Consider the following 224,815-nt stretch of genomic DNA (forward strand, 5'->3'; position numbering starts at 1 on the left):
GGGCAAGGGTGTGTCGGGTTGTGCCACCTGCGACGGTTTCTTTTACCGCGACCAGGATGTGTGCGTGGTGGGCGGCGGCAACACGGCCGTGGAAGAGGCCCTGTATCTGTCAAACATCGCCCGCAAGGTGACGCTGGTGCACCGGCGCGACAAGTTCAAGGCCGAGCCCATTCTGGTGGACAAGCTCAACGAGAAGGTGGCGGCCGGCAAGATCGAGCTCAAGGTGTTCCACACCCTCGACCAGGTGCTTGGCGACAACACCGGCGTAACGGGCATCCGCATCAAGAGCACCGTGGACGGCAGCACCCAGGACATCGCTCTTCAAGGCTGCTTCATCGCCATCGGCCATGCGCCCAACACCGACATCTTCCAGGGCCAGCTGACGATGGAAAACGGCTACATCGTCACGCAAGGCGGCCTCAAGGGATTTGCCACGCAGACCAGCGTTCCAGGCGTCTTTGCCGCAGGCGACGTGCAGGACCATGTCTACCGCCAGGCCATCACCAGCGCCGGCACCGGCTGCATGGCAGCGCTGGACGCCCAACGCTTCCTGGAACAGGAAAATTGATGAGGCAAAGGCCCCCACGCTCTGCCGCTGCGCGGGGCGCTGCCACCCATGGGGGCTTTTTTGCCTTGGGGCAACCCGGCGACAAAAAACAAACCGCAGGCTATAATCTGCGGCTTTGCTGAATTCGGCCCGTTTTTCGCGGTCCTCCGAAACAGGCAAATCGGGTTACCGCCACCCTTTCTGGCGAGGTGAGGCCGCAAGCCAACCTGGGAAATCAAGTCCCAGGGCCCAGCGAACGGCCGTTAAAAAGTATCGGAGTGTCCTCATGGCACGCGTCTGCGACGTAACGGGCAAGAAGCCCATGGTCGGAAACAATGTTTCCCACGCCAACAACAAAACCAAGCGCCGGTTCCTGCCGAACCTGCAATACCGCCGTTTCTGGGTCGAAACCGAAAACCGTTGGGTGCGCCTGCGCATCTCCAACGCCGGTCTGCGTCTGATCGACAAGAACGGTATTGATTCAGTGCTCGCAGACCTGCGCGCACGTGGCCAGGCTTAAGGAGAAACACCATGGCAAGCAAAGGCGGACGCGACAAAATCAAGCTGGAATCCACTGCGGGTACCGGCCACTTCTACACCACGACCAAGAACAAGAAGACCATGCCCGAGAAGATGCTGATCATGAAATTTGATCCCAAGGCTCGCAAGCATGTGGAATACAAGGAAATGAAGCTGAAGTAATTCAGCCTCAGGCCTTTCGGAAAAACCGCCCTGCCGCAAGGTTGGGCGGTTTTTTCATGCCCATGCCCATCCATCTGGGATGACGCACCCGTAAAAACGCCCGCGACCTTTGCAAGCCGCGGGCGTGAAGGGTGTCTCAATGAAGGAGATTAGCGCTCGAGGCCGAGGATTCCCATCAGCCCTGCGCAGCACGCAAGCGCATCGAGAAATCACGCAGCGCGGCAATGCCACTGTCCTCGGCCCGGCGGCACCAGGCCTGCAGGTCTGCCGTGAGCTGCTCGCGTGAGTGCGAGGTGTTGAGCCACAGCTGGCGCAGTTCTTCGCGCATGGTGATCATCGTGTCGAGCACCGAAGACGCAGCGCGCGCCTGGGCCAGCTGCGGCAAGGCGACGGCAGGCACCTTCTCCGCATCACGGTGCAGCCAGCGCCTGGCGGCCCGCAGCACCGACGCATCGGCCTGGCGCGCCTGCAACGCGGCCATCTCGGCCTTGCAGGCCTGGCGCACACCGCGCGCGTAGCCTGCCATGACCTCGTAGCGGTTGGCGATCAGGGCCTCCAGCGTCTTTTCATCGGCAACCGGCTTGACTTCACCCATCTGCAGTTTCGGCGGCACCTTTTTGACGGTGGCCCAGCCGATCGCCTGCATCAGACGGATGTAGGCCCAGCCAATGTCGAACTCGTAGGGCTTGACCGAGAACCTGGCCGATGTGGGATAGGTGTGGTGGTTGTTGTGCAGTTCTTCACCGCCAATGATGATGCCCCAGGGCGACAGATTGGTGCTGGCGTCGTGCGCCTCGAAGTTGCGGTAGCCCCAGTAGTGGCCCACGCCGTTGACCACACCGGCCGCCCAGAACGGAATCCAGACCATCTGCACGGCCCACACGGCTGCACCGAGCGCGCCGAACAGGGCCAGATCCAGGATCAGCATGAGCGCTACACCCTGCCAGCTGAAGCGGCTGTACAGATTGCGCTCGATCCAGTCATCGGGCGTGCCGTGGCCAAACTTCTGGATCGTCTCCATGTTCGTCGACTCGGCGCGGTACAGCTCGGCGCCGCGCCACATCACAGTAGCCAGGCCCCGCGTCTGGGGGCTGTGGGGATCGTCCACGGTCTCGCATTTGGCGTGGTGCTTGCGGTGGATGGCCACCCATTCCTTGGTGACCATGCCGGTGCCGATCCACAGCCAGAAACGAAAGAAATGCGCAGGAATGGCATGCAGATCCAGCGCACGGTGCGCCTGGGCGCGGTGCAAAAAGATGGTGACCGCGGCAATGGTGATGTGGGTGGTTGCCAGCGTGTACACAACGATCTGCCACCAGGTCAGGCGCCACAAGCCATGGCCCAGCCAGTCAATGGCGGCGTTCAGGACAGCCCAATCGGGTAACAGCATCGTCAAATCACCTTGCTACAGAAGAATCATCCCTCACCACGGCGGGGTGCTGGCGTTGGAGTGCCGCGCCCTGCCCGCGTCATCTCAGGCCTTTTTAACCCAGACCGCTGCAAAAAAGCCATCCGTCTGGTGCAGATGGGGCCACAGGCGCAGATAACCAGTGCCCGAGGCGCCGCCGCTGCACAGGCTGCGGGCATCCGCCACCTTCAGCTGCTCCAGCAATTCGCCGGCATCGAGCAGGTCGTAATCCGGGTGCGCGGCACTGAACGCCTCGGCAATGGCCTCGTTTTCCTGCGGCAGGATGCTGCAGGTGGCATACACCAGTCGACCGCCCGGCTTGAGCAGGCGCGCGGCGCTGTCGAGGATGGACGTTTGTTTGACCACCAGCTCCTGCACGCTCTTGGCTGACTGGCGCCATTTGAGGTCGGGATTGCGGCGCAGCGTGCCCAGGCCCGAGCAGGGGGCATCCACCAGCACCCGGTCGATCTTGCCCGCCAGACGCTTTATGCGCTCGTCGCGTTCGTGCGCGATGGCTGCGGGGTGCACGTTCGACAGGCCGCTGCGCGCCAGCCGGGGCTTGAGCGCATCGAGCCGGTGGGCCGACACGTCAAACGCATACAGGCGGCCGGTGCTGCGCATGGTGGCGCCAATGGCCAGCGTCTTGCCGCCCGCGCCCGCACAGAAATCCACCACCATCTCGCCGCGCTTGGCGTCGAGCAGCAGGGCCAACAGCTGCGAGCCTTCGTCCTGCACCTCGATGGCGCCGCGCGTGAACGCATCGAGCTTGGTCAGCGCCGGCTTGCCATCGATGCGCAGGCCCCAGGGAGAATAAGGGGTTGCTACGGACTTGATAGCTGCTTGCGCAAGCTCCTTCTGCACATCCGCCCGTTTTTCCTTCAAGGCGTTGACGCGCAGATCGAGCGGGGCCGTTTGCAGCAGGCTCTCCGCCAGCGGCCAGAAACCCGCCCCCAGCTGGTCCTTGAGGGGCTGAACCAGCCACTCGGGCAGGTTGTGGCGATGGCGTTCCATCAGGTCATCGGGCTTGACGGCATCACACTGGGCCAGCCAGTTCTTTTCCTGCTCGGTCAGGCCGCTGAGCAAAAAATCACGCGGGCCATGGAAACCCAGGATGGCCAGGCGCCGCTCTTTCGGGCCGGAGCCCGAGGGGGCCATGTGGTCAAACAGCAGTTTCTTGCGCAACACGGTGTAGACCGTCTCGGCCAGCGTGGCGCGCTCGCGGGGCCCCAGGCCCCGGTTGTCGCGAAAGAAACGCGACACCACGGCGTCGGCGGGGTGTTCAAAGGTGAGGGTGAGCCTGATGAGTTCGGCACAGGCATCGATAAGGACTTTGGGGTGCATGCCCCGATTGTCCCACCGACACCCCGATCCGGACCTGCACATCACCACCGCGGCCCCGCAGCAAGGCCGCCACGGGTACGCTGGCAGGCGCTGCTGCTGCCAGCAGCGGGACTGCTCGCTGCAACGGCACCAGGCGCGCACAATCTTCGCCTCCCCTCCGTAATGCTTTTACCGCCCGCCTTCCACCATGACCGACGACGACCTGCCCGCACTCATCCACACGCCTCCTGGGCTGTACCGCCACTACAAGGGCATGCTCTACCAGGTAATCGACACGGTGCGCCACAGCGAGACGCTGGAGCCCATGACGCTGTACCGCGCGCTCTATGGCCAACGGGGCCTGTGGGTGCGACCGGCTGCCATGTTTGAAGAACAGGTGCTTATCGACGGCGTGCTGCGCCCACGGTTTGAGAGGTGCAGCGAAGGCGCCGACCCTGGCGAAAAATAGGAGTAAAAACCGGCTCTAGCGCTTGGCGGCCTCAATTCCGAAGTGCAACACCGAGAATTGAGGTCAAGATGACAAAGAAGAATTACCAGCAGTTGAGCGAGAGCGAACGCCATGCGATCGCCTTGGGGCTTCAGCAAAAGCAAAGCCTCAGCGCCATAGCGCGGGCCTTGGGGCGCTGCAAGAGCACCATCAGCCGGGAATGCCAACGCAATGCGGGCGCCAAGGCCTACACCTCCAAGTTCGCCCAGCAACGCAGCGACAGGCGCAGATGCTTTGCCCGTCCCCAGCCCAAACTGCACCGCGATGGACCTTTGTTCAAGATCGTTCGCGACTATCTGCTCCGGCACTGGTCTCCCCAGCAAATCGCTGGGCAGTTGAAGAAACTGCACCCTGACAACAAGCGCAAACAAGTGTCCCACGAGAGCATCTACACCTGCATCTACGCCCAGCCCCGCGGAGAGCTCAAGAAGGAGCTGGTGGCCTGCTTGCGCATGGCCCGCGCCAAGCGCTGGCCGCGCTCCAAAGGCGAGGATCGGCGTGGGCAAATCACCGACCTGCTGAGCATCCATGTGCGCCCACCCGAGATTGAGGATCGTCAGTTGCCCGGGCACTGGGAGGGCGACCTCATCAAGGGCAAAGGCAATGCCAGTGCCATTGGCACGCTGGTCGAGCGCACGACCCGCCTGGTGGTGCTGGTCAAGCTGCCGCACCCCAACCCGGCGACAGCGGCACATGTACTGCAGGCCTTCAGCGACAAGCTCAATGGCATTGCCAGCCCGATGCGCCAGAGCCTGACCTATGACCGTGGCAGTGAGATGGCAGAGCATGCCAAGCTCACCGAGAACACGGGCATGAAGGTGTACTTCTGTGACCCCTACAGCCCCTGGCAGCGGGGCTCCAACGAAAACACCAATGGATTGCTGCGGCAGTACTTCCCCAAGGGGACTGATCTGAGCGGCTATAGCCAGGAGTATCTGGATGCCGTAGCCGATGAGCTCAATGGGCGCCCCAGGATGACTCTGGGGTGGAGCAAGCCCATTGAGGTTTATGCCGAACATTTGGCCCGGCTGACACAACAGCCTGATTCAGTGCATTAATGAATATTTGTTGCACTTGGACTTGAATCCGCCCTTATGAATAAAGCGCCAGAAGCTATTAATTAAATAGCGCTCTCACACTGCGGCGCCACGCAAAGGATCAGAGCGCCTGCACCAGCGCCCGCACGGCGCGCGGGAAGATCACATGTTCCTGCGTGAGCACGCGCGCCGCCAGCGTCTCGGCCGTGTCGCCCGGCAGCACGGGCACCACGGCCTGGTCCAGGATCGGGCCCACATCGAGTTCCGCCGTCACCTGGTGCACGGTGACACCCGCAAACTTGCAGCCCGCATCAATGGCGCGCTGGTGCGTGTGCAGCCCCGTGAACGCGGGCAGCAGCGAGGGGTGGATGTTGATCAGCCGCCCGGAGTAATGCGCCACAAAGCCCGGCGTGAGGATGCGCATGAACCCGGCCAGCACCACCAGGGCGGGCTGGTGGCGGTCGATGGTGGCCGCCAGTTCGGCATCAAACGCCTCGCGGCTGGCAAACGCCTTGTGGTCCAGCGCCGCGGTGGCAATGCCTTGCTCTCGTGCAAATGCCAGCCCCCCGGCATCGGGCTTGTTGCTGATGACGGCGGCTACCCGGGCACCGTAGCGCTGATCCCATTTCTCTTGCTGTGCGGTCTTGACGATGGTGGCCATGTTGGAGCCGCCGCCAGAGATCAGAATGACGATGTTCTTGACGTTGTTCTTCATAAATTGCTTCGGATTATCCCAGCCATGCCCTTCGACCCCGCCACCCGTCCCCTGACCCCCAACGAAGCCCGCGTGCTTGCCACGCTGATGGAGAAGGCCCGCACGGTGCCGGACAGCTATCCCATGTCGCTCAACGGCCTGCTGACCGGCTGCAACCAGAAGACCAGCCGCGACCCGGTGATGACCATCAGCGACGCCGATGCGCAGGAGGCGCTCGATTCGCTCAAGCTCCTGTCGCTGGCGTTCGAGAGCAGCGGCAACCGCACCACGCGCTGGGAGCACAACTTCCAGCGCGGCGTGGGCGTGCCCGAGCAATCGGCCGTGCTGCTGGGCCTCTTGATGCTGCGGGGCCCGCAGACGGCCGGCGAGCTGCGCATCAACGCCGAGCGCTGGTACCGCTTTGCCGACATTTCCTCGGTGGAAGCGTTCCTCGACGAACTGCAGGAACGCAGCGCCGAGAAAGGCGGCCCGCTGGTCATGCAACTGCCCCGTGCGCCGGGCGCGCGCGAGCAGCGCTGGGCCCATCTGCTATGTGGGCCGGTGGATACCAGCAGCGCACCCGCAGCCAGTGCAAGCGCCGCGCCTGCGCTGGCCGCCCGCGTGGAGGCGCTGGAGGCCGAGGTGGCCGAGCTGCGTTCCACTGTGGGGCGCCTGTGCGCTGAACTGGGGCTCACGCCCGCATCTTTGTCACCACCCGGACAGGACTGAAACGAACGGCCGTGCTACAAACACGGAATCATTAGGAGACACACCCCATGGATCTCGCATTCACCCCCGAAGAGCAGGCCTTCCGCGAAGAAGTTCGCGCATGGGTTCACGCCAATCTGCCCCCCGAAATTTCCCACAAGGTGCACAACGCCCTGCGCCTGACCCGCGCAGACATGCAGGGCTGGGCCAAGATTCTGGGCAAAAAAGGCTGGCTGGGTTTTGGCTGGCCCAAGGAGTTTGGCGGCCCCGGCTGGACCGCCGTGCAAAAGCATTTGTTTGAAGAAGAGTGCGCCCTGGCGGGCGCTCCGCGCATCATCCCGTTCGGCCCCGTGATGGTGGCCCCGGTGATCATGGCGTTTGGCAATGCCGAGCAGCAAAAGCGCTTTTTGCCCGGCATCGCCAGCGGCGAAGTGTGGTGGAGCCAGGGCTACAGCGAACCGGGCTCGGGCTCGGATCTGGCCTCCGTCAAGACCCGCGCCGAGCGCGTGGGCAACAAGTACATCGTCAACGGCCAGAAGACCTGGACCACGCTGGGCCAGTACGGCGACTGGATGTTCAACCTGGTGCGCACCAGCACCGAGGGCAAACCGCAAACCGGCATTTCCTTCCTGCTGCTGGACATGAAATCCAAGGGCGTGACCGTGCGCCCCATCAAGCTGCTCGATGGTGAGTGCGAGGTCAATGAAGTGTTCTTCGACAACGTCGAAGTGCCCGCCGAGAACCTGATCGGCGAAGAGAACAAGGGTTGGACCTACGCCAAGCACCTGCTGAGCCACGAGCGCACCAACATCGCCGACGTGAACCGCAGCAAGCGCGAACTGGAGCGCCTCAAGCGCATCGCCAAGCAGGAGGGCGTCTGGGACGACCAGCGCTTCCGTGACCAGATCGCCTTGCTGGAGGTGGACATCGTGGCGCTGGAAATGCTGGTGCTGCGCGTGCTATCCAACGAGAAATCGGGCAAGAACTCGCTCGACATTGCCGGCCTGCTCAAAATCAAGGGCAGCGAAATCCAGCAGCGTTATGCCGAACTGATGATGCTGGCCACCGGCCCGTTTGCCATGCCCTTCATCGAAGAAGCCATGGAGGCTGGCTGGCAGGGCAACTTCCCCGGTGGGGTTACTGCCAATGCACCGCTGGCGTCCACCTACTTCAACCTGCGCAAGACCACCATCTACGGTGGTTCGAACGAGGTCCAACGCAACATCGTGGCTCAGACTGTTCTCGGCTGACGCCGAAAACAGTCCGCGCGTTGCACGACAGGACTGCTCCCCCGTGCCCCCTCCAGGAGGGGGTTCCTGCTAGAGCTTCGCTGGTTGTAGAAGGCGCCATGGCGCCACAACCGGCACAAGGAGAGACACATGGATTTCGATTTTTCTGACGACCAGGAACAACTGCGCGACGCGGTGCGCAAGTGGGTGGACAAGGGCTACACCTTTGAGCGCCGCCGCGCCGCCGTGGCGGCTGGCGGTTTTGACCGCACCGCCTGGGGCGAGCTGGCTGAGCTGGGCCTGACCGCCCTCACCGTGCCCGAAGCGCACGACGGCATGGGCCAGGGCGCCATCGACGCCATGGTGGTGGCCGAAGAACTGGGCCGTGGCATCGTGCTGGAGCCAATTGCACAAGCCTTCATCGCCAGTGCCGTGCTCTCGCACTTCGCCCCCGCTGCCATCCAAACGGCCTGGCTGCCCCGCGTGGCCAGCGGCGAGGCGCTGGTGGTGCTGGCCCAGCAAGAGCGCAAGGCGCGCTACCGCCTGAACGTTTGCGAGGCAAAATCCACGCAGGCCCAATCAGGGTATGCGGTAACAGCTATTAAAAGCATAGTTCCCGCTGGCGACCAGGCCGATGCCTTCATCGTGCCCGCACAGCTCAATGGCCAGATCGCCCTTTTCCTGGTCGAGCGCACCGCTGCGGGCGTGACCACCCAAGGCTACGTCACGCAAGACGGCAGCCGCGCCGCCGAGGTGCAGTTGGCCAGCGCCCCCGCAACCCTCATCACCACCGACGGCCTGGCCGCGCTGGAGTTGGCCGTGGACACCGGCATTGCGGCCACCTGCGCGGAAGCCGTGGGCGTGATGGACAAGACCGTGGCGATCACCGTCGAATACATGAACCAGCGCAAGCAGTTCGGTGTGTTCATTGCCAGCTTTCAGGCGCTGCGCCACCGCGTGGCTGACATGAAGATGCAGCTCGAACTCGCCCGCTCAATGAGCTACTACGCCAGCCTCAAGCTCGGTGCGCCCGCCGAAGAGCGCCGCCGCGCCATGGCCCGCGCCAAGGTGCAGCTGGGCCAGTCGATGCGCTTTGTGGGCCAGCAGGCCGTGCAACTGCATGGCGGCATCGGCGTAACCGACGAGTACATCGTGAGCCACTATTTCAAGAAGCTCACGCAACTGGAAGTGGCGTTTGGCGACACGCTGCACCACCTGGGTGAGGTGTCGAGCCGCATGCAGGACACCGCAGGCGTGTTTGCCTGAAGGTGCAGGTCTGGCCCAAAGAAAAACCGCCCTCGGGCGGTTTTTCTTTGCCGCGCCCGCTGCCCGTCGTTCAGGTCAGGCGGAAATTCACGGGCAGCAACGGCGCCGGCAGGTCTTTCTCGCCCAGCGATTCCCGCAGGTTGATCTCGATGGCCCGGCACAAGGTGTCGAGCGGCAGGTCGTTGCTTTCGAGGCCAAAGGGTTCCTCGATCTCGTCGCCCAGCGCATCCAGGCCGAAGAAGGTGTAGGCCACGATGCCGACCACGAAGGGCGTCATGAACCCCGTGGTGTCCACCAGGCCGAAGGGCAGCAAAAAACAGTACATGTAGGCCGTGCGGTGCAGCAGCAAGGTGTAGGAAAACGGCACGGGCGTGTTCTTGATGCGCTCGCAGGATGCGGCAGACGCGGTCAGGGACGACAGCGTGGCATCCACCGACGCTGCCAGGCAGGGCTCGATCTGCCCCTGGCGCACGCATTCGCCCAGGTCGCGCCCCATGTGCAGCATGAGCGTGTCGGCGGGGTTCGAGGTGCTGCGCGCCTTTTCGAACTCGGCGGCAGTCAGCCAGCGCTGCAGCACCGCATCATCGCGCTGATCGCGCAGTTGCAGCCGCAGCGCATGCACGAACGCAATGGCCCGGTGCACCATGCGCACCCGCGCATCGTCGTCACGCCGAGCAGCATCCAGCGGCGCAGGCAGGTCAATCAGGCCCTGGCACTGGCGCGACAGCGTGCGGGTGCGGTGCACGATCTCGCCCCACAGCTTGCGCCCTTCCCAATAGCGGTCGTAGGCGGTGGTGTTGCGAAAGCCCAGAAAAATCGCCAGCGGCAGGCCGATCAGGGTGAAGGGAATGGCGGTCAGCGTGATCTTGAGCGAGAACAGGTTGCCGTGCATCAGGGTGACCAGCGTCGCCAGCAGGATATTGAGCAGCAGGGTGAGGCGGATACGCTGCAGCACCGAGCCGCGCAGCACCAGAAACAACCGCAGCCCGGAGGGGCGCTCACGAACGATCATGCCAAAAAGCCCTAGGGAAAACCCTTATTGGACCACAGCCAATCTGCCCGGGAAGAAGGCAGTGCGCGCCGCAAAAATCGAGCAACCAGCAAGCGGAGGCACTGCGCCAGACGACATCCCCGTCAGACCAGCAAGCGCGACGATTTGGGCACATGGGCCATCAAAAACTCCATCTGGTCGGCCAGGATGCGCCGGTTGCGCAGGATGAAGTCTTCCCACAAGCTGGGCACATAGGGCGCATACAGCAGCGGCATGTGGGCCTGCTCGGGCGTGCGCGGGCCCTTGCGGTGGTTGCAGGGGCGGCAGGCGGTGACCACGTTCATCCAGTGGTTCTGCCCGTTGCGCGCAAAAGGCACGATGTGCTCGCGCGTGAGGTCTTCTTCGTGGAAATGGCCGCCACAATAGGCGCACACGTTGCGGTCGCGCGCAAACAGCTTGCTGTTGGTAAGGCTGGGCTTGAGATCGAAGGGGTTGATGCCCGGCACGCCGCGGGTGCCGATGATGCTGTTGACGGCAATCACCGATTGCTCGCCGGTGATGGCGCTGTAGCCGCCCCGGAAACGGGCGATCTGTCCGCCCGACTCCCAGCGCACCTCCCCGGCGGCATAGTGAATCACCGCCTGCTCCAACGTGATCCACGATTGGGGCAGCCCTTGGGCTGACAGCTTCAAGACCTTCAAAACACGCCTCCTGGAACAAAAGTACACAAGGACATGACTTACGCAAAACAGGACTCTGGCAAGTGGCTCGCCCCTGGGAAAGGGCAGTTGTTGCATCCCGATTTGCGCAAGTCCTAAAGGATTCTGAACGCAGATGTCTCGCGGGCAGCCCTGCGCAGGGCAAGCCATGGGTCACAATATACTCCGTTTTCGTGACAAATTGGCGTCTTGCGCTTGATGCATCAGCGCAAGCTGCTATCAAAACAATATCAAACCGATGAAGATTTTTCGCGGCTTTCACCACCCGGGCATCGCCCGCGCCTGCGCGCTTACCATTGGCAATTTCGACGGCGTGCACCGGGGCCACCAGGCCATGCTGGCCTTGCTGAACAGCGAAGCGGCGCACCGGGGCGTGGAAAGCTGCGTGCTGACCTTCGAGCCCCATCCGCGCGACTATTTCGCGGGCGTGCACCACAAGCCCGATCTGGCCCCGGCCCGCATCGGCACGCTGCGCGACAAGCTCACCGAGCTCAAACGCTGCGGCGTGCAGCAGACCGTGGTGCTGCCGTTCGACGCCCGGCTGGCCGCCCAGTCGCCCCAAGCCTTCATCGACGAGGTGCTGGTGCGCGGCCTGGGCGCGCGCTATGTGCTGGTGGGCGACGATTTCCGCTTTGGCGCGCAGCGGGCGGGCGACTACGCCATGCTCGACGCCGCCGGACCGGCGCACAGGTTCGACGTGGCGCGCATGAACAGTTACGAGGTGCACGGGCTGCGCGTCTCCAGCTCCGCCGTGCGTGATGCCCTGGCTGCGGGCGATATGGAAGCCGCTGCGCGACTGCTGGGCCGGCCCTACACCATCAGCGGCCATGTGGTGCATGGACGCAAACTGGGGCGCGCGCTGGGCGCCAGCAGCGCCGACGCTGGCGACGGTTTTCGCACCCTGAACCTGCGCTTTGCCCACTGGAAACCCGCCGCCAGCGGCATTTTTGCCGTACTGGTGCACGGCCTCGGTGATGCCCCGCTGCCGGGTGTTGCCAACCTGGGCGTGCGTCCCTCGCTCGATCCGAATGATGTGAACGGCGGCCGCGTGCTACTCGAAACCCATTGCCTGACCTGGCCCGCCGATCTGGGGCCCGAAGGGGCGTACGGTAAAATCATCCGCGTGGAACTGCTGCACAAACTGCACGACGAGCTCAAATACGACGGTCTCGATGCCCTGACGGCGGGCATTGCCAAAGACTGCGCCGATGCACGTGCCTACTTTGCCTCGGCCCACGCCCCCTCCGATACCGAGACCCGGCGCCAGACCACGCGCGACCGAATTTGAGGTGGCTGCCCTGCGCAGCGCCTGCTCGGGCGACCCCTTCGCCCCTCGTGCCCTCTTCCCGTTTTGACCCGGGCCCGTCCCGCAATGCCCCGCTTTAAGGCTCACCCATGTCCGACAACGCCAGTCCCGCACCCACCGATTACCGCAGCACGCTGAACCTGCCCGACACGCCGTTTCCGATGCGCGGCGATCTGCCCAAGCGCGAGCCGGGCTGGGTCAAGGAGTGGGAAGACCAGGGCATCTACAAAAAACTGCGCGACGCGCGCTGCGGCAAGCCCAAGTTCATCCTGCACGACGGCCCGCCCTACGCCAACGGGCAGCTGCACATCGGCCACGCGGTGAACAAGATCCTCAAGGACATGATCACCAAGGCGCGCCAGCTCGAAGGCTTCGACGCGCTCTACGTGCCCGGCTGGGATTGCCATGGCCTGCCGATCGAAAACGCCATCGAAAAACTGCACGGCCGCAACCTGCCGCGTGACGAAATGCAGGCCAAAAGCCGGGCGTTTGCTACCGAGCAGATCGCGCAGCAGATGCAGGACTTCAAGCGCCTCGGTGTGCTGGGCGAATGGGACAACCCCTACAAGACCATGAACTACGCCAACGAGGCGGGCGAGCTGCGCGCCTTGAAGCGCGTGATGGAGCGCGGCTACGTGTACCGTGGCCTCAAGCCCGTGTACTGGTGCTTTGACTGCGGCTCGTCGCTGGCCGAGTTCGAGATCGAATACCAGGACAAGAAGAGCCAGACGCTGGATGTGGCATTCAAGGCGCACGACCCCGCCCGCCTGGCCGCCGCCTTCGGCCTGCAGGGACTGGAAGGCCCCTCCGGTAGCCTGACCAAAGACGCCTTCGCCGTCATCTGGACCACGACCGCCTGGACCATTCCAGCCAACCAGGCGCTGAACCTCAACCCCGACCTGCCCTATGCGCTGGTCGATACCGAGCGCGGCCTGCTGATCGTGGCCGAAACGCTGGTCGAGTCCTGCCTGCAGCGCTGGAACCTGCAAGGCCAGGTGCTGGCCGTAGCCCAGGGCGAAAAACTCGCCGGCATCGAATTCGAGCACCCGCTGCACGATGTGGACGCGGGCTACCGCCGCCTGTCGCCCGTGTACCTGGCCGAATACGCCACGGCCACCGACGGCACAGGTATCGTGCACTCGTCACCCGCCTATGGCGTAGAGGATTTCAACTCCTGCGTGGCGCACGGCATGCAGTACGACGACATCCTCAACCCGGTGCTGGGCAACGGCCGCTACGACGAATCGCTGGCGCTGTTCGGCGGGCTCAACATCTGGAAGGCCTGCCCCATCATCATCGAGGCGCTGCAGGCCGCCGGCCGCCTGCTGGGCACCACCACCATCACGCACAGCTACCCGCACTGCTGGCGCCACAAGACGCCCGTGATCTACCGCGCCGCTGCCCAGTGGTTCGTGCGCATGGACGAAGGCGAAGGCGTCTTCACCACCGACAAAGCCCCCGGCACGCTGCGCCAGACGGCGCTGGCCGCCATCGAGCAGACGCACTTCTACCCCGAGAACGGCAAATCGCGCCTGCGCGACATGATCGCCGGCCGGCCCGACTGGTGCATCTCGCGCCAGCGCAGCTGGGGCGTGCCCCTGCCCTTTTTCCTGCACAAGGATTCGGGCGAGCTGCACCCGCGCACCATGGAGATCATCGACCAGGCCGCTTCCATCGTCGAGCAAGGCGGCATCGAGGCCTGGAGCCGCATGACGGCCGAAGAGATTCTGGGCGCCGAGGATGCCGTGCACTACACCAAGAGCACCGACATCCTCGAAGTTTGGTTCGACTCGGGCTCCACCTTCTGGCATGTGATGCGCGGCACGCACGGCACCATGCACCACGATGAGGGCCCCGAGGCCGACCTGTACCTCGAAGGCCACGACCAGCACCGCGGCTGGTTCCACAGCTCACTGCTGCTGGCCAGCGCCATCTATGGCCGCGCGCCTTACCGCGGGCTGCTCACGCACGGGTTCACCGTGGACGGCCAGGGCAAGAAGATGAGCAAGTCGCTGGGCAACACCGTCTCGCCGCAAGAGGTGAGCGGCAAGCTCGGCGCCGAAATCATCCGCCTGTGGTGCGCTGCCACCGACTACTCGGGCGACCTGGCCATTGACGACAAGATCCTGGCGCGCGTGGTCGATGCCTACCGCCGCATCCGCAACACGCTGCGTTTCTTGCTGGCCAACGTGAGCGATTTCGACCCGGCCAAGGATGCCGTGCCGTTCGAGCAGATGCTGGAGATCGACCGCTACGCGCTGGTGCGCGCCGCGCAGTTCCAGGAAAACATCCTGTCCCATTACCGCGTGTACGAGTTCCACCCCGTGGTCGCCAAGCTGCAGCTGTATTGCTCGGAAGACCTGGGCGGTTTTTACCTCGACGTGCTCAAGGACCGCCTGTACACCACAGCCCCCAAAAGCCTGGCGCGGCGCAGCGCCCAGACCGCGCTGCACCAGATCACGCACGCCATGCTGCGCTGGATGGCGCCGTTCCTCTCGTTCACCGCCGAAGAGGCGTGGAAGATCTTTGGCAACTCCGAGTCGATCTTCCTGGAAACCTTCTCGGCCCTGGGCCAGAGCGACGACGGCCTGCTGGCCAAGTGGAGCCGCATCCGCGAGATCCGCGACGCCGTCAACAAGGACATCGAGGCACTGCGCGCCACCGGCCAGGTGGGCTCGTCGCTGCAGGCCCGCGTCACGCTGACGGCAGCACCCGAAGACCACGCCCTGCTCGCCAGCCTGGGTGACGACCTGAAGTTCGTCTTCATCACATCTACTATCGAATTAATAGCTGGAAACGCTTTACAGGTAAGCGCCAGAGCCAGTTCGGACGCCAAATGCGAGCGCTGCTGGCACTACCGCGACGACGTGGGCCACAATGCGGCCCACCCCACGCTGTGCGGGCGCTGCACCAGCAACCTGTTTGGCAGCGGCGAAAACCGCAAGGTGGCCTGATGGCCCGGGGCACCACCTCGCTCGTGCGCGGATCGGGCGCCAACCTGTGGCCCTGGCTGGCCTGGGCGGTCATCATCCTGATGGCCGACCAGTTCACCAAGACGCTGATCCTGGGGTACTACCGGCTGGGCGACGCCACCACCATCACCAGCTTTTTCAACATCGTGCGGGCGCACAACACGGGTGCAGCCTTCTCGTTTCTGGCCGACGCGGGCGGCTGGCAGCGCTGGCTGTTCACGGGCATCGGCGTGGCCGCCACGGTGTTCATCGTCTGGCAGCTGCGCGCGCACCCGGGGCAAAAGCTGTTCTGCTTTGCGCTGTCCAGCATCCTCGGGGGTGCCGTGGGCAACGTGGTGGACCGGCTGATGCACGGCTATGTGGTGGACTTCCTGCAGTTTCACTACGCCGGCTGGTATTTTCCGGCGTTCAACATCGCCGACGCAGCCATCACCGTCGGGGCAGTCTGCCTGATCCTGGACGAGTTGCTGCGCGTGAGAAACGCACGCTGAAGCCCCCCCGCCACTGGCCACAAGGCCAATGGCTCCGTCAATCCCCCAGGCGCCCCGCCACCAGACGCACCACGCGGTCGCAGCGGGCGGCCAGGGATCCGTCGTGCGTCACCATCACAAACGCGGTGCCCTGGTCGCGCGCCAGCTGCAGCATCAGGTCAAACACGCCATCGGCCGTGCTGCGGTCGAGGTTGCCGGTGGGCTCGTCGGCCAGCACACAGGCGGGCCGCGTCACCAGCGCCCGTGCAATGGCTACGCGCTGGCGCTCGCCACCCGACAATTCGGCCGGGCGGTGCATCAGGCGTTCCTTGAGCCCTACCGATGTCAGCACCCGCTCGGCCTCGGCACGGCATTGCGCCAGCGGCAGGCGGCGAATGCGCAGCGGCATGGCCACGTTGTCGAGCGCGCTGAATTCGGGCAGCAGGTGGTGGAACTGGTAGATAAAGCCCAGGTGCTGGTTGCGCAGCTGGCCCTGGCGCTCGGCCGACAGCGCCGACATCTCCTCACCCTTCAGGCGCACCGTGCCCGAGGTAGGCGCATCCAGCCCGCCCAGCAGGTGCAGCAAGGTGCTCTTGCCCGAACCCGAGGCGCCGACAATGGCCAGCGTTTCGCCGGCATGGATCTGCAGATCGACACCGTGCAGCACGGTCACATCCAGGCGGCCTTCGGTGAAGCGCTTGGTCAGGCCCTTGGCCTGTAGCACCACGTCATTTTTCAAGGCATTTTGACCCGGAGCGCTTGTATTCATTGCGCTCATAGCTTCATTACTCATAGCGCAGGGCCTCGGCAGGGTTCACACGGCTGGCGCGCCAGCTGGGGTAGAGCGTGGCCACGAAGGCCAGCACGAGCGAGATGACCGTGATGGGCACGATGTCGCTGCTTTGCGGCTCGCTGGGCATCTTGCTGATGAGGTAGATGTCCTGCGGCAGAAAGCTGGCATTGAGCGCGCGCTCGATGGCGGGCACGATCACGTCGATGTTGCTGGCAATGGCCAGGCCCAGCAGCAGGCCCGACATCGTGCCGATCACGCCCACCATGGCGCCCTGCACCACAAAAATGCCCATGATGCTTTTGGGGCTGGCGCCCAGTGTGCGCAGGATGGCGATGTCGGCGCGCTTGTCGGTCACCGTCATCACCAGCGTGCTCACCAGGTTGAACGCGGCCACGGCCACGATCAGCGTGAGGATGATGAACATCATGCGTTTTTCGAGCTGCACGGCGGCGAACCAGGTGCGGTTCTGTTGCGTCCAGTCGCGGATCAGTAGCCGGTCGCTCAGGCTGCCTGCCAGTTGCCGGGTCACCTCGCGCGCCTGGTGCAGGTCCTTGAGCTTGAGGCGAATGCCCGTGGGGCCTTCGAGGCGGAAGATGCGCTGCGCATCCTCGTGGTGCAGCAGCACCAGCGCCGAGTCGTATTCATAGTGCCCCGAGTCGAACGTGCCCACCACCGTCATCTGCTTGAGGCGCGGCACCACGCCGGCCGGCGTGACCTGCCCGGCGGGCGCGATCAGCGTCACGGCATCGCCCGCGCGCACGCCCAGGGCGCGGGCCAGCTCGCCGCCCAGCACCACGCGGAACTCGCCAGGCACCAGCAGTTTGAGCGTCTGTTCGTTGGTGGCAGCCAGGTCAGTCACCGCGCCTTCGAGCGCCGGGTCGATGCCGCGCACCAGCGTGCCCTTCATGTCCTCGCCACGCGCCAGCAGGGCCTGTGCACCCACAAAGGGCGCGGCGCCGATCACGTTGGGGTTTTGCCGGGCCTCGGCCAGCGTGCGCGCCACATCGGGCAGGGCCGCGCCCTGGGGCGCAAAAATCTCGATGTGCGAGACCACGCTGAGCATGCGATCGCGCACCTCTTTCTGAAAGCCGTTCATCACACTGAGCACGATGATGAGCGCCGCCACCCCCAGCGCAATGCCCAGCATGGACACGCCCGAGATGAACGAGATGAAGCCGTTGCGCCGCGTGGCGCGGCCCGCGCGCGTGTAGCGCCAGCCCAGGGCCAGTTCGTAGGGAATTTGCATGGATAAGGAAAGAAGTGCCCGCACCCAGCGAAATGCTGGCGAGGGCCGGGCAGATTGTGGCATCCCGGACAATAGAGCGAGTGAAACACTTTTACGTACCCACGTTGGGCCTCCAGGCCAGTGATCGCAAGGCGCGGGCCGCCGCCAAGGCTGGGTGCCTTGGCAAGGTCCGCAACGCCGCGAGCGCTGGCCTGGAGGCCCAACCCTTCGGGAAAGCCGGGGAAAGGCCCGGCCACTGCGTTGCAGCCCGCTTGCGGTATCCCAACCGCTGCGCGTCCTGCGCCTTGTTGCCGGGCCTTTCCCCGGTTTTCGTGGGCACGTAAAAGTGTTCCACTCGCTCTAGCCATGTCGGACACCACCCATTTGCTCATTCCCTACGCCGCCAGCGCCTCCGAGGGAAGCCAGCAAGCCCTGCAGGGCCTGGCCCTGCCCCACCTGGACCGGCTGCTGGCCCGGCTCATCCCCCACACGGCGCACACCGATACCGGCGAGGACACCAGCTTCTCCGCCCCGCACGAGCGCGCACAGGCGCAAGCCCTGGGCCTGCCCTTTGAGGATGGCCGCATCCCCTGGGCCGCATGGCACCGCCACCAGCAGGGCCAGCCCACCGGCGGCCAGGCCTGGGCCTTTGTCACGCCCTGCCAGTGGCATGTGAGCACCGACCACATCACCCTGCGCGACCCGGACGGCCTGGCGCTCGACGAAGCCGCATCCCGCGCGCTGCTGGCCATCGTGGCGCCCTGGTTTGCCGAGGACGGCATCACGCTGCACTATGACCAGCCCACCCGCTGGCTGGCCAGCGGCGCGCTGTTTGCAAACCTGACCACCGCGTCGCTGGAGCGCGTGCTGCTGCGCGACGTGCGTGCCTGGATGCCCGATGCAAAACAGGCCCGCACGCTGCACCGCCTGCACAGCGAGATGCAGATGCTGCTCTACACCCACGCCTTCAACGACGAGCGCGCGGCGCGCGGCCTGCCAGTGGTCAACTCGTTCTGGGTGCATGGCACGGGCCCACTGCCCACGCCCGCCCCAGCCCCCACCACCGCGCCCACGGTGCCCACCACGCTGCGCGATGCGGCGCTGCGCGAAGACTGGCGCGCCTGGGCCACGGCCTGGGCCGCGCTGGACGCCGGCCCCGTGGCCGCACTGCTGCGCCAGGCCGAAAGCGGCGCACCTGTGCAACTCACACTGAGTGGCGAGCGCAATGCCCTGGGCTTCCACAGCGCACCGCGCAGCCTGGCACAGCGCATTCAAGGCCTTTTCAGGCCCCAGCGCTTTATCGATCTGCGCAATAAGCTATGAAAATAGTAGCAAGAGACATTCCCCCCGCGCCGCCTGGGCGCTGGAACAGGCCGGCGTGCACCCGCTGCTGGCGCGCTTGTACGCCGCGCGCGGTGTGCGCGCCAAGGACGAACTCGACGACGGCCTGGCCCGCCTGTTGCCACCGAGCGGCTTGAAAGGCATCGACACCGCTGCCCGCCTGCTGGCCGACGCCATGGCGCAAAACAAGCGCCTTTGCATCGTGGCCGACTACGACTGCGATGGCGCCACCGCCTGCGCCGTGGGCGTGCGCGGCCTGCGCCTGCTGGGCGCCACCCACGTGGACTACCTCGTGCCCGACCGCGTGACCGATGGCTATGGCCTCACCGCGTCCATCGCCCGGCGCGTGGCCGAGCGCGGCGCCGATGTGCTGATCACCGTGGACAACGGCATTGCCAGCGTGGAGGGCGTGGCCGAGGCCAAGGCGCTGGGCCTGCAAGTCCTCGTCACCGACCACCACCTGCCCGGCCCCGAGTTGCCCGCCGCCGACGCCATCGTCAACCCCAACCAGCCCGGCTGCGCATTCGAGAGCAAGTCCATGGCCGGGGTCGGCGTGATGTTCTACGTGCTGCTGGCGCTGCGCGCCGAGCTGCGGGCACGGGGCGTTTTTGACGCAGCCACCCAACCCAAGCTCGACCCGCTGCTCACGCTGGTCGCTCTGGGCACCGTGGCCGACGTGGTGAAGCTCGACGCCAACAACCGGCGCCTGGTCGCGCAGGGCCTCAAGCGCATCCGCGCTGGCCAGATGCCCGCCGCCGTGGCCGCACTGTTCACCGCCGCCGGCCGCAAGGCGCCCGTGGCCACCACGTTCGACTTCGGCTTCGCTTTGGGTCCGCGCATCAATGCCGCGGGGCGCCTGGCCGACATGACGCTGGGCATCGAGTGCCTGCTGACCGACGACGCGGCCCGCGCGGCCGAGCTGGCAGGCACGCTGGACGGCATCAACCGAGAGCGCCGCGAGATCGAGGGCGGCATGCGCGACCAGGCGCTGCTGATGGCCGAAAGCCTGTTCCAGGAAGACGAAGAGCCGCCGCCCGCCATCAGCGTGTTCGACCCCGATTTTCACGAAGGCGTGGTCGGCATCGTGGCCAGCCGCATCAAGGACAAGCTGCACCGCCCCACCTTCGTATTCGCCGCCAGCAGCGCGCCGGGCAAGGCGCACGAGCTCAAGGGCTCGGGCCGTTCCATCCCCGGCTTTCACCTGCGCGACGCGCTGGACCTGGTGGCCAAGCGCCATCCGGGTGTGCTGCTGAAATTCGGCGGCCATGCCATGGCAGCCGGCTGCACGGTGGCCGAGGAAGCGTTTGACGTGTTCGAGCAGGCCCTGGCCCAGGTGGCGCGCGAATGGCTTGATGTGGCCGCGCTCACGCGCCGCATCGAAACCGACGGCCCGCTGGCGCCCGAATACTGCCGCGCCGACATGGTGGACACTCTGCACCGCGAGGTGTGGGGCCAGGGCTTTGCACCGCCCACCTTTAGCGAAGAGGTGCAGGTGCTGAGCCAGCGGCTGGTGGGCGAGGCCAAGAACCACCTGTCCATCAAGCTCATCCACCAGGGCAACCCCATCGATGCCATCTGGTTCGGCCACACCGAGCAGTTGCCCGCGCGCGTGCTGCTGGCCTTTCGGCTGGATGTGAACGAGTGGAAGGGCGAGCGCAAGGTGCAGTTTCTGGTGGAAGGGGCGCAGACGGAGGTGGATAGCAGGCCTGCACTGATCGCTGCCACCAACGGTCAACGCTGAACCGCGCGCACCAAAACAAAAGGCAGCCTGCGCTGCCTTTGGTGCCGAAATTCCAGTCAGATAAGCCTGCAGCGCTTATCCATCAAGCGCTATCAGCTATTAAAACAGGAGTAATCAGAAGCTTTCCCAATCGTCGTCACCACCCGCGGCCACCGCGCGGGCGCGGGCGCCACGGGCTTGGCTGCCGCCGCCTTGGGTGCGGCGGGGGCTGAAGACGCCAGTCGCGCGGCCGGTTTGGCAGCGGGCGCGGAAGCAGCGACCCGCACCGGGGCGGGTGCAGGGCGGCTGACTGCCGCAGCGGGCGCGGGGGGCGGGCCACGGGCGCGTGGGCCAGCACAGCGCCCACATTGAACACCGAGACCACTTCGGCCAGGTGCTGGGCCTGGTCGCGCATGGAGGCAGCGGCGGCGGTGGATTCTTCTACCAGCGCGGCGTTTTGCTGCGTCATCTGGTCCAGGTTCGTGACGGCCTGGTTGACCTGGGCGATGCCGTCGCGCTGCTCGGTGGACGAGGCCGTGATCTCGCCGATCAGGTCGGAGACGCGCTGTACGCTGTTGACGATTTCCTGCATGCTCTGGCCCGCCTGGGCCACCTGGGTGGAGCCCGATTCCACGTTCTCGACCGAGGCGCTAATCAGCGTCTTGATCTCCTTGGCGGCTTCGGCGCTGCGCTGCGCCAGGCTGCGCACCTCGCTGGCCACCACGGCAAAGCCCCGGCCCTGCTCGCCGGCGCGTGCGGCTTCCACGGCGGCGTTCAGCGCCAGGATGTTGGTCTGAAAGGCAATGCCGTCGATCACGCCAATGATGTCGCTGATCTTGCGGCTGCTGTCGGTGATCTGCTGCATGCTGGCCACCACCTGGCCCACCACCTCGCCGCCGCGCGCGGCGGCCTGGGCGGCGGTGCCCGCCAGCTGGTTGGCCTGGCGGGCGGTGTCGGCCGACTGGGTGACGGTGGCCGTCAGCTGCTCCATGCTGGCGGCGGTTTCTTCGAGGTTGGAGGCGGTCTGCTCGGTACGGGCCGACAGGTCGTGGTTGCCGTTGGCGATTTCCACCGACGCCGACGACACCGAGTCCACCCCGGCTCGCACGTCGGTCACCACGCCGCGCAGCCGCGTGGACATGGCCGACAGCGAACGCAGCATGTGGCCAAACTCGTCCTGGCGACTGGATTGCAGCTCGCGCGTGAGGTCGCCCGCAGCAATGGCGTCGATGGCGGCCACCGCCTCGTCCAGCGGCCGGGTGATGGAGCGCACCAGTTGCCACGCCATGGCCAGCCCTACTGCCAGCAGCAGCGCCGACAGCAACAGCCCCGTGATGGCGTATTGCACGCGGCGGTTGAACGCATCGGTGCGGACCTGTTCGCGGCGCTGTTCCAGCGTCTGCACAAAATCGTCCTGTGCCTTCAGGTAGGTGGCGACGAGGGGGGCAAATTCGTTGTCCGCATACTTGCGGGTAGCCTCGGCGTCGCCAGCGCTCTTGACCTCGCGCGTCTTGGCGGTGGCCGCCAGCACGGCCTTGCGCGCTTCGAGCACCTTGTCCAGCGATGCCTTTTCCTGCGGCGCAGTGGCCGAAGCCACGATGCTTTCCTGGATCTTGGTGATGCCGCCGATGATTTCCTTGACGCGTGCGTCATATTGCTGCGCCAGCACGGCGTCGCTGGTCACGGCGCTGCCCATCACCATCGTCACAGTCGTCTCGGTGGCGCCACGCCAGCGCACGGCGGAGACGATGCGCCCTTCGATCTCGACCACCGCATCCATGGCGCTGGTCATGGAGTTGTTGCCGCGGTTCTGCGCCCAACCGGACATGATCAGCATGGCAATCATCAACCCGATGAATGCTCCCCACAACTTGCGCGACACCCGGATGTTGTCCAACTGCATGGCTCTTCCTTCTGAATCCCTGACCGACAAATGAAACCGCAAATGATCGTCTGCAGCATTGAAATGCGTACATTTTGCTACAAATGCCCTGAGCCGCTCCCCCGACCGCCCCAGCAGCGCACGCCCCGGCTCGAAAGGGGACAAACCCGTAGAATGGATCGGTGACCACCTACCTCAACGCCGACCTGCACTCCCACTCCGTGGTATCGGACGGAACCATGGCGCCCGAGGACTTGGCCGCGCGGGCCAAAGCCAACGGCGTGGAGCTGTGGGCCCTGACCGACCACGACGAGATTGGTGGCCAGCACCGCGCCGCCGACGCCGCCCGCGCGCAGGGCATGGCCTACCTCACGGGCACGGAAATCTCCGTCAGTTTTGCCAGCGCCACGGTTCACATCGTGGGCCTGGGGTTCGACCCCGATGACATCCAGCTTGCCCAGGGCCTGGCCGCCACCCGTGGTGGCCGTGGCGGGCGGGCACGCGAAATGGCCGCGCAGCTGGCGCAGGTGGGCATCCACGGCGCCTACGAGGGCGCCCTGCAGTTCGTGGGCAACCCCGAACTGGTTTCGCGCACCCACTTTGCACGCTTTCTGGTCGACACCAAGGTCTGCCGGGACACCTCGGAGGTGTTTCGCAAATACCTCGTCGAAGGCAAGCCCGGCTACGTGCCGCACCGCTGGGCGGCGCTCGGTGATGCGGTGCGCTGGATCACCGAGGCCGGGGCGTGGCGGTGATTGCCCACCCGGCCCGCTACAAGCTCACCGCCAACGAGGAATACGCGCTGTTCTCCGAATTCAAGGCCCATGGCGGCCAGGGCGTGGAAGTGGTCACCGGTAGCCACAGCGCGGCCGAATACATCACCTACGGGGCCATGGCGCAGGAATTCGGCCTGGCCGCCTCGCGCGGCAGCGACTTTCACAGCCCTGACGAATCCCACACCGACCTGGGCGCCCTGCCCCTGCTGCCCGGCACCCTGACCCCGTGTGGGAGCTGCTGGCCGCGCGGGTGCGCCCGGCCGTCTGACAACTACCCGGAGGCATTGGCGGCCATGGCCCAGTATTTCGAAGTCCACCCCGAAAACCCGCAACCAAGGCTGCTCAAGCAGGCGGCGGCCCTGCTGCAAAAAGGCGGCATCGTGGCCGTGCCCACCGATTCGAGCTACGCCCTGGTGTGCCACCTCGATGACAAGGACGCAGTCGATCGCCTGCGCCGCATCCGGCAGGTGGACGACAAGCACCACCTGACCCTGCTGTGCCGCGACCTGTCGGAGCTGGCCAACTACGCGCGGGTTGACAACCGGCAATACCGGTTGCTCAAGCTGGGAACGCCGGGGCCCTACACCTTCATCCTGGAAGCCACCAAAGAGGTGCCGCGCCGCGTGAGCCACCCTTCGCGCAAGACCATCGGCCTGCGCGTTCCCGACCGCAAGGGCCTGCAATTGCTGCTGGAGCTGCATGGCGCGCCGCTGCTGGCCACCACCCTGATTCCGGCCGGCGAGACCGAGCCGCTCAACGATCCGCAAGAAATCCGCGAGCGCTACGAAAAGCTGCTCGACGCCATCGTGGACGCAGGCGCCTGCCCGCTAGAGCCCACCACCGTGATCGACCTTACGCCCATGGGCAACGGCGGCGACCCCGAAGTGCTGCGCGAAGGCCGCGGCAGCGTGCAGGCCCTGGGGCTTTGAGGCCCTATACGACTTCAAGCCAAATCACCCTCCAGTGCTTATCCAGAAAGCGCTGGCAGCTCTCTTTTTTGTAGCAATCTATAGCCTGAGACAATCGACCGGTGGAAAACATCATCCAAACTGTTCTGATCTACGCCCTGCCGGTGCTGTTTGCCATTACCGTGCACGAGGCGGCCCATGGCTATGCGGCGCGCCACTTTGGCGACAACACCGCATTCATGCTGGGGCGCATCACCCTCAACCCCCTCAAGCACATCGACCCGGTTGGCACCATCCTGATGCCGCTGCTGCTGTATTTCGCGACATCGGGCGCCTTCCTGTTCGGTTACGCCAAGCCGGTGCCGGTGAATTTTGGCAACCTGCGCAACCCCAAGCGGCACATGGTGTGGGTGGCGCTGGCGGGGCCGGCCTCCAATTTCATCCAGGCCGTGCTGTGGGCGATTTTGCTGGTGGCCCTGGTGGGCTCTGGCGTGGACGAGCGCTTCTTCATCGAAATGGCGCGTGCCGGGGTGCTGGTCAACCTGGTGATGTGGGCGTTCAACCTGTTTCCGCTGCCGCCACTCGATGGCGGGCGCATTCTGGTGGGCCTGTTGCCCTGGAAGCAGGCGCACATGGTGTCACGCATCGAACCCTGGGGCTTCTTCATCGTGATGGGGCTGGTGATTGCCGGCGTGGTGGGCACGCTGTGGCTGCGCCCGCTGATGGGCCTGGGTTATGCGGCCATCAACCTGCTGCTGACGCCCCTGACCGCGCTCTTGCGCTAACAGTTTTTCTCTCTTTCTGCGGTTTTCGTTTCCATGAGCACTACGCGTTTTCTCACCGGCATCACCACCACGGGCACACCCCACCTGGGCAACTTCGTGGGCTCCATCCGGCCCTCGGTGGCGGCCAGCCTGCGCCCCGGCGTGCAGAGCTTTTACTTTCTGGCCGACTACCACGCGCTCATCAAGTGCGAAGACCCGGCGCGCATCCAGCGTTCCACGCTGGAGATCGCCGCCAGCTGGCTGGCTGCGGGGCTGGACCCAGAGCGCGTCACGTTCTACCGCCAGTCCGACATCCCCGAGACCACCGAGCTGACCTGGCTGCTGACCTGCGTGACGGGCAAGGGCCTGCTCAACCGCGCCCACGCCTACAAAGCCGCGCAGGACAAGAATGCCGCCGCCGGCCGCGAGCCCGACGACGGCGTGACCGCCGGCCTGTTCATGTACCCCGTGCTCATGGGTGCCGACATCCTCATCTTCAACGCCCACAAGGTGCCCGTGGGCCGCGACCAGATCCAGCACATCGAGATGGCGCGCGACATGGCGGCCAGCTTCAACCACCTGTACGGCGAGCATTTCACGCTGCCCGAGGCGGCCATCGACGAGCATGTGGCCACGCTGCCGGGGCTCGATGGTCGCAAGATGAGCAAGAGCTACGACAACACGATTCCGCTGTTCAGCTCGCGCGAGCAGCTCAAAAAGCTGATTGGCGGCATCCTGACCGACTCGCGCGCCCCTGGTGAGCCCAAGGAGGTCGAGGGCTCGGCCCTGTTCCAGATTTATCAGGCCTTTGCCACGCCCCAAGAGACCGAGGCGTTGCGCAAGCAATACGCCGAGGGCATTGCCTGGGGTGATGCCAAGCAACTGCTGTTCGAGCGCATCGACCGCGACGTGGCGCCCATGCGCGAGCGCTATGACGACCTGATGGCCCACCCCGAAAAGATTGAACAGACCCTGCTGGCGGGCGCCGAGCGCGCGCGCCAGATTGCCACGCCGTTTGTGCGCTCGCTGCGCTCTGCCGTGGGCCTGCGCAGCCTGGCCCAGGCCAGCGCAGCCCCCAAGGCCAGCGCAGCCCCCAAGGCCAGCGCAGCCCCCAAGGCCAGCAAAGCAGTCAAGGCCGCCCTGCCTAGCTTCAAGCAATACCGCGAAGCCGATGGCCAGTTCTATTTCAAGTTCGTGGCCGCCGACGGCCGCCTGCTGCTGCAAAGCACGGGCTTTGCCGCACCCAAGGATGCAGGCCAGGCCATTGCCCGCCTGCAACAGCAGGGCGAAAGCGCCCTCGCCGCCCTGGCTGGCCAGCTGGCGCCCGTGGAAGGCGTGCCACCTCAGGACGTGACCGCCGCCCTGCAGCAACTGGCCGAGGCCACCAACGCCTGACGGGTTGCATCGGGCGCTATTTATTTAATAGCTATTAGCGCTTTACACATAAGCGCTGGAGGCCAAAATGACCCATGGTTTTGCCCTCATCCTGCTCGGTGCACTGGCGCCCCTGGCCTCCACGCTGGCGGCGCCTCCCGAGGCAAGCGGCCCCACGGTCTGGACCAACACACTGGGCATGGCCTTCGTGAAGGTGCCGGCAGGCAGCTTCTGGATGGGCAGTGCCGAATCCCCCGAGGCACTGGCCCAGGCCTTCCCCCTGCTGGAGCGGCAACGCTTCACCCTGCTCACCGACGAAGCCCCGGTGCACCGCGTGCGCATTCGTCGCGCTTTTTATCTGGGACAGCATGAAGTCACCGTGGGGCAGTTTCGCCGGTTCATCGAAGCCTCGGGCTACCGGCCCGAGTCAGAGGCCGACGGCACCGGCGGCTATGGCTACAACCCCGACTACGAACCGGCCACCACGGCGCGCGGCGATGCCTTTGAAGGCCGCAACCCACGCTACTCCTGGCGCAACCCCGGCTTTGCGCAGGGCGACGACCACCCCGTGGTCAACGTCACCTGGAACGACGCCCGGGCGCTGGCCGCCTGGCTCAGCCGCACCGAAGGCCAGCGCTACCGCCTGCCCACCGAGGCCGAGTGGGAATATGCCTGCCGCGCGGGCACCCGCACCCGCTACCCGCATGGCGATGCGCCCGCCGGGCTGGAACAGGAAGCCAATGTGTTCGACCAGGCCGCCGCCCCCTATTGGCCGCGCTGGCAGCAGCATGCCCTGGCCGGCAGCGACGGCCATGCCTTCACGGCGCCCGTGGGCAGCTATGCACCCAACGCCTTCGGGCTGCACGATATGCTGGGCAACGCCTGGGAATGGGTGTCCGACTGGCATGGCGACCGCTACTACGCCCGTTCGCCCAGCACCGACCCGCAAGGCCCTGCCGATGGCAGCGTGCGGGTGCGCCGCGGCGGCTCGTGGCACACCTGGGCGTTTTATGCCCGCTGCAGCTACCGCAACTGGAACAGCCCCACCACGCGCTACACCCTGGTGGGCATGCGGCTGGTGCGCGAGATCGGCACGCGCTGACCGTAGCCCTCCCGGGGGAGAAGACGGTCCCCAGTCACAGCGGCCGGCCGCGCCATACAGCGGACACGTGTGGCCGCACGGCGCAGGCGACAATCGCCTGCATGCCATGGGACTATCCACAACCGTTCACCCAGCCCGCCGTGCCGCAGGCGCAGGACATTGACGGCCTGAACCACACCAACAATGCCGTTTATGTGCAGTGGTGCGAGAAAACCGCCTGGGCGCATTCACGGGCCCTGGGGCTGGACCTGCACGATTACCACCGCCTGGACCGGGCCATGGCCATCCGCCGCAGCGCCTACGACTACCTACTGCCGTCGGTGGTGGGCGATGCGCTCACCCTGGGCACCTGGCTGGTGGACAGCGACGGCAAGTTGACCATGGAACGGCGCTTCCAGCTCATCCGCAACCACGACCAGGCCACCGTCCTGCGGGGGCACTGGGAACTGGTGTGCATCGAACTGGGCAGCGGCAAACCACGGCGCATGCCCGAGGAATTCTGCCGCGCCTACCTGCCCGCCCTGGCCACCCGTTGAAGTGGGCATTGGCCCTGCCAGTGCCAGTGCCAGTGCCAGTGCCAGTGCCAGTGCCAGTGCCAGTGCCAGTGCCAGTGGGGCACTGCAGGGCTGTCATCACCCTGCCATCCGTCCGCGCGTAAATAGCCCCTTGAACTTGCGGAGAATTGACTGATGCTCAAGGAAAAGGCGGTTGCATCCCTGGGGCAGCCCTCGCTGCTGATGCCCGCGTGGATCAAGGCGGCCCTGGCGGCCAATGACCGGCTCAAGCTCTACCTGACCCTGCTGCAATCGGCGGCGCAGCGTGCCTCGGCGCCCGATGGGCCCGTGGGGCGCTGGGAAAAGGACATCGCCCAGAGCAAGAACGGCCTGCAGGACGCCCCCTGGGCCCAGGAGCTGGTGAGCGGCGCCTATTACGACGATGACCTGCTGATCCTGCCCCGCATGGAGAGCCTGCTGGAGGCGCTGGCCAACGACCTGACCACCATGGCCCGCCCGGTGTGCGATACCGGGCAGGACAGTGCCTCGGCGCTGGCCGGGCGCCGCGACCACTGGCTGCAGCAATTGCACGCCCTGGCCGACAACGAAGGCCTGCGCCGTGCCGCCCTGACCGAACTGACCCATGGCGACCGCCAGCGCGGCGACAGCCTGCACCTGCTGGTGATGGACCTGCACAAGCAGATCAACGCCTTGTCGAGCGAACTGGCCACCGAAGATATCGATGGCGCCCACGCCTGGCAGGTGCACGACGACGACCGGCCGCTGATCCAGGCCTTCATGCGCGGCCTGCACCGCACCGCACCCCTGAAGTTTTCGCACCCCGGGCTGGACACCGCCGTCACGCGCGACGACAAGCGGCTGCTGATCCAGAACGACATCGGCACCAACGACGTCCATGTGCTGGTGATCGAGGTGCAGGACAGCACCATCTCGCTGACCTATTCCGACCTGCACCCGGGGCGCTTCGGCTTTTTCCGGCAGATGCTCGAAGACATGGGATTTGCCTGGAAGGTGTTCGACCCCAGGGTCTCTGAAGGGCTCAATGCCGGCAAGCCCTACATGGTGGGCCAGGCGCGGCTGGAGGCGCAGAGCAAGGCCGCGCTGCAAACCGGCCTGGAGAACATCGCCTCGCGCATCGTCTTCGTGATCGACTGGAACCGGGCCCGCAAGCGCCTGCAGCATTTCGTGAGCAAGGCCCGGGCCATCGAACTGCTCACGCGGGCCGCGCGCAACAACTGGGGGCACATGGCCTGGCTCTTGGCGGGGGCCGAGCGCCTGGTCTACAACGCCATGCAGGCTGTGGACAGCGAGGCCTTCCATGTGGGCGACCGGCTCGACGACGTGCTGGGCGAGGCGGCTGCCAGCGCGTACCTGCTGGAGCTGCTGCGCATCTCCAGCGTGCTGCTGCGCCAGCAGCAACCCCTGTCGCTGGTGGCCGACGAAGCGCGCCTGCTGCTAGCCCGCGTGCTGCGCCAGCGCACCTTCGAATTCGACCTGCTGGCCGAACACGCCGCCTTCACCCACGCCCTGGCCGAGGGCCTGTGCGATGCCCTGGAGAACCCCGGCGACGCCGCCCAGACCCAGGCCCAGGTGCTGCGCGCCAAGAACTGGGAGCGCCAGGCCGACCACCTGCTCATGGATGCGCGCCAGCGGGCCGAGCGCCGGCCCCGCTGGCAACCGGTCGTTGACTGCCTGGCCAAAGCCGACGACGTGGCCGATGCGCTGGAAGAAGCCACCTTCATGCACTCGCTCACGCTGATCCATCCAGCGCCCGGCTTGCCCGCTGAAGTGCGCGCAGCGCTGTGCCAGCTGGCAGCCACCACCTTGGCCGCCATCCAGGACCAGGTCAAGGCCATCGAGATCGCCCGCCAGGTTAGCCAGCGGGCCGATGGCCCCGACAGCGAACTGTTCCTGCAGACCCTGTGGCGCATGCTGCGCGCCGAGCGCCAGTGCGACGAACTGTTTCGCCAGGCACGCGCCACCATGGTCAAAAACCTGCGCGACGCCCCGGTGGACCTGATGCTGGCCAACGACCTGGCCGCCACGCTGGAAAAAGCCACCGACAACCTGCTGCGGGTTGGCTATGCATTGCGCCAGATGGTTCTCAACAAAACGGGGATGTCGGCATGAAATCCAGCACCACCCTACCCAAGCACCTGTACCTCATCCGCACGCCGGCCAGCCAGAACCTGCACAAGCCCTCGCGGGAAACCATGGGCTCCAAGGGCTACAACCTGCACCGCATGACGCAGGCCGGGCTGAATGTTCCCATCGCGCTGGTCATTGGAACGCACTACACCCACGCCCCGCAGGATTGCTTTCTGCCGGTATTTTCCGTGGGCCTGCATGCGCTGGAAGAAAGCACCGGCCTGCTGTTTGGCGACGAGCGCAACCCGCTGATCCTGTCGGTGCGCTCGGGCGCCCCGGTGTCGATGCCGGGCATGCTCGAAACGCTGCTCAACATCGGCCTGAACGACCACACCCTGCCCGGCCTGGTGCGCCAGACCGGCAATCCCCGCATGGCCTGGGATGCCTACCGGCGCCTGGTGGCCAGCTACGGCGAGGTGGTCGAAGGGCTGCCTGCCGCGCTTTTCGAAGCCGAGATCGACCGCCTCACCCAGGGCCAGGACGAGCGGCTGCTCGACTTCAGCCAGCTGCGCCAGCTCACGCGCAGCTTTCTGGCCCTTTATGAAACCCATGCCGGCCGGCCCTTTCCGCAGGACGCGCGCGCGCAGCTCTCGGGCGCCATCGAGGCGGTGTTTGCCTCGTGGAACGCCGACAAGGCGGTGGAATACCGGCGCATCAACCAGATCGACCAAGGCATGGGCACCGCCGTCATCCTGCAGCGCATGGTGTTCGGCAACACCGGCGGGCATTCAGGCGCTGGCGTGGGCTTCACGCGCGACCCCAGCACCGGCGAAAACCGCCTGTGGGTGGATTTTCTGGCCAATGCGCAGGGCGAAGACGTGGTCTCGGGCCGGCGCAATGCCCACGGCCATGCCACACTGGCGGCGGTGGCGCCCGACGCCTGGCAGCAGCTGCAGGCTTCGGCCCAGGCGCTGGAGCAGCATTTCAAGGACATGCAGGATTTCGAATTCACCGTGCAGGACGGCGTGCTGCACATGCTGCAAACACGCGATGGCAAGCGCACCCCGCTGGCCGCCGCGCGCATTGCCCTGGACCTGCTGGAAGAAGGGCTGATCGACAGCGCCGAGGCCCTGGTGTGCACCCAAGCCATCCAGGAGGACGACCTGGGCACCGTGCGCATGGTCGCCGGCGACGACCCCGACAACGCCCCCGCCCCGCTGGCCCTGGCCAACCCGGCCTGCTCTGGCGTGGTATCGGGGGCTATTGCGCTGGATGCGCAGGCAGTCGAACGCCTCGTGCAGCAGGGCCGGCCGGCCATCCTGGTGCGCCAGGACGCCGAAACCAGCGACATTGCCGCCATGCAAGGAGCGCAAGGCCTGCTCACCCAGCGCGGCGCCCGCACATCGCATGCCGCCGTAGTGGCTCGGCAGATGGGCAAGACCTGCCTGGTGGGCTGCACGGCTCTGCACATCAACGAGGCAGCGCGCACCCTGCAAATCGGCACCGAGACCCTGAATGAGAACGACCTGATCACCCTGGACGGCAACGACGGTGCCATCTACGCAGGTCAGGCCACCAGCGCGCTGGTGCCCGACACCGCGCTGCGCGCGCGGCTGGAAGGACTGCGCAGCCAGCACCCAGCCAAGAAAGCGCGCCACCATAAATAGCCACGGATCGCCATCGCCTGGCTTCCTTGGGCATCGACAACGGACATCGGCCCCGGTGATGGATGCTTTCTGCCGAATTCACGGCCGCCTGACCGGTTCAAACAGATTCGCAGCCCGACGCCGGTTGCAGCGCATTGCCAGGCGGCAATGATCAGGCGCGCCCCGGCCTGGGAACCATGGCCCTGATTTCCACTTCAGGCAGCTGGCAGCGCCACGCGCGCCCTGGAAAAGCCCCAAGCGGCAGATCCACAGCCCCACCACGGCAGCTCCCGTATGCAAGGGCCTGCCCAAGCAGCATCACCGGCCATGGCAGGCGATCACCTTGCCGCGCTGCGCGCCCCAATGGCCCCCCCCCGCAGCCGTGCTGGTTTCCCCGACTCTCCGGTGGGAAAAGCGTCTCTGTTACGATTCGTTTCCTAGCCCTTTGCATGGCCAGAAACTTCAAAACCCATTGAATACCAAGATGGTATTCCAATGCGCAAGGTGCCCTTGTCCGTGCACTGAAAAACTTCACCCTCCATAACAGCAAATTATTGGCTGGTTGGTATTTCCATTTATTAATATTATCCCCAGAGATAAAAACAACCGTCATGAATCGCATTGTTTTCGCATTGGTTTTTGTTTTCTCCACGTTTGGCCCAGTGGGTGCCATGGCCCAAAGCATTACGGGCGCAGGCTCTTCCGCAGCCGCTCCCATCTACCGCAGCTGGGCCAAGGCGTACGCCCGCGCCACCGGCGCAACGGTGGAATACGATCCCGTGGGATCATCGGGCGGCATCAAAAAGATTCGCCAAAACGAGGTGGGATTCGGCGCATCGGATGTGGCGCCATCCTCCAAGGACCTTACCGAAGGCGGCTTGGTCAACTTTCCGGTAGCCATCACTGGAATATCGCCCGTATTCAATGTGGCCAAAGTATCAGATGGTCAACTGCGCTTGTCGGGCGAATTATTGAGCCGCATCTACATGGGCGAAATCATTCGCTGGAATGCACCAGAAATCACCGCCCTCAATCCTGGCGTCGCACTGCCCGATGAGGCAATCAAGGTCATCGTGCGCTCGGACGGTTCGGGCACCACCTACAACTTCACCGATTATCTCAGCAAGGTTTCTTCCAAATGGAAAACCACGTATGGCGCCAAAACAAGCATCAAATGGGCTGACGGTTTTATCGGTGCCAAGGGCAGTGACGGTGTCGCCAAGGCGCTGAAGGACACTCCGGGCTCCATCGCCTATATTGACCATGGCTATGTGAAGGAATATGGCCTTGCCAGCGCCCAGATGAAGAATGCAGACGGCGAATTCGTCCGCCCATCGGTCAGTGCATTCAGGGCCGCTTTGGTCAACAGCGAATGGGCCACTTCGGGCTCGTTCTCGGAAACACTGACCCAGAAACCCGGAAAGGGCGCCTGGCCCATCACCATGGGTACTTTTGTGATCGTTCCCAAGGTGGCCAACAATCCGGGGCAAACGCTGGCGGCCCTCAAGTTCTTTGCCTGGGCGTTCCTCAATGGCGATACGCTGGTGCAGGAAAACAACTTTGTCCGCCTGCCAGACCGCGTGCAGGCGGCCGCCTTCAAAACCATTACTTCCGTCAAAGACAAGTCGGGTACACCGATTGGCATGGCCCTCATGTCCTCGCTGCTGGGTGGCAAGTAGCACGGCAGCATTGAAACGGCGGTATTGACACCGACGTCCGGTCAATCAAGCCGGTCCGACGGGTGGCCGGTCTGGCGCTTTCGGCGATGCCAGGGCGACCCGATCGCGCCCGCCGTTCTTGGCTTCGTACAACGCATCGTCTGCGAGCGTCAGCAGCGTTTCGGCATCGCTACCATGCAGGGGATAACCGGCCACACCCGCAGAAATGGTGACGCTCAAGCTTAGTCCCGCATGCTCGATGACGGTCGCCGCAATGATTTGCCGGATGGCATCCATCTTTTTTCGTGCTTGTTCCGGCGTCATGCCGGGCAATACGATCAGAAATTCCTCGCCCCCGAATCGACACAAAATATCGCTTTCCCGGGTGTTTTCCTTGAGGATTTCCGAGATTTTCAAGAGCACAACATCGCCGCAGGCGTGGCCATAGTTGTCGTTCACGCGCTTGAAACGGTCAATATCCGCCATGACGAACGTCACCGGATAGCCCGCACGTTTTGCACGCGCAAACTCACGGGGCAACGACTCGTTCAGGAAGCGCCGGTTGTGCAGTTGGGTCAGGGGATCGTGCAAGACCTGGTGATGCAGTTGCGCCTGCAGCTGCACGATTTCCTGGTATTGCTGCTCCAGTTTCTGGTGGTCTGTTGGCGCCGACCGAAAACTGAGCCACTTTTGAGGGTAGTGCCGACCCAAAACTGAGCCAGGTGAACAACTTAATCTGCTGCTTTTTTGTGCAGCAGAGGACAAGGAGTGATCACCATGGACATGATTGGCAGGATCCGGCATTTGTATGCCCGCAAGAACAAATCGGAGCGCGAGATATCGCGCATGACAGGGCTATCGCGCAACACGGTGGCGAAGTGGCTGCACGGCGAGGTGGACGGCCCACCGAGGTACCGCCGCAGCGAACAGCCCAACAAACTGACGGCGTTTCATGACGCGCTCATGCTGGCCTTGAAGGCCGATGCACGGCGGCCCAAACACGAGCGGCGCACGGCCAAGGCGCTGTACGCCGAGATCAGGCAAGCGGGCTACGAAGGGGGTTACACGCGGGTGACCGACTTCATCCGGGCGTGGCGCCAGAGCGAGGGTCAGGGGGCGGCCGTCAATGCCTTCGTGCCGCTGGCCTTCGAGCTGGGAGAGGCTTTCCAGTTCGACTGGAGCGAGGAAGGCATGGTGATCGGCGGCATCTACTACCGGGTGCAGGTCTCGCATATGAAGCTGTGTGCTTCGCGGGCCTTCTGGCTGGTGGCGTACCCCAGCCAGGGTCACGAGATGCTGTTCGATGCCCACACCCGATCGTTCGCCGCGCTGGGCGGCGTGGCACGCCGGGGCATCTACGACAACATGAAGACCGCTGTAGACAAGGTCAAGAAGGGCAAGGGACGCATCGTCAACGAGCGCTTTGCCACCATGTGCGCGCACTACCTCTATGACCCGGACTTCTGCAACGTGGCCAGCGGCTGGGAGAAAGGGGTGGTGGAGAAGAACGTGCAGGACAGCCGCCGACGCATCTGGATCGACGCGGCGCAGATCAAGTTCGGCAGCTTCACCGAACTCAACGCCTGGCTGGGCCAGCGCTGCCGCGCGTTGTGGGACGAGGTACGCCACCCCGAGCACAAGCAGTTCAGCGTGTCGGAGATGCTCGAACACGAGCGGGCGCACCTCATGCCCATGCCGCTGCCCTTCGACGGCTACGTCGAGAAACCCGCGCGGGTTTCCAGCACCTGCCTGGTGTCTGTGGCGCGCAACCGGTATTCGGTGCCGTGCGAACGCGTGGGCCAGATGGTGAGCACGCGGCTGTACCCGGGCCGCGTGGTCATCGTGGCCGATGATGAGGTCATCGCCCGCCACGAACGTCTGAGCAACGCGGGCGAGACCCGGTACGACTGGCAGCACTACATCCCGCTGCTGCAGAGAAAGCCCGGGGCGCTGAGAAACGGAGCGCCCTTTGCGGACATGCCCGAGCCACTGCAGCGGCTGCGCCGCGGGCTATTGCGTAACCCGGGAGGCGACCGGGTGATGGCGCAAGTGCTGGCGATTGTGCTTGGCGCCGGTCTGGACGCGGTGCTGGTGGCCATCGAGCTGGCGCTGGAGAGCGGTGCGCCAGGCAAGGTGAGCGTGGAGCATGTGGTCAACGTGCTGAGCCGGCTCAACGCGCAGCCGGCACCTCCCACGGCGGCCACACGGCTGAAGGTGACAACGCCACCGCTGGCAAACACGGCCCGCTACGACAGCCTTCGGGCCGACACCGCGGACAGTGCCGTGGGCGCCACCACCGAAGGAGCCCGCCATGAAGACTGATGTGCTGGTCGAACTCAAGGCGCTGCGCCTGCACGGCATGGCCGGTGCCTGGGCTGATCTGGTCGAGCAAGGCGGTGGCGATGGCGGCGGCCTGGGCATCGAGACCTCGCGCTGGCTGATCGAGCACCTGCTGCAGGCCGAGGGCACGGACCGGGCGATGCGCTCGATCAGCCACCAGATGCACGCGGCGAAGTTCCCGGTGCACCGGGACATGGCGGGCTTTGACTTCTCGGTCTCGCCGGTGGACCGAAAGCTCGTCACCACGCTGGCCGGCACTGCCTTTACCGACGAGGCGCACAACGTGGTGCTGGTGGGCGGCCCGGGCACGGGCAAGACCCATCTGGCCACTGCCATCGGCGTCTCGGGCATCACCCGCCATGGCAAGCGGGTGCGGTTCTACTCCACGGTCGATCTGGTTAACGCACTGGAGCAGGAGAAGGCGCAGGGCAAGGCCGGTCGCATCGCCACCAGCTTGCTGCGCATGGACCTGATCATCCTGGACGAGCTGGGTTATCTGCCGTTCAGCCAGGCCGGCGGGGCGCTGCTGTTCCACCTGCTGAGCAAGCTGTACGAACACACCAGCGTGATGATCACGACCAACCTGGACTTCGCCGAATGGTCCAGCGTGTTCGGCGACGCGAAGATGACCACCGCGCTGCTGGACCGTCTCACGCACCACTGCCACATCGTGGAGACGGGCAACGAGTCGATCCGGTTCAGCCGCAGCACGGCCGCTGCGAAGAAGCGGATCAAGGCCCGGGAACAGGACCGAAAGAGTGCCTCAACGCAGGCTGAGCCCGACCCATTCTGAGCAGGCACCGCGCAGGGCAAGCCGCTACGGGCTACGCCCTTCGCGGCTTGCCCAGCGCCTTCAACACATCAGCAAGGAGATCAGCAAACCAGGATAGCACCTACACTTATCCACAGCCGACCCTTGAAACGTCGGCTTCCACCCCTGGCTCAATATTCAGTCGGCACGGTGGCTCAGATTTGGATCGGCGCCGACAGTGGTCGGCATCGCGCAAAGCCTGCATGTATTTTTCTTGCGTGACATCTGCAAACACCGTGGCGAAATGGTCCGGATCGGGCGAAAACACCTGAATGACAAAGTCTTTTTTCAGCGGCTCGAAGCGATGCTCAATGTAGGTCGGCTTGCCTGAGCACACCACTTCGGCATAAATGTCCAGAAAAGGTGGCTCGGCAACTGCGTAGGCCTCTGTGGCCAGTTTTCCGGACACCGCGCGCCTGTCAAAACCCGTCTGCCGCTCGAAAGCCGGGTTCACGCCGACAATTTCATAGTTCACAGGACGCCCCCGTGCATCCTTCACCAGGCGATGCAAGGCCACCCCTTCTGACATGGTCTCAAACAGCAGGCGGAACTTTCTTTCACTCTGTTCGATGGCCAGATGCGTTACGTCAGCCCGCAGCATGCTTCGACGAAGCAACCAGCTGATGAGTATCGCAAGCAGCGAAATCAGGATTGCTGCCACGATCAATTGCCGCTGGTAGGCGCGTACCGTTGCAAGGCGCTCATCGACGCTGGGACCAATCACCACCGTCACGCCGTATTGGGCAAGCCGGTGGTAGCTGGAGAGCCGGTCCACGCCGTCGACTTGCGCGCGCCGCCGAAAGCTGCCTTGCAAGGGCGCGCCCGGGTCGGCATAGGGCGAGGGCTTGATGACCTTGCCGATATATTTATCCTGCTCACTGGAGCGCACCATCACTTCTCCGGTGTCGCGGATCATGCGCGCCGCGCCCCCATGGCCAAGCCCGGCACTTTGGTAGAAATTGACAAAGTAATCCGGATTCAAGGCGATCAGCACCACGCCCGCAAACTGGCCATCCTTCAGGATGGGGCGACTCAAGTGGATGGACCACATGCTCGAAACCCGACCCTTGACCGGGCGCCCCACAAACAGCAGGTCCTGGTTGCCGTTCTGGTGCGCGGTAAAAAACCCCCTGTCACCCGCATAGGTCGGCTGCGACGCGGATATGGGCGTGCTGTACGTCACCATGCCCTGGGCATCCACAATGGCGGTCTGCAGCACCGCCTTTGCCAGCAATTCCTGATGCGGCGCGATTACCTGGGAAATCACTTCCGGCGGACTGTCGGAGTAACTCCTGAGCTCTTTGAGAGCCAAATCGACGGTACGAAAAGTAATGTCGGCATGGGTTGCGAAAAGCAACGCCAATGCGGCGGTTTCACGACGCACATCCTCCAGGCCCTGCTGCTCGGACTGGCGATTGATCCAGACGACACTGGCCCACAGCGTGCCAAGGCACAGCGCCAAGAAGAGATAAAACCTTTGGACCAGCCTTCGTCGCGCTGCGCTTGCATCTTCCAATTTATCCATGGCCTGGTTTTGGTATTGGTCAGTTTTGAGGCCTGCCATGGGATCGGCGCACCCGAAAGCAGTAACAAATGTACATGTGGGCGCAAGCGCGCAGACGGCTCCGCCGCCGCATGTCGGCGTGCCGGTTGCAACGGCCACCACCACAGGGGCGCGAAATCGTGATCATGCAGTCATGGACTGGTTGTGCCGCATCGCAACGCGCCACCATACCAGCCGCCCGCTGGATGCTCGCTGGAGGCAGCATCCTCAGAATGCAAAAAAGGTTTGCTGCTAAATAAATAGCAGCAAACCCTTGTGCATACTGGCGGAGAGGGTGGGATTCGAACCCACGGTAGTGTTGCCACTACGCCTGATTTCGAGTCAGGTACATTCGACCACTCTGCCACCTCTCCTGTGTGTCGAAGCCTGCGAGTATAGCAAGGTTTTCAGGGCATGAGCACGGCAACGCCGCCCATGTAGGGGCGCAACACTTCAGGAATGGTCACACTGCCATCGGCCTGCTGGTAGTTCTCCAGCACCGCAACCAGCGTGCGGCCCACGGCCAGGCCGGAGCCGTTGAGGGTGTGCACGAGTTCGTTCTTGCCCTGCGCGTTCTTGAAACGGGCCTGAAGGCGGCGGGCCTGGAAGGCTTCGCAATTGCTCACCGAGCTGATCTCGCGGTAGGTGTTCTGCGCGGGCAGCCACACTTCGAGGTCGTAGGTCTTGGCGGCGCCAAAGCCCATGTCGCCGGTGCACAGGCTCATCACGCGGTAGGGCAAGCCCAGCTTTTGCAGCACGGCTTCGGCGTGGCGGGTCATTTCTTCCAGCGCTTCGTAGCTCTTGTCGGGGTGCACGATCTGCACCATCTCGACCTTGTCGAACTGGTGCTGGCGGATCATGCCACGCGTGTCGCGGCCATAGCTGCCGGCCTCGGAGCGAAAGCACGGCGTGTGCGCCGTGAGCTTGATGGGCAGTTCGGATTCGGCCACCACCACGTCGCGCACGAAGTTGGTCAGTGGCACTTCGCTGGTGGGAATGAGGTAGAGCGCGGCGTTGTCAGGCACGGGCTCGCCGTCCTGGCCACCCTTCTTGGCGGCGAACAGGTCGCCTTCAAACTTGGGCAACTGGCCGGTGCCCTTGAGCGAGTCGGCATTCACGGCATAGGGCACATAGCACTCGGTGTAGCCATGCTCCTGGGTCTGCATGTCCAGCATGAACTGGCTCAATGCGCGGTGCAGGCGGGCGATGGTGCCCTTCATCACGGTGAAGCGCGAGCCCGAGAGCTTCACGCCCATGTCGAAATCCAGGCCCAGCGGCGTGCCCACGTCCACGTGGTCCTTCACCTCGAAGGCGAAGGTGGCAGGTGTGCCCCAGCGGCGCACTTCCACATTGCCAGATTCGTCGCTGCCCACAGGCACGCTTTCGTGCGGCAGGTTGGGCACGGCCGCCAGCATGGCCTGCAACTCGGCCTGGATCTGCTCCAGCCGCGTGGCGGATTGCTCCAGCTCGACCTTGGACGCAGCCACCTGGGCCTTGGCGGCTTCAGCGCCGTCCTTGTCGCCCTTGCCCATGAGCATGCCGATCTGCTTGGACAGCTGGTTGCGCTGGGCTTGCAGTTCTTCGGTGCGGGTCTGCAGCGTCTTGCGCTCGGACTCCAGGGCCTGGAAAGTGGAGACATCCAGGAAGGCCTGGGGCTTTTTGCGGGTTTCCAGGCGCGCGATGGCGGTGTCGAGGTCTTTGCGGAGGAGAAGAATGTCAAGCATTGCTGGATTTTAAAGGGGTGGTCGGTATCGGCTCAGGCGGGGCTTGCGGGGTCAAAATTGGCGCCGCACAGGATCAGCGCCACCGTCTCTTGCGGCTCGGGCCGGTAGGCGCCGGTTTGCAGCGCGGCCAGGCCCAGGGCGGCGGCAGGCTCCACTGCCAACTTGAGTTCCTTCCACAGCCACAGCTGGGCTGCGCGGATGGCGCCGTCGGGCAGCAGCAGCGCGTCGTGCACATGGCGCTGGCTCACCTCCCAGCCAATGGCGCCGATGCGGCGCGCGCCCAGCGAATCGGCGGCCACGCCGCCCACCTCCACATCCACCGGCTGGCCAGCAGCGCGCGCGGCATGCAAGGTGGGGGCGCTCTCGGGCTCCAGCGCGACGACCTGGGCGCGGCTCTCTACCCACGCGGCCACGCCCCCAATCAGGCCGCCGCCGCCCACGCTGACCAGCAACGTGTCGGGCAGACGGCCGCCCTGCTCTTCCATTTCCTGTGCCAGGGTGCCCGCGCCAGCCACCACTTCGGGCTGGTCGTAGGCGTGGGCCTGCAGCGCGCCGGTGGCCTGCTGGCGGGCCACGCAGGCTTCAAACGCCTCGGAATACGCTGCACCGGTGACGACCACCTCGGCGCCCAGCGCCCGCAGGCGCGCGCGCTTGGCCTCGGGCGAGACTTCGGGCACAAACACCTCGCAGCGCACGCCCAGGGCCTTGGCGGCAGCGGCTACGGCAATGCCGGCGTTGCCGCCCGAGGCGATGATCACGCCACTCTCGGGCACCGGGTTGGCCAGCAGGCGGTACAGCATGCCTCGCGCCTTGAAGCTGCCGCCCACCTGCAGGTGTTCCAGCTTCAACCAGACTTCGCCACAGTCCACGCCCACGGACCGGCCGGACACCCGCATCAGCGGCGTGGTGCGCAGAAAGTCGGGCTGGGTGGCCAGTTGGCGGCGGGCGGCGGCGATGGCGGCGCGGTTGATCATGCAGGCGAGTCCGGGTGGGCAAAAAGGGCAGTGTAGAGGCCGCGCCGGGCCGCGTGGCGCAACCGGCCCATGCAGGCGAACCTGCAGTGCGTGGCCGAACCTGCCGATAACATCGGTCATACGGGCTGCACGCGGCCTGCAGGAGGCAAGCATGTTCTTTGTATTCGGCCCGTCGGGGCAGATGTACCGGGGCGGGCCAGAAAATCTGGCGCACATCGCAGCGGTGCGGCGGGTGGCGCGGCCCCAGGCGCTGCGCACCCGCGGCGCTGAGGTGGATGGCACGCTTTCGCCGCCTGCACCAGCGCCCATGCCGCAATCGGCAGCCGCCCGCGTCAACCTGCGCGCACAGGGCGCGGTCAGCGCCTATTCGCAAGCCGGGCAAGGCCCCCAGCTGGCACGCCAGCCCCTGACCGAGGTGCGTGATGTGATGACCACCAACGCCCTCAGCGTGGCCCCCGGTATGCGCGTGAACGATGCGTGGCAAATCCTGGCCGAGCGCCAGGTGGCACAGGCCCCGGTGGTGGATGCGCTGGGCCGCGTGATCGGGCTGCTGCTGCGGGCCGACATGGCGCCGCTCGATCTGCTGCCCGAGCCCGGCGCCGTGAAAAAGGCCATTGATCTGGCGCGCCGCCCGGTCTCCGAAGTGATGGTGAGCCCCGTGCCCACGGTGGCGGCCGATACCGAGTTGCGCCGCGTGGCCGCCGTGCTGCTCGACACCGGGCTGCCGGGCCTGCCGGTGACCGACGAAGCCGGCGTGCTGTCAGGCTTCATCGCGCGCACCGACATCTTGCGGGCCGTGGCGGCCGACCCGCCGCTGGATTTGTGGAGCGGGCCCGCGGTGTCGCTGTAGCGTTCGCCCGGCAGAAATTTGAACCAAATTAGCCTCTAGCCCTTTGTTCAAGATCGTTCGCGACTATCTGCTCCGGCACTGGTCTCCCCAGCAAATCGCTGGGCAGTTGAAGAAACTGCACCCTGACAACAAGCGCAAACAAGTGTCCCACGAGAGCATCTACACCTGCATCTACGCCCAGCCCCGCGGAGAGCTCAAGAAGGAGCTGGTGGCCTGCTTGCGCATGGCCCGCGCCAAGCGCTGGCCGCGCTCCAAAGGCGAGGATCGGCGTGGGCAAATCACCGACCTGCTGAGCATCCATGTGCGCCCACCCGAGATTGAGGATCGTCAGTTGCCCGGGCACTGGGAGGGCGACCTCATCAAGGGCAAAGGCAATGCCAGTGCCATTGGCACGCTGGTCGAGCGCACGACCCGCCTGGTGGTGCTGGTCAAGCTGCCGCACCCCAACCCGGCGACAGCGGCACATGTACTGCAGGCCTTCAGCGACAAGCTCAATGGCATTGCCAGCCCGATGCGCCAGAGCCTGACCTATGACCGTGGCAGTGAGATGGCAGAGCATGCCAAGCTCACCGAGAACACGGGCATGAAGGTGTACTTCTGTGACCCCTACAGCCCCTGGCAGCGGGGCTCCAACGAAAACACCAATGGATTGCTGCGGCAGTACTTCCCCAAGGGGACTGATCTGAGCGGCTATAGCCAGCAGTATCTGGATGCCGTAGCCGATGAGCTCAATGGGCGCCCCAGGATGACTCTGGGGTGGAGCAAGCCCATTGAGGTTTATGCCGAACATTTGGCCCGGCTGACACAACAGCCTGATTCAGTGCATTAATGAATATTTGTTGCACTTGGACTTGAATCCGCCCACACCCATCAAGCGCTAGCAGCTATCGATTCAGTAGCTCCGCAATACGGCTCAATGCCCCGCTGGCCCCGTCTCGGGCAGGTGCTCGGAAATTTCGAGACCCGTGGCCGCGTCGATCTTGAGGCCTTTGGGCAGCGGGAACTTGATGGTTTCCTCGATGCCGTGCATCTTGCGCACCGACACCGCGCCCAGCGCCTTGATGCGCTCGATCACCTGTTGCACCAGAATTTCGGGCGCCGAGGCGCCAGCCGTGAGGCCCACGCGGGCGATGCCGTCAAACCATTCGTGGCGCAGCTCGTCCGCACTGTCCACCATGTACGCCGTGGTGCCCAGGCGGGCCGCCAGCTCGCGCAGCCGGTTGCTGTTGGAGCTGGTGGGGCTGCCCACCACGATCACCACGTCCACCTGCGGGCTGAGCAGCTTGACAGCGTCCTGCCGGTTTTGCGTGGCATAGCAGATGTCCTGCTGCTTGGGCTCGCGCACCGTGGGAAAGCGCGCGCGCACGGCGGCGGTGATCTGGGCCGCGTCGTCCACGCTCAGCGTGGTTTGCGTCACCACCGCCAGCTTTTCGGTCTGCGCGGGCTGCACGCGGGCCACATCGGCCACGTCTTCCACCAGGTGGATGCCATGGTCGAGCTGGCCCATGGTGCCTTCCACCTCGGGATGGCCCTTGTGGCCAATCATGATGAACTCGTAGCCCTCTTTGGCGAGCTTGGCCACCTCGACATGCACCTTGGTCACCAGCGGGCAGGTGGCGTCAAAAATGCTGAAGCCGCGCACCTGGGCCTCTTGCTGCACCGCGCGGCTCACGCCATGGGCGCTGAACACCAGCGTGGCGCCGGGCGGCACGTCGGAGAGCTCTTCGATGAAGATCGCTCCCTTGGCCTTGAGGTCGTTGACCACGTAGGTGTTGTGCACGATTTCATGGCGCACGTAGATCGGGCGGCCGAATTTTTGTAGCGCACGCTCGACGATTTCGATGGCGCGGTCCACGCCAGCGCAAAAGCCGCGTGGCTCTGCCAGCAATATTTCTTGCGGTTTCTGCATGGCTCAGAGCACGCCGATGATCTGCACTTCAAACGTCACCGGCTGGCCCGCCAGCGGGTGATTGAAGTCGAACAGCACGGCACCATCGTCGCGCACCTGCATCACAGCGCCCGCGTAGCTGCCCTGCCCGTCGGGCGTGGGGAACTGCACCACATCGCCCACGTTGTATTTCTCGTCAGGATCGCCCAGCTCGTTCAACAGCTTGCGCGCCACCCATTGCTGCATGTCGGCATTGCGCTCGCCAAAGGCCTCGCCAGCGGCCAGCTCGAACGTGGCGTGCGTGCCCTCGGGCAGGCCCAGCAGGCGCTGCTCCATGGCGGGCGACAGCTCGCCCGTGCCCAGCGACAAGGTGGCGGGTTTGTCCTCAAAAGTGTTGATCACATTCCCTGCCGGACCGGCCAGGCGGTAGTGCAGCGTGAGGAAAGAGCCGGACTGGACGGAGGGAAGGGAGGCAGCGGTAGAGGTCATGAAAGTCCAAAAGAGCGTGTTTTGCACTTTTACGTGCCCACGAAAGTCGGGAAAAGGCCCGGCCACCAGGCGCAGTAAGCGCCGCGGTATCAATACCGCAAGCGGTTTGCAACAACGTGGCCGGGCCTTTTCCCGGCTTTCCCAGAGGGTTGGACCCAAAGGCCAGCACTCGCGGCGTTGCAGCCCTTGCCAAGGCCCCGGCCTTGGCAACGGTCCGCGCCTTGCGATCACTAGCCTTTGGATCCAACGTGGGTACGTAAAAGTGCAAAACACGCTCTAAACTGGGCTGCATTGTAGAAAACCGGGCAAAGCCCTACGCCCGTCGCCCCTTGGCGGGCGCACTACCCCCCAGCGCCATGCCCCTCAAAGACCTGCCCTCCGATGCCCAGCCCCGCGAAAAACTGCTGGCACGCGGCCCTGCGGCGCTGGCCGATGCCGAGCTGCTGGCCATCTTGCTGCGCACCGGCATCGTAGGCAAGGGCGTGCTGCAGATGGCGCAGGAGCTGCTCGATCCACCCGCGGTGGACGCCGCCACCGGCCAGCTCGGCGGTGGCTTTGGCGGCATTGCCGGGCTGCTGCACACCAGCGCCGCCGACCTGGAACGCATCAAGGGCCTGGGCCCGGCCAAGCGCGCCGAGCTGGTGGCCGTGCTCGAACTGGCCCGCCGCGCCCTGGCGCAGCAACTGCGCGAGCGCGAGGTGTTTGACTCGCCCGACGCCGTCAGGCACTACCTGCAGCTGCACCTGGCGGCCAAGGGCCACGAGGTGTTTGCCGTGCTGTTTCTCGACAGCCAGAACCGCCTGCTGGCCATGGAAGAGCTCTTCAGGGGCACCCTCACACAGACCAGCGTTTACCCACGCGAAGTGGTGCTGCGCGCCCTGCACCACCAGGCCGCGGCGGTGGTGCTGGCGCACAACCACCCCAGCGGCAGCGTGCAGCCCAGCCGGGCCGACGAAGCGCTTACCCAAACCCTCAAGACCACGCTGGCGCTGGTGGATGTGCGCGTGCTCGACCATGTCATCGTGGCGCCAGGCCAGGCCTTGTCGATGGCCGAGAAAGGCCTGGTGTGATGCCGTCCAGGCCTGCAGCGCCCCCCGGCCCCGCGGACGCAGAACGCCCGGGCGCCCTGGCCGCAGCGCTGGAGCGCGCCGCGGCGCGGGCCAGGCCCAGTGCCGCAGCAGCCGCACAGCCGCCCGCACCTGCGCACGAGGGCGAAGCGAATGCGCCACGCGCGGTGCGCCGTGCAGCCACTGCAACCGCTGCAGCACGGCGGGCCAACGCCAACCAGGTGCGCCCATCGGCCCCGCCGCCCGCTGCCGACACGCCCCGGCCCGCCGGGCAAGCCAAAACCCGCCGCAACGCCCCGGCACCACGCCGCGCCAGCCTGCGCATCCATGACCTGCACGACCTGGCCTCCGTGGCCCGCCAGTTGCGCGAAGAGCACGAACGCGCCGAGGCGCAGGCCAAAGCACAGCGCGAGGCCGCGGCCCGGCTGGAAGCCGAGCGCCACCTGTTCAGCCGCAGCGTGGGGCCGGTGACCTCATTGCGCAACCCCAACCTCGCGCGCCTGCGGCACCGCCAGCCACCGCCGCTGCCCGTGCAGCACTGGCTGGACGAAGAACGCGTGCTGCTCGAATCCATCAGCGACGACTTCGATGTAAGCACCCTGCTCGACACCGACGACCAGCTCAGCTATCGCCGCCCCGGCATCGGCGTGGAAGTGACGCGCCGCCTGCGCGCCGGCCACTGGAGCATCCAGCGCCAGCTCGACCTGCACGGCCTGCGCGTGGACGAGGCCCGCGAGGCCCTGGGCCAGTTCATCCGCCACACCCACAAGATTGGCCTGCGCTGCGTGCGCGTGGTGCATGGCAAAGGCTTGGGCTCGCCGGGCAAAAGCCCCGTGCTCAAAAGCCGCGTGCAGCGCTGGCTGGTGCAAAAAAACGAGGTGCTGGCCTTTGTGCAGGCACGGCCCATGGACGGTGGCGCGGGGGCACTGGTGGTGCTGCTCAAGCCCGCGAACCACAGAAATACATAGAAAAAGGCTGCCAGCGCATGCTGGATAATCGCTAGCAGCTATTTAATTTATAGCAAAAACCTGCTACTGCACCCGAAAGCGGGCTACTTGCCTGCGCTTCCGGCCGCAGTGGCTGGGCCAGGCTATTTGGACAGATCGATGGCGTACTTGGACGTGCCCTTGCCCGAGCCGTCGTCGGCCGCCAACAGCGACACATTGGTTAACCCAGCGGCCAGCGCCACGGGCAGCGCATTGGCACCCGAGCTGAACACCACCGGGCCGGCCACGGTCGCCTTGGCAAAGCGCCAGCTCTTGGCCGCGCCGTTGGTGGCGCGGGTCACCACGGGGTTCTTGCGGATGTACTCGATCACCACGTCGCGGTTCGCATCGGGCGAGGCCCAGATGGTGCCCGAGCCGTCGAGCTTGTCGATGAAGCTCTTGCCGCTGGTCGCGCGGTAGTTGTTGGTGGCGATCACGAACTCCTGCACCACATCGATGGGCTTGCCCAGGTAGGTCAGGTTCTTGATGCGGCTGCCCACGGCCTGCGTCACGTCGATCTCGTACTGCAGATCGCCCGTGGTGAACATGTCGTAGTTGTAGCCCGGGAAGGTGCTGATCAGTTGCTGCTCGGTGGTCTTGACCGGGTCGATCTGGTTGAAGCGCTTGGCAGCCGCCTCCAGCCAGTTCTTGATGTCACCCCCGTTGACCTTTACCGCATACACCGTGTTGGGGTAGAGATACAGGTCGGCCGCGTTGTTGATGGCCAGCGGGCCCACGGCCACGTCGGTGTAATCAGCCCCGCCCTGGAAGCCGCTCTTGAACGGTGCACTCACCGAAAGCACTGGCAATGCAGCGTATTGCGGCAGGCTGGCCTTGATGTAGGCGGCCACGTAGGCCTGCTGCGCCTGGTTCACGATCTGGATCGCGCCGGGGTCGCCCACGTCGGCAAACAGCGTGCTCATGCGGAAGTCGGTGCTACCGATGGGCGTCTTCACGTACTTGATCGCGGCCTGGTGCTGCGTCTCGATCAGCGGCGCCACGGTGGCATCGGGCTCCGCATAGACGGTGGCGCCAGCGGCGTTCTTGCTCTGGATATTGCGCAGCTCGCTCTTGCTCGCGGCCTTGTTGACGGCCCACTTGGTGCCGTCCCACTGCAGCGACAGCTGGATCACGCCCAGCGCCTTGCCCCACGAACTGGCCATCACGGCAGGTACGCCATTGATGGTGCCCGCCTTGTTGTCCACGCCAGCCTGCGAGAAGGCCGGCGTGGCCGCCGCGTCAGGGAACACGCTGTGCTGGTGGCCCATCACCATGGCGTCAATGCCCGCCACCTTGGACAGGTGCAGGCCGGGGTTCTCCATGGTGGGCGAGTAGGCAGCACTGTCGAGACCGCCGTGCAGCAAGGCCACGACGATGTCTGCGCCCTTGGCGCGCAGCTCGGGCACGTACTTGTTGGCGGATTCCACTGCGCCTTCGGTATAAACCTTGCCTTCGAGGTAGCGCTTGTCCCAGTTCAGGATGCCGGGCGTTGTGAAACCGATCACGCCCACCTTGATGGGCAGTTTCACGTCCTTGCCATCGGTGCCCTTGGCGGTCAGCGTGCGCTCAAGGATCGTGTAGGGCTGCACCAGTGGCTTTTTGGTTTTGCTGCTGTACACGTTGGCCAAAGCCATGGGATAGCCCGCGCCCGCGCATTTCTTGGTGGCATCGACACCTTCCACATCCAGCCCGCCGCCCAGCACCTGGTTCAAAAAGGGCAGGCCGTAGTTGAACTCGTGGTTGCCCAGCGTGCCGGCGTCAAAGCCCAGCGCACCCATGGCCTTGTACATCGACAGCTGCTGCGTGCAGGGGATGGGGGTGATGGTGGCCTCGTAGTCGGCCAGCGCCGTGCCCTGGATGGTGTCGCCGTTGTCCACCAGCAGCGTGTTGGCAAACTCTTTGCGCGCGGCGCGCACCAGCGTGGCAGTGCGCTCGAAGCCATACGACTTGTCTTCCGCGAGCTTGAAATAGTCATAGCTGCGCACGTTGAAGTGCAAGTCGGTCGTCTCGAGCACGGCCAGCGTGGCTGTGGCGCCCGCATTGGAGGAACCATCGCTGTCACTGCCGCCACAGGCCGCAACAGTGGCCGCTACCAGGGCCAGCAGCCCGAAACCGGCCACACGGCGCGAAATACGGGTCGGCGGGCAAAAATATTGTTCCAGCATGAAAAAACCCAAAGGTTGAGGAAGAGGCTGAGTCTGTGGATGGCATTTGACAGGGATGTGACGTGAACGCGCCCGCCCCGCGCTGGTCGCTGGCACCCGCCACGGCACCCAGGGTGATACTGTGCAAGGCAGCCACGCATCGCTTTGGCGCCCGAGTCCATTCGTCGCCTATGCTGTGCACACAAGCCAACTTCTTCAGCCCAAAAAAAATACGCACCATGAGCAACCCAGAAACATCCGTCGTTTACGGCACCGAAGATCTGCTGATCAGCCTGTGCAACTCGGTCACCCGCGTGCTGAACGTGGCCACGCACAGCCAGATCCACTATTCCGGCATGGTGCAGCGCATCAGCAAGACCTGCCTCAAGCCCGACATTGGCTGCTTTGTGCTGTTTGATGGCGGCTTCTCGGGCCTGGTGATCATCAACTTCTCGGCATCCGCCGCCATGGAGCTGTATCAGAGCTATCTGCTGAACATGGGCATGTCGAAAGACGATCTGGTCACGTCCTACACCTCGGACGAAGTGAGCAACGTGATGGGCGAACTCATGAACCAGGTGGTGGGCGACTTCACCGGCAAGGTGCGGCGCGAGCTGCAGACCCACATCACCCAGAACCAGCCCAAGATGCTGGTGCTGAACAAGCAGGTGATGCTGAGCGTGGACGCCAACCTGGACAAGCCCGAGGCCCGGCGCGTGACTTTCTACACCGGCAACAACAACATCTTCTATCTGGAACTGGCCATCGACCGCACCGAATTCATCAAACTGTATGACTTCGAGCCGCAGGAAACCCCCGATCCCGACGCACTGATGGCACAGACCCGCGCAAACGCAGACGCCGAAGTGCCCCTGCCCCCCGTGCCCTCGAGCGACACCGACGAACTGCTCAAGTCACTGGGCATGTAAGCCCCAGGGCACGGCGCGCATGGTGGCCTTCGCCCGAGCCAACGGCAGGTAACAGAAAACAGTGCAGGCGGGCAGCTAGAATATGCGGCTTCCAGCCCGGAGACTTGGGTGAGTGGTTTAAACCAGCAGTCTTGAAAACTGCCGACGGGCAACCGTCCGTGAGTTCGAATCTCACAGTCTCCGCCACAACCCGGTATTCATGCGGGTTTCAAGGCGTTCGCCATTGCCCCCCATGACACCCGCCAAAACCCGAACAGGTTGAAGCAGTCGCAAAAATGCCCCAGCGATGGGGCTTTGTTGTTTCTGGTCTTTGGCATGCTCCGCAAGCGAGCCGCGCCAACGCAGGAGCAACAAGAATCCCTGCCGTCGAATGCCATTGCGTTGGGCGGCAAATGACAAGCCCCGGTTTTGACATGCACGCGTCACAACTTTGTCGCACGATCAGCGGTTGACCTTTCAGATCGCTCCGTCGCTTGATCCCCCACAAATTTCGCTCCGTCTTCGCAAAGCGGCTCACCGGCCCCGTTGGCAGCTCTCAACAATTGCAGTGGATCAGCATTTCGGCGTTGCTGATCGTGCTGGCCTTGATCTGGATACTGACTTGGCAGCGCTTGCGGGCCGAGGCAGCGCTGCTGGAGAAGAATGCCGATCTTCAGCAACGCAGTCTGGCTGCCATCATTGCGGAAAACTTGGCCCAGGTCGTGGATCGCAGCCGATTGATGGCAGTTACCGTGAACCATGCCGCAGACGAAGATCCGTCCAGCGCATCTGCTCGATTGACGTCGATGCTGGCGTCAGACCGCACTTTTTTGAGGCTTGCGCTGTATGACAGCGCGCTGGATCGACTGAGCTCGTCGTCTCCGTTTGTGGATGGCCCGCAAATCAAGGCATTCCTGCAGCAGGTGGGCAACTCCAAGGATGACCTTCTGGCAACAGACTCGGATGTTCAGGTGGGCCCGCTGCTCAAAGAAAACGCTTGGCAAGTTCCGCTCTTGGTATCGGCTCCGAGTGGGCAGCCCCCGCAATCGGGCTACCTGCTTGCCATGCTGGACCTTGGTTATTTTCTGCAGCTCTACCGCAACATCGACATGGGCGCCACGGGGTCCATCTTTATCCTGGGGCTGGATGGCATTGAGATCGCCGAGGCGCGCCCAGAAGGACTTTCGTTGAGCCAGCAGCCCCGCCATCTGCCTCAGTTCGCGCCGGTCAATGCCTCCGAGGGCCTTTGGAGAGGCGTCCTGCCAGGGTCTGAGGGTAAGCAACTGGCGCGCTTTCAGCGGGTAGAGCGTGCGCCCTTCATCGTTGTGGTCAGTCGAGGAATACAGGAGATTCACAGCAGCCATGGCGACAGCAGTTTGCGCGTGTGGGGAATCCTGGGCTCGCTCAGTCTCATCTTGACGGGCGCCGCGTGGGGGCTGGTGCGCAGCACGCGCCGCCAGCAGACGTTGCTGGAGGCGTTGCGCGCATCCGACGAGGAAAAGCACGGTTTGATCATGCGCCTGGAGAGCGAGAAGTCTCGGGCAATGACGTTGGCGTCATACGACCACTTGACTGGTTTGCACAACCGGCGCATGTTCAATGAGCTCGTCGCCAGTCATCTGGAAGGGGCTCGGCGCAGCCGCAAACACTACATGCTGATGTACCTGGACCTTGATCGGTTCAAGCTCATCAACGACTCGCTGGGCCACCATGTCGGCGACAAACTGCTGCACGCCGTCAGCGAACGCCTTCGCACCAGCGTACGCAGTGCCGATGTGGTCGGTCGCATGGGGGGCGATGAGTTTGCTGTGCTGGTCACCGGCCTCGAGCAGCCCCAAGACATGGATGCTCTGGCATCGAAGCTGGTGGCACAACTGAGCCTGCCTTATCCCGATATCGACGGCCATGAGATTCAGGTCAGCCCGAGCGCCGGCATTGCATGCTTTCCGCGTGACGGGCACGATGTCACGACGCTGTGCCGGCATGCGGATGCCGCGATGTATGAGTCCAAGCGCATGGGGCGGGGGCGGTTCACCTACTACGACGCCAGCCTGAACCCTGCGCAAGACCGGGCCATCCAGCTGGAGCGCCAGCTCCCCAAAGCCATCGACAACGACGAGCTGGTGCTTCACTTTCAGCCCAAGGTGAATCTGGCCAACTATCGCATCTCGGGCATGGAGGCACTGGTGCGATGGCAACACCCCGAATTCGGACTGGTGTATCCCAACGATTTCATCGCCATGGCAGAAGAGTCCGGCCTGATCGTTGCGCTGGGAGATTGGGTCATGAAGGCCTGTTGCGCGCAGCAAGCCCGGTGGAAAGCCCAGGGCATACCGCTGGTGCCTTTGGCGTTCAATGTGTCGCCCATGCAATTGCGCGATGGCAGCCTGGCGACCAAGATCATGCAGCTTTTGCACGACCACGGCTTGAGCCCCGGCGATCTGGAGCTGGAGATCACCGAAAGTTGCCTGGTCGAACCCATAGGTCAGGCCATCAAGGTTCTGGAGGATCTGCGCAAGCTGGGCATACGCATCGGTCTGGACGACTTTGGCAGCGGATTTTCCAGCCTTAGCCAGATACGTGACCTGCCCATCAGCACCATCAAGATTGATCGGTCGTTCATCAACGGAATTCGCAGCAAGACGGACGTGGGCGTGATCGTGACATCAATCATCACGCTTGCGCACGGCCTGCAGATGCGCGTGGTCGCTGAAGGCGTCGAACTGATGGACCAGCTGGTGCAGCTCAAGATGGCCGGATGCGACGAGGTGCAGGGCTACTTCCTGAGCAGACCCGTGCCCAGCGCCGAGGCGCAGAAACTCCTGATCCAGGCCACCATCATTCCCTCATGAGCAAACTTTCCTTTTTGATCATGCTTGTGGCGGGGCTTCTGGCCCCCTCTCTGGCCGCGGCATCGGATGCCGCTTGTGAGGATCCCCGCACGCTGCGCGTCGCGTTGATCCCCAAGACAAATACCCAGAAACAGCTGCAAGAATTCCGACCGCTGCAGGTCGAACTGGAGAGGGCGCTGCAGCGGCCTGTGGTGGTGGTGGCATCGCCGTCCTATGGCTCCGTCATCGAGGGATTGTTGAGCGATAGCATCGATCTGGCCGAACTGGGCCCGGCAGCCTATGCGATGCTGATGGACCGTAACGCCGCCGTGAAGCCGTTTGCCGCTAACTCTGGCCGCGGACCAGCCGGTGCCAACGTGCTCGCGATGTACCGGTCCATTTTGATTGTGCGGTCCAACCAGGGGATCGCCGGAATCAACGACCTGCGCAACAGGTCACTGAGCCTGACGGACCCGGCAAGCACCTCCGGCAGCCTGGTGCCAAGGCAGTTCGTCAAGAACAAGACCGGCCAGAGCATCGACAACTACTTCAGCCGCATCTCGTTTGCCGGCTCTCATGACCGCGCCATAGATGCGGTTAGTAAGGGGCTCGTGGATGCGGGGTTTGTGTCCACCGCACGCTTTGAAGAGGCACTGAAACTGGGGCGCATTGCCCCTGGCGAACTGGCGGTTGTCTGGCAATCGGAGCCCATACCGTACGACCCATTCGTGTTGCGCAATCGCCTGTGCAAATCCGTCGTGGAAAAAATTCACCGCGTTTTTTTCAACGCCGCGCCCTTGCGGGCCATGCTGGAATCCAGGGGCGCCGAGCAATTTGTTCCGGTCACCAACGCTGACTATCAGGTGATCAGGGACCTTTTTTCGGAGCGATGAAACGCCGCGGGCAAGCGCTCACCTGCTCATGCACGAGGGGCGTGCACATGCGGCCGCCATGCATTGACGATCGCCACAAGTGAAAGCATCACCGGCACCTCGACAAGCACGCCGACCACCGTGGCCAGGGCAGCGCCCGAGTTGAGCCCAAAAAGCGAAATCGCCACCGCCACCGCCAGCTCAAAGAAGTTGGACGTGCCGATAAGGCAGGCGGGGCCCGCGACATCGTGGGGCAGCTTGAGCAACTTTGCGCCCCACCAGCTGATGAAAAAGATGCCATAGGTCTGCAACACCAGCGGAATGGCAATCAGCCCAATGACTGCGGGTTTCTCGACGATGGTGCCCGCCTGAAAACCGAACAACAGCACCACCGTGGCAATGAGGCCCACGATGGACCAGGGCTTGAGCTGCGCCACGAAGGCGCCGACCGCCTGCGGGGAGCGCCTGGCCAAGTGGTGACGGGTGGCCATGCCAGCGGCCAGGGGCAGCACCACATACAGCACGGTGGACAACACAAGGGTTTCCCAGGGAACGGTGACGTTGGTCACGCCCAGCAAAAACGCCGCGATGGGAGCAAACGCCACCACCATCACCAGATCGTTCACCGAGACCTGGACCAGTGTGTAGTTCGCATCACCCTTGACGAGCTGACTCCACACAAAAACCATGGCGGTGCAAGGCGCAACGCCCAGCAAAATCATGCCGGCGATGTACTCGCTGGCCGATTGCGGATCCACCCAGGGGGCGAAGAGGTATTTGAAGAACAGGACACCCAGCGCAGCCATGGTGAACGGTTTGATCAGCCAGTTGACTGTCAGCGTCAGCAGCAACCCTTGCGGTTTCTTGCCCACGTCCTTGATGGCGGCCCAGTCGATCTGGATCATCATCGGATAAATCATCACCCAGATGAACACCGCCACGACGAGATTGACCTGCGCAATCTCCAGGCCGGCAACGGCCTGAAAAAGCGCTGGCAGAACCAGCCCCAGCCCCACACCGGCTGCAATACCCAGCGCTACCCAAATCGTCAAATACCGTTCAAACAACCCCATGGCGGACACCCTCTCTCAATGGAAAAAGGCCTGGACTCTACGCAGTCCAGGCCCGGCAAAAATGTGGACCACTCAGTCTTTGGTTTGCCCAATCTGGACAAGCTCTTTGTGCAACGAAAGCTTGTCGAGCTTTTCAAGCGGCAAACTCAGGAACAGCGCAATGCGGCGGCTCATCACGATGAAGGCGTCTTTGAATGCCTTGTTCACGGCTTCTTCATCGCCTTCCACCGCTGCCGGGTCCTCGACGCCCCAGTGTGCCGACATCGGCTGACCCGGCCAGACAGGGCACACCTCCCCCGCCGCCTTATCGCACACCGTCAGCACATAGTCCATGACGGGTGCATCGGGGGTCGCAAACTCATTCCAGTTCTTGCTTCGCAAACCCTTGGTCGAGAAATGATTTCTTTCCAGCAGTTCGAGCGCATGCGGGTTGACCTGGCCCGCAGGGTGGCTGCCCGCGCTGAAGGCGCGGAATCTGCCCGCGCCGTTCTGGTTCAGGATCGCCTCGGCGAGGATGCTGCGCGCGCAGTTGTGCGTGCAGATGAAAAGTACGTTGTAGATGCGATGGGACATGTGAATACCTACTTTCAGCAGCAACGGTGGAAGGATTGGGAACGGAAACGATTCGCTGCATTACACGGACCAAGTGGCGTGGTGGCCCTTTCTTGCGCGACTGCGCGCGCCTCGAACAGGTCGGTTTCATGCATGCGCCATCCTCACGCCGCAGCAGGCGCTTGCTTGTCCACCGTCACCGGTAAAGCCAGCGTGACCAGCCAGCAAATCGCCAGCATCACCGCAGACCCGATGAGGGCGTACAACAACCCGCCCCACTGGTAGAGCAAGCCGGACATCAGGGTGCCAAAAAAGTGCCGGTGTCAAGTCTTGCGTGCAAAGCACGTAAGGCTTGAAACCATATATGGGACAGTAGGTTAGCTCTTTTCGGGGCCGCTTTGCAGAACCACGGCTTCGTCGGCTAGGAGCCACATAAGAGCGTCGGGGGAGAAAGCCGCATCGCACTGCGTCGTGCTGGATTGCCGAGGAACGGCGGGCCTGTCGCGTCATCATAGCCCAGGAGGCATAGCGGCATCCAGAATGAAGAACGCGCAGCCTGGGGCTGCGCGTTCGATGGATGCCGTTGGTATGCGACGCCATCATGTCGGCTTCGATGGCGCGCTCCGGGTCGCCGTGTCCTTCCTGAATCCCCGATCCCCCGCCATGAACGCCTCCAGCATGTGAGGGATCAGCGTCATGGCATCAACCGCCTCGCCGTAGGTCTGCGCGTGCAGCGCGGCGTAGCGGTCGAGGTCGGCTTTCAAGCTGGCCGGGCAGGCAAAGGTCAGTTTGACGCTTTCGGTCTTGGGCAGCGGCCCGAGCCGCAGCTTCTTGGTCGTGCTCATTGCGAAGCTCCCCGATTGAAGAACAGCGGCTGGTACGGCCGCAGCACCAGATCCCGGTTGACGATGATTCGCACGGGCAGGCCAGGCCGCTCGGTCAGCGTCGGCTGGATGTTCATGTTGCGTCGGGTGATCTCCTGGCCGACCTGATTGATGCTGTCCTGGGCGCTGTCACGCCCGGCGATCACGATGCGGTTGCCGTCCTGGCGGTTCTCCGGCGCAGCCAGTTCTGCGCCGACGCCCAGCAGCGTCGTCAGCACCGCACCGGCAAAGATGCGGTTCCAGTGCCAGTCCACGTCGTCCTCCAAGCCCGCGTAGCCGGCCGGGTCGGTGCCCACTAGGTTGTCGAGCGTCAGCGAGGACGTGTCGGGCAAGATGATCCGGTTCCACACCACTTGCACGCGGCTCTGCCCGTAGCTCACCTGGCTGTTGTAACGGCCGAGGATGCGCGAACCCTGCGGAATCAGCAGGAACTTGCCCGTGGCCGTGTCATAGACCGGCTCCGTCACGGTGCCGATCACGTCGCCCGGCAAGTCCGACTTGATGCCTGTCACCAGCGCGCCGGCGATCACCGTTCCGGCCATCACTTGATAAGGGGACGCGGGCAGCGCCAGATTGCCGGAATTGCGGGTTTCCGTAGAACCGGCTTTCAGGAACGCCTCTTTCTGGTCTTGCCGGTTCTGCGCGGCGGTCGGGTCGGCAGGCTGGGCCGCCGTCGAGGCCGGCCCAGCAGCAAGCGGGTCGAAGGCCGCGAGCGTGTTTGCCGCGCCAAGCGCACCCGGCGCTGCCTGCGCTACCGTGGCGGCACCTTGGCCACCCGAGCGGAAGAACACCGACGAAGCCGCCGCCGCATCGGCCTCCTTGCGCAAAGCATCTTCGGGGTTGTGGCCCGGCGGCGCATACGCCGGCGTCACCGGCTGCTGCGAGTTCACAATGGCTGGGCCGAGATCACCCGGCAGCGGCGGCCCCAGCTCGGGCACTTTCGGCGGCAGCTTCGAGTAGTCGGCCGGCAGGCCATCCAGTCCTTCGGACTTTGAGACGCGATCGACGTTGTAAAGCTCGGTCTGCTCGTTGGTACCACGCCGCTGCGGTTGCAGCGACCAGATCGTGGCCCCGAGCACGGCGACCGACAGGCCGCCGACGAGGATGGCCAGCGTGCGCCGGTTCAAGCGCGTGACCGGGCGCGGCTGGGCACGCAGCGCCACCGCCTCGGGCGCCATCTTGCCCGCCTGTGGCGTGGCAAGGTCGGGAGCGTCGTCTTGGCTCATGGTCAGTTCCTCCGCGCAACGCCGTCCGTGCGCTCAATTCGCACCACGTCGCCCTTGTCTCCGCCCAGGCGGAGTTCGGCGGCGCCAAACAGCCGATCCACGATGTAGTACGGTGAGCGGAAGCGATAGTTGACCAGTTGCCCGTCGCCTTCCGGCCCGATCACGAACAGCGGCGGCAGCTCGCCTTGCGCGATGCCGGCGGGGAACTGGATATAGACTTTCTGCCCGTCGTCGAACGCGCGCAGCGGCTTCCACGGCGGGTTGCTACCGCTGATCGCGTAGCGGAAGCGCAGGTTCTCCAACGACAGCCCGGTATCGACCGGCGCGGCAGCGCTGGCCGCCTGCGCCTGGCGCTGCAAGGCCAGCATCCGGTCGCGTGGGTACTCCCACGACACGGATGCCATCCACGTCTTTTCCGTCGAAGCCAGCTCCAGCAGATAGGTGCGGCGGCTGGTCGTGATGACGAGATTGGTCTTCAGGCCCGAGCGGATCGGCTTGACCAAGACATTCACGCGCAGCTCGACACCGCTGCCGCTGGACGTATCGCCCACGATCCAGCGCACGGTATCACCAGCGGCCACCGTCACCAGCTCCTCGCCCGGCTGGAGCGAAATCACGGTCACGCGGCCCACGGCTGCATAGACTTGGTAGAGCGCGCCATCGGTGAACGGCCACACCTGAATCGCGTTGACGTATCCCTCGCGCGTGGGTGCGACGCGCGCCTCGGCATTGGCCCGTGAGACGCGCACCTTCTCGTCGGCTGGCTCCGGCGTGGGCTTGGCGTCCTCGGCTTCGGGCAATGGCTTCAACTGCGCCGGCATCGGCAGCACCTCGGGCACCGCCACCACCTCCACCGGAGCGGGTGGCTCGGGTAGCGGCTGGGCCTGCACCGGCTCATCGAGCGAGATGGTCGGCGGTGGCTTGCCCTGCGTGGCGCAGCCCGTGGAAAGAGCAGTAGATGCAAGCAGGATCACCGGCAAAGCGGATTTACGGAAAAGATCATTCATGGCTTGGCTCCTTCGGAAGAATCCAGTTCGCGGCTCCACGACAGGCCGTTGACGTAGATGCCCAGGGGGTTCTGGCGCAGGCGTTCTTCGGTGCGCGGCGGCTGGAGCACGATGGACACCACGGCCGTCCACCGCTCCAAGCCCGCCGCGGCGCCGTTGACGTAGCGGCGTTCCGTCCAGCGCACGTTGAAAGACGTGTCGCTGGCGCGCACGACGCTGATGATCTGCACCGTCACCGACTCCTTGCCGATGCGCGCGAACGGGTCGTTGACCCGTGCGTAGTCGTTGAGCACGGCCGCGCCCTTGTCGGTCGTGTAGTCGTAGGCGTCCAGCCAGTTCTGGCGGACGACGATGGGGTCGATGGACAGCGAGCGCACCAGCGTCACGACGCGCGCGATGTGGTGCGCGGTCTGCGCATCGTTGGGCCGGTATGGCGTGGCGGCTTCGCCCACGGCGCGTACCTGGCCCGCGTTGTCCACCTCTACGACGTAGGGCGTCACGATGGACTGTGCCGAGCGCCACACCAGGCCGCCGGCCATCAGCAGCGCGAGCGTCAGGCAGCCGAAGGCCATCAGGCGCCAGTTCTTCGCCTGCACGCGCGGCGAGCCGATGCGCTCGTCCCACACCTGGCCGGCAGCTTGGTACGGCGTGGCAGGCTGCGGCGTGTCGGCGTAGCGCACCTGCGGTTTCTTGAATCGCATGGTCGGTTCTCCTTATGAATCGGAATCGCGCAGGCTCGGCCCCTGGCCGGAGCCGCCGCCATCGCCACCGCGCAGCGCGTGGGCGGTGGTGGTCGCGGCATGGGTGAGTTGCTGGCGACGATGCAGGCGCTTGGCCCAAGCGGGCTGTTCCTGCGTCTGCGCGGTAGCGGCGCCGGATGCGGCCTCGCCTGCGGCGCCCTGACCGGATGCCGCGCCCGCGCCGCCATCGGCGGCAGCGCCATTCCAGCCAGCGCGGAAGGGAGCGGCCATGCGTTGCCCGGCAGCGGAGGCGCGGGATGCAGCCGCGCGTCCGGTGGACTGCGCGCCGGTCTTGGCGACGTTGCCTAGGCCCGCCATCGCGCCCTTTGCGCCGCCGCCAGCGGCGGCGGAACCGGCCTGGAACGCCGACTTCGCACTGCTGGCCGCCGACGTGGCGGCGCGCGCACCGCTACCGGCCAGCTTGGCGGCAGCCGGGGCCATGCGCGCGCCAGCAGCCACGGCGCCACCCACGCCCGTCGCGGCGGCGCCGATGGCGACGGCCGTGCCGGCAGCGCCGACAGCAGCACCGGCCATTGCGCCAGCGCCGAGCTGCGGCGCACCGGACACGAGGCCCGTGGCGATGCCGGGGCCGAAGATCCCGAGCGCCAGCAAGGTGAGCGAGGCCAGCATGATGACCAGCGCGTGGTCGATAGACGGCTCGGCGGGATGGACTTGGAACTGAGCGAACAAGCCCGAGCCGATACCGACGATCACGGCCAGCACCAGAACCTTGACGCCGGAGGCCACCACGTTGCCCAAGACCTTTTCGGCGAGGAACGCGGTCTTGTTCCAGAGCGCGAATGGCACCAGCACGAATCCGGCGAGCGTGGTCAGCTTGAACTCGATCAGCGTGATGAACAGTTGGATCGCCAGCACGAAGAAGCACAAGACCACGACCAGCCACGCGAGGAACATCACCACGATGGGGTCGAGGTTCACGAACACTTCGGGAAAGCCCGCCATCTCGCCGATCTGCTCCAGAATCGGCGCCCCGGCGTCGATGCCGGTTTTCGCCAACCGGCCCGGCTGCAGGAAGTTTTCCATCGTGATGGCCGAGCCGGTGGCGGTGATGCCCAATCCCGCAAACGAGCGGAATACGATGCTGGCCAGCCAGTTGAAGTTATTGATGATGTAGGCGAAGGCGCCGACGTACAGCACCTTGCGCAGCAGCTTGGCGATCACGTCCTCGCCCTGACCGGTGGCATGGCTCATGGCCCAATACAGGCCGGCGATCGTCATGTCGATGACGATCAGCGTGGCCGTGAGGAACGCCACTTCGCCCCGCAGCAGCCCGAAACCCGAGTCGATATACGCGGCAAAGGTGTTGAGGAACTGGTCGATGATGGTCACGTCATTCATGGCGTGTTCTCCGGTTGGGCGGGAACGGCTGGCGCCATGCCATCGGCCGGTTCATCGAAGCTCGGCGGGATCGGCGGCAAGTCGGCCAAGGTCTGGTATTCATCCGGCCCAGCCTGGCCGGAGAAGAAGCGCCGCCGGAAGGCTTCGGCGGCGGCGCGGCAAGCGTCCTCGCCCGCGGCCTGCCGGTCTGCCGCGCATTGCGCGCGCAATGCCTTCAGCCGCACGGGATCGGCGGCCAGAGCATCGGCAAGGTTGTCGGCCGGCTGCTTGCCGCAAGCGGCCAGCAGCACGACAAGCACCACAACAGACGGGGCGAGGACGCATCGCATGGCGGCCTCCCGTCAGTTGCCGTAGAAGTTCACTGACTGGGGCGTGTACGGCGTGCCTTCGCCCAGGAAACGCCGCCGCACTTCGCGGGCGCGCTCCGTGGCTGCCGCCTGCCGCGCCAGCTCCAGCGACGCCGCCCGGTCTTGCGTGATCTGGAGCCGCTGCGATTGGATCGACTGCTTGGCCTGCAAGGCCAGCAACTGATTCATGGCCTGCATCGCCTGCAACGCACCTTCGGCCGACTGGCTCTTGCCCACAAGATCGGCCAGCACGCTTTCGTCTTCGCCCAGGTTCTGCGACACCTGCGCCTGCATCTGCATCGTGGTCTGCAAGCCGTTGAGCGTGTTCCGCCAACGCTCCTGCGCGTCGCGGTACATCTGGTCGCCGCTGACGGTGGCGGCGTACTGCTCGGGATACAGGCGCGCGAACTCCCGATCCAGATTCGTCACGTCATAGGCCAAGCCTCGGGCCTGGGCGATCAGCCGCTCGGTCGTCGCCAGGTTGGCGCGCAACTGGTTCACCACGCTGGACGGCAGGCTGGCGAGGTTGCGCGCCTGGTTCATCAGCATCTGCGCTTCGTTCTGAAGCTGCTGGATCTGGTTGTTAATCTGCTCCAGCGTGCGGATCGCGGTCAGCGTGTTCTGCACGAGGTTCGTGGGATCGACCACGACCCATTGCGCATGGGCGGTGGCGGTGCAAAGCATGGCCGCGATGGCGGCGGCGACAAAACGCTTTTTCATGGCAGGTTCTCCAGGGGTTGGTCAGCGAGGGAACCCGGCGCGAGGCCGGGGAACGAGGGCAGCAGGTCGGCCGCCCAATCGAGGCCGCGATGGCGCAGCCAGGCGCCCGCGAAGCCGGGCACGCCGGCCTGCGCCAGCACGCGGTCGATGTCGCGCTGGTCCTGCGGGGTGGATGCGCCTGCGAAGGCCAGCGCCACCGGCCCTAGGTCGAGGTCGAACAGGCGGTTGCCGAGGCGGGATTGGTAGTAGTAGTCGCGCTTGGGCTGCGCGGTGGCGACGATTTCGATCTGCCGCCTGTTGAGGCCGAAGCCCTCGTAGATCGTGCGAATCTGCGGCTCGGTCGCCTGCGGGTTGGGCAAGAAAATCCGACTCGCGCAGCTCTCGATGATCGCGGGCGCGATGCTCGAATCCTTGATGTCGGCGAGGCTCTGCGTGGCGAAGATGACGCTGACGTTCTTCTTGCGCAGGGTCTTGAGCCACTGGCGGATGCGCGCGGCGAACACCGGGTCATCGAGGAACAGCCACGCTTCATCGAGGATCAGCAGCGTGGGGGCACCATCGAAGCGTTCATCGAAACGCGCAAAGAGGTAATGCAGCACGGCCATGACGGCGGCCTTGCTGTGCATCAGCTCCTCCATCTCGAAGCACTGCACGTCGGCCATACCCAGCCGGTCATGGTCGGCGTCCAGCAGCTTGCCGTGGGCACCGCCCAGCACATACGGCGACAGCGCCTGCCGCAGCGTGTTCGATTGCAGCAGCACAGAAAGCCCCGTCATCGTGCGCTGCTCCACCGGCGCACCGGCCAGGCTCTCCAGCGCCGACCAGATGGCAGCCTTCTCGTCGGGGCCGACCGCCACGCCCTCATGCAGCAAGCGACCCTCGATCCATTCGGCGGCCCAGGTGCGGTAGCCCTCGCGGTCGATGCGTGCCAATGGCTGGAAGGCGATTTCGCCATCCGTGCCCAGGTCGTAGTGCTCGCCGCCCAGCCCGAGGATGGCGGCGCGCATGGAGCGGCCCATGTCGAAGGCGAAGATGCGCGAACCGCGATAGCGCCGGAACTGCATCGCCAGCGTGGCGAGAAGAACCGACTTGCCCATGCCAGTCGGGCCGGCGACCAGCGTGTGGCCCACGTCGCCGATGTGCGTCACCAGCCGGAATGGCGTCGCGCCATCGGTGCGCGTGACGATCAGCGGCGGGCCGTCGAGGTGCTCGTTCTTCTCCGGCCCAGCCCATACCGCCGACACCGGCATCATGTGCGCCAAGTTCAGCGTCGAGACGATGGGCTGACGCACGTTGGCGTAGGCGTTGCCCGGAATGGACGACAGCCATGCATCCACGGCGTTGAGCGTTTCGGGGATGGTCACGAAACCTCGGCCCTGGATGACACGCTCCACCATGCGCAGCTTCTCGTCCGCCACGGCGGCTTCCGTGTCCATGACGGTGACGGTCGCTGTCAGATAGCCGAAGGCGACTTGATCGCTGCCCAGCTCCTGCAAGGCAGCGTCGGCATCAGCGGCCTTGTTGTTGGCGTCGGTATCGACCAGCGGGCTTTCCTGCTGGAAGATCGTTTCGCGCAGCAGCGCGATGACGTTCTTGCGCTTGGCGAACCACTGGCGGCGCAAGCGCCCCAATTCCCGTTCCGCCTCGGATTTGTCGAGGCACAAGAACCGGGTTGACCAGCGATAGACAAATCCGAGGCGGTTGAGGTCGTCCAGAATCCCCGGCCAGGTCGAGGTCGGGAAGCCCCGCACCGACACCACGCGCAGGTGCTGTTCGCCCAGCATGGGCGCCAGGCCACCGACCAGCGCGGAGTCGGTCAGCAGCGCGTCGATGTGGAACGGCACTTCGGGCACGCTCACGCGATAGCGCCGCGTTGAGATGGTCGCGTGCAAGTAGGTCAGCGTCTGCGCGTCATCGAGCCAGTCAATCTCCGGCATCACGCCGTCGAGCAGGTCAAAGACGCGATCCGTTTCCGCGATGAAGGCTTGCAGCCGCTCGCGCCAGTCCACGCCATTCGTCGGCGTGTTCTCGTAGAGCATCTTGGCTGCACGGGCGCGGGATTCTTCCGGCGGCAGGTAAAGCAGCGTCAGGTGATAGCTGCTCTCGAAGTGATTGCCCGATTCCTCGAAGGCGGCCCGGCGTTCTTCCTCCACCACCCACGAAAGCGGCTCGGGAAACTCCGAGTGCGGATAGTCGGCCGCAGGCCGGCGCTCGGCTTCGATGAATAGCGCCCAGCCCGATCCCATGCGGCGCAGCGCGTTGTTCAACCGCGCCGACGTGGCGATCAGCTCGCCTTGCGTCGCGCTGTCGAGGTCAGGCCCGCGAAACCGGGCCGTGCGCTGGAAACTGCCGTCCTTGTTCAAGACGACGCCCGGCGCGACCAGTCCGGCCCAGGGCAGCCAGTCGGCAAGCAAGGCCGGGCGCTGGCGGTATTCGGCGAGGTTCAGCATCGCGGCGTCCTCCCCTCACACGTCCAGCAGCGAGCGGTGCTTGATGTGCCGGGCGAAGACCTGCATGAACTGCGGATCGACGCGCGCACCCCACACCGCCAGCGAATGGCCGACGATCCAGAGCACCACGCCGGGAATCCACAGTTGCAGGCCCAGCCCGACGGCGGCGGCCAGCGTGCCGTTGGCGATCGCCACGGTGCGCGGCGCACCGCCAAGCAGAATCGGCTCGGTCAGCGAGCGATGCAGCGGCACCTCGAAGCCGTCCGCGAAGGTGTCCGGGGCACTCATACGACGGCCCCGCCGGAGAAGCTGAAGAACGACAGGAAGAAGCTCGAAGCCGCGAAGGCGATGGACAGGCCGAAGACGATCTGGATCAGCTTGCGGAATCCGCCGGAGGTGTCGCCGAAGGCCAGCGCAAGGCCGGTGGCGATGATGATGATGACCGCGACGATGCGCGCCACCGGCCCCTGGATGGATTCGAGGATGGATTGCAGCGGGCCTTCCCACGGCATCGAGGAACCGGCGGCCTGCGCGGTTCCGGCCAGGAACAACAGCAGCGCGGCCAGCAGCAGCCCTTGCGCCGCAGGGCGGGCCAGGCAGCGCAGCCGCGCAAGACGCAAAGCCGGATTTGCAGAAAAACGGAAAGCAGGAACGATCATCTGCGTCATGGCAGTTCTCCAAGTGAGTCAGGCGATGGGGAAGTCGCCGCAGCGGGGGCGGCATCGGGACGTGGCGGCAGCTCGGGAAACGGCGTTTCCAGCGCGTCCGCCAATTGGTAGCCCACGCCGTCGAAGCCGACGACGCGGGCGATGTTCTCGATGCGGCGCTTGCGCCCGCGTCCGGCGATGTGAATCACTACGTTGACCGCCTCGGCGATCAGCGCACGGGGAGGGTTCACCGCCACTTCGAGAATCAGTTGCTCCAGGCGCAGCAGCGCGCCGAGCGCGGAGCCGGCATGGATCGTGGCGATACCGCCCGGATGGCCTGTGCCCCACACCTTGATCAGATCCAGTGCCTCGGCGCCGCGCACTTCGCCAACGACGACGCGATCAGGCCGCAGGCGCATGGACGAGCGCACCAGTTCGGTCATCGACACCACGCCTGCGCGGGTGCGCAGCGGAACGTGGTCGCGGGCTGCGCATTGCAGTTCCACCGTGTCTTCGAGCACCAGCACGCGGTCGCCGGTGGCGGCGATTTCGGCGAGCAACGCATTGGCGAGCGTGGTCTTGCCGCTGCTGGTGGCGCCGGCGATCAGCACGTTCTGCCGCTCGCGCACGGCGCGAACGAGAAAGCCCGCTTGCGCGCTGGTCATCATCCCGTCGATGACGTACCGCTCCAGCGGAATCACGCCGATGGCGCGCTTGCGCAGCGCGAAGGCCGGCCCCGGCGCTGCCGGTGGCAAGATGCCCTCGAAGCGTTCGCCCGTTTCGGGCAACTCGGCGGACAGCAGCGGCTGGCCGCGATGGACTTCTGCGCCGACGTGGGCCGCGACCAGGCGGATGATTCGCTCGCCGTCCGCCTCGGGCAGTTCCACGCCCATCGGCGCGCGCCCACTGGAAAGCCGATCCACCCAAAGGGTGCGATCGGGATTCAGCATCACCTCCACCACGTCCGGGTCTTCGAGCGCAGCGGCGATCAGCGGCCCCATCGCCGTGCGCAGCATCTGGATGCGGCGGTCGAGCGACGTGGCGCTCATGGACTGTGGAACGGCGCTCATGACGCACGCTCCTGCGCTTGCGCGGCTGCCGCCGCGTCTTCCATCCGCATTGGGTCGGGATGCAGTTCCTCCACCACGTCGCGCACCAGGCTGCGCCCGCGCAGCAGGTGCCGACCCAACTGTTCAACGAACTGCTCGAAGCGAGCTTTGCCCTGGGCGCGGGCGGCCTCTTGGTGCGCCTCGGGGACTGGCGCGCTGACCGTGAGGTAGTAGCGAATGAACAGCGCCAGCGTTTCGATCTGGATGTTCTGGTCGCGCTCCATACGCTCGGCCTGGCGCGACAGGCGATCCAGCCGCTTGGCGATAGCCGCTTCGCGCTGGTCGGCGGCATCGGGCGACAGCCACGATGCGAGCGCCGCCGCGACGATGGACGACTTGGACACGCCTTTCTTGGCGGCCAGCTCGTCCAGGCGCTTGGCGTGCTCCGGCTGGATAAAGAGATTCAGGCGATATTGGCTCATAGCTCGATTCCGTCGTTGGGGTCGAGGGAAGCCAGCCGGGCCGTGCGCTGCATGGCTGGATCGAACTGGCGAGGAAGGGGAAGCGGCAGGTCGTCGTCGTCATCGAGCAGCCCAAGGTCGGCCGCAGGCGCGGCAAGCTCGGGGTCGTAGGCGACGGTTTCGGAGAGTTCGGGCTGACGGCGTGGGCCACCGTCATCGGCGGAACCCAGGCCATCAGCGGATGCCGCGGCGGGTGCGGTGGGCACGGCGGGAATCGCCAACCCGCTCCAGTCGTCGGGCCGCAATGGCGGCGCGTCGGCGTACTGCCCATCCGCCAGCGCGGGCGGTGGCAGCACGCGACGCTTGAAATTGGCGTCCGCGTAGTAGCGCAGCTTCTTGGCCTTGATCGGTGCCACGCTGGACACCATCACCACGGCCTCGTCAGGTGGAAGCTGCATGACTTCGCCCGGCGTCAGCAGCGGGCGCGCGGTTTCCTGGCGCGACACCATCAGGTGGTCTAGCCACGGCGCGAGCCGGTGGCCGGCATAGTTGCGCTGCGCGCGCAGCTCGGTGGCCGTGCCCAGCGTCTCGGAAATCCGCTTGGCGGTGCGCTCGTCGTTCGTGGCGAACGTCACGCGCACATGGCAGTTGTCGAGGATGGAGTGGTTTTGCCCATACGCCTTGTCGATCTGGTTGAGCGACTGCGCGATGAGGAAGCTGCGGATGCCGTAGCCCGCCATGAAGGCCAGCGCCGTCTCGAAGAAGTCCAGGCGCCCCAGCGCCGGGAACTCGTCGAGCATCAACAGCAGCTTGTGGCGGCGCGCGATGCCATCGGAACCGTCGAGCGATTCGGTGAGCCGCCGCCCGATCTGGTTGAGGATCAGGCGAATGAGGGGCTTCGTCCGCGAAATGTCCGAAGGCGGCACCACCAGATACAGCGACACCGGATGTTCCGCAGCGATCAGGTCGGCGATGCGCCAGTCGCAGCGCGAGGTGACTTCGGCCACCGTGGGATCGCGGTAAAGGCCGAGGAACGACATGGCCGTGGACAGCACGCCCGAGCGTTCGTTGTCGCTCTTGTTGAGGACTTCACGCGCCGCCGATGCGACGACCGGATGCGGCCCGTCGCCGAGGTGCGGCGTGGTCATCATCCGGTGCAAGGTCAGCTCGAACGGGCTGGCCGGATCGGAGAGAAAGTTGGCGACGCCGCGCAGCGTCTTGTCCTCGCCGGCGTAGAGCACATGCAGGATGGCCCCGACCAGCAGCGCGTGCGAGGTCTTTTCCCAATGGTTTCGCTTCTCCAACGCGCCTTCGGGATCGACCAGAATGTCCGCGATGTTCTGCACGTCGCGCACTTCATGCGCGCCACGCCGCACCTCCAGCAGCGGGTTGTATGCCGCCGACTTCGCATCGGTCGGGTTGAACAGAAGGCAATGGCTGAATCGGCTGCGCCAGCCGGCGGTGATCTGCCAGTTCTCGCCCTTGATGTCATGGATGACGGCCGAGGCCGGCCAGGACAGCAGCGTCGGCACCACCAGGCCGACACCTTTGCCCGAGCGCGTGGGCGCGAAGGTCAGGACGTGTTCCGGGCCTTCGTGACGCAGGTACTGGCGATCGTGCTGGCCGAGGAACACGCCGGCCGGCTGTGTGAGGCCGGCCTTGCGAATGTCATCCGCGTTCGCCCAGCGGGCCGAGCCGTAGGTCGTGACCAGGCGCGATTGCCGCGAGCGCCAGATCGACATGCCAATCGCCACCAGCACGGCAACAAGACCGCTGCCGCCCGCGATGGCGCCGCCGGTGTCGAACACGCGCGGCGCGTAGGCGTCGAAGAAGAACCACCACTCGAACAGCCGCCACGGGTGATAGACCGGCGTGCCGAAGAAATCAAACCAGGGCGAGCCAAGGCGTAGTTGGTAGCCAAGGGCCGCTGCTGTCCATTGTGTGGCGCCCCACACGCCGGCGATCACGATGCCGAATACCACGGCGATCTGACCGAACAGCACGTTCGTCCCTTGCATGACCTGGCCTCCGATTTCTCCTGAGCTGATTCCTCATGGAAAGAGCGGCACAAAGGCGTGCCGCAGGCGTCAGGATCGGTGCCGGGTCAGTGCCGGTCAAAGACCGTTTTCAGAAGAAAGGTCGAGCAAAAAGACAGAATGAGTGCGACGGCGAACCAAAGAAAAACGCCGCAAGCGCGAGCGCATTGCGGCGTGTCGAAAAAAAAGTGAAGGCGAATCGGCGAGCGGCCAACAATCAGAACTTTGGCGACTCTTTCGGCGGTGTATAGGGCGTTTCGCCGTCGCCATAGAATCGCTTGCGCGTGGCTTCGGCCACCCGGTTGCACAGCATGTCGCCCAGCTTGGGGCGATCGGTCTTGCACTGTTGGCGCAGTCCTTTAAGCTGGTCAGGGTTGGCCGCCAGCTCTTCCACCGTCGGAATATTCGTCTCCGAATCGGCGGCCTTCTGAGGTGCCTCGGATTGGCCGCAAGCAGACAAGGCGGTCACGAGCAAGAACGGAATGATTTTCTTCATGGCATCAATTCCTCCGGTGGATCAGAACTGCGGCCTCGGATGGGCCTGGGAGTCTCCGGCGTTTCAATTGTCTGTACCCGTTCGATGAACCGTGCAAGTTCGTCGGACGGATCACCGTCAAGACGAAGCAAGTAAGTCGTCAGCGGAGGTACACGCGACGCAAGTGGCCGCGCTACCACTCCCGGTTCACGGCTGGCGGAAATATGCGCAGCGCCCGCCAGCCCGAGCGCGAAGCCGGCTGATACCAGCGCCATCATCAGATCGCATGTGGCAACTCGCTCTGCGATCAACGGTTCCATGTCAGCACGACGCAGCACTCGTTCCACGTGTTTGGCATGGCCTTCACACACTTGCGGATCGCACAAAACCAGCGGATAGCGCAGCAGTTCGTCCAAGGGGATACGCTTGTGGGCCAGTAGAGGATGGCGAGCGGGGACCGCCACCATTAGCGCATCACTCCAAGCTGGCAACGCGACGATGCCATCGCCCACCTCGTCGGACTGAGCAAACCCCACGTCGTATAGATCATCGTGCAACCCTTTAATCTGCTGCGACAGCGGCACCTCGAAGAAGCGGATTTCGACCTCGGGTTCTTCCTGACGACATAACGCCAACAAGGTCGGCAAGCGCGACGGTGTAATGCCATCCGACAAGGCCACTCGCAATTGTCCATGAAAGCCATTAGCTGCCGCTTTCACGCTATCACGCGCTTGTTCCAAGGCGGCAAACACGCGACGCACATGCTCCAAGAACAATGTTCCGGCATGGGTTAGCCGCGTACTGCGCGTGGTACGGGCAAACAGCGCCACACCGAGTTCTTCCTCCAGTTCCTTGATGGCCCGCGACAGCGGCGATTGTTCAATATGCAGCTTCTCCGCCGCACGAGCGAAACGGAGTTCTTCGGCCACGGCCAGGAAGTATCGAAGGTGACGAAGCTCCATGGCGATTCACATCCCATTTCGCAAAGAGAACAATCAGTCTTTTCTTTGGCTGTCGGTTGATCCTGCTTTCAAATCCTTGACAAACTGATATAGCTGCGGCAGGAATGAAAATAGAAGCGGGTTGTCTTTGTTCGCCAGGATGGCTCCGCCAAACAGCTTCAGGCCAACCGCAAATGCCGCCGCATCTGCCTGGCTGCTGAAATCACCTCTGCTGCGAATCCACGTCACGACAGAGATGATGTCGTCATGATTCCCAACCTTAAACTGCAGAGGCTTGCGTTCACTGGGGACGCCATGTGAATCCGTCAATTGCTCCAGAGTTACGCGATAAAGGTATTGCCTCATTTGTGTGGCTCCTCATGTTGGAGTGATGACCTAGTCGCCGATGCGGATCTTCGGCGTTACGGACATACCGACGCGCAGATTCGCCGCATCAGGCTGGTCGGAGTCGATGCGAATACGCACAGGCAGGCGCTGGACGATCTTGGTGAAGTTGCCCGTGGCGTTGTGTGGCGCGACGGCCGAATAGCTGACGCCACTGGCCGGCCCCAGGCTCTCCACGGTTCCCTTCAACTCGGTACCCGGCAAGGCATCCACCTTGATGTCCACCGGCTGCCCAGGCCGCACGCGCGCCAACTGCGTTTCGCGGAAGTTGGCCGTGATGTAGACCGCATCCAGCGGAACGACGGCCGCCAATGGTTTGCCGGCATTCACGAACGATCCGACGCGCACTGACTTCTGGCCGATCACGCCACTGATGGGCGCCGTGATTTGGGTATAGGAGAGCTTCAACTCCGCTGCGGCCTGTGCGGCTTGCGCTTGAGAAAGCGCAGCCTTGGCCTTTTCAAGATCGGCTTTCAGGATGTCCGTCTGCTGCCGCGCCGCTTGCAGGCCCGCGCGATTCTTGTCCCGGCTGGCCAGCCGAATGGCCAACTGCGCCTCGGCCTGTTGCTGTGCCTGGATCGAACCTGATCCATCGGAGGCCAGGTTCCGGTAGCGTTTCTGGTTGGCCTCTGCCAATTTGAGTTCTGCATCGTCCACCGCAACGGCCGCCTGCGCCTGACGTATCGCGGTTTCCTGCTGCACCACACGCGCGGCAAGCCCCTCGACACTGGCCTCGGCAGCGGCGACCTGTGCCTTTGCCGTGTTCACCGCAACGATGAAATCCCGGTCGTCGATGGCGACGAGCAAATCCCCAGCCTTCACTGGCTGGTTTTCTTCGACCAGTACCTTTCCGATCACGCCGGACACCTGCGGCGCGACGAGGGTGAAATCGGCTTGGACGTAGGCATCGTCCGTAGATTGGGTCGATGCGCTGGACTCGGGACGATTCAGATAAATGACACAGCCCACTGCGACTGCGAGCAGCAGCACGGCACTGGTAATCTTGGCTTTCTTCGGCATGGCCATGGTGAAACTATCCTTGGGGCAAAGGTTTGGATTGAGGAGCAGCGGCCTGCAAGTCGGGGGCGGGAATGCAGGTCAGCCGCAATACGAAGGGGACCATCACCAGCGCCAGAACGCCGAGTACGCGATAGGCATCCGCGACTGACAGCACCAGCGCCTGCTGGCCGATGATTCCCATCAGTTGAGCGGGCTCCGGAGCAAGCGGGACGGAGTTGCCTACCAACGCAGCGTGGTCCAGCAGCATTTCCGCGTGGAACCGCTGTCTCACGGTCACGAGTTGCCCAACCACCGCGCCCCCGAGTACCGACCCCAGGGCGCGCAGCGTGTTGATGTTCCCCGACACATACGGGCCTTCGCTGGGATGTACGACGCTGGTACACAGGAACAGCATCGAGACGACAGCCATGGGCTGGCCAAAGGCTTGCAGCGTCTGCGTCATAACGAACTGGTCGCGGTTCCAATCGGAAGTCAATTGCGCACCAAAGAAGCACGCCAGGGCGATCAGCAGCAGGCCGCCCGCGAACACGAATCGGGCATCGACCCATTTCCGGTACAGGAACAGCGCCACCACGGAACCCAGGACCAGTTGAGGCAGCGCGACGATGAGCCCGATTGGTGCCATCTGAAGCGGTCGGTAGCTTTGGAGCGGCCCGAGATAGGTCATCGGCAACATCACGCCAGAGGTCAGCACGACCAGAAGGCAGATGAACAAGGTGAAGCCCAACGCCAGGTTGCGGCGGCTGAGCATCTGCAATTTGATGAACGGCGCCGGGTGATACCACTCCGTCAGCAGATAGGCCGCCAGCAGCGTCAGCCCGGCCACCAATGAGACGACGATGAGGGGGGAGTTGAACCAGTCCAGCCGCACGCCCTGATCCAGGGCGACGGTAATCAGGGCAAATGCCGGCATGCCGAAAGCCATGCCCGGCCAGTTGGCCTGCGGGAAGCGGTCTGTCTGGATCGGGTCTTTCGGCAGGCCCCATCCGATCAACAAGGCGGCAATGGCCGCGAGCGGAAGGATTTGCCAGTACACCCAGCGCCAATCGAACAGGCCATCCGTCCATTGCCCCGCCAGCCAGATCGAGAGGTTGGGGGCGAAGGTGGCCGTCAGTGCATACAGCGCCAGTCCGTGCAGCCGTATGTGGGGTGGCAGGAACTTCAACGCCGCCATCATCAGCACGGGAATCATCGTGCCGCTGGCGATGCCTTGCAGGAAGCGCATGGCCAGCAGCAGATCGAGGTCATGGATGAAGGGAATGCACACCGCCAGCAAGGTGCATGCGCCGATCATCCACAGCTCGAAGCGGCGCACTGAGAGCGTGATGGCGAACCATGCCGCAAACGGCATGGCGATCACTTCGCCGGCGCTATAGACGGTCGTGAGCCAGGAGGCGTCGTCCAGGCCGAAGCCCAGCGCGCCACGCACGTCCGCCAGCGCCAACGCGCCCACGCGGTTGTTCAGTCCGGCCATCATGGCCGCGATGAGGATGCCGACCAGCCCGGCGATCGCCCGCTTCGGAGGGGCTACCGCAGCAGCGGGTGCGGGTGGCGCCGCTGTCGGCTGCAACGCTGCGGCACTCATTGGCCGGCCTTTGATGGCGAGGTGGCAGACGACGCAGTGGTCGTCAGGGGCGCATCGCCGCCGGCCTGCCGGTCGGATGTGAGTGCGTCAGGGTCCCAGCCACCGCCCAGCGACTTGTAGAGATTGACCAGGGTGAGCGCGGCGTTGGTGGCGCTGGCATTGAGGCTGGTCTGGCTGGCAAGGACGCCACGCTGCGCGGCCAGGACATTCAGGTAGTCGGCAGCGCCTTCCTGATAGCCGCGCTCGGCAGCATGCAGCGCCTGCTTGTTCTGTTCATACGAAACCAGCAATTCGGCATGTCGGTGCTGCTGGGCTGCCCAGGCGTCCAGGGCGTTGTCCACTTCATGCCAGGCTTGCAGCACCGTCTGCCGATAGGCAATGGCGGCTGTTCTTTGCCGTGCCTCGTTCAGCGCCAGGCGCTGCTTCAAACGACCGCCCTGAAAGATCGGGAGATAGACTGTCGGGCCAACGGAGAAGAACCGGGAATCCCAACTGTCGAGGTCGTTGAACTCGAAGGCCTCGACGCCGACTCTTCCCCGCAAGCCGATCCGCGGGTAGAAATCGGCCTTGGCGACGCCGATGGCCGCCGTCGCGGCATGGAGCTGGGCTTCGGCGCGCTGTATGTCCGGCCGCCTGTGCGCCAATTCGGAGGGCAGGCCCACCGGCACATTGGAAGGAAGCGAAGGCAAGGGCATCGCCTCAAGCAACTGCGCATCGAGGGCGCGCGGCTCCTCCCCCTGCAGCAGTGCCAAGGCGTTCATCAGCGTGTTGCGGCGCTGGACCAGTTCTGGCACCAGCGCCTCCACCGTTGCCAGTTGCGCGCGCGCCGAAGCGGTTTCAAAGCGCGTGGCGACACCGTTGCGCTCACGGCTTTCGGCAAGGCGCAGGGTGCGATCGGCGACCTCCAGGTTCTGCCGGGTGATGTCCAGTTGCGCCTGCGTTCCTCGCAATTGGAGGTAGGTGCGGGCCACTTCGGCGGACAAGGCCACCCGTGCCGCCTCGCGCTCATACACAGTGGCCTCGAAGGCGGCTGCGGCGCCTTCGCGCGATCGCCGCGCGCGGCCCCACAGATCGAGTTCCCAACTGGCGTCGAATCCCAACTGCCAGAAATCGCTCGCGCTCGTCGGTGCACCCAACGCGGCAAACTTGCCGTGCTCGCTGAGGGCCTCGCGGGAATAGCCTGCCGATGCGCCCACGCTGGGCAGCAGCAGCGAGGAAGCAATCCCCAACTGCGCCCGGCTTTGCTCAATGCGCTCGGAAGCGATCTGCAGGTTCAGGTTGCCCGCCTGCGCACGGGCTTGCAGATCCGCTAACACGTCATCGTTGAACAGCGTCCACCATGACGATGGGAAGTTCGCAGCGGATGTTTCCTGAGCCTGCGCGTAATCCGCCCTGGGCGACAGTTGAACGGCTGCAAGCCTGTCGTCGGGTTTCACGAAGTCAGGACCCACCGCACAGCCGACCAGTGAGATCGTGCAGAGCGCCGTGCCTGCTTGTCGCAGCAGTTGTGAGAGCAGCGGTTGTGACGTCATGAAGGTTTATCCAATGCGCGAATAGTACCGAACCGCTCGGTGTGATTTACGATAAAAGTTAAGCCGACGGCTCACAAGAAACCTGCTTAGGTGCAGATGCCTGTGAGACGAATGGTTAGGTTGATGCGTACCGAGCGGTTTGGTACTATATAGAATCCTGGCCACCGTGTCAAAACTTCCGACCCAAGCAGATGCGACGAACCAACCAAGTCATGACCGCCCCGCCGCCGAGCAGCGGCGAGCTGAACGCCAAGGCTCTCACCGTTCTGCGCGCTGCGCGAAACGTCTTCCTGACCCATGGGTTCAGCGCGGCAACAACCGACATGATCCAGCGCGAGGCTGGCGTGTCCAAGTCCACGGTTTACGCGCACTACGCGAACAAGGAAGCACTCTTCACCGCGGTAATCGAAGCCGAATGTGCAGCGTTCACGAACACGGTGCAGGGCATCGAGTTCCGCCCGGGGAAGCTGCGAGAAACGTTGACCCTGTTGGCTCGGGCCTACTTGAACATCGTGCTGTCTCCGGGCGGGCTGGCTGTCTTCCGCGTCGTGATCGCCGAAGGCCCACGCTTTCCCCAGCTCGCACGGACGTTCTATCTGGCCGGCCCGCAGGTCATGACGGCGATGGTGGCCGAACAACTGGCCAATGCGGCAGCATCCGGCGAGGTCGATCTTGGCGAGATTGGCCGCGAGACGGCCGCCAGTCTGTTCATCAACCTGGTTCGGGGTGAACCCCAGCTTCAGTGCCTGACTCATCCGGATGCCGCGCCTTCCTCGGCGCAGATTGACCAGTGGGCGAATGCAGCCGTAATGACATTCATGCGTGCCTATGGTTGCGGCGAGGACTCGCCCAATAAGCGTTCCCGGTCATGATGCCGAATGGGTCAATCGGCACGGAGAAATCAGACGACGCCCTTCGGGTGATGGAGCTTTCTACGGCCATCACGCGGCTTTGCACAGCAAGGAATCAAGTGCTGAATCGCGTGGCTGCTCCGTTCGGTTTGACCGCTGTGCAGGTGATGGCGCTACACCATATTTCAGCCACTCCAGCATGTACGCCTAGCACTTTGGCCCGCAGTCTGGCAGTCGACTCAGCCTCTGTGACAAGGCTATTGGACCGTCTTGAAAACAAGGGCATGCTCCAAAGAGCAGCACAAGAGCGCATGGATCGCACGCATGACCGCAGAGTTGTCGAGATTATTCTGACTGAACATGGATGCAACGCGATACGTGAGTTGAAGTCACATTGGCAGTCCGCTCGCTCGGAATTGACCGAGGCTTTCAAACAAAGCGAAATACATGGGTTAGCACTAGCTGATTGACGGCCCACGCTGCCGCCCAATCTCCCACGACACCCCGCCGCCGCGCACCGTGGCGGCAAGTTGCTGCCCCAAGCGTTGTTCGATCACGGGTTTCCACGGCACCAGTGAGAACCCCATGCCGTCATCGAGCATCGCGTAGCGCCCACTGGCGAGCATGACGGAGCGCCGGTAGATGCCAGCCACGCGCTGCCCGTCGGCCACCGGGCGATGCTCTAAGCCGGTGTCGGCCGCAATGTCTTTGGCGACCTGCGCCAGGTCCTGGTTGCGCAGCGTGCCCAGCAGGTTGCGCGCGAGGATCACACGCTGCCCGTGCCGCTCGGCCAGCCCCTGTTCGGCCAGAAAGTCGGCGCGTTGCTGCATCGCCTGTCTGGCCTCGCCACCAAAACCCAGGTCGCCCAAGCCCGAGCCACCAGCGATCAGTTGCTGGTCGAGCCAGGTGGCTCCGATCACGCGGGCCTGCCGCTCGATGGGCAGGTGCGATTTCAGTTCCACGGCCACGCCGCCCAGGCGCTGTGCGTCATAGCGGCGGCCCTGTTCGGCCAGGTCGTCCGGCACCTTCCATAGCCCCTCGGCCACGCGCTCCACGATGCCTGCGCGGCGCAGGGCTTCCAGCCGGCGGACGTGGGCCGCGACGACTTCCTGCGGATCGCGGCCGGGCACGGCTTGACCCTGCGCAACGGCCAGGTGATGGTCGGTGCGGTATAGGCCGCCGCTCGCCAGTGCGGTGATGTTCTTGTCGGCAGCGCGCACGTCAGCCGATCCCTTCACCTCCACCACCGCGCCGGTCGGATAGTTCGCCAGTTCGTCGCGGGCATTGAGCGCGACGTAATGGGCTTTGCCGTCCACGCCGTCGATGACCAGATAGCCCCGGTCGCGCAGCTCGTCGGCCAGCCCCTTCGCGGCCACGCGACCGACGATGGTTCGGCCATCGTCCCCCGGCTCGAACACCGCCAACTCGCGCGGCTCGCCACGCATGGCCCGCTGCATGGTGCGGATGATGTCGCCACGCTCGCCCAGGGCACGCAAGGTCTTCTCGGCGTCGGCATGGAAGGCCAAGGTGCCCGGCCGCAGCTCGTCGGCCAGGCCAAGGCGCTGCAAGCGTTGCAGGCGGCCGATCAGCAGCAGGCGCTGACGTTGCAACCGCGGTTCGTTGAGGCGTTCGACATGCACTCGGCCATCATCGCCGGCCTCACGTTGCAGCGTGCGGTCGAGGCTCGTCCATCGCTCTTGCTCGACCTCGCGCTGCAAAGTCTGCTGGATCTCCAGTTCGGTGCGCGGCCCCAGCCATTCGGTCGCCAGTTCGGCGGCGCGATGGCGGAAGCCATCGGCGATGTAGTCGCCCGCGATGATGAGGTCTTTGCCGGTGTCATCGCGCCCGCGCACGACGATGTGCGTGTGCGGGTTGTCGGTGTTCCAGTGAGTGACGGCCACCCAATCGAGGCCCGTGCCCAGGTCGGCCTCCATGCGGCCCATGAGGTGCCGCGTGTAGGTGCGCAGGTCTTCCAGTTCCGCGCCATCCTCGGGCGAGAGGATGAAGCGGAAATGGTGTCGGTCGTCGGCGCAGTGTTCCTTGAAGGCGTCGAGGTCGGCAGCATCGGTCTGCGGCCCATAGGCTTGGCCCGGCTCGCCATCGCGGCCCACACCGTCGCGCTCGATGTAGCGCAGGTGCTTGGCGAGCGACTGCGGGCTGGCTTGGCGCTGGTTGACCAGCAGCGTCTTGATGGTCACGCGCCGCGACATGGGCGTGAGCTTCGCTCCGGCGAAGCGCGCCGCCGTGTGGCCGCGCCCCAGGCGCGAGCCGGGCCGCTGGCCGGTGCCCCTCCCGGTGCCGCTCGCAGTGCCAAGACGGCGCACAGTGGACTTGCCGCTGCTGGCCTTGCCTGCCTGCTTGAGCACCTTGGAGACGAAGCCCTGGCCCCGGTTCTTTGGGGCGCTGGGGCGGATGCGGAAATCATCGTCGCGGCGGTCGGTCATGGCTGCGCTCCCTGCAAGCTCTGGCGTGTCCGGTCGTGCGAAGCACGCGGACATGCCTGCATTGGCGCGGGCCTCGCGCCCCAAGCGGCACGGTGGCGAAGCCGCTGCGTGCCGCGCCACCCCCATGTGCAGACTGGCTTTCGACGCGGCCCGGTGCCGCGTCCTTTTGTCTTGCCTTCCGCCTTTGCCCTCGCTCTCGCTCCGGGCGTCGGCGGCCCGGCGGCGCTGTGCTGCTTGCAGCCAGCGCGCCGGTGAACGCGCCAATGGCCGCAGGCCGGGCGTGTTCAAGGCAAGACGCCTGCACGTTGGATGGCTGCGCCGGATGTTGCGCGAAGTGCGGCGCGGATGCGTTCGCACTGCACGCGCGACGACACGGCAGCAGCAGCCGGAACGACACGCCCGATGGCACGATGGGATGCGCGGCAACGTGCAGCGAATCGGCGGCCATCATGGGCGTGCCTCCAACCAGAGCGGATGCGCGACGCCGATCACGGCGGATGCGCTGACCGGGCCGAAATAGCGGCTGTCGAACGACGCCGGATTGGTCACGCTCAACAGGAACAGCTCGCCCGGTTCGAGGCGGCGGCAAAGCTGCAAGGATGGCAGCGGCCGGCCCAGCCGGTCGGCAGGCAGCGCGGCGGCCGCAGGCGCGCCGTCGATGCGAACCTGCCCGGCGACGATGCAGACGTGTTGCGGCGCGACCGCGCCCACACGTTTGAGCAACGGAACGTGTGCCGGCAGGTAGCCGCGCTGCGCAGCAAGCACGCCAGCGTCGGCGGGCAATCGGGTCAGAACAATGCTGCCTACTTCCAGCCGACGTGGAAGTGAGGCGGCCCGATGGTCAAGCGGCTGCACGCGATACCAGCCGACCGGCACGCTGTCGGACGGGTTGTAGATCAGGCGCGGCAGCGGTTGCACGAACGCCGCCCAGGTCAGCGCAGCAAGGCCGACGGCGGCGAAGCCTGCCAGCACGATGCGAAAGCGCAGGCGCGAGCGAGGATGCGGCGCGGCTTCGGGCGTGCGTGCGGTGATGGAATCAGCGGTCATGGCAGCGCCCTCCCGGCCAGCCAGGCGGCGTGCCGCTCGGCGGTGTATTCGGGCAAAGGCAGGCGGGCCACCAGACGGTTGCCCAGCGTGCGCCAGTACGCGGGCGACACGTCAATGGCGGCGATGCCCTGCGCGTCGATGCCGTCGATGCGTTCCAGCACGGCACGCACCGCGTTCTCGCCTTCGGCGTGCAGCAGCAGGCGTGCGCCCGGCCGCACGCCGGGAATGCGCTGCATGTCGTCCAGCGGCGTGGCGGCTTGCATCACCATGAGCTGCCAGCGGATCGTGCCGTAGTCGTTTGCTTCCCAGCGCACGCGGCAGAACATTGCACGCGGCAGGAACACCGCGCAGCGCCGCCAGCGGTCGAGCCGCAGCGTGCGCGCCGGTTCGCCGAAACGCAGGTAGAGCTTGAAGCGCGGTTCGATGTAGGCGAGCGATACGCGAGTCAGGGGCACGCTGCCAGCTTGGCCGGCGAGCGTCGAAAGCGAAGGCGGCGGCGCAGCAGCCGGTGCAGCCGTCGCCGCGTGAGCGGCAGGCAAGGCGGATATGTTCATGGCAGGTTCTCCGGGCGCTTGTCGGGAAACTCCCGCTCCAGCAGGCCGCGCAGCAGTTCGGCCACGGTCACGCCCTGGCCGAAGGCGGCGATCTTGATGCGCGCGCGCAGCGCGGGCGTCACGTCGAGCGTCAGGCGAGCCGTGTAAAGGTCGCCTTTGTTGAGCGCATCGGCATCGCCCTGGCGAATCCACGCCTCGGCGTGCGGATTCGCGGGCGGACGCGCACCGATGCCCACGCGCTTGCTGCGTGGTGGCTTTGCGGTCATGTCGGCCACCGCAGCAGCTCGTCCACCAGCGCGGCTATCTCGCGTGCAGCGGCGCTGTCCGGTGCCGTCTCGCGTGCGAGCCGACCGGCGGCCACGCTGTCGGCGAAGACGATGCGCTGGCGAACCTCGGCGCGCAGTGCCGGCAGCGGCTGTTCGGCCAGCGACTGCCGCGCCTCCCGACCGATCACCGTGGTGCTGACGCGCCGATTGATGACGAAGGCCGCGCGCAGCGCAGGCCGAAACACCTGCGCCTCGCGGATCAGCGTCACCATCTCGGCGCTGGCCCACAGGTCGTAGGGGCTGGGCTGCACGGGGATCAGCACGCGCTCGGCCGCCAGCAGCGCGGAGCGCGCCAGTGCCGCGATGCGTGGCGGGCCGTCGATGATGACGTGATCTGCGCGGCGGGCCAGTTCCGGCGCTTCTTGGTGCAGCGTCTCGCGGGCGAGGCCCACGGCGCTGAACAGCCGGGGCAAACCCTGCTGGCTGCGCCGCTGCGTCCAGTCCAGCGAGGAACCTTGCGGGTCGGCATCCAGCAGGATGACGTGCAGGCCGCGCAGCGCCAACTCGCCCGCGATGTGCGTGGCGAGCGTGGTCTTGCCGACGCCGCCTTTCTGGTTGAGCAAGGCGACGATCATGGCGCGGCCCTCCGATCGGGAAAGCCGGCCTGGTTTTGCCTTGCCGAACGGGGTTGGTTTTGGGGCTGTTCTTGCCTTCGGGACTGCGGCGCTTTTTGCCTTGCGGCAGTTGTCCACCGAAACGGCGCTGCTCTACCAAAAGTTAGAGAATTTAAGTTAGGAATGTTAGAGGGCGCGAAAACCCAATGCTGGCGCGGGTTTGCGGCCGATTGGCACGCCTGATAGCACGATAGTGCCACGCCTGATAGCACGATACCCCGCACGCCTGATAGCACGACACCATTCACAGCTTGTCCCGGAGTTATCCCCGTGCCGTGGGCGGCACGGGCCGGAAGGTCAGCAGCTCCATGCCGCTGTCCGGCATCCGCTCGATGCCCAGGACGTAGCCGGGCAGCGACTGCCGCGCGACCAGCGCGCGCAGGTCGCAAGCGAAGTCGTAGGGCTTGGCGGTGCTGCCGGATTTCTGGTGCAGATAGCGGAAGTCGAACTGCCAGCCGTATTCCTGCCTGCCGCCATGCTTGCGCACCAAGCGATACAGCCAGCGCTCGATGCCGCCTGTCAGCCGGAAATACGCCGGGTCGATGGTCAGCACCAGGGCGGCGTCCAGCACGCCAGCATAGAACCAGTCCGGCAGGATCAGCTCGATGCCCAGCGGCGTGCCGCTGGTGTCGGCCAGCTCCTTCCATTCGTTGATCCACGAGAAGCGGTGCAGGCGCCGCCCCGTCGTCTCGCGGATGGACGTGGCCACCGTGGTCGATTGCAGCCGGTCGAGCGCGGCCTTGAGGCGCTGGTAGTCGCGCAGCGACTTGCCGCGCCCGATGAAGCGCAGGATCTCGTAGGGCGTAGCCTGCATGAGCCGCGACGGCCGCAGGCCGGCGTCCTTCGCCTCCACGATCTGCGAGGCCGCCCAGATCAGCACGTCCGCATCCCAGATCGTGGCGATGCCGTGCTCCTGCGTGCCTTCCACGCGGATCGTCACGTTGCCCGCCCGGAAGTCGATCGGCGCGACGCGCCGCGACTTCGCCAGCGAGAAGAACGGATAGGCCATCAAGTCCTGGCTGTCGCGCGGCGCCATGTCGCCGGGCAAGGCGCGGAACAGGTCGAGCTGTTCGCGCTTCTGCACCGGCCGCTGCCGGGACGGCAGCGCAGGACGGGACATGACGGCGGCCACCCGTGAACCGACGATCAGCGGCGATCACGGTAATCACCCGCATGGCGCTCGGCGTACTCCGGGTCGGACGTGGCATCGAAACTGCGCGCATCGGCCCAGGCATCCAGGTCGGCCACCGCATACATGACGCGGCGGCCGAACTTGCGGAACTTCGGCCCGCCGCCGATCACACGCTGTTTCTCCAGCGTGCGCGGGCTGAGGCGCAGATACTCGGCGGCCTCGTCGTTGGTCAGGTAGCGTTGGGGCTGCGCGGGCGCAGCGACAGCAGCGGCGGGCCGCAAGGGGGCAGGTCGCATGGGATGAACCTCCATCGGTCGGCAAAGCCCGGCCACACAGCGCGACCGGATGGAGTTAGTCTCAAGAAAGCGAGGCTTCCTGCTAAGGGACGATTTGCAGGGGGCGCGAAACGTCCCCCCCTAATGCGACGAAGCTGGCGGAAGCTGTGCCAGGCGGCGATAGCCGCCGCGCATCAGCGCATCGCCACGACGCACCAGTCGGCGCACGCGGGCGCGCAAGGCGCTGTCCGCGTGCCAATCGGCTACGACTGCATCCGCACCGAACAACCCTTCGGCCACCTCGCGCAAGGACGCGCCCGCGAGGGTCGCATCAAGCGCCTGCAAGGTGTGCAGTTCCAGCAGCGCGGCGGGTGTGGGCCGGGAACGGGCCGCTGCTGCAGGTACGGCAGCCGTCGCCACGGCCAAGGCGTCCAGTTCCGCTGCGAGCGTGCGATAGCGCGCGCAGGGCGTGGCGCAGGCGCGGGTGGCGTAGAGGTACGCCATGCCGTCTTCCAGCCCCGGCGCGAGCGCAAGCCGCATGCAGCAGCCGGGCCAGCGCGACACCAGCACCAGGCGCTTGCCATCGTGGATCAGGTGCTTGCGACCGGGCACGCGCCAGAACTCGAAGGCATAGGCATTGGGCGGCGGATCGGCATCGGGATAGAGCTGCACCACGGCATCGTGGTCGGGGAACCAAGCCGGATGCGCGTCGCGCGCATCCAGGGTGGGATCTTCGAGCAGGCGAAGCCCCCAAGCATGCGCCGCCTCCGGTCGGCGGCGACGGTGCAGCCAGTCGCGGCGGTAGTCGGGGTGGCGGCGCAGGTATTCCCACGCCAGCGCGGGGCCGTCGAGGTGCAGCGTGTAGAGATACGCGGCGGTCGGATACCAGTGTTCGGCGCTCGGGTCAGCCATGACGCAGCCTCCTGTCGTTCAGCAGGAACGTCGCGACGGATTCCGGCGTGCGAGAGCTATCGAGTCGCCATCAAGTAGTCATCGAAATCGAGGTAAACTGTAACTGCTGGTGTCAAGACTGATTCGCTCCAGGGCATTGCGGAAATCGTCTGAATGCGACGGCTGCGCCGCCACAAAAATGGTGCGCAGCGTGGAGCACCGTGCAGCAGCCCGCGTCAAAGATCATGACTGTTTGCATCAGAAGCGTACCGCTTCGGTGCAAGAGTGTGGATTCAGACGTTCCGGGTCTTGGGTAAGACCGAAATAGTCAGAATGCGCCGTCGTTGGCTGAGGTTGCTCAGTCGGTGATCGAGCCGTTTTCCTCGGCCAGCCGCAGGTACTCCGACAGCAGCCGCACCGGCTGGAAGTAGCGGTCGCGCATCACCGGCTGCTTGCGCGGCCCGACGATGGACGCCAGATCGGACAGCTTCACATGGCCCAGCCCGGGCATGCCAATTCCCAGGTCGATCAGTCCCCATGCCGTATCACCATCGGCCGGATCAAGCGCGGCCAGCAGCCAGGTGGCGTGCGCGTCAGGGGTGAACAGCCGCACCGCCGGCATCGGGTCGATGCTCTGGCCCGCAGCGCGTGCCTCGCCGATGGCGAGCAGTTGGGCGCGGTGTTCGGCGGTGATGAGCGGTTGGGTCATGGTCGGCACTCCCACGAATCCGACGATGCATGGATACGTCTTCCCGTCAAAGCGCGGAACCGGCGAAGCGGATGCGTGCTTTCGTGCGGAAGCACGAAGGCGCGAGCCGTCGAATCCGTACATGCACGGAAACGCAGAAGCGGAATTGTGCAGGCCAGGAAAGACACGAATGCGGTTCCCCGATTCTGTTGGAATCCGCCCAGGCGGATTTCCGTAAAAGCACGAAGGCGGGTTGCTCAACCAGAAATGAACACTATAGATTGTAGCCCTATAGAGCGCAATCGACTGTCATCTTGGTTTTTCAGGGGAAACCATAGGTGGCGGCGAAAAACTCATTGGCGACGGCAATACGGACGGTCAGAAAAGCGCGTGGCTTGAGCCAGGAAGCGTTCTCTGACGTGTCGAGCCGCACCTATATGAGTTCGCTGGAGCGCGACCTGAAAAGTCCGACCATGCACAAACTGGCCGAGCTGTGCGAGGTCATGGGAGTGCATCCGCTCACGCTGCTGACGCTGGCCTACGCCGGCGACAGCACGCGCAAGGTTGACCAGCTCCTGGCGCAGGTGCGCCAAGAGCTGGAAGAGATCGAAGCCACTCGCAAGGACATCTGACGCCGCGCAGGAATTGCATTACCTTCCTCTTGTGTGCGATCCGCTCAAAGCTGCTCATGATGAAATTCGAGAAAACCAATCACCACTACGTGCCGCAATACTGGCAACGCGGCTTCAGGGGGCCGAATGGGCACCTTTATGGGAAGTTCCGCGACGGGATCAGAGTCGTGTCGACGCGAACGATCATGCAGCAGGACTACCTCTACACGGTCTTCGACGATCAGTGGAACCCGTCGGACTCACTGGAAGATGCGCTCTCCGCAGTGGAAGCCGAAGATGCCAAGCTGTTCCAACGGCTGCACAGCCCTAGCTATACGAGCACAGCGGACGACAGGAACCACCTTTGCGCAGTGTTGGCTCTGCAAGCGACACGGCACCCTGACATCCTCCGGCACGGAACGAAACGCAGCCGCGAGTTGGGCCAAGTGCTGGCTACCGCTCATGATTACTCGCTAGACGAGTTCAAGGCGCGGATGACCGGCTTTGCCGTCAGCGAGGCCGATGCGCACGACTGCTACGTAGTTCTGTGCTCGCGCTCCAAGGAGCAACTAGCAGCGGAGCTGGCCGAACTGACCGGGCTGTCGCCGCAGTCCTCGCAGCTTCCCGAGCAAGATGCCCTTCGTGCGATGCCGCTGGTCGAGCAGCACTTGCAGCAGATGGAGCTGTGGCTGCTCGATGTGCCAGCGACTGAGGCGTTTGTGTTGGGAGACACGCCGATTCCGCAATCCGATCTGCGTCAGGGTTTCTCGGTGCCGCTGTCCCGATCCCTCGCCGTGCTGGCGTGTCCCGCTCTGGTCCCGCAGACGTTGCTGTCCCGGCGCAATGCCACGGCGACCGAAGTCAGGGACATCAATCGCACGCAAAGCGACAACGCCCTGTCCGTAGTCGCCGGGCCTTCGGCCGCGTTGTTGGCGGCCTTGTAGTGCAGCAAGAAGTCGCCCTTTCTAGGGTACTTCCAGATCCCCCAACCATTTCACGTTCTCACGTGTCACGATCGGCGGCGCGTGCTCGGGCGCAAGTTGGTCGTAGACCCAGGCCACGGCCAGACGCAGAGTCCGCAAGTAGCCGCGACAGCGGCTTTCGTCCACCGCAGTGAACACGGTGGAGGTCAATGCCACCGGATCGACTTCCTCGTCGCGTTCCTTGGCGTGCATGAACGCATTGCGCAGCTCGCGCACCATCTCCAGCGCGTCATAGGGAGGCTGCCCCGCTGTCAGAGGCGCGAAGCTCCGGCCAGCGGCTTGAGCCAGCGCCGCCCCGGCCTCGTTGATCTTCTGCACCGGCGTCCGCCTGTCGCGGTGATCGGGATGGACCTTTGTCTGCTGGAACACCAGCCGGTTGCCGATCGCCTCGGCGCAGGCCGCGACTGCGACAACGCAATAGACGCCGTGGAAGAACGCACCTTCGGTATCGCGCTTCTGCATGGCCGCCTTTAACTCGTGCAACTCGCGCAGCGCCTTTTCGTAGTGCAGCAGCGCGAACGACAGTTCGATGCGCGGCTGACCGGCGGCATCGTGGGTCAGTCGGCCGTAGCGGGTCAGTGTCGGCGCGATGTAGTCGAACGGTTTTTCCAGCGGCGCGCGCTCGCGATGGTGTTGCATCGCAGCTGCGTGAATTTTCCCGTTCTCGACGAACATCGCATCGAGTAGCGTGGCTAGGCGACCGATGTCGCGTGGCGCATCGCGCGGCCCGTTGATGTAGTCCTCGTGGAAGGTGCGAACCATGTCCGCCAGCGGGTCGAAATCGACGTGCGAAGAACGCGGTCGGCTGTGCCGATCGACGATGACCAGTTCAGCGAAAGTACGCTGATAGCTGCCACTGCGATCCGCATAGATGTATTGCGTGCCGAGCGCGGCGAACGGGTGCATCCCGATGTAGAAGGGGTCGTTGAAATAGATCATCCATTGGGCGCGCGGGTTGGCCATGCCTTCGACGATCACCTGTGCCTCCGGCGACATCCCAGCATCGACGCCACCACCCATGAATACATTGAGCAATCGGCGCCCGCCTTCGTCGGGTCGTATGTTCTGCATCAAGCGGCCGTTGGCGAACACTGAAAACTCGTGGACTTCTTTGCGGTACGCCTCGACCCGCGCGGTATCTACCGCCAAGAATGGATAAGTCTCGATCGGAACCCACACGTCGCGGAATCGCTGCAGCACGTGCTCAACTCGCAGCCAATCCGACATCTGCGTATCCGGCAGGATTTCGCCGTTGATTCCTTCAAACCGCTGCTGCATGTTCTATCCCATCGGTTGCCGTCGATTCCCAAGGTTAGATGGTATTGGACGAGCACGTCCGCATGCAGTGGAGACATCCTCTCTACGGACGTGCCAGCACGGCGCCCCGTCGCAATGGACGGGGCGCGGTGGGCGGCCGTCAGGCCGCCTTGGGCTTGCTGCGCGACCAGATCAGGTCGTGCGTGCCATCTTCGTTCTCGATCAGGCGGGCATAGACCGTCGCCGGGAACGAAGGGTCGTCGAGGGACACGGACACGTAGGGCCGCCCGGCTTCGCTGGTCTTCTTCCACGCCGCGCCGATGTCGTGGCCGGCCGCCTGAAGGCGGAAGTCGGGGCGTTCTCGGTGTCGCCCTTGTCGTTGGGAACCAGCTTGACCTTGACGTTGAGGGTCAGGGTGCGGAGCTGGCCGGTGAAGCCGTCTTTCTCTGCGGTGAAGGTGCCGATGTTGGCCATGATGATTTCTCCTTTCGGGTTGAACAAGGTCGCGCCAGTGCGTCCTTGTTGTGAACCGGCCGGCGGGGGATGGGCTGGCCGCACCGCGCAGCGGTCGCAACACCGTGGAGAACCTGGAAGCGAAAAGAATTTGCTGCGCGAGGAAGCCGCGCAGCGGCGGGGAAATTGTTTTCGCTGGAAGGTTGTGGCCATGAAGCCCAAGGCGCAGCCGCGCCCCCGCCAGGATTCACGACAAGCCAAGGACGCACGGGCCGCCTGTCCCGAATGGAGACATGGCCGACTCGGCATCCCCGCATGACGGCTTCACCGGCCTGCGTCCTGACGCGGGCAAGGCCAACACGCCAACGACAGGCGAGAACGCCCCTTGCCGCAGCTTGCGGCAACGTGCGTGAGGCGTGGTGTGGAAGTTCCATAGGCAAGGCCGGGCGGCGTGTCGGTGAACCGTTCTTCGTGACGTGCGGGCAACGAACCGTCAGCGTCGAAGACGGCACGCTTTTGCACAACCTGCCGCAGCAATCCGGGGCGTAGCCCTACAAGCCCCGCCCATTGCGGCGGGGCGCCATCGAAACCTTGCCCGCGCCAGCGGGCACCGATCGCCGTACCGCGCGCACGGTACTTGCGCGCCCGCCCCGTCGCCGCCTGGCCGAAGGCGGCGACGGGGCGGTTTTGCGGTGGACTTTCAAACCGGGCGCGGCAGACCTGTCGCGCCCGGTTTGAGGTGAAACCCCGGCGCTGTGCGCCGGGGCTATGCTGGCATGTCACGCGGCGAGCGCGTGGGCTTCCACTTCGTCGGCGGCATCTTCCGGCGCCTCCACGTCCTGCGCGCCTTCCTGCGGCTCCGTGTCGTGTCCGCTCTTGAACACGGCGGGCATCCAGCCTGTACCCTCGGCCAGCCGTTCCGCCTCGCTGGCAATGTCGGCCTTCTTCAACTTCGCCAGTCGGGTAGCGTGCGACGGTGCGAACTCGCCCACGGCTTCCAGAATCGCGGCCTTCGGCACATGCTGGAAATATCCGTCTGCGGTGGGCTGCCACCATGCGGCCATATCCAGCCCCACGGCCTGCGCCAGTTCCGCGCCCGGCTGGTGCGCCGTGGCGCGAGGCGTCACCACGTCCACGGTCGCCGCCACGCATACCGCCAGCAGCCGCACCAGTTCGCCTTGCTCCATCGCCAGCAGCGCGGCGAACAGTTCGGCGCTGTCCTGCGGCAGCGCTTCGCCCGCGACCTGCTGCAATTCGCGCAGAGCCACGGCGGCGGGTGACTCGGGCCAGTCGGGGGCCATGCCTTCCAGCCGGTCTTGCACTTTCAGGCTCACGCCTAGCGGCAGGTCGTGGCCGTAGTGGCTGTCCTGCAAGACGGTCTGCACCAGCCCATGCACCAGCGCGGCCAGGGCGACTTGCGGATGCCGGGCGACTTCGATTTGCAGCGCGGCGGTACGGTGCGCGCTCAACCGCTGCGCCAGCCGGTCGGACAGGCTCGCGGCCTTGGGCTGTTCGGCGTCCTCGCCTTCGTCGTCGTTCCCGGCTTCGCCTTCCGCGCCGCCGAAACCCTGCCGCAAGCGTTCCAGCGTGCGCAGCGCCTTGGCTTCGGCTTCGCGCAGCAGCCCGCGCTGAATCACGGCTTCGCCGCTGCGGTCGAGGGTGACGATGGCACCGGCCACGGCGCGCACGTCCGGGGCGTAGCCCTGCAAGGCTTCCTCCACGGCTTGCAGTTCTCCGGCGGCCTGTTCGCGACGTGGTTCCAGCGCCTCGGTCTTGTCCTCGTCCTCGGCGTCGTAGGCGTCTTCCAGTTCAGCGTCGATCTTGTCGAGGCGGGTTTGCAGCGAGGCGATGCGGCGGGCTTCGCGGGCGTTCGGTTCGCGGCGCTGGCGCGGCGCGTTCTGGAACGCCTGCCGCTCGGCATAGCTCATGTGCGGCACGGCTTCCACCCACGCCCAACCCTCGGCGCGCACGTCCCCGGCCAGTGCATCCAGCTTGTCGCGCACCAGCGTTTCCAGCAGCGCGGCGTCGGTCAGGTAGGTTCCGGCATCGCCTTCCGCGAACAGGTCGCGGCGGATGCCGCCGCCCGCCGCCGTGTAGGCGTCCAGCCCGGCGAAGCGCACCAGCGGATGCGAAGCGTCGATTTCGCGTTCGGTCAGGCGTTCGCGTAGCGCGGACGCGCCACGCTGCCATTCGGGCGCACCGTAGAACGCGGCTTCCTGCGCGGCGTGGTCGTCGGTGATGGTCAGGGCCATCAACTGTTCCAGCGTGACGACTCCGCCCCGGTAGTCGGCCAGCAGGCGCGGCGAGACGTTGGCGAGTTTGAGACGGCGCTGCACCACCAGCGGGGTCACGCCGAAGTCGGCGGCAATGTCTTCGATGGGGCGGCCTTCCTTGACCAGCGCGGCGAACGCCTCGAACTGGTCGGCCGGGTGCATCTGCTCGCGCAGCAGGTTTTCCGCGAGGCTGACGGTACGGGCCGAAGCGTCGGGCACCAGCAGGCACGCCACTTCGTAGTCGGCAGGGATGCGCTTCTTCTTCGCCAGCAGCTTCAAGGCGGTCAGGCGGCGGTCGCCGGCCACCACTTCGTAATGCTCGCCATCAGCGGCAAGGATGACGACGAGGTTTTGCAGCGGGCCGACGCGGGCAATGCTCGCGGCCAGTTCGGGGATGGACATGCGCGAGGTCGTCCGCGCGTTGCGCTTGGAGCGGCGCGGCAGCAACTGCGAGAGCGGAACCAAAATCAGGTTCTTGCTCGGGTCGGCCACTTCCAGCGGCGCGGCGGTTTCGATGGCGATGGTTTCGGTTTTCAGGACGGCGTTCATGGTGATGACTCCTTGCGGTTGGGATGCAGCAGCGAGAGAAGCGGCAAGGGCTGCTGCCTGCCCCTGCCGCGTGGGGATTCAGGCTTTCAACTGGCGCATGCCATCGGCCAGCAGCCAAAGCGCACGATTGAGGCGGATGTTTTGGTCGATGCCCTGCACCGGGCGGGTTTGCTGGCGGCGTCCGTTGGCGCTGCGCCCGCGCAGGCCGCCTTGGGTCAGGTTCTCTTGCGTGCGGTTGAACACGCTCCACAAGTCCGGGCGGCGGTCATCAAGGCGGCGCGGCATCAGGATTTGCGATTCCGTGATGGGCGCGGGCTTGTCGGGGTCGTCGTACTTGAGGGCCAGCGCGGCGCGGGCGAACACTTCGGATTCGCCATCGTTCAAGGTGATGGCGCGCATGGAATCGCGGGATTCCTGCACGCGGTCGAAGCCGCGCAAGACTTCGTAAGCGCCTTCGATGACGGAACCGGCCACGTCGCCTTTGTGCGGCACGCGCACATCGGCCACGGTGTCGCCGCACACAAGGCCATTGCTGCACACGAACCGGAACATGCCCGCGAGCATTTGGTAAGAACTGGTGCCGTCGTGCGAATTGAGAAGCACGATTTCATTTGCTTCCGCGCCGTTGATCTGGCTGGCGTGGCGCAGGCGCAGCATGTGTTTGGTGTAGTCGCGGCGGTCGTCGTGGCGCACGCGGGTCTGTGCTGCCATGAAGGGTTCAAACCCTTCCTTGCGTAGTTCCGCCAGCACGGCGGCGGTCGGGATATAGGCGTACCGTTCGGAACGGCTCTCATGCGGGGCGTCCGCGAAGATGGACGGGGCCACGCGGCGGATTTGGTCATCGGACAGCGGGTAATCGCTGCGCAGCGACGGGGAACGGGAAGCGAATCGGGATGCGAGTTGCATGGCATTTCTCCTGACGAAAAGGGTTGCTGTTCAAACCGCACACCGGATTCCTAGATTCGGAGCCCAGCCTTTCGGCTGTTCGGTGCGGTCGGCACGAGGAACCCGGTTGGCCCTGTTGCCACCGTCTTTCCTGAGTTCATCGCCCGCGGCCAAAGGAGCGCGCGGACGGGGGCCGTCAAGGAGACAAGCGCAGGGTTGGTGCGGCCCGCAGGCGCAGCCGAGGACACGGCCCTGCGCGCCTTGACGGCACACGGCCGCGGGCTACAGTCGCGGACAAGGTGATGAAGTCAGGGGAGACGGCTGGACAAGGCAACGGCCATCCCTGTGTGCCGACCGCACGCAAGCGAAGCGCGCAGGCCCGAAGCTGGAAGCCGGGCCGTAGGCGTCAGCCGAGCGGAGCGAGGGAACGATGGAAGCCCGAAGGGGGCGAGACGCCGCAGGCGGCTCGATGCGAAGCACGACAGCGCGACCGGCCATGCTTCTTGGCCGGGGACGCCCATGCAAGAGCGAAGATGCAGCGGGGATCTTCCGTACCGAACGATGAACTGCCACGGTTTCGGTGTTGCCGCGCCGGCGCAGCCGGGGCGGCGGTCTTGCAGGGGCGCCAAGCGAAGCGCGGCGGGGATGTGCCGAAGGCACTTCCCTTGGAGTGCAAGCGCAGCGCGCAGCGCCGCAGGCGCGAAGTCCCGGCACCAGGACACAGCAGAAAAAAGGTGCGCCGCCCCACAGGGCAGCGCACCGGATGACACCAGGCGCGATCAATTCGCCGCCGTCATCGTCTGCAACTGCTCGATCACGCCGGGTTCGACGAAGACGCACGGCTGATTGGCCGCAATCGGCGCGTTGAACACCTGGGCGAACACCTCGCGTTTCAGGTGCGCCAGGCGCCCCGTCCGGTAAGCCTGTTCGGGCTTCATGCGGGCAGCACTCGACGGCGAGTCGCTGCGCTGCGGGTCGCACTCGATCAGCGCGATAAAGCCATCGTCAGACAGCTTCTGATGCTCGGGGCACAAACCCCAGCCGGTTGCCGTGTAGCGCTCCATACTCGCGCGCAGGCGGCGATCCAGCAGGATGGCGCCAGTGTCGAAGCGAACGCCGCAGACAAGGCAAACGTGTTGTTCGAGGGAAACATGCGATTTGTCGTTCATGACGATCTCCGGTTGCACGGGCGGAATTGCCCGGAACCGTCGCCAGCACGGCGCAGCGCAGCAGTCAGGGGGCGAAGCTGGCCGCAAGGACGCCAGCGCGCATGGCGCGCGCAGCCCTTGACGGTGAGAACGCCGTGATACGGTGAAGGGAACAGCAAGACCGCCCCGCAGCCACACCCTCGCAGCCCCGCCGTTGGCAAGCGGAGCGCGCAGGCCCGCGAGGGCCGAAGGCGTCAGGGGTCAAAGCCGGAGGGCCGCGACTCGGGACGAGGCGCGGGGCGCAAGCCCGCGAACCCGACGGCGGAACGCCGGGACGCCCCCGCGGATTGGTTACACGATGGCACAAATGGGCTACGATGTGGCTACACTTTTTTAGAGTCTGTTTCATGGCAAGCAGTGATGTCGTTCGCGCCCGGATTGACAAAGAGATCAAGGAGGAAGCCAGCAATGTCTTATCCGGAATGGGGTTGTCGATTTCGGATGCGATTCGCATGCTGCTAACACGCATCGCGACCGATAAGGCTTTGCCTTTCGATCTGAATCGTGTCGCTTCTCCGCTGAAGCGCAAGTCTCCATGAGTATGCGAAATATCTTTCAGGACTCGCGATGACAGAGCCAACGATTATTTGCCCAAACTGCAAGACCGAAATTCGGTTAACAGAATCTCTTGCAGCTCCGCTTATTGCTGCGACACGTCAGCAGTACGAACAACAAATCGCACAAAAAGACTTAGATTTCGCCAAGCGCGAACAAAGCCTGCGGGAAAAGGAAAAACAGGTTGCCGAGGAAAAACGTGCTCTCGATGACCAAGTTGCAGATCAGGTTGCAGCACAACTAAAGACCGAGCGCGCACGAGTCATAGCCGATGAAGCCAAGAAAGCGAAGCTCGCGAGTGCGGCAGAGTTGGACGCGAAAGCACGTGAGCTACTTGAACTTCAGGAGGTATTGAAGTCACGAGATGAGAAGTTGGCCGAAGCCCAAAAGGCGCAGGCTGACTTGATCAAGAAGCAGCGCGAACTCGACGATGCCAAACGCGAACTGGAATTGACTGTTGAGAAACGTGTTCAAGAGGGCTTGACCGAAGTGCGCGCTATGGCACGGCGAGAGGCCGAAGATGGTTTGAAGCTCAAGGTAATGGAGAAAGATCAAACCATCGCGTCGATGCAACAGAAGATCGAGGAATTGAAGCAAAAGGCAGAGCAAGGCTCTCAGCAACTGCAGGGCGAAGTCCAGGAAATGGATCTTGAAAACCTGCTGCGCGCGAAATTCCCATTTGACTCTATCGAGCCTGTTGCAAAGGGAGAGTTCGGTGGTGACGTGCTGCAACGTGTGATCAGCCAAACTGGACAACCAAGCGGCGAAATACTCTGGGAGTCAAAGCGAACCAAGAATTGGAGCGACGGCTGGCTCTCCAAGTTGCGCGATGATCAGAGAACCGCCAAAGCGGAGGTGTCGGTTCTCGTGAGTCAGGTATTGCCAAAAGGCATAGAAACTTTTGATGTTATTGATGGTGTTTGGGTAACCAGCCCACGGGCGGTTCTGCCAGTAGCAACGATACTCCGCCACACTCTGCTTCAGGTGAGCATGACTAGGCAGGTCAGCGAGGGTCAGCAAACCAAGACCGAAATGGTTTATCAGTACCTAACGGGACCGCGATTCCGTCATCGCGTGGAAGCGATCGTTGAAGCATTCTCCTCGATGCAGCAAGACCTAGATAAAGAACGAAAGGCCATCATGAAGCAGTGGGCGAAGCGTGAAGAGCAGATCGAACGTGTGATGGGCGCCACTGTTGGTATGTATGGGGATCTGCAAGGCATAGCAGGTAAGTCACTGCAGGAAATCGAAGGCCTGAGCCTGGTGGCTCTGCCCGGCCCAAATGATGAAGAACAAGGAAGCTGAAAGCCGTGACTCAAAATTCAAATACGAGTGATGCGCCAGTCCCATCACCTGCTGATGTTGTGCCTGCAAAAACAACGCCTTTACCCGCCATACACGATGCAGCGCAGCAGGCACGAAATCTTCGGCTGGTACTTCAAGACGACAAGCAGCGCATAGGTTGTTTCCTTGGGGCTGGCTGCCCTCTAGGTGTCTACGATGCCGAAGGAAAAAGTAGCATTGTGCTGATTCCAGCGGTTGTGGAATTGACGAAGCGTATTGCTGGTGGGCTGTTGTCGGCAGATGAAGCACCTGGAGCTACGTCGAAGTTCAAGAAACACTGGGACGCATTGTGTGAAGAATGCAAACCAGCAGATGGCAAAGACCCTACCGTAGAAGACGTGCTGACGGAATTGCGTACTTTGGCGAATCGTCGAGGAAGTGCGGAAATTTTGGGGATGACGAAAAAGGACTTGAGCGACCTTGACGAGAAAGTTTGCGCGTTAATCGCAACGGAAATACGGAAGCCATTGCCCGTGTATCGCAACGCGTACAACCGTTTTGCGTCTTGGATCGGCGGGGTATACCGAAGCTCACCTGCTGAAATATTTACTCCCAACTACGATGTTCTCTTCGAGCAGGCATTTGAGCAGCACCCGCTCCCGCACTTCGACGGATTTGTTGGTTCGCACAAGCCCTGGTTTGATTTGGCCTCGATCGAGCACGACGTTATCCCCTCCAGATGGACGAGGTTGTGGAAGCTCCACGGATCAATCAATTGGGAGAAGAGCGAAGAGATCGTAAATGGGGCGAAGGTAACCCGCGTCGTTCGTGTGACCCGTGAGGCAGAGGCGGGTAAGGTCATGATCTTTCCATCTCATCTCAAGTATGACCAAAGCCGTCGCATGCCATACCTTGCGATGCTTGATCGACTAAGAGCCTTCTTCCATGGGAAAGATGCCCCTAGGTTAGTGGTGTGTGGATATTCTTTTCTTGACGATCACTTGAATGAAGTCTTGCTTGATGGGCTGAGAGGGAATCGCAATGCCCAGTGCTTCGCGCTGATGTATTCAGGGCTTGGACAGCACTCTAGAGCTGTGGACTATGCAGTAAAGCAAAGCAATCTCACCGTTCTTGCTTGGGATGGAGCGGTCGTAGGAACACGAGTAGGCCGATATCGACCTGGAACCATTGGTGGCAATGAGCACACCCCTTGGCTCACTGAAGAAGAGACCGAGGTTGGGGATGGTTCCAAAGAGCAGCAACCACGCAGCCGTTTAGGCGATTTCCACTACTTTGGCCTTTTTCTTGAACAGCTTTGCGGCGGGGGCACTCACGATGCACAACCAACCGGGTAACCCAGACCCATCACGGCTTGGAACCGTTGAAGATGTCAACGGTTCGAGTGTGAGCGTGAAGCTCTCAGAGAGCACGCCTGGCGGCCTTCTTTTTGTTAACGGGGAAGCATACCGTGTTGGACAAGTTGGAGGGTTTGTTCGTATTCCATCAGGATATGTCGATCTGTATGGAGTGATATCTCAGGTCGGGGCCGGAGCTGCACCTGGGCCGCCCGAGCTTGCTCCTCAACTCGGCAATCGGTGGCTCAGAGTTGAACTCGTTGGTCAGGGACGACGGGGAACAAAGTTCGAGCGGGGCATAGCGCAGTACCCCTCTATCGGCGACTCGGTTCACGTAGTCACTGAGTCAGATTTGAAGACGGTGTACGCACCGGGGGACGATGATGGATACGTCGCCGTAGGGCGCGTAGCCAGCGCCGAGTCGATCCGAGCGCACCTGGATATGAATCGGCTTGTTACTCGTCACTCGGCTGTCGTTGGGAGCACCGGCTCCGGAAAATCGAATGCCGTTGCAAATCTATTGGGAGCAGTTTCTGACCAAGCACGCTTCAAGTCTGCACGCGTCGTACTGTTTGACCTTCACGGGGAGTACGCAAAGGCCTTTGGCGATCAAGCTAGGGTATTCAGAGTCGGAGCGGACACGACCATAGGTGAGCGCGAGCTGCATGTCCCATTTTGGGCGCTAACGGCCGAGGAATTCATTTCCATAACGATGGGAGCAACCTCAGGGACGCCTCTGACCTTGCTGCAAGAAAAACTGCTATCAAGCAAGCGCGCGTCAAAGGCGGCAGGTGTTGCACATGGCCTGCCAGACCTCACGGTCACGATCGACACCCCACTGCCGTTCTCCGTTTACCAACTCTGGCATGATTTGTATTCGCTACATTGCGCAACCCACAGCGTAAGTAAGAACCAAAACCAGACTGAGGCTACGCGAACGTATATTGAGGAAGGTGCGCCCCCAGCCAAAGCAGTTGGCGATGGCGACCAACTTGTTCGTCCGAGGTTTCGTCCGCTCAAAGACGAAAAGAATGATCCTGATAAGGTGTATGCGGGAATCTACGGTGATTTGCCGCGTGGACACCTTGATAGTCTGGAAAGCAAACTTCGAGATCCTCGCATGCAGTTTCTGTTTCGTCCCGGCCAGTGGGCACCCGACAAGGATGGAACAACGGCCGCTGATCTTGACGCGCTGCTTGAGGCATGGATAGGCGCAGATAAGCCGATCTCTGTTTTCGATTTATCAGGTATTCCTACCGCCGTTGTGGATGACTTGGTAGGGGCCGTGTTGCGAATTCTGTATGACGCAATCTTTTGGGGTAGAAATAAGCAAGAAGGCGGTAGAGAGCGGCCTCTTCTCGTCGTCCTTGAGGAGGCACATGTATACCTTGGTCCTCAGTCAAAGAATAGAGCTGCGATTGCAGCGCGGCGCATAGCCAAAGAGGGGCGGAAATACGGCGTTGGCTTGATGCTAGTCAGCCAACGGCCATCCGAAGTAGATACCACAATCCTTTCTCAATGCGGTACGGTTGTCGCATTGCGTTTAACCAACGATTCTGATCGCTCCCAAGTCACTTCCTGTGCATCGGACAATCTCAAAGGGCTTTTTTCAATGCTTCCAGTTCTCCGAACTGGTGAAGCATTGATCGTGGGCGAGGCCGTCAATATGCCAATACGGGCAATCATTGACCGTCCACCTGAGGGTCGGCGCCCGGAAAGTGACGATCCTATGGTCGTTGTGCCCAAGGGGGAAGGCGGCAAGCGCATAAGGTCTGGCGGATGGACCGACCCTGTTAAAGATGAAAATTACAAGCCTCTAGTCGAGGCTTGGCGCAAGCAAGATCCTAATGCTGGTACAACACAGACGGCGGATTCAGAAACCTAATTGTCAACCCAAGGAGACGACACTATGGAACGCACCCCAGTCACTTCAAGCAACATCAGCTCCATTGGCTATGATGCCGACAGCCAGGTCTTGGAAATAGAATTCAATAGTGGAGCTGTGTACGAATACTCAGGAGTTCCTGAGGGCGAGCATGCTGGTCTTATGAATGCGGACTCCAAAGGGACGTACTTCAATGCCAACATTAAGAATCGGTATCCCTTTTCGAAACACTGATGGCGGCCGCGGTCAGTAGATACGAATAGGCATCAGATGATGGCCTGCAAGCCCTTGTCAGCGATGACGTTGAGCAGCTTGAGCGCCGGGCCGGTGGGGTGAGTTTCACCTTGCTCCCACTTGCGCACGGTCGAGGCCGACGTATGCAGGTGGAGCGCGAACACCGGCTGGCTGAACTTCAAGGTTTCGCGTAGGCGCTTGATATCTGCCGCGCCGAACTCCCGCACCGGCGGCGGGCATATCGCGTCGAACTCGCGCATCGTTACCTTGCTGATCGCGCCCACTTCATGGAGCGCTGCCAGGTCGTCACGCAGGGATTCAATGATCTTGCTCACAATGCACCTCCAATAACACGCCCGACTGCAACGCCTTCGACAACGCTTCCCCGGACAGTTGCAAGAACGCCTTACCGGCGAATTGCAGCGCCTTCTTCTCGTCCTGCGTGATGTTCGCCTTGTCGTTCTTCGGGAACCCATGCAGGAACACGTAGCGGCTGCCGATCCTGGCCGATACCAGCGTGCGGTAGCCGCCGCTCTTGCCGCCACCGGGGCGGGCTACCCGCTTCTTGTAAAGGAAGCCGCCCAAGTCCGCGTCGATCAGACCGCTTTCCATCTCTTTGACCGCCTTGCACAAGGCGGCATCGGACAGCTTCTCGCCCGCCTGCCACCTCGCAAAGTCCTTCCGCTTGAGGATGCGCGTCATCTTGACCTCCAAACTATACCCGAAACGGGCATGGTTTTCCAGTCTCCGGTGTAGCGCCTAGACGGAAGGGATGGCCCGCCCGATTGTCGTGACGGCGGCACGACAATCGGAGCCGACAGGGTGGGATGCCGGCCGCTGGTCACGCGGCCATCCTTGACCGACAGCAGCAGCACATAGGCCGACCACGGTAGCGTGAAGATCTTGGCCAGCTCGGCGAGGCCCAATTTCCCAGACACTGTCTGGGAAATTGCGGAACGGGGATAGCCGGCCGGCAGGGCGGCGGGGGTTTTCCCCGCCGCCGAAAGCGTCTTCTCGTTCATGCAGTCGCCTCCGTGGGGCGCGATGCGCCGGTGATCGCCAGCCGCCGGCTCGCCACCAGTTCGGCCGCATCCCGCACCGGCTTGTCCTCGGTGTGGACGTAGTGCATGAACATCGCCACGGTCTTGTGCCCCGTCAGCTTCATGCCTACCTTGGTCGGCACGCCCGAATTGGCAATGTCGGTGGTCGAGCGGTGGCGGATGCCGTGCGTGCCGACGTGCGGCACGCCGGCGGCTTTGAGCACCCGGCACCAGCCGCCGTAGTGCTCGCCGAAAGTCAGGTGCTTGGTCGGGTCGTTGGGCGACGGCAGGACGTAGGGGCAGCCCTCCCGGCGCGGCGCGGTCGAAAGCAGCCGGTAGGCTTCCGCGCTCATGGGCTTGGAGAGGCCGCCGGTCTTGCTGTCAGGCCAGACCACGCGCCGGTTCTCCAGATCGACCCAATCCCATTCGAGCGTGCAGATTTCGGAGCGACGGCCGGCGAACTCGAATTGCAGGCGGATCGCCAGCGGAATGACGTAGTTCTCCAGTCCTTCCGCCTCCAGCTTCTCCAGATGGCGGAAGATCAGCGCCAGCTCGTCATCCACGATGAGACGGGTTTCCTTGCCGGGCGGGTACATCGGGACGTGTCGGCACGGGTTCGTGCCGTCCGGGCGGTAGCCCCACACTTCGGCCAGGTTGAACATCTTGCGCAGCACGCCGAAGGCGTTGTTCGCCTCGGCCGGCTTGTAGGCCAGCTTCTCCATCAGCCCGGCAATGTCGGGCCGCTTCACGTCCTGCACCTTCTTGCGGCCGATCAGCGGGACGATGCAGCGGTCGATAACGGCCTGGTAGCCGCGCTGCGTGCTGGGCTTGTTGCGCTTCTTGGAGTAGTCCTCCATGAACTTCTTGCACAACGCTTCGACCGTGGGCGCCTTGCGCGCCTCGGCCTTGGCACCGCCGGGGTCGCCGCCCCGGCGAACCTCGGCCAGCCAGTCCTGCGCCATGACGCGGGCCTGCTCCACAGTCAGTTCCCCGAACAGGCCCAGCGAGGGCTTGCGGGGCTGCCCGGAGTTCGTGCGGTACTGGAGCATGAACACCCGGCGGCCCTTCGGGGTAATCTTGCACAGGAAGCCCGGCACCACGGTATCCCGTAGTTCGATGTCCTTGGCCTGGGGTTGCGCTGACTCTACGGCGGTCTTGGTGAGCTTGATCTTAGCCATGATGACTCCTTGGAACGACCCGGATTCCAAGAGCCAGATAGGAGCGGCGCGAGGGAAAACCGGGTCAAGTTTCAGAAAGCACCGGCATATGATGGACGCGCGTAAGTTATTGATAAACCTTCTATATCGAGCTACGGCGCAGTCCAGCGAAGTACCGGGCTGGAGTCATCGTCAAACAAAAAACCGCCCCAAGGCATTGGCTGCGTAGTAAAAACCCACATCCTCGGCGGCTTTTTCAGAGCCTGCATAGGCAAGGATGAGGTAGGAATGAACGGAAGAGTTGACCGCGAACGCAATGCCAAAAAGCCCCAGACCGACCACCACCACCCATTCCAGGCGCGGCACCTGCAGGGCCACTGCCACGGCCATCGCAACGGGAACCACCGCCAGCATGGCCGACCACAGCCGTGCGGCGGGCACCTCGGTGCTCAGGCCGTCCTGGCTGCGTTTCACCAGCTGCGGCGCCATGGCCTGCACCAGGCCATAGCCGATGGTCCAGGCCGCCAGAAAGCCGCCCACCATGGTGAATGTCCAGCCCTGCGCGTACAGAAACACCGGCACGCCCACCACAAACCAGACATCGCGCGCGCCAAACAGCACCACCCGAGCGGCAGCCAATGCATTGACGCCCGCGTTTTTGGCGAACAACTCCTTGGCCGATTTGGAGGCCTTGCTCTTGCCCATCATCCGGGGCAGTGAGCTAACCACCCCCACCAGCACCAGCGCCAGCAGCGCGGCCATGGCCCACAGCGCGTGCTGAAAGCCCAGCGCCTGCAGCAGCAAACCACCCAGAAAAAAGCCCACGCCCTTCATGGCGTTCTTGCTGCCTGTGAACCAGGCCACCCACTTGAAGAGCCGGCCAGCGCCCTGCTCTTGGGCCTGCGCCGAGGTGACCTTGATGGCCGATTTGCTGGCGGTCTTGGTCAAATCCTTGGCCACTCCGCAAATGCCCTGCGCCAGAACCACCCAGGTCACCGACATGGCCACCGACCACGCGGGGTTAAGTTGCGACAGCAACGTGAAACCGATGATTTGCGTCACCAGCCCTACCGTCAGCATGCGCGTGATGCCATAGCGCGTGGCCAGCCAGCCGCCAACCAGGTTGGCCAGCACGCCGGCTGCTTCATAGAGCAGGAACAGAAATGCCAGCATGAACGGCGAATACCCCAGGCGATAAAAATGCAGCAGCACCAGCATGCGCAGCGCGCCGTCGGTGAGCGTGAAGCCCCAATAGGCTGCGGTGACGATGGCGTAGTTGCGCGTGGCGTGGCTTTGCTGCATTTCAAACACCCACTTCACGCATGTGGCAGGCCAGATCGACCATGCGGCAGGCATAGCCCATTTCGTTGTCGTACCAGGCGTACACCTTGAGCAGCGTGCCATCCGTCACCATGGTCGACAACGCATCGACGATGGAACTGCGGGTGTCGCGGGCGTAGTCGGCGCTCACCAGCGGCAGCGTTTCGTAGCCCAGAATGCCCGCCAGGTAGGACGATGCGGCTTGTTCGAACAGCGTGTTCACCTGCTCGGCCGTGGTCGGGCGCTGCAGTTCGAACACGCAGTCGGTAAGCGAGGCGTTCAGCACCGGGGCGCGCACCGCGTGGCCGTTGAGCTTGCCCTTGAGCTCGGGGTAAATCAACGCGATGGCCGTGGCGCTGCCGGTGGACGTGGGCGCCAGGCTTTCCATGGCGCTGCGGGCGCGGCGCAGGTCTTTGTGCGGCGCATCCACCACCACATTGGTGTTGGTCGGGTTGTGGATGGTGGTGATCTGCCCATGGCGGATGCCCAGGTTTTCATGCACCACCTTCACCACCGGCGCCAGACAGTTGGTCGTACACGATGCCGCCGTGACGATGCGGTGTTGGGCCGGATCGTAGAGTTCATGGTTCACGCCGACGACGATGTTGAGCACGTCCCCTACCTTCACCGGCGCGGCCACAATGACGCGCTTGGCGCCGCGATCCAGATGCCCCTGGATGGTCTCGGGCGTCAAAAATTTGCCGGTGCATTCCAGCACCACGTCGACCCCCAGATCGCCCCAGGGAATCTCTGCCGCCGCGGGGTGCGCGCTGAACGAGAGCCGCTGGCTGCCGATGGTGATGGCGTTGTCCCCCTCGGCACTGATGCACTCGCGCCACTTGCCTTGCACCGTGTCGAACGCCAGCAGGTGGGCGGTGGCCGCGGCTCCCCCCTTGATTTCGTTCAGGTGGACTACTTCGAGGCGATTGCCGGCGCGGGGGTCATCCAACTGACGCTCGGCTGCGCCCATGGCGGCGCGCAGTGCCAGGCGGCCAATGCGGCCCATTCCGTTGATACCCACCTTCATGACACGGTTCCTTTAGTTATTTCTATATTCATTGAAATATTGCAAAGTTGAATGACCAGCGGATGACAGGCCACTGAAGTGCGCACTCGAAGCCGCACACCCGCGCCGCTTCGCGCCCGCGGCTGGGCGATTCAACGCAGCCTGCGCTAAAGAAATCGCCCAAGCGGCAATGCACTCACAGTCGCGCTCCAGCTCAGTGCGCAGCCAGCTCCTGCGCGGTGCCTTGCAGCACCGCTTTTTCCAGCTTGTCGCTGGGCAGGTTGATCAGCAGTTCCAGGCGCTGATGCAGCATGTGCATGGTCTTGCGGAAGGCTTCTGCTTTTTGCGCCTCGGGCGCATCGCCAGCGGACGGATCGGGGTAGCCCCAGTGGGCGGAGGCGGGATGGCCGGGCCAGGCGGGGCAAACCTCGCCCGCGGCGTCGTCGCACACGGTGATGATCAGGTCCATGTGCGGCGCATCGGGCGCGGCGAACTCGTCCCAGCTTTTGCTGCGCAGTCCGTCAATCGAGATACCCGCCTTCTGCAGCATCTGCAGGCCCAAGGGGTGGGGTTGCTGCTTCGCGCTCGGGCGGCTGCCCGCTGAATAGGCCTTGAAGCGGTCGGGCGCCATCGCGTTGAGCAAGGCCTCGGCCAGGATGCTGCGCGCGCAGTTGTGCGTGCAGATGAACAGCACGTTCAGGGGCTTGCCGTTGGCTGCCGGGGACGTTGCAGAGCAACAGCCCGCGGATTTTTCTGCCGCGGCGGCGGGGGTGGCGGCATGGGCTTTTGTGGGCGGGCAGCACGCAGCCTGGGTGCCTGCCGCTGCGGGGGCGCAGCAAGCCGCAGCCGCCTTTTCGCGGGTGGGCGCGGGCGCGCAGCAAGCCCCGGCTTCGGTGGCCTTGCCCGCTTCGTTGAACACGGGAATATTGCCCAGCGTATGGAAATGCTCCCAGGCAATGCCTTGGGGATCGGTGACCCAGTGCTTTTCGCTGCGGGCGTAGCAGCAGCTGGTGGCACCTTCGTCAAGCAACGCCATGTCGGCCGATTCGGCGCGGGCCTTCAACTCAACCAGCTCGGCAGCGTCGTCCACCTGAAAACCCAGGTGATCCAGCCCCGGTTTGTCGCCCCGGGTCGAGATGGCAAAGTTCACGCGCGGGTCGTCGAGCATCCACTTGGCGTAGTCCGCCTCAACGCGTGCCGGCTCGGCGGCAAACAGCCTGGAATAAAACGCAATGCTCCGGGCAAGGTCATCAACATGGATGTGGACGTGGAATCGCTTCATGGGGTTTCCTTGTTTTTCAGCAACCGCAGGACGTTGCCTGGGGCGCCAGGCACTCAGCGCCCTGGCAGCAGTTTTCGGTCAGAAAGCCCAGCAAGTCGTTCATGGTGGCAATGGAGGCGCGGTAGATCAGGTTGCGGCCCTGACGCTCCTGGCTCACCAGGTTCGAATGGGTGAGCTCTTTCAGATGGAACGACAGGGTGTTGGGGGCCACGTCCAGTTGCTCCGACAACGCGCCCGGCGTGAGCCCCTGGTTGCCGGCAACGACCAGTGCGCGAAATACCCGCAGGCGCATTTCCTGGGCCAGGGCGGCAAGCGAACGGACGGCATCGATTTCATTCATGCACCAACTATACAACGATCATTGAAATGTTGTAAAGTGAACCCCGTCGGAGCACTGCCCATGGAGGGCGTGCCCCGGCCTGACCAGGAATCCCATGCCCGCACACATCCACCTTCTCGACCAGCCCACCAAATACCTGTTCTTCACGGGCAAGGGGGCGTGGGCAAGACCTCGGTTTCCACGGCGGTGTCGATCGCGCTGGCAGACGCGGGCAAAAAGGTGCTGCTGGTCAGCACGGACGCCGCCTCCAACCTCGATGAAATGCTGGGCATCGAACTGCGCAACCAGCCCGTGGCGGTGCCGGGCGTGCCACGCCTGCAGGTGCTCAACATCGACCCGGATGCCGCTGCCGTGGATTACCGCGCACGCGTGGTGGCGCAGATGGGGCCACAGGCCAGCGAACAGGACATTGCCACGGTGCGCGAGCAACTGTCCGGCGCCTGCACGACCGAGATCGCCACCTTTGACGAATTCTCCAACCTGCTGTCGCACGGCGGCGCTGCCTATGACCATGTGGTGTTTGACACCGCCCCCACGGGGCACACGCTGCGGCTGCTGAGCCTGCCCAAGGCCTGGAGCGGATTCCTGGAAGGCAACGACCGGGGTGCGTCCTGCCTGGGGCCGCACTCGGGCCTGAAGATGCAGGAGCAGCTTTTCAACGCGGCCCTGGCAGCGCTGAGCGATGCCACGCAAACCACCGTGGTGCTGGTGGCGAGGCCCGACAAAGGCGCGCTCGACGAGGCGGCCCGCACCTCGGATGAACTGCGCGCGCTGGGCCTGACCAACCAGCGGCTGGTGGTGAATGCCGTGTTCCATCGCACCGATGCGGACGACCCGATTGCCGCGGCCATCGAAGCACTGGGGCGCAAGGCGCTCGACGAGATGCCCGCTGCGCTGCGCCCGTTGGTGGCCGACCACATTCCGCTGCGGGCAGTGGATTCGGTGGGTTTGCCCGCACTGCGCGGGCTGTTGGCTGCCGAGCCCCCACGCACGACGGGCGCAGCCACCCCCGCAGTGCCCGCCATCGACCACCACAAGCTGTCCGAGCTGGTGGCCGAGCTGGCGCAGGGTGAGCGCGGCCTGATCATGGTCATGGGCAAGGGCGGGGTCGGCAAGACCACCATTGCCGCCGCCATTGCGCTGGGCCTGGTCCGCCACGGCAAATCGGTGCACCTGAGCACCACCGACCCGGCTGCGCACCTGACCGTCACACTCAACGCCGATGTGCCCGGGCTCAGCGTAGGCCGCATCGATCCCAAAGCCGAAACGCAAAAATACGTGGACAAGATCGTGGCCGCCCGCGCGGCCACGCTGACCGAGGGCGAGAAAGCCCTGCTGATTGAAGACCTGCGCTCGCCCTGCACCGAGGAAGTGGCCGTCTTTCATGCCTTCTCGCATGTGGTGGCGCAGGCCCGAAGTTCGTTTGTGGTGCTGGACACCGCGCCCACCGGCCACTCGTTGCTGCTGATGGACGCCACCGGCGCCTACCACCGCCAGATGGTGCGGGAATTCGAGGGCAAGGCTGCGGGGCGCATCGTGACCCCGCTGATGCGGCTGCAAGATGCGGACTACACCAGGATCATCCTGGTCACGCTGCCAGAAGCCACCCCCGTGTCGCAGGCCGCCGCGCTGCAAGACGACTTGCGCCGGGCCCAGATTGAACCCTTTGCCTGGGTTGTCAACAAATCGCTGCTGGCCACCGGCACGGCCGATCCCCTGCTGCAGGCCCGCCTGGACAGCGAGAGAACGCAGATGGATCGGGTGGCCGCGCACACCGGCCACGCCGTGCTGGTGGTGCCATGGACGGCGCAGCCGCCCATTGGCCCCAGCGCACTCGAAGCGCTGCTGGGTTGACGCAACGGCGCCCACCCTGCACGCACTCCGCGCCCTGCCCTACCCTGCCCCGGCTGGCCTCACTTCGGCGCACCGCTGCCCCTGACCAGCAGCGCCCCCACCGCAAGCCCCACGGCAAAAGACCCATAGACGACCGCGAGCGACCGCTGGGACAGACGGTGCTCGAAGCCGGGCGTAAGCCGCTGTGGCGTCAGGTGAAAGTCCACAAAACAGGCCACCGCACTGGTGGCCATGCTGCCTGCCAGCACGGCGCCGGTTTGGCGCGCTGCCGGTCTCCCATGCAGCGCCCAGGCAAACAGGGCGCCCCAGAACACGGACGCACCATGGTGGGTGAGATAGCCCAGCGCTGTGTGCTTAATATCGGTCTGCCGGAAATACAAGGCTTCCTCGCGCCAATACCAGTGGCTCACGGCATTGATGGGCGCCGCCGAGCTTCCGGTTTCCCGCCGGCCGCACACCATCAGCGCAACGGCCGAAAAAATGCTCGCCACGGTTCCCGCCGTCAAGGCCCGCACGATGGAAGATCGGATAGCCGGTGTCATGATCACAGTGTCCCCCAATCGGCCAACGGGTCTGCAGGACGCCAGCCTGCGAATGAAACCACCGCCATTCCACACTCTTTCCCCCTCACCGCCCGCCACAGCGAGGGCTGTGTGCAGCCGGTGCCAGCGACAATCCAGATCGCACCGATTACCTGTGCTGACAGCCAGGGGGGCTAACGCACGATAAGGTATCTCCTCGCCCGGCGAACCCCGCCACCGATTCCCCCAGGAGAAAACAATGCAGATGACCCGAACGCACACCCTCACCGCCAGTCTGACCACCTGCCTGTGCGCTGCCTTGCTGGCCGGCTGCGCCGGCTTGCCGGGGGGAACGGGCGGTGCGGGCGGAACGGCCGGTGCACCGCCGGCCTCGGTGGGCCCCGGGCCGCGGGGCGGCGTGTGCAATGCGGCGCCCGCCCAGGGGGTGATCGGCAAGCAGGGCACCCCGTCGGTGATCGAGCAGGCCCGCGTGGCCTCGGGCGCTGCCATGGCACGCCTGCTGCACCCCCGCCAGGCGGTGACGCTGGAGTTCAACACCGAACGCCTGAACCTGGTAGTGGATGCCAATGGGCGCATCACGGCGGTGCGTTGCGGCTGAACGAAGCCCCACAGCTGCCCGCAGAGCAGCGCGGCCCACCGCTGAATTGCTCATATTTATATAGCATATAGCGCTTTATCCATAAGCGCCACAGCCCGTTTTACTGCAAACTCGCCGCACCGACTGCCCCCGTGTGGGCGCCACGCTGTCAGTCGGCCAGAAACAGCGCCTGCAGATCGTTCAAAAAGTCGAACCCGCGCTCGGTCGGGCGCACGCGGGCCATGTCCCGGGTGATCAGGCCCTTGCGCTCGGCCTCGTCCAGCGCCTTGGCAATGGCGGTAAGCGGCAGTCCCGTGCGCTCCACGAAGTCCTGCAAGGCAAAACCATCGCGCAGGCGCAGCGCATTGAGCATGAACTCGAACGGCAGGTCGGCCCGGCGCACGTCCTCGTCCTGCGCCAGGGCGCGGCCGGCCAGCGCGTTGTCCATGTACAGGCGCGGGTCGCGAAAACGCGTCTGGCGCACCACGCGGTGGGCAAAGCTGAGCTTGCTGTGCGCGCCCGCGCCCAGCCCCAGGTAGTCGCCAAACTGCCAGTAGTTGGTGTTGTGAAAACACGCATGGCCCGGCCGGGCATAGGCCGATATCTCATAGCGTGCCAGCCCCGCCTGGCCCGTCATCTCGGTGATGCGATCGAGCATGGCGTAGGCATCGTCGTCCGGCGGAATGGCGGGCGGAAACTTGGCGAAGTAGGTGTTGGGCTCGATGGTGAGGTGGTAGATGGAGATGTGTGGCGGCGCCAGTGCCAGCGCGGTGGCCATGTCCTGCTCCAGCTCTGGCAGCGTCTGGCCCGGCAGCGCGTACATGATGTCCAGGTTGAAGGTGTCAAAGGCGCTGGCCGCCTCCTGCACCGCCGCCAGCGCCTGCGCGCGGTCGTGCACCCGACCGAGGGCCTTGAGATGCCGGTCGTTGAAGCTTTGCACGCCCACCGACAGGCGCGTGACGCCGGCCGCGCGAAAGGCGTGAAACCGGTCTTTTTCGAAAGTGCCGGGGTTGGCCTCCAGGGTGATCTCGCAATCGGCCGCCAGCGGCAGGCGCGCGCGGATGTCGCCGATCAAGCGGTCGATGGACTGCGGCGAAAACAGGCTGGGCGTGCCGCCACCGATGAAGATGCTGTGCACGCTGCGGCCCCACACCAGGGGCAGTGCCGCCTCCAGGTCGGCCACCAGGGCGTCCAGGTAGCGGGCCTCGGGCAACGCGCCGGCGCTGCCGGCATCACGCCACTCGTGCGAGTTGAAGTCGCAATACGGGCATTTCTTCAGGCACCAGGGCAGGTGCACATACAGGGCCAGCGGCGGCAGGCTGGTGAGCTGCAGCACCCCAGGGCGCATGTAGTGCTGGATGTCGCGCACCGGCGCGGGCGCGGCATGAGCAATTGGAATGATAGGAATAGCCATTGAAAGCATCAAGGGTTCAGAACGCTGAAGCCGCGGCCGCCGCTTGGAGCGCGAGCGGCCACAGGCGCAACCGCCGCGCAAGGGCCGCCCCGCCGCGCTGGCGGTGTCCCCCTGGGGGGAAGGCGCGAAGCGACTCAGGGGGGTAGGTCATACCATCCAGCGCTCGCGCATCAGCGCCAGCATCTGCTGCGCCGCACGGCCCCGGTGGCTGTGGGCGTTCTTGACCTCGGTGGGCAGCTCGGCAAAGGTCTGGCCGAATTCGGGGATGAACATCACGGGGTCGAAGCCGAAACCGTTGCTGCCGCGCGGCGCACGCGTGATCTCGCCCACCACGCGGCCCACGGCAATCAGGGGCTCGGGGTCTTGCGGGCTGCGCACGGCCACCAGGGTGCTGACCATGGCGGCGCGGCGGTTTTCCTGGCCCTGCATCTGCTCCAGCAGGGCGCGCACGTTGGTATCGTCGCCCTTTTCGTAGCCGAACTGCGTGGCGTAGTAGGCCGTGTCCACACCAGGCAAGCCACCAAAGGCGTCCACGCACAGGCCGGCGTCGTCGGCGAGCGCGGGCAGGCCGGTATGCGCGCTGGCAAAGCGCGCCTTGGCCAGGGCGTTTTCGACAAAGGTGCGGTGCGGCTCTTCGGCCTCGCCCACGCCCAGGTCGGCCTGGCGCACCAGCTCGATGCCCAGGGGCGCCAGCATGGCCTGCAGTTCGGCAAGCTTGCCGCGGTTGTTGGATGCAAGAACCAGTTTCATAGTCAAAACAGCCTATAGCGCTTATGTATAAAGCGCAAGCAGCTATTATTTTAAGAGCGATTGTTGTTGCAGGCTCACCAGTTCGGCAACGCCCTTGTCGGCCAGCGCCAGCAACTGGTCCATCTCGGCGCGGGTGAAGGCCACGCCCTCGGCCGTGCCCTGCACTTCCACGAAATGGCCGGCGCCCGTCATGACCACATTCATGTCGGTGTCGCAGCCCACGTCTTCCACATATTCCAGATCCAGCAGTGGCGTGCCCTGCACGATGCCCACCGAAATGGCGGCCACCGGCCCCAGGATGGGTGTCGCCGTGATTTTTCCGGCAGCCAGCAGCTGGTTCACCGCGTCCTGCGCAGCCACCCACGCGCCCGTAATGGCGGCGGTGCGCGTGCCGCCATCGGCCTGGATCACATCGCAGTCGAGCTGGATGGTGCGTTCGCCCAGCAGCTTGAGGTCAAACACCGCCCGCAGCGAACGGCCGATGAGGCGCTGTATCTCTTGGGTGCGGCCGCTTTGCTTGCCCTTGGCGGCTTCGCGGTCGCTGCGCTTGTGCGTGGCGCGGGGCAGCATGCCGTATTCGGCGGTCACCCAACCCTCGCCCGTGCCGCGCTGGTGCGGCGGCACTTTCTCTTCGACCGACGCGGTGCACAGCACCTTGGTATTGCCAAACTCGATCAGCACCGAGCCCTCGGCATGCATGGTGTAGTGGCGGGTGATGCGCACGGGGCGCAATTGATCGGCGGCGCGGCCGCCCGTTCGGGTGAAGGAGGTCATGGAGATCGGAAGTAAGAAGGCAATGGACCTGGTGGGCAGCGAGTGGTTCCCGCAGCCGGACACCGGGGCGCAGCAAGCTGCAATTGTTTACCGGACGCTGGCGCCGTTTGCGCTGTGCAACCCGGCTTCCAGTGCTGCAGCGCGGCCCCCTGGTGGTGCCGCCGCAAAAAAATTAGCTATGCGATCAGACCTTGCGCGCAGCCGAGCGGCGGATGGCTTCATTGATCTCGGCAATGGAGCGCTCGATGGCGTCATCGTCGAGGTCATCCACCAGGCCATCCAGCGGGCCGGCCTGGATGGTCGAGGCAAAAACATCATCGCTGATGCTGTCGGTCGACACACCTTGCGTGGACTCGAAGGTGTCGGGCGTTTCCCACTCGAGCGCCACCACGGTGACGTTGTCGCTGCCCTCGCCCGCCTTGCGCAGCGCGGCCTCCACCAGGTCAGGCGCCGCGTGCGACACCGTCTGCCGGCCCAGCTGGGAGGCAATCTCTTCATCGCTGAGCGCGCCCCACAGGCCGTCCGAGCACAGCAAAATGCGATCGCCCTGCTCCAGGTGCACAGGCCCGGTGCTGTCGTAAATGGGTTTGGTGGGCGAACCCAGGCAGGTGAACAGCACGTTGCGGTTGATGCGGTCCAGCCCCGGCGGCGGCGCATTGCGCAGCTCAAGATAAGAGTGGTCGCGCGTGCGGGTCAGCAACTCGCCACCGCGCACCATGTACAGGCGCGAATCTCCGCAATGGATCCATGACACGGCGCCCGCCTGCACCACGGCAGCCACCAGCGTGGTGCGCGGCGTGTCGAGCATGCCCTTTTCCGAGGCATAGCGCAGGATCTGATGGTGGGCCGCCAGCAGGGCCGACGACAGGAACTCCTGCACATTGTCGAGCTGCGGCTTGGCCTGGCGCTGGAACAGGGCCGAAATGGTCTGCAGCGCGATCTGCGCGGCCACCTCGCCCTCGGGGTGCCCGCCCATGCCGTCCGCCAGCACAAACAGCCCCGATTCACGCGTGTAGCAGTAGCCCATGCGGTCTTCGTTTTTCTCGCGCCCGCCGCGGCGGCTGATCTGGAATACCGAGAACTTCATAGTGACTCACGCAAACAGGAATGCGCAAAGGCATCGTTAATGACCATGCAGCTCGCCCGAACCCGCTTTGCGCAACTCGTGTTCATTTGGGCTTGGCCCCGATGCCCGTGGCTTCACCCACTTTTTGCACGTTTTTCTTGGTGTCGGACACCAGGGTGTCCAGCTGCAGCCGCATCTTCTCGGCCACCGACAGCTTGGTATAGCGGCGCTCACCCTCGCGGCTGAGCTCTTTTTGCAGCGCAAACACCGACTGCGGGCGCGACAGCGGATCGAGCGCCATGCACCACTCCACCACCTCGATGAGGTTGTCCGAGTACACGCCGCGCAGCTTGGTGAGCGCCAGCGACAGGCGGTCTTTCTCGATGCGCTGGGGCGCTTCGTTGGGCGGAAAGCCCTGCATGCAGGCGTAAATGCAGGCGCCGATTGCATAAATATCGGTCCACGGGCCCATGGACGAGTCGCGCCGGTACATCTCGGGCGCGGCAAAGCCGGGGGTGTACATGGGGCGGATGAAGTTGCCCTCTTTGGACAGCACCTCGCGCGCCGCGCCAAAATCGATCATCACGGCCTTGTTATCGTCGGTGATGAAAATGTTGGCCGGCTTGATATCCAGGTGCAACATCTTGTGCTGGTGCACGATGCGCAGGCCGCGCAGCACCTCGTCAAACAGCGAGCGGATGGTGGACTCGCGGAACACCTTCTGCGTTTTCAGGTCGCGCGCGGTGATGATGAAGTCCTGCAGGGTGGCGCCCTCCAGGTAGTTCATCACCATGTAAACGGTTTCGTTCTCGCGGAAGAAATTGAGCACGCTGACCACCGAGGCGTGCGAGATCTGCGCCAGAGAGCGGCCTTCCTCAAAGAAGCTCTTGAGGCCCAGGCGGTACAACGACAGCTTTTCGGGTGGCACCTTGGGCAGCAACTCCCCCGGGGCCCGGGTGGCCAGGGAAGTGGGCAGGTATTCCTTGATGGCGATCTGCTGGCCCTCGGCGTCAAGCGCCAGATAGACCACACCAAACCCGCCGGAAGACAATCGGCGTACCACACGGTAGCCCCCAATTACAGTATCGGGCGGCAATGGCGCCGGCTTGATTTTTGACATATTTTGCGAAGATGACCCGGGTATAGAGCGGAACCCGGATAATCACCGGATCGCAAGCAACCATCAAAAAAGTCCAATGCCAGTTTACAGCATGACCGGATACGCCAGCGCACAGCATGGCGCCTCTGCCACTGGCGCTGACACCGACACCCGCCCCCCTGCAGCCCGCCGGCTGGGGCTCGAAATCCGCTCGGTCAACAGCCGCTTTCTGGACCTTTCGTTCCGCCTCCCCGACGAGCTGCGCGCACTCGAACCCGTTTTGCGCAGCCTGCTGACCTCGCAACTCAAGCGCGGCAAGGTGGAAGTGCGTGCCGCGCTCGAAAACGACGATGGCAACAACCTGCAGGATCCGGCCCCTCGCCTTTTACAGCGCATCAATTCGCTGCAGGACGCCGTGAAAGCCTGGCTCCCGCATGCCGCCCCCCTTACGGTCGCCGATGCGCTGCGACTGTGCGCCAACGCCAGCGCGGGCCCCGAGGACTGGAGCGAGGCCGTGCCGGCCCTGGCAGAACAGGCGCTCGCACAGTTGATGGCGGCGCGCGCCCGCGAAGGCGAGCGTCTTGCCGCCATGCTGCACGACCGGCTCGGCCAACTGCGCAGCCTGGCCCAACAGGCGGGCCCCATGGTGCCCCTGCTGGTTGAACAGCAACGCCAGCGCTTCATGGAGCGCTGGAAAGAAGCCATGGCCTTGACCGACGGCTCCACCCTGCCAGAGGCCGCACGCGACCGCGCGCTCACCGAGGCAACTGCCTTTGCCATTCGCATCGATGTGGCCGAAGAAATCACCCGCCTGAACTCGCACCTGGACGAGATCGAGCGCTTGCTCCAAAAAGGCGGTGAAGTGGGCAAACGCCTCGATTTCCTGATCCAGGAACTGCACCGCGAAGCCAACACCCTGGGCTCCAAATCAGCGGCCCTGGACCTCACACGCATCAGCGTCGACATGAAGGTGTTGATCGAGCAGATGCGCGAGCAAGTGCAAAATATCGAGTGATACTCCTTTTTTGATAGCATCCTGCGAACATCACCCATGGATTACCCTGGAAATCTCTTTGTAGTGGCCGCCCCCAGCGGTGCTGGCAAATCCAGCCTGGTCAAGGCACTTCTCGAACTCGACTCCCACGTTCACCCGTCCATCTCGCACACGACCCGCCCTCCGCGAGGCCAGGAAAAGCATGGTCGCGAGTATTTTTTCGTGTCCGAACCGGAGTTTGACGCGATGGTGCAAGGCAACGCCTTCGTGGAATGGGCCATGGTGCATGGCAACCGCTACGGCACCTCCAAAAAGGCTATCGAAGAGCGCATCGCGCAGGGCTCGGATGTGATCCTGGAAATTGACTTCCAGGGTGCGCTCCAGATCAAGAAGGCCTTTGCCAACGCCATCCTCGTCTTCATCCTGCCACCCAGCTGGGAAGAACTGCGCTCGCGCCTGGAGCGCCGGGGCGAAGACTCGGCGGATGTCATCGAAGTCCGCCTCAAGAACGCTGCCATCGAGATGGCCCAGGTGGGCAAATTCGACTTCGTTATAATCAACGAGTTGTTCGAGCGCGCGCTTTTCGACCTGAAAGCCGTAGTTCACGCCCAGCGACTCAAGTACGCCGCCCAGCGCCGCGCCCGTGCTGACACCTTCCAGTCGCTAAATATCACCTGATTCCCGGAGAAACCCGATGGCACGCATCACCGTAGAAGACTGTCTGGAAAAGATTCCCAACCGGTTCCAGCTCGTCCTGGCCGCCACGTACCGCGCCCGCATGCTGAGCCAGGGCCACGCCCCGCGCATCGAAAGCCGCAACAAGCCCGCCGTGACGGCGCTGCGCGAAATCGCCGAAGGCAAGGTTGGCCTGGAAATGCTCAAGAAGGTTCCCGGTTGATCTTTTCTTCAGGCACCTTGGACAAAAGGCACCGCATTGCGGTGCTTTTTTTTGCGCCTTGGGCTTCTCGTGCACGACCGCGCTACATTTAGGACATGAACGCGGTGCTCAATTCCTATTCTGCGACGCAGATTCGGCCCGGTGACAGCCCCGCTTCGGGTACGGTCAGTGCGTCAGCGGCAGCCGCCAATGCAGCGGCGGCCAGCTTTGCCGCGCTGACGGACAGCCTCGACTACCTCGATACAGCCAACATTGAACTGGTGCGGCAGGCCTACCGCTTTGCCGACGAGGCGCACCTGGGGCAGTTGCGCAGCAGCGGTGAGCCCTACATTACCCACCCGATTGCAGTCGCGGCGCTGTGTGCCAGCTGGAAACTGGACGCCCAGGCACTGATGGCAGCACTGTTGCACGACGCCATGGAAGATTGTGGTGTAACCAAGGCCGACCTGATCGACCGCTTTGGTGCCCCGGTGGCCGAGCTCGTGGACGGACTCACCAAGCTCGACAAGCTTCAGTTCAATACGCGCGAGGAAAACCAGGCTGAGTCTTTTCGCAAGATGCTGCTGGCGATGGCGCGCGACGTTCGCGTGATTCTCATCAAGCTGGCAGATCGTACGCACAACATGCGCACGCTGTCGGACATGCCGCGCAGCAAATGGGGCCGCATTTCTTCTGAAACGCTGGAGATTTACGCACCAATCGCCCACCGCCTGGGCTTGAACCAGACGTATCGCGAACTCCAGGATCTTTCCTTCCGGCATTTGCACCCGTGGCGCTATCAGACGCTCTCCAAGGCCATCAACAAGTCGCGCAACCGACGCCGTGATCTGGTCCAGAAGGTTCAGGCAGAAGTGGATGCAGCGTTTTCGCGCATTGGCATGCCGGTTCGGCTCGCCGGACGCGAGAAGACGCTTTACGCCATCTATCAGAAGATGGACCTCAAGCACCTGAGCTTTGCGCAGGTCACCGACATCTATGGGTTTCGGGTGATTGTTCCCAGCATCACGGACTGCTACACGGCACTGGGCATCCTGCACCAGATGTACAAGCCGGTACCCGGGAAGTTCAAAGACCACATTGCCATCCCTAAACTCAACGGATACCAGTCACTCCACACCACTTTGGTGGGCCCCTCGGGCGTGAACATCGAATTTCAGATGCGCACCGACGAAATGCATGTGATTGCTGAAGCAGGCGTTGCGGCGCACTGGCTCTACAAGGCACAAGACAGTGAAGGCAACTCGGCCGAGCGCCTGGGCACCAAATGGCTGCAGTCCCTGCTCGATATCCAGAACGAAACCCGGGATGCTGCAGAATTCTGGGACCATGTCAAGGTCGACCTGTTCCCGGACGCGGTGTATGTCTTCACGCCCAAAAGCCAGATCATGGCTATGCCGCGCGGGGCCACAGTTGTTGATTTCGCCTATGCCATCCATAGTAACGTGGGTGACCGCACCACAGCGGGCAAGATCAACAATGAACTGGTGCCTCTGCGCACCGAGCTGAAAAACGGCGATGTGGTGGAAATCATCACCGCTCCTATCTCCACACCCAATCCGGCATGGCTGGGGTTCGTACGCACGGGCCGTGCACGGTCAAAGATTCGTCACTATCTCAAAACACTGGCACAGACAGAATCGGAAGGTCTTGGTGAAAAGCTGCTGACGCAGGCGCTGCGTGCAGAGGGTCTGGTCAGCCTCCCGCCCGTGGATGCAGAAACCCAGCCCATGTGGGACAAGCTGCTGCGCTTCACAGGAAACCGCACGCGCAGCGAACTGATGACAGACCTGGGACTGGGCAAGCGCATCGCCAGCATCGTCGCCAAGCGCCTCATGGTTCTGATGTCTGAACATGGGCACCGGCCCGATGCGCTGCTCATGACCCGAGAGCGCTACACATCCCACGAATCCCTGTCCCAGGGCGCAGTGACGCTGGATGGCAGCGAAAACGCCTCGGTCCAATATGCACACTGTTGCCGACCAGTACCTGGCGACAGCATTGTGGGATACCTGGGCCGCGGAGAAGGTTTGGTGGTTCACAATGCGCATTGCAGCGTGGCCAAGCGGCTACAGCACAAAGACAGCGAACGCTTTATTGCCGTGGACTGGGCGGATGAGCCCTCGCGCATGTTCGAGACCGGGGTGGTGGTTACCGTGAGCAACGGCAAAGGCGTGCTAGCACGCGTGGCCGCAGAACTGGCCAACTCGGAGGCCGATATCACCCATGTGGATATGGACGACGAGGTGGCACTCGACACCACTGACCTGCGCTTCGTGGTGGCAGTGCGGGACCAAGCCCATCTTGAAACAGCATTGCGCGGTCTGAGACGCACTCAGGCTGTGATTCGCGCGTCTCGGATCATTCCCCAAGCCTGAATTGCATAGACCAGAGCGTGGGCAGCGCCGCCCTCAGTTCCCTGCCTCTTGCGCTGATTGGTCGGGATACTGAACGCCCATCACCTCCAACCGATGCACGCCCCCCGGGGCAGCCAATGTAATTTCATCCCCAACCCTGGACTTCAGGAGCGCGCGCGCGACCGGTGCCATCCAGCTCACCTGGCCCTGGTTGCTTTCTGCTTCGTCAATTCCAAGTATGGTGATCGTCCGCTCCACGCTGTTATCTTCCAGATAAGTGACGGTCGCACCAAAAAATACCTGATCGCTTCCATGGTGAATGGCCGGATCGACGATCTCTGCAATCTCCAGTCGCTTGGTCAGAAACCTGATGCGACGGTCAATTTCGCGCAAACGCTTCTTGCCGTACAGATAGTCCCCGTTCTCGGAGCGATCGCCATTGCTGGCAGCCCAATGCACGATGTCCACGATCTTGGGTCGCTCAGTGTCGATCAACGCCAAGAGCTCTGACCGCAATCGAGCGTAACCATGCGGGGTGATGTAATTTTTCCCTCCGACCGGAAGCGGCGGGGAAACCAGATCATCGCCATCGTTGGTATCCGTTTCCCTGGTAAAGGCTTTGCTCATGAATGGATCTTGCCTCAAAGATGAAAAGCAATTCACCAATGAAAAAGCCTGCAACTTTTAAGTTGCAGGCTTTCAACATTGGTGCGGCTGGCAGGAATCGAACCCACTACCCCTTGGTTCGTAGGAAGGTACGAAACAATTTTTGGCATAGTGAGAATTCCAGTCATACACACCTAAATCATTGACAAACCTAGTGAATTTGGTAATTCACCCCCTTAGCTCACCCCAGACTGTTACACTCTAGCCCATCATCTTGTTGGGCACATTGTTGGGCACAAATCGAATGTGCCCAACACCACTAGACAAACAGGAATGTCGGCGCCGATCCAAATCTGAGCCACCGTGCCGACTGAATATTGAGCCAGGGGTGGAAGCCGACGTTTCAAGGGTCGGCTGTGGATAAGTGTAGGTGCTATCCTGGTTTGCTGATCTCCTTGCTGATGTGTTGAAGGCGCTGGGCAAGCCGCGAAGGGCGTAGCCCGTAGCGGCTTGCCCTGCGCGGTGCCTGCTCAGAATGGGTCGGGCTCAGCCTGCGTTGAGGCACTCTTTCGGTCCTGTTCCCGGGCCTTGATCCGCTTCTTCGCAGCGGCCGTGCTGCGGCTGAACCGGATCGACTCGTTGCCCGTCTCCACGATGTGGCAGTGGTGCGTGAGACGGTCCAGCAGCGCGGTGGTCATCTTCGCGTCGCCGAACACGCTGGACCATTCGGCGAAGTCCAGGTTGGTCGTGATCATCACGCTGGTGTGTTCGTACAGCTTGCTCAGCAGGTGGAACAGCAGCGCCCCGCCGGCCTGGCTGAACGGCAGATAACCCAGCTCGTCCAGGATGATCAGGTCCATGCGCAGCAAGCTGGTGGCGATGCGACCGGCCTTGCCCTGCGCCTTCTCCTGCTCCAGTGCGTTAACCAGATCGACCGTGGAGTAGAACCGCACCCGCTTGCCATGGCGGGTGATGCCCGAGACGCCGATGGCAGTGGCCAGATGGGTCTTGCCCGTGCCCGGGCCGCCCACCAGCACCACGTTGTGCGCCTCGTCGGTAAAGGCAGTGCCGGCCAGCGTGGTGACGAGCTTTCGGTCCACCGGCGAGACCGAGAAGTCAAAGCCCGCCATGTCCCGGTGCACCGGGAACTTCGCCGCGTGCATCTGGTGGCTGATCGAGCGCATCGCCCGGTCCGTGCCCTCGGCCTGCAGCAGGTGCTCGATCAGCCAGCGCGAGGTCTCGATGCCCAGGCCGCCGCCATCGCCACCGCCTTGCTCGACCAGATCAGCCCAGGCACCGGCCATGCCGTGCAGGCGCAGCGCCTTGAGTTCGACCAGCACATCAGTCTTCATGGCGGGCTCCTTCGGTGGTGGCGCCCACGGCACTGTCCGCGGTGTCGGCCCGAAGGCTGTCGTAGCGGGCCGTGTTTGCCAGCGGTGGCGTTGTCACCTTCAGCCGTGTGGCCGCCGTGGGAGGTGCCGGCTGCGCGTTGAGCCGGCTCAGCACGTTGACCACATGCTCCACGCTCACCTTGCCTGGCGCACCGCTCTCCAGCGCCAGCTCGATGGCCACCAGCACCGCGTCCAGACCGGCGCCAAGCACAATCGCCAGCACTTGCGCCATCACCCGGTCGCCTCCCGGGTTACGCAATAGCCCGCGGCGCAGCCGCTGCAGTGGCTCGGGCATGTCCGCAAAGGGCGCTCCGTTTCTCAGCGCCCCGGGCTTTCTCTGCAGCAGCGGGATGTAGTGCTGCCAGTCGTACCGGGTCTCGCCCGCGTTGCTCAGACGTTCGTGGCGGGCGATGACCTCATCATCGGCCACGATGACCACGCGGCCCGGGTACAGCCGCGTGCTCACCATCTGGCCCACGCGTTCGCACGGCACCGAATACCGGTTGCGCGCCACAGACACCAGGCAGGTGCTGGAAACCCGCGCGGGTTTCTCGACGTAGCCGTCGAAGGGCAGCGGCATGGGCATGAGGTGCGCCCGCTCGTGTTCGAGCATCTCCGACACGCTGAACTGCTTGTGCTCGGGGTGGCGTACCTCGTCCCACAACGCGCGGCAGCGCTGGCCCAGCCAGGCGTTGAGTTCGGTGAAGCTGCCGAACTTGATCTGCGCCGCGTCGATCCAGATGCGTCGGCGGCTGTCCTGCACGTTCTTCTCCACCACCCCTTTCTCCCAGCCGCTGGCCACGTTGCAGAAGTCCGGGTCATAGAGGTAGTGCGCGCACATGGTGGCAAAGCGCTCGTTGACGATGCGTCCCTTGCCCTTCTTGACCTTGTCTACAGCGGTCTTCATGTTGTCGTAGATGCCCCGGCGTGCCACGCCGCCCAGCGCGGCGAACGATCGGGTGTGGGCATCGAACAGCATCTCGTGACCCTGGCTGGGGTACGCCACCAGCCAGAAGGCCCGCGAAGCACACAGCTTCATATGCGAGACCTGCACCCGGTAGTAGATGCCGCCGATCACCATGCCTTCCTCGCTCCAGTCGAACTGGAAAGCCTCTCCCAGCTCGAAGGCCAGCGGCACGAAGGCATTGACGGCCGCCCCCTGACCCTCGCTCTGGCGCCACGCCCGGATGAAGTCGGTCACCCGCGTGTAACCCCCTTCGTAGCCCGCTTGCCTGATCTCGGCGTACAGCGCCTTGGCCGTGCGCCGCTCGTGTTTGGGCCGCCGTGCATCGGCCTTCAAGGCCAGCATGAGCGCGTCATGAAACGCCGTCAGTTTGTTGGGCTGTTCGCTGCGGCGGTACCTCGGTGGGCCGTCCACCTCGCCGTGCAGCCACTTCGCCACCGTGTTGCGCGATAGCCCTGTCATGCGCGATATCTCGCGCTCCGATTTGTTCTTGCGGGCATACAAATGCCGGATCCTGCCAATCATGTCCATGGTGATCACTCCTTGTCCTCTGCTGCACAAAAAAGCAGCAGATTAAGTTGTTCACCTGGCTCAGTTTTGGGTCGGCACTACCCTCAAAAGTGGCTCAGTTTTCGGTCGGCGCCAACAACCACGTCTTTTTCATGGCGGTAGCTTGCTGGCGACGATGCCAAGGCAGTTCGGGCTTTGACTTCACGGACTCCCCTAGCAACCCAACTTGTTGGGCACAATGTTGGGCACATTTCTGAAAGACAAAGGAAAAAGCCCTAGAACATTTCTGTTCTAGGGCTTACCTATTGGTGCGGCTGGCAGGAATCGAACCCACGACCCCTTGGTTCGTAGCCAAGTACTCTATCCAGCTGAGCTACAGCCGCTAAGCTTTGGATTATAGCATGAAATTCAGACAAATCTAAAAATCAAACCGCTTTTGATAAGCGATTGCATTGCCTGCAAGATCACCTACCCATCCAAATCCCAAGCGCAATTGTAATGCACCGGGAACGCCCCTTGATCCAGATTTGTGAAATTCTCGTGAAAGAAAGCGTGAGAGCAGGCAATGATCGTGCAGACGATCAATGGTAGGGCGTGTTGGACTTGAACCAACGACCAAAGGATTATGAGTCCCACCAATGCCACATTGAACACCATAGCGTTTCGTTGATTTTTGCTTATATATCAATAACTTAACGTTTTCATTCAACGCCCCTAAATTCACCTTTGTGCCGGAAAATTGCGAAAAAGTGGCTACATGGTGGCTACATGGCGGCTACACTGACCCAATCATGTAGCCAACCCAACCGGAGCAAACAGCATGGCCCGCCCCAAAAATACCGATGCGCCAGACCTTAAGGAACGGGTCAACTTGACCACTGGAGCAATCAGCCGCCTGGCCTGCCCGCCTGGAAAGCAACAGGCATTCATGCGAGACAGCGAAGCGCCTGGCTTGCGAGTGCGTGTGACTGCTGCGGGGGCTAAATCGTTTGTCTATGAGGCGAAGCTGAACCGGCAAACCATCCGCCGCACCATCGGGGATGTGAAGTTGTGGAGTATCGAGCAGGCCCGCACCGAAGCCCGGCGCCTTGCTGTGGTGCTGGATAACGGGCGAGACCCACGCGAGGTAGAGCGCCAGCAACAGGCAGACAACGCCGCAGCAAAAGCCGCCGCCGCCGTTCAATCCGCTACCGTGGGTGAGGTGTGGGCCGCCTACGTGTCCGAGCGCTCCCCGCACTGGGGTGACCTTCACCGAAAAGACCATGAGCGCCTTGCCCGTGCTGGTGGCGAGGCTGCCAACCGCGGCACCCGGGGCCGTGGCGTGACCATTGCCGGGCCATTGCACCCGCTGCTGGGGCTGGCTCTGCGTGACCTGACAGCGCCAACTATAGAAGCATGGGCCGCACGCGAGGCACAGACGCGCCCCACCGCTGCCCGGCTGGCGTGGCGGCTGCTGAAAGCGTTTTTAGGCTGGTGCGCAGAACAGCCGGAATATGCGCCAGTGCTGGCCGGGGCGAACCCTGCCAAGACAAAGAAAGCACGCGAGGCGCTGGGCAAGGCGAAGGCAAAGGACGATTCATTGCTGAAAGAGCAACTGCCCGCATGGTTTGCCGCCGTGCGCAGCATTGGCAATCCGACCGTGGCCGCCTACCTGCAAACGCTGCTGCTGACGGGTGCAAGGCCGGGCGAGGTGCTGGCGATGCGCTGGGACGACTTAAACACCCAATGGCGGGGCTTGACCATCCGCGACAAGGTAGAGGGAGAGCGCGTTATCCCTTTGACGCCCTACGTGCATAACCTGCTGGCCGCCCTGCCCCGCCGCAATGAATTTGTGTTTGCCAGTAGCCGCAACGAAAACACGTCGCTAACTGAGCCCAACCATGCGCACGATAAAGCGTGCAAGGTGGCCGCCATTGATGCGCTAACCCTGCATGGCCTGCGCCGGAGCTTTGGCACCTTGTCGGAGTGGCTGGAAATCCCCGCCGGTGTGGTGGCGCAGATTCAAGGCCACAAGCCGAGCGCAACCGCTGAGAAACATTACAGAGTGCGCCCGCTTGACTTGCTGCGCGTACACCATGAGCGCATAGAGGCCTGGATTCTGGAAGAGGCTGGGATTGTGTTCGATGCCAAGGCCGCGCCGGGGGCGCTGCGCGCCGTTACATGAACATCTGAACCATTCCACGGGTCAAATTGTTGTTAATTAACAACGACTAATGTAAATTTAACGTAAAGAACCAGCTTCGGCTGGTTTTTTTACTTGCGCATCCCTTGGGAAAAAAGGGGATTAAATCAACACGGTTAAATACCGAGAAGACAAAAAATCAACAAAACGGAATACAGGTAAATTTACAAGCGTTGAATAAAAGTACCTAAGTAAGTCGAAAAATCCACAAAAAATGACCAAAAGTCGCTTTTTGTAGGCATTTTGCAAGCCTTGGCAAACGCGGCAAGATCGGGGCACTTCGCTACGAAAGGCATCCGACATGCGCATCCCCGGCCAATATCCGCCACTCCAAACCACCAACCAACCCGCCGTAGGCACCGCGCAGGCATCGTTCTATCTTGGGCGCTCGCAACAGACCTTGCGCCGCTGGGCTTCTCGGGCGAAGGCCCAATCAAGCCCCTGAACGTTAATGGTCGCCTTGCCTGGCAAGTCGCCAAGCTGCGCGAGGTGCTGGGGGTTGCTGCATGACCACCCCACAATTGCCGCCGCCACCATGGCACGTTATCGAGAGCCGCCCCGGCATGGGCAACTTACATGCTCTAGTGGCACGCCTGGGCCGCAATCCTGCGAGCCTGACCCCATATCGACTGGGCGGTGCGCTGCGCGCCCTGGCGGAGCTTGAACGTGTGGGCGTGCCCCTGTCACAGAGCGCGATTGTCCTGGCCGTGGCCCGCACCTACGAGGGCCAATGGCGCTTGCAAGTGGCGTGCCCCTCGTGTGGTGTGCCGCACGTCCATGCAGCAGGCGAGGCAGCCGCGCCAGTGTTCGGCAGACGTGATCCGCCCTGTGGTGGCGCCCCATACCACCTTCGATTCGATTGAACCAAAAAGAAAAATGCCCGCTTGCAGGCGGGCACCAAAGAAAGTTTTTGCGCATGAATTTTAAACCCGCTGCACTCGCCGTGCAACTCTACTCCGTGCCGATACCCACGTCTGCGGACGTGGTGCCGGGGGCTTGCTGGACCCTGCGCTATCGCTGCCCCCACTGCCGTGCATATCGACGAAACACCTACTTTTTTGGAGGACTCATCCCGCCGACCCCCTGCGTGTTTGACCCTTGCGGGGCTCACTTGCAGCTTCTCCCGCGCGATGGCTGGCGCGCATGGCCAAAGAAAAAACCAATGAGGGCAGCATGATGCAAGTCTCCTATTTCAACCACCCGACCGACAACGAACCCAAGGCCCGTGAGATGGCCTGGCCGGACCTGGCAAAGCAACTGTGCAGCCCTGCGCCAAGTCGTCCGGGAAAGAAGGGACCGGGCTTCACTTGCGCACGCTACAAGCCCGGCAGCACGCGCGGAAACGCCGGTGTAGAAAGCCTGTCTGCCGCTGTGCTGGACTTTGATGACGGCACGACACCTGAGTCCGTGCTGACACGCTTGTCGGGACTTGAGGCCGTGGTCTATTCAACCTTTCGTGACCATCCGGCACACCGCCGTTTTCGCCTGGTGCTGCCGCTGGCAGCAGAGTGCCCGAAGCCACAGTGGGCTGCGCTGTGGCAGGCCATCAATCACGCCTGCGGAGGCTGCGCAGACCCTGCCGCCAAGGACGCCGCCCGCCTGAGCTACCTGCCCGCCCAACCGACCGACACCGCCGCCTGGCTTGAAGCACACGACGACAAGGAAGGCGCCGCCCTGCTGATCCTGTTCAACGGGGAGCCAAAGCAGGCAGCACCCATACACCAGACCGGCGCCGTCCTGAGCGTGGCTGAGTGGCTAGAGCGTGCGGGCATTGCACCCACGCCCGCCCACCATGATGACGCACCCGCACGCGACGACACCGAACCACTGACCCTCACGCGAGACCAACTTATCGAAGCTGCGCAGCGCATAACGCTGGAGGGCTGCCGCGCCGTGCTCGAACGCCCTGATGCAAGCGAGGGCGAGTGCTGGCGCGATTGCGTCCTGCTGCCGCTTCGGAACACCGCTTACTGGGACCGTGACCGCGCCGACGATCTATACGAAGCTTACGAAGTAGCCAGCGCGCAACTACCCGGCGACACGAGCAACAACGCGGCGCAGTGGCGCGCGAGGACAAAACCCACGGGCAGCAATCCACGAACGATAGGCACCTTTATTCGTGCCTGCGGTGGCAGCGCACCCACTGCTGACGGGTTCGGGGATGCACTCGCCGCGCCGATTGATCGCAGCACCCGCGATGCCTTTTTTTACTTTGCGCCGGCTGGGATGTTTATTGACCGCACGACGCGGGACCAGTGGCCGGCAAAGTCGGTTGATGCATCGGTGAAGTGGGAGACGCGCACGATCCGCAACGCGGACGGGACCGAAAAAGAAGCCCGAACCCAGCCGTCCAAGTGGATCGAGAGAAACCGGGCCGTGCATCAAATGTCATGGCTCCCCGGCGCCGGTGAAGTAGCCGAGGGCGTGGTCATCATGGAGGCGGGGGAAGTGCCAAGCCCCGACAATCGCGTGTTCAACTTGTACCGCCCACCCGCCGTAATTGACGGCGACGCAAGGCAGGCCGGTAAGTGGCTTGACCACCTGCACACGATTTACCCCGACGATGCCGACCACCTTTGTAGATGGATGGCGTACCACGTCCAACAGCCGGCAGGTAAGTGCAACCACGCGATTGTGCTGATCGGATCGCCGGGCATTGGCAAGGACACGATGCTTGAACCCCTGGTGCATGGTGTTGGCCCGTGGAACTTCGCAGACATCAAGCCGGGCCAGCTTGTCGCACGGTTCAACGGCTACCGCCGCAACAAGGTTATTCGCGTGAACGAGGCGCACGACACGGGCGATGAAATCAACCGACATGGAATTTATGAGGCCGCTAAGGTGCTGATCGCCGCCCCGCCCGAGGTGCTAATGGTTGATGAAAAGCACCGCAAAGAATACGCCATCCCCAATAAATGCGGGGTGGTGTTCACCAGCAATCACCCGACGGACGCCATGTATCTGCCCGCCGATGATCGGCGGCATTACGTGGCGGCCAGCAACGCGAACAAAGAGATGTTCACCGGCGACTATTGGGCGGACCTGTGGTCCTGGTATCACGCCGGGGGCTTAGGGCACGCCGTGGCCTATCTCCAAGGGCTTGACCTTGCTACGTTCAACCCCAAGGCACCGCCGCCGCTAACCCCTGCATTCTGGACGCTGGTGTCGTCCGGGGAAGCGCCCGAGGATGGCGACCTACGCGACCTGATCGCCGCCGTAGGTTCCCCCATCGTCCTGACCCTAGACGACCTGATCGAAAAAGCGGACCACAGGATGTTCGAGGAACTGCGCAGCGCAGCCAAGCGCCGCCAGTGGCAACACAGGCTAGGCCGTGCCGGTTATCTGCCGGTGCGCAACCCTGGCACCACGGATGGCCGCTGGAAGATCGACGGAAAGAATCGCGCCGTCTACGGGCAGCAGGGGGGCACGTATGCGCAGCACTGCGCAGCGATAGCCGCCATGTCTGAAAAAGTCCGTGAAGTCCGTGGTTCCGACCATCAACTTTTTTAGGAAATCTAGCCCCCCAGTCCGTGAAGTCCTAGAAGTCCGTGGTTTTTCACTGTCTACCTTTCTCTCTCTTTTTCCCCTTCTTTTTTAACTGCAGGCATTTCTTCCAATTGATAAAGACAGGTGAATTAGAGGGTGGAGAGAGCACGGAGATAGACAGTAGAAAACCACGGACTTCTAGGACTTCACGGACTGGCGCAACCGAAGAACGCCAGCCCCCGCGCGGCACTGCTGACCCGGTGCCGCACCCATAACCCGACCAACGAAAGCATTGCAATGAACGCAACCACCACCACCCCAACCCGCCAGCGCGGACGGCCTGCCCGCCGAATCGCCGCAGCACCCGAAGCCGCCGCACTCAAACTGCGCAGCATGGTTTACATGACAGCCGCGCCTTACTACAGCGACGGCGCCGATGTAGAAGCCATGCACGTCCGGTGGCGCGAACACCTGGAACTGACAGCGGAGCAGATCGAGGGCCGCGCTACGCAAGCTGCTGCACACCTGGCCGAAGTGGAATCTGCCCTGTCCGATATTGCCGCGCGCAAGGCGAAGGCCGCGGCACGCATGGAGGAATGCCGCCAAGCTGCCGAGGCACACCCGACGGCCACGACGAAATCGCGCACAGCCGATGCTGATTTTTCGCTTGATGCCCTGGCAGTAGCCAAGGCACGAACCGATGTAGCACGCGAGATGCTGCCCGCTGTCTCTGCCGCCCACTATGCGCTGTCCAACGAGTTGCGGGACGCGGAAAAGGCCCACAACGACGCCCGGCGCGCACTGCGTGACCTGGAGGCTGCGCGCGCATGGCAGGCCCTGCAATCGGCACTGGCGCCAGTGCAGGCGGCTATCTCAGAATGGCTCGAAGCCACGGGCGATGCCGCGGTATTTATAGGGGCGCCAGCCGCGCGCTAAATCTACTTTTCGCAAAGCCCAAAGCCCCGCCCGGTATCGGTTGCGGGGCTTTTAAGCTTGTGCGCTATGCCCCTTCGGATCGCCTGCGAAACGGCCTTGCGCATTAGGAAAAATTGGCCCACGAGGGGAACACCCCCCCTCCTGCTGCGACTTGCAGTTACAAGCCTTCCAGAGCCACCATGAGCGACACCACCACCCTACTAGATCAAGCCATTGCCCTCCTGGCGCAGACCCACGCCCAGGCTGGTGAGTCTTTTCGTGAATTGACGCCCGACGCGCAAGACCTCTTTTTGTGTGCAGTGAGTGACCTTGTGTCGCGTGCCCGTGACGCCGTGGCCGACGCATAACTTGAGTATGCCGGTCACGTGGCTTGATGTGCCCCCCACTCCCCCAAAACACCCGCGTTTTGAAGCAATGAGTAACATAGGGCGGTAGCCACAACGCCAACGGAGCCCTACATGAAACACCTTGCTTTCCTCGCCATCGCACTGCTTGCCTCGCCTACCTGGGCGATCAACAAGTGCATCGGGCCCGATGGCAAGGTGGTGTTCCAAGACGCTCCCTGCGCGGGCAAGGGCGAGACAATCAACGTGCAACCGGCAAGTGGCCATGCGCCTAAAACCGTGCCAGCCGCGACAACTGCTGGAGCCAATGCAGCGCCCGCAACAGTTGCAAACACCGCCCCCGCCAATAAAAAGGAAGGCGCCTTTGGCGAAAGCTGGCAGCGCCGGACCTACCTGGAGAACCGAGGCGTAGCCGACGCCCGCGCTGCCACCGACAACCACCAGCGCGAGTGCGCTGCCCAGCAGGTAGCCCTCGCCAGCCGCAAGCGGATCGCTAACAACAACCTTGCAGGTGCCACCTGGGAGCAATCCATATCTGCAGAGATGCAGGCCGCCGCAACCATGTGCGACTCCCGCTCGCGCGAGTTGCGGGCGGAATTGGAGGCGCTGCAGAAGGAACTGCGCGAGCTGCAGGCGAAGCAGTAAACCTGAGCTACGCGCGCCCCACCTGCCCGCCTACTGGTGCTGGTCCCTGCCAGCGGTGCCCGCCTGCTGCTGGTGCAATTTCAAGCGAACGGGGGGACCCTAAGAGCTAAGTCGAAGCGCCGCGGGGGCGAAGACCGCGGGGTTCACTTGGCCCCAAAAATTCGACTTTCAGTATGCGTTTCATGATGTGAAACATAAAGCACAACCGAGCCCCCGCCGTGGGGCTTTTTTGCTGCTGCCGGGTGGCTACATGGGCACAAAACCCCGTCCCGCTGGCTACATGACGGCTACATGACCCCAAAAAACAAAAAAGCCCGCTACCGTATTGATAGCAGGCTTTCCTTATCTAGCTTGGTAGGGCGTGTTGGACTTGAACCAACGACCAAAGGATTATGAGTCCTCTGCTCTAACCAACTGAGCTAACGCCCCTCGCGCCAACGCTGAATCAGACGGGGCACCGTAAGTATTGTAGGGTGTTTATTTGCGGTAGCTGAGCGCGTTGGACACGAGCTTGGAAGTGATGTCCACGATCTGGATCATCCTGTCATAGGGCATGCGGGTGGGGCCGATCACACCCAGAGTTCCCACTACCCGGCCATCCACCTCGTAGGGTGCACTGACGATCGAAAGTTCTTCGAACGGTACCACCTGGCTTTCGCCGCCGATGTAGATCCGAACACCCTCGGCCTGGCTGGAGATGTCCAGAAGACGCAGTATCTGGGTTTTCTGCTCGAACAGATCGAACGCCCTGCGAAGGTTGCCCATGTCGCTGGAGAAATCGCTCACCGCCAGCAGGTTTCTTTCACCAGAAATGACAACCTCATCCTGCGCTTCGGAAAGCGCCTCCGAACTGACATTGACGGCAGCCTGCATCAAGGACGCGATCTCCCCACGAAGCATGTCAACCTCTGACTTGAGCTTCTCCCGCACCTGCTCTATGGCCAGGCCGGCATAGTGTGCATTCAGGAAGTTGGCTGCCTCGATCAACTGCGACTGGGAATAGTCCACATCCGTGAAGATGACACGGTTTTGTACGTCACCTTCGGGCGAAACAATGATCACCAGAAACCGGCGCTCTGAAAGACGGAGAAACTCGATGTGGCGGAACACGGAGGTACGTCGCGGTGCCATCACGACACCCACAAACTGGGAGAGGTTCGACAAAAGGTGTGCCGCATTGGCAATCACTTTTTGAGGTTGCTCTGGCGCCAGTTGCGGCGGCGTCAATGGATCCCGCTGCACCGTCAGCATGGTGTCCACAAACAGGCGATAGCCTCGCGCGGTGGGGACCCTGCCCGCGGACGTGTGCGGGCTGGCGATCAATCCCAGCTCCTCCAGGTCCGCCATGACGTTGCGTATCGTCGCCGGAGACAGCTCCAACCCAGAGGCACGCGAAAGGGTGCGCGAGCCCACAGGCTGCCCATCGGCGATATAGCGCTCGACCAGCGCTTTAAGCAACAACTTGGCACGGTCATCGAGCATAGAGTGATTTTAATGATGTAATTTCGCGATGACGTCCAATTTCCGCCATGTTGCGCTTATCGGCAAGTATCAGGCAACTGCTGCAGGCGGCATGGCCGACAGCTCTCGCCACGCTCTCGAAGAGATAGCGCAGTTTCTAATCCACCAAGGGTGCCAGGTGGTGCTTGAAAAAGAAACTGCCATCAATACCAACCTGACTGCTTACACGGCCATGGACGTAGACACCATTGGCGCCCAATGTGACCTGGGCCTGGTCGTTGGTGGGGACGGCACCATGCTGGGCATCGGCCGTCGACTAGCGCGTTACGGCACCCCGCTGATCGGTATCAACCAGGGGCGCTTGGGGTTCATCACCGACATTCCCTTCGACAGTTACCAGGCGGCGCTCACTCCGATGCTGTGTGGAGAGTATGAAGAGGACCTGCGCCCGCTGATGCGAGCACGTGTGGTGCGGGGGCAGGCCACTGTTTTCGAAGCCTTGGCCATGAACGATGTGGTGGTGAATCGGGGAGCCACCTCTGGCATGGTGGAGCTTCGCGTAGAAGTGGGAGGACGATTGGTGGCCAATCAGAGGGCCGACGGACTCATCATTGCCTCGCCCACTGGCTCCACGGCTTATGCCCTATCCGCCGGCGGCCCCATGCTCCACCCGTCCATCCCGGGGTGGGTGCTGGTTCCCATTGCACCCCATACCCTGTCAAACCGTCCGATCGTTTTGTCCGATGCCACCGAAGTGGCTGTCGAGATCGTGAGCGGCAGGGACGTGAGCGCCAATTTCGACATGCAATCGTTGGCGTCACTGCTGCATGGTGATCGCATTCTCGTGCAGCGCTCCGAGCATAGCGTCCGGTTTTTGCACCCGCTCGGCTGGAACTACTTCGCCACCCTGCGCAAGAAGTTGCGCTGGAACGAAGGGGGCTCCTGACTATGGCGCTCAAGCGGATCACCCTGCGAGACTTCGTGATTGTTCAGGAACTGGCGCTTGATCTCCAGACAGGTTTCACCGTGTTGACAGGGGAAACCGGTGCCGGCAAGTCGATTCTGGTGGATGCACTGCAACTGGCACTCGGTGCCCGCGCGGATGCCGGATCGGTGCGCGAAGGTGCCACCCATGCAGATGTGTGTGCTGAATTCGATTATCCCGGCCACTTGCAACCATGGTTCGAAGAGGCAGGAATCGAAATCAACGAAGCCCTGCTCCTGCGCAGGACGGTCGACACCCAAGGGAAAAGTCGTGCGTGGATCAATGGCACGCCGGCAACGGCGACACAACTTCGCCACCTCGGGGATCAGCTGTTGGACATTCATGGTCAGCACGCCTGGCAGAGTCTGACCCGCCCGGACTCCGTGCGGGGCTTGCTTGACGCCTATGCAGGTATTTCGCTGCAAGACTTGACTGCAAGCTGGACAAAATGGCGTGCCGACCAGAGGATTCTGGAGGAAGCACGAGCGGCACAGTCATCTCTTCAACAAGAGCGCGAGCGGTTGCAATGGCAAATTGCGGAAATCAGCAAACTGGCCCCCGCGGAAGATGAATGGGCCGAACTGGAAGCGCAGCACAAACGGCTCTCGCACGCCCAGACACTGCTGGAAGCCGCCCAGGGTGCACTTACGGCGCTCGAAGTGGAAGAGTCGGGCGCACACTCCCGCCTGACGCGCGCGGCCTCACTTTTGCATGGCCAGGAGCAGCTGGAACCCGCTTTCAGCGAACTGGCCGACATCCTCTCATCCAGTCTTGCGCAGACCAGCGATGTCATCCGCTCGTTACAAGCCTATCTGAGACACACCGAACTGGACCCAGACCGCCTCGCCGATATCGACATGCGCCTGTCACAGTGGATGACTCTTGCGAGGCGCTACAAGCGCCAACCCGCGGAATTGCCCGCCTTGCTGCAAGCGTGGAAAGCAGAGCTGCAGCAACTGGACGCTGCAGCCGACCTCGCCAGCCTGGAAGCTGCGCAAGCGAGCAGCGCCAAAGCCTACCAAATGGTTGCGAGAGCCATTTCTCTCAGGCGAACAAAGGCAGCGCCAAAACTGTCTGCCGCCATCACACAGGCAATGCAAGGCCTGGGCATGACGGGAGGCATATTTGAGGTATCGGTGACAAGAACCTCTGAGGCCGCGCTTCATGGATTGGACGACATTGCGTTTCTCGTGGCCGGGCACCCCGGCATGACTCCCCGCCCCATCGGCAAGGTTGCCTCCGGCGGTGAACTGTCACGGATTTCACTGGCGATTTCTGTGACCACCAGCGAGCTCGGCACTGCCCCCACCTTGGTCTTCGACGAAGTCGATTCGGGCGTCGGCGGGGCCGTGGCCGAAACCGTGGGGCGATTGATGCGGCAACTCGGGCGCGACCGGCAGGTGCTCGCAGTAACCCACTTGCCACAGGTGGCAGCCTATGCCGACCACCACCTCATGGTGTCCAAGCGCCGAAATTCAGCCGGAACCACCAGCACAGTGATGCCCGTTCTGGGCGAGCATCGCGTGGGGGAGGTGGCCCGTATGCTGGGCGGTGAACGCCCAACAGGCACCAGCTTGGCCCATGCCAGCGAAATGCTGAGCCTGGCAAATACCCAGCAGAAAGGCTGACGTTCATGTCTTTGGAAATTGTGCTGATCACTGGGATGTCCGGCTCTGGAAAATCCGTTGCTCTGAACGCCATGGAAGATGCGGGCTATTACTGCGTAGACAACCTGCCCCCCGAACTGCTCCCTGCCTTTGTGGCTCTGGAGCACAAGCACCATGGGAACCGCGTGGCCATTGCCATGGATGTGCGCAGCGCCACGTCGCTGCCGCAGGTGCCGCGTGAACTGGAACGCCTGCGAAACCAGGGGGTGCTCATTCAGTCCATCTTCCTTGATGCCACCACGGAGACCCTGGTTCGTCGTTTTTCTGAGACGCGGCGACGTCACCCTTTGTCGCATGACGACACTCCAGACGGCCGGCGGGCACTCACACAAGTGATTGAGCTGGAGCGCGAGTTGCTGGCCGACCTTCGCGAGCAGGCACATGTCATTGACACCAGCACGATACGGGCGTCCCAGCTTCAAAGCTACGTCAAGGACCTGATGCCGGCGGCGCCAGGGCAACTGACACTGGTTTTCCAGTCGTTCGCCTTCAAGCGCGGAATTCCAGTGGACGCCGACTATGTGTTCGACGTCCGAATGCTCCCCAACCCACATTACGAACCGGCATTGCGCGACCTGACAGGACTGGACGCGCCCGTCGCGGAATTTCTGCAGCAACAGCCAGATGTGGCGCTGATGGGCCAGCACATTGAGCAGTTCCTCTCGCACTGGCTGGAGATGCTGGACCGAAACCACCGAAGCTATGTGACGGTAGCCGTCGGATGTACAGGCGGTCAGCACCGATCAGTCTATCTGGTGGAGCAATTGGCCCACGTATTCAGCGACCGATGGACAGTGCTGCGACGCCATCGGGAGCTGGACGGCCGTTGAACGCACGCATCCACGCGGCTCCTGCTGAATCTACAGCCCTGCCAACAGTTTACGAATGGGTGCAGGAAGGCCCAGTGCCCCGAACTGTGCGGCAGTAAACCACGCGCCACCATCGTCTGGCGCTGCTTGACCATATTGACGAACGATGAAGGGATGCAAATGCAGATCCCGATGGGTCAGCACATGCAGGAAAGGGGCCCCTTCCTCCATGGTTTGCCCTGAAATTGGCCCTGCGCCATCGAGAAATACCGACACATCCGAGCGCAGAGGAAACACAGGCACGCAATACAGCCCCGCCCAGATGCCCACCGCAGGACGGCGAGACAACCAGACCCGCCCCACGGGATCTTGGAGCACCAGAAGCCACCACGATTCAGAGCGGCGCTTGAGCGTACGGGTTCTGACGGGATAGCGTTCGGGCTCCCCCTCGCGGTGTGCGGCGCACAAGGTTTGCAAAGGACATTGTGGGCAGGCTGGATTGCGCGGCGTGCATAGGCTTGCCCCTAAATCCATCAATCCCTGGGTATAGCGCGGCATGGCCGTGTCGAGGTCCACAGAGGGCAGCAAGGACTGCGCATGCAACCACAGTGTGCGCTCATTCCGACTCAAAGCGAGATCTGCGTCGAAGCCCAACACGCGGGTCAGCACCCTTCGTACGTTGGCGTCCAGAATGGGGGTGCGTTCCGAAAAACAGAAAGCCGCAATCGCTCCGGCCGTCGAACGCCCAATGCCAGGCAAGGTGGCCAGCACCTGCGCGCTGCGGGGAAATTTCCCGCCATGTTCGTTGACGACGGTCTGGGCACAGCGGTGCAGATTGCGTGCGCGGCTGTAGTAGCCAAGGCCACTCCAGAGCGCCATCACATCGTCCTGCGGTGCTGCGGCCAACGCCCTTACATCGGGAAAACGCTCCAGAAATCGCGCGTAGTACCCCAACACTGTGCTGACCTGTGTCTGCTGCAGCATGATTTCAGACAGCCAGACCTTATACGGATCGCGCGTTTGCTGCCAAGGCAAGTGATTGCGTCCATGGCTTGCTTGCCACCGAACAACTCGCGTGGCGACATCCGTCTCCGAAAGAATCATGCAGGCATGAGCCCGGTGAGTTCTGTACCTTCTTCCAGAACAGGCAATGCCATCAACTGGGCGGTCAGTTCGGTCAAGCGTCGTTCCAGTTGAATGAGTTCCGCCTCACCCGCCTCGATCTCGGAAATCCGCTCCACAAGACTCGTGGCAGCGTGCTGAATCCGGTCGACCGCCTCGATGCGCCGTGCAAAACTGCGGCGACGCTCACGCAACTGCGCATCCAGTTGGGCCGTTGCAGACTTGCTCCACAACTCCAGGTCATTCGCCGCCGACTCATACACCGTGCGCAACCGCATGGCCAAGGCTCGAACCAAGCGATCGGCGAATTCCGGCTGCACAAGTTTCAAGGCGTTGCCAACACCCAGATACTGCAAATGGCTTTGCTCAATCTGAGAGAGATCGTCAGTGAAGTGTTCGAGCTGCGGAGGGGGAGGTACCTGCAGGGAGAAACCAAATTCCGCATTCAGCTGGCGAAACGTGCCGCCCAACATCGCCTGAATCTCAATGCCGGATGCCTGCGCCTTGTCCAGGGTGCCCCTCAGTTTGTCAAAGGTCTGGGCATAGATTTTTCGCACGCCCAACTTCAAGCCCTTTTGCTGGAGCATCTGCGCCAACTCGGCCAACTCCATCTTGAGGGACTTGGCCCCCAACTGATGGAAAACGTCCCGCAGCAACTTCAGATGCACCGCCCGAACCGCCTGGATCTTGGTGGTACTCATATCGAACTCGCGCTGTTCCTGCTCCACGCGGTGGCGCATCGACTCGATCACCGACGCATTTTTTCCCCGGAGACTTCGCAGTTCCGCCATCTGGTCGTCCAGATCCCGGCGACGAATATTGATCACACGCGAAGTCTCGGCACGCAGCCCCGCCACCCCCGTCGCTACGGCAGCACGCAAGATGGCTTGGCGGCGCCCCATGATCCCTTTGGCCAGCGCCTCCTCCAACACGGGCAGGCCACTGGATTCAAGCAGCAGATCGTCACATGTGATTTTTGCAACGAGCCCCTTTTGCGCAGAAACCGGCACCACCTGCGCCAGCGGCACCCCCAGCATCTCGGCAGAGGTCATGCATTGCCGGTTCATCTGCGCGAGGATTTCATCCGGCGAATTGAGGGTATCCCACAAGGTGTCGATCTTGTTCAGCACAACCAGCCGCGCGTCAAGACTGTCCGGGGACGTTGCCAGATGCTCGCGCCAGATGGACAAGTCCGAACGGGTGACCCCCGTGTCCGCACTCAAGATGAAGACCACCGCATGGGCCTGCGGGATGAGATTGACGGTCAACTCGGGCTCGGCGCCCACCGCATTCAACCCGGGGGTATCAAGAATCACCAACCCTTGCTTGAGCAGGGGATGGGGAATATTGATGATGGCGTGTCGCCACATCGGCACTTCCACCAAGCCATCGGCATCAGGAACCGGGTTGTCATCCGACAGCTCATCGTGCCAGAACCCCAGCGCACGGGCGTTGTCCAGTGTGACTTTTCGAACCTCAGCGACTTTCTCAAGCGCTTTGGCGATTTGATCCGCATTGTTCACATCCAGCGGGATCTCAAGCCAGCGATCATGCTTCAGGCGCCATTCAGCGAGGCCCTGCAATTGCAAGCGAGTATCAATGGGCAGCAGCCGCAGACTGGGGGCCAATGAAGCGTCGTAGCCCAATTCCGTGGGGCACATCGTCGTGCGGCCGGCACTGGCAGGCATGATGCGGCGACCGTAGTCAGCAAAGAAAATGGCATTGATCAGCTCAGATTTTCCACGCGAAAACTCCGCGACAAAAGCCACCATCACCTTGTCGCTGCGCACCTGGGCTTCCAGTCGACTCAGCCGCTCCTGAACGGCGGAGTCCATGAGTTCGTGATCAGACATCCACTCGGACAGACGGTGAATCTGGTGGGCAAACTCACGCCGCCAGACGCCGTGCTGGTCGAACTGCTCGTTGAATGATGGTCCCACTTTGCTCCCGGAGTGCATTGAACGGTCTACATGTAGACATTCACAAAATATAGCATTGACCGCGCCGCGGGCACGATCCACAGGCCAATTGTCACTGGCGCCACCTTACGGGCGTTGACAGCGAGGACAAAAATAGCTGCTGCGCTGACCCTGGCGAAGCAGCTTGATGACAGCGCCGCATTGACGGCAGGGAGCGCCGTCCCGCCCATAGACATTTGCCTCGTGCTGAAAATGTCCGGCCATCCCATCGGCATTGGAAAAGTCCTTCAGCGTGCTGCCACCCAGTTCCACCGCACGCGAAAGCACTGTCCTGATAGAGAAAAAAAGCCTGTGCGCCCTCACAGGGCCGATACGTTGCGCCGCAACGGTGGGTCGAATGCCTGCAAGAAACAACACTTCGGACGCATAAATATTGCCAACCCCAACGACCAGTCGCCCGAGAGCAGCAACTGCTTGACAGGAGCGCGGCTCGCCTTCAGTCCGGCGTGGAAAGCGGGAAAGGTAAAGGCTTCCGACAGCGGCTCCATCCCCAACCCGCCAAGCAACTTCTGGGCGACCGCTTCCTGCTCGCTTGCCGCATACACGACGGCACCAAAACGCCTGGGATCATGCAGACGAAGGGTCCCTTGAGAAGTGACCATGTCGAAATGGTCGTGCGCCGCCGAAGGAGGTAGATCGCGGCTGAAACGCAAACTGCCCGACATCCCCAGATGCAGCAGCAGCACGCCGCAATCCAGATCCGCCAGCAAATACTTGCCCCGACGGCGCAGCGAAACCACCCTGCGCCCCACCAGCGATTGCGGGTCACACCCGAGGGGCCACCGCAAGGGTTTACCCATGCGAACCGAATCGATCCGCGCTCCGGCAATGGCCTGCGCAAAGCTGCGACGGGTGACTTCCACTTCGGGCAACTCAGGCATGCAATGGCCTTTGGAACAGGTTTGGAAGCATGGATTATTATGACCCGATGGTGCAATCTCATCGCTTTCGAACCGCCCTCCTCGCTGCCACTCTGGTGGCAACAGCAACCACGGGATGGACGCAGCCTGGCGATCAACAGCCCCCCACAAGCAGCGAAGCCACGCCCCCCGCCGCCTCTGGCGCACAGCTCGATGCCGAACTTTTCTATGAGATCTTTCTGGGCGAGCTGACCGCCCAGTCCGGAGATCCTGGCGCGGGTTACGCGCTGATGCTGGAAGCCGCGCGGCGCAGCAGGGAAAGCGCCTTGTACCGTCGAGCAGCCGATATTGCCCTGCAAGCCCGGTCGGGCGACTACGCTTTGGCGGCGGCACGGGCGTGGAAAGAAGCGCAACCCCAGTCGCGCGAAGCCAACCGCTACACGCTGCAGATTCTCATCGCCCTGAACCGGATCGGGGAAACCCCGCAACTGCTGCGCCAGGAGTTGGCGCAAATACCCGCTTCCTCCAAAGCTGCAGCCCTGTCGGCCCTGCCCCAGATGTATGGCCGTGCCAGCGACAAGACACTGGCGGCGAATGTAGTCGAGCAGGCGCTGGCCGATGAACTTCACCACCCCGCCACAGGGCCCGCCGCGTGGACCACACTGGGTCGCATGCGCCTGGCAGCAGGAAACAAGGTCGGTGCGCTCAATGCCGCTCGCCGGGCGCTCGCGCTGGATGGAGCAAGCGAAGTGGCCATGCCGCTGGCCCTGGAATTGATGGAGGAGGGGGTGGCGGACGCGGAATCGTTGGTGACGGCCCACCTCACCAAAAAACCTGATCCCGAGTTGCGCACGGCATATGCCCGCATCCTTTTAAGCCAGCAACGTTACCCTGCCGCGCGCCAACAGCTGGAAACCGTGACGCGCGACAAGCCCGACTTCAGGGAAGCATGGCTAGCCCTTGCAACGCTGCAACTCCAGGACAATCGATTGCCCGATGCAGAAAAATCGCTGCAGCGCTACATCGAACTGGCGAATGCGGCCACGTCAGATCCCGACCTCCAGAAGCGCGGCCTGACCCAGGCCTACCTTCTCTATGCACAGCTTGCCGAAAAGAAAAAGGACTACACGGCAGCGGAATCCTGGCTCGCACGCATTGACAATTCGGAAGAAATGATGAGCGCGCAGCGACGGCGAGCGTCGTTGCTCGCACAGCGGGGAAAAATTTCAGAAGCGCGCGGCCTGCTTCGCGGCCTGCCAGGCAATACTCCCAACCAGACCCGACTGAAACTGCAGGCAGAGGTGCAGCTTCTGCAGGAAATGCGTTTGTACAAAGAAGCCCTGGCCGTTCAAACCGAACTGGTGGCGCAGAATCCCGACGACAACGAAATGGTCTACGACCAGGCGATGCTGGCTGAAAAGACGGGCGATCCGGTGCTGATGGAACAGCTGCTGCGGCAGGTGATTGCACGACAACCCGATTTCCACCACGCCTACAACGCCTTGGGATACTCGCTGGCCGAACGTGGGCTGCGCCTGGAGGAGGCCAAGGGCCTGATCGCCAAGGCGCTGGAATATGCTCCCGGCGACCCCTTCATTACGGACAGCCTCGGCTGGGTCGAATTCCGCTTGGGCAACAGCGCAGAGGCCTTGCGGCTGCTTTCGGCCGCATTCAAGACCCGGCCCGATGCCGAAATTGCAGCCCACCTGGGCGAAGTCCTCTGGTCCACCGGCGACCGTGCGCGCGCCTCCAGCGTCTGGCGCGAAGGTTTGCGCCTGAATCCAGACAACGAAACGCTCAGAGACACGCTGAAACGCCTGGGAGCCAGGCCCTGATGTTGCGCGCGCTTCCACAGGGACGGCAACCGCAACGCGCCGTCCAAACGTTGCACCATGGGCTGGCTGCCCTGCTGGCATGCGTGGTTTTGCTGCTGGCGGGCTGCGCCCAGCCGCAGCCCGCGCCTGCGAACGCACAGCGCACGCTTTGGACAGGACGCCTTGCATTGCAGGTAGAAGAACAGGCGTCACAGTCATTTTCGGCATCGTTTGAGCTGTCGGGGTCAGCGCAGCAGGGCCAATTGGTCTTGCTCAATCCCCTGGGCAACACCATCGCACGAATCCAGTGGCATGCCAGCCATGCAGAGATCACCACGGGGCAGAACACCCGAGAGTCCGAATCACTCGATGCCTTGCTTCAGGATGTCCTGGGCACCCCTATTCCCGTTGACGCGCTTTTCAGCTGGCTGGAAGGCACCCATGTCGCGGCCGTTGGCTGGCAAGTGGATCTGTCGGCCATTGACGCCGGGCGGCTGGTGGCACAACGCTACACGCCGACGCCACAAGCCACCCTGCGAATCGTCCTGACCCGCTGATTCCGCTTCATGCAAGCCCTGTACGACGTGCCGGCTCCGGCCAAACTCAATCTGTTCCTGCATATCACGGGCCAGCGCGCCGACGGCTATCACCTGATGCAGTCCGTGTTCATGCTGATCGACTGGTGCGACACGCTGCATTTCGAACCGCGCCACGATGGCCTCGTTACCCGCGAGGACCTCGGCCCCGCGCTTCCGGCCATGGACTTGACGGTGCGCGCAGCGCAGGCCCTGCGGCAGGCCGCCAACTGCGACCTGGGCGTTCACATGGGTGTCCACAAAAAAATCCCCGCGCAGGCAGGCATGGGTGGCGGGTCGTCGGATGCGGCCACCACGCTAATCGCACTCAATCGCCTCTGGAACCTGCACCTGCCGCTCTCCGCGCTCGAAGCAATCGGACTCACCCTGGGTGCCGATGTGCCGTTTTTTTTGCGTGGCCACAACGCCTGGGTGGAAGGAATTGGTGAGATAATCACGCCGCTTGAGAAAGCACATCAGCTACCGCCGGCACGCTTTGCGGTGGTGAAGCCCGAGGCGGGTTTGGATACGAAATCAATTTTTTCCGCTCCAGACCTTAAACGCGATTCTGATAGTGCTACAATCTTAGGCTTTGCTGCAGCACACTACAATTTCGGTTGTAATGACTTGCAACCAGTTGCCCAGGCCCTGTGCCCCGAAGTGACCCAAGCCCTTGATTGGCTTGAATCGCGCGGTTTGCATGGTCGAATGACCGGTTCGGGGAGTGCAGTGTTTGCGCAAATCTCGCATGCCGTTGATCTTCAAAACGCCCCCGGCGGTTGGCAGGTCAGAACATGTGAAAATCTGATGACTCATCCTCTGGCAGGATGGGCGCCAGACAAGAATTTCGGTTGATTGCTTTTGCAATCGACCTGTGTAGGGGAGTCGCCAAGCTGGTTAAGGCACCGGATTTTGATTCCGGCATGCAAAGGTTCGAATCCTTTCTCCCCTGCCAAATTTCTTTTCGCGTACGGGCTTTTTTTTCAGACTGCTGGGACGCTATGCAAGCCAACCAACCCGACTTCATGGTTTTCACCGGCAATGCCAATCCTGGCATGGCAGCTGAAATTGCCCAACACCTTGGCACCCCCCTTGGCGCGGCCGATGTGGGCCGATTCTCTGACGGCGAAGTCACCGTCGAAATCAAACAAAATGTGCGGGCCCGCGACGTGTTCGTCGTGCAGTCCACCTGCGCACCCACCAACGAAAACCTCATGGAACTGCTGATCATGGTGGACGCGCTAAAGCGCGCCTCCGCCGAACGCATCAGCGCCGTGATTCCCTATTTTGGCTATGCCCGCCAGGATCGCCGCCCTCGCTCCAGCCGGGTTCCGATCTCTGCCAAGGTAGTGGCCAACATGCTGCAGGCTGTGGGCGTGGCCCGCGTGCTGACCATGGATCTGCATGCCGACCAGATCCAGGGCTTTTTCGACATCCCGGTGGACAACATCTACGCCTCGCCGGTTCTGCTGGGCGATCTGCGCCAGAAGAACTACGAAGACCTGATCGTCGTCTCGCCCGATGTGGGCGGTGTGGTTCGTGCGCGGGCACTGGCCAAGCAGCTCGGCTGCGATCTGGCCATCATCGACAAGCGCCGGCCCAAGGCCAATGTGTCCGAAGTGATGCATGTGATCGGTGAGATCGACGGCCGCAACTGCGTGATCATGGATGACATGATCGACACCGCCGGCACGCTGGTGAAGGCCGCCGAAGTGCTCAAGGAGCGCGGCGCCAAGAAGGTGTACGCCTACTGCACCCACCCCATTTTTTCCGGCCCCGCCATTGAACGCATCGCCCAGGGCTCGGCCCTCGATGAAGTGGTGGTGACCAACACCATTCCCTTGAGCGACAACGCCAAGGGTTGCACCAAAATCCGCCAGCTCTCCGTGGCCCCGCTGATCGCCGAAACGATCCAGCGCATCGCCAAGGGTGAGTCGGTGATGAGTTTGTTCTCGGACCAAGAGAATCTTTTCTGAGCGCTGGCCGCGTCTCTCGCGAGGCGGGGCTTTGTTGTTCAGTCAGATGCTTGCCAAGCCTCCTTCGGGAGGCTTGCCTGTTCGGGAGCATTGTTGTGGGCTTGCCGCCATCCGGGCGCAACAAGCCTTTTTTCAACAGGGAATGACTGGTCGCGGTCGTCCCTTTCCAGGAGCTAACTATGAACTTCGTCGCTTTTGAGCGCGCCAAGCAGGGTACGGGTGCGAGCCGCCGTCTGCGCAATTCGGGCAAGACGCCTGGCATCGTGTATGGCGGTTCCGCTGAACCCCAGCTGATCGAGATCGACCACAACGCACTGTGGCACGCCCTCAAGAAGGAAGCATTCCACTCCAGCGTGCTGGACATGGAAGTGGCCGGCACGACCTCCAAGGTTCTGCTGCGCGACGTGCAATACCACCCCTACAAGCAGCTCGTGCTGCACATCGACTTCCAGCGCGTGGATGCCAAGACCAAGCTGCACATGAAGGTGCCACTGCACTACAGCGGCGCGGAAGAGTCCGATGCCGTCAAGGTGGACAAGTGCACGGTGAACGTCATCGTGAACGAACTCGACGTGACCTGCATGCCTTCCGACCTGCCAGAGTTCATTGCCGTGGACCTGAGCACGCTGAAGAAGGGCGTTTCGCTGCACCTCAAGGACATCAAGCTGCCCAAGGGTGTGAGCGCCGTGATCCGTGGCGGCCAGAACAACAACCCCGTGCTGGTTTCCGTGGCCAACCCCGTGGTGGTCGTTGAAGCGCCTGCCGCTGACGCAGCACCTGCCGCCGATGCCAAGGGCAAGGGCAAGGGCAAGAAGTAAGACCGGCACACCGGTCTGAAGCGGCCTGCTCCGGCAGCGCAGCATCCAACGGCCCACCTGTGTGGGCCGTTTTCATTGGTCGCTACCGATAATCGCGCACATGATCAAACTGTTTGTGGGCCTGGGCAACCCGGGGCCCGATTACGAGGCCACCCGCCACAACGCGGGCTTCTGGTGGATCGACGCGCTGGCGCGTGAACTCAAGGCCACGCTGGTGCCCGAGCGCAGCTACCACGGCCTGGTCGCCCGCACCAGCGTGCATGGCCAGAGTGTCTGGCTGCTGCAGCCGCAGACTTTCATGAACCTGTCCGGAAAGTCGGTGGCATCCCTCGCACGGTTCTTCAAGATCCAGCCGAGGAAATTCTCGTGGCGCACGATGAACTGGACATTTCCCCGGCCAGGTGAAGCTCAAGCGCGGCGGCAGCCATGCCGGGCACAACGGCCTGCGGGACATCCACGCCCAGCTGGGCTCGCCCGACTACTGGCGCCTGCGCATCGGCATCGGGCACCCGGGCGTCAAGGCCGAAGTGGCCAACTGGGTGCTGAAGAAACCGTCGCCCGAGCAGCGTACGCTGATCGAGGACAGCATCGCGCATTCGCTCAAGGCCCATCCCGCCATGCTGGCAGGAGACATGGAAAAAGCCACGCTGCTCATCCACACCACCAAGCCCCGCGTCCCAAGCCACCACGGCCTGAAGAGAACTAAAAAGCTATTATTTTTATAGCTATTGACGCTTGATGGATAAGCGCCATAGCCCAAAAATACTTAAATTTTGGTGACCGCCTGCAGCCTTTGAAACTTCTGCCACAGCGTCTCCCGGCTCTCCACATGCTGCGGGTCCACCGGGATGCAGGCCACCGGGCACAACTGCACGCACTGGGGCTCGTCGAAATGGCCTACGCATTCGGTGCATTTGTGGGGGTCGATCTCATAGATCTCCGGCCCCACAGAGATGGCCTGGTTCGGGCACTCGGGCTCGCACACATCGCAATTGATGCACTCGTCGGTGATCATCAGCGCCATACAAGCCTCCCTGAGGATGGCAACAGCGCCAGGCGCGAATGCAGCGGGTTCAAGGAGACGGTCTTCATGCGACGTATTATCCCGCGCCCCTGCCCTGCACCGCCCTGCCCCGGCACAACACACCACCGCCACCATGGGTGCTTTGTCGGTATGCTGCGCAGGCTCATCTGCTCTAGCAACCTTCCGAAGCACCTGCCGGACCCTGCCAGCACCCCGATCGATCCATGGGTTTCTTTCTTCTCAAGCGGTTCCTGACCCTTATCGCCACGCTGCTCGGTGCATCGGTGGTCGTGTTTGTGGTGCTGGACATCCTGCCGGGCAATGCCGCCCAGGTGCTCATGGGGCCCGATGCCTCGCCCGATGCGGTGGCGGCGCTCGCCACCCAGCTGGGGCTCGACCGGCCCGCTGTGCAACGCTATGGGCAATGGATCGGCGGCCTGCTGGTGGGCGAACTGGGCGAGAGCTACGCCTATGGCAGCCCGGTGCTAGAGCTGGTGCTGGAGCGCCTGGCGCTCACGGTGCCATTGGCGTTGCTGGCCATGGCGCTCAGCACGGTGCTGGCGCTCGCGGTCGGCCTTTACGCCGCCGCGCGCCACAACCGCTGGGGCGACCTGGGCGTGATGGGCCTGGCCCAGCTGGGCATTGCCATTCCCAATTTCTGGTTCGCCATCCTGTTAATTTTGCTGTTCTCGGTGAAGCTGCAGTGGTTTTCGGCGGGGGCTTCCCGGGCTGGACCGAAGACAGCGGCGGCGGCCCGTTTGCCGCGCTGAAGGCGCTGCTGCTGCCGGCGCTGGCGCTGGCGGTGGTGCAGGCGGCCATTCTGGCGCGCATCACGCGCTCGGCCGTGCTGGATGTGCTGCGCGAAGATTTCGTACGCACCGCGCGCGCCAAGGGCCTGTCGCGGCGGGCCGCGCTGTGCGGGCATGTGCTGCGCAACGCCATGATCCCCGTTGTCACCGTGATGGGCCTGCAGTTTGCCAACCTGCTGGCGGGCACCATCGTGGTGGAGAACGTGTTTTATCTGCCAGGCCTGGGCCGGCTTATCTTTCAGTCGATCGCCAACCGCGACCTGATCGTGGTGCGCAACTGCGTGATGCTGCTGGCGGCCATGGTGGTCCTGGTCAACTTCTTTGTGGATCTGCTGTACGCGATGATTGATCCCCGCGTGAAGGCTAGCGACATATGAGCCAGCCCTTGCTGCCACCGCTGCGCCCGCACGGGCGCTGCCTCGGGCTGGCTGCACCGCGCCCTGGGCCACCGCAGCTTTGTTGCGGGCGCCGTGCTGGTGGCGCTGCTGCTGGCCGCGGCGGCCCTGTCGCTGGTCTGGACGCCTTGGTCGCCCTACGAAATGGACCTGCCCGCCAAGCTGCAGCCGCCCAGCGCCCAGCACTGGCTGGGTACCGACGCCTTTGGCCGCGATGTGGCGTCGCTGCTGCTGGTGGGCGCCCGCAACTCGCTGCTGGTGGGCTTGATTGCGGTGGGCATTGGGATGGGTGTGGGCGTGGCCCTGGGGCTGCTGGCTGCTGCACGGCGCGGCTGGGTGGAAGAAACCATCATGCGGCTGGCAGACTTCACGTTTGCCTTTCCGGCCATTTTGTCGGCCATCATGATGACGGCGGTGTTTGGCGCGGGCATCGTCAATTCGATCATCGCCATCGGTATCTTCAACATCCCCACCTTTGCGCGGGTAACGCGTGCCTCGGCCAATGCCGTGTGGTCGCGCGACTTTATCCTGGTGGCGCGGGCCAGCGGCAAGGGCAACTGGCGCATCACGCTCGAGCATGTGTTGCCCAACATCGCCTCGGTGCTGATCGTGCAGGCCACGGTGCAGTTTGCCATTGCCATCCTGGCTGAGGCCGCGCTGTCGTATCTGGGCCTGGGCACGCAGCCACCGCAACCCTCGTGGGGCCGCATGCTCAGCGACGCCCAGACCCTCATGTTCCAGGCACCGCTGCTGGCCGTGTGGCCCGGCGTGGCGATTGCGCTGGCCGTACTGGGCCTGAACCTGCTGGGCGACGGCCTGCGCGATCTGCTTGACCCGCGCCTGGCCCGCAAGCGCTGACCTGCCTCGCCGCTCCGATGAACACCCAATCCCCACCCACCTCCCTGCTGCAGGTCACCGACCTGCGCATCCGTCTGCAGACGCACCGGGGCGCCGCCGACGCGGTGCGCGGCATCGACTTCACGCTCCAGCGCGGCGAAACCCTGGGCCTGGTGGGCGAATCGGGCTGCGGCAAGTCGCTCACGGCCCTGGCGCTCATGGGCCTGCTGCCCGATGCCGCGCAGGCCAGCGGCAGCATTCTTCTGGATGGGCAGGAGCTGCTGGGGCTGGACGACAGCGCGCTGTGCCGCCTGCGCGGCAACCGCATCGGCATGGTGTTCCAGGAGCCCATGACGGCGCTGAACCCCGTGCACACGATTGGTGACCAGGTGGCCGAGCCGCTGCGGCTGCACCGCGGCATGGGCCGCGCCGCGGCACGCCGCGAGGCCCTGGCCCTGCTGGAGCGCGTGGGCATTGCCGATGCCGCCCGGCGCCTGGATGCCTATCCGCACCAGTTCTCGGGCGGGCAGCGCCAGCGCATCACCATTGCCATGGCGCTGGCCTGCGGGCCCGACCTGCTGATTGCCGACGAGCCCACCACGGCGCTCGACGTAACCGTGCAGCAGCAGATCCTTCAGCTTATCAGCGACCTGGTGGCCGAGCGCGCCATGGCGCTCATCCTGATCTCGCACGACCTGGGCGTGATCTCGCAAAACGCCGACCGCATGCTGGTGATGTATGGCGGCAGCGTGGTGGAAAGCGGCCCCACGGAGGCCGTCTTCTCGACCATGGCCCACCCCTATACACGCGGCCTTTTTGCGGCGCGCCCGCAACTGGTGCCGCGCCGCAACGGCGAACGCACGCGCCTGTCCACCATCCCTGGCACCGTGCCCGAGCTGGCCGACCTGCCCGCGGGTTGCCCCTTCGCGGGGCGTTGCGGTTTCACGGTGGCCGCCTGCCACACCACCGCGCCGCCGCCGGTGCCGTTGGGCCCTGTGGATGCGGAGCACATGGCGCGCTGCATCCGGCTCGATGCCATGCCCGCCGCAACGGAAGCCAGCGCATGAACACCACAAATGCTACTGATTTAATAGCTGCAAGCGCTTATTCCAAAAGCGCTAAAGGCCAATTTAATCCAAATATCCCCGGTGATTCACATCCACCGCTGCTGCAGGTAACGCAGCTGGTGCGCCACTACCCGTTGCCGCGCACGAACCTGTTCCAGCTGCCGCAGCAGGTGCAGGCGCTGCAGGGCGTGGACTTCACCGTGGCGGCGGGCCACAGCCTGGGCATCGTAGGCGAGTCGGGCTCGGGCAAATCCACGCTGGCCCGGCTGGTGATGGCGCTCGACACACCCACCAGCGGCACGGTGCACCTGCTGGGCCGCAACCTGCACCGCCTGCCCGCCGCCGAGCTGCGGCACGCGCGGCGCGACTTTCAGATGGTGTTCCAGGACCCCTATGGCTCGCTGGACCCGCACCACAAAGTGGAGCGCATCGTCACCGAGCCGCTGCAGGCCCAGCGCACCACCAGCCGCGCCGAGCAGCGCGAGCAGGCCGCGCAGGTACTGGCGCAGGTGGGCCTGCGCAGCACCGATATGGACAAATACCCGCACGAGTTTTCGGGCGGCCAGCGCCAGCGCATTGCGATTGCGCGCGCGCTCATCACCCGCCCCCGCCTCATCGTGGCAGACGAGCCCGTGAGCGCGCTGGATGTGTCGGTGCAGGCGCAGGTGCTCAACCTGATGCTGGATTTGCAGCAGGAATTCGGCATCACCTACCTGCTCATCAGCCATGACCTGGCCGTGGTGAACCACCTGTGCGACGAAGTGCTGGTGCTGTACCAGGGGCGCATCGTGGAGCGCGGCACCCCGCAAGAGCTGTTTCACAATGCGCAGCACCCCTACACCCGCGCCCTGGTCAACGCCGTGCCGCGCATCGAGCCGGGGCGCGCCCGTGCCCGCCGGGCGCTGAAGGCCGACACAGCGCCGCGCACCATGGTGTAAAAAGCCTTCTGCCCCACGCTGCCCGTGCAGTTGCCGGGCCACGCACCATCTACAGGTTTTCGTCTGGAGAATTCGAACATGCTGAACCGCCGCTCCCTCCTTGCCACTGGCGCCATTGCCGCAGCGCCCCTTGCCGCGCCCTGGGGTGCGCTGGCCCAGGGCCGCAAGGACACGGTGGTGCTGGCCATGACGCTGGAACCACCGGGGCTGGACCCCACGGCCGGCGCCGCCTCGGCCATTGCCGAGATCGTGCACTACAACATCTTCGAGACGCTCACCAAGATCAACCCCGACGGCAGCGTGTCGCCGCTGTTGGCCGAGAGCTGGGAGGTGTCGCCCGACCTCAAGACCTACACCCTGCGCCTGCGCCGGGGGGTGAAGTTCAGCAACGGCGTGCCCTTCACGGCCAACGCGGTCAAGTTCTCGTTTGACCGCGCCGGCAGCGACAAGAGCACCAACAAGGACAAACGCACCTTCGCCGCCCTCACCACCCAGGTGGTGGACGACCACACCGTGGTGCTGATCCACAAGGACATCGACCCCGACTTTCTGTTCGTGCTGGGCCAGGCCACGGCCATCATCGTCGAGCCCAAAAGTGCCGCCACCAATGCCACCCGACCCGTGGGCACCGGCCCCTATGTGCTGGGCGCCTGGAACAAGGGCGCGTCGATCACGCTGACCGTCTGGCCGGGCTTTCGCAACCCCGCTGCGATCAAGATACGCCGGGCCACGTTCCGCTTCATCTCCGACCCTGCCGCGCAGGTGGCGGCGCTGCTGGCGGGCGATGTGGACGCGTTTGCCCGCGTCACCCCGCGCAGCGTGGCCCAGTTCAAGGCCAACCCGCGCTTTCAGGTGGTGGTGAGCGGCTCGCGCGCCAAGACCATCCTGGCCATCAACAACGACCGCAAGCCCCTGAACGACGTGCGCGTGCGCCGTGCCATTGCTGCCGCCATCGACCGCAAGGCCGTTATCGACGGCGCTGGCGACGGCTTTGGCGTGCCCATTGGCAGCCATTATGTGCCGGGCGCGTTCGGCTACGTGGACACCACGGGCATCAACCCGTTCGATATCGACAAGGCCAAAAAGCTGCTGGCCGAGGCGGGCGTCAAGACCCGCTCACGCTCACCCTCACGCTGCCCCGCCGCCCTATGCGCGCCAGGGGGGCGAGGTGATCGCGGCGCAGCTGGCCAAGATCGGCATCGTGTGCAAGATCCAGAACGTGGAATGGGCCCAGTGGCTCAGCGGCACCTACGGCAACAAGAACTACGACCTGACCCTGATCTCGCATGTCGAGCCCTTTGATTTGGGCAACTTTGCCAAGCCCGACTACTACTGGGGCTACAACTCGCCCCAGTTCAACACGCTGTTTGAAAGAATCAAGAATGCCCCGCGCCCGGCCGACCGCGCCCGCCTGCTGGGCGATGCGCAACGCCTGCTGGCTGAAGAAGCCGTGCATGGCTTTCTCTACCAGCCGCAATGGGTGACCGTGGCCAACAAGAACCTCAAGGGGCTGTGGAAAGACATGCCGATCTTCGTGAACGACCTGTCGGCCCTTTCCTGGTCCTGAAACCGACGCAACCCGCACCATGAGCGCCCTGCACGACCTGCCCGCCCACGCCCTGCTCGCGGCCTACCGCCAGCGCGCCCTGTCTCCGGTCGAAGTGGTCTGTGATGTGCTGGCCCACATCGAGCGCTGGGAACCCCACATCCGCGCCACCTACCTGCTGCGCCCCGATGCCGCGCTGGTGCAGGCGCGCGCATCCGAGGCCCGCTGGCTGCGCGGCGAGCCGCTGGGGGCGCTCGATGGCGTGCCCGTAACCATCAAGGAAAACATCGCCACGCGCGGCGACCCCATGCCGCTGGGCACCGCAGCCTCCGCGCTGGTGCCCGCCCCGTCCGACGCCCGCCCGCCGCGCGCCTGCGCGAGGCCGGCGCGGTGATCGTGGCCAAGACCACCATGCCCGACTACGGCATGCTGTCCTCGGGCCTGTCGAGCTTTCACCCGCTGGCGCGCAACCCCTGGGATCTGTCCAAAGGCCCCGGTGGCTCCAGCGCCGGTGCGGGCGCAGCGGCCGCCGCCGGCTATGGCCCGTTGCACATTGGCACCGACATTGGCGGCTCGCTGCGCCTGCCGGCCAGCTGGTGCGGCATCTTCAGCTTGAAACCCAGCCTGGGCCGCGTCCCCATCGACCCGCCCTACACCGGCCGCGCCGCCGGCCCCATGACGCGCACCGTGCAGGACGCCGCGCTGATGATGCAGGTGCTGAGCCAACCCGACGCGCGCGACAGCATGGCCCTGCCCGCGCAGGACATTGACTGGAGCCAGTTCAACCAAGGGGCCGAGTACCTGCGCGGCCTGCGCATCGGCCTGCTGCTGGATGCCGGCTGCGGCCTGCCGGTAGAGCCCGAGGTGCGCGCCGCCGTCGAGCAGGCCGCCCGCTGGCTGGAGCAGGCCGGCGCCCACATCGTGCCCATGCAGCCGTTCATGACGCAGGCCATGCTCGACGGCATGGACCATTTCTGGCGTATGCGCTCGCACACCGATCTGCAGGCCCTGCCCGCCGCGCAGCGCGACCAGGTGCTGCCCTACATCCGCGCCTGGGCCGACAGCGCCGCAGGCCTGAGCGGCACCGCGGTGTTCCACGCCAGCCAGCAGTTCCACCTGACCCGCGTGGCCACCGTGCGCGCCTGCAGCGCTTTCGACTACGTCATCTCGCCCGTGGCGCCCATGCCCGCCTTTGCGGCCGAGCTGCCCTCGCCCACCAACGACCCGCTGCGCCCGCTGGAACACATTGGCTTCACCGTGCCCTTCAACATGTCGGAGCAGCCCGCCGCTTCGGTGAACTGCGGCTACACCAGCGGCCTGCATCCCTTGCCCATTGGCCTGCAAATCGCCGGGCCGCGCTTTGACGACCTGGGCGTGCTGCAGGTGGCGCATGCGTTCGAACAAATCCGCCCACCTCAACGCGCGTGGCCTCAGCCGCCGGGGATATAAACAGGCCATGGACATTCTCACCCTAGCCCTCCTGATCGCCATCGGCAGCTACATCGCCAACCACCAGCAGCAGCGCAAGCGCATTGCCCTGCTGGCCAGCCACCTGGGCCAATACCAGATTGAAAAACTCATGGAGGCCCTCACCGAGGGTTATCTGCGGGCGCTGGGTGAAAGCACGGCCGAGCGGCGCGACCAGATCTGGAGCCTGCTGACCACCACCGAATCCCAGCTGAGCGAGCAGTTCAGCCGCTTCGCCGCCGAGTTCGCCAAGGTGAACGAGGCCGATGCCCGCGTCAGCCGCTTTGCCATGGCGATCCCCTTTGCCAGCCAGCTGTTTCCGGCCACCACGTTCGATATGCGCAAGGCGCTGGCGATCCACGCCCAGGGCATCGAGAACATGGCCCGCAACGCGGCTCACCTGGCACCGCGGGAAAAGGCCTTCACGATGTCGGCCGAGCTGTTCCTCATGCAGCACACCTGCCACTGGTTCTGCAAATCGAAAACCATCGCCACGGCGCGCATGCTGGCACGGCACAAAACGCCTTACGAGCAGCTGGTCGATTCGGTGTCGCCGCAAACCCGCAGCGCTTATCTGGCCCTGGTCAGAGGCGACAAGGGCATCAAGGGCGCGTGACGCCTTCGGCGCGCTGCAGCCGGGTCTGGTCGTACACCGGTTGCGCCGACAGGCCCGCCAGATGCTGCGTGTCGGCCCAGTGCACGATCTCGATGGCATCGCCCTGCAGGCGCACGCGGTTCAGGCCCGCGTTGGGAATGTCGCTCTGGCGCGGGCCACTGAGCCCCAGGCCGCGCGCCGTGCGCCACACCATGTCAAGCACCCCGCCGTGCGTCACCACCATGACGGTCTGCCCCGTATGCTGGTGGGCCAGGCCGCGCAGTGCCTCCATGACCCGCGCGTGAAACTGCCGCGCCGTCTCGCCGCCGGGCATGCCGCCATCGGCATCAAAGCGCTGCCACTGCGCCCAGGCCGCAGCGTGCCGGGCCTTGATGTCGTCCACGCGCAAGCCATCGACCACACCAAAATGCTGCTCGCGCAGGCGCGGATCGGTGAGGGCATCGAGCGACAGTTGCGGCAGCAACGCGGCCAGCGCGGGCTGCGCCGTCTGCCGGGTGCGAATGAGGTCGCTGCACACCAGGTGATCGATCGCCAGGCGCTCCGCCATCAGCCGCTGCGCCAGCCGGCGGGCCTGTTCGTGCCCGGTGGCGTTCAGCGGCACATCCACCTGGCCCTGGAAGCGCAGCTCGCGGTTCCAGTCGGTTTCGCCATGGCGGATGAGGATGAGTTCGGTCATGCACCCATTATCAAACCTGCGTATGACAGTTCAAGTCTTTTAGGGCGCTGGCGCTTATGCATCAAGCGCTTATAGCTATGTTTTTTATAGTTAACGTTCGGCCGTGGCCAGGCGCAGCGCCAGCCCCAGAAACACCAGGCCCGCCACCCGGTTGAGCACCGTCTGGGCGCGCGCCGAGCGTTGCAACAGCGCCCCGAAGCCCCCGAAAAGCAGGCGATGGCGCCAAACACCAGCAGCGTGGCCAGCATGAACACCACGCCCAGCACCATGAGTTGCAGCGCCACGCTGCCGCGCGCCGGGTCGGCAAACTGCGGCAAAAAGGCCAGGAAGAACACCAGCACCTTGGGGTTGGTGAGGTTCATGACCATGCCGCGCCCCACCATGCGCCCCAGGCTGGGGCCGCCCGGGTTGCCCTGGCCATTGACCGGCTCCTGCGCCGTGGCGGCGGGCGCCCGCAGGGCCTGCCATGCCAGGTAGGCCAGATAGGCCGCGCCGCAGTATTTGAGCACCGTGAACGCCATGGCCGATGCAGCAAACACGGCCGCCAGACCCAGGGCCACCGCAGCGGTATGCACCACCAGGCCCGCGCACAGGCCCACCACCACCGCCATGCCGGCACGCCAGCCGCGCTGGGCCGATTGCAGCAGCACGAACAGGTTGTCGGGGCCGGGCGTGAGCCCCAGCAAAACCGATACGCCAAAGAACGTGAGCAGGGTTTCGAAAGCAGGCATGGCAAAAAATCCACAAACGCGGGGCTGTCCATTGTGCCAACGTCCACCACAGGCAGGTCAGCGCATCGGCACCACGATCACGCGGCGGCGCGGCTGGCAGCCGGGGCCTTCGAACGCAGCGCTGTCGCGCGTCCAGCCCGCGCCGGGCGAGGTCTGCGCGCACAGGCGTTTGCCGTCGATCTGGCTGCGCCAGTAATACCAGGGCGCCGGTGCGGCCAGGGCAGCCGCGCAGGCCAGCCCCATGGCCACCGAGGCGGATGAACGCAAGATCAGGCGCAAAGACAACATGGCAATGTGCACACGGTGTAGGTGAAAAACGAGCCCGATGGATGGGAGGCTCCATTCAGTGCAGGCCGAGGGTGCCGATGAGGGCGCCGATCAGGCTGTGACAATCCAGCCCTCCAGACCATCCAGCCCCGGCGGCAGGCCATACAGCGCGTCGCCCTGCTCGTGGCGCTGCTCGCCCCAAGCGACCTGCAGCAGGCACAGCACGGCGTCGAGACGGTCGCCGCTGGCGTCGTCCACCAGGGCATCGCGCTGGGCGTGGCTGAGCTTGAGCCGCAGGCCCAGGCGGGTCTGGCCCATCTCCAGCGCATGTACCAGGTCCTTGCGGGCAATCAGGCGGTCGGGCGTCTGCTTGGCCCGGTCGTCGCTTTTGTAGCTGCGGCGCGCCAGGATTTCGCGGGCCAGCAGGCCGGGGTAGGCCTCCAGCGCCACGCGCTGCGGGTCGCCGGGGTGCAGGCCGGGCAGGTGAACGCCCGCATCCAGCAGCAACGGCACGCCGGCGTGCAGCATGTAGGCCACGGGCGGGTTCACCCATTTCATGGAGGGGCTGGAGCCCGCAGGCCCGTCGGTGGCCCGGTGGGCGAACTTGCCGCCCACGGGCCGCGCGGCACAAAAGGCGGCAAAGCTGTCGCGGATCTGCGCCCGCGAGAGCGCGCGGTAATGCTGCATGCAAGCATGCCACTGCAGCGGCCAGCCCAGCGCCAGCACCAGCTCGCGCGGCAGGCCAAAGGGCAGATCAAAGCCGCCCACCCAGGCACGCGGCACGGCCAGCCAGCGCGCGAAGCCGTCGAGCGTTTCAAAGGTTTCCAGGCCCAGCAGTTGCACCCGCGCCGCCACGCGCTGCCCCAGCGCCAGCACGATGGGCTTGCGCCGGCTGGGACTGCTGGAGAAATCGCAGCCCAGCAGCAACGGGGATATGGCCGGATCGGTCGTCATGGGCTGCGGTCACCAATCAGGGAAGCTGGAATGCAAAAAGCCGCAGCGCCCTGGCGGCTGCGGCTATCAGACGGAAGAGGCTACAACATCACCTAAAAGTGGGAGTGATTGGCGTAGCGAGCCGGCCTAGCCGAGGTCGATGCGCGCAGCCGTACTCCCGTACGGCGAGCACAGCAGGCCTCGGATCGGCCGGCGCAGTAGCCAAGCGCCCCACTTTTCAGGCGCGGCCGATGATGGAGGCTGTGGCCATCAGTTCTTCGAGCAGCGCAAACGACACCTTGCCCGACACCGCGTACGGATCGAGCTCGGGTTTTTCAGAATACTTGAGCAGGATGGAATGGTTGATCTTGGACAGGTTCACCTGCCCCATGGTCCAGCCGCCAAAGCGCCGCTCGGAGATCTCTTCGTAGTGCAGCAGCTCCACGTTCTGGTGGCGCGGGTCGCGCTGGATATGGCCATACAGGTCGTTGACCGGGGAGCGCCCGCCCTCGATGGCCTGCAGGAAGACCCCGCCGCCATAGCAAAGAATGCCCGTGATGCCGCTGCCCGGGTTGTGCTGGCGCGACTGGGTGAGGATGGCTTCGATGGCGGCAGGCGAAGTGTCCACCGCGCGGCTGGCATAAAGCAGGCGTACCAACATGGTCAGTTCCTTCCTGGAATGAGCGAGAGGAATTCGCGGCGCAGGGCGCTGTCCTTGAGGAACACGCCGCGCATCACGGAGTTGATCATCTTGCTGTCCATGTCGCGCACGCCGCGCCAGGACATGCAAAAGTGGCTGGCTTCCATCACGATGGCCAGGCCGTCGGGCTGGGTTTTTTCCATGATCAGGTCGGCCAGTTGCACCACGGCCTCTTCCTGGATCTGCGGGCGGCCCATGATCCAGTCCACGATGCGGGCGTATTTGGACAGGCCGATCACGTTGGTGTGCTCGTTGGGCATGATGCCGATCCATATTTTTCCCAGCACGGGGCAGAAATGGTGGCTGCAGGCACTGCGCACCGTGAGCGGGCCCACGATCATCAGCTCGTTGAGGTGCTCGGCGTTGGGAAACTCGGTGATCGGGGGCGCCTGCACATAGCGGCCCTTGAACACCTCGTTGAGGTACATCTTGGCCACGCGGCGCGCGGTGTTGTGGGTGTTGTGGTCGTCCCGGGTGTTGATCACCAGGCTGTCGAGCACGCCCTGCATCTTGACCTCGACCTCGTCGAGCAGCTGCTCCAACTCGCCGGGTTCAATGAAGTCGGCAATGTTGTCATTGGCGTTGAAGCGCTTGCGCGCGGCGGCGATGCGCTCGCGGATCTTCACGGAAACGGGCGTACCTTCATCCGGCGGAATGGGCGTCATATCGGCGACTGGTTGACTGGACATAGCTGCATCCTACCAGCGAAAGCCTGCCTGCAATTTTCAAGGGTTTTAGGGCACAAGCGCTTATGGAGCAAGCGCTATTAGCTATATATTCAATAGCAAACCGACATACTCATGCGCTCAGTACCGGTTTCCCGTGACCCACAAGGCCAGGCGCATCAGGCCAAAGGCCACGCGATCGAGCACGCGCTGGCGCAGCGGGCGGCCGGCATAGCGGGCCGGGTCCATGCGCCGCCCGGCATGCTGCATGGCGTGCACGAGGCGCTGGCGCAGATCAATGGCAAAGGCGGCATCTTCGACCACCACATTGGCCTCGCGCGCCAGCAGCAGGCTTAACGGGTCGAGGTTGGACGAACCCACCGTGGCCCAGGGCTTTTCGCCGTGCGCATCGATCACGGCCACCTTGGCGTGCAAAAAGCTGGGCTCGTATTCGTGGATCTCCACGCCAGCGGCCAGCAGCGCGCCATACACCGGCCGCGCCGCGTGGTACTGCATGAAATACTCGTAGCGCCCCTGCAGCAAAAGCTGCACGCGCACGCCCCGGTTTGCCGCCAGTATCAGCGCGCGGCGCAGCTTGCCGCCAGGCATGAAATACGCGTTGGCGATGATGATGTCGTGGCGCGCTGCGCCAATGGCGCGCCGATAGGCCTTTTCGATGCGGCTGCGGTTGCGCACGTTGTCGCGCAGCACCAGCGCAGCCCGCATGCCGCGCGCGTCGCGGTCCTGCTGCCGGGCATGCCGGGCGGCGCTGGCCGCGCGCAGGTCGCGCACGGCTTGCGGCAAGCGGTGCAGGCGCACGTCGCGCACCGCCTGCATGCGCCACCACAAAAGCTCCATGGTCTGGCTGGCCTGCGCCGCCAGCGAGCCGGTCGCCTGCACGGCAAAATCAAACCGCGGCGCATCGAGCTCGCCGTAGTTGGGGTCGTAGTGATCGTCCAGCACATTGATGCCACCACAGAACACCAGCAGGCCATCGACCACACACAGCTTGCGGTGCAGGCGGCGCCAGCGGTGGGGCAGCAGCAGCCCCAGCGGCCCCAGCGGCGAATACACCCGAACCTGCACCCCCGCCGCCTTCATGCGCTGCTGCCAGGTCTTGGGCAGCGGCCCGGTGCCCACGCCATCCACCACCAGATGGGTGCGCACGCCACGCTGTGCGGCGCGAATGAGCGCCTCGGCCACCTGCGCCCCGGATCCGGTGAAATCGAAGATATAGGTCTCGAACTGGATGTCGGAGATCGCCGCATCCATCGCCTCCGTCATGGCGGGAAACAGCTCCTGCGCGCCCTGCAGCAGGCGCACGCGGTGGTCTTTGGCGAAATCGGCCACCCGTTTCATTGGCAGGTCAAAGCCTGAACTCGGCAATCAGCGGCAAATGGTCGGACATGCGCCACCAGATGCGGCCCCGCGGCACATGCAGCCCGAGCGGCTCCAGCCCGCGCACATAGACATGATCGAGCTGCACCAGCGGCAGCCGGGCGGGGTAGGTGAAGGCGCGCGGCGCATCAAACTCATACAGGCCGAAGCCCGAGAGCATGCGCTTGATCTGCGCCCCCCAGTCGTTGAAATCACCGGCCACCACCACCGGCGACCCTGGTGGCACCTCGCGCTCGATGAACTGCTGCAGGCGCTCGACCTGCCGCACCCGGCTGCCGGGAATCAGCCCCAGGTGCACCACGATCACATGCACGCGGCGGCCATGCGCGTCCACCTCGACGTGCAGCAGGCCGCGCTGCTCGAAGCGGTGGTCGGAAATGTCCTCATGCTGGTGCCCGATCACCGGCCAGCGCGACAGCAGCGCGTTGCCGTGCTCTCCATGTTTGGTGAAGGCGTTGGTGCGGTACACCGCCTCATAGCCCTCGGGCGCCAGGTACTCGGCCTGCGGCACATCGGGCCAGCGCTGGAAATAGGCGGCTTCACGGCGGTGCAGCTTGCGCACCTCCTGCAGGCAGACGATGTCCGCATCGAGCTGCTCCACAGCCAGCCCCAGGTTGTGGATCTCGAGCCGGCGCGCCGGGCCCAGGCCCTGAACACCCTTGTGGATGTTGTAGGTCGCGATACGCAGAATGTCGGAAGCGGTGTGGGATGGGGTCATGAGGAGACAAATTGTGGCAGCAACAGGATGGCCTCGGCATTGGAGGGCGAGAAGCAGCGGTCGGCTGCCTCGCGCCAGGGCCACCAGGCCCATGCCGCGTGCTCCCGCGGGCTCAGCACCACCGGCACCGCGGCGGGCACCTGCAGGCCAAACAGGCGCTCGGTGTTGCGCCGCACGCCAGGTGCGTAGCGGTGCAGCCACTCTGGGTAGATGTCGTACCGGTTTTCCAGACCCCAGTCGCGCAGCATGCACCCCGGCGCATCCGCTCGCAGGCCGGTTTCCTCCAGGACCTCGCGCACGGCCGTTTCATGCCAGTTTTCCTGCGCGCTGTCCTTGCTGCCGGTGACCGATTGCCAGAACGCCTGGCCATCGGGGGCATCGACCGTGCGGCGGATCAGCAGCACCTGCAGCGCGGGCGTGTGGATCACCACCAGCACCGACTGCGGGATCTTGAACGCCTGGGGTGCCATCGCCCCGCCCTGCACCAGCGCCATGAATCACTCTTCGCTGAAAAAGTCGGAGTCGATGCGTTTGAGTTCGTAGGACTTCCACGTCGACACTCCCACGCCGTGCTCAATCATGAGCTGGGCCAACAACTCACCATCAATCAAGATCACCCGGACATGCAATGCCTTTACGTAGTCGCGCGCATCCGCGCTGAATCTTGACGTCGTGATGAACACACCGCGGTTGGCTTGACGTCCGGCAAGCGCGCCCACAAATTGTTGAATCTCGGGCCGCCCCACTGTCTGATCGGCCCACCGCTTGGCCTGCACATACACAATGTCCAACCCCAACTTGTCCTGATTGATGAACCCGTCTACGCCGCCATCGCCGCCGCGCTGCAATGCCAGCCCCATGCCCCCGGTTCCCCCATAACCCATAGCAAGCAGCAATTGAACGACAAGTCGTTCGAAGAACTGCCATGAGTTGGTTTTGACAACTTCCAGAATCTCCGCCGCCAGGACGGAGTTGACCTCCTTGCGCAAGCGCTCGAACTGGTCTTCCGGTGGTTCCTGCGCAACGGAAGCGTCATCTGCGTCGCTCCCCGGCGGCATTGCAGTTTCAGGCGAATTCAGTTGCTGCCGTTTCCAGGCACGGTAGCCCTCGCGGGCAGCCAAAAAATAGCCCAGCTCTCCATGCGAGAGCGCCTGTACACCCGAAGAAGTAATCTGCCAGATGCCTTTCGTCTTGAGCAGGTATCCCGCCTTTACCGCATCCACCGAAAAGAAATGCACGTAGGTTCGCCAGCGGGCCAAACCATTGCTTTCGATGACTTCCTGAGCCCAGTCGTCCAACGTCAGTTTCTGCGGAATGGCATCGAAAATGTCAGCCGCTTTCATCTGGCCGCCACCATCTCGCAATATGGTCATCGCAGCAAAAATCACTTTGCTCGCCAGCGCGTTGGACTTCGACAGAGGCTTGTTCACACACATCTCTCCAATAAAAAAGGCGCCCGCAGGCGCCTCTGATTCTGCCCGAAGGCCTGGTGCGATCAGTCTGCCTTCACCGCATCCGGATTGCGCAAGCGGATGTGCAACTCGCGCAACTGCTTTTCGTCCACGATGGACGGCGCCTGGGTCAGCAGGCACTGGGCGCGCTGGGTCTTGGGGAAGGCAATCACGTCGCGGATCGATTCGGCGCCGGTCATCAGCGTGACGATGCGATCCAGGCCAAACGCCAGGCCGCCGTGCGGGGGGGCGCCGTATTGCAGGGCGTCGAGCAGGAAGCCAAACTTCTGCTGTGCCTCTTCGGGCGTGATCTTGAGCGCGTCGAACACTTTTTGCTGAACGTCGGCGCGGTGGATACGCACCGAGCCGCCGCCCATCTCCCAGCCGTTCAGGACCATGTCGTAACCCTTGGAGATACACTTCTCGGGGGCGGTGACCATGTAGTCCTCGTGGCCGTCCTTGGGCGCGGTGAAGGGGTGGTGCACGGCCACCCAGCGGTCGTTTTCTTCGTCGTGCTCGAACATCGGGAAGTCCACCACCCACAGCGGTGCCCAGCGGTCCTCGAACAGGCCGTTCTTCTTGCCAAACTCGCTGTGACCGATCTTGATGCGCAGCGCGCCAATGGCGTCGTTGACGATCTTTTCCTTGTCGGCGCCGAAGAACAGCAGGTCACCGTCCTGGGCGCCGGTGCGCTTGAGAACTTCAGCCAAGGCCACGTCGTGAATGTTTTTCACGATGGGCGATTGCAGGCCCTCGCGCCCCTTGGCCAGCTCGTTGACGCGAATGTAGGCCAGCCCCTTGGCACCGTAGATCTTGACGAACTCGGTGTAGGCGTCGATTTCGCCCCGGCTGATGCCACCGTTTTCCTTGGAGCCACCGGGCACGCGCAGGGCCACCACGCGGCCATTCTTCATGTTGGCCGCGCCCGAGAACACCTTGAAATCCACGTCTTTCATCACGTCGGTGAGTTCGGTGAATTCGAGCTTCACGCGCAGGTCAGGCTTGTCCGAACCAAAGCGGTGGGCTGCATCCTGGTAGGTCATGACGGGGAACTCGCCCAGGTCCACGCCCAGCGTGTTCTGGAACACCGTCTTGATCATGCCCTGGAACATGTCACGGATTTCCTGCTCGTCCATGAACGAGGTTTCGATATCGATCTGGGTGAATTCGGGCTGGCGGTCAGCGCGCAGGTCTTCGTCGCGGAAGCACTTGGTGATCTGGTAGTAGCGGTCAAAGCCCGCCACCATCAAGAGCTGCTTGAACAGCTGGGGCGATTGCGGCAGCGCAAAGAAATGGCCGTCGTGCACGCGGCTGGGCACGAGGTAGTCGCGCGCGCCTTCGGGCGTGCTCTTGGTGAGCATGGGGTTTCGATGTCGATGAACCCGTTGGCGTCGAGGAACTTGCGCACTTCCATCGACACGCGGTAGCGCAGCTTCAGGTTGTTCTGCATGTAGGGGCGGCGCAGATCCAGCACCCGGTGCGTGAGGCGCGTGGTTTCCGACAGGTTCTCTTCGTCGATCTGGAACGGGGGCGTGACCGAGGGGTTGAGCACGTTCAGCTCGTGGCACAGCACCTCGATCTTGCCGCTCTGGAGGTTGTCGTTGGTGGTGCCTTCGGGGCGCGCGCGCACCAGGCCCTTGACCTGCACGCAGAACTCGTTGCGCACGCCTTCGGCGGTCTTGAACATCTCGGCGCGGTCGGGGTCGCAGACCACCTGCACCGAGCCTTCGCGGTCACGCAGGTCAATGAAGATCACGCCACCATGGTCGCGGCGGCGGTTCACCCAGCCCGACAGGGTGACGGTTTGGCCCAGCAGGGCTTCGGTCACAAGACCGCAATAGTGGGAACGCATGGCCATGGCAAAACTTCCGGCGCCGCTGTGGCGCATTAAAAGGGATTCACTTGGAGGAGACAGGGGCAAGGGCGGGGTCGGAAGGGGCGACCACACCCATCGAAATAATGTATTTGAGCGCTGCGTCCACGCTCATGTCGAGCTCGACGCAGTCGCTCTTGCGCACCATCACAAAATACCCGCCGGTGGGATTGGGGGTGGTGGGCACGTACACGCTGACAAACTCGTCGCGCAGATACGCTGCCACTTCGCCGTTGGGCGTGCCCGTGATGAAGGCCACGGTCCACACCCCGTCGCGGGGCCACTGCACCAGCACGGCGGTGCGAAAGGCGTTGCCGCTTTCGGAAAACAGCGTGTCGGAGACCTGCTTGACGCTCGAATAGATGGAGCGCACCACCGGGATACGGCTGACCAGACTGTCGCCCAGTTGCACCAGCTTGCGCCCGGCAAAGTTGCTGGCCGTTGCACCCACCACCAGCAGGATCAGCAGGGTGAGCAGCACGCCAAAGCCGGGGATGTGAAAACCCAGCAGCTTGTCGGGCTGCCAGGCGCCTGGCAGGATCTGCAGGGTCTGGTCGAGCGTGCCCACGATCCAGTTGAGCACCGCAATGGTGATCACCCCCGGAACAATCACCAGCAAGCCGGTGAACAACCATTTGCGCAAGGCGGACATCGAAGGGCTCAGTCTGAAGAAATGGCGCTGGCGCCAGTGGTGGCGGGGGCTGCGCTGGCAGCCGCCTTCGTGGCCGCACCGCTATCTACTGAGGCAAGCGCGGAACTGTTGGCACCCGCTGCACCCGTGCCATCGCTCTTGCCCTCGGTGGCGGGGGCGGAGCTGCCGCCGTTGCCGCCACGAAAATCCGTCACATACCAGCCAGAGCCCTTGAGCTGAAACCCTGCGGCAGTCACCTGCTTGGTAAAGGCTTCGGCGCCGCAGGCGGGGCACACCGTGAGCTGAGGGTCGGAGATTTTTTGCAGCACATCCTTGGCATGGCCGCAGGAGCCGCATTTGTAGGCGTAAATAGGCATGACGAGAGTGTTGGGGGAGAGTGCAAAGCCTTCAATTATAGGCGGCTGCACCTTATTCAACACCCCGGACTCATTCCACGCCCACCAGCCGATGGTGCCCGGCATGGCTGTTGCGAATGGCCTGGGGGCCCAGCGATCCCGCCAGCATACCCACCAGCGCTGCCAGCAAGCCGGCCAGTTGCGCCGGAAACACCTGGCCCGCCGGGGTTGCCAGAAACAGCACCCAGGTCAACAGCCCCAGCACGATGGCAAAAACCGCCCCCTGGGTGGAGGCCCGCTTCCAGTACAGGCCAAACACCAGCGGCACAAAAGCGCCGACCAATGGCACCTGGTAGGCGCCCGAGACCAGTTCATAGATGGAGGTGCCTTCCATGCGAATCGCATAGGCCAGCACCAGGCCGCTGAATACCAGCGTGGTGATGCGCATGGTGCGCAAATGCTGCCGGTCCGAGGCATGCGGACGGAACTGCCGCCAGATGTTCTCGGTAAACGTCACGCTGGGCGCCAGCAAGGTGGCCGAGGCCGTGGACTTGAGTGCCGACAGCAACGCACCAAAAAAGAGCACCTGCATGACAAACGGCATCTTCTCCAGCACCAGCGTGGGCAGCACCTTTTGCGGATCGTCCTTGAGCAGCGCCGCCGTTTCCGTCGGCATGATGATGAGCGCGCTCGCCACCAGAAACATGGGCACAAAGGCAAACAGGATGTAGAAGATGCCACCAATCACCGGCCCGCGCGTGGCGGCCTGAATGTTGTTGGCCGACATGACGCGCTGAAAGACATCCTGCTGGGGAATCGAGCCAAACATCATCGTGATGCCGGCCGCAATGAAGAACACGATGTCGTGGAATTTGGGCTCCGGCAGAAAGCGGAACAACTCGCGGCTGGAGGCCAGTTCGATGACCTTGCCTGCCCCACCGGCCATATTGCCCGCAAACACGGCGATCAATGTCAGCCCCACCACCAGGATGATCATCTGGATGAAGTCCGTCACGGCCACCGACCACATGCCGCCAAACAACGTGTACGCCAGGATGGAAACCACCCCGATCGTCATGCCCACGGGAATGCTGATGGCCCCGCCGGACAGCAGGTTGAACACCAGTCCCAAGGCGGTGACCTGGGCCGACACCCAGCCCAGATAGCTCAGCATGATGATCAGCGAGCACACGACCTCGACGACGCGGCCATAGCGCTCGCGGTAGTAGTCGCTGATGGTCAGCAACGTCATGCGGTAAAGCTTGCCCGCAAAGAACAGGCCCACCAGAATCAGGCAGAACCCCGCGCCGAACGGGTCTTCGACCACATTGCCCAGCCCGCCCTCAATGAACTTGGCCGGAATCCCCAGCACCGTCTCCGAACCAAACCAGGTGGCGAAGGTGGTGGTGACGATCATGTACAGCGGCAGGTGCCGCCCGGCAATTGCGAAATCGGCGGCATTCTTGACCCGCTTGGCGGCAACCAGGCCAATGGCGATGGTGATCAACAGATAGACGATAACCAGGGTCAACAGCACGGCATGTTCCTTGATGTCGCGAGGAAAAATGAAAAAAGAGAAAGAAAAAGCTGAAACAGCCAGCCTCAGAAGAGCCGGACCCTGACCATCAGCTGCATCACGAGCAGGCCCAGCACAAAGCCCAGGCCACCGTAAATGATGCTTTGCAACAGGCGATTGGTGCGTTTTTGCGCCTCCAGCAGATCGCGCAAGGCACTTTGCGACTCGGCAGGCCGCCGGCTCAGATAGTCATACAGCAGGCGCGGCAGCTCGGGCACGAGCTTGGCATAGTGCGGCGCCTCGGCACGCAACTCGCGCCACAGGCGTTGCGGGCCCATCTGCTCCAGCATCCACTTCTCAAGGAAGGGCTTGGCGGTGCTCCACAGATCCAGCTCCGGGTCGAGCTGGCGGCCCAGCCCTTCGATGTTGAGCAGGGTCTTTTGCAGCAGCACCAGTTGCGGCTGGATCTCGACCTGAAAGCGCCGCGATGTCTGGAACAGGCGCATCAGCACCATGCCGAGCGATATTTCCTTGAGCGGACGGTCGAAATAGGGTTCGCACACGGCACGGATTGCCGATTCGAGGTCGTTGACGCGGGTTTCCGGGGGCACCCAGCCGCTTTCAATGTGCAGTTCGGCCACGCGCTTGTAGTCGCGGCGAAAAAACGCGACGAAGTTCTGCGCCAGGTATTCCTTGTCGACTTCAGTGAGCGTGCCCACGATGCCGAAATCGAGCGAGATATAGCGCCCGAACGTGGCCGGCTCCAGACTCACCTGGATGTTGCCCGGGTGCATGTCGGCATGAAAGAAGCCGTCGCGGAACACCTGGGTGAAGAAGATCGTGACGCCATCGCGCGCCAATTTGGGGATGTCCACCCCCGCATCGCGCAGGCGCTCGACCTGGCTGATGGGCACGCCGTTCATGCGCTGCATCACCATGACCTCGGGATGGCAGAAATCCCAGTAGATTTCCGGAATCAGCACCAGGTCCAGCCCCTGCATATTGCGGCGCAGCTGCGCGGCGTTGGCGGCTTCGCGCACCAGGTCCAGTTCATCGTGCAGGTAGTTGTCGAATTCGGCCACCACCTCGCGCGGCTTCAGGCGCTTGCCATCGGCCGACAGGTTCTCCAGCCAGCCAGCCATCATGCGCATGAGGCTCAGGTCTTTTTCGATCACCGGCAGCATGCCCGGGCGCAGCACCTTGACGGCCACCTCGCGCTCGACGCCACCCCGGTCGCGCAAGATGGCGAAATGCACCTGCGCAATCGAGGCACTGGCCACCGGCACGCGGTCGAACGCAACGAACACCTCGCCCACCGGGCGGCGGAAAGCGCGCTCGATGGTGGCAATGGCGATGTCGGGATCAAACGGCGGCACGCGGTCTTGCAGCCGCGCCAGCTCGTCGGCCATGTCGGCGGGCAGCAGATCGCGCCGGGTCGAGAGCACCTGGCCAAACTTGACAAAGATAGGCCCGAGCTGCTCCAGCGCCTCGCGCAGGCGCTGGCCGCGCGGCGCCTCCAGATTGCGGCCGACCGAAAGAACGCGTGACAGCAGGCGCAGCCAGGGTTTCTGGAAGCTGTCCAGCACCAAGCCATCCAGTCCATACCGGAACACCACCCAGACGATGGTGGCGCCCCGCAGAAAACGCTTCATGGAGCGGTCCGGTCGGCAGTGCCCGACGGTGATCCTGGCGCAGCAGGCGCAGCAGCCGCCGGCGTGGCGGCAGCAGCTGCCGGGGTCGCAGCGGCAGACGCCATGCGCGTGCCCACGAACAGGCGCAAGGCCTGCGCCGCCTTGCGCACCACCTGGCCCAGCGTGTGCGCAGGCGCGTCGCCAATCAGGCGGGCAACGTCTTCTTCCAGGTCCCAGCGGACATGATCCACCAGCCAGTTGATCTCGGCCGCCAGTTGCACATCGCCCTCAATGCGGATCGCCGGCTTGTCGCCCCGCAGGGCAACGCTTGCCAGCGCCAGGGGAGAGGTTTCGGTGACTTCCAGCTGCAGATCGGGCGCCGCGCCTTCGGGCGCCAGGTTGAACAGGCCCGCCGGCGTGACCAGCAAGGCCATCGAGTAGGAGCGCCATTGCACGCGCGCCACGCGGCCACGCTGGCGCACCAGGCGGTCCATGGCCTCTTTTTCCTGCATCAACACATGGTTGAGAAAAAGGACCAGGCGCTGGTGCACCTCATGCACCAGCCACTGCGGTGGCTGGGGGCCTGCGGCCACGCGGTCAAAAAGACCATCCAGAAATGAAAAAGGGGACTGTGTTGCCATAGTCCCCGATTATTCCCTGAACCGGGAAGCCCTGCCGCTTTACTGCAGCGCTTGCACGCCCGCCACCAGCCAGCCGCTGGCGCCGGTCTTGGCCTTGGTCATGTTCCACACTTCGCGGAAGGGGCTGGGCCCGGCGGACAGCTCTTCACGGATCATGCCCGAGAACTCCACACTGGCCATGTAGCCGTCGTCGAGCTCTTCGATGCCCAGCAGCTGGGCCTCGATCATGACCACATCGGTGTGGTTGGGCTGGTCGCCGCGGTGCGATTCGCGCTCGGTCAACTGCGTGCGAATTTCTTCCAGCATGCTGTCGGTCATCATCGAACGCAACGTGGCGATGTCGGAGCGGTCCCATGCGGCCTGCAGCGTGACGAAATTGCGCTTGGCTGCCGTGAGAAAGCCTTCGGCGTCGAACCCTTCTGGAATGCCCCAGTTTTGCGATCCCGACAGGCCCGAGCCAATCATCGTGCCTGTGCCCTGCTGCTGCCGCGATGCATCAAACGCCATGCCGCTGCGCTCCCACGGGCGTGCAGAAGCATCGTTGCCCACGTTGGCGGGGCTGTACTGACGCGGAACCTGAGCGGCCTCCGGCGTAGCGGCGCCCGCGCCCTGGAAAGCGAAAGGCGCACCGCCAGCCGCCGCAAGGCGGTTGTTGCCGCCGCTGCGCGCGCGCATCACCATCTTGAAGATGGCAAACGCGGCCACCGCCAGCAGCGCGATCATCAGGATGTTGCCGAACCCTTCGCCCAGACCCAGCGAACTGGCAAGCCAGGCCAGCCCCAGACCGGCGGCAAGACCGCCCAGCATGGCACCCCAGGGCTTTTTGGCCGCTGCAGCAGGCGCTGCGGCCGCAGCCGGCTTGGCCGCCGCTGCGTTGGTCGCCGTCTGCGCAGGTGCACCCGGCGTTGCGGGCGGCGTGGCCGCGTCACGCTGGGTGACGTTGCTGGACTGCTTGCCCACCGATTTGCCACCACCCATGCGCCGGGCATCCGCATCGGCATGCGCAAACGCCAGCACCGCCACCAACACCACAGACCACAGTTTCATCATGATTTCTCCGTCTCCGTTAATCCACTTTGAGCGAAACGCTCACTCAGCACTTGATTCCAACATGCAGGGCCACAATGCCCCCCGTCATGTTGTGATAGTCCACATGCCCAAAGCCATTTTTCTGCATGAGGCTTTTGAGTTCTTCCTGTCCTGGGTGCATCCGGATGGACTCGGCCAGATAGCGGTAGCTGGCATCGTCGCCCGCCACCAGCTTGCCCAACTGGGGCAGCACCTTGAACGAATACCAGTCATACACCTTCGTGAGCGGCTTGGCCACTTTCGAAAACTCCAGCACCAGCAGCTTGCCGCCGGGCTTGAGCACCCGGCACATCTCGGCAATGGCCTGGTCCTTGTGCGTCATGTTGCGCAGGCCGAAGGCCACGCTCACCACGTCAAAGTGCGTGTCCGGAAACGGCAGCTTTTCCGCGTCGCATACCAGCGTCGGCAGCACCACGCCAGCGTCGATCAGGCGGTCGCGCCCCACGCGCAGCATGGCTTCGTTGATGTCGGTGTGCACCACGCGGCCCGATGCGCCCACCTTCTTGGAGAACGCCAGCGCCAGGTCGCCCGTGCCACCGGCAATATCAAGCACCTGGCTGCCTTCGCTGAGGTTGGCCACCATCACGGTGTAGGCCTTCCAGGCACGGTGCAGGCCTGCCGACATGAGGTCGTTCATCACATCGTATTTGGAGGCCACGGAATCAAACACGCCACGCACGCGGCGTGCCTTTTCCTGCTCGTCTACCGATTGAAAACCGAAATGCGTGGTGCTCATAGGAATCATGCTAGGCGCCTGGGCGCCAGAGGTACAGCGACAACCCCGCACTGACTTGGGGCATCTGTCGCAAATTGGACGTCGCTATCAGAATAAAAACAGCCGCTAGCGCTTATATATATTGCGTCAACAGCTATTTATTCAATAGCACAATGAATCACGGGGACTTCGGGCGAATTCTGCGCTTTGCCCGGCATATGCCCCGCCAGCAGCGTCAGTGGCTGCCGCAGGCATGGCCCCCTGCCCCACCCTTGGGCGCCATCGGCGCATCACGGTCGGCACCGGCGGCGGCCAGTCGCTCGGTGTACTGGGCCCACAGCGCGTCCTGCTGCTGGCCCAGTTCGTAGAGGTAGTCCCAGGTGAAGATCCCGCTGTCGTGGCCGTCCGAGAACGTGGGCTTGACGGCATAGTTGCCCACGGGTTCCAGGCTGACCAGCGCCACGTTGCGCTTGCCTGTCTGCAGCACCTCCTGGCCCGGACCGTGGCCCTGCACCTCGGCCGACGGTGAATACACACGCATCAACTCGAACGGAATGCGGAACGTGGCGCCATCGGAAAACCCGACTTCGAGCACCCGTGATGCCTCATGCACCGTCAGCGCCTGCGGCGTGGGCGCGCCCGCTTTCAAACCTGCCATGGATTCACCTGTGAGAAAACTGTTGTCGAAGACTGCCTGCATTGTCCCACCGGGTGGTCCACACACCGGCGGCGGGGTACCGCCAGGCCGCGCTGCGGTCACGCAGCAGCCAGGGCGGCCAGTTGCAAACGCAGCCCGTTTTCCAGCGCGGGTAGCCTGGCCTGCAGGGCCGCCTCCCGCGCCGCAGAACTGGCCCGCTGCGCCGCAGCCCACACGGGCGCCGGAAAATGGCTGTCCCAGTCAAACCGCGCAATCACATGCCAGTGCAGGTGCGGCACCATGTTGCCCAGCGCTGCCAGGTTGATCTTGGTGGGAGAAAGATGCTGGCGCAGGGCCTGTTCCACCACCGCCACGGCCTCCATGCAGTGGGCACGTTCGGCAGCAGTCAGGTCAGAAAACTCGGCCACATGCGCATTCCAGACCACGCGGTAAAAGGCTGGGAACCCCACCTCCTGCGCACGGATGACACGCAGGCGATCACCACGCCAGACCAATGCGCCACCGTCTTCGGCGCACAACGGGCAGGCCATCAGACCAGCACCCGCTCGATGCCGCCGTTGTTGGCTTGGTGCACGTAGTCGGGCATCCAGTTTTCGCCCAATATCTCGCGCGCCATTTCGACCACGATGTAGTCGGCTTCGAGCAAGCCGTTCTGCAAGTCGCCCTCGTAACGGTTCAGGCCCTGCAGGCAGCTCGGGCAGCTGGTCAAAATCTTGACGTTGTCTTGCGCGCCCACGGCGCCACCTGCACGAAGAGCGGCTTCACCCTTCCTGATTTCCTCTTCCTTGCGGAAGCGCACCTGCGTGGACACGTCCGGCCGCGTCACGCCCAGCGTGCCCGACTCGCCACAGCAGCGCTCGCTTTTCAGCACCTGCTCGCCCACCAGCGCCTTCACCGTCTTCATCGAGTCCTGCAGCTTCATGGGGTTGTGGCAGGGCTCGTGGTACAGGTAGGCGCCCTTGCCCTGCAGCGTGATGCCCTTTTCCAGCAGGTACTCGTGGATGTCGATGATGCGGCTGCCAGGGAAGATCTTGTCAAACTCGTAGCCCTGCAGCTGGTCATAGCAGGTGCCGCAGCTCACCACCACGGTCTTGATGTCGAGGTAGTTGAGCGTGTTGGCCACGCGGTGGAAGAGCACCCGGTTGTCGGTGATCATCTTCTCGGCCTTGTCGAACTGGCCCGAGCCGCGCTGCGGGTAACCGCAGCACAGGTAGCCAGGCGGCAGCACGGTCTGCACACCCGCGTGCCACAACATGGCCTGCGTGGCCAGGCCCACCTGGCTGAACAGGCGCTCCGACCCGCAGCCCGGAAAGTAAAACACCGCCTCCGTCTCGGCCGTGGTGGCCTGCGGGTTGCGGATGATAGGCACGTAGTCCTTGTCCTCGATGTCGAGCAGCGCACGCGCCGTCTTCTTGGGCAGGCCACCGGGCAGCTTCTTGTTGATGAAGTGGATCACCTGCTCTTTGATGGGCGCGGTGCCCACCGTGGCAGGCGGCTTGGCCGTCTGCTTGCGTCCGACCTTGCGCAGCAAATCCACCGCCATGCGCTGGGCCTTGAAGCCCACGCCCACCATGGCCGTGCGCAGCAGCTTGATGGTGTCGGGGTTGGTGGCATTGAGCATGGTCATGGCCAGCGCGTTGCCGGGGCGGAAGCTCTTCTTGCCCATCTTGCGCAGCAGGTTGCGCATGTTCATGGTGACGTCGCCAAAGTCGATCTTCACCGGGCAGGGGCTCTCGCACTTGTGGCACACGGTGCAGTGGTCGGCCACGTCCTCGAACTCTTGCCAGTGCTTGATGCTCACGCCGCGGCGGGTCTGCTCTTCGTACAAAAACGCTTCGACCAGCAGCGAGGTGGCCAGAATCTTGTTGCGCGGGCTGTACAGCAGGTTGGCGCGCGGCACATGCGTGGAGCACACGGGCTTGCACTTGCCGCAGCGCAGGCAGTCCTTGACGCTGTCGGCAATGGCGCCGATGTCGCTCTGCTGCATGATCAGCGACTCGTGGCCCATCAAGCCGAAGCTCGGCGTATAGGCGTTGGTCAGGTCGGCGTGCAGCACCGGTTTTGAAGCCAAATGGGCCTCTGGCGCTTTACCAACAAGCGCTGGCAGCTCCTGATTTCGGAGCAACTTGCCCTTATTGAAACGCCCTTCCGGGTCGACCTTGCGTTTGTAGTCCGCAAAGGGTTGCAGCTCCGCGTCGGTCAGGAACTCCAGCTTGGTGATGCCGATGCCGTGCTCGCCCGAAATCACGCCATCGAGGCTGCGCGCCAGCACCATGATGCGTTCGACCGCCTGGTGCGCGGTCTGCAGCATTTCGTAATCGTCGCTGTTGACCGGCAGGTTGGTGTGCACGTTGCCGTCGCCCGCGTGCATGTGCAGGGCCACCCACACGCGGCCCTTGAGCACGCGCTTGTGGATGGCCGTGGCTTCATCCAGGATGGGCTGGAACGCCGCGCCCGCAAAGATGCCCTGCAATGGCGCACGCAGCTGGGTCTTCCAGCTCGCGCGCAGCGTGTGGTCCTGCAATTGCGGGAACAGCGTTTCAACGCCCTGCAACCAGCCCGACCACAGCGCACGCACCTCGGCGACCAGCGCAACGGCCTGGGCCACGCGGTCTTCCAGCAACTCAGCCGAGGGGATTTCATTGGCGTCGTCGTGCTTGCCCAATGGCAGGTTGCCACGCTCGAAAAAGTCGGTGAGCGCGTCGCACAGCTTGATCTTGTTGCGCAGGGACAGCTCTATGTTGATGCGCTCGATGCCGTCGGTGTACTCGGCCATGCGCGGCAGCGGGATCACCACGTCTTCATTGATCTTGAAGGCGTTGGTGTGGCGGCTGATGGCGGCCGTGCGCTTGCGGTCGAGCCAGAATTTCTTGCGCGCCTCGGGGCTGATGGCGATAAAGCCTTCACCGCTGCGCGAGTTGGCAATGCGCACCACCTCACTAGTGACGCGCGCCACATCGTCGGCGTTGTCGCCCGCGATATCGCCGAACAGCACCATCTTGGGCAACCCGCCACCATGCTTCTTGCTCTTGGTGGCATAGCCCACGGCCTTGAGATACCGGTCGTCCAGGTGCTCCAGGCCGGCCAGCAACACGCCACTGCGCTTTTGCTCGGCGAACATGAAGTCCTTGATCTCGACAATGCTGGGCACCGCGTTCTTGGCGTTGCCAAAGAACTCCAGGCACACGGTGCGCGTGTGCTCGGGCATGCGGTGCACCACCCAGCGCGCGCTGGTGATGAGGCCGTCGCAGCCCTCCTTCTGGATGCCGGGCAGCCCCGAAAGGAACTTGTCGGTCACGTCCTTGCCCAGGCCTTCCTTGCGGAAGGTCTTGCCCGGAATGTCCAGGCGCTCGGTGCGGATGGGTGTTTTGCCGTCGGCCTCGAAATACTGCAGCTCGAAGCAGGCCATCTCGGCATCATGGATCTTGCCCATGTTGTGATCCAGGCGCGTCACCTCCAGCCACTGCGCCTCGGGCGTCACCATGCGCCAGCTGGCGAGGTTGTCGAGCGCCGTGCCCCACAGCACGGCCTTCTTGCCGCCCGCGTTCATGGCGATGTTGCCGCCGATGCACGAGGCCTCGGCACTGGTCGGGTCGACGGCAAACACAAAGCCTGCACGCTCGGCCGCATCGGCCACGCGCTGGGTGACCACGCCGGCTTCGGTCCACACGGTGCCCACATCGCGGTCCATGCCCGGCAGACGGCGCATTTCCACCTCGGTCATGGCTTCGAGCTTTTCGGTGTTGATGACCACGCTCTTCCATGTCAGCGGAATCGCGCCGCCGGTGTAACCCGTGCCGCCCCCGCGCGGGATGATGGTCAGACCGAGCTCGATGCAACCCTTAACCAGGCGCGCCATCTCGGCCTCGGTGTCAGGGGTCAGCACCACAAAGGGGTATTCGACGCGCCAGTCGGTCGCGTCGGTCACATGGCTCACGCGCGAGAGGCCGTCGAACTTGATGTTGTCCTTGGCCGTAAGGCGCCCCAGCGTGCGCTGGATCTGGCGGCGCAGCGTGGCAGCCTGCTCGAACGTGGCATCAAACTCAGCCACCGCACGGCGTGCGGCCTGTGCCAGTTCACCCACCAGACGATCGCGCTCGGCGTCGTCGGCGGGGGTGCGGCGCTTGTCGATCTCGCCCAGGCGGTGCTGCAGGGCATCGACCAGCAGCTTGCGCCGGGCCGGGTTGTCAAGCAGGTCGTCTTGCAGATAAGGGTTGCGCTGCACCACCCAGATATCGCCCAGCACTTCATACAGCATGCGGGCAGAGCGGCCCGTACGGCGCTCATTGCGCAACTGGTCGAGCACCTCCCAGGCGGGCGCGCCCAGCAGGCGAATCACGATCTCCCGGTCGGAGAACGAGGTGTAGTTGTAGGGAATTTCGCGCAGACGCACAGGCTCGGCAGCCTGCGCCTGCAAGGCAGCCAACGCAATCGGAACATTCATGAAATCTACCTGGGTGGGCGCCACGCGCCCATGAGCATCGGGGGAAGGATTTTAAGCCACGGGGCGCCCGCGCGCCCCGGGCCCGCCTAGAACAGCACGCGGCTGCGCAGCGTTCCGGGCACATGGGCCAGCTTGTCGAGCGCCAGGTCAGACGATGCAGCGTCGATATCGATCACCACATAGCCAATCTTCTCGTTGGTCTGCAGGTACTGGGCGGCAATGTTGATCTGGTTGTCCGAGAAGATGCGGTTGATCTCCGACAGCACGCCCGGCACGTTGCGGTGGACGTGCAACAGGCGGTGCTTGCCGGGGTGGGCGGGCAAAGCTACTTCGGGGAAGTTGACCGACGAGGTGCTGGTGCCGTTGTCGCTGTATTTCACCAGCTTTTCGGCCACTTCCAGGCCAATGTTGGCCTGCGCCTCCATGGTGGAGCCACCGATGTGGGGCGTGAGGATGACGTTGTCGAGCCCGCGCAGGGGCGACTGGAACTCGTCCTTGTTGGTGCGTGGTTCCACCGGGAACACGTCGATGGCCGCGCCCAGCAGCTTCTTGGCCTTCAGCGCCTCGGCCAGCGGCTCGATCTGCACCACGGTGCCGCGCGCCGCGTTGATCAGGATGCCCCCGGGCTTCATGGCCGCAATTTCCGCCGCGCCGATCATCCACTGGGTGGACGGCAGCTCGGGCACATGCAAACTCACGATGTCGCTCTGGCCCAGCAGATCGTGCAGGTTTTGCACCTGGCGGGCATTGCCCAGGGGCAGCTTGTTGACCACGTCAAAAAACGCCACCTGCATGCCCAGCGCCTCGGCCAGCACCGACAGCTGTGTGCCGATGGAGCCGTAGCCGACGATGCCCAGCGTCTTGCCGCGGATTTCATACGCGTTGTCAGCCGACTTGAGCCACCCGCCCCGGTGCGCCGCCGCATTTTTTTCGGGAATGCCGCGCAGCAACAGGATGGCTTCGGCCAGCACCAGCTCGGCCACCGAGCGCGTGTTGGAGTACGGCGCATTGAAGACCGCAATGCCACGCTCGCGCGCCGCGTTCAAGTCCACCTGGTTGGTGCCGATGCAAAAGCAGCCTACGGCCACCAGTTTGGACGCGTGGGCAAAAACCTCTTCGGTCAACTGCGTGCGCGAACGAATGCCCACGAAATGGGCGTCCGCAATCTTGCGCTTGAGTTCGTCATCAGGCAGTGCGCCTGCGATGGCCTCGATCTGCGAATAGCCGGCTGCGCGGATGACATCCAGCGCCGAGGGATGTATGCCCTCGAGCAACAGGAACTTGATCTTGCTTTTGTCCAGAGAAGTGGTGGCCATGGCGAAGGAAAGGTAGAACAAAGACCTGGCTTGCGCAGGCACGTGGCACTGCAATCCGTCAGGGCACCAAGCATGATGCATTGCACAAAAAACCGCCACATTCCCCGCAATGGCCTTGATGCCGCCGGTGAATTCACGCAAGTTGTTACATGACCGTCACAATACCGCCGCACCTCCATTGCGCGCCGGGTTTCCCCGGTTGTTCGGGCAAAAGGCCTGTGAGACAACGACATATCACCGACACAAACGCCACCTAGCATCGCGCCTTTGTGTCTTTGTCATTCTGGAGGAGTATTCATGCAATTCAAGCATCTGGCCCTGACAGCCGCCCTTGCCGCCACCGTGTGTGTTTCTGCGCAAGCCCAAACCGAAATCCAGTGGTGGCATTCGATGACGGCCGTGAACAACGAGTGGGTCAATGACCTGGCCAAACAGTTCAACGAGAGCCAGAAGGAATTCAAGGTGGTGCCCACGTTCAAGGGCGCCTATGACGAAAGCATGACTGCCGCCATTGCCGCCTTCCGCTCGGGCAATGCACCACACATCCTGCAAGTGTTTGAAGTGGGCACCGCCACGATGATGGCCTCCAAGGGCGCCACGGTGCCGGTTGGCAAGGTGATGAAGGACGCCGGCGCCGACTTCAACCCCGGCAGCTACATCCCTGCCGTGGCCGCCTACTACACCGCCCCCAATGGCGAGATGCTGAGCTTTCCGTTCAACAGCTCCACCACCATCTTCTATTACAACAAGGACGCCTTCAAGAAGGCCGGCCTGAACGCAGACAAGGCCCCCGCCACTTGGCCCGAGGTGTTCGAAGCCGCCAAGAAGCTCAAGGCCAGCGGCCACAGCTGCCCCATGACCCTGGCCTGGAACGGCTGGACCCAGCTGGAATCGTTCTCCGCCTGGCACAACGTCGAGTTCGCCACCGAAAAGAACGGCCTGAGCGCCAATGGCTACAAGGCGCGCATAAAGATCAACTCGCCGCTGCACGTGCGGCACATCGACAACCTGGCCAAGGCCGCCAAGGCGGGCGAGTACCTGTACAAGGGGCGTGGCTCGGCAGCACAGGCGTCGTTCACCGCCGGTGAGTGCGCCATGATCCAGACCTCGTCGGGCTTCTATGGCGACGTGGCCAAGAACGCCAAGTTTGCCTACGGCCTGGCCCCCATGCCCTACTACCCCGACGTGAAGGGCGCGCCGCAGAACACCGTGATCGGCGGCGCCTCGCTGTGGGTCATGGCCGGCAAGAAGCCTGCCGAATACAAGGGCGTGGCCAAATTCTTCGAATTCCTGTCGCAAACCAAGGTGCAGGCCGCCAGCCACCAGCGCACGGGCTACCTGCCCATCACCATGGGCGCCTATGAGCTGACCGACAAGTCCGGCTTCTACGCCAAGTACCCTGGCACCGACGTGGCCGTGAACCAGATGGTGCGCAAGGTGACTGACAACTCGCGCGGCATCCGCCTGGGCAACTACGTGCAGATTCGCACCATCGAGGACGAAGAACTCGAGCAGGTCTGGTCCGGCAAGAAGTCGGCCAAGGATGCGCTGGACGCCATCGTGAGCCGTGGCAACGAACTGCTGGCCCGTTTCGAGCGTTCGTACAAGCAATAAGATCAGGAGTCGGGCGCCACTGGGCGCCTGCCCCCTCCCGCCTCTGCGGCCCCTGCCCTGGGGCCGCTTCACCTTTCCCGACGGCTGCACCCAGCACCGGCGGTTTTTTTGTTTGTGACCGTCATGGAAAAACGCGTACTTTTCCGCTCGGCGTGGCTGCCCTGGGTGCTGATTGCGCCCCAGCTGCTCATCATCGGCCTCTTCTTTTTCTGGCCGGCCGGCCAGGCCGTGATCCAGTCTTTCCAGATGGAAGACGCCTTCGGCATGAGTACCGAGTGGGTGGGGCTGGACAACTTCCGCCAGCTGGTGGACAACCCCTCGTATCTCGACTCCTTCCAGCGCACGGCCATGTTCTCGGTGCTGGTGGCGGGTATCGGCATCGTGGTCTCGCTGGTGCTGGCCATTTTTGCCGACCGCATCGTGCGCTTTGCCATGGTCTACAAGACCCTGCTCATCGTGCCTTACGCGGTGGCGCCGGTGATCGCTGGCGTGCTGTGGGTGTTCCTGTTCTCGCCCTCCATCGGCGTGGCCACCTACTACCTGGGCGCGCTGGGCTACAACTGGAACCACATGATGAACGACGGGCAGGCCATGGCGCTCATCGTGATCGCCTCGGTATGGAAGCAGATTTCCTACAACTTCCTATTCTTTCTGGCGGGCCTGCAGTCCATCCCCAAGGCGCTGATCGAAGCTGCATCCATCGACGGCGCCGGCCCCTGGCGCCGGTTCTGGAACATCCAGCTGCCGCTGCTGTCGCCCACCACGTTCTTTTTGCTGGTGATCAACATCGTCTACGCGTTCTTCGACACCTTCGGCATCATTGACGCGGCCACCCAGGGCGGCCCCGGCCAGTCCACCTCCATCCTGGTCTACAAGGTGTACCAGGACGGCTTCAAGGCGCTCGACCTGGGCGGCTCGGCCGCGCAGTCGGTGATCCTGATGTGCATCGTGGTGGCGCTCACCGTGGTTCAGTTCCGCTACGTGGAAAAGAAGGTGCAGTACTGACATGCGCATTTCCTTCGTTCTCCCCGCTTTGCATGCCGTGACCCCGGAGGCCAACCATGGTTGATCGAAACCCCTGGCTCAATTTCCTGTCCCACGCCGTGCTGCTGCTGGGCGTGGCCATCGTCGCCTTTCCGCTGTATCTAGCGCTCGTCGCCTCCACCCATACGGCGCAGGCCATCGTGCAGTCGCCCATGCCCTTGCTGCCGGGCGCCCACCTGTGGGAGAACTACCAGGCCGCCCTGTTCGGCTCGGGCAAGCTGGGCTCCAACACCAATGTGGTGCACATGATGTGGGTGAGCTTCGTGGTGGCCATGGTCATCACCGTGGGCAAGATCGCGATTTCGCTGCTGTCGGCGTTCGCCATCGTGTACTTCCGCTTCCCGTTCAAGATGCTGTGCTTCTGGGCCATCTTCGTGACGCTGATGCTTCCCGTGGAGGTGCGCATCCTGCCCACCTACAAGGTGGTGGCCGACCTGGGCCTGCTCAACAGCTACGCGGGCCTGACGCTGCCACTGATCGCCTCGGCCACGGCCACCTTTTTGTTTCGCCAGTTCTTCCTGACGGTGCCCGACGAACTGGTGGAGGCCGCCCGCATGGACGGCGCTGGGCCCATGCGCTTTTTCATCGACGTACTGGTGCCGCTGTCGCGCACCTCGATTGCCGCGCTGTTCGTGATCCAGTTCATCTACGGTTGGAACCAGTACCTGTGGCCCTTGCTCATGACCACCTCGGAGGACATGTACCCGGTGGTGATCGGCATCAAGCGCATGCTGGCCGGCGGCGAGGCCGCGGTGGACTGGAACATCGTCATGGCCACCGCCATCATCGCCATGCTGCCGCCCACGGCCGTGGTGATCCTCATGCAGAAGTGGTTCGTCAAGGGCCTGGTCGATACCGAGAAATAAGCGTCAAAAACACCTGCAGCGCTTACAAAACAAGCGCTAGCAGCTATTAATTAAATAGCAAATATGGCATCCCTCACTCTCAGCAACGTCGTCAAGCACTACGGCAGCGGCAAGCAGATCGTGCCCGTGATCCACGGCGTCAACGCCGACATCCAGGACGGCGAGTTCATCGTCATCGTCGGCCCCTCGGGCTGCGGCAAATCCACGCTGCTGCGCATGGTGGCCGGCCTGGAGGAAATCACTGGCGGCACCATTGCCATCGGCGAGCGCGTGGTCAACAACCTGGAGCCCGCCAAGCGCGACATCGCCATGGTGTTCCAGAACTACGCCCTGTATCCGCACATGAGCGTGTTTGACAACATGGCCTACGGCCTGAAGATCGCCAAGGCGCCCAAGGACGAAATCAAGGCCCGCGTGGACAAGGCCGCCAAGATCCTCGAACTCGGCCATCTGCTCGAACGCAAGCCGCGCGAGCTCTCGGGCGGCCAGCGCCAGCGCGTAGCCATGGGCCGCGCCATCGTGCGCCAGCCGCAGGTGTTTTTGTTCGACGAGCCGCTGTCGAACCTCGACGCCAAGCTGCGCGCCCAGACCCGCATCGAAATCCAGAAGCTGCACCGTGAGCTGGGCATCACCAGCCTGTTCGTCACGCACGACCAGGTCGAGGCCATGACGCTGGCACAGCGCATGATCGTCATGAACGCGGGCGTGATGGAGCAGTTCGGCACGCCCGAAGAGGTCTATCACACGCCGGCATCGATTTTTGTGGCCAGCTTCATCGGCTCGCCGCCCATGAACCTGCTGCGCCATGCGCCCAACAGCAAGCCCGGCACCATTCTGGGCATTCGCCCCGAACACCTGGACATCACCGCCACCGGCTGGGAGGTGCGCGTGGACACGGTCGAACTGCTGGGCGCCGAGCGCCTGGTGTACGCCACCATGGGCGGCGACAGCCTGATCGTGCGCATCGAAGAGGGCAGCGCCTCGCCGAAGGTGGGCGAAACGATCCACATCACGCCGCGTGAAAACCGCCTGCACTGGTTCCACGCCGAGACCGGCAAGCGCCTCTGACCCTGCCCGAAGGATGCCAAGCATGACCACACCCTGGCCCTATCCTCGCTGGATCGCCCACCGCGGCGCCGGCAAGCTGGCGCCCGAGAACACCATGTCGGCATTTCGGCTGGGGGCGCAGCACGGTTACCGCATGTTCGAGTGCGACGCCAAGTTGAGCAGCGACGGCGTGCTGTTCCTTTTGCACGATGCCACCCTGCAGCGCACCACCAATGGCCGCGGCACGGGCGGCGCCCTGCCCTGGCACGCCCTGTCGCAGCTGGATGCAGGCAGCTGGCATTCGCGCGCCCATGCGGGCGAGAGCATGCCCACGCTGGAGGCGCTGGCGCGCTGGTGCCTGGCCAACCATTTCTGCCTGAATGTGGAAATCAAGCCCACGCCTGGCACCGAGGCCGCCACCGGCCGCGCCGTGGGCGAATTGCTGGCACGCATCTGGCCCGCCACGGCCGTGCCACCCTTGCTGACCTCGTTCAAGCCGGACGCACTGGCGGCGGCCCAGGCCGCTGCGCCGCAGTTGCCGCGCGGCCTGCTGCTCGACACCCTGCGGGAAGGCTGCCTGGACGAGGCGCAGCAACTGGGCTGCCAGGCGCTGGTATGCAACCACGCCTTGTGGGATGCTGCCCTGGTGCAACAGGTCCACGCATTGGGTCTGCGCGCCCTGAGCTACACGGTGAACGACGAATGGGCGGCCCAACGCCTGATCGACCTGGGCACCGACGGCATCATCACCGACCGCGTCGATCTGTTCAGCGCAGCCGCCTGACAACTATCAAAAAAGAGAGCAGCTAGCGCTCTTTCCTGCTGCGTCTCATGGCATTGGCGGCACGAAACCCAGCAGAAACAAGCGTGAAACGCTATATTTTCAATAGCTATTGTCGTGGCATGGCTGCGCGCACATAGGCGGCGACCACGCCCATCAGCGCGTCCAGATGGGCGCGCAGCGGCGCAAAGCCGGCATGGGGCTCGCGCGTGTCCTCGTCCATGTAGACGGGGCGGCGAATCTCGATCTGCAGGCTGTGCCGGCCCCGGTGCGGCTGGCCGATACGGCCAATCAGTTCCACCCCTTTGTACGGTTCATTCAGCGCCACGCTGTAGCCAAAGCCGCGCAGGGTGGCGGCCACCAGCTGCACGAACTCGGGCGCGCAGGTGGTGCCGTCGCGGTCGCCCAACACGAAGTCGGCCAGGGGCGGCGCATCGGTCCGACCCAGGCGCCGGTAAACGTCGCTGGGCATGGAGTGCAGGTTCAGATGCCACACGGCGCCAAAGCGCTGCACGCTCGTGTCGATGGCCTGCTGCAGCGCGGCGTGGTAGGGGCGCCAGTAGTGGGCGATGCGCCCCTGCACCTCGGCCACGGTCAGGCGCCGGTCATACAGCGGCGTAGCCACGCCGTCCTTGCTGATGCGGGCCCACACCAGCCCCAGGCCCTGGCGTGTTTTCTCGCCCGGCGTCAAGGGCTCGGGCCAATCGCCGGCGAGCATGGCGGGGTCGATGTCGACCTCGCTGCGGTTGGGGTCGATGTAGGTGCGGGGAAAGGTCGCCGCGATCAGCGTCGCGCCGTGGGCCGGCACGTCCTGCCACAGCGTGTGGATGTGCGTGTCCTCCCCCCGGCGCAGCAAAGACAGGGGCACCACATGGCCAAAGTCGGCCGGGTAGGCCGTGCCGCTGTGCGGCGAATCGCACACCAGCGGCAGGGCGGGCGCTGTGGGCGCGCGCACCTCGACCGGGGTGTCCGGCCGGGGCTGCAAGAAGTCGGGCAAGTCCATCAATCGAGGCGGATGTTGGCCTTTTTGGCGACGCCCTGGTAGCGCGCAATCGCGGCATCGATCTGCTTGGCGAACTGCGCCGGCGTGTTGGCCATGGACTCGCCCGAGATCGCGTTCATGCGCTCGATGTAATCCGCGCTCGCCATGACCTTGTGGGCCGCGGCGTTGAGTTTGTCGATGATGGCCTTGGGCGTGCCGGCCGGTGCCACCAGGCCAAACCAGCCGCCATCGCCCATGCCGGGGTAACCCAGCTCGGAATAGGTGGGCACATCGGGCAGCACCGGGCTGCGCTTCAAGGCCAGCACCGCCAGCGGGCGCAGCTTGCCGGACTTGATGTGCGGCAGGGTCGACGGCAGATTGTCGGTCATGGAATCGACCTGACCCGCCAGCGCATCGTTGATGGCCTGGCCCGCGCCTTTGTAGGGGATGTGCAGCAGCTTGATGTCCGCCAGATCCATGAAGTTCTCGATGTTGGCATGGCCCAGCGAGCCGGTGCCGGGCGAGGCAAAGGTGTACTTGCCGGGGCTGGCCTTGGCCAGGGCGATGAATTCCTTCATGCTCTTGGCGGGCACGCTGGTGTGCACCACGAACACGCTGGGCACGGCCATCACGTTGGTGATGGGGGCAAAATCCTTCACCGCGTCGTAAGGCAGCTTGGCATAAATGGCGGGGTTGGCACCATGGGTGCTCACCGTGGCCATGCCGATGGTGTAGCCGTCGGGTGCGGACTTGGCAATCGCGTCGGCGCCCAGCGAGCCGCCGGCGCCGCCCTTGTTGTCCACCACCACCGCCTTGCCCAGCACGGCGCCCATCTTGTCGGCCAGCAGTCGCGCCACCATGTCGGTGGAGCCGCCGGCAGCAAACGGCACGATCAGCTTGATGGGGCGGTTCGGGTAGTCATTGGCCTGCGCCATGGCGGTCGGGGCGTGCAGCGCGGCAACGGAACTGGCCGCAAGAGCGGCCACCAGGCAACGGCGTGAAATCATGGGCGTCTCTCTCGTGAAATAGTTCGAGCAGCCATTGTGGACAGCGCCACCGGGTGCGAAAAGCGACAATGTGGCGGCAACCCATTACCAACGCTCATATATTCACTCCTGGCCATGCGCATCCGCTCCCCCTCGCTTTCCGAGTTGCATGCATTCGCCACGGCGGCGCGGCTGGGCAGCTTTTCGCAGGCGGCGGAAGAACTGCACGTAACGCAGGGCGCCATCAGCCGCGCCATTGGCCGGCTGGAAGAGCACCTGGCGCTCGCACTCTTCATGCGCGAGGGGCGGCGCAGCATCCTCACGCCCACCGGGCAGTCTTACCTGGACGCCATCGCACCCGCCATCGCCTCCATCGAGGCGGCCACGGTGGCGCTGCAGACGCGCCGCACCAGGCGCGCCTTGCGCCTGTCCGTCGCGCCCACGCTGTTCAGCCACTGGCTGATTCCGCGCCTGCCCGACTTCCACGCCCAGTACCCTGAAACGACGCTGTCGTTCGCCCCCTACCGGCGCGACGACCCGCTGCAGGCGCCGGAAATCGATGCCTGGCTGCGCGTGGGCTGCGACCGGTGGCCCAGGCACATCCAGGCCAACTATGTGGTCGGGCGCGAACTCGTGCCCATCTGCCGCCCCGCCGACCTGCAGGGCCCCCACGCCATCCGCACGGCGCAAGACCTGCTGACACGCCCGCTGCTGTTCCATACCAATTACCCGGACAACTGGGCCTGCTGGTTCCGGGGCGTGGGCTGCGCGCACCCGCCGCTGGCGCCCGCGGCCGACTTCGAGCTCGTCGCGCTGCTGGTGCAGGCGGTGATCGCGGGGCTGGGAGTGGCGGTGGTTCAGCGTTGCCTGGTGGAAAAAGAACTGGCTGCGGGCCGCATCGCGATTGCGGTGCCTCTTCCCGTGGTGATCGACCGGGGCTACTACCTGTGCCAACCGACGGGCCATGCCGCACCGGCCGCGCTTCAGGACTTCAGCCAGTGGCTGCTGGCGCAGGCGCAGCACGCGTCGGTGTAGCGGGGGCGGCGGCCCGTGCGAACGCCAGCCAAAGCGCCGCGCAACAGCCCTTTACGACCGCCAGCCGCGCACCAGCATCCACTGGCAACTGGCGCAGGCCAGCACCAGCGCGGCATAGGTCAGCATCTTGCCGTCGCGGCCCAGCACCACCAGCCCGGCCACCAGTACCGCGCAGCCTACTATGAAATTTATAGCTAACTGCGCTTTCCACGAAAGCGCCAGCGCCCCTTTTGAGCGGATAAATCGCCCTCCCAGCACCAGGAACGCGGCCAACGCCGCAGCGGGGGCCATGAAATTCAAAGCATGGAAGAGAACGTCCAGAGGACCCATAAACGTGACCCAGATCAAGGCTTGAGCAAACACGGTGCCCGATGCTGCGAACAATTTTATAATCGGCGCCTATGGCAGTCTGGGCCCTCGGCATCAACCACACCACCGCGCCGCTCGATCTGCGTGGCCGGTTTGCGTTCGCGCTCGACCAGATCACGCCCACGCTGCAGGGCCTGCGCCAGTCGCTGGGCCAGAGCAGCCGCCACACCGGCGTCGAAACCGCCATCATTTCCACCTGCAACCGCACCGAAATCTATTGCGCCGGCGAGCAGGCTGCCATGGACCACACGCTCGGCTGGCTGGCGCAAAGCGGCGGCGTGAGCCCCGCACTGCTGCGCTCGCACTCCTACACCCTGGAAGACAGCCTGGTGGCGCGCCACGCGTTTCGCGTGGCAAGCGGGCTTGACTCGATGGTGCTGGGCGAGGCCCAAATCCTGGGCCAGATGAAAAACGCCGTGCGCGCCGCCGAAACCGCCGGCGCACTGGGCACCACGCTCAACCAGTTGTTCCAGCGCAGCTTTGCCGTGGCCAAGGAGGTGCGCACCAGCACCGAAATCGGCGCGCACAGCATCAGCATGGCCGCCGCCGCCGTGCGCCTGGCCGGCCAGCTGTTTGAAGACCTGTCCAAGATCCGCGTGCTGTTTGTTGGCGCGGGCGAAATGATCGAGCTGGCGGCCACGCACTTCGCCGCCAAGAACCCCCAGTCCATTGCCATCGCCAACCGCACCCTGGAGCGCGGCGAGAAGCTAGCCACCCGTTTTGGCGGCGAGGTGATGCGCCTGTCGGACCTGCCCGAGCGGCTGCACGAGTTCGACGCCATCATCAGCTGCACCGCCAGCACCCTGCCCATCATCGGCCTGGGTGCGGTGGAGCGCGCCCTCAAGAAGCGCCGCCACCGCCCCATCTTCATGGTCGACCTGGCCGTGCCGCGTGACATCGAGCCCGAGGTCAAGGCCTTGGGCGATGTGTACCTGTACACCGTGGACGACCTGGCCAGCGTGGTGCAGACCGCCCAGGCCAACCGCCAGGCGGCCGTGGCGCAGGCCGAAGCCATCATCGACGCCGGCGTGCAAAGCTTCATGCACTGGATGGAGTTGCGCAGCCCCGCGGGCGCAGCAGGCGGCGTGGTGCCCCTGATCCAGCAGATCAACGCCCAGACCGACGAGTGGCGCGCCCTGGAGATTGCGCGCGCCAAAAAGCTGCTGGCCAAGGGTGAAGATGTGGATGCCGTGCTGGAGGCCCTCTCGCGCGGCCTCACGCAAAAGATGCTGCATGGCACCATGGCCGAGCTGCGGGCGGGCGACGCCGACATGCGCGCCCAGACCGCGCAGACGGTCTCGCGCCTGTTTCTGCGCTCGCAAAGCAAGACCGGCCTGTAGCGCCGCTCTGCCGCCTTGACTCGCCCACCAACGGGCGGGTTCGAGGCAACACCGGTTCGGCAGCCCCGGCTGCCCGCTGTTTCCCTTTGCACGAAAGCCCCGCCCATGGCCCACACACCCAGAATCGCCCTTTCCATTGCCCTGGCACTCACCCTGTCGGCCAGTCCGCTGGCCCAGGCCAGTTCCGCGCTGGCCGTCGAGATGGGCTGCACCAACTGCCACAGCAACGCGTTCCATCCCAATGCGCCCAGCTTCCAGCAGCTGGCCGACGAGTCGGCCAAGCGCCGCGGAGAAACGGGCGCCGAAGACCACCTGATGAGCGAACTGCGCAAGCCGCGCCTGCTGGGCCGCATTGGCGCCCACGAGCACCTGAGCGAAGAAAGCGCCAGGGCGCTGGCGCGCTGGATGCTGGACGGAGCCCACTGATTTTTTGCCCCATTTTTCAAGCCATTTTGGCATTTAGCGCCTGTCAAATAAGCGATGACAGCTACGCTTTTAGTAGCATTTTCACGATCCCGAATGAAACCTTTTCTCCGAAGCCAGCTGGAACGCTACGCGCAGCGTCTGGGCGAACTGGACTTCCTGCTCTCGCGCGAAGACATCATGGCCGACATGGCGCAATACCGCGTGCTGTCGCGCGAACATGCCGAGGTCACCCAGGTGGCCGGCCGCTATGCGCGCTTTTTGCAGCGTGAGGCCGACCTGACCGGCGCGCGCGAGATGCTGGCCGACCCGGACATGGCGGAAATGGCGCAGGAAGAAATCACCACGGCCGAGGCCGAACTACAGCAGCTTGAAGATGAATTGCAGCGCCTGCTGCTGCCCAAAGACCCTGACGACGCGCGCAACGCCTTCGTCGAAATCCGCGCGGGCACGGGTGGCGACGAATCGGCCCTGTTCGCGGGTGACCTCACGCGCATGTACATGCGCTACGCCGACCGCGTGGGTTGGAAGGTTGAGGTAGTGAGCGAGAACGCGGCAGAGCTGGGCGGCTACAAGGAAATCGTGCTGCGCATCGAGGGCGACCATGTCTATGGCGCGCTCAAGTTCGAATCGGGAGGCCACCGCGTGCAGCGCGTGCCCGCCACCGAAACCCAGGGCCGCATCCACACCAGCGCCTGCACCGTGGCCGTGATGCCCGAGCCCGACGAAACCGAGGCCATCAAGCTCAACCCGGCAGACCTGCGCATCGACACCTTCCGTGCCAGCGGCGCGGGCGGCCAGCACATCAACAAGACCGACTCGGCCGTGCGCGTGGTGCACTTGCCCACCGGCATCGTGGCCGAGTGCCAGGACGGTCGGAGCCAGCACAGCAACAAGGCCAAGGCACTGCAGGTGCTGCAGGCGCGCATCCAGGAAAAAGAGCGCAGCGAGCGCGCCGCCAAGGAGGCCGCGCTGCGCAAGGGCCTGATCGGCAGCGGCGACCGCAGCGACCGCATCCGCACCTACAACTTCCCGCAGGGACGGCTGACCGACCACCGCATCAACCTCACGCTCTACAAACTGCAATATGTGATGGATGGCGATCTGGCCGAGGTGCTGCAGGCCCTGGCGCACGCGCGCGAAGCCGAACAGCTCGAAGAGCTGGAGACGGGCGCCGCCGTCTGAGCCCTCGCAAGAATTTTGTATGAAACAGGGCTCTGGCGCTTGATTGACAAGCGCCAGAAGCTATCAAAAAAAGAGTGAACACCACAACCCCCACCCTGGCCCAGGCGCTGACCCAGGCCCGAACCCTGGGCCTGGAACGCATCGACGCCCAGATGCTGCTGCTGCATGCGCTGGCCCGCCCGGACGCCGGCCGCGCCTGGCTGCTGGCGCACGACACCGATGCGCTGGAACCCGCGGCGCACGATGCGTTCATGGCCCTGTGCCAGCGCCGCGCAGCGGGCGAGCCCGTGGCCTACCTCACGGGGCGCAAGGAGTTTTACGGCCTGCAACTGGCCATTGACGCCCGTGTGCTCGACCCGCGCCCCGACACCGAAACGCTGGTGGACTGGGCCCTGGAAGTGATCGCCCCCCTGCCCGCCCCGCGCGTGCTGGACCTGGGCACCGGCAGCGGCGCCATTGCGCTGGCCCTGCAGCACCAGCACCCCATGGCCCAGGTGCTGGCGGTGGATGCAAGCGCCGATGCCCTGGCCGTTGCCCAAGCCAACGCGCAGCGCCTGGCGCTGCCCGTGCGGTTTGCACTGGGCCACTGGCTGGACAGCGTGGAGGGACGGTTTGACGCCATCCTTTCCAACCCGCCCTACATTGCCGCAGCCGACCCGCACCTGGCCGCCCTGACGCATGAACCCTTGCAGGCCCTGGCCAGCGGTGCCGACGGGCTCGACGATATCCGCGCCATCGCGGCACAGGCACCGGCGCACCTTGCGCCTGGCGGCTGGCTGCTGCTCGAGCATGGCCACGACCAGGCCGAAGCCGTCGGCACGCTGCTGCGGGTGCAGGGCTTTGCGCAGGTGCAAAGCCGCAATGACCTCGCCGGCATTGCGCGTTGCACGGGCGGGCAGTGGCCGACAGTGAAATAATCCCCCCATTGCGGGCCTGTGCCCGCCAGCCCCTTCAAGGAGAACCCCATGAGCGACACGCAACAACGCATCGACGCCCTCGTGAAATCCAGCGACATCCTGCTGTTCATGAAAGGCAACGCCAGCTTTCCGATGTGCGGCTTTTCGGGCCGTGCCATCCAGATCCTCAAGGCCTGCGGCGTGGACACCAAAGCCGTGACCACGGTGAATGTGCTGGAAGACGAGGAAATCCGCCAGGGCATCAAGGAATACAGCAACTGGCCCACCATTCCCCAGCTGTACGTGAAGGGCGAGTTCATCGGCGGCTCGGACATCATGATGGAGATGTACGAGTCAGGCGAACTCAAGCAGGTGCTGGGAACCGAGGGCTGAAGGCCTCCCGGGCTACCGGCCCGGGCATACCTCGCTACAAGGCCGCCCGAGAGCGGCCTTTTTCTTTTTTCATGGCGGCAATATTTGCACCAATACAGGGCTTTACCTGCGTGAATGCAGGCATGTTGTGTGCTTGAATGGTTGCGTGACCCATCCATCACAGGAGCATGCAATGATCCACCATAGCCTTGTTCCCCAGGCCCCGGCCCTGCGCCTTCCGGTGGCGCAGATTCGCCAGGTGTTCCAGCCCGCCGATGTCGAGCGCAAGCTGGCGCGGCTGCAGGAGGCGGGCAACCAGCGCGAATACGAGACCCTGCGCACCGTGTACGAGCGCATGCTCGAACGCGGCCCCGAGCGCTTTCAGGTCAAGCCCTCGGGCGTGCCCGACATGGCCAGCCTGTATGACCAGCTGCCCAATTTCACCGAGGTACTGGACGACGTGAAGCGCCATGTGGCGCTGGCGCAGGACAGCCGCGACGGCCTCGAAGTCACGCCCATGCTGCTGCTGGGGCCGCCGGGCATCGGCAAGACGCACTTTGCCCGGCATCTGGCCGAGTTGCTGGGAACGGGCATGAACCTGGTGTCCATGAGCTCCATGACGGCAGGGTGGCTGCTTTCGGGTTCGTCCTCCCAATGGAAGGGCGCCCGACCCGGCAAGGTGTTCGAAGCCCTGGTGGACGGCGAATACGCCAACCCGGTGATCGTTGTGGACGAGATCGACAAGGCAGCCTGCGATGCGCAGTATGACCCGCTGGGCGCCTTGTATGGGCTACTGGAGCACGACACCGCGCAGTGCTTCACCGACGAGTTCGCCGAAGTGGCCATCGACGCCAGCCAGGTCATCTGGATCACCACGGCCAACGACGAACGCGGCATTCCCGAGCCCATCCTGAACCGCATGAACGTGTTTGCAGTCGAAGCCCCCACGCTGGAACAAGCCCGCACCATCGCCCGCAACCTTTACCAGGGCATTCGCGCCGGGCACGACTGGGGGCGCCTGCTGGACCCTGAGCCACTGGACGATGTGCTCGACCAGCTGGCGCAGATGGCGCCGCGCGAGATGCGCCGCGCACTCATGACCGGCTTTGGCAATGCGCGGCTGGACCACCGCACGACCGTGGAGGTCGCCGACCTGCCACGCAGCGCTGCGGGCAAGGGCCGCATGGGTTTCGTGCAATAGCCGCGCAGGCGCGGGCTGGTCCATTGCGGTTGCCCCACCCGGGGCTGCTGCACCGTGCATGCGCGCCGCTACACTCAGAGGGCCCGGCGGCAGCGTCGCCCGGGTTTGCCCGGTTTTCCGCACCATGACCCTGACCCAAAGCCTGCTCGTCATTGGCCTGCTCATCGCAGCCAGTGCCTTCTTTTCCATGGCCGAGATCTCGCTGGCTGCCGCGCGCCGCCTGCGCCTGCGCCAGATGGCCGATGAGGGCGATGCCCGCGCCGACCGGGTGCTGCGCCTGCAGGAGCAGCCGGGGGACTATTTCACCGTGGTGCAGGTGGGCCAGAACGCGGTGGCCATCCTGGGGGGCATCGTCGGCGAAGGCGCGCTCAGCCCGCACTTCGCCGCGCTTGCCGGCCTGTGGTTGTCGGATGGCAGTGCGCAGAACATCGGCTTTCTGGCGTCGTTCCTGGTCATCACCTCGCTGTTCATCCTTTTTTCCGACCTGTTTCCCAAGCGCCTGGGCATGGCCGAGCCGGAAAACCTGGTGGTGCGGCTGGCGCAACCCATGGTGTTTTTGATGACCGTGCTGCGCCCGCTCGTGTGGTTCTACAGCAAGGGGGCAGATGCCCTGTTCCGCCTGCTGGGCCTGTCGTCCCTGCGGGACGACCGCATTACCTCCGACGACATCCTGGCCATGATGGAAGCCGGTGCCCGCGCAGGCGTGCTGGCCGCGCGCGAGCAGCAGGTCATCACCAATGTGTTTGAGCTCGATACCCGCATGGTGTCGAGCGCCATGTCGCCACGCGACCGAATTGCCTTCTTTCTGCGCGATGAGCCGGACGCCGTGATCCGCCTGCGCATCGCAGCCGAGCCGTTTTCGACCTACCCTGTGTGCGAGGGTGACATCGACCATGTGGTGGGCTACGTGGACGCCAAGGACCTGTTCCAGCGCGTGCTGAACAACCAGCCCATCTCACTGGCCGATGACAGCCTGGTGCGCAAGGTGCTCATCGTGCCCGACCGGCTCACCCTGTCCGAGGTGCTGGAGCAGTTCCGCCAGGTGCACGAGGACTTTGCCGTCATCGTGAACGAATACAGCCTGGTGGTGGGTGTGGTCACGCTGAACGACGTGATGAGCACCGTCATGGGCGATCTGGTGGTGGGCCCGGCCGACGAGGAGCAGATCGTGCGGCGCGACGAAAACTCGTGGCTCATCGACGGCGTCACCCCGGTGGAAGATGTGCTGCACGCGCTGAATCTCGACGAACTGCCGCACAGCGACGAATACGAAACCCTGGCCGGTTTCCTGATGGTGATGCTGCGCCGCGTGCCCCGGCGCACCGACAGCGTGAGCTGGGGCGGCTACAAGTTCGAGGTGCTGGACGTGGACAGCTTCCGCATCGACCAGGTGATGGTGTCGCGCCTGAAGCCCTTGCCGGTGGACAACGCCATCGCGGCAGATCCTTTGGCGCCGGCGGCGCACTGAGCCCATTTGCGCCGGCGCCTTACCGCGCTGCCCTGCCCCATCAGGCCGCTGCAGGTTTTTCGCTGAACTGCCAGTTGCGCTGAGCCCCAAAAACAGCGTCGGGATAAGGTGAGCGCCCCCGGCTGCCGTTGTAGCGGCCCAGCGCCATGAACAGGTCGCCGCGTTCGCGGTCGATGTAATGGCGCAGGATCACGCAGCCAAAACGCAGGTTGGTCTGCATGTGAAACAGCTTGCCCGGGTCGCCGTCGCCGATCACGCGCGTCCAGAACGGCATCACCTGCATGTAGCCGCGCGCGCCCACGCTGGACACGGCAAACTTGCGAAAGGCGCTCTCCACCTGGATAAGCCCCATGACGAGCGACACATCGAGCCCCGCGCGTTTGGACTCGTACCAGACGGTCTGCAGAAAGTCGCGACGCACCTCCCATTCTGGCTTGCGACGGCGCAGGCGGTCGCTCATGGTGCCCAGCCAGCGCAGGTAGTGCAGCCGGGACTCGGTGCTGAAGAATTGCGGCTCAGGCGGCCCGAAGTTGCCCACGGCCGAGGTCAGCGCCGTGCGCACCGAATCCATCAACGGCTCTTCCAGCTGCCCGCCCGCATGGGCCTGCGCAGGCGCCACCAGCCATGCGGCCGGCGTGGCCATCGACACCAGACATGCTCGCCGGGACACTCCCGTCTGCCCGATCAGCCCGGTCAGGGCCGCGCCGTTTGAAGCCACGTCGCGCTCACTCGTCATACCGCCATGCGCCCCTTCACATGGGCCAGAATGTCGACGACCGCCACCTTGGTGGCTGCAGCATCGCGGCGGTGCTGGTACTCGACCATGCCGTCCTTGAGGCTCTTGTCGCCAATGGTCACGCGGTGCGGCACGCCGATCAGTTCCCAGTCGGCAAACATGGCGCCGGGGCGCTCGCCCCGGTCATCCAGGATCACATCCACGCCAGCGGCGAGCAGGTCGGCATACAGCGACTCGGCCGTGGCCTTGACGGCTTCGCTGCGGTCCATGCCCACCGGGCAGACCACCACGGTGAATGGCGCAATCGCATCGGGCCAGATGATGCCGCGCTCGTCATGGTTTTGTTCGATCGCGGCCGCAGGCAGGCGGGTGATGCCGATGCCGTAGCAGCCCATCTCCAGCGGCTGCGGCTTGCCGTTTTCGTCCAGGAAGGTGGCGTTCATCGCGCGGCTGTATTTGGTGCCCAGATAGAAGACATGGCCCACTTCAATGCCGCGCTCGATGGCCAGCTCCCCCTTGCCGTCGGGCGAGCGGTCCCCCGCCACCACGTTGCGCAGATCGGCCACGGCATCGGGTTCGGGCAGGTCGCGGCCCCAGTTCACGCCAGTGATGTGGAAGTCCACCTCGTTGGCGCCGCAGATCCAGTCGGCCATCAGAGCCACTTCGCGATCGGCCACGATCTTGAGTGGTTTCTTCAGGCCGATGGGGCCTAGATAACCGGGCTTGCAGCCGAAATGCTCGTCAATCTCGCCCAAGGTGGCGAAACGGAAGCCTTCCAGCCAAGGCACCTTGGCCACCTTGATCTCGTTCATGTCATGGTCGCCGCGCAGCAGCAGCAGCCAGACCTGGGTCTTGACAATCTCGCCAGCGTCGTTGGTCTCGTCGGTGGCCAGCACCAGCGACTTCACGGTGGTACTCAAAGGCACGCCCAGCAGTTCTGCCACGTCGGCGCAGGTGCTCTTGCCGGGGGTGGCCGTCTTGGTAAGTGCCTTGGCTGCAGTGCCGCGCGGACCCGAGGGGGCTAGCGCCTCGGCCTTTTCCATGTTGGCGGCGTAGTCGCTCTGGGGGCAGTAGACGATGGCGTCTTCACCCGTGGCGGCAATCACCTGGAATTCCTCGCTCAGATCGCCGCCAATGGCACCGCTGTCTGCAGCGACCGCGCGGTAGGTAAGACCGAAGCGGTCAAAAATGCGCCGGTACGCCTGGGCCATGACCTGGTAGCTGGCCTTGGCTGCGGAGGGGTCGCGGTCGAAGGAATAGGCATCCTTCATGGTGAATTCACGCCCGCGCATCAGGCCAAAACGGGGCCGGCGCTCGTCGCGGAACTTGGTCTGGATCTGGTAGAAGTTCTTGGGCAGCTGCTTGTAGCTGCGCAGCTCCTGGCGCGCGATGTCAGTGATCACCTCTTCGCTGGTGGGCTGCACCACGAAGTCGCGGCCATGGCGGTCCTGGATGCGCAGCAGCTCGGGGCCCATCTTCTCGAACCGCCCCGTTTCCTGCCACAGCTCTGCTGGTTGCACCACGGGCATGGTCAGTTCCACGGCGCCAGCACGGTTCATTTCCTCGCGCACGATGGCCTCGACCTTGCGAATCACCCGCAGCCCCATGGGCATGTAGTTGTAGATACCTGCGCCCAGCTTCTTGATCAGACCCGCCCGCATCATGAGTTTGTGGCTGACCACTTCGGCATCGGCCGGAGCTTCCTTGAGGGTGGAGATAAAGAATTGGGAGGCTTTCATCGGGATCGATTTCAGGCAGAACGGAACGGCCCACTTGCCGCGCACTAGGCGCCGTGCATAATGGACACAGTTTAAAAAATTGGGGTTTGATTATGCTTGACCGGGACGGCTTTCGGCCGAACGTCGGCATCATCCTGCTCAACCAGAAGAACCAGGTGTTCTGGGGCAAACGCATTCGCACCCACAGCTGGCAGTTTCCGCAAGGTGGCATCGACCGGGGCGAAACCCCCGAGCAGGCCATGTTCCGCGAACTGCATGAGGAGGTGGGACTGCATCCCAACCATGTGCGCTTGGTCGCCCGTACGCGGGACTGGTTGCGCTATGAGGTGCCTGACCGGTACATCCGCCGCGATGCGCGCGGACATTACAAGGGCCAGAAACAGATCTGGTATCTGCTTCAACTGATTGGCCACGACTGGGACCTGAACCTTCGGGCCACCGACCATCCCGAGTTCGACGCCTGGCGCTGGCACGACTATTGGGTTCCGCTGGATGTGGTGGTCGAGTTCAAACGGGGCGTCTATGAGATGGCCCTGACCGAACTGGCCCGCTACCTTCCCCGTCACGAGCAGCGCAATCGCTACTTGCGTAGCGGCATGCGAGCGCGCGACGTGGAGCTGCAAGGCGGCCCCATGCACCGGGCGGGTTCTCTGTTGTTGAACCCGGGGGTAGAACTGCCTCCGGGTGCAAGTTTTGATCCTGATCCACAAAACAGTGTGCCGGCAGAACTTGAAGCCCTGCCGTTCCCTGGCATGGCACCGCGCTCGACCTAAAGCGACTTGCCGGCAGAGCCCGCCGGCAAATGGTGGCGCGCTCTCCTCTCAATAGCGGGTGGGCAGATGACGCACCTCCTTCGACGGCAAGTTGGCCCGTACCCCATGGGTCAACAGGAGCGCATCAGCCCGCTGTGAGCACCAGGTTGTCGCGGTGCACCATTTCCGACTCCGCGACATAGCCCAACAGTTTTTCAAACTCGGAAGAGGGCTTGCGACACAGAAGCCGTGCTTCCGCGCTCGCATAGTTGGCCAGCCCACGGGCAATCTCCCGCCCCGATGGATCACGCACCGCAATCACTTCGCCCCTCGAGAAATCGCCCTCTACCGCCGTCATACCGATGGGCAACAGGCTCTTGCCCTCGTCGCGCAGCTTGGCTGCGGCCCCTGCATCGACCACGACAGCACCCCGCATCTGCAGGTGGTCTGCCATCCACTGCTTGCGGGCCTGTGTTTTGGCGGTCTGGGCCACCAACAAGGTGCCCAGCGCCTCGCCTTGCACCAGGCGCACCAGCACATTCTCTTCCCGCCCCCAGGCGATCACAGTGGAAGCCCCTGACCCCGCCGCCCGCTTGGCGGCCAAAATCTTGGTGATCATTCCACCCTTGCCGATGCTGGAGCCCGCCCCGCCGGCCATGGATTCCAAGGCCGGGTCGCCCGCCTGGGCTTCATGCACAAACTGCGCTGCAGGGTCTTTGCGGGGGTCTGCTGTGTACAGGCCTTTCTGGTCCGTGAGGATGACCAGCGCATCCGCCTCTACCAGGTTGGCCACCAGCGCACCGAGGGTATCGTTGTCGCCGAACTTGATTTCGTCCGTGACCACGGTATCGTTTTCGTTGATCACCGGCACCACGCCAAGGCGCAGCAATGTCAGTAGCGTCGAGCGCGCATTGAGATAACGCTCGCGGTCTGCCAGATCGGCGTGGGTGAGCAACACCTGCGCGCTGCCCATTCCCTGCTCGCGCAGCTTGGTCTCGTACATCTGCGCCAGCCCCATCTGCCCCACCGCTGCAGCCGCCTGTAGTTCATGGATTTCCTGGGGACGCGCAGTCCAGCCCAGGCGCTTCATGCCTTCGGCGATCGCGCCGCTGGACACCATCACCACCTCACGGGGTGAACCGCCGCCCTCGCCGCGCACCAGTGCTGCCAGCTGACGGCTCCATTCGCCGATGGCGGTTTCATCCAGGCCACGGCCTTCATTGGTCACAAGGCTGGAGCCCACCTTGACCACAATGCGACGGGCATCTCGCAATACGCTGGAAACCATTTTCTGATTCATTTTGGCTACAAGCGCTTATAGAAAAAGCGCTAATAGCTATTAAATATATAGCAAAAGAGGCCGTACGAGCAGCCAAGGCCGTCAGACGGGTGCATCTCCAGCAAACCGTGGATCGACTTCCACCGGCTCGTTTTCGGTGCGTTGCTCAGACTGCACATGGCGGAAGATGGCATGGATCAGCGGCTCGCAACCTTCGCGCGTCAGCGCAGAGATTTCGAATACCGGGCCCTTCCACTTGAAACGCTTCACGAAGTCTTTGACGCGCGTCTCTCGTTCATCCGCGGGCACCATGTCAAGCTTGTTCAGTACCAGCCAGCGCGGCTTGTTGTAGAGCTGCTGGTCGTATTTCTTCAGTTCATTCACGATGGCCTTGGCCTGAGCCACCGGATCCACCGCATCATCAAAGGGCGCGAGATCCACAATGTGCAGCAACAAACGGGTGCGCTGCAGGTGGCGCAGGAACTGATGACCCAGCCCCGCACCTTCAGAAGCACCTTCAATCAGGCCAGGAATATCGGCCACCACAAAGCTCTGCTCGGGACCTACGCGCACCACTCCCAGATTCGGGTGCAACGTGGTGAACGGATAGTCGGCAATCTTGGGGCGTGCGTTGGATACTGCCGTAATGAACGTCGATTTGCCCGCATTCGGCATGCCCAGCAGCCCCACGTCGGCGAGCACCTTCAATTCGAGTTTCAGGTTCTTTTTCTCACCCGGCCAGCCCGGCGTCTTCTGCCGCGGCGCCCGGTTGATGGCGCTTTTGAAACGCATGTTGCCAAAGCCCCCATCCCCGCCCTTGGCGATGGTGATCACCTCCCCCGGGGTAAGCAACTCGTACAGGACTTCGCCCGTTTCGGCATCGGAAATGATGGTGCCTACGGGCATCTTCAGCGTGATGTCCGTGCCTGCAGCACCAAACATGTCAGAGCCCATGCCATGCTCGCCCCGCTTGGCTTCGTGGCGGCGGGAATAGCGAAAGTCCACCAAAGTGTTCAGGTTGGGATCCGCCACGGCAAACACATGCCCTCCGCGCCCCCCGTCACCCCCATTGGGACCGCCGAACTCCTTGTATTTTTCGTGCCGGAACGACACGCAGCCATTGCCACCATCACCGGCAGCAATGTCAATATAGGCTTCATCGACGAACTTCATGGGGTATCCAGTTTACAAAATAGCGCATAGAAGGCGGGCGAATCCTTCTGAAAGCGCAAAGCCCCGACCGTGCGGGGCACGCGGGCCAGCACCATAGCACCAGCACACGCCTTAAACAACAAAGCCCCGACAGGGCGGGGCTTCGATTGCTGCCAGAGGAATCAACCTCAGGCGGGAGTCACATTGACCGTGGATTTGGACAACGCACCCTTGGTGCCGAACGACACGTGGCCATCCACCAAGGCGAACAAGGTGTGATCCTTGCCCACGCCGACATTGTTGCCGGGATGGAAACGCGTGCCGCGCTGACGCACGATGATCGAGCCAGCGCTGATCAGTTCACCACCGAACGCCTTGACACCCAGCATCTTTGGCTTGGAATCGCGCCCGTTTCGCGTAGAGCCGCCGCCTTTTTTCTGTGCCATGACATCAGCTCCTTTTTAAGCAGCGATCACGCCGATTTGCAGCTCGGTGAACTGCTGACGGTGACCTTGACGTTTCTGATAGTGCTTGCGACGGCGCATCTTGAAGATGTGCACCTTGTCGTGTTTGCCGTGCGCCACGACAGTGGCTTTCACGGTTGCGCCGGACACCAGGGGAGTACCCACCTTCAGTTCAGCGCCGTTGCCGACAGCCAGAACCTGGTCGATCACAATTTCCTGGCCTACGTCCGCAGCAATCTGTTCTACTTTAATTTTTTCGCCGGAAGCAACGCGATACTGCTTGCCGCCGGTTTTTATGACCGCGTACATGTTGACCTCTTGATATGAGTTCTGCAGACGGATTTCCGCAGAGCCAAAAATTATACCATCAGACGGAAAAGTAGCCAACCGATGCATACACTGTGCGGCAATCACATCGGCAATGGCCAGCCTGCGCGCAGGCCTTCCTATAATTCGCAGCACTTTCTGCGTGCCACCCTATCTTGACTTCCCCCCTTATCCCCACCGCCCCGTCGCCATTGACGATCATCACCGACGACATGCGCGAAGTGGACCGTGTCATTGCCCAGCGCCTGACGTCCAGCGTGCCCCTGGTGGCACAAATCTCCCAGTACATCATTGCAGCCGGCGGCAAGCGGCTGCGCCCCGCCCTGCTCCTGATGATATGTGGCGCCCTGGGCTATCGGGGACCACACCGGTTCAGCCTGGCTGCAGTCGTCGAGTTGATCCATACAGCCACCTTGCTGCACGACGACGTCGTGGACGCCTCCACACTGCGCAGGGGGCGCGCCACTGCCAATCAGACTTTTGGCAATCCCGCGAGCGTACTGGTGGGCGATTTTCTGCACTCGCGCTCGTTTCAGATGATGGTGGAGACCGGGAACATGCGCGTCATGGATGTGCTGTCCGAGGCCACCAATGTCATCGCCGAAGGAGAAGTACTCCAACTGATGAACATGCATGATGCATCACTGGATGAATCAGGGTATCTGCAAGTCATCCGCTCCAAGACCGCCAAGCTCTTTGAAGCCAGCGCTCGGTTGGGCGCCATTCTTGCGGCAGCCCCCCCCGCCATCGAAGAGGCGTGCGCAACGTACGGGCAAGCACTGGGCACAGCGTTCCAGATCATTGACGATGTGCTCGACTATGACGGGGACGCGGCGGAAATGGGGAAAAACCTGGGCGATGACCTGCGCGAAGGAAAATCCACGCTGCCGCTCATCGTGGCCATGCAACGAGGCTCTTCCGAGCAAGCCGCCATTGTGCGGCAAGCCATTGAAGAAGGCTCCACAGACCGACTGGACGATGTAGTGGCCATTGTCCGAACCACCGGAGCACTGGAAGCAGCGCGCACTGCTGCGTTCACGGAAGCCCGCCGCGCAATAACCGCCGCGGAGCAGTTGCCAGTGAACAACTACGCAACGAGCTTGCTACAATTAGCAACTCAATTGCTTGAGCGCCGCGCCTGAATTTCTGCTGAATGCACCAGAAATTGTAATCAGCGGTGTCAACGCACGGGGTGTAGCTTAGCCTGGTAGAGCGCTACGTTCGGGACGTAGAGGCCGGAGGTTCGAATCCTCTCACCCCGACCATTCTCAGTACAAATCAAACACATTCCTCGCACTGTGGCAATACTGCCATATGGCAGCGCTGTACAGGGCGCGAGTGTTCGGCGATGATAGGATGGTTTCTTCAACCACTAATTGCCCGGGTTACATGGCCGCTGTCGATACTGCCCAGAAAGAAGCTTCCTCAGTAGCCCTCCCGGGATTGGGCCGCGCGCTGATGTCTGCAGGAAAGCTGACACAAAAATCAGCCGAGGATATTTACAAAAAGTCACAATCAAGCCGCACCAGCTTTATCGCTGAGCTGACAGGATCAGGTGTCGTTTCGGCCTCGGATTTGGCGCACACCGTCTCCGCTGTTTTTGGCGCGCCTTTGCTGGATCTGGATGCCATAGATCCGCAGCGTCTTCCCAAAGATCTGCTGGACGCCAAAATTTGCAGCGCCTACCGGGTGGTTGTTCTCAGCAAAAGAAATAATCGACTCATCGTTGCCACGGCGGATCCAACGGATCAGGAAGCCGCAGAGAAAATCAAATTCACCACCCAAATGGGGGTGGACTGGATTATTGCCGAATACGACAAATTAAGTCGTCTGGTAGAAATCAGCACAAAATCCACCAGCGAAACCATGGATACGCTGATCAGCGGTGGAGGCGATTTTGAATTCGACGATGTGGCTGTCGAAGAGGCTGCGGAGAGCAATGAAGCGACAACCGAAGTTGAAGATGCTCCCATCGTCAAGTTTCTGCACAAAATGCTGCTGGATGCCTTCAATATGCGGGCATCGGATCTGCATTTTGAACCTTATGAGCACCAGTATCGAGTACGGTTTCGTATTGATGGCGAGTTGCGCGAGATTGCATCGCCCCCGATTGCCATCAAGGATAAATTAGCCTCTCGCATCAAGGTTATATCGCGCCTCGATATTTCCGAAAAACGGGTGCCCCAGGATGGGCGGATGAAACTGAAAGTGGGACCGGACCGGGTCATCGACTTTCGTGTCAGCACCTTGCCGACGCTGTTTGGTGAAAAAATCGTGATCCGTATTCTGGATCCCAGCAGCGCAAAATTGGGCATCGATGCCCTCGGATATGAGGCCGTTGAGAAAGAGCGCCTGCTGGCGGCTATCGGTCGCCCTTACGGAATGGTATTGGTCACCGGCCCCACCGGGTCGGGCAAAACGGTTTCGCTATATACCTGTTTGAATCTGCTCAATAAGCCTGGCGTCAATATCGCCACCGCCGAAGACCCCTCTGAAATCAACCTCCCAGGGGTGAACCAGGTCAACGTCAACGAAAAGGCCGGGCTCACCTTTGCGGTGGCCCTCAAGTCATTTCTGCGTCAAGATCCCGACATCATCATGGTGGGGGAAATTCGCGATCTGGAAACCGCTGACATTTCCATCAAGGCGGCGCAAACGGGACACCTCGTACTGTCCACATTGCATACCAATGACGCCCCCACCACGTTGACACGCATGCGCAACATGGGAATTGCGCCCTTCAATATTGCATCCAGTGTCATATTGATCACGGCCCAGCGTCTGGCCCGTCGGCTTTGCCCCGTGTGCAAGACACCAGCCGATATTCCACATGAAGCACTCGTGGATGCCGGCTACCCCGAGGATGAGCTCGATGGTTCCTGGGTAACCTACCGCCCTGTTGGCTGCTCTGCCTGCAATAACGGGTACAAGGGTCGCTTGGGGATTTATCAGGTCATGCCCATCACTGAAGAAATTCAGCGCATCATCCTGCGCGACGGCAGCGCGATGGAAATTGCGGAGCAGGCAAAGCGGGAAGGCGTGCGTTCTTTGCGTGAAGCGGGCCTGCATAAAGCGAAATTGGGCCTCACTTCCCTGGAAGAAGTGCTGGCAGTGACCAACGAATAATTCAAAAACGAGGGAGCATCATGGCAACCGCAGCATCCAATCGTGATATCAAGGATTTCGTCTTTGAGTGGGAAGGCAAAGACCGCAACGGAAAGATTGTCCGGGGGGAAACCCGTGCCGTCGGCGAAAATCAGGTGCAGGCGATGTTGCGGCGCCAAGGGGTTTTTCCCACCAAGATCAAGAAGCGCCGCATGCGCTCGGGCAAGAAGATCAAACCCAAGGATATCGCCCTGTTCACCCGTCAGCTGGCTACCATGATGAAGGCTGGGGTGCCGCTGCTGCAGGCATTCGACATTGTGGGACGCGGCAATACCAATGCCAGCGTGACCAAGTTGCTGAACGACGTGCGGTCGGATGTCGAGACCGGTACTTCGCTCAATGGCGCATTTCGCAAGTACCCCATGTATTTCGACAGCCTGTACTGCAATCTGGTCGAGGCGGGGGAAGCTGCGGGTATTCTGGAAGCGCTTCTCGATCGCCTGGCGCTTTACATGGAAAAGACCGAGGCCATCAAGTCCAAGATCAAGTCGGCACTCATGTACCCGATTTCCGTGGTGATCGTGGCGTTTGTGGTGGTTACCGTGATCATGATTTTTGTGATTCCGGCCTTCAAGGAAGTTTTCACCTCGTTTGGTGCGGATTTGCCCGCCCCACCCTTTTCGTCATGGCCATCAGCGAAATATTCGTGAAGTGGTGGTGGTTGATTTTCGGTGTGCTGGGTGGCGGATTTTACTTCTTCATGCAGGCCTGGCGTCGCAATGAAAAAGTCCAGATGTTCATGGACCGCCTGATGCTGCGCATGCCCATTTTTGGTGCGCTGGTGGAAAAGTCCTGCGTCGCCCGCTGGACCCGCACGCTCTCGACCATGTTTGCCGCCGGCGTGCCCTTGGTGGAGGCACTGGACTCCGTGGGGGGCGCCGCAGGCAATTCTGTCTATTCCATGGCGACCGACAAGATTCAGCAAGAGGTTTCCACCGGAACCAGCCTGACTGCGGCAATGGGCAACGCCAATATTTTTCCCTCCATGGTGCTGCAGATGTGCGCCATTGGAGAGGAGTCGGGTTCCATCGACCACATGCTGGGCAAGGCAGCCGATTTCTACGAAGCCGAAGTGGACGACATGGTTGCCGGGCTGTCGAGCCTGATGGAGCCCATCATCATTGTATTTTTGGGCACCCTCATTGGTGGCATCGTGGTGTCGATGTACCTGCCGATTTTCAAGCTCGGTCAGGTCGTTTGATGGGCGTGGATATCTGGGCAGAACCCGCCATTGCGGGCGTTCTAGGCCTGCTGCTTGGCAGCTTTCTCAATGTCGTGATTCACCGGTTGCCCAAAATGATGGAGCACCAATGGGCACAGGAGCATGCGGCGTTCGCAGCCGACGCCGACGCCCATGCCCCACCAACGGCGAGCACTGAAAAGAAGACCTTCAATCTGTGGACACCCCGCTCACGCTGCCCCTCCTGTGGGCATGTGGTGCAGTGGTATGAAAACATACCGGTGCTGAGCTACCTGTTTCTGCGCGGGCGCTGCTCGGCATGCCATGTGCGCATCAGCGTGCGCTACCCTCTGGTAGAGATCCTTACCGCAGCGCTTTTTGCGTTCTGTGTGCACCAATGGGGCTTGACGCCCACGGGCCTTGCCTGGTGCGGCTTCTCGGCTGCCCTGGTTGCGCTGGCGTTCATCGACTGGGACACCACCTTGCTGCCCGACGACATCACACTGCCCCTGCTCTGGGCCGGTTTGTTGGCGTCGGCGGGGCGCTGGATCGATGTTCCCCTGCTGGCTTCCGTGACGGGTGCTGCAGCAGGTTATCTCTCGCTTTGGCTGGTGTACTGGGCTTTCAAGCTTGCCACGGGCAAGGAGGGCATGGGATATGGCGACTTCAAACTTTTTGCCGCCCTGGGCGCCTGGTTTGGATGGCAGGCCCTGGTCCCGATCATTTTGATGTCATCGGTGATCGGTGCACTGGTCGGGATTGGCCTGAAGATCTTCAACAACCTGCGTGAAGGCGGCTACGTTCCCTTCGGCCCCTTCCTGGTGGGTGCAGGCCTGACGGCCATGGTGTTCGGGCCGAATGCCATTTTGCAAACGGTGCTGAGCCTGTTCGGTTTGTAATCATGCAACGGCCAATGCATGTGGGCCTGACCGGGGGCATTGGCAGCGGCAAGAGCACGCTGGGGCAGATGCTCCATTCCTGTGGCGCGGCGCTGATTGATGCGGACGCGATTGCCCGCGCAGTCACTGCCGCCGGAGGCGCCGCCATAGCCGACATCCGGGCCGCCTTCGGACCAGACGCCATCGATGCCACGGGCGCCATGGACCGCGTCCGCATGCGCGCCCTGGCCTTTTCTGCCCCCCAGGCACGCGCCCAGCTCGAAGCCATCGTCCATCCTTGGGTCACACGCATGGGCGACCAGCAAGCACAGGATGCAAGGGTCGCAGGGCATCGCGTCATCGTCTTCGATATTCCCTTGCTGGTGGAATCGGGCCGCTGGGTGCGCAAGCTCGATGCGGTGGTGGTGGTGGATTGCAGTACCGAAACACAGATCCACCGCGTCATGGCGCGTAACGGTCTGGAGCGCGCTGCGGTGCAAGCCATCCTGGATACACAGGCATCTCGCCCAGCCCGGCGCGCCGCCGCAGACGCCGTGGTTCTGAACGATGGCATTGCGCTGGATACCCTGCGAAGCCATGCAATCGAGTTGGCGCGCCTGTTCGGGCTATGATGCGACCCAGCTTATTTGTGCCGCCTCTCCATGCCGTGCGCCACCGGCGTCAGAACATCCACTGAGCCCCCAGGAATCCGCCAGCGTGATCCTTTACGAATACCCCTTTAACGAGCGCCTCAGGACCTATCTGCGGCTAGAGCAGTTGTTTCGCCGGCTGGGTGAGCTGATTCCTCGCCAACATCCGCTGGACCACCACTTTGCCCTCGTCACCATCTTTGAGATCATGGACGTGGCGGCGCGTGCCGACCTGAAGTCCGACGTGCTCAAAGACATCGAGAAACACAAGCACCAGCTCGACAGCTACCGGGGCAACCCCTCCATTTCCGAGGCGGCACTCGATGCCGTGGTGGCACAGCTGGACCACTGTTTCACGGCGCTCAACCACCAGACGGGCAAGTCGGGCCATGCCCTCACTGAAAACGACTGGCTGATGAGCATCCGCAGCCGCGTGGGCATCCCCGGCGGCACTTGCGGCTTTGATCTGCCGGCCTATTACGCCTGGCAGCACAAGGACGTGGGGGTGCGCCAGCACGCGCTGGAGCAATGGGCATCCACCCTCGCGCCCCTGGCGGAATCCATTTACGTACTTCTCAAGCTGCTGCGGGACTCGGGCGTGCCACAAAAGGTGGCGGCCGAGCGCGGCCAGTTCCAGCAGAACCTGCCGCAAGGCCGTACCTTCCAGTTGCTGCGCCTGCGCATCGACCCCGCACTGGAGCTGATTCCGGAGATCAGCGGCAACCGCCTGATCGTGTCGGTGCGCCTGATGCGGCAGGAACCCGATGGACGCCTGCAGGCGTCCACCGAGGATGCCGCTTTCGAGCTCACGCTCTGCGCCTGAAGGAGGCCCGCAGATGGCAACCGAAACCCCACCGGGTGGAGTCACCCGCCTTGTCACCTGCCCGCAGTGCGGCGGCGACAGCATCTACGGTCCCCAGAACCGCTATCGTCCCTTTTGCAGCGAGCGCTGCAAGCAGATGGACTTGGGCGCCTGGGCCAGCGAGGATTTTCGCATGCCCGCCGAAGCACCACCGAACGACGCACAGTACGGCGATCCACGCCAACAGCATTGACGGCACTTCGGTTGCAGGCAACCCAAGAATATCAGCCAGATCCGGTGTAAGCGCTTATTGGATAAGCGCTGATAGCTATTAATTCAGTAGCTGTTCAAGGGAAAACTGCTGACCACGTTCCTCGGCCAGCCATTGCAGCACGGGGTAAGCACCGGGTAACACCGGCGCCACGCTCAAAGGCATCTGCTGCCAGGCCATCGTCTGGCCCTCGCGCATCTCGAACGCTCCGGTCCACTCCGAAACTTTGCACCAGTGCAGGCGCACCAGCGCATGGGGATAGTCGTGCTCCGTCACCTTCCAGACGCTGGCGGGCCCGATGGTCACCCCCAGCTCCTCGATCAACTCGCGGCGCAGCGCCTCCTCCACCGTTTCGCCCGCCTCCAGCTTGCCACCCGGAAACTCCCAGTAGCCCGCATAGGGCTTGCCAGGCGGGCGCGTGGACAAGAGCATCGCGCCATCCGCGCGCAGCAAGATGCCCACAGCCACCTCGGTGTGCTTGCGCTCAGCCACTGTGCCGCCCTGCGTAGTCGCGCGCGAACTGGTAGGCCACGCGGCCACTGCGCGAACCGCGCTCCAGCGCCCAGACCAAGGCCTCGGGGCGTGCCGCCGCGATGGCGGATGCCGGCACGCCAAGCGACGACAGCCACTGGGCCACGATGGTCAGGTACTCATCCTGGCTGAAGGGGTAAAAACTGACCCACAAGCCAAAACGCTCCGACAGCGAAATCTTCTCTTCCACGGCCTCGCCGGGATGCACCTCGCCATCATCGGTATGGGTGTAGGTGAGGTTTTCCGCCATGTACTCGGGCAGCAAATGCCGCCGGTTGCTGGTGGCGTAGATCAGCACATTGGGCGTGGCCGCCGCCACCGAGCCATCAAGGATGGACTTGAGCGCCTTGTAGCCCGGCTCGCCGTCTTCAAAACTCAGGTCGTCGCAGAAGACGATGAATTTCTCGGGCCGGGCGGACACCACATCCACGATGTCGGGCAGATCCGTGAGGTCGGCCTTGTCCACTTCGATCAGGCGCAGGCCCTGGGCCGCATGGGCATTCAGGCAGGCCTTGATGAGCGAAGACTTGCCCGTGCCGCGCGCGCCGGTCAGCAGCACGTTGTTGGCGGGCTTGCCCTGCACGAACTGCTGTGTGTTGCGCTCGATCTTTTCTTTTTGCCCGTCGATCTCCTGGAGGTCGGCGAGTTGCATGGCCGCCACATGGCGCACGGGCTCCAGGGTGCCATGCCCACTGCTGCGCTTGCGGTAGCGCCAGGCAATGGCGGCCGACCAGTCGGGCGCGCCCAGGGGCTGCGGCAGCACGGATTCGATGCGCGCAATGAGCTGCTCGGCGCGCTCGATCAGGTGTTCAAATTTTTGGTTCATTTTGGCCTATAGCGCTTCTTCATAAAGCGCCAATAGCTATCAATTAAGGAGCAAATTACGAGCGGTAGTCCGCATTGATGGTGACGTATTCGTGGCTGAAGTCACAGGTCCACACCGTGTCCACGGCGTCACCGCGCCCCAGCAGCACGCGCACGGTGATCTCGCTTTGCTTCATCACGCGCTGACCGTCTTCCTCGCGGTAGGCGGGGTTGCGCCCACCTTTCATGGCCACATGCACGTCGTCGAGGTAGAGGTCGATATCGGTCTGGTCGAGATCGGCAATGCCCGCATAGCCCACCGCCGCCAGGATGCGGCCCAGGTTTGGGTCGCTGGCGTAGAACGCCGTCTTGACCAGCGGCGAGTGGGCAATGGCATAGGCCACCTGGCGGCATTCCTCGCCGGTCTTGCCGCCCTCCACCCGCACGGTGATGAACTTGGTGGCACCTTCGCCATCGCGCACGATGGCCTGGGCCAGCTTTTGCGCCACGCCCAGCATGGCGGCCTTGAGGGCCTGGCCCTCGGCACTGGCCAGCGTTGTGATGGGTGCGTGCGCCGCCTTGTTGGTGGCCACCACCACAAACGAGTCGTTGGTAGAGGTGTCGCCATCGATGGTGACGCGATTGAACGAGCCATCGGCCAGCTCGCGCGCCAGTTGCTGCATCACCGAGGGGTGCACACAGGCATCGGTGGCCATGAAGCCGAGCATGGTGGCCATGTTGGGGCGGATCATGCCCGCGCCCTTGCTGATGCCGGTGATGGACACCGTGGCACCACCGATCGGCACCTGCGCCGAGAAGGCCTTGGGCAGCGTGTCGGTGGTCATGATGCCTTCGGCTGCACGCGCCCAGTGGTCGGGCTGTGCGTCGACAATGGCGGCGGGCAGGCCGGCTTCGATGCGGTCGTGGGGCAACGGCTCCATGATCACGCCGGTGGAGAACGGCAGGATCTGCTCGGGCGCCACGTTGAGCTGGCGCGCCAGCGCAATGCAGGTGGCCCGCGCACGCACCAGGCCATCGGCGCCCGTGCCAGCGTTGGCGTTGCCGGTGTTGATCACCATGGCGCGGATGGACTGGCCGCTGGCGAGATGTTCGCGGCTGATCTGTACTGGCGCAGCACAAAAACGGTTCTGGGTGAAAACACCCGCCACGCTGGCGCCCTCGTCCAGCAGGAACACCGTCAGGTCCTTGCGGTTGGCTTTGCGGACACCGGCTTCGGCAACACCGATACGGACGCCGGCAATCGGGTGCAGATCGGCGGCAACGGGGGCAAGTAGATGGACGGGCATGGGGGTCTTTCTCAAAAAACTGCGGACGATTATCCGGAAAACCGTGGCGCGCAAATGAAGACACGGGCCGCGGCCCGTGTCTTCTGGTTCTGGTCAATCAGGCCAGCTTGCCATGGCACTGCTTATATTTCTTGCCACTACCGCAAGGGCAAGGGTCATTGCGCCCCACGCGGACGCCTTCGGGCAAGGCCTGGCCCAGCGTCTGCGCATCCACCGTGGTCTCCACGTCGCCCGTTTCGGTGGGCGCGGTGTAGGTCACGTTGGCGATGCTTTCGGCACGGCTTTCCATGTCCTGCGCGGCCTGGTCGAGCTGCGCTGGCGACTGCACCTGCACGGTCATGAGAATCTTGGTGACTTCGTTCTTGACCTGGTCGATGAGCTGGCGGAACAGCTCGAACGCTTCGCGCTTGTATTCCTGCTTGGGCTGCTTTTGCGCATAGCCTCGCAGATGGATGCCCTGGCGCAAATAATCCAGCGCGCTCAGGTGGTCGCGCCAGTTGGAATCAAAGCTTTGCAGCAGCACCACGCGCTCAAACTGGGTGAAGTTGTCACGCCCCACCTGCTCGATCTTGGCGTCAAACGCTGCATGGGCAGCCTGCAGCACCTTCTCCAGAATTTCGTCATCGGTGATGCTGTGCGCGCCCTCCACTTCCTGCTGCAGCGCAACCTGAACCTGCCATTCGTCGGCCAGCACCTTTTCGAGGGCGGGCAGATTCCACTGCTCCTCCACCGATTCCGCGGGGACATACGTGCGCACCAGATCGGTGATGCAGTCCTCGCGCATGGCGGCAATCACGTCGGACAGCTCGGCCGCATCCAGAATGTCGTTGCGCTGCTGGTAGATGACCTTGCGCTGGTCGTTGGCCACATCGTCGTATTCCAGCAATTGCTTGCGGATGTCGAAGTTGCGCGCCTCCACCTTGCGCTGGGCCGACTCGATGCTGCGCGTGACGATGCCCGCTTCGATGGCCTCGCCATCGGGCATCTTCAGGCGGTCCATGATGGCCTTGACACGATCACCCGCGAAGATGCGCATCAGCGAATCATCGAGGCTCAGGTAAAAGCGCGATGAACCCGGGTCGCCCTGGCGGCCCGAGCGGCCGCGCAACTGGTTGTCGATGCGGCGCGATTCATGGCGCTCGGTGGCGATGATGCGCAGCCCGCCCAGCTCTTTGACCTTTTCATGGTCGCGCGCCCATTGCGCGCGCACTTCGGCAATGCGGATCTGTTTGGTGGCCTCATCGAGTGACTCGTCCGTCTCCACCGCAGCCACCAGTTTTTCAATGTTGCCGCCCAGCACGATGTCGGTACCCCGGCCGGCCATGTTGGTGGCAATGGTGATCATGCCGGCGCGACCGGCCTGCGCCACGATGTCCGCCTCGCGGGCATGCTGCTTGGCGTTGAGCACTTGGTGCGGCAGGCCTTCTTTGTTCAGCAGCTGGTCGATGATTTCGGAGTTCTCGATCGACGTCGTGCCCACCAGCACGGGCTGGCCGCGCTCATGGCATTCGCGAATGTCCTTGATGGCCGCTTCGTATTTTTCGCGCGTGGTCTTGTAGACGCGGTCGAGCTGGTCCTCGCGCCGGCTAGGACGATTGGGCGGAATCACGGTGGTTTCCAGGCCGTAGATTTCCTGGAACTCATACGCCTCGGTGTCTGCCGTGCCGGTCATGCCGGCCAGCTTGTTGTACAGGCGGAAATAGTTCTGGAACGTGATGGACGCCAGGGTCTGGTTCTCGGCCTGGATGGTCACGCCTTCCTTGGCTTCCACCGCCTGGTGCAGGCCCTCGCTCCAGCGGCGTCCCGACATCAGGCGGCCGGTGAACTCGTCCACGATCACGATTTCGCCGTTTTGCACCACATAGTGCTGGTCGCGGTGGTAGAGGTGATTGGCCCGCAGCGCTGCATACAGGTGGTGCATGAGCGTGATATTGGCCGGGTCGTACACCGACGCGCCTTCCGCAATCAACCCCTGGTTGGCCAGAATTCTTTCTGCCGACTCGTGCCCCTGCTCGGTCAGGAAGACCTGGTGGGTTTTCTCATCGAGTGTGAAATCGCCGGGCTTGGTCACGCCTTCACCCGTGCGCGGGTCGGCCTCGCCCTCCTGGCGCACCAGCAGGGGCACCACCTTGTTCATGGCGATGTACATGGCCGTGTGGTCTTCGGCCTGGCCGCTGATGATGAGTGGCGTGCGCGCCTCGTCAATCAGGATCGAGTCGACTTCGTCAACAATGGCGAAATTGAGGCCATGCTGAACGCGGTCCCCCGCTTCATAGACCATGTTGTCGCGCAGATAGTCGAAACCATATTCGTTGTTGGTGCCGTAGGTGATGTCTGCGGCATAGGCGGCCTGCTTTTCCTCGCGCGGCATGTTGGGCAGGTTGATGCCCACCGTCAGCCCCAGGAAGTTGTACAGGCGCCCCATCCACATGGCATCACGGTTGGCGAGGTAATCGTTCACGGTGACCACGTGCACGCCCTTGCCCGAAAGTGCATTCAGGTAGACGGGCAGGGTTGCTGTCAGGGTCTTGCCCTCGCCGGTGCGCATTTCGGCGATCTTTCCGTGGTGCAATGCCATGCCACCGAGCAGCTGCACGTCAAAATGGCGCATCTTCATGATGCGCTTGGAGCCTTCGCGCACCACGGCAAATGCCTCTGGCAACAGATCGTCAAGCGACTCACCCTTGGCCACACGCTCCTTGAACTCCAGCGTCTTGGCGCGCAGCGCGTCGTCGGTCAGCTTCTCATAGTCGGGTTCCATCGCATTGATGCGTGTAACCGTCTTGCGATATTGCTTGAGGAGCCGGTCATTGCGGCTGCCGAAAAGTTTGGTAAGGAAGTTGGTGGCCATGCGAACAGGACCGCTCTCCATGATCCAAAGACCATGTCAAGCGACCGAAACCCCTAAGATGAATTGATTTCAGGTGGGCCCACCGCCCGTGATTGCAAGCACTGCAACACCAGGCAACAGACTCCGGACCGAGGATTTTACCCGCCTGCTGCCAAGGCCCCGGGCAAACCGGGTGATGGCGCTTGCCGGGATCCAATCACACAGGGCGTGTCAAGGCACTTTGGCTGCAACGGCAAGCTCATGCGGTTTCAGCAACCCCTTGACTCTTTGTCGGGAGCAAGACGGAAAGACCTCGCATGATCCACATATGCGTGGATGTTTCACCTTTCACGGGCCAGTGCACTGAGGGACGGCGCAAACCGGGCGTCCGCGATAATCCCATGCATTGTGACTTCACCACGCCCCGAATCCCAAAAGCCATGAACCGCCGCCACTACGCAATCACCCTGCAGCAAGCCAGCGAGGATTCTCCAACGCTGGCAAAGCTGGCGGCGCTCACGCGGGACTCCAGCGAACGGCTTCAAGCCATTGAATTGCTGATTCCGGCAGCGCTGCGCGCCACGGTGCAAGCTGGCCCTATCGACGGCACGAGCTGGTGTCTGCTGGTCAAGAACAATGCAGCGGCGGCAAAGATACGCCAATTGCTGCCTGCGTTGCAGGCGCATTTGCGAAGCCGGGGGTGGGAGGTGAACTCCATCCGCCTCAAGATCCAGACCTGAACCCACGCCTAAAAACTGGGTAAGTCGCAAGACCGTTGGGGGATAAATGGTGCCGATTGTCGGAATCGAACTGACGACCTACCGCTTACAAGGCGGTTGCTCTACCAACTGAGCTAAATCGGCGAAGACTGCATTTTATCCTGCAAATGCAGCGGATTTTGGAGTGCGTGGCGTGCTATTTGATGCGCTTGAGGGAGGGTCGCGTGCTGCCTGCGGAGGGCGGAGGACGCGGTGCATCGCCACCACCGTCTTCGGTAGATGCTCCTTCATGAGGCACCAGCTGCACCACGCGGTCGTCGGTGGTTGCCGCTGCAGGATCGTCCGTGGACGGTGTCACTGAAGCCAGCCCGCCATCGACCGTGGCAGCATCCATATCCACAGGGGGAGGAAACGCCATACCCTGTCCGTTTTCACGGGCATAGATGGCAATCACCCGGCCCACGGGGACCAGAATCTCGCGCGACTTGCCGCCAAAGCGCGCCTTGAACTCGATGAAATCATTGCCCAGCTGCAAAGAACTGGTGGCGTCGTAGCTGATGTTCAGAACGATTTCACCGTCCTTCACATACTCCCGCGGCACCTGGACGGACCCGTCCACACGCACCGCCACGTAAGGCGTGAACCCGTTGTCGGTGCACCACTCATAGAGGGCCCTGATCAGGTACGGGCGTGTGGAGGTGGAATCCTGGGCATTCATGGTATGGCTACGGTGCGAGGGTCGGTACAGCCGGATGGGCCAGCTTACTTGCGCATTACCTTCTCTGAGGGCGTGAGTGCTTCAATATAGGCCGGACGCGAGAAGATGCGTTCTGCGTATTTGAGCAATGGCGCTGCGTTCTTGCTGAGATCAATGCCGTAGTAATCCAGGCGCCACAGCAGCGGGGCGATGGCCACGTCCAGCATGGAAAAGTTGTCACCCAGGATGTATTTGTTCTTGAGGAACACCGGAGCCAGTTGCGTCAGGCGGTCGCGGATGTGGGCGCGGGCCTTTTCCAGCGCTTTTTCGTTGCCCTTGGTCGCGCGGGACTCCAGGATATTCACGTGCACGAACAGTTCCTTCTCGAAGTTGAGCAGGAACAGCCGCACGCGCGCACGGTCCACCGGGTCGCCGGGCATTAGCTGCGGATGCGGGAAGCGCTCATCAATGTATTCGTTGATGATGTTCGACTCATACAGAATCAGGTCACGCTCTACCAGAATGGGCACCTGCCCATAGGGGTTCATCACACTGATGTCTTCGGGTTTGTTGTACAGGTCCACATCGCGGATTTCAAAGTCCATGCCCTTTTCAAACAGGACAAAGCGGCAGCGGTGGGAGAAGGGACAGGTCGTACCCGAGTAAAGCACCATCATGGTGAAAGGCTCCTAAAAATCAAAAGAGTGGGACGCTAAAAAAGCGCCCACTCTGTAAAGTCCCGCCGCGCCAGGCTGGCGCGCGGTCAGCGGATCAAAGGTTTACTTGACGTCTTTCCAGAAGGCCGCATTGAGCCTCCAGGCAATGACCGTGAAGACACCCAGGAAAATCAGCACCCACACACCCACCCGCACGCGCGTGTTTTGTGCCGGTTCAGCCATCCACTGGAGGTAATTCACAAGGTCGCCAATGGTTTGATCGAACTGCAGGGGCGTCATGGTACCAGGGGCAACTTGCTGCCAGCCCTTGAACACCTGAGTGGTTTGACCGTGGCTTTCATGCGCTTCGAAAATCGGACGGCGATCACCTTGCAGCTCCCACAGCACATGGGGCATGCCAACGTTCTGGAACAACAGGTTGTTCCAGCCCGTGGCCTTGGCTTCGTCGCGGTAGAACGTGCGCAGGAACGTGTACAGGTAGTCCGCACCCGTGCCACCGTGGCCTGCGCGCGAGCGGGCGATCACGGTCAAATCGGGCGGGTTGGCACCGAACCATTCCTTGGCCTGCCTCGGATCAATGGAGGCCTTCATGGTTTCACCCACCTTTTCAGTGGTGAAAAGGAGGTTGTCCTTAATCTGTTGCTCCGTCAGGCCGATATCGCGCAGGCGATTGAAACGCATGAACGCGGCGGAATGGCAGCTCAGGCAGTAGTTCACAAACACCTTGGCGCCGTTTTGCAGCGAGGCCAGGTCGTTGGTCTTGTTGGGGGCCTTGTCCCAGGCAATGGTGTTGGCACCGGCGGCATGCACGGCACCGGCCGCCAGGCCCAGCGCGGCCACCAACGTGAGGATGAGTTTCTTCATTGTTGTTATCTCCAGGGCTCAATGCGCAGTGAAGTTGACACGGTCAGGCACTGGCTTGGTGACGCCCACACGGCTCCACCAGGGCATCAGCAGGAAGAAACCGAAATAGAACAAGGTGCCAACCTGAGAAACGCGCTCACCCACAGGAGACGGCGGCTGCACACCCAGGTAACCCAGAATCAGGAAGTTGATCACGAAGATGCCATACAGGTACTTGTGCCAGCTCGGACGATAGCGGATGGACTTCACCGCACAGTTGTCAAGCCATGGCAGGAAGAACAGGATGATCACGGCACCACCCATCACCACTACACCCCAGAACTTGGCGTCGATCGACAGCATGAGCAAGACCGCCACCGCTGCGGCAATGACAATGCCACCCTTGAGGAAACCTGGCAGACGGGCCTTGACCACGCCGAGAACGGCACCCAGCAGCACGCAGGCAATCAGTGCATACATCATCTCGCTGGTGATGGCACGCAGCATGGAGTAAAACGGCGTGAAATACCAGACCGGGGCGATGTGCAGCGGCGTTACCAGCGGGTCGGCCGGGATGAAGTTGTTGTACTCCAGGAAGTAGCCTCCGAATTCCGGCGCGAAAAACACCACCGCAGTAAACGCCATGAGGAACATGCTCAGCGCAAAGATGTCATGCACCGTGTAGTAAGGGTGGAAAGGTACACCATCGAGCGGCTTGCCATTGGCATCCTTGGGCGCGTTGGGTGCCTTGATTTCCACACCATCGGGGTTGTTGGAACCCACGTCGTGCAAGGCCAGCAAGTGGGCTACCACCAGACCCAGCAGCACCAGCGGCACAGCGATCACGTGGAAGCTGAAGAAGCGGTTCAGCGTGGCGTCGCCCACCACGAAGTCGCCACGAATCAGCAGCGCCAGGTCAGGACCGATGAAAGGAATGGCGGCAAACAGGTTCACGATCACCTGGGCGCCCCAGTAGGACATCTGGCCCCAAGGCAGCAGGTAGCCCATGAAAGCTTCGGCCATGAGCGCCAGGAAAATCGCACAGCCGAAGATCCAGACCAGCTCACGCGGCTTGCGGTAGCTGCCATAAATCAGGCCGCGGAACATGTGCAGGTACACCACAATAAAGAAGGCGGAAGCGCCTGTGGAGTGCATGTAGCGGATCAGCCAACCCCAAGGCACATCACGCATGATGTACTCGACCGACGCGAACGCCAGCGCCGCATCCGGCTTGTAGTGCATCACCAGAAAAATGCCGGTGACGATCTGGATCACCAGCACCACGAGGGCCAGCGAACCAAAAACGTACCAGAAGTTGAAGTTCTTCGGAGCGTAGTACTCCGACATATGCACGCGGTAGGCATCGAACGCCGTGGGGAAACGGTTTTCGAACCAGTTCGTGACCTTGGCACCGGCCGAGGCGTTGGGAGAGATTTCTTTGAATTCGTGGGCCATGTAGTGCTCCTTCAGGCCTTCTTGTCTTCGCCGATGATCAGACGTGTATCGGAGAGATACATGTGCGGAGGCACCTCGAGGTTGTCGGGCGCTGGCTTGTTCTTGAAGACCCGTCCGGCCACATCAAACGTGGAACCATGGCAGGCACATAGGAAGCCACCATGCCAGTCATCCGGCAACGACGGCTGAGGACCGGTCTGGAACCTGTCCCCGGGAGAGCAACCCAGGTGGGTGCAGATGCCGACGCCGACAAACACTTCGGGCTTGATCGAGCGGTGCTGGTTCTTGGCGTACTCAGGAATGGGGTAAGCCTTGCGATCCGATTTGGGATCGGCCACCTGGGGCTCGGTCTGCGCCAGGGATTCGAGCTGCTCGGGCGTGCGCTTGAGAATCCACACAGGCTTGCCGCGCCACTCCACAGTGATTTTTTCCCCGGGCTTGAGCGCAGAGATATCCACCTCGACGGCTGCGCCTGCAGCCTTGGCTCGCTCGGAGGGCTGGAAAGAACTCACGAAAGGTACGGCAGCTGCCACGCCGCCCACCGCACCAGCGCAGGCCGACGTGATGATCCACGTCCGCTTGCTGGAGTCGATTGGAGTGTCACTCATGGGGATCCTCGATGAACATCGCTAGATTGGGGTCAACTGCGAATTGTAGCGGAGTGAAAATGGGTAATTCAATGTACAGGCCCGCCTTGACAGCTCTGCGAACTCGGCAATACTTGCGCATCCGCAACTAATCGAGAAATACCCATGACCATGATGCAAGAGTTCCGCGAGTTCGCGATCAAGGGCAACGTGATTGACCTGGCCGTCGGCGTGATCATCGGCGGCGCTTTCGGCAAGATTGTCGACTCGGTGGTTTCCGACCTGATCTTGCCCGTGGTGGGTCTGGTGTTCGGCAAGCTCGATTTTTCCAACATGTTTGTCGCCCTGGGCGAGGTGCCGGCGGGCACGGCGCAGACGCTGGATGCGATCAAAAAGGCCGGTGTGCCGGTGTTTGCCTATGGCAACTTCATCACCGTGGCGGTGAACTTCCTGATCCTTGCGTTCATCATCTTCATGATGGTCAAGCAGATCAATCGCCTCAAGCGCGAAGCCCCCGCGGCGCCCGAAGCGCCGGCCGCACCCGCCGAGGACATCGTGCTGCTGCGCGAGATCCGCGACAGCCTCAAGCGCTGAGCGCTTTTGGTGTGTGGCGCCACTGCCGCTTCACCACTTCCTGCGCCCTCTGCATTTGCAGAGGGCGTTTTTTATTGGGCCATCTGGCGCGCAACGCGCACCGCCTCCACCAGGCTTGCCGCGTCGGCAATTCCCTGGCCGGCAATGTCAAAAGCGGTGCCGTGGTCGGGGCTGGTGCGCACCAGCGGCAGGCCCAGTGTCACGTTCACGCCTTTGTCTACCCCCAGGTATTTCACGGGGATCAATCCCTGGTCGTGGTACATGGCCAGCACCACGTCGAACTCCCCGGCACGCTGCGATGTGTGGCGCGCGCGCATGAACACCGTGTCGGGCGCCAACGGACCGTGCACATCCATGCCCAGCGCGCGCGCATCGGCAATGGCGGGTGCGATGCTGTCGATTTCCTCACGGCCAAACAAGCCCCCTTCGCCGGCGTGCGGATTGAGGCCTGCCACGGCCATGCAGGGCACGCGCCCCAGGCTTCGCAGCAGCGCGGCATGGGTGATCTGCAGCGTCTGCAAGACGTTGTCCCGCGTCACAGCGGCAATGGCGTCGCGCAGCGAAAGATGAATGCTGACCAGCACCGTGCGCAATTCGTCGCTGGCCAGCATCATGCGCACGGGCATGGCAACCAGCGGCACGCCCCGGTGGGCCGCCGCCTCGGCCTGCAGCAGTTCGGTGTGACCCGGAAAAGTTACCCCGGCGGCTGACAGCGCCTCCTTGTGCAGCGGTGCCGTGACCAGGGCGGCAATGCGGCCCTGCAGGGCGGCGCGCGCTGCCCACACCACGCAGTCGGCTGCTGCACGGCCGGCCGCGGCACTCACCTGCCCCCACGGCACGGGCGCAGGCAAACCCGGCAGTGACAGCACCGGCATGCAGCGCGGCGGCACCTGCCACGCGTCATCGGGCGATGCGATCAGCGCCACCGGCAGCTCCGGCACGCCGGGGCGCACGATGCACTGCGCGGCACGGCGCAGGGTTGCCAGCTCGCCCACGGCAAAGCAGCCGCGCAGCACCTCGGGTGCGTCACGAAAGGCCTTGGCCACAATCTCGGGGCCGATACCGGCGGGGTCACCTTGGGTGATGGCGATGGCTTGCATGGTGGATTTTTAGTCAAATCAGCCGGCAGCGCTTATATATAAAGCGCAATCAGCTATTAAATAAATAGCAAAAATGAGCAACGCAAACTGCACCACTCACGCTGGATTGTCAATCTCGATGAAATGGTGCTCCACACCCAGTTGCTGCGCAACCAGCGCGGCAGCGGCGGGGGCGCCATAGCGCTCGGTGGCATGGTGCCCGGCAGCGATGAAGGCCACGCCCATTTCCCTGGCCAGGTGGACCTGGGGCTCGGAAATTTCGCCGGTGATGAACGCATCGGCCCCGGCTGCAATGGCCGATTCGAAGTAGCCCTGCGCCCCGCCCGTGCACCAGGCCACGCGCCCGATGCGCCGTTGCGCCGCCGGCTGCACCAGCGTCACGCGGCGGCCCAGGCGCTGGGCCACATGGTCGGCCAGTGCCTGCGCATCATCGAACATGGCCGGCCCGGCAAAGCCCAGGTCCTGCTCGCCAAAGCGCTGGTCGGCCGTCCAGCCCAGCACCCGCCCCAGCTGCGCGTTGTTGCCCACGTCGGGGTGCGCATCGAGCGGCAAGTGATATGCAAACAGGTTGATGTCATGCGCCAGCAGCAGGCGCAGGCGCTCGCGCATCCAGCCGGTAATGCGGCCATCCTGGCCGCGCCAGAACAGGCCGTGGTGCACAAAAATGGCGTCGGCCCGGCGGGCAATGGCGGCTTCGATCAGCGCCCGGCTGGCCGTCACGCCGCTCACGATGCAGGCGATGTCGGTCTTGCCTTCGACCTGCAGGCCATTGGGGCCGTAGTCCTTGAAACGTTCGGGATGCAGCAGTGCATCGAATGTTTGCGCAAGGACCTGGCGGGTGGTGGTCGTGGTGTGGTTGCTGTCGGCGGTGCTCATGCCGCTATTGTGAACAAGCGCGGGAGCAATCCCGTACCCAAAAGCCCAAGGCGCCGCAGGGGCGCCTTGGGCCATGGGTGCGCGGCTTTCAGGTTGACGTGCCGCGCAGCATCAACCGCAGGCTTACTTGTACAGCACCTGGGGCAGCCACAGGCCGATGCCGGGGAACATGTACAGCAGCACGATGGCCAGCACCTGGATGCCCATGAACGGCAACATGCCCGCAAAGATCTGGTTGAGCGTGACATGCTTGGGTGCCACGCCCTTCAGATAGAACGCGCTCATGGCCACGGGGGGGCTCAAGAACGCGGTTTGCAGGTTCAGCGCCACCAGCAAGCCAAAGAACAGCGGGTCCACGCCGAAGTTGTCGAGCAGCGGGATGAAGATGGGCATGAAGATGACGATGATTTCGGTCCACTCCAGGGGCCAGCCCAGGATGAAGATGATGACCTGCGACAGCACCAGGAACTGGGTCTTGGTGAGGTTCATGCCCAGCACCCACTGCTCGACCAGCTCTTGCCCGCCCAGCAGCGCAAAGGCCGCCGAAAAGATGGCCGAGCCGACGAACAGCCAGCACACCATGGCGCTGGTCTTGGCGGTGAGGAACACCGACTCCTTGACCACACCGAAGGTGAGCTGCCGGTACGCGGCCGCCAGCACAAAGCCGCCAAACGCGCCCACGGCGGCGGCCTCGGTCGGCGTGGCCAGGCCAAACACGATAGAGCCGAGCACCGCCAGGATCAGCACCAGCAGCGGGAAGAAACTCGACAGCAGCATCTTGAAGACTTCCAGTCGTGCGTAGCTCAGGATGGCGTAGAACGCCGCCAGCGCCAGCGCACCGACCCCCAGACCGATCCAGAAACCAGTGGACGCGGGCTTGGTGGTGGCAGCGGGCGCATCCGTGCCACCACCAGCGGCTGCGGCCACGGCGGCGGGGGCTCGGCCACGGCACCTGCAGCGCGCTCCTGGCCGGCGGGCTCCGCCCCGGCGGCTCCTCCACCGCACCCGCACCCGGCGGCTCGGCCGCCGCGTCGGCACTGGGTGGTGCGGCCAGGCCCGAGCCCTCGGGTTCAGCCAGGCCTCCACCCGAGGAGGTGTCTTGATTCGAGCCCGCTCCCATGGCCTGCAACTCGGTGTAAGACTCTTCCACCACCACGCGCGTAGCGCTCTGGTAGCTGGCCACGGCAACCAACGCGAACAGGATGGCCGGCAGCAGCGCAATGCCGAGCTGGCCGAGCAGATAGCCGCTGGAAACACTCTGGTTGCGCCGGCCCTTCAAGGCGCTGATCAGGCTGCCCGGGGCCCAGCCATCCGATGTGGCGCCGATGGCCATCAGGCCCGCGGGCAAAGGTACGGCGCGCTGCGCGGCCGTGAGCGGCGGCGCCCAGTCGGGCTTGAGCTTGGCCATCACGATCACGTACACGATGTACAGGCCTGCCAGCATGATGCCGGGGAAGAAGGCCCCGCATACAGCTGCACCACCGACACACCGGCGGTGGCGCCGTACACGATAAGCAGCACCGAGGGCGGAATCAGGATGCCCAGGCAACCGCCTGCCGTGATGACGCCTGCTGACAGCCGCACGTCATAGCCCGCCCGCAGCATCTGCGGCAGCGCGAGCAGGCCCATCAGCGTGACCACGGCGCCCACGATACCGGTGGCGGTGGCAAACACCGCGCAGGTCACCAGCGTGGCCACACCCAGCGATCCCGGCACCCGGGCCAGCGCCAGGTGCAGGCTGCGAAACAGCTTGTCGATCAGGTTGGCGCGCTCGACGAGGTAACCCATGAAAACGAACAGTGGAATCGAGATCAGCACATCGTTGCCCATGACCGAGAACGCGCGCTGCACCATCAGGTCCAGCGTCTGCTTGAGCGCCCCGGCCGCCGTCTGCCCCCCCGAGTGGTAGGCAAAGAAGGCGAACAGCATGCCCATCCCCATGAGGGTGAAGGCCGTCGGAAAGCCCAGCATGATGGCCACGACCACCAGCGACAGCATGAGCAGGCCATAGTGGCCATTGGTCATCTTGTCCACGCTGAACACCATCGCGAGGGCCGCGACGATGATCAGCGCCATCAGCGTGAAGCCGAAATAAAGTTCCTTGCGGATTTTCATCAGTGGCCGCCTTTCTGCACGACAAGGCGGTCCAGCGCTTCGATGTCGGCGTCTTTCACATTCACCATTTGCTTGAGCTTGTCCACGTCCACTTCCTCGACGTCGTCCTCACGCCTGGGCCACGCCCCGGTCTGGATGCAGATCACGCAACGGATGATTTCCACGATGCCCTGCAGCAGCAGGAAGGCGCCGGCCAGGGGCACCACAAACTTGAAGGGGTACACCGGCAGCGGGTCGGCATTGAAGGTCTGCTCGCGCATGGCCAGCGAGTCCTGGAAGAAAAACCACCCCGCATAGGTCAGCGCGATGATGCCGGGCAGGAAAAACACGATATACAGGATCAGATCAATCCAGGCCTGCGTACGTGGCGCAAAGAAGCCATAAAGCACGTCGCCGCGCACATGGCCGCTCTTGGCCAGCGTGTAGGCGCCTGCGGTCATGAACAACAGGCCGTACAGCATGATCTGGGCATCGAGCACCCAGGCATGCGGCTTGTTGAGAACATAGCGGGAGAAGACCTCCCAGGTGATCAGCAGCGTGAGGCCGACCACACTCCAGGCACAGGCCTTGCCGAACCAGGTCGAAAGCCGGTCAACGGTGAGTAATAGTTTTTGCATGGCTTACCTATCTCGGACAGAAAAAGGGCGCCTGTAGGCCACCGCCTGTAGGCGCCCCTGGTTCACTGGCGTGAATCAAGCTTTCTTGGCCCCTTTGCCGAAGTAATGGTTGTAGGCCATCTTGAAATCGACCATGTAGTCGCCCTGCCACTGGCCGGCGCGCTGAGCAAAGGCCTTTTGCGACTCCAGGATCTTCTTGAACAACGGGTTCTCATCGCCCTTCTTGGTGATGATCTTGTCCCACGCTGCGAGCTGCGCACGCAGGATGGCATCGGGGGTCTTGTAGAACTTGACGCCCTGCTTCTTGAGCTCTTCGTAGTCCCTGGAATTGCGCTCGATGGCCTTCCAGCTCATGTCGGCACTGGCGGCCTGCACGGCGTAATCGACGATGGCCTTGAGCTCTGCAGGCAGCGCGTTGAGCTTGCCCTTGTTGAACAGGATTTCAAACTGCTCGCCGCTTTGGTGGAAGCTTTGCAACATGCAGTTCTTGACCACATCGGGGAAGCCCAGGACGCGATCAGACGACGCGTTGTTGAACTCGGCACCGTCGATCAGCCCACGGTCGAGTGCAGGCACGATTTCGCCGCCGGGCAGAGGGTTCACGGCGGCGCCCATTTCGGTGTACATGTCCACTGCCAGGCCCACGGTGCGGAACTTCACGCCCTTCATGTCCTCGACCTTGGCGATGGGCTTCTTGAACCAGCCGAGCGGCTGAGAGGGCATGGGGCCATACAGATAGGACACCACATCCAGGTTCAGGCTCTTGTAGATCTCTTCGAGCAGCGCCTTGCCGCCGCCGTAGTTGTGCCAGGCCAGCACCATGTTGGGGTCCATGCCAAACGCCGGGCCCGAGCCCCACAACGCCAGGGCAGAGTTCTTGCCGTAGTGGTACGCCACCACGCCATGGCCACCATCGAGCGTGCCCTTGCCAACGGCTTCAAGCAACTGAAACGCAGGCACCACCGCACCGGCAGGCAGCACCTCGATCTTGAGGCGGCCGCCGGCCATGTCGTTGACCTTCTTGGCGAAATCCTGTGCGTATTCGTGAAAGATGTCCTTGGCAGGCCAGGTGCTCTGAAAGCGCAGGCTGGTTGTCTGCGCCGTGGCGACCATGGGGGCGCTCAGGGCGCCCGCTGCGACGGCTGCGCCCTTGAGCAGGCTGCGACGGCGCGGTGTGTTGCTTTGCGTCATGAATGTCTCCGTAATGTTGATGCAATCTACTGTTGCAATTTCATTGTCGGCATCGATTGCGCTCGCCCTACAGGGTTTACACCATGCGCGAAATGAGGAAACCGGTCGCACGGGTGAAAAAAATTTCACAGCTACCGCTCTGGCAAAACGGGCGACCGTCCACATAACTTGAAGCACCTGCTCATGGAGGGGGACTGGCCGTTCAGCGACAATCATTGCCAGCCCGCCCCACGGCGGATTTGCCTTTTCGAGCCCCCTCCCTGAGTCCCTCCAAACACCATGAAGCGCATTTGGCTCCTCTTCTCCCAGTCCGTCACCGTGTTGGTTGCGGCCTATTTCGTTGTCGCCACGCTGCAGCCCGACTGGATCCGGCACGGCGCCATGCGTTCAGGCGCGGGCATTGCCCTGATCGAAGCGCCCGCCACGGCCTCGGCGCAACCGGAACCGGGAAGCCTGAGCAGCGCGGCCCGCAAGGCCGCCCCCGCCGTGGTCAGCATCAACACCAGCAAGGAAGTGCGGCATCCGCGCAGCAACGATCCCTGGTTCCAGTTTTTCTTTGGCGACCAGGGCAGCCAGTCCCAGGCCGGGCTGGGCAGCGGGGTGATCATCAGCCCCGACGGCTACATCCTGACCAATAACCATGTGGTGGAAGGCGCCGACGAGATCGAGGTCACGCTGACCGACAGCCGCCGTGCCCGCGCCACGGTGATCGGCACCGACCCCGACACCGATCTGGCCATCCTCAAGGTCGAACTCGACAAGTTGCCCGTGATCGTGCTGGGTAACTCCGACCAGGCCGCCGTGGGCGACCGGGTGCTGGCCATCGGCAACCCTTTTGGCGTGGGCCAGACCGTGACCAGCGGCATCATCAGCGCGCTGGGCCGCAGCCAGCTCGGTATCAACACCTTCGAGAATTTCATCCAGACCGACGCAGCCATCAACCCCGGCAACTCGGGGGGCGCATTGGTGGACGTGAACGGCAACCTGCTGGGCATCAACACGGCGATCTATTCGCGCTCTGGCGGCAGCATGGGCATCGGCTTTGCCATTCCGGTGTCCACCGCCCGGCTGGTGCTCGACGGCATCGTCAAGGACGGCCAGGTCACCCGCGGCTGGATTGGTGTGGAGCCCAACGAGCTCTCGCCCGAGCTGGCCGAAACCTTTGGCGTGAAAGCCACAGAGGGCGTGATCATCACCGGCGTGCTGCAAGATGGCCCGGCCGCCCAGGCCGGCATGCGCCCCGGCGACGTGATCCTGCGGGTTGACGGCAAGGCCGTGGGCAACGTCTCGCAATTGCTCACGGCCGTTGCAGCGCTCAAGCCCGGCACCGCCACGCCCTTTGCCGTGCAGCGCGGCGACACCATGGTGGACCTGAAGGTCACCCCTGGCATGCGCCCCAAGCCGCAGCGTAGCGTGAAGCGCTAACAAGAAAAAAGAGAGCGGTCTGGCGCTCCTGAAAAAATAGCTTCCAGCGCTTGATAGGTAAGCGCTGGAAGCTATTTTTATTTCAGCCTCAGCCTGTGTGGCTCGTCGGGCGATCAGGAGGATGAGGAAGCCGCTTCTTCGGTGTCCTCGGGCGCCTTGGTGTGCTTGATAAAGATCTGTGCCGCCCAAATACCCACTTCGTACAGCAGGCACATCGGAATGGCCAGTGCCAGCTGGGACACCACATCCGGGGGCGTGACCACGGCCGCAATGATGAATGCGATCACGATGAAATAACCCCGAAAGCTCTTGAGTTTTTCCACGCTCACGATGTTCATGCGGGCCAGCACGACCACCGCGATCGGCACCTCAAATGCCAGGCCAAACGCCAGGAACATGGTCAGCACGAAGCTGAGGTAGGCCTCGATGTCTGGCGCCGCCGTGATGCTCTTGGGCGCAAAGCCCTGAATGAAGCTGAACACCTGCCCAAACACAAAAAAGTAGCAAAAAGCCACCCCGATGAAGAACAGCACCGTGCTCGAAACCACCAAAGGCAGCACCAGCTTTTTCTCGTGCGAATAGAGCCCCGGCGCCACAAAGGCCCAGACCTGCCACAGCACCAGTGGCAGCGCCAGCAAGAAGGCCGACATCAGCAAAATCTTGAGCGGCACCATAAACGGCGAGATGACCGATGTCGCGATCAGCGTGGCACCCTTGGGCAGATGCGCCACCAGCGGCGCTGCCAGAAAGTCGTAGAGCGCGCCAGGGCCGGGAAAGAAAAACAGCAGCGCAGCCGCCACACCGATGGCGATCATGGCCTTGACCAGACGGTCGCGCAGCTCCATGAGGTGCTGCACAAACGGCTGCTCGGTGCCGGCCAGTTCGTCGTCTTTGGAGGGGGTTTCGGACATGTTGGAGTTTCGCGGGCGTCAGCAACGCCCCCGCTGCGCGGCAGGGCGCAGCATCAATGGAATTTCTGTGGCCGGTAGCGCGCAACGCGCGCCGCGCCCGACAGGGCCTTGGTACGCACGCCGCTACGCGCCTTGTACCACTGGGGCATGGCGCCCTTTTTCAGGCGCCAGTTCTTGCCCGGATGCCTGTAGGCGGGCACCACGGTGAACGGCTCTTGCAATTCGGCACTGGCCATGCCGCTGGCCTGGGCCAGGTCCTTTTCGAACTCGCTGGCGCTGGTCTGGATGGATTGCTCCACATCCCGCGCCGCGTTTTCGACCGTGTCCTTCATCTTTTTGAGCTCGTCGAGCTCCATGGAACGGTTCACCTCGGACTTCACGTCGGCCACGTAGCGCTGCGCCTTGCCCAGCAAGGCGCCCACCGTGCGAGCAACGCGGGGCAGCTTCTCGGGCCCGATGACAATGAGTGCCACCACGCCGATCAGCGCCATCTTGGACAGGCCAATATCAATCATGGAAGCGCCAGCACCCGGGCTCAGCTCTTTTGCTTGGCTTCAACATCGATGGTGGTCTTGTCGGCGGCGGCCTGGTTGGCCACCTGACCGGCAGGAGGCGTCGCGGCGTTGGTGTCGGGCGAGGAGCCGTCCTTCATGCCGTCCTTGAAGCCCTTCACGGCGCCCCCCAGGTCGGAACCCATGTTCTTGAGTTTCTTGGTGCCGAACACCATCACGACGATCAGCAGCACGATCAGCCAGTGCCAGATGGAAAAAGAGCCCATGGAATATCTCCTAACGAATTGGAATCATTTTAGACGGGGGCCGTGACAGGAGTTCAAAGTCCCTTCACAGCCACCAGCGACCAGCGCGTTCAGCCCTTGAGCCAGGGACGGGGACCGCCGATCACATGCATATGCAGATGGTGGATTTCCTGCCCGCCTTCAAGCCCCGTGTTCACCACTATGCGATAGCCGCCCTCCGGATAGGGGTTGCAGCCCTGCTCCAGCGCCAGGCGCGGTGCCAGAGCCAGCATACGGCCCAGCAGGCCTGCGTGCTCGGGCGCCACCTGGGCCATCGAGGGAATATGCAGCTTGGGCACCATCAGAAAGTGCACGGGCGCCCACGGGTGGATGTCATGGAAGGCGAAGATTTCCTCGTCTTCATAGACCTTCCTCGAAGGAATCTGGCCTGCGATGATTTTGCAGAAAAGGCAGTTCGGATCGTGCATGGTGAAAAAAGAAGGCTGGCTCAGTGCCCAAGGGCGCACTGACAGTTACACATTGTCGGCGATATTCAGGGATGGCCGCACGCCCACGTCCCGGTGGTGTGCTTTCAGCCAGTTCTGGCCCTCTGTGCGCCCCAGCTCGAACAGCTTGCGCACAAAAGACATGTCCGCGCGCGACTTGCTGTCCGCACCAAAGGGGGCCAGCGCCGCGCCGCCGTCAATGCGGTGCATGCGCACGTTCTTGTAGCGGCGCGCGTCCAGCTTGCCCTCGGCCAGCAGGCGCCGCACAAACTCGATGGCGCGCAATTCGGCCAGCAGGCTGGCATTGAAGGTGACCTCATTCATGCGCTCGATGATTTCAGGCGCCGTGTCGGGCAGCGCATGGTGCTCGGTGGGGTTGATCTGCACCAGCAGGATGTCGGAGGTTTCGGTCTGGTAGAGCAGCGGATGCAGCGCAGGATTGCCGGAATAGCCGCCATCCCAATACCGCTCTCCCTCGATTTCCACGGCCTTGAACAGCAGCGGCAGGCAGGCCGACGCCATCACCGCATCGGCGCTGAGCCGTGCACCCGAAAAAATCTCGCCGCGCCCGGTGCGCACATTGGTGGCGCACACAAAAACCTTCGGCCCCCAGGCGCCTTTGGCGGCGCACAGCAGTTCGAAATCCACCTCGCGCTCCAGCAGACGGCGCAGCGGGTTGATATCCAGCGGATTGGTCTGGTAGGGCGAGAACCACCGGTTCATCATGCCCAGCAGCGGATGGGCGGCCGCCAGCGGCGTGCCCCACATCAGGCTGCCCAGCGTTCCCACGCCTTCCCACAGCCGCGTCAGCCCGGCGCGGGCCAGCTCGCAGCCTGCAGCGTGGGCTTCTTTCGGATCTTTGTGCTGCTGCGCTGCCTGCGCAAAACCGTGCGCCACCACCACGGCGTTCATGGCCCCGGCGCTGGTGCCGCTGATGCCGTCAATCAACAGGCGCCCGTCTTCCAGCAGCGCATCCAGCACGCCCCAGGTCAGCGCGCCGTGCGATCCGCCGCCCTGCAGCGCCAGGTTGATGGGGGCCAGCGTGTCACCCTCAGGCATCGATGGCCTGGCTCTTGTTCATGGTGACCATGCCGCGCACGATGCGGTACAGGAACCAGATGGAGATCAGCCCCCAGGCCACCCAGCCGGGGAATAAGAACAGCAGCCACAGCGGCGCCGTAATGATGTACAGCACGCCTGCCCAGATCACGGTGCGGATGCGCCACGAAAAGTGGCTGGCCTGCCAGGTGCCCGCGCCTTCGCCCTGCTTCACCAGGTCGATGATCAGCGCGATGATGAGCAGCGCAGCGCCTGGCTGCGCGCCCGGAATGACCGCGCCCACCGCCACGATGAGGTGCAGCACATAGCTGACCCAGCCCCAGGCTTTCAGGCCCTCGGCCTTTTCGTCGTTGGTCTGCACATCGATGATGTCGTTCATGGGGATTCTTCCTGGGCAGCACGCGCAACGGCCTTGCGCAAGGCTTTTTCCTCGATGCCGCTGGTGCCTTCACGGCGTTCGAGTTCGGCCAGCACCTGGGCAGGCGTGAGGCCATAGTGGGCCAGCGCGATCATGGTGTGAAACCACAGGTCGGCCACCTCGTACACAATTTTGGCCTTGTCGGCGCCGTGGTCCACATCCTTGGCGGCCATGACCACCTCGGTGGCCTCTTCGCCGATCTTCTTCAAGAACGCGTCGGGCCCCTTGTGCAGCAGGCGCGCCACATAGCTCTTGTCGGGGTCGCCTCCGTGCGCGGGCTTTCGGCTTTCAATGACGGCGGCAAGGCGCGCCAATGCGTCCTGCGAGGATGGTGCCAGGGAATCGTTGGAACTCATGGTCTTATTTGTAGATGGATTCTGGGTCTTTCAAGACCGGATCGACCGATTGCCAGGCACCGTCCTTGAGCACGCTGAAAAAGCAGCTGTGCCGGCCCGTGTGGCAGGCAATGCCGGGCTCGTGGCCCCGCTGGGTGACCTTGAGGAGCACCACGTCGTTGTCGCAATCGAGGCGAATCTCGTGCACCGTCTGCACATGGCCCGATTCCTCCCCCTTGAACCACAGCTTCTTGCGCGAGCGGCTGAAGTACACGGCGCGACCGAGTTCTGCCGTCTTTGCCAGGGCTTCGCGGTTCATCCAGGCAAACATCAGCACGTCGCCCGTACCCTGCTCTTGCGCAATCACGGGCACGAGGCCCTGCGCATCCCATTTCACTTCGTTAAGCCAGTTCATGGAGGGATTCTCGGTGATTTGGGTGGCGGCGCAGGGCCCCGCCCTGGACATTTGAAGCCTTATACCGCTCTAGCGCTTACACATAAAGCGCCAATAGCTATCGAATAATGAGCAATTGACGGTTACAACCGCACCGGAATCCCGCGTTCGGCCATGTGCTGCTTGGCCTGCCCCACCGTGAATTCGCCGTAATGGAAGATGCTGGCGGCCAGCACGGCATCGGCGCCTCCGATCTGGATGCCGTCGGCCAGATGGTCGAGGTTGCCCACGCCGCCCGAGGCGATCACGGGCACGCTCACGGCGTCACTCACGGCGCGCGTGAGGGCCAGGTCGAAGCCCGCCTTGGTGCCATCGCGGTCCATGCTGGTCAACAAAATTTCGCCCGCGCCGCGCCGCGCCATCTCGGTCGCCCATGCCACGGCATCGAGGCCGGTGTTCTTGCGCCCGCCATGGCTGTACACATCCCAGCCGGGGCCCACGGCCCGGCCATCGGCCCCTGTGCGCCGCGCATCCTCTTCGGAGCGGCGTTTGGCATCGATGGCCACCACGATGCACTGCGCGCCGTATTTGGCGGACGCGGCGCTGATCACGTCAGGGTTGGCAATGGCGGCCGAATTAAAGCTGGTCTTGTCGGCCCCCGCGTTGAGCAGCCGGCGCACGTCTTCGACCGTGCGCACACCACCGCCCACAGTGAGCGGAATGAACACCTGGCTGGCCACCGCCTCGATGATGTGCAGGATCAGGTCGCGCCCGTCGCTGGTGGCGGTGATGTCCAGAAAGGTGAGTTCGTCAGCGCCCTGGGCGTTGTAGCGCGCGGCGATCTCGACCGGGTCGCCTGCATCGCGCAGTTCGACAAAATTGACGCCCTTGACGACACGACCACCGGTCACGTCAAGGCAGGGAATGATGCGTTTGGCAAGCATGGAAAGAAAACTCTGTCAGCAAGGCGGGTTGGGGGCGACAAGATACCACGCAGCGCAGCGCCAATGCCGCTGTGCATCACGCCAGCGTGCGCGCCACGCCGTTTTGCCAGCGCCAGACATCCGCGCACATGCGGTCCACCCCGTGGCGGGCGCGCCAGCCCAGCAGCCGCTCGGCCAGCGCCGGGTCTGCCCAGCACTGCGCAACGTCGCCCGGCCGCCGCGCCACCACTCGGTAGGGCACGGCCTGTCCGCTGGCCTGCTGGAAGCCGCGCACCATCTCCAGCACCGACACCGGCTGGCCGGTGCCCAGGTTCACGGTGAGCAGCCCGGTGTGCTCTCGCAGGTAGCGCAGGGCGGCCACATGGCCATCGGCCAGGTCGCACACATGGATGTAGTCGCGCACGCCAGTGCCGTCGGGCGTGGGGTAGTCGTTGCCATAGACGCTCAAGGCGGCGCGCTGCCCCGCCGCCACCTGCGCCACATACGGCATCAGGTTGCCCGGCTCACCCTGAGGGTCCTCGCCAATGAGCCCGCTCTCGTGTGCGCCCACGGGGTTGAAATAGCGCAACCGCGCAATGCGCCACTGCCCCGGCTCAGCCGTATCCACATCCGCCAGCACCTGCTCCATCATGAGCTTGCTCCAGCCGTAGGGGTTGGTGGCGGACAACGGGAAATCCTCGCGGATCGGCACCGACGCGGGCTCGCCATACACCGTGGCAGACGAAGAAAATACCAGCGTGCGCACGCCCGCCGCCTGCATGGCACGCAGCAGTGTCACCGTGCCGGAGACATTGTTGTCGTAATACCGCAAAGGCTCGCGCACCGACTCCCCCACCGCCTTGAGCGCGGCAAAGTGGATCACACCGCCAATGGGGTGCTGCGCGAACACGCGCGCAAGCAAAGCTTCATCACGCACATCGCCCTCGATGCATTGGGGCTGCGCGCCCGTGATGCGCCCCAGCCGCTCCAGCACCGAACGGCGACTGTTGGCAAAATTGTCCAGAATCAGATACGGAATGCCCGCCTGGGCCAGCGCGATGCAGGTGTGCGAGCCGATGAAGCCAGCACCGCCAGTTACAAGAATCATGTGAACCGCCACTCCCCATAAAACGACAAAAAACGATCAACCCACTTCGATAAGATAACGGGCAATCGCCCACCGCGTCATCGAAAACCTGACGGGCAGTGCACCGCCAGCAGGAACCAGCATGGTCCGCACCCCCGTGTATTGTGGGGGTGTGTAACACAGAGCCACCGTCCACGGGCACCGCAAAAGACAAGCCCACATGATTGCAGAATCCAGCACTTCAACGCCATGGCAGCCACGCCCCTGACATCCACGCCCCCCCCTACGGAACAGGAACGCATGGTGATCCTGCGTCCGTCGGGACTCCGTGCCGCTGACGAGGTCGGCGCCGTCACATTGCCATCCTGGGAGGCCTTCCTGGCCGCCAACGTGACTCCGCTGGGGTTTTT

The 224,815-nt window shown here is 63.5% G+C and carries 205 protein-coding genes, 8 tRNA genes and 17 pseudogenes (2 of these 230 running past the window's edge); 96 read left to right on the forward strand and 134 right to left on the reverse strand.

Features of this window, described 5'->3' with window-relative positions:
* From trxB to rpmG, 3 genes are all read left to right on the forward strand, one after another.
* Positions 1-568 carry the 3' portion of a thioredoxin-disulfide reductase gene (gene trxB / locus CBP34_RS14880; protein WP_094099202.1) on the forward strand. Its footprint begins 386 nt before the window's first position, so the window shows 568 of its 954 coding nt (coding positions 387-954); its start codon lies off the left edge, out of view; it ends in the stop codon at positions 566-568.
* A gap of 265 nt (positions 569-833) precedes the next feature.
* Positions 834-1,067 (forward strand): 50S ribosomal protein L28, encoded by a 234-nt coding sequence (gene rpmB / locus CBP34_RS14885; protein WP_086927950.1) that lies wholly within the window; start codon positions 834-836, stop codon positions 1,065-1,067.
* 11 nt (positions 1,068-1,078) lie between these two features.
* Complete coding sequence (rpmG, locus tag CBP34_RS14890; RefSeq protein ID WP_008904999.1) at positions 1,079-1,249, forward strand: 50S ribosomal protein L33; 171 nt, start codon at positions 1,079-1,081, stop codon at positions 1,247-1,249.
* Between the two features lie 175 nt (positions 1,250-1,424).
* On the opposite strand, the gene CBP34_RS14895 is transcribed toward rpmG, so the two are convergent.
* Both CBP34_RS14895 and CBP34_RS14900 read right to left on the reverse strand, forming a co-directional pair.
* Positions 1,425-2,639: a DesA family fatty acid desaturase gene (locus CBP34_RS14895; protein WP_094098488.1), complete on the reverse strand. Its 1,215-nt coding sequence runs from the start codon at positions 2,637-2,639 to the stop codon at positions 1,425-1,427.
* An 84-nt stretch (positions 2,640-2,723) separates the two neighbouring features.
* A complete protein-coding gene (locus tag CBP34_RS14900) occupies positions 2,724-3,998 on the reverse strand; it encodes an RsmB/NOP family class I SAM-dependent RNA methyltransferase (protein WP_094098489.1) in 1,275 nt (424 codons plus the stop codon).
* Positions 3,999-4,185: 187 nt separating this feature from the next.
* On the opposite strand from CBP34_RS14900, the gene CBP34_RS14905 reads away from it, so the two are divergent.
* Together CBP34_RS14905 and CBP34_RS14910 are read left to right on the forward strand one after the other, a co-directional pair.
* On the forward strand, positions 4,186-4,446 hold the full coding sequence (locus CBP34_RS14905; RefSeq protein ID WP_086927953.1) for a DUF1653 domain-containing protein: 261 nt from the start codon (positions 4,186-4,188) through the stop codon (positions 4,444-4,446).
* 68 nt (positions 4,447-4,514) lie between these two features.
* Positions 4,515-5,543, forward strand: coding sequence for an IS30 family transposase (locus CBP34_RS14910; protein ID WP_094097883.1), 1,029 nt, complete (start codon positions 4,515-4,517; stop codon positions 5,541-5,543).
* Between the two features lie 100 nt (positions 5,544-5,643).
* Here the strand turns inward: CBP34_RS14910 and purN are convergent, their stop codons facing one another.
* Positions 5,644-6,237 carry a phosphoribosylglycinamide formyltransferase gene (gene purN, locus CBP34_RS14915; protein ID WP_094098490.1) on the reverse strand — a complete coding sequence of 198 codons (594 nt, stop codon included), beginning with the start codon at positions 6,235-6,237 and terminating at the stop codon, positions 5,644-5,646.
* Between the two features lie 24 nt (positions 6,238-6,261).
* On the opposite strand from purN, the gene CBP34_RS14920 reads away from it, so the two are divergent.
* The 3 genes from CBP34_RS14920 (at position 6,262) to CBP34_RS14930 (ending at position 9,419) form a co-directional block, all read left to right on the forward strand.
* Entirely contained in the window at positions 6,262-6,945 is a 684-nt protein-coding gene (locus CBP34_RS14920) for a YceH family protein (RefSeq protein ID WP_094098491.1), read from the forward strand.
* A gap of 47 nt (positions 6,946-6,992) precedes the next feature.
* The gene (locus CBP34_RS14925) at positions 6,993-8,174 is read left to right on the forward strand and encodes an acyl-CoA dehydrogenase family protein (protein ID WP_094098492.1); all 1,182 of its coding nucleotides are present in this window, start codon (positions 6,993-6,995) and stop codon (positions 8,172-8,174) included.
* A gap of 129 nt (positions 8,175-8,303) precedes the next feature.
* Positions 8,304-9,419, forward strand: coding sequence for an acyl-CoA dehydrogenase family protein (locus CBP34_RS14930; RefSeq protein ID WP_094098493.1), 1,116 nt, complete (start codon positions 8,304-8,306; stop codon positions 9,417-9,419).
* A gap of 70 nt (positions 9,420-9,489) precedes the next feature.
* Here CBP34_RS14930 and CBP34_RS14935 read toward each other — a convergent pair whose 3' ends face one another.
* On the reverse strand, positions 9,490-10,431 hold the full coding sequence (locus CBP34_RS14935) for a bestrophin family protein (RefSeq protein WP_094098494.1): 942 nt from the start codon (positions 10,429-10,431) through the stop codon (positions 9,490-9,492).
* 122 nt (positions 10,432-10,553) lie between these two features.
* Complete coding sequence (locus CBP34_RS14940; RefSeq protein ID WP_086913143.1) at positions 10,554-11,111, reverse strand: HNH endonuclease; 558 nt, start codon at positions 11,109-11,111, stop codon at positions 10,554-10,556.
* A gap of 256 nt (positions 11,112-11,367) precedes the next feature.
* On the opposite strand from CBP34_RS14940, the gene CBP34_RS14945 reads away from it, so the two are divergent.
* The 3 genes from CBP34_RS14945 (at position 11,368) to lspA (ending at position 15,898) form a co-directional block, all read left to right on the forward strand.
* Positions 11,368-12,417, forward strand: a complete 1,050-nt coding sequence (locus CBP34_RS14945) for a bifunctional riboflavin kinase/FAD synthetase (protein WP_094098495.1) — start codon at positions 11,368-11,370, stop codon at positions 12,415-12,417.
* Between the two features lie 107 nt (positions 12,418-12,524).
* On the forward strand, positions 12,525-15,389 hold the full coding sequence (gene ileS / locus CBP34_RS14950) for an isoleucine--tRNA ligase (protein WP_094098496.1): 2,865 nt from the start codon (positions 12,525-12,527) through the stop codon (positions 15,387-15,389).
* A complete protein-coding gene (gene lspA, locus CBP34_RS14955; protein ID WP_094098497.1) occupies positions 15,389-15,898 on the forward strand; it encodes a signal peptidase II in 510 nt (169 codons plus the stop codon). The genes ileS and lspA overlap by 1 nt, the downstream gene beginning before the upstream one ends.
* 37 nt (positions 15,899-15,935) lie before the next feature.
* Here lspA and lolD read toward each other — a convergent pair whose 3' ends face one another.
* Positions 15,936-16,646 (reverse strand): lipoprotein-releasing ABC transporter ATP-binding protein LolD, encoded by a 711-nt coding sequence (gene lolD, locus CBP34_RS14960; RefSeq protein ID WP_094098498.1) that lies wholly within the window; start codon positions 16,644-16,646, stop codon positions 15,936-15,938.
* Between the two features lie 16 nt (positions 16,647-16,662).
* Entirely contained in the window at positions 16,663-17,916 is a 1,254-nt protein-coding gene (locus CBP34_RS14965) for a lipoprotein-releasing ABC transporter permease subunit (protein WP_094098499.1), read from the reverse strand.
* A 345-nt stretch (positions 17,917-18,261) separates the two neighbouring features.
* On the opposite strand from CBP34_RS14965, the gene CBP34_RS14975 reads away from it, so the two are divergent.
* Positions 18,262-19,218 (forward strand): phosphoglycerate mutase, encoded by a 957-nt coding sequence (locus CBP34_RS14975; RefSeq protein WP_094098501.1) that lies wholly within the window; start codon positions 18,262-18,264, stop codon positions 19,216-19,218.
* Positions 19,215-20,977 (forward strand): annotated as a pseudogene (gene recJ, locus CBP34_RS14980) (single-stranded-DNA-specific exonuclease RecJ). The gene CBP34_RS14975 and the pseudogene recJ overlap by 4 nt, the downstream one beginning before the upstream one ends.
* 114 nt (positions 20,978-21,091) lie before the next feature.
* Here recJ and CBP34_RS14985 read toward each other — a convergent pair.
* Positions 21,092-22,859 (reverse strand): annotated as a pseudogene (locus CBP34_RS14985) (methyl-accepting chemotaxis protein).
* Between the two features lie 161 nt (positions 22,860-23,020).
* On the opposite strand from CBP34_RS14985, the pseudogene CBP34_RS14990 reads away from it, so the two are divergent.
* From CBP34_RS14990 to pstS, 9 genes and pseudogenes are all read left to right on the forward strand, one after another.
* Positions 23,021-23,882: pseudogene (locus CBP34_RS14990) on the forward strand (3',5'-nucleoside bisphosphate phosphatase).
* A gap of 25 nt (positions 23,883-23,907) precedes the next feature.
* Entirely contained in the window at positions 23,908-24,543 is a 636-nt protein-coding gene (locus CBP34_RS14995; protein WP_086913153.1) for an L-threonylcarbamoyladenylate synthase, read from the forward strand.
* Positions 24,544-24,644: 101 nt separating this feature from the next.
* Positions 24,645-25,307, forward strand: a complete 663-nt coding sequence (locus tag CBP34_RS15000) for a site-2 protease family protein (RefSeq protein WP_094098502.1) — start codon at positions 24,645-24,647, stop codon at positions 25,305-25,307.
* A gap of 33 nt (positions 25,308-25,340) precedes the next feature.
* Positions 25,341-26,681, forward strand: a complete 1,341-nt coding sequence (locus CBP34_RS15005) for a tryptophan--tRNA ligase (protein ID WP_094098503.1) — start codon at positions 25,341-25,343, stop codon at positions 26,679-26,681.
* 67 nt (positions 26,682-26,748) lie between these two features.
* A complete protein-coding gene (locus tag CBP34_RS15010) occupies positions 26,749-27,762 on the forward strand; it encodes a formylglycine-generating enzyme family protein (RefSeq protein ID WP_094098504.1) in 1,014 nt (337 codons plus the stop codon).
* Positions 27,763-27,863: 101 nt separating this feature from the next.
* Positions 27,864-28,298 carry an acyl-CoA thioesterase gene (locus tag CBP34_RS15015; RefSeq protein ID WP_094098505.1) on the forward strand — a complete coding sequence of 145 codons (435 nt, stop codon included), beginning with the start codon at positions 27,864-27,866 and terminating at the stop codon, positions 28,296-28,298.
* A 153-nt stretch (positions 28,299-28,451) separates the two neighbouring features.
* Positions 28,452-30,407, forward strand: coding sequence for a hypothetical protein (locus CBP34_RS15020; protein ID WP_094098506.1), 1,956 nt, complete (start codon positions 28,452-28,454; stop codon positions 30,405-30,407).
* Positions 30,404-32,032 carry a PEP/pyruvate-binding domain-containing protein gene (locus CBP34_RS15025; protein ID WP_094098507.1) on the forward strand — a complete coding sequence of 543 codons (1,629 nt, stop codon included), beginning with the start codon at positions 30,404-30,406 and terminating at the stop codon, positions 32,030-32,032. The genes CBP34_RS15020 and CBP34_RS15025 overlap by 4 nt, the downstream gene beginning before the upstream one ends.
* Positions 32,033-32,565: 533 nt before the next feature.
* On the forward strand, positions 32,566-33,690 hold the full coding sequence (pstS, locus tag CBP34_RS15030) for a phosphate ABC transporter substrate-binding protein PstS (RefSeq protein WP_236748435.1): 1,125 nt from the start codon (positions 32,566-32,568) through the stop codon (positions 33,688-33,690).
* A 45-nt stretch (positions 33,691-33,735) separates the two neighbouring features.
* Here the strand turns inward: pstS and CBP34_RS15035 are convergent, their stop codons facing one another.
* Positions 33,736-34,434, reverse strand: coding sequence for a GGDEF domain-containing protein (locus CBP34_RS15035; protein ID WP_157896490.1), 699 nt, complete (start codon positions 34,432-34,434; stop codon positions 33,736-33,738).
* Positions 34,435-34,446: 12 nt separating this feature from the next.
* Here CBP34_RS15035 and istA (CBP34_RS15040) point away from each other — a divergent pair, with 12 nt between their 5' ends.
* Together istA (CBP34_RS15040) and istB (CBP34_RS15045) are read left to right on the forward strand one after the other, a co-directional pair.
* Positions 34,447-35,991 carry an IS21 family transposase gene (gene istA, locus CBP34_RS15040; RefSeq protein WP_087748263.1) on the forward strand — a complete coding sequence of 515 codons (1,545 nt, stop codon included), beginning with the start codon at positions 34,447-34,449 and terminating at the stop codon, positions 35,989-35,991.
* Complete coding sequence (istB, locus tag CBP34_RS15045; protein ID WP_087745763.1) at positions 35,981-36,802, forward strand: IS21-like element helper ATPase IstB; 822 nt, start codon at positions 35,981-35,983, stop codon at positions 36,800-36,802. The genes istA (CBP34_RS15040) and istB (CBP34_RS15045) overlap by 11 nt, the downstream gene beginning before the upstream one ends.
* Before the next feature lie 106 nt (positions 36,803-36,908).
* Here the strand turns inward: istB (CBP34_RS15045) and CBP34_RS15055 are convergent, their stop codons facing one another.
* From CBP34_RS15055 to CBP34_RS15070, 4 genes are all read right to left on the reverse strand, one after another.
* On the reverse strand, positions 36,909-38,384 hold the full coding sequence (locus tag CBP34_RS15055) for a PAS domain-containing protein (RefSeq protein ID WP_094098510.1): 1,476 nt from the start codon (positions 38,382-38,384) through the stop codon (positions 36,909-36,911).
* 263 nt (positions 38,385-38,647) lie between these two features.
* Positions 38,648-38,737, reverse strand: a tRNA-Ser gene (locus CBP34_RS15060).
* 33 nt (positions 38,738-38,770) lie between these two features.
* Positions 38,771-40,087 (reverse strand): serine--tRNA ligase, encoded by a 1,317-nt coding sequence (serS, locus tag CBP34_RS15065; protein WP_094098511.1) that lies wholly within the window; start codon positions 40,085-40,087, stop codon positions 38,771-38,773.
* Between the two features lie 32 nt (positions 40,088-40,119).
* Positions 40,120-41,061 carry a threonine/serine dehydratase gene (locus CBP34_RS15070; RefSeq protein ID WP_094098512.1) on the reverse strand — a complete coding sequence of 314 codons (942 nt, stop codon included), beginning with the start codon at positions 41,059-41,061 and terminating at the stop codon, positions 40,120-40,122.
* A gap of 151 nt (positions 41,062-41,212) precedes the next feature.
* On the opposite strand from CBP34_RS15070, the gene CBP34_RS15075 reads away from it, so the two are divergent.
* Positions 41,213-41,911 carry a CBS domain-containing protein gene (locus CBP34_RS15075; RefSeq protein ID WP_094098513.1) on the forward strand — a complete coding sequence of 233 codons (699 nt, stop codon included), beginning with the start codon at positions 41,213-41,215 and terminating at the stop codon, positions 41,909-41,911.
* A 40-nt stretch (positions 41,912-41,951) separates the two neighbouring features.
* A pseudogene (locus CBP34_RS15080) lies at positions 41,952-42,740 on the forward strand (IS30 family transposase); the annotation flags it as partial.
* Positions 42,741-42,824: 84 nt separating this feature from the next.
* On the opposite strand, the gene ispH reads toward CBP34_RS15080, so the two are convergent.
* Positions 42,825-43,820, reverse strand: a complete 996-nt coding sequence (gene ispH, locus CBP34_RS15085) for a 4-hydroxy-3-methylbut-2-enyl diphosphate reductase (RefSeq protein ID WP_094098514.1) — start codon at positions 43,818-43,820, stop codon at positions 42,825-42,827.
* Between the two features lie 3 nt (positions 43,821-43,823).
* On the reverse strand, positions 43,824-44,288 hold the full coding sequence (locus tag CBP34_RS15090) for an FKBP-type peptidyl-prolyl cis-trans isomerase (RefSeq protein ID WP_086914161.1): 465 nt from the start codon (positions 44,286-44,288) through the stop codon (positions 43,824-43,826).
* Between the two features lie 356 nt (positions 44,289-44,644).
* Here CBP34_RS15090 and radC point away from each other — a divergent pair, with 356 nt between their 5' ends.
* A complete protein-coding gene (gene radC / locus CBP34_RS15095) occupies positions 44,645-45,358 on the forward strand; it encodes a RadC family protein (RefSeq protein WP_086913166.1) in 714 nt (237 codons plus the stop codon).
* Between the two features lie 314 nt (positions 45,359-45,672).
* Positions 45,673-46,323 (forward strand): Smr/MutS family protein, encoded by a 651-nt coding sequence (locus CBP34_RS15100; RefSeq protein WP_094099203.1) that lies wholly within the window; start codon positions 45,673-45,675, stop codon positions 46,321-46,323.
* Positions 46,324-46,445: 122 nt separating this feature from the next.
* On the opposite strand, the gene CBP34_RS15105 is transcribed toward CBP34_RS15100, so the two are convergent.
* Positions 46,446-48,506: a bifunctional 2',3'-cyclic-nucleotide 2'-phosphodiesterase/3'-nucleotidase gene (locus CBP34_RS15105; RefSeq protein ID WP_094098515.1), complete on the reverse strand. Its 2,061-nt coding sequence runs from the start codon at positions 48,504-48,506 to the stop codon at positions 46,446-46,448.
* 218 nt (positions 48,507-48,724) lie between these two features.
* Here CBP34_RS15105 and CBP34_RS15110 point away from each other — a divergent pair, with 218 nt between their 5' ends.
* The 4 genes from CBP34_RS15110 (at position 48,725) to CBP34_RS15125 (ending at position 53,117) form a co-directional block, all read left to right on the forward strand.
* Positions 48,725-49,414 (forward strand): DUF3334 family protein, encoded by a 690-nt coding sequence (locus CBP34_RS15110; protein WP_086914163.1) that lies wholly within the window; start codon positions 48,725-48,727, stop codon positions 49,412-49,414.
* Between the two features lie 98 nt (positions 49,415-49,512).
* Positions 49,513-49,600, forward strand: a tRNA-Ser gene (locus CBP34_RS15115).
* Positions 49,601-49,956: 356 nt separating this feature from the next.
* Entirely contained in the window at positions 49,957-52,245 is a 2,289-nt protein-coding gene (locus CBP34_RS15120) for a putative bifunctional diguanylate cyclase/phosphodiesterase (RefSeq protein WP_236748436.1), read from the forward strand.
* On the forward strand, positions 52,242-53,117 hold the full coding sequence (locus CBP34_RS15125; protein ID WP_157896491.1) for a phosphate/phosphite/phosphonate ABC transporter substrate-binding protein: 876 nt from the start codon (positions 52,242-52,244) through the stop codon (positions 53,115-53,117). Before CBP34_RS15120 ends, CBP34_RS15125 begins: the two co-directional genes overlap by 4 nt.
* A gap of 26 nt (positions 53,118-53,143) precedes the next feature.
* On the opposite strand, the gene arsB is transcribed toward CBP34_RS15125, so the two are convergent.
* From arsB to CBP34_RS15230, 22 genes are all read right to left on the reverse strand, one after another.
* On the reverse strand, positions 53,144-54,169 hold the full coding sequence (arsB, locus tag CBP34_RS15130) for an ACR3 family arsenite efflux transporter (protein WP_094098517.1): 1,026 nt from the start codon (positions 54,167-54,169) through the stop codon (positions 53,144-53,146).
* A 72-nt stretch (positions 54,170-54,241) separates the two neighbouring features.
* A complete protein-coding gene (locus CBP34_RS15135) occupies positions 54,242-54,742 on the reverse strand; it encodes an arsenate reductase ArsC (RefSeq protein WP_086913181.1) in 501 nt (166 codons plus the stop codon).
* 143 nt (positions 54,743-54,885) lie between these two features.
* The gene (locus tag CBP34_RS20280; RefSeq protein ID WP_257789676.1) at positions 54,886-55,020 is read right to left on the reverse strand and encodes a hypothetical protein; all 135 of its coding nucleotides are present in this window, start codon (positions 55,018-55,020) and stop codon (positions 54,886-54,888) included.
* A 300-nt stretch (positions 55,021-55,320) separates the two neighbouring features.
* Positions 55,321-55,566, reverse strand: coding sequence for a DUF2274 domain-containing protein (locus tag CBP34_RS15140; protein WP_003097776.1), 246 nt, complete (start codon positions 55,564-55,566; stop codon positions 55,321-55,323).
* Positions 55,563-56,831 (reverse strand): TraB/TrbI/VirB10 family type IV secretion system protein, encoded by a 1,269-nt coding sequence (locus CBP34_RS15145; protein WP_094098518.1) that lies wholly within the window; start codon positions 56,829-56,831, stop codon positions 55,563-55,565. Before CBP34_RS15145 ends, CBP34_RS15140 begins: the two co-directional genes overlap by 4 nt.
* Positions 56,832-56,833: 2 nt before the next feature.
* Positions 56,834-57,838: a P-type conjugative transfer protein TrbG gene (gene trbG / locus CBP34_RS15150; protein ID WP_094098519.1), complete on the reverse strand. Its 1,005-nt coding sequence runs from the start codon at positions 57,836-57,838 to the stop codon at positions 56,834-56,836.
* The gene (gene trbF, locus CBP34_RS15155) at positions 57,835-58,539 is read right to left on the reverse strand and encodes a conjugal transfer protein TrbF (RefSeq protein WP_094098520.1); all 705 of its coding nucleotides are present in this window, start codon (positions 58,537-58,539) and stop codon (positions 57,835-57,837) included. Before trbF ends, trbG begins: the two co-directional genes overlap by 4 nt.
* A gap of 12 nt (positions 58,540-58,551) precedes the next feature.
* Positions 58,552-59,937 (reverse strand): P-type conjugative transfer protein TrbL, encoded by a 1,386-nt coding sequence (gene trbL / locus CBP34_RS15160; protein WP_024162190.1) that lies wholly within the window; start codon positions 59,935-59,937, stop codon positions 58,552-58,554.
* Positions 59,934-60,266, reverse strand: a complete 333-nt coding sequence (locus tag CBP34_RS15165) for a hypothetical protein (RefSeq protein ID WP_094098521.1) — start codon at positions 60,264-60,266, stop codon at positions 59,934-59,936. The genes trbL and CBP34_RS15165 overlap by 4 nt, the downstream gene beginning before the upstream one ends.
* Before the next feature lie 12 nt (positions 60,267-60,278).
* Positions 60,279-61,004: a P-type conjugative transfer protein TrbJ gene (trbJ, locus tag CBP34_RS15170; protein WP_094098522.1), complete on the reverse strand. Its 726-nt coding sequence runs from the start codon at positions 61,002-61,004 to the stop codon at positions 60,279-60,281.
* Positions 61,001-63,454 carry a conjugal transfer protein TrbE gene (gene trbE, locus CBP34_RS15175; RefSeq protein WP_094098523.1) on the reverse strand — a complete coding sequence of 818 codons (2,454 nt, stop codon included), beginning with the start codon at positions 63,452-63,454 and terminating at the stop codon, positions 61,001-61,003. Before trbE ends, trbJ begins: the two co-directional genes overlap by 4 nt.
* Before the next feature lie 15 nt (positions 63,455-63,469).
* Entirely contained in the window at positions 63,470-63,742 is a 273-nt protein-coding gene (locus CBP34_RS15180; RefSeq protein WP_068681373.1) for a VirB3 family type IV secretion system protein, read from the reverse strand.
* Positions 63,739-64,122: a TrbC/VirB2 family type IV secretion system protein gene (locus tag CBP34_RS15185; protein WP_005304529.1), complete on the reverse strand. Its 384-nt coding sequence runs from the start codon at positions 64,120-64,122 to the stop codon at positions 63,739-63,741. Before CBP34_RS15185 ends, CBP34_RS15180 begins: the two co-directional genes overlap by 4 nt.
* Positions 64,119-65,171, reverse strand: a complete 1,053-nt coding sequence (gene trbB / locus CBP34_RS15190) for a P-type conjugative transfer ATPase TrbB (RefSeq protein ID WP_005304532.1) — start codon at positions 65,169-65,171, stop codon at positions 64,119-64,121. The genes CBP34_RS15185 and trbB overlap by 4 nt, the downstream gene beginning before the upstream one ends.
* Positions 65,168-65,632: a ribbon-helix-helix protein, CopG family gene (locus CBP34_RS15195; RefSeq protein ID WP_005304534.1), complete on the reverse strand. Its 465-nt coding sequence runs from the start codon at positions 65,630-65,632 to the stop codon at positions 65,168-65,170. The genes trbB and CBP34_RS15195 overlap by 4 nt, the downstream gene beginning before the upstream one ends.
* Positions 65,629-67,629: a conjugal transfer protein TraG gene (locus CBP34_RS15200; RefSeq protein ID WP_043373736.1), complete on the reverse strand. Its 2,001-nt coding sequence runs from the start codon at positions 67,627-67,629 to the stop codon at positions 65,629-65,631. The genes CBP34_RS15195 and CBP34_RS15200 overlap by 4 nt, the downstream gene beginning before the upstream one ends.
* Before the next feature lie 235 nt (positions 67,630-67,864).
* Complete coding sequence (locus CBP34_RS15205; protein WP_005304541.1) at positions 67,865-68,143, reverse strand: EexN family lipoprotein; 279 nt, start codon at positions 68,141-68,143, stop codon at positions 67,865-67,867.
* The gene (locus CBP34_RS15210; protein WP_005304543.1) at positions 68,140-69,084 is read right to left on the reverse strand and encodes a LysR family transcriptional regulator; all 945 of its coding nucleotides are present in this window, start codon (positions 69,082-69,084) and stop codon (positions 68,140-68,142) included. Before CBP34_RS15210 ends, CBP34_RS15205 begins: the two co-directional genes overlap by 4 nt.
* A 33-nt stretch (positions 69,085-69,117) precedes the next feature.
* Entirely contained in the window at positions 69,118-69,429 is a 312-nt protein-coding gene (locus CBP34_RS15215) for a DUF3861 domain-containing protein (RefSeq protein ID WP_005304546.1), read from the reverse strand.
* 30 nt (positions 69,430-69,459) lie between these two features.
* Positions 69,460-70,494, reverse strand: coding sequence for an HlyD family secretion protein (locus tag CBP34_RS15220; protein ID WP_005304549.1), 1,035 nt, complete (start codon positions 70,492-70,494; stop codon positions 69,460-69,462).
* Positions 70,495-70,501: 7 nt separating this feature from the next.
* Positions 70,502-72,073: an MFS transporter gene (locus CBP34_RS15225; protein WP_005304552.1), complete on the reverse strand. Its 1,572-nt coding sequence runs from the start codon at positions 72,071-72,073 to the stop codon at positions 70,502-70,504.
* Positions 72,070-73,605 carry an efflux transporter outer membrane subunit gene (locus CBP34_RS15230; RefSeq protein ID WP_005304555.1) on the reverse strand — a complete coding sequence of 512 codons (1,536 nt, stop codon included), beginning with the start codon at positions 73,603-73,605 and terminating at the stop codon, positions 72,070-72,072. The genes CBP34_RS15225 and CBP34_RS15230 overlap by 4 nt, the downstream gene beginning before the upstream one ends.
* A gap of 212 nt (positions 73,606-73,817) precedes the next feature.
* On the opposite strand from CBP34_RS15230, the gene CBP34_RS15235 reads away from it, so the two are divergent.
* Positions 73,818-74,477: a TetR/AcrR family transcriptional regulator gene (locus CBP34_RS15235; RefSeq protein WP_005304557.1), complete on the forward strand. Its 660-nt coding sequence runs from the start codon at positions 73,818-73,820 to the stop codon at positions 74,475-74,477.
* 146 nt (positions 74,478-74,623) lie between these two features.
* Positions 74,624-74,926, forward strand: coding sequence for a MarR family winged helix-turn-helix transcriptional regulator (locus CBP34_RS15240; protein ID WP_232081334.1), 303 nt, complete (start codon positions 74,624-74,626; stop codon positions 74,924-74,926).
* Here CBP34_RS15240 and CBP34_RS15245 read toward each other — a convergent pair.
* The 5 genes from CBP34_RS15245 to parA all read right to left on the reverse strand — a co-directional run bounded on the left by CBP34_RS15245 (position 74,915) and on the right by parA (position 79,402).
* Positions 74,915-76,900 carry a relaxase/mobilization nuclease and DUF3363 domain-containing protein gene (locus CBP34_RS15245; protein ID WP_043373731.1) on the reverse strand — a complete coding sequence of 662 codons (1,986 nt, stop codon included), beginning with the start codon at positions 76,898-76,900 and terminating at the stop codon, positions 74,915-74,917. The genes CBP34_RS15240 and CBP34_RS15245 overlap by 12 nt on opposite strands.
* A gap of 447 nt (positions 76,901-77,347) precedes the next feature.
* Entirely contained in the window at positions 77,348-77,947 is a 600-nt protein-coding gene (locus tag CBP34_RS15255) for a S26 family signal peptidase (RefSeq protein ID WP_094098524.1), read from the reverse strand.
* Positions 77,944-78,501 carry a DUF2840 domain-containing protein gene (locus tag CBP34_RS15260; RefSeq protein WP_094098525.1) on the reverse strand — a complete coding sequence of 186 codons (558 nt, stop codon included), beginning with the start codon at positions 78,499-78,501 and terminating at the stop codon, positions 77,944-77,946. Before CBP34_RS15260 ends, CBP34_RS15255 begins: the two co-directional genes overlap by 4 nt.
* Complete coding sequence (locus CBP34_RS15265; RefSeq protein WP_094099205.1) at positions 78,498-78,767, reverse strand: chromosome partitioning protein ParB; 270 nt, start codon at positions 78,765-78,767, stop codon at positions 78,498-78,500. The genes CBP34_RS15260 and CBP34_RS15265 overlap by 4 nt, the downstream gene beginning before the upstream one ends.
* Positions 78,764-79,402: a ParA family partition ATPase gene (gene parA, locus CBP34_RS15270; RefSeq protein ID WP_094098526.1), complete on the reverse strand. Its 639-nt coding sequence runs from the start codon at positions 79,400-79,402 to the stop codon at positions 78,764-78,766. The genes CBP34_RS15265 and parA overlap by 4 nt, the downstream gene beginning before the upstream one ends.
* Between parA and CBP34_RS19815 the strand changes: the two genes are divergently transcribed.
* Entirely contained in the window at positions 79,401-79,562 is a 162-nt protein-coding gene (locus tag CBP34_RS19815; RefSeq protein ID WP_157896492.1) for a hypothetical protein, read from the forward strand. The two genes, parA and CBP34_RS19815, sit on opposite strands and share 2 nt — an antisense overlap.
* 141 nt (positions 79,563-79,703) lie before the next feature.
* On the opposite strand, the gene CBP34_RS15280 is transcribed toward CBP34_RS19815, so the two are convergent.
* From CBP34_RS15280 to CBP34_RS15295, 4 genes are all read right to left on the reverse strand, one after another.
* Complete coding sequence (locus CBP34_RS15280; RefSeq protein WP_094099204.1) at positions 79,704-80,561, reverse strand: replication initiator protein A; 858 nt, start codon at positions 80,559-80,561, stop codon at positions 79,704-79,706.
* Positions 80,562-80,587: 26 nt separating this feature from the next.
* Positions 80,588-80,869 carry a helix-turn-helix transcriptional regulator gene (locus tag CBP34_RS15285; RefSeq protein WP_094098527.1) on the reverse strand — a complete coding sequence of 94 codons (282 nt, stop codon included), beginning with the start codon at positions 80,867-80,869 and terminating at the stop codon, positions 80,588-80,590.
* Between the two features lie 120 nt (positions 80,870-80,989).
* Complete coding sequence (locus tag CBP34_RS15290; protein ID WP_094098528.1) at positions 80,990-81,760, reverse strand: DUF2285 domain-containing protein; 771 nt, start codon at positions 81,758-81,760, stop codon at positions 80,990-80,992.
* Between the two features lie 337 nt (positions 81,761-82,097).
* Positions 82,098-82,448 carry a DUF2958 domain-containing protein gene (locus CBP34_RS15295; protein WP_094098529.1) on the reverse strand — a complete coding sequence of 117 codons (351 nt, stop codon included), beginning with the start codon at positions 82,446-82,448 and terminating at the stop codon, positions 82,098-82,100.
* Positions 82,449-82,765: 317 nt separating this feature from the next.
* Between CBP34_RS15295 and CBP34_RS15305 the strand changes: the two genes are divergently transcribed.
* Positions 82,766-83,059 (forward strand): helix-turn-helix domain-containing protein, encoded by a 294-nt coding sequence (locus tag CBP34_RS15305; RefSeq protein ID WP_094098531.1) that lies wholly within the window; start codon positions 82,766-82,768, stop codon positions 83,057-83,059.
* A gap of 59 nt (positions 83,060-83,118) precedes the next feature.
* A complete protein-coding gene (locus CBP34_RS15310) occupies positions 83,119-83,982 on the forward strand; it encodes a DUF4238 domain-containing protein (RefSeq protein ID WP_157896493.1) in 864 nt (287 codons plus the stop codon).
* Positions 83,983-84,003: 21 nt separating this feature from the next.
* On the opposite strand, the gene CBP34_RS15315 is transcribed toward CBP34_RS15310, so the two are convergent.
* From CBP34_RS15315 to CBP34_RS15335, 5 genes and pseudogenes are all read right to left on the reverse strand, one after another.
* On the reverse strand, positions 84,004-85,299 hold the full coding sequence (locus CBP34_RS15315) for a hypothetical protein (protein WP_094098533.1): 1,296 nt from the start codon (positions 85,297-85,299) through the stop codon (positions 84,004-84,006).
* Positions 85,300-85,438: 139 nt separating this feature from the next.
* Positions 85,439-85,752: pseudogene (locus CBP34_RS15320) on the reverse strand (DUF736 domain-containing protein).
* 758 nt (positions 85,753-86,510) lie between these two features.
* On the reverse strand, positions 86,511-88,553 hold the full coding sequence (locus tag CBP34_RS15325) for a ParB/RepB/Spo0J family partition protein (protein ID WP_094098534.1): 2,043 nt from the start codon (positions 88,551-88,553) through the stop codon (positions 86,511-86,513).
* Between the two features lie 78 nt (positions 88,554-88,631).
* On the reverse strand, positions 88,632-89,459 hold the full coding sequence (locus tag CBP34_RS15330) for a DUF932 domain-containing protein (protein WP_094098535.1): 828 nt from the start codon (positions 89,457-89,459) through the stop codon (positions 88,632-88,634).
* 758 nt (positions 89,460-90,217) lie between these two features.
* Positions 90,218-90,607 carry an ATPase gene (locus CBP34_RS15335; RefSeq protein ID WP_094098536.1) on the reverse strand — a complete coding sequence of 130 codons (390 nt, stop codon included), beginning with the start codon at positions 90,605-90,607 and terminating at the stop codon, positions 90,218-90,220.
* Between the two features lie 386 nt (positions 90,608-90,993).
* Here CBP34_RS15335 and CBP34_RS15340 point away from each other — a divergent pair, with 386 nt between their 5' ends.
* From CBP34_RS15340 to CBP34_RS15360, 5 genes are all read left to right on the forward strand, one after another.
* Positions 90,994-91,185 (forward strand): type II toxin-antitoxin system RelB/DinJ family antitoxin, encoded by a 192-nt coding sequence (locus CBP34_RS15340; protein WP_094098537.1) that lies wholly within the window; start codon positions 90,994-90,996, stop codon positions 91,183-91,185.
* Positions 91,186-91,213: 28 nt separating this feature from the next.
* Positions 91,214-92,506, forward strand: coding sequence for a DUF2130 domain-containing protein (locus CBP34_RS15345; protein ID WP_094098538.1), 1,293 nt, complete (start codon positions 91,214-91,216; stop codon positions 92,504-92,506).
* A 5-nt stretch (positions 92,507-92,511) separates the two neighbouring features.
* Entirely contained in the window at positions 92,512-93,840 is a 1,329-nt protein-coding gene (locus tag CBP34_RS15350) for an SIR2 family protein (protein ID WP_208616341.1), read from the forward strand.
* A 442-nt stretch (positions 93,841-94,282) separates the two neighbouring features.
* The gene (locus CBP34_RS15355; protein ID WP_236748437.1) at positions 94,283-95,725 is read left to right on the forward strand and encodes an ATP-binding protein; all 1,443 of its coding nucleotides are present in this window, start codon (positions 94,283-94,285) and stop codon (positions 95,723-95,725) included.
* Between the two features lie 24 nt (positions 95,726-95,749).
* Positions 95,750-95,959 carry a KTSC domain-containing protein gene (locus tag CBP34_RS15360; protein WP_094098540.1) on the forward strand — a complete coding sequence of 70 codons (210 nt, stop codon included), beginning with the start codon at positions 95,750-95,752 and terminating at the stop codon, positions 95,957-95,959.
* A 32-nt stretch (positions 95,960-95,991) separates the two neighbouring features.
* Here the strand turns inward: CBP34_RS15360 and CBP34_RS15365 are convergent, their stop codons facing one another.
* The 9 genes and pseudogenes from CBP34_RS15365 to CBP34_RS15405 form a co-directional block, all read right to left on the reverse strand.
* The gene (locus tag CBP34_RS15365) at positions 95,992-96,294 is read right to left on the reverse strand and encodes a helix-turn-helix domain-containing protein (protein WP_094098541.1); all 303 of its coding nucleotides are present in this window, start codon (positions 96,292-96,294) and stop codon (positions 95,992-95,994) included.
* On the reverse strand, positions 96,278-96,661 hold the full coding sequence (locus tag CBP34_RS15370) for a type II toxin-antitoxin system RelE/ParE family toxin (RefSeq protein ID WP_094098542.1): 384 nt from the start codon (positions 96,659-96,661) through the stop codon (positions 96,278-96,280). The genes CBP34_RS15365 and CBP34_RS15370 overlap by 17 nt, the downstream gene beginning before the upstream one ends.
* Positions 96,658-96,981 (reverse strand): hypothetical protein, encoded by a 324-nt coding sequence (locus CBP34_RS20490; protein ID WP_094098543.1) that lies wholly within the window; start codon positions 96,979-96,981, stop codon positions 96,658-96,660. The genes CBP34_RS15370 and CBP34_RS20490 overlap by 4 nt, the downstream gene beginning before the upstream one ends.
* Positions 96,978-98,177: a tyrosine-type recombinase/integrase gene (locus CBP34_RS15380; RefSeq protein ID WP_094098544.1), complete on the reverse strand. Its 1,200-nt coding sequence runs from the start codon at positions 98,175-98,177 to the stop codon at positions 96,978-96,980. Before CBP34_RS15380 ends, CBP34_RS20490 begins: the two co-directional genes overlap by 4 nt.
* 171 nt (positions 98,178-98,348) lie before the next feature.
* Positions 98,349-99,458, reverse strand: coding sequence for an organoarsenical effux MFS transporter ArsJ (gene arsJ / locus CBP34_RS15385; protein WP_094098545.1), 1,110 nt, complete (start codon positions 99,456-99,458; stop codon positions 98,349-98,351).
* A gap of 1 nt (position 99,459) precedes the next feature.
* Positions 99,460-100,503, reverse strand: a complete 1,044-nt coding sequence (locus CBP34_RS15390) for an ArsJ-associated glyceraldehyde-3-phosphate dehydrogenase (RefSeq protein ID WP_086913183.1) — start codon at positions 100,501-100,503, stop codon at positions 99,460-99,462.
* Positions 100,504-100,696: 193 nt separating this feature from the next.
* The gene (locus CBP34_RS15395; RefSeq protein WP_094099208.1) at positions 100,697-101,182 is read right to left on the reverse strand and encodes an arsenate reductase ArsC; all 486 of its coding nucleotides are present in this window, start codon (positions 101,180-101,182) and stop codon (positions 100,697-100,699) included.
* A 132-nt stretch (positions 101,183-101,314) separates the two neighbouring features.
* A pseudogene (locus tag CBP34_RS15400) lies at positions 101,315-101,764 on the reverse strand (ArsI/CadI family heavy metal resistance metalloenzyme); the annotation flags it as partial.
* Positions 101,765-101,780: 16 nt separating this feature from the next.
* A complete protein-coding gene (locus CBP34_RS15405; RefSeq protein WP_086913184.1) occupies positions 101,781-102,104 on the reverse strand; it encodes an ArsR/SmtB family transcription factor in 324 nt (107 codons plus the stop codon).
* 94 nt (positions 102,105-102,198) lie between these two features.
* Between CBP34_RS15405 and arsA the strand changes: the two are divergent.
* Positions 102,199-103,958: pseudogene (arsA, locus tag CBP34_RS15410) on the forward strand (arsenical pump-driving ATPase).
* 59 nt (positions 103,959-104,017) lie between these two features.
* Here the strand turns inward: arsA and CBP34_RS15415 are convergent.
* On the reverse strand, positions 104,018-104,500 hold the full coding sequence (locus CBP34_RS15415) for a hypothetical protein (RefSeq protein WP_094098546.1): 483 nt from the start codon (positions 104,498-104,500) through the stop codon (positions 104,018-104,020).
* A gap of 238 nt (positions 104,501-104,738) precedes the next feature.
* Here CBP34_RS15415 and CBP34_RS15420 point away from each other — a divergent pair, with 238 nt between their 5' ends.
* Positions 104,739-105,098, forward strand: a complete 360-nt coding sequence (locus CBP34_RS15420; RefSeq protein WP_236748438.1) for an I78 family peptidase inhibitor — start codon at positions 104,739-104,741, stop codon at positions 105,096-105,098.
* Positions 105,099-105,246: 148 nt separating this feature from the next.
* On the opposite strand, the gene hemW is transcribed toward CBP34_RS15420, so the two are convergent.
* The 5 genes from hemW to CBP34_RS15445 all read right to left on the reverse strand — a co-directional run bounded on the left by hemW (position 105,247) and on the right by CBP34_RS15445 (position 110,201).
* Positions 105,247-106,491 (reverse strand): radical SAM family heme chaperone HemW, encoded by a 1,245-nt coding sequence (gene hemW, locus CBP34_RS15425; protein WP_094098547.1) that lies wholly within the window; start codon positions 106,489-106,491, stop codon positions 105,247-105,249.
* A gap of 147 nt (positions 106,492-106,638) precedes the next feature.
* Complete coding sequence (rdgB, locus tag CBP34_RS15430; RefSeq protein ID WP_094098548.1) at positions 106,639-107,241, reverse strand: RdgB/HAM1 family non-canonical purine NTP pyrophosphatase; 603 nt, start codon at positions 107,239-107,241, stop codon at positions 106,639-106,641.
* A 45-nt stretch (positions 107,242-107,286) separates the two neighbouring features.
* A complete protein-coding gene (gene rph, locus CBP34_RS15435; protein ID WP_094098549.1) occupies positions 107,287-108,015 on the reverse strand; it encodes a ribonuclease PH in 729 nt (242 codons plus the stop codon).
* Positions 108,016-108,199: 184 nt separating this feature from the next.
* Positions 108,200-109,102, reverse strand: coding sequence for a PP2C family protein-serine/threonine phosphatase (locus CBP34_RS15440; RefSeq protein WP_094098550.1), 903 nt, complete (start codon positions 109,100-109,102; stop codon positions 108,200-108,202).
* An 82-nt stretch (positions 109,103-109,184) separates the two neighbouring features.
* A complete protein-coding gene (locus CBP34_RS15445; RefSeq protein WP_086913191.1) occupies positions 109,185-110,201 on the reverse strand; it encodes a serine/threonine protein kinase in 1,017 nt (338 codons plus the stop codon).
* Between the two features lie 76 nt (positions 110,202-110,277).
* Between CBP34_RS15445 and CBP34_RS15450 the strand changes: the two genes are divergently transcribed.
* The 4 genes from CBP34_RS15450 (at position 110,278) to CBP34_RS15465 (ending at position 114,447) form a co-directional block, all read left to right on the forward strand.
* Entirely contained in the window at positions 110,278-111,195 is a 918-nt protein-coding gene (locus CBP34_RS15450) for a YicC/YloC family endoribonuclease (protein ID WP_086913192.1), read from the forward strand.
* A 36-nt stretch (positions 111,196-111,231) separates the two neighbouring features.
* Complete coding sequence (gmk, locus tag CBP34_RS15455; RefSeq protein WP_086913193.1) at positions 111,232-111,852, forward strand: guanylate kinase; 621 nt, start codon at positions 111,232-111,234, stop codon at positions 111,850-111,852.
* Between the two features lie 16 nt (positions 111,853-111,868).
* The gene (rpoZ, locus tag CBP34_RS15460) at positions 111,869-112,072 is read left to right on the forward strand and encodes a DNA-directed RNA polymerase subunit omega (RefSeq protein WP_005794722.1); all 204 of its coding nucleotides are present in this window, start codon (positions 111,869-111,871) and stop codon (positions 112,070-112,072) included.
* Positions 112,073-112,167: 95 nt separating this feature from the next.
* A complete protein-coding gene (locus CBP34_RS15465) occupies positions 112,168-114,447 on the forward strand; it encodes a RelA/SpoT family protein (RefSeq protein ID WP_094098551.1) in 2,280 nt (759 codons plus the stop codon).
* Between the two features lie 33 nt (positions 114,448-114,480).
* On the opposite strand, the gene greB is transcribed toward CBP34_RS15465, so the two are convergent.
* The 5 genes from greB to CBP34_RS19510 form a co-directional block, all read right to left on the reverse strand.
* Entirely contained in the window at positions 114,481-115,053 is a 573-nt protein-coding gene (gene greB / locus CBP34_RS15470; protein WP_094098552.1) for a transcription elongation factor GreB, read from the reverse strand.
* 509 nt (positions 115,054-115,562) lie between these two features.
* Positions 115,563-116,384, reverse strand: coding sequence for an IS21-like element helper ATPase IstB (istB, locus tag CBP34_RS15480; protein ID WP_087745763.1), 822 nt, complete (start codon positions 116,382-116,384; stop codon positions 115,563-115,565).
* Positions 116,374-117,918: an IS21 family transposase gene (gene istA / locus CBP34_RS15485; RefSeq protein ID WP_087748263.1), complete on the reverse strand. Its 1,545-nt coding sequence runs from the start codon at positions 117,916-117,918 to the stop codon at positions 116,374-116,376. Before istA (CBP34_RS15485) ends, istB (CBP34_RS15480) begins: the two co-directional genes overlap by 11 nt.
* A 285-nt stretch (positions 117,919-118,203) precedes the next feature.
* A tRNA-Arg gene (locus tag CBP34_RS15495) sits at positions 118,204-118,280 on the reverse strand.
* 202 nt (positions 118,281-118,482) lie between these two features.
* Positions 118,483-118,554, reverse strand: a tRNA-Leu gene (locus CBP34_RS19510).
* 163 nt (positions 118,555-118,717) lie between these two features.
* On the opposite strand from CBP34_RS19510, the gene CBP34_RS15500 reads away from it, so the two are divergent.
* The 5 genes from CBP34_RS15500 (at position 118,718) to CBP34_RS15520 (ending at position 125,490) form a co-directional block, all read left to right on the forward strand.
* A complete protein-coding gene (locus CBP34_RS15500) occupies positions 118,718-120,061 on the forward strand; it encodes a tyrosine-type recombinase/integrase (RefSeq protein ID WP_094098554.1) in 1,344 nt (447 codons plus the stop codon).
* Positions 120,062-121,222: 1,161 nt separating this feature from the next.
* Positions 121,223-123,589 carry a primase-helicase family protein gene (locus CBP34_RS15510; RefSeq protein ID WP_094098555.1) on the forward strand — a complete coding sequence of 789 codons (2,367 nt, stop codon included), beginning with the start codon at positions 121,223-121,225 and terminating at the stop codon, positions 123,587-123,589.
* A 273-nt stretch (positions 123,590-123,862) separates the two neighbouring features.
* Positions 123,863-124,501, forward strand: a complete 639-nt coding sequence (locus CBP34_RS15515) for a hypothetical protein (protein WP_094098556.1) — start codon at positions 123,863-123,865, stop codon at positions 124,499-124,501.
* A 179-nt stretch (positions 124,502-124,680) separates the two neighbouring features.
* Entirely contained in the window at positions 124,681-124,848 is a 168-nt protein-coding gene (locus tag CBP34_RS19515; RefSeq protein WP_157896495.1) for a hypothetical protein, read from the forward strand.
* A 111-nt stretch (positions 124,849-124,959) separates the two neighbouring features.
* Entirely contained in the window at positions 124,960-125,490 is a 531-nt protein-coding gene (locus CBP34_RS15520; protein ID WP_094098557.1) for a hypothetical protein, read from the forward strand.
* Between the two features lie 352 nt (positions 125,491-125,842).
* Here the strand turns inward: CBP34_RS15520 and CBP34_RS15525 are convergent.
* Positions 125,843-125,919: transfer RNA gene (locus tag CBP34_RS15525), tRNA-Ile, on the reverse strand.
* A gap of 48 nt (positions 125,920-125,967) precedes the next feature.
* Positions 125,968-126,972, reverse strand: a complete 1,005-nt coding sequence (gene hrcA, locus CBP34_RS15530) for a heat-inducible transcriptional repressor HrcA (RefSeq protein WP_094098558.1) — start codon at positions 126,970-126,972, stop codon at positions 125,968-125,970.
* A 28-nt stretch (positions 126,973-127,000) separates the two neighbouring features.
* On the opposite strand from hrcA, the gene CBP34_RS15535 reads away from it, so the two are divergent.
* Genes CBP34_RS15535 through rapZ form a run of 3 tightly spaced genes read left to right on the forward strand, consistent with a single transcriptional unit; the run spans position 127,001 to position 130,433 of the window.
* The gene (locus tag CBP34_RS15535) at positions 127,001-127,897 is read left to right on the forward strand and encodes an NAD kinase (protein ID WP_094098559.1); all 897 of its coding nucleotides are present in this window, start codon (positions 127,001-127,003) and stop codon (positions 127,895-127,897) included.
* A gap of 2 nt (positions 127,898-127,899) precedes the next feature.
* Complete coding sequence (gene recN / locus CBP34_RS15540) at positions 127,900-129,564, forward strand: DNA repair protein RecN (RefSeq protein WP_094098560.1); 1,665 nt, start codon at positions 127,900-127,902, stop codon at positions 129,562-129,564.
* A gap of 5 nt (positions 129,565-129,569) precedes the next feature.
* Positions 129,570-130,433, forward strand: coding sequence for an RNase adapter RapZ (gene rapZ / locus CBP34_RS15545; protein WP_086913199.1), 864 nt, complete (start codon positions 129,570-129,572; stop codon positions 130,431-130,433).
* A 30-nt stretch (positions 130,434-130,463) separates the two neighbouring features.
* Here rapZ and mutY read toward each other — a convergent pair whose 3' ends face one another.
* The 3 genes and pseudogenes from mutY to mutM all read right to left on the reverse strand — a co-directional run bounded on the left by mutY (position 130,464) and on the right by mutM (position 134,394).
* Entirely contained in the window at positions 130,464-131,516 is a 1,053-nt protein-coding gene (gene mutY, locus CBP34_RS15550) for an A/G-specific adenine glycosylase (protein WP_094098561.1), read from the reverse strand.
* The gene (locus tag CBP34_RS15555) at positions 131,513-133,369 is read right to left on the reverse strand and encodes a dynamin family protein (RefSeq protein WP_236748439.1); all 1,857 of its coding nucleotides are present in this window, start codon (positions 133,367-133,369) and stop codon (positions 131,513-131,515) included. The genes mutY and CBP34_RS15555 overlap by 4 nt, the downstream gene beginning before the upstream one ends.
* A gap of 210 nt (positions 133,370-133,579) precedes the next feature.
* Positions 133,580-134,394 (reverse strand): annotated as a pseudogene (mutM, locus tag CBP34_RS15560) (bifunctional DNA-formamidopyrimidine glycosylase/DNA-(apurinic or apyrimidinic site) lyase).
* A gap of 29 nt (positions 134,395-134,423) precedes the next feature.
* Between mutM and CBP34_RS15565 the strand changes: the two are divergent.
* From CBP34_RS15565 to pth, 7 genes and pseudogenes are all read left to right on the forward strand, one after another.
* Positions 134,424-136,208, forward strand: a complete 1,785-nt coding sequence (locus CBP34_RS15565; protein ID WP_094098562.1) for a tetratricopeptide repeat protein — start codon at positions 134,424-134,426, stop codon at positions 136,206-136,208.
* 83 nt (positions 136,209-136,291) lie between these two features.
* Positions 136,292-136,744 carry a lipoprotein insertase outer membrane protein LolB gene (locus tag CBP34_RS15570; RefSeq protein WP_335622247.1) on the forward strand — a complete coding sequence of 151 codons (453 nt, stop codon included), beginning with the start codon at positions 136,292-136,294 and terminating at the stop codon, positions 136,742-136,744.
* Positions 136,745-136,753: 9 nt separating this feature from the next.
* Complete coding sequence (gene ispE / locus CBP34_RS15575; RefSeq protein WP_094098564.1) at positions 136,754-137,617, forward strand: 4-(cytidine 5'-diphospho)-2-C-methyl-D-erythritol kinase; 864 nt, start codon at positions 136,754-136,756, stop codon at positions 137,615-137,617.
* Positions 137,618-137,640: 23 nt separating this feature from the next.
* Positions 137,641-137,717 (forward strand) — tRNA-Gln (locus CBP34_RS15580).
* Positions 137,718-137,763: 46 nt separating this feature from the next.
* A complete protein-coding gene (locus tag CBP34_RS15585; protein ID WP_094098565.1) occupies positions 137,764-138,738 on the forward strand; it encodes a ribose-phosphate pyrophosphokinase in 975 nt (324 codons plus the stop codon).
* Positions 138,739-138,917: 179 nt separating this feature from the next.
* The gene (locus CBP34_RS15590; protein WP_086913206.1) at positions 138,918-139,556 is read left to right on the forward strand and encodes a 50S ribosomal protein L25/general stress protein Ctc; all 639 of its coding nucleotides are present in this window, start codon (positions 138,918-138,920) and stop codon (positions 139,554-139,556) included.
* Positions 139,557-139,656: 100 nt separating this feature from the next.
* Positions 139,657-140,262 (forward strand): annotated as a pseudogene (gene pth / locus CBP34_RS15595) (aminoacyl-tRNA hydrolase).
* Between the two features lie 60 nt (positions 140,263-140,322).
* On the opposite strand, the gene CBP34_RS15600 reads toward pth, so the two are convergent.
* Positions 140,323-140,580, reverse strand: coding sequence for a YfhL family 4Fe-4S dicluster ferredoxin (locus CBP34_RS15600; protein WP_086913208.1), 258 nt, complete (start codon positions 140,578-140,580; stop codon positions 140,323-140,325).
* A 224-nt stretch (positions 140,581-140,804) separates the two neighbouring features.
* Between CBP34_RS15600 and CBP34_RS15605 the strand changes: the two are divergent.
* From CBP34_RS15605 to CBP34_RS15635, 7 genes and pseudogenes are all read left to right on the forward strand, one after another.
* A pseudogene (locus tag CBP34_RS15605) lies at positions 140,805-141,766 on the forward strand (ABC transporter permease).
* Between the two features lie 93 nt (positions 141,767-141,859).
* Positions 141,860-142,642 (forward strand): ABC transporter permease, encoded by a 783-nt coding sequence (locus CBP34_RS15610; RefSeq protein WP_418134682.1) that lies wholly within the window; start codon positions 141,860-141,862, stop codon positions 142,640-142,642.
* 17 nt (positions 142,643-142,659) lie between these two features.
* On the forward strand, positions 142,660-143,688 hold the full coding sequence (locus CBP34_RS15615; protein ID WP_094098567.1) for an ABC transporter ATP-binding protein: 1,029 nt from the start codon (positions 142,660-142,662) through the stop codon (positions 143,686-143,688).
* Positions 143,685-144,626, forward strand: a complete 942-nt coding sequence (locus CBP34_RS15620; RefSeq protein WP_094098568.1) for an ATP-binding cassette domain-containing protein — start codon at positions 143,685-143,687, stop codon at positions 144,624-144,626. The genes CBP34_RS15615 and CBP34_RS15620 overlap by 4 nt, the downstream gene beginning before the upstream one ends.
* 78 nt (positions 144,627-144,704) lie before the next feature.
* Positions 144,705-146,193: pseudogene (locus CBP34_RS15625) on the forward strand (ABC transporter substrate-binding protein).
* A 19-nt stretch (positions 146,194-146,212) separates the two neighbouring features.
* Positions 146,213-147,621 (forward strand): annotated as a pseudogene (locus CBP34_RS15630) (amidase).
* 7 nt (positions 147,622-147,628) lie between these two features.
* Entirely contained in the window at positions 147,629-148,255 is a 627-nt protein-coding gene (locus CBP34_RS15635; RefSeq protein ID WP_094098569.1) for a hypothetical protein, read from the forward strand.
* Here the strand turns inward: CBP34_RS15635 and CBP34_RS15640 are convergent.
* The 22 genes and pseudogenes from CBP34_RS15640 to serA form a co-directional block, all read right to left on the reverse strand.
* Positions 148,242-148,931 carry a histidine phosphatase family protein gene (locus CBP34_RS15640; protein WP_094098570.1) on the reverse strand — a complete coding sequence of 230 codons (690 nt, stop codon included), beginning with the start codon at positions 148,929-148,931 and terminating at the stop codon, positions 148,242-148,244. The two genes, CBP34_RS15635 and CBP34_RS15640, sit on opposite strands and share 14 nt — an antisense overlap.
* Positions 148,932-149,021: 90 nt before the next feature.
* Positions 149,022-149,662, reverse strand: a pseudogene (locus tag CBP34_RS15645) (LysE family translocator).
* A 57-nt stretch (positions 149,663-149,719) separates the two neighbouring features.
* Positions 149,720-149,950 carry a hypothetical protein gene (locus CBP34_RS15650; protein WP_157896496.1) on the reverse strand — a complete coding sequence of 77 codons (231 nt, stop codon included), beginning with the start codon at positions 149,948-149,950 and terminating at the stop codon, positions 149,720-149,722.
* A gap of 90 nt (positions 149,951-150,040) precedes the next feature.
* Positions 150,041-150,883 carry a DUF429 domain-containing protein gene (locus tag CBP34_RS15655; protein ID WP_094098571.1) on the reverse strand — a complete coding sequence of 281 codons (843 nt, stop codon included), beginning with the start codon at positions 150,881-150,883 and terminating at the stop codon, positions 150,041-150,043.
* A 217-nt stretch (positions 150,884-151,100) separates the two neighbouring features.
* Positions 151,101-151,523 (reverse strand): BLUF domain-containing protein, encoded by a 423-nt coding sequence (locus CBP34_RS15660; protein ID WP_094098572.1) that lies wholly within the window; start codon positions 151,521-151,523, stop codon positions 151,101-151,103.
* Between the two features lie 2 nt (positions 151,524-151,525).
* Positions 151,526-152,251 carry a GTP cyclohydrolase I gene (gene folE / locus CBP34_RS15665; RefSeq protein WP_086914172.1) on the reverse strand — a complete coding sequence of 242 codons (726 nt, stop codon included), beginning with the start codon at positions 152,249-152,251 and terminating at the stop codon, positions 151,526-151,528.
* Between the two features lie 117 nt (positions 152,252-152,368).
* The gene (clsB, locus tag CBP34_RS15670) at positions 152,369-153,586 is read right to left on the reverse strand and encodes a cardiolipin synthase ClsB (RefSeq protein ID WP_094098573.1); all 1,218 of its coding nucleotides are present in this window, start codon (positions 153,584-153,586) and stop codon (positions 152,369-152,371) included.
* A gap of 7 nt (positions 153,587-153,593) precedes the next feature.
* Positions 153,594-154,343 carry an endonuclease/exonuclease/phosphatase family protein gene (locus CBP34_RS15675; RefSeq protein WP_086913219.1) on the reverse strand — a complete coding sequence of 250 codons (750 nt, stop codon included), beginning with the start codon at positions 154,341-154,343 and terminating at the stop codon, positions 153,594-153,596.
* Positions 154,340-154,837, reverse strand: coding sequence for a dihydroneopterin triphosphate diphosphatase (gene nudB / locus CBP34_RS15680; protein WP_418134683.1), 498 nt, complete (start codon positions 154,835-154,837; stop codon positions 154,340-154,342). Before nudB ends, CBP34_RS15675 begins: the two co-directional genes overlap by 4 nt.
* Before the next feature lie 3 nt (positions 154,838-154,840).
* Positions 154,841-155,773: a restriction endonuclease gene (locus CBP34_RS15685; RefSeq protein WP_086928809.1), complete on the reverse strand. Its 933-nt coding sequence runs from the start codon at positions 155,771-155,773 to the stop codon at positions 154,841-154,843.
* 65 nt (positions 155,774-155,838) lie between these two features.
* A pseudogene (aspS, locus tag CBP34_RS15690) lies at positions 155,839-157,652 on the reverse strand (aspartate--tRNA ligase).
* A 40-nt stretch (positions 157,653-157,692) separates the two neighbouring features.
* Positions 157,693-158,319 carry a DUF502 domain-containing protein gene (locus CBP34_RS15695; protein ID WP_086913221.1) on the reverse strand — a complete coding sequence of 209 codons (627 nt, stop codon included), beginning with the start codon at positions 158,317-158,319 and terminating at the stop codon, positions 157,693-157,695.
* A gap of 8 nt (positions 158,320-158,327) precedes the next feature.
* Positions 158,328-158,675 (reverse strand): FmdB family zinc ribbon protein, encoded by a 348-nt coding sequence (locus CBP34_RS15700; RefSeq protein ID WP_094098574.1) that lies wholly within the window; start codon positions 158,673-158,675, stop codon positions 158,328-158,330.
* 70 nt (positions 158,676-158,745) lie between these two features.
* Positions 158,746-160,191: a high affinity choline transporter 1 gene (locus CBP34_RS15705; RefSeq protein WP_086928013.1), complete on the reverse strand. Its 1,446-nt coding sequence runs from the start codon at positions 160,189-160,191 to the stop codon at positions 158,746-158,748.
* A gap of 65 nt (positions 160,192-160,256) precedes the next feature.
* Positions 160,257-161,822, reverse strand: a complete 1,566-nt coding sequence (gene ubiB / locus CBP34_RS15710) for a ubiquinone biosynthesis regulatory protein kinase UbiB (protein ID WP_086913224.1) — start codon at positions 161,820-161,822, stop codon at positions 160,257-160,259.
* Positions 161,819-162,442 (reverse strand): hypothetical protein, encoded by a 624-nt coding sequence (locus CBP34_RS15715; RefSeq protein WP_086913225.1) that lies wholly within the window; start codon positions 162,440-162,442, stop codon positions 161,819-161,821. Before CBP34_RS15715 ends, ubiB begins: the two co-directional genes overlap by 4 nt.
* Before the next feature lie 39 nt (positions 162,443-162,481).
* Complete coding sequence (locus tag CBP34_RS15720) at positions 162,482-163,492, reverse strand: Tim44 domain-containing protein (RefSeq protein WP_086913226.1); 1,011 nt, start codon at positions 163,490-163,492, stop codon at positions 162,482-162,484.
* 43 nt (positions 163,493-163,535) lie between these two features.
* Complete coding sequence (gene ubiE, locus CBP34_RS15725) at positions 163,536-164,267, reverse strand: bifunctional demethylmenaquinone methyltransferase/2-methoxy-6-polyprenyl-1,4-benzoquinol methylase UbiE (protein ID WP_086913227.1); 732 nt, start codon at positions 164,265-164,267, stop codon at positions 163,536-163,538.
* Between the two features lie 214 nt (positions 164,268-164,481).
* Positions 164,482-164,904, reverse strand: coding sequence for a gamma-butyrobetaine hydroxylase family protein (locus CBP34_RS15730; protein WP_086913228.1), 423 nt, complete (start codon positions 164,902-164,904; stop codon positions 164,482-164,484).
* 98 nt (positions 164,905-165,002) lie between these two features.
* A complete protein-coding gene (locus tag CBP34_RS15735; protein WP_094098575.1) occupies positions 165,003-165,434 on the reverse strand; it encodes an HIT family protein in 432 nt (143 codons plus the stop codon).
* Positions 165,434-169,348 carry a DUF3683 domain-containing protein gene (locus CBP34_RS15740; protein WP_094098576.1) on the reverse strand — a complete coding sequence of 1,305 codons (3,915 nt, stop codon included), beginning with the start codon at positions 169,346-169,348 and terminating at the stop codon, positions 165,434-165,436. Before CBP34_RS15740 ends, CBP34_RS15735 begins: the two co-directional genes overlap by 1 nt.
* 86 nt (positions 169,349-169,434) lie before the next feature.
* Positions 169,435-170,664 (reverse strand): phosphoglycerate dehydrogenase, encoded by a 1,230-nt coding sequence (gene serA / locus CBP34_RS15745; RefSeq protein ID WP_094098577.1) that lies wholly within the window; start codon positions 170,662-170,664, stop codon positions 169,435-169,437.
* Between the two features lie 297 nt (positions 170,665-170,961).
* On the opposite strand from serA, the gene ugpB reads away from it, so the two are divergent.
* The 5 genes from ugpB to ugpQ all read left to right on the forward strand — a co-directional run bounded on the left by ugpB (position 170,962) and on the right by ugpQ (position 176,019).
* A complete protein-coding gene (gene ugpB, locus CBP34_RS15750; RefSeq protein WP_094098578.1) occupies positions 170,962-172,278 on the forward strand; it encodes a sn-glycerol-3-phosphate ABC transporter substrate-binding protein UgpB in 1,317 nt (438 codons plus the stop codon).
* A gap of 123 nt (positions 172,279-172,401) precedes the next feature.
* Complete coding sequence (ugpA, locus tag CBP34_RS15755; RefSeq protein ID WP_086913232.1) at positions 172,402-173,283, forward strand: sn-glycerol-3-phosphate ABC transporter permease UgpA; 882 nt, start codon at positions 172,402-172,404, stop codon at positions 173,281-173,283.
* A 56-nt stretch (positions 173,284-173,339) separates the two neighbouring features.
* Entirely contained in the window at positions 173,340-174,188 is an 849-nt protein-coding gene (gene ugpE / locus CBP34_RS15760) for a sn-glycerol-3-phosphate ABC transporter permease UgpE (RefSeq protein WP_086928021.1), read from the forward strand.
* A gap of 63 nt (positions 174,189-174,251) precedes the next feature.
* Positions 174,252-175,256, forward strand: a complete 1,005-nt coding sequence (locus tag CBP34_RS15765) for a sn-glycerol-3-phosphate import ATP-binding protein UgpC (RefSeq protein ID WP_086928022.1) — start codon at positions 174,252-174,254, stop codon at positions 175,254-175,256.
* 22 nt (positions 175,257-175,278) lie between these two features.
* A complete protein-coding gene (gene ugpQ, locus CBP34_RS15770) occupies positions 175,279-176,019 on the forward strand; it encodes a glycerophosphodiester phosphodiesterase (protein ID WP_418134684.1) in 741 nt (246 codons plus the stop codon).
* Between the two features lie 106 nt (positions 176,020-176,125).
* On the opposite strand, the gene CBP34_RS15775 is transcribed toward ugpQ, so the two are convergent.
* Positions 176,126-177,019 carry an N-formylglutamate amidohydrolase gene (locus CBP34_RS15775; RefSeq protein WP_208616343.1) on the reverse strand — a complete coding sequence of 298 codons (894 nt, stop codon included), beginning with the start codon at positions 177,017-177,019 and terminating at the stop codon, positions 176,126-176,128.
* Positions 177,019-178,005 (reverse strand): tripartite tricarboxylate transporter substrate binding protein BugE, encoded by a 987-nt coding sequence (locus CBP34_RS15780; protein ID WP_086928024.1) that lies wholly within the window; start codon positions 178,003-178,005, stop codon positions 177,019-177,021. The genes CBP34_RS15775 and CBP34_RS15780 overlap by 1 nt, the downstream gene beginning before the upstream one ends.
* A 114-nt stretch (positions 178,006-178,119) precedes the next feature.
* Here CBP34_RS15780 and CBP34_RS15785 point away from each other — a divergent pair, with 114 nt between their 5' ends.
* Positions 178,120-179,019, forward strand: coding sequence for a LysR substrate-binding domain-containing protein (locus tag CBP34_RS15785; protein WP_094098580.1), 900 nt, complete (start codon positions 178,120-178,122; stop codon positions 179,017-179,019).
* Between the two features lie 51 nt (positions 179,020-179,070).
* Here CBP34_RS15785 and CBP34_RS15790 read toward each other — a convergent pair whose 3' ends face one another.
* Complete coding sequence (locus CBP34_RS15790; protein WP_086928026.1) at positions 179,071-179,349, reverse strand: hypothetical protein; 279 nt, start codon at positions 179,347-179,349, stop codon at positions 179,071-179,073.
* 71 nt (positions 179,350-179,420) lie between these two features.
* Between CBP34_RS15790 and hemA the strand changes: the two genes are divergently transcribed.
* The 7 genes from hemA (at position 179,421) to paeA (ending at position 186,273) form a co-directional block, all read left to right on the forward strand.
* On the forward strand, positions 179,421-180,728 hold the full coding sequence (hemA, locus tag CBP34_RS15795; protein ID WP_086913238.1) for a glutamyl-tRNA reductase: 1,308 nt from the start codon (positions 179,421-179,423) through the stop codon (positions 180,726-180,728).
* Positions 180,729-180,833: 105 nt separating this feature from the next.
* On the forward strand, positions 180,834-181,154 hold the full coding sequence (locus CBP34_RS15800) for a c-type cytochrome (protein ID WP_094098581.1): 321 nt from the start codon (positions 180,834-180,836) through the stop codon (positions 181,152-181,154).
* 93 nt (positions 181,155-181,247) lie between these two features.
* Positions 181,248-182,336 carry a peptide chain release factor 1 gene (prfA, locus tag CBP34_RS15805; protein ID WP_094098582.1) on the forward strand — a complete coding sequence of 363 codons (1,089 nt, stop codon included), beginning with the start codon at positions 181,248-181,250 and terminating at the stop codon, positions 182,334-182,336.
* Positions 182,337-182,410: 74 nt separating this feature from the next.
* A complete protein-coding gene (prmC, locus tag CBP34_RS15810) occupies positions 182,411-183,253 on the forward strand; it encodes a peptide chain release factor N(5)-glutamine methyltransferase (RefSeq protein ID WP_094098583.1) in 843 nt (280 codons plus the stop codon).
* 48 nt (positions 183,254-183,301) lie between these two features.
* Positions 183,302-183,625, forward strand: a complete 324-nt coding sequence (grxD, locus tag CBP34_RS15815) for a Grx4 family monothiol glutaredoxin (RefSeq protein ID WP_086914177.1) — start codon at positions 183,302-183,304, stop codon at positions 183,623-183,625.
* A 172-nt stretch (positions 183,626-183,797) separates the two neighbouring features.
* Positions 183,798-184,805, forward strand: a complete 1,008-nt coding sequence (locus tag CBP34_RS15820; protein ID WP_094098584.1) for an AAA family ATPase — start codon at positions 183,798-183,800, stop codon at positions 184,803-184,805.
* A gap of 124 nt (positions 184,806-184,929) precedes the next feature.
* Positions 184,930-186,273, forward strand: a complete 1,344-nt coding sequence (paeA, locus tag CBP34_RS15825; protein ID WP_094098585.1) for a polyamine export protein PaeA — start codon at positions 184,930-184,932, stop codon at positions 186,271-186,273.
* 40 nt (positions 186,274-186,313) lie between these two features.
* On the opposite strand, the gene CBP34_RS15830 is transcribed toward paeA, so the two are convergent.
* Positions 186,314-186,916: a lytic transglycosylase domain-containing protein gene (locus tag CBP34_RS15830; protein ID WP_236748591.1), complete on the reverse strand. Its 603-nt coding sequence runs from the start codon at positions 186,914-186,916 to the stop codon at positions 186,314-186,316.
* An 89-nt stretch (positions 186,917-187,005) separates the two neighbouring features.
* On the reverse strand, positions 187,006-188,748 hold the full coding sequence (locus tag CBP34_RS15835) for a proline--tRNA ligase (RefSeq protein WP_094099214.1): 1,743 nt from the start codon (positions 188,746-188,748) through the stop codon (positions 187,006-187,008).
* Positions 188,749-188,840: 92 nt separating this feature from the next.
* Here CBP34_RS15835 and CBP34_RS15840 point away from each other — a divergent pair, with 92 nt between their 5' ends.
* Positions 188,841-189,521 (forward strand): RNA pyrophosphohydrolase, encoded by a 681-nt coding sequence (locus tag CBP34_RS15840; protein WP_094098586.1) that lies wholly within the window; start codon positions 188,841-188,843, stop codon positions 189,519-189,521.
* Between the two features lie 124 nt (positions 189,522-189,645).
* On the opposite strand, the gene proB is transcribed toward CBP34_RS15840, so the two are convergent.
* The 4 genes from proB to rplU all read right to left on the reverse strand — a co-directional run bounded on the left by proB (position 189,646) and on the right by rplU (position 192,704).
* Entirely contained in the window at positions 189,646-190,788 is a 1,143-nt protein-coding gene (gene proB / locus CBP34_RS15845; protein ID WP_094099215.1) for a glutamate 5-kinase, read from the reverse strand.
* A 93-nt stretch (positions 190,789-190,881) separates the two neighbouring features.
* On the reverse strand, positions 190,882-191,952 hold the full coding sequence (cgtA, locus tag CBP34_RS15850; RefSeq protein WP_094098587.1) for an Obg family GTPase CgtA: 1,071 nt from the start codon (positions 191,950-191,952) through the stop codon (positions 190,882-190,884).
* 167 nt (positions 191,953-192,119) lie between these two features.
* Positions 192,120-192,377: a 50S ribosomal protein L27 gene (gene rpmA, locus CBP34_RS15855; protein WP_008905145.1), complete on the reverse strand. Its 258-nt coding sequence runs from the start codon at positions 192,375-192,377 to the stop codon at positions 192,120-192,122.
* A 15-nt stretch (positions 192,378-192,392) separates the two neighbouring features.
* The gene (rplU, locus tag CBP34_RS15860) at positions 192,393-192,704 is read right to left on the reverse strand and encodes a 50S ribosomal protein L21 (protein WP_024814187.1); all 312 of its coding nucleotides are present in this window, start codon (positions 192,702-192,704) and stop codon (positions 192,393-192,395) included.
* A gap of 230 nt (positions 192,705-192,934) precedes the next feature.
* On the opposite strand from rplU, the gene CBP34_RS15865 reads away from it, so the two are divergent.
* The 8 genes and pseudogenes from CBP34_RS15865 (at position 192,935) to CBP34_RS15900 (ending at position 199,650) form a co-directional block, all read left to right on the forward strand.
* Positions 192,935-193,864: a polyprenyl synthetase family protein gene (locus CBP34_RS15865; protein WP_094099216.1), complete on the forward strand. Its 930-nt coding sequence runs from the start codon at positions 192,935-192,937 to the stop codon at positions 193,862-193,864.
* A 46-nt stretch (positions 193,865-193,910) separates the two neighbouring features.
* Positions 193,911-193,987 (forward strand) — tRNA-Pro (locus CBP34_RS15870).
* A 124-nt stretch (positions 193,988-194,111) separates the two neighbouring features.
* Positions 194,112-195,848: a type IV-A pilus assembly ATPase PilB gene (gene pilB, locus CBP34_RS15875; RefSeq protein ID WP_086913248.1), complete on the forward strand. Its 1,737-nt coding sequence runs from the start codon at positions 194,112-194,114 to the stop codon at positions 195,846-195,848.
* Between the two features lie 20 nt (positions 195,849-195,868).
* Positions 195,869-197,088 (forward strand): annotated as a pseudogene (locus CBP34_RS15880) (type II secretion system F family protein).
* Complete coding sequence (locus CBP34_RS15885; protein ID WP_086913250.1) at positions 197,088-197,966, forward strand: prepilin peptidase; 879 nt, start codon at positions 197,088-197,090, stop codon at positions 197,964-197,966. Before CBP34_RS15880 ends, CBP34_RS15885 begins: the two are co-directional and overlap by 1 nt.
* 2 nt (positions 197,967-197,968) lie before the next feature.
* The gene (gene coaE / locus CBP34_RS15890; protein ID WP_094098588.1) at positions 197,969-198,577 is read left to right on the forward strand and encodes a dephospho-CoA kinase; all 609 of its coding nucleotides are present in this window, start codon (positions 197,969-197,971) and stop codon (positions 198,575-198,577) included.
* Between the two features lie 85 nt (positions 198,578-198,662).
* Positions 198,663-199,418, forward strand: a complete 756-nt coding sequence (zapD, locus tag CBP34_RS15895) for a cell division protein ZapD (protein WP_094098589.1) — start codon at positions 198,663-198,665, stop codon at positions 199,416-199,418.
* A 13-nt stretch (positions 199,419-199,431) separates the two neighbouring features.
* Positions 199,432-199,650, forward strand: a complete 219-nt coding sequence (locus tag CBP34_RS15900; protein WP_094098590.1) for a DNA gyrase inhibitor YacG — start codon at positions 199,432-199,434, stop codon at positions 199,648-199,650.
* A gap of 78 nt (positions 199,651-199,728) precedes the next feature.
* Here the strand turns inward: CBP34_RS15900 and CBP34_RS15905 are convergent, their stop codons facing one another.
* From CBP34_RS15905 to secA, 4 genes are all read right to left on the reverse strand, one after another.
* Entirely contained in the window at positions 199,729-200,100 is a 372-nt protein-coding gene (locus tag CBP34_RS15905; RefSeq protein WP_236748592.1) for an NUDIX domain-containing protein, read from the reverse strand.
* Positions 200,101-200,152: 52 nt separating this feature from the next.
* Positions 200,153-201,025 (reverse strand): ATP-binding protein, encoded by an 873-nt coding sequence (locus CBP34_RS15910; RefSeq protein WP_094098592.1) that lies wholly within the window; start codon positions 201,023-201,025, stop codon positions 200,153-200,155.
* A 55-nt stretch (positions 201,026-201,080) separates the two neighbouring features.
* Entirely contained in the window at positions 201,081-202,310 is a 1,230-nt protein-coding gene (gene argJ / locus CBP34_RS15915; RefSeq protein WP_094098593.1) for a bifunctional glutamate N-acetyltransferase/amino-acid acetyltransferase ArgJ, read from the reverse strand.
* Positions 202,311-202,407: 97 nt separating this feature from the next.
* The gene (secA, locus tag CBP34_RS15920; RefSeq protein ID WP_094098594.1) at positions 202,408-205,161 is read right to left on the reverse strand and encodes a preprotein translocase subunit SecA; all 2,754 of its coding nucleotides are present in this window, start codon (positions 205,159-205,161) and stop codon (positions 202,408-202,410) included.
* A 419-nt stretch (positions 205,162-205,580) separates the two neighbouring features.
* Between secA and CBP34_RS15925 the strand changes: the two genes are divergently transcribed.
* Positions 205,581-205,880, forward strand: coding sequence for a hypothetical protein (locus CBP34_RS15925; protein ID WP_094098595.1), 300 nt, complete (start codon positions 205,581-205,583; stop codon positions 205,878-205,880).
* Between the two features lie 47 nt (positions 205,881-205,927).
* Here the strand turns inward: CBP34_RS15925 and CBP34_RS15930 are convergent.
* The 6 genes from CBP34_RS15930 to petA form a co-directional block, all read right to left on the reverse strand.
* Positions 205,928-206,003 (reverse strand) — tRNA-Thr (locus tag CBP34_RS15930).
* Positions 206,004-206,055: 52 nt separating this feature from the next.
* Positions 206,056-206,577 (reverse strand): ClpXP protease specificity-enhancing factor, encoded by a 522-nt coding sequence (locus tag CBP34_RS15935; protein WP_094098596.1) that lies wholly within the window; start codon positions 206,575-206,577, stop codon positions 206,056-206,058.
* A gap of 44 nt (positions 206,578-206,621) precedes the next feature.
* Complete coding sequence (locus tag CBP34_RS15940; protein ID WP_094098597.1) at positions 206,622-207,233, reverse strand: glutathione S-transferase N-terminal domain-containing protein; 612 nt, start codon at positions 207,231-207,233, stop codon at positions 206,622-206,624.
* Positions 207,234-207,335: 102 nt separating this feature from the next.
* Positions 207,336-208,097, reverse strand: a complete 762-nt coding sequence (locus tag CBP34_RS15945; RefSeq protein WP_094098598.1) for a cytochrome c1 — start codon at positions 208,095-208,097, stop codon at positions 207,336-207,338.
* 18 nt (positions 208,098-208,115) lie between these two features.
* A complete protein-coding gene (locus CBP34_RS15950) occupies positions 208,116-209,531 on the reverse strand; it encodes a cytochrome b (RefSeq protein ID WP_094098599.1) in 1,416 nt (471 codons plus the stop codon).
* Positions 209,532-209,542: 11 nt separating this feature from the next.
* Entirely contained in the window at positions 209,543-210,139 is a 597-nt protein-coding gene (gene petA / locus CBP34_RS15955; RefSeq protein WP_086928048.1) for a ubiquinol-cytochrome c reductase iron-sulfur subunit, read from the reverse strand.
* Between the two features lie 144 nt (positions 210,140-210,283).
* Here petA and mscL point away from each other — a divergent pair, with 144 nt between their 5' ends.
* A complete protein-coding gene (gene mscL, locus CBP34_RS15960) occupies positions 210,284-210,712 on the forward strand; it encodes a large conductance mechanosensitive channel protein MscL (RefSeq protein ID WP_086928049.1) in 429 nt (142 codons plus the stop codon).
* A gap of 71 nt (positions 210,713-210,783) precedes the next feature.
* Here mscL and pdxA read toward each other — a convergent pair whose 3' ends face one another.
* The 5 genes and pseudogenes from pdxA to CBP34_RS15985 all read right to left on the reverse strand — a co-directional run bounded on the left by pdxA (position 210,784) and on the right by CBP34_RS15985 (position 216,611).
* The gene (gene pdxA, locus CBP34_RS15965) at positions 210,784-211,812 is read right to left on the reverse strand and encodes a 4-hydroxythreonine-4-phosphate dehydrogenase PdxA (RefSeq protein WP_094098600.1); all 1,029 of its coding nucleotides are present in this window, start codon (positions 211,810-211,812) and stop codon (positions 210,784-210,786) included.
* Positions 211,813-211,908: 96 nt separating this feature from the next.
* Entirely contained in the window at positions 211,909-212,688 is a 780-nt protein-coding gene (locus tag CBP34_RS15970; RefSeq protein ID WP_094098601.1) for a Nif3-like dinuclear metal center hexameric protein, read from the reverse strand.
* A 123-nt stretch (positions 212,689-212,811) separates the two neighbouring features.
* Positions 212,812-214,803, reverse strand: a pseudogene (locus CBP34_RS15975) (TRAP transporter large permease).
* Positions 214,803-215,420, reverse strand: a complete 618-nt coding sequence (locus CBP34_RS15980) for a TRAP transporter small permease subunit (protein ID WP_086913268.1) — start codon at positions 215,418-215,420, stop codon at positions 214,803-214,805. Before CBP34_RS15980 ends, CBP34_RS15975 begins: the two are co-directional and overlap by 1 nt.
* A gap of 75 nt (positions 215,421-215,495) precedes the next feature.
* On the reverse strand, positions 215,496-216,611 hold the full coding sequence (locus CBP34_RS15985) for a TRAP transporter substrate-binding protein (protein ID WP_094098602.1): 1,116 nt from the start codon (positions 216,609-216,611) through the stop codon (positions 215,496-215,498).
* Positions 216,612-216,890: 279 nt separating this feature from the next.
* Here CBP34_RS15985 and CBP34_RS15990 point away from each other — a divergent pair, with 279 nt between their 5' ends.
* Entirely contained in the window at positions 216,891-218,036 is a 1,146-nt protein-coding gene (locus CBP34_RS15990; RefSeq protein ID WP_094098603.1) for a S1C family serine protease, read from the forward strand.
* 113 nt (positions 218,037-218,149) lie between these two features.
* Here the strand turns inward: CBP34_RS15990 and tatC are convergent, their stop codons facing one another.
* The 10 genes from tatC to galE all read right to left on the reverse strand — a co-directional run bounded on the left by tatC (position 218,150) and on the right by galE (position 224,426).
* On the reverse strand, positions 218,150-218,947 hold the full coding sequence (tatC, locus tag CBP34_RS15995) for a twin-arginine translocase subunit TatC (RefSeq protein WP_086913271.1): 798 nt from the start codon (positions 218,945-218,947) through the stop codon (positions 218,150-218,152).
* A gap of 53 nt (positions 218,948-219,000) precedes the next feature.
* Positions 219,001-219,462, reverse strand: coding sequence for a Sec-independent protein translocase protein TatB (gene tatB, locus CBP34_RS16000; RefSeq protein WP_086928053.1), 462 nt, complete (start codon positions 219,460-219,462; stop codon positions 219,001-219,003).
* A 20-nt stretch (positions 219,463-219,482) separates the two neighbouring features.
* Positions 219,483-219,725: a Sec-independent protein translocase subunit TatA gene (tatA, locus tag CBP34_RS16005; RefSeq protein ID WP_086913273.1), complete on the reverse strand. Its 243-nt coding sequence runs from the start codon at positions 219,723-219,725 to the stop codon at positions 219,483-219,485.
* 89 nt (positions 219,726-219,814) lie between these two features.
* A complete protein-coding gene (locus CBP34_RS16010; protein WP_086928055.1) occupies positions 219,815-220,171 on the reverse strand; it encodes a histidine triad nucleotide-binding protein in 357 nt (118 codons plus the stop codon).
* Positions 220,172-220,216: 45 nt separating this feature from the next.
* Positions 220,217-221,248 carry a patatin-like phospholipase family protein gene (locus CBP34_RS16015; protein WP_094098604.1) on the reverse strand — a complete coding sequence of 344 codons (1,032 nt, stop codon included), beginning with the start codon at positions 221,246-221,248 and terminating at the stop codon, positions 220,217-220,219.
* Positions 221,241-221,627: a DUF4870 family protein gene (locus tag CBP34_RS16020; protein ID WP_094098605.1), complete on the reverse strand. Its 387-nt coding sequence runs from the start codon at positions 221,625-221,627 to the stop codon at positions 221,241-221,243. The genes CBP34_RS16015 and CBP34_RS16020 overlap by 8 nt, the downstream gene beginning before the upstream one ends.
* Positions 221,624-222,022, reverse strand: coding sequence for a phosphoribosyl-ATP diphosphatase (locus tag CBP34_RS16025; protein WP_094098606.1), 399 nt, complete (start codon positions 222,020-222,022; stop codon positions 221,624-221,626). Before CBP34_RS16025 ends, CBP34_RS16020 begins: the two co-directional genes overlap by 4 nt.
* Before the next feature lie 4 nt (positions 222,023-222,026).
* Complete coding sequence (gene hisI / locus CBP34_RS16030; RefSeq protein WP_094099217.1) at positions 222,027-222,416, reverse strand: phosphoribosyl-AMP cyclohydrolase; 390 nt, start codon at positions 222,414-222,416, stop codon at positions 222,027-222,029.
* Between the two features lie 122 nt (positions 222,417-222,538).
* Positions 222,539-223,339, reverse strand: coding sequence for an imidazole glycerol phosphate synthase subunit HisF (hisF, locus tag CBP34_RS16035; protein ID WP_094098607.1), 801 nt, complete (start codon positions 223,337-223,339; stop codon positions 222,539-222,541).
* Positions 223,340-223,415: 76 nt separating this feature from the next.
* Positions 223,416-224,426, reverse strand: a complete 1,011-nt coding sequence (galE, locus tag CBP34_RS16040) for a UDP-glucose 4-epimerase GalE (RefSeq protein ID WP_094098608.1) — start codon at positions 224,424-224,426, stop codon at positions 223,416-223,418.
* Between the two features lie 279 nt (positions 224,427-224,705).
* On the opposite strand from galE, the pseudogene CBP34_RS20130 reads away from it, so the two are divergent.
* Positions 224,706-224,815: pseudogene (locus CBP34_RS20130) on the forward strand (TackOD1 domain-containing metal-binding protein); its annotated part runs 687 nt beyond the window's last position; the annotation flags it as partial.

It is taken from the genome of Acidovorax carolinensis (assembly GCF_002157145.1).
GTDB classification, from domain to species: domain Bacteria; phylum Pseudomonadota; class Gammaproteobacteria; order Burkholderiales; family Burkholderiaceae_C; genus Acidovorax; species Acidovorax carolinensis.

What these genes read in the sequence shown, in the direction of transcription:
- CBP34_RS15165 (WP_094098521.1), bottom strand. Translation starts at nt 60,266, where the DNA reads ATGCGATGCGTCCTCGCCCCGTCTGTTGTGGTGCTTGTCGTGCTGCTG.
- CBP34_RS15265 (WP_094099205.1), bottom strand. Translation starts at nt 78,767, where the DNA reads ATGACCGCAAAGCCACCACGCAGCAAGCGCGTGGGCATCGGTGCGCGT.
- rpoZ (WP_005794722.1), top strand. Translation starts at nt 111,869, where the DNA reads ATGGCACGCATCACCGTAGAAGACTGTCTGGAAAAGATTCCCAACCGG.
- paeA (WP_094098585.1), top strand. Translation starts at nt 184,930, where the DNA reads ATGACCCTGACCCAAAGCCTGCTCGTCATTGGCCTGCTCATCGCAGCC.
- CBP34_RS15260 (WP_094098525.1), bottom strand. Translation starts at nt 78,501, where the DNA reads ATGAACATATCCGCCTTGCCTGCCGCTCACGCGGCGACGGCTGCACCG.
- CBP34_RS14965 (WP_094098499.1), bottom strand. Translation starts at nt 17,916, where the DNA reads ATGCAAATTCCCTACGAACTGGCCCTGGGCTGGCGCTACACGCGCGCG.
- CBP34_RS15315 (WP_094098533.1), bottom strand. Translation starts at nt 85,299, where the DNA reads ATGCAGCAGCGGTTTGAAGGAATCAACGGCGAAATCCTGCCGGATACG.
- CBP34_RS15345 (WP_094098538.1), top strand. Translation starts at nt 91,214, where the DNA reads ATGACAGAGCCAACGATTATTTGCCCAAACTGCAAGACCGAAATTCGG.
- CBP34_RS15255 (WP_094098524.1), bottom strand. Translation starts at nt 77,947, where the DNA reads ATGACCGCTGATTCCATCACCGCACGCACGCCCGAAGCCGCGCCGCAT.
- CBP34_RS15335 (WP_094098536.1), bottom strand. Translation starts at nt 90,607, where the DNA reads ATGAACGACAAATCGCATGTTTCCCTCGAACAACACGTTTGCCTTGTC.
- CBP34_RS15355 (WP_236748437.1), top strand. Translation starts at nt 94,283, where the DNA reads ATGAATCGGCTTGTTACTCGTCACTCGGCTGTCGTTGGGAGCACCGGC.
- CBP34_RS14945 (WP_094098495.1), top strand. Translation starts at nt 11,368, where the DNA reads ATGAAGATTTTTCGCGGCTTTCACCACCCGGGCATCGCCCGCGCCTGC.
- CBP34_RS15180 (WP_068681373.1), bottom strand. Translation starts at nt 63,742, where the DNA reads ATGAGTGCCCCGGACACCTTCGCGGACGGCTTCGAGGTGCCGCTGCAT.
- CBP34_RS15290 (WP_094098528.1), bottom strand. Translation starts at nt 81,760, where the DNA reads ATGGCTGACCCGAGCGCCGAACACTGGTATCCGACCGCCGCGTATCTC.
- ugpA (WP_086913232.1), top strand. Translation starts at nt 172,402, where the DNA reads ATGGAAAAACGCGTACTTTTCCGCTCGGCGTGGCTGCCCTGGGTGCTG.
- purN (WP_094098490.1), bottom strand. Translation starts at nt 6,237, where the DNA reads ATGAAGAACAACGTCAAGAACATCGTCATTCTGATCTCTGGCGGCGGC.
- hemA (WP_086913238.1), top strand. Translation starts at nt 179,421, where the DNA reads ATGGCAGTCTGGGCCCTCGGCATCAACCACACCACCGCGCCGCTCGAT.
- CBP34_RS15865 (WP_094099216.1), top strand. Translation starts at nt 192,935, where the DNA reads ATGCGCGAAGTGGACCGTGTCATTGCCCAGCGCCTGACGTCCAGCGTG.
- CBP34_RS15765 (WP_086928022.1), top strand. Translation starts at nt 174,252, where the DNA reads ATGGCATCCCTCACTCTCAGCAACGTCGTCAAGCACTACGGCAGCGGC.
- CBP34_RS15310 (WP_157896493.1), top strand. Translation starts at nt 83,119, where the DNA reads ATGAAATTCGAGAAAACCAATCACCACTACGTGCCGCAATACTGGCAA.
- clsB (WP_094098573.1), bottom strand. Translation starts at nt 153,586, where the DNA reads ATGAAACGGGTGGCCGATTTCGCCAAAGACCACCGCGTGCGCCTGCTG.
- secA (WP_094098594.1), bottom strand. Translation starts at nt 205,161, where the DNA reads ATGGCCACCAACTTCCTTACCAAACTTTTCGGCAGCCGCAATGACCGG.
- prfA (WP_094098582.1), top strand. Translation starts at nt 181,248, where the DNA reads ATGAAACCTTTTCTCCGAAGCCAGCTGGAACGCTACGCGCAGCGTCTG.
- CBP34_RS15910 (WP_094098592.1), bottom strand. Translation starts at nt 201,025, where the DNA reads ATGAACCAAAAATTTGAACACCTGATCGAGCGCGCCGAGCAGCTCATT.
- greB (WP_094098552.1), bottom strand. Translation starts at nt 115,053, where the DNA reads ATGAGCAAAGCCTTTACCAGGGAAACGGATACCAACGATGGCGATGAT.
- proB (WP_094099215.1), bottom strand. Translation starts at nt 190,788, where the DNA reads ATGGTTTCCAGCGTATTGCGAGATGCCCGTCGCATTGTGGTCAAGGTG.
- rplU (WP_024814187.1), bottom strand. Translation starts at nt 192,704, where the DNA reads ATGTACGCGGTCATAAAAACCGGCGGCAAGCAGTATCGCGTTGCTTCC.
- CBP34_RS15230 (WP_005304555.1), bottom strand. Translation starts at nt 73,605, where the DNA reads ATGACGTCACAACCGCTGCTCTCACAACTGCTGCGACAAGCAGGCACG.
- CBP34_RS15635 (WP_094098569.1), top strand. Translation starts at nt 147,629, where the DNA reads ATGGACATTCTCACCCTAGCCCTCCTGATCGCCATCGGCAGCTACATC.
- CBP34_RS15390 (WP_086913183.1), bottom strand. Translation starts at nt 100,503, where the DNA reads ATGAAGGTGGGTATCAACGGAATGGGCCGCATTGGCCGCCTGGCACTG.
- ubiE (WP_086913227.1), bottom strand. Translation starts at nt 164,267, where the DNA reads ATGAGCACCACGCATTTCGGTTTTCAATCGGTAGACGAGCAGGAAAAG.
- CBP34_RS15010 (WP_094098504.1), top strand. Translation starts at nt 26,749, where the DNA reads ATGACCCATGGTTTTGCCCTCATCCTGCTCGGTGCACTGGCGCCCCTG.
- hrcA (WP_094098558.1), bottom strand. Translation starts at nt 126,972, where the DNA reads ATGCTCGATGACCGTGCCAAGTTGTTGCTTAAAGCGCTGGTCGAGCGC.
- rpmG (WP_008904999.1), top strand. Translation starts at nt 1,079, where the DNA reads ATGGCAAGCAAAGGCGGACGCGACAAAATCAAGCTGGAATCCACTGCG.
- lspA (WP_094098497.1), top strand. Translation starts at nt 15,389, where the DNA reads ATGGCCCGGGGCACCACCTCGCTCGTGCGCGGATCGGGCGCCAACCTG.
- rpmA (WP_008905145.1), bottom strand. Translation starts at nt 192,377, where the DNA reads ATGGCACAGAAAAAAGGCGGCGGCTCTACGCGAAACGGGCGCGATTCC.
- istA (WP_087748263.1), top strand. Translation starts at nt 34,447, where the DNA reads ATGGACATGATTGGCAGGATCCGGCATTTGTATGCCCGCAAGAACAAA.
- CBP34_RS15135 (WP_086913181.1), bottom strand. Translation starts at nt 54,742, where the DNA reads ATGTCCCATCGCATCTACAACGTACTTTTCATCTGCACGCACAACTGC.
- lolD (WP_094098498.1), bottom strand. Translation starts at nt 16,646, where the DNA reads ATGAATACAAGCGCTCCGGGTCAAAATGCCTTGAAAAATGACGTGGTG.
- CBP34_RS15020 (WP_094098506.1), top strand. Translation starts at nt 28,452, where the DNA reads ATGCTCAAGGAAAAGGCGGTTGCATCCCTGGGGCAGCCCTCGCTGCTG.
- CBP34_RS15070 (WP_094098512.1), bottom strand. Translation starts at nt 41,061, where the DNA reads ATGATCAACCGCGCCGCCATCGCCGCCGCCCGCCGCCAACTGGCCACC.
- CBP34_RS15245 (WP_043373731.1), bottom strand. Translation starts at nt 76,900, where the DNA reads ATGACCGACCGCCGCGACGATGATTTCCGCATCCGCCCCAGCGCCCCA.
- CBP34_RS15295 (WP_094098529.1), bottom strand. Translation starts at nt 82,448, where the DNA reads ATGACCCAACCGCTCATCACCGCCGAACACCGCGCCCAACTGCTCGCC.
- CBP34_RS15905 (WP_236748592.1), bottom strand. Translation starts at nt 200,100, where the DNA reads ATGCTCTTGTCCACGCGCCCGCCTGGCAAGCCCTATGCGGGCTACTGG.
- rdgB (WP_094098548.1), bottom strand. Translation starts at nt 107,241, where the DNA reads ATGAAACTGGTTCTTGCATCCAACAACCGCGGCAAGCTTGCCGAACTG.
- CBP34_RS16025 (WP_094098606.1), bottom strand. Translation starts at nt 222,022, where the DNA reads ATGAGTTCCAACGATTCCCTGGCACCATCCTCGCAGGACGCATTGGCG.
- rpmB (WP_086927950.1), top strand. Translation starts at nt 834, where the DNA reads ATGGCACGCGTCTGCGACGTAACGGGCAAGAAGCCCATGGTCGGAAAC.
- CBP34_RS15330 (WP_094098535.1), bottom strand. Translation starts at nt 89,459, where the DNA reads ATGCAACTCGCATCCCGATTCGCTTCCCGTTCCCCGTCGCTGCGCAGC.
- ispH (WP_094098514.1), bottom strand. Translation starts at nt 43,820, where the DNA reads ATGCAGAAACCGCAAGAAATATTGCTGGCAGAGCCACGCGGCTTTTGC.
- CBP34_RS15655 (WP_094098571.1), bottom strand. Translation starts at nt 150,883, where the DNA reads ATGACGACCGATCCGGCCATATCCCCGTTGCTGCTGGGCTGCGATTTC.
- CBP34_RS15215 (WP_005304546.1), bottom strand. Translation starts at nt 69,429, where the DNA reads ATGAGGCAATACCTTTATCGCGTAACTCTGGAGCAATTGACGGATTCA.
- coaE (WP_094098588.1), top strand. Translation starts at nt 197,969, where the DNA reads ATGCAACGGCCAATGCATGTGGGCCTGACCGGGGGCATTGGCAGCGGC.
- CBP34_RS15370 (WP_094098542.1), bottom strand. Translation starts at nt 96,661, where the DNA reads ATGACGCGCATCCTCAAGCGGAAGGACTTTGCGAGGTGGCAGGCGGGC.
- CBP34_RS15185 (WP_005304529.1), bottom strand. Translation starts at nt 64,122, where the DNA reads ATGACGCAGATGATCGTTCCTGCTTTCCGTTTTTCTGCAAATCCGGCT.
- CBP34_RS15675 (WP_086913219.1), bottom strand. Translation starts at nt 154,343, where the DNA reads ATGACCCCATCCCACACCGCTTCCGACATTCTGCGTATCGCGACCTAC.
- petA (WP_086928048.1), bottom strand. Translation starts at nt 210,139, where the DNA reads ATGAGTGACACTCCAATCGACTCCAGCAAGCGGACGTGGATCATCACG.
- hisF (WP_094098607.1), bottom strand. Translation starts at nt 223,339, where the DNA reads ATGCTTGCCAAACGCATCATTCCCTGCCTTGACGTGACCGGTGGTCGT.
- CBP34_RS15515 (WP_094098556.1), top strand. Translation starts at nt 123,863, where the DNA reads ATGAACGCAACCACCACCACCCCAACCCGCCAGCGCGGACGGCCTGCC.
- hisI (WP_094099217.1), bottom strand. Translation starts at nt 222,416, where the DNA reads ATGAACTGGCTTAACGAAGTGAAATGGGATGCGCAGGGCCTCGTGCCC.
- arsB (WP_094098517.1), bottom strand. Translation starts at nt 54,169, where the DNA reads ATGGGGTTGTTTGAACGGTATTTGACGATTTGGGTAGCGCTGGGTATT.
- gmk (WP_086913193.1), top strand. Translation starts at nt 111,232, where the DNA reads ATGGATTACCCTGGAAATCTCTTTGTAGTGGCCGCCCCCAGCGGTGCT.
- CBP34_RS16020 (WP_094098605.1), bottom strand. Translation starts at nt 221,627, where the DNA reads ATGAACGACATCATCGATGTGCAGACCAACGACGAAAAGGCCGAGGGC.
- CBP34_RS15925 (WP_094098595.1), top strand. Translation starts at nt 205,581, where the DNA reads ATGAACCGCCGCCACTACGCAATCACCCTGCAGCAAGCCAGCGAGGAT.
- CBP34_RS14905 (WP_086927953.1), top strand. Translation starts at nt 4,186, where the DNA reads ATGACCGACGACGACCTGCCCGCACTCATCCACACGCCTCCTGGGCTG.
- ubiB (WP_086913224.1), bottom strand. Translation starts at nt 161,822, where the DNA reads ATGAAGCGTTTTCTGCGGGGCGCCACCATCGTCTGGGTGGTGTTCCGG.
- CBP34_RS15885 (WP_086913250.1), top strand. Translation starts at nt 197,088, where the DNA reads ATGGGCGTGGATATCTGGGCAGAACCCGCCATTGCGGGCGTTCTAGGC.
- CBP34_RS20490 (WP_094098543.1), bottom strand. Translation starts at nt 96,981, where the DNA reads ATGAACGAGAAGACGCTTTCGGCGGCGGGGAAAACCCCCGCCGCCCTG.
- CBP34_RS15140 (WP_003097776.1), bottom strand. Translation starts at nt 55,566, where the DNA reads ATGAGCACGACCAAGAAGCTGCGGCTCGGGCCGCTGCCCAAGACCGAA.
- CBP34_RS15985 (WP_094098602.1), bottom strand. Translation starts at nt 216,611, where the DNA reads ATGACGCAAAGCAACACACCGCGCCGTCGCAGCCTGCTCAAGGGCGCA.
- CBP34_RS14920 (WP_094098491.1), top strand. Translation starts at nt 6,262, where the DNA reads ATGCCCTTCGACCCCGCCACCCGTCCCCTGACCCCCAACGAAGCCCGC.
- CBP34_RS15420 (WP_236748438.1), top strand. Translation starts at nt 104,739, where the DNA reads ATGCAGATGACCCGAACGCACACCCTCACCGCCAGTCTGACCACCTGC.
- CBP34_RS15800 (WP_094098581.1), top strand. Translation starts at nt 180,834, where the DNA reads ATGGCCCACACACCCAGAATCGCCCTTTCCATTGCCCTGGCACTCACC.
- ugpE (WP_086928021.1), top strand. Translation starts at nt 173,340, where the DNA reads ATGGTTGATCGAAACCCCTGGCTCAATTTCCTGTCCCACGCCGTGCTG.
- CBP34_RS15650 (WP_157896496.1), bottom strand. Translation starts at nt 149,950, where the DNA reads ATGTTGTCTTTGCGCCTGATCTTGCGTTCATCCGCCTCGGTGGCCATG.
- CBP34_RS15510 (WP_094098555.1), top strand. Translation starts at nt 121,223, where the DNA reads ATGGCCAAAGAAAAAACCAATGAGGGCAGCATGATGCAAGTCTCCTAT.
- trbF (WP_094098520.1), bottom strand. Translation starts at nt 58,539, where the DNA reads ATGCGATTCAAGAAACCGCAGGTGCGCTACGCCGACACGCCGCAGCCT.
- CBP34_RS15720 (WP_086913226.1), bottom strand. Translation starts at nt 163,492, where the DNA reads ATGATGAAACTGTGGTCTGTGGTGTTGGTGGCGGTGCTGGCGTTTGCG.
- CBP34_RS15970 (WP_094098601.1), bottom strand. Translation starts at nt 212,688, where the DNA reads ATGAGCACCGCCGACAGCAACCACACCACGACCACCACCCGCCAGGTC.
- CBP34_RS14910 (WP_094097883.1), top strand. Translation starts at nt 4,515, where the DNA reads ATGACAAAGAAGAATTACCAGCAGTTGAGCGAGAGCGAACGCCATGCG.
- CBP34_RS15820 (WP_094098584.1), top strand. Translation starts at nt 183,798, where the DNA reads ATGATCCACCATAGCCTTGTTCCCCAGGCCCCGGCCCTGCGCCTTCCG.
- CBP34_RS15445 (WP_086913191.1), bottom strand. Translation starts at nt 110,201, where the DNA reads ATGTCAAAAATCAAGCCGGCGCCATTGCCGCCCGATACTGTAATTGGG.
- CBP34_RS15210 (WP_005304543.1), bottom strand. Translation starts at nt 69,084, where the DNA reads ATGGAGCTTCGTCACCTTCGATACTTCCTGGCCGTGGCCGAAGAACTC.
- CBP34_RS15125 (WP_157896491.1), top strand. Translation starts at nt 52,242, where the DNA reads ATGAGCAAACTTTCCTTTTTGATCATGCTTGTGGCGGGGCTTCTGGCC.
- CBP34_RS14935 (WP_094098494.1), bottom strand. Translation starts at nt 10,431, where the DNA reads ATGATCGTTCGTGAGCGCCCCTCCGGGCTGCGGTTGTTTCTGGTGCTG.
- CBP34_RS15015 (WP_094098505.1), top strand. Translation starts at nt 27,864, where the DNA reads ATGCCATGGGACTATCCACAACCGTTCACCCAGCCCGCCGTGCCGCAG.
- ugpB (WP_094098578.1), top strand. Translation starts at nt 170,962, where the DNA reads ATGCAATTCAAGCATCTGGCCCTGACAGCCGCCCTTGCCGCCACCGTG.
- CBP34_RS15600 (WP_086913208.1), bottom strand. Translation starts at nt 140,580, where the DNA reads ATGGCGCTGATGATCACCGACGAGTGCATCAATTGCGATGTGTGCGAG.
- CBP34_RS14895 (WP_094098488.1), bottom strand. Translation starts at nt 2,639, where the DNA reads ATGCTGTTACCCGATTGGGCTGTCCTGAACGCCGCCATTGACTGGCTG.
- CBP34_RS15785 (WP_094098580.1), top strand. Translation starts at nt 178,120, where the DNA reads ATGCGCATCCGCTCCCCCTCGCTTTCCGAGTTGCATGCATTCGCCACG.
- mutY (WP_094098561.1), bottom strand. Translation starts at nt 131,516, where the DNA reads ATGATTCTTTCGGAGACGGATGTCGCCACGCGAGTTGTTCGGTGGCAA.
- CBP34_RS15565 (WP_094098562.1), top strand. Translation starts at nt 134,424, where the DNA reads ATGGATTATTATGACCCGATGGTGCAATCTCATCGCTTTCGAACCGCC.
- istB (WP_087745763.1), bottom strand. Translation starts at nt 116,384, where the DNA reads ATGAAGACTGATGTGCTGGTCGAACTCAAGGCGCTGCGCCTGCACGGC.
- CBP34_RS16015 (WP_094098604.1), bottom strand. Translation starts at nt 221,248, where the DNA reads ATGCCTGAGGGTGACACGCTGGCCCCCATCAACCTGGCGCTGCAGGGC.
- CBP34_RS15325 (WP_094098534.1), bottom strand. Translation starts at nt 88,553, where the DNA reads ATGAACGCCGTCCTGAAAACCGAAACCATCGCCATCGAAACCGCCGCG.
- CBP34_RS15450 (WP_086913192.1), top strand. Translation starts at nt 110,278, where the DNA reads ATGCCAGTTTACAGCATGACCGGATACGCCAGCGCACAGCATGGCGCC.
- CBP34_RS14900 (WP_094098489.1), bottom strand. Translation starts at nt 3,998, where the DNA reads ATGCACCCCAAAGTCCTTATCGATGCCTGTGCCGAACTCATCAGGCTC.
- CBP34_RS15900 (WP_094098590.1), top strand. Translation starts at nt 199,432, where the DNA reads ATGGCAACCGAAACCCCACCGGGTGGAGTCACCCGCCTTGTCACCTGC.
- tatC (WP_086913271.1), bottom strand. Translation starts at nt 218,947, where the DNA reads ATGTCCGAAACCCCCTCCAAAGACGACGAACTGGCCGGCACCGAGCAG.
- tatB (WP_086928053.1), bottom strand. Translation starts at nt 219,462, where the DNA reads ATGATTGATATTGGCCTGTCCAAGATGGCGCTGATCGGCGTGGTGGCA.
- trbJ (WP_094098522.1), bottom strand. Translation starts at nt 61,004, where the DNA reads ATGAAAAAGCGTTTTGTCGCCGCCGCCATCGCGGCCATGCTTTGCACC.
- CBP34_RS15025 (WP_094098507.1), top strand. Translation starts at nt 30,404, where the DNA reads ATGAAATCCAGCACCACCCTACCCAAGCACCTGTACCTCATCCGCACG.
- CBP34_RS15235 (WP_005304557.1), top strand. Translation starts at nt 73,818, where the DNA reads ATGACCGCCCCGCCGCCGAGCAGCGGCGAGCTGAACGCCAAGGCTCTC.
- ispE (WP_094098564.1), top strand. Translation starts at nt 136,754, where the DNA reads ATGCAAGCCCTGTACGACGTGCCGGCTCCGGCCAAACTCAATCTGTTC.
- CBP34_RS15145 (WP_094098518.1), bottom strand. Translation starts at nt 56,831, where the DNA reads ATGAGCCAAGACGACGCTCCCGACCTTGCCACGCCACAGGCGGGCAAG.
- trbL (WP_024162190.1), bottom strand. Translation starts at nt 59,937, where the DNA reads ATGAATGACGTGACCATCATCGACCAGTTCCTCAACACCTTTGCCGCG.
- ugpQ (WP_418134684.1), top strand. Translation starts at nt 175,279, where the DNA reads ATGACCACACCCTGGCCCTATCCTCGCTGGATCGCCCACCGCGGCGCC.
- CBP34_RS15055 (WP_094098510.1), bottom strand. Translation starts at nt 38,384, where the DNA reads ATGGCAGGCCTCAAAACTGACCAATACCAAAACCAGGCCATGGATAAA.
- nudB (WP_418134683.1), bottom strand. Translation starts at nt 154,837, where the DNA reads ATGGCGCTGGTGCAGGGCGGGGCGATGGCACCCCAGGCGTTCAAGATC.
- CBP34_RS15980 (WP_086913268.1), bottom strand. Translation starts at nt 215,420, where the DNA reads ATGCAAAAACTATTACTCACCGTTGACCGGCTTTCGACCTGGTTCGGC.
- CBP34_RS15740 (WP_094098576.1), bottom strand. Translation starts at nt 169,348, where the DNA reads ATGAATGTTCCGATTGCGTTGGCTGCCTTGCAGGCGCAGGCTGCCGAG.
- galE (WP_094098608.1), bottom strand. Translation starts at nt 224,426, where the DNA reads ATGATTCTTGTAACTGGCGGTGCTGGCTTCATCGGCTCGCACACCTGC.
- CBP34_RS15615 (WP_094098567.1), top strand. Translation starts at nt 142,660, where the DNA reads ATGAACACCCAATCCCCACCCACCTCCCTGCTGCAGGTCACCGACCTG.
- CBP34_RS15715 (WP_086913225.1), bottom strand. Translation starts at nt 162,442, where the DNA reads ATGGCAACACAGTCCCCTTTTTCATTTCTGGATGGTCTTTTTGACCGC.
- CBP34_RS15280 (WP_094099204.1), bottom strand. Translation starts at nt 80,561, where the DNA reads ATGTCCCGTCCTGCGCTGCCGTCCCGGCAGCGGCCGGTGCAGAAGCGC.
- CBP34_RS15585 (WP_094098565.1), top strand. Translation starts at nt 137,764, where the DNA reads ATGCAAGCCAACCAACCCGACTTCATGGTTTTCACCGGCAATGCCAAT.
- CBP34_RS15830 (WP_236748591.1), bottom strand. Translation starts at nt 186,916, where the DNA reads ATGGCCACGCCGGCCGCATGGCTGGTGGCGCCTGCGCAGGCCCATGCG.
- argJ (WP_094098593.1), bottom strand. Translation starts at nt 202,310, where the DNA reads ATGCCCGTCCATCTACTTGCCCCCGTTGCCGCCGATCTGCACCCGATT.
- CBP34_RS15090 (WP_086914161.1), bottom strand. Translation starts at nt 44,288, where the DNA reads ATGACCTCTACCGCTGCCTCCCTTCCCTCCGTCCAGTCCGGCTCTTTC.
- CBP34_RS15640 (WP_094098570.1), bottom strand. Translation starts at nt 148,931, where the DNA reads ATGACCGAACTCATCCTCATCCGCCATGGCGAAACCGACTGGAACCGC.
- CBP34_RS15405 (WP_086913184.1), bottom strand. Translation starts at nt 102,104, where the DNA reads ATGAATGAAATCGATGCCGTCCGTTCGCTTGCCGCCCTGGCCCAGGAA.
- CBP34_RS15555 (WP_236748439.1), bottom strand. Translation starts at nt 133,369, where the DNA reads ATGGACTCCGCCGTTCAGGAGCGGCTGAGTCGACTGGAAGCCCAGGTG.
- CBP34_RS15110 (WP_086914163.1), top strand. Translation starts at nt 48,725, where the DNA reads ATGAGCAACCCAGAAACATCCGTCGTTTACGGCACCGAAGATCTGCTG.
- parA (WP_094098526.1), bottom strand. Translation starts at nt 79,402, where the DNA reads ATGATCGTCGCCTTGCTCAACCAGAAAGGCGGCGTCGGCAAGACCACG.
- CBP34_RS15940 (WP_094098597.1), bottom strand. Translation starts at nt 207,233, where the DNA reads ATGATGGTGCTTTACTCGGGTACGACCTGTCCCTTCTCCCACCGCTGC.
- CBP34_RS19815 (WP_157896492.1), top strand. Translation starts at nt 79,401, where the DNA reads ATGGCGCGGCCCTCCGATCGGGAAAGCCGGCCTGGTTTTGCCTTGCCG.
- CBP34_RS15780 (WP_086928024.1), bottom strand. Translation starts at nt 178,005, where the DNA reads ATGATTTCACGCCGTTGCCTGGTGGCCGCTCTTGCGGCCAGTTCCGTT.
- istB (WP_087745763.1), top strand. Translation starts at nt 35,981, where the DNA reads ATGAAGACTGATGTGCTGGTCGAACTCAAGGCGCTGCGCCTGCACGGC.
- trbB (WP_005304532.1), bottom strand. Translation starts at nt 65,171, where the DNA reads ATGAGCGCCGTTCCACAGTCCATGAGCGCCACGTCGCTCGACCGCCGC.
- grxD (WP_086914177.1), top strand. Translation starts at nt 183,302, where the DNA reads ATGAGCGACACGCAACAACGCATCGACGCCCTCGTGAAATCCAGCGAC.
- recN (WP_094098560.1), top strand. Translation starts at nt 127,900, where the DNA reads ATGGCGCTCAAGCGGATCACCCTGCGAGACTTCGTGATTGTTCAGGAA.
- CBP34_RS15105 (WP_094098515.1), bottom strand. Translation starts at nt 48,506, where the DNA reads ATGCTGGAACAATATTTTTGCCCGCCGACCCGTATTTCGCGCCGTGTG.
- CBP34_RS15790 (WP_086928026.1), bottom strand. Translation starts at nt 179,349, where the DNA reads ATGGGTCCTCTGGACGTTCTCTTCCATGCTTTGAATTTCATGGCCCCC.
- CBP34_RS15840 (WP_094098586.1), top strand. Translation starts at nt 188,841, where the DNA reads ATGCTTGACCGGGACGGCTTTCGGCCGAACGTCGGCATCATCCTGCTC.
- CBP34_RS15500 (WP_094098554.1), top strand. Translation starts at nt 118,718, where the DNA reads ATGGCCCGCCCCAAAAATACCGATGCGCCAGACCTTAAGGAACGGGTC.
- CBP34_RS15620 (WP_094098568.1), top strand. Translation starts at nt 143,685, where the DNA reads ATGAACACCACAAATGCTACTGATTTAATAGCTGCAAGCGCTTATTCC.
- serS (WP_094098511.1), bottom strand. Translation starts at nt 40,087, where the DNA reads ATGCTTGACATTCTTCTCCTCCGCAAAGACCTCGACACCGCCATCGCG.
- serA (WP_094098577.1), bottom strand. Translation starts at nt 170,664, where the DNA reads ATGGCCACCACTTCTCTGGACAAAAGCAAGATCAAGTTCCTGTTGCTC.
- CBP34_RS15535 (WP_094098559.1), top strand. Translation starts at nt 127,001, where the DNA reads ATGACGTCCAATTTCCGCCATGTTGCGCTTATCGGCAAGTATCAGGCA.
- tatA (WP_086913273.1), bottom strand. Translation starts at nt 219,725, where the DNA reads ATGGGCTCTTTTTCCATCTGGCACTGGCTGATCGTGCTGCTGATCGTC.
- CBP34_RS15285 (WP_094098527.1), bottom strand. Translation starts at nt 80,869, where the DNA reads ATGCGACCTGCCCCCTTGCGGCCCGCCGCTGCTGTCGCTGCGCCCGCG.
- CBP34_RS15075 (WP_094098513.1), top strand. Translation starts at nt 41,213, where the DNA reads ATGTTCTTTGTATTCGGCCCGTCGGGGCAGATGTACCGGGGCGGGCCA.
- arsJ (WP_094098545.1), bottom strand. Translation starts at nt 99,458, where the DNA reads ATGCAGCAAAGCCACGCCACGCGCAACTACGCCATCGTCACCGCAGCC.
- rapZ (WP_086913199.1), top strand. Translation starts at nt 129,570, where the DNA reads ATGTCTTTGGAAATTGTGCTGATCACTGGGATGTCCGGCTCTGGAAAA.
- CBP34_RS15380 (WP_094098544.1), bottom strand. Translation starts at nt 98,177, where the DNA reads ATGGCTAAGATCAAGCTCACCAAGACCGCCGTAGAGTCAGCGCAACCC.
- CBP34_RS15695 (WP_086913221.1), bottom strand. Translation starts at nt 158,319, where the DNA reads ATGTCCGCCTTGCGCAAATGGTTGTTCACCGGCTTGCTGGTGATTGTT.
- CBP34_RS19515 (WP_157896495.1), top strand. Translation starts at nt 124,681, where the DNA reads ATGAGCGACACCACCACCCTACTAGATCAAGCCATTGCCCTCCTGGCG.
- CBP34_RS15730 (WP_086913228.1), bottom strand. Translation starts at nt 164,904, where the DNA reads ATGGCAGGTTTGAAAGCGGGCGCGCCCACGCCGCAGGCGCTGACGGTG.
- CBP34_RS15195 (WP_005304534.1), bottom strand. Translation starts at nt 65,632, where the DNA reads ATGAGCCAATATCGCCTGAATCTCTTTATCCAGCCGGAGCACGCCAAG.
- CBP34_RS15240 (WP_232081334.1), top strand. Translation starts at nt 74,624, where the DNA reads ATGGCGCTACACCATATTTCAGCCACTCCAGCATGTACGCCTAGCACT.
- hemW (WP_094098547.1), bottom strand. Translation starts at nt 106,491, where the DNA reads ATGGCTATTCCTATCATTCCAATTGCTCATGCCGCGCCCGCGCCGGTG.
- CBP34_RS15200 (WP_043373736.1), bottom strand. Translation starts at nt 67,629, where the DNA reads ATGCAAGGGACGAACGTGCTGTTCGGTCAGATCGCCGTGGTATTCGGC.
- CBP34_RS15935 (WP_094098596.1), bottom strand. Translation starts at nt 206,577, where the DNA reads ATGAATGCCCAGGATTCCACCTCCACACGCCCGTACCTGATCAGGGCC.
- CBP34_RS15520 (WP_094098557.1), top strand. Translation starts at nt 124,960, where the DNA reads ATGAAACACCTTGCTTTCCTCGCCATCGCACTGCTTGCCTCGCCTACC.
- CBP34_RS15220 (WP_005304549.1), bottom strand. Translation starts at nt 70,494, where the DNA reads ATGGCCATGCCGAAGAAAGCCAAGATTACCAGTGCCGTGCTGCTGCTC.
- CBP34_RS15735 (WP_094098575.1), bottom strand. Translation starts at nt 165,434, where the DNA reads ATGGCCTGCCCGTTGTGCGCCGAAGACGGTGGCGCATTGGTCTGGCGT.
- CBP34_RS15590 (WP_086913206.1), top strand. Translation starts at nt 138,918, where the DNA reads ATGAACTTCGTCGCTTTTGAGCGCGCCAAGCAGGGTACGGGTGCGAGC.
- CBP34_RS15205 (WP_005304541.1), bottom strand. Translation starts at nt 68,143, where the DNA reads ATGAAGAAAATCATTCCGTTCTTGCTCGTGACCGCCTTGTCTGCTTGC.
- CBP34_RS16010 (WP_086928055.1), bottom strand. Translation starts at nt 220,171, where the DNA reads ATGCACGATCCGAACTGCCTTTTCTGCAAAATCATCGCAGGCCAGATT.
- CBP34_RS15440 (WP_094098550.1), bottom strand. Translation starts at nt 109,102, where the DNA reads ATGAAGTTCTCGGTATTCCAGATCAGCCGCCGCGGCGGGCGCGAGAAA.
- rph (WP_094098549.1), bottom strand. Translation starts at nt 108,015, where the DNA reads ATGACCTCCTTCACCCGAACGGGCGGCCGCGCCGCCGATCAATTGCGC.
- ileS (WP_094098496.1), top strand. Translation starts at nt 12,525, where the DNA reads ATGTCCGACAACGCCAGTCCCGCACCCACCGATTACCGCAGCACGCTG.
- CBP34_RS15990 (WP_094098603.1), top strand. Translation starts at nt 216,891, where the DNA reads ATGAAGCGCATTTGGCTCCTCTTCTCCCAGTCCGTCACCGTGTTGGTT.
- CBP34_RS15945 (WP_094098598.1), bottom strand. Translation starts at nt 208,097, where the DNA reads ATGAAGAAACTCATCCTCACGTTGGTGGCCGCGCTGGGCCTGGCGGCC.
- CBP34_RS15700 (WP_094098574.1), bottom strand. Translation starts at nt 158,675, where the DNA reads ATGCCTATTTACGCCTACAAATGCGGCTCCTGCGGCCATGCCAAGGAT.
- radC (WP_086913166.1), top strand. Translation starts at nt 44,645, where the DNA reads ATGCCCCTCAAAGACCTGCCCTCCGATGCCCAGCCCCGCGAAAAACTG.
- trbG (WP_094098519.1), bottom strand. Translation starts at nt 57,838, where the DNA reads ATGAATGATCTTTTCCGTAAATCCGCTTTGCCGGTGATCCTGCTTGCA.
- trbE (WP_094098523.1), bottom strand. Translation starts at nt 63,454, where the DNA reads ATGCTGAACCTCGCCGAATACCGCCAGCGCCCGGCCTTGCTTGCCGAC.
- cgtA (WP_094098587.1), bottom strand. Translation starts at nt 191,952, where the DNA reads ATGAAGTTCGTCGATGAAGCCTATATTGACATTGCTGCCGGTGATGGT.
- CBP34_RS14995 (WP_086913153.1), top strand. Translation starts at nt 23,908, where the DNA reads ATGGCCCAGTATTTCGAAGTCCACCCCGAAAACCCGCAACCAAGGCTG.
- folE (WP_086914172.1), bottom strand. Translation starts at nt 152,251, where the DNA reads ATGTCCAGTCAACCAGTCGCCGATATGACGCCCATTCCGCCGGATGAA.
- CBP34_RS15340 (WP_094098537.1), top strand. Translation starts at nt 90,994, where the DNA reads ATGGCAAGCAGTGATGTCGTTCGCGCCCGGATTGACAAAGAGATCAAG.
- CBP34_RS15415 (WP_094098546.1), bottom strand. Translation starts at nt 104,500, where the DNA reads ATGACACCGGCTATCCGATCTTCCATCGTGCGGGCCTTGACGGCGGGA.
- istA (WP_087748263.1), bottom strand. Translation starts at nt 117,918, where the DNA reads ATGGACATGATTGGCAGGATCCGGCATTTGTATGCCCGCAAGAACAAA.
- CBP34_RS15005 (WP_094098503.1), top strand. Translation starts at nt 25,341, where the DNA reads ATGAGCACTACGCGTTTTCTCACCGGCATCACCACCACGGGCACACCC.
- CBP34_RS15660 (WP_094098572.1), bottom strand. Translation starts at nt 151,523, where the DNA reads ATGTTGGTACGCCTGCTTTATGCCAGCCGCGCGGTGGACACTTCGCCT.
- CBP34_RS20280 (WP_257789676.1), bottom strand. Translation starts at nt 55,020, where the DNA reads ATGTCCGGCTTGCTCTACCAGTGGGGCGGGTTGTTGTACGCCCTCATC.
- CBP34_RS15835 (WP_094099214.1), bottom strand. Translation starts at nt 188,748, where the DNA reads ATGAAAGCCTCCCAATTCTTTATCTCCACCCTCAAGGAAGCTCCGGCC.
- CBP34_RS15950 (WP_094098599.1), bottom strand. Translation starts at nt 209,531, where the DNA reads ATGGCCCACGAATTCAAAGAAATCTCTCCCAACGCCTCGGCCGGTGCC.
- CBP34_RS14975 (WP_094098501.1), top strand. Translation starts at nt 18,262, where the DNA reads ATGTCGGACACCACCCATTTGCTCATTCCCTACGCCGCCAGCGCCTCC.
- pilB (WP_086913248.1), top strand. Translation starts at nt 194,112, where the DNA reads ATGGCCGCTGTCGATACTGCCCAGAAAGAAGCTTCCTCAGTAGCCCTC.
- pdxA (WP_094098600.1), bottom strand. Translation starts at nt 211,812, where the DNA reads ATGCAAGCCATCGCCATCACCCAAGGTGACCCCGCCGGTATCGGCCCC.
- CBP34_RS15225 (WP_005304552.1), bottom strand. Translation starts at nt 72,073, where the DNA reads ATGAGTGCCGCAGCGTTGCAGCCGACAGCGGCGCCACCCGCACCCGCT.
- mscL (WP_086928049.1), top strand. Translation starts at nt 210,284, where the DNA reads ATGACCATGATGCAAGAGTTCCGCGAGTTCGCGATCAAGGGCAACGTG.
- CBP34_RS15775 (WP_208616343.1), bottom strand. Translation starts at nt 177,019, where the DNA reads ATGGACTTGCCCGACTTCTTGCAGCCCCGGCCGGACACCCCGGTCGAG.
- CBP34_RS14925 (WP_094098492.1), top strand. Translation starts at nt 6,993, where the DNA reads ATGGATCTCGCATTCACCCCCGAAGAGCAGGCCTTCCGCGAAGAAGTT.
- CBP34_RS15465 (WP_094098551.1), top strand. Translation starts at nt 112,168, where the DNA reads ATGAACGCGGTGCTCAATTCCTATTCTGCGACGCAGATTCGGCCCGGT.
- CBP34_RS15360 (WP_094098540.1), top strand. Translation starts at nt 95,750, where the DNA reads ATGGAACGCACCCCAGTCACTTCAAGCAACATCAGCTCCATTGGCTAT.
- CBP34_RS14930 (WP_094098493.1), top strand. Translation starts at nt 8,304, where the DNA reads ATGGATTTCGATTTTTCTGACGACCAGGAACAACTGCGCGACGCGGTG.